Genomic DNA, 230686 nt, shown 5'->3' with positions numbered 1-230686 from the left:
AGGTGCTAAATCATAGGAAACAACATTGCGTCCAAACTCAGCACACTCAATAACCGGCAGGCCGGAAATGGACTTTTTCGGGAAGTTCAGGGAGTATGCCAATTCCTTTCCTGAAAGGTTCGTTGTGGCAGTCACAACAGACGGATATACATTGTAAGCCGGGTTCTCGCTTGTAATTGCAGGATTCAGGCCAAAGATCGGATGCCGCAGCTCCCGTAGGTAATTACAGATTTCCTTTGCATCACCGCTGGATTCGCCCATATCACCACGCCAGAGGTTGATAGCAGCCTGGGACATATAGGATTCTTCGCCCTGTGTCAGCGCCAAATAGGAATGAGCAACATTATTTGCCACATTCTGATCTTCGCTCATCACGTAAGCAGCAAAGTCCCACATACCAAGAGCAGTACTCAGTTCCAGACGCTTCATTTGAGCTTCAAGGATTTCCAATGCGTGCTTGATGTTATAGTTAGTGAAGGTCTGATTGATGCCCTCGCTCTTTCCAATGGTCGCAGTTACATTGGATGCCCTGGCAAAACTTGCTCCGAAGTTTGCTCCAAAGTTCACGCTCTTAAATGCGCCTGCAGTTCTCGAAACGGAATTGGTCACAGCTCGCCCCAGCGTGTTTGCCACTGCTTTGCCCACAGTAGAAGTCACCGCTGTACCGGTAGCTTTGGCTATAGCCTGTCCGGTAGAGGTTGCAATGGCTTTACCTGTTGAGGTTGCTATACTTTCAGAAATACTTTCAGTTTTTCCTGTGGTTGATGCATCGGACAAATTGGTGCCAGTTCCAGATGCGGTGCTTCTGTTCCAGGAATGTTCGTAGTTTGCTGTTGCTTCAACGCCGAAGTTTGCACCTGCTGTTCCGCCAGTTGAATCTGAACTGCCTGTTGTATCAGTCTTAGATGTGCTTGTCCCCTCGGTATGTGTAGCACTTGTTGATTCAGAACTTCCTGTTGTACTTGTGGTAGAACTTCCGGTGGAATCTGTTACAGACTGCCCGGTGGAATCTGTCATGGTTTCTCCCGTAGATTCAGTTGTAGCATCGCTGGTCGAATCTGTCACGGTATTACTATTAGAATCGGTTGTCCCGCTTGTCGTAGTATTCGCTTGATTTTGCCCGTTCTGGATACCCGCACTTGCACCAATATTCACGCCTACCGTAGCAGACGAACCGGTGGAGTTCTGCTCATTATAGGTAAAGGTTGTAGTCCAAGACGCATAGGGAGCAAGTCCGGAATACATTTCTGCCAGACTGAGCTTTCTGTATTCGATGTCACGGATCGGAGTTGCCAGCAAGATAATGATATATTCCTTGCTACGCTTATCCGGAACAATGCCATCCAGCAGTTTTTCGATTGTCTGGCTGATGAACTTCTCAGACTTTTCCGTAGGAATATTGGAAGCAATCGCAACGGAATACGGGATGTCATTTTGCATACAAGGCAGTACGCCAGTGCCTGTTCCTTTTGCCCATTCAGAGCCTGGGAAGTTTCCTTTGATTGCATCGCCCAATCTGATTTTGAAATTCTCGGATGCAACATTATTGTTTGCATTTTTGGTGTTGGTTACAGCGAGATAAACATTGGTCTTTTCACAGGTTCTGTGAAATACCAAGGAGATATTACAGTCCTCATTGGAAAGCACTTCATACACATTAACGAGCTTTTCCAAGCTGTTCTCGCTCTTATCTACAACCCATTTGGTGATATTGAAGAAACGGATATTATGGGCAGTATCAAAATCCGTGCCATATTGGCCTTTTCTTTCAATCGGAACATAGAGTTCCTTTAGCTGGGCGAGATATGCTTTGTAGATCTCAACACTACTGGCAGCAAGCAGTCGCTTAGTCAGTTCTTCCGCTGTGCTGTCATTGGGATTAGGCATCTGAGAAAGATACTCGTCCCGCTGGCTTTGCACTTTTTGAAGCTGTTCGGGGCTAAGAGAAGATAGCTTTGAAACCCCGTCAGTGGCTTTACCTCCGGCTTTTGCAATTAAACCTTTGATACCCATGTTTGACCTCCAATCTAAAAGTATTCTGGAAAGGACTTAGGCTTCTTTCCAATCCATCATTCTTCTAATTTGTTCGGTGTAATCGTTGAGCTTAATCATGCGAGATTCAAGATCGGCGATTCGTGCTGTTTCTTCACGAATAATCTCCGCCTGCTCATGGAGCTGGGGACTAAATTCGACAATGTTTTCAATAACCGTTGCCATCAGACTACGCATCCAAGCATCGAAACTGTTAGCGTGGCTGGTTTCAAAAGATGCGTAGATCTCAAGAACCTGCTGCTCCATCTCGCTGTTATACTTGCGAGTCAGTTTGTCGATATTCAGACGGTTAGCATCGCCAAAGAATCTGTGCAGGAACGCTGTTTTATCAAAGATAGCTTCAGCCCTTGTGTCGAAAGCCAGTTCCTGATATTCCAGAATGATGCCAGATAGTTCAGTACGCTTCTTGTCGGTCAGTGCGCTGGAGTTAGTCACGATCTGAGATAGCAGCAGCTTGAGCTGTTCAGTCTTAGCCGCCCAATATGCTCTGGACTGAACTTCAAGGAGCTGCCGCGCTTCCCCAATTCTGGCTGTGAACATATCACGAACCGTGGAGATAAGCGCATCGGAAGATGCCTGCTCTGCATCCTTCTTGGTTTCGCTCAGCTCCCCGATATTGTCAACAATATCTTTCACACCATCGGAGAAGTCCGCACCGATCTTTCTAAGGGCAGAGAGGTTGTGTTCTCTGAAAGCTGCGCCGAAATTCTTTCCGAGATTATCCATAAAGGACTTCGCAGATTCACGCACATCCTCACGCCGTCCCTCGACATCCTTTTCCTCGGCCTTTGCCTGACGGTAAGCTGATTCCATCTCTGTCAGTTCTGCGGAGGTATATGTTGTAGTCGCCTGCGTGACATACTCACGCATAGCTGCGGCATAATCCTGCTGATACTCAGCTTCGGATTCCTCACTCTGAGCTTCCAAGCGTTCAATAAGTGCTTTCTTTTCCTTTTCCAGATTAGTGTGGATACGATCCTTGTAGGCTTCCTTTTTGCGCTTGGCTTCCGTGATTTCATCAGAAGTAATCTGGATCACTTTGCTCAGGAACAGTCTGGACTGCTGGCACTTATTGTAGTGGGAATAGACACTCGCAAAAGTTTCGATTGCCTGCTCGACACTATACAAACCGCTGTTTGCATACAGCAAATTTTTGTGTCGCTCCGAAAGGGCGTCGTATTTCCGCTTGATCTGTTCGGGCAAAATATTGTAGCGATACAGCTGCTTATAGAATCTGGACTTAGGATCAATGTACTTGTTTCTCTGATCCTCGAAAATCTCCGCATTGTGATCTCCGATGAAGTCCTCATCATTTTTGGAGCCAAGTCCCATAATGGAAGAAACGAAATAGATACCACCGGAGTAGAGCTTTCGAGGAATAGCCAAGCTCAGAATACGATCACGATCATCTTCTGTCAGGCCGGTCTTTTTGAGCGATGCAGCATCTGCCTTGTTCACGATTATCATGGTGAATCTGTTGTCCAGCTCTGCCATATTGTTAATGTCCTGATAGAGCTTATCGTTGTCGGTACTATCCAATGAATCATACTCAGACACAAAGATTGGCAGGCCGTTTGACAAATCCTCCATTGCCTTTTTCAAGACTTCGTAGTGCTTCACATTGGAAGCAGAGTTGGAACCGGGCGTATCAAAGATCACGAAGTTATTCCACATCTTTCCCCAAAGCCCATCGTCATCAAACGGAGCTTCAATCTCGATCAGATCAGAAATAGATTCGTTCTTCTCTCGATTGGCAAAACCATTGATTACATCCAATACCTTATTCAGCTTGGAGGGAATGGATTCACCGGCAATCTCATCCAGCAATTTCTTCAACTTCACAACCAGAGGGTTATCCTCCGGATCAGTTAGAAACTTATAGGAATCGGCGCTGAAGCGGATGCGGACGCTCTTGTATCCATACTCAAACTTAATCGTTGCTCTGTCCGGATGCTTTGACTGTGAAACCTTGTAGATTTTGGCAGTTGTAGGTTCGTCACTGCTCGGCAGCAATTCGTATCCGATAAGAGCATTGATAAATGTGGACTTGCCGGAGCTATAATTACCGATAACGCAGATCGGGATAACATCGTTCGATGCGTCAGAGAACTTCTCCAACTCACGCTTGATCTTTGCCTTGTCCGATACGCTCTCAGCAACCAGAGGACTTAATTCTTTGAACACATCGATTACATCCGGCAGAATATCTCTTGCGTTCTCCAGATACCGTCCGGACTTATATAAGTTAATTCTGTCTGGGTAGTCATCTTGACTGCAAATGGAATCCAGCTCCAAATATTCGTCATCGGTTCCCTCAAAAACAATCTCAATTTTCTCAGAGCCAGCGCTGTACTCATGGACGATTACATCCACAATTTGCTTTGCCTTAAACGGGAAGAAACCAACGCACAATTCCTCACGCAGAAGCTGGCTGTCTGCGTTTTGCTCCCGGTTAATATCAACCCATTGTGCCGTTGCTTCGTCAAAACTTTGAAATACCGTTACCTTTTGGTACGGATTGCTAATTATCTTTATCTTTGCCATGTGATTTGTTTTCTCCTCCGTAATGTTCTGAACGGAACTTCCGTTGTTGTATTGTTTTACGATGAACTGCTATAACACGAGGATATTATTTTATACTATTTACTCTGTTTTCCATTAGTTCACTTACCAGTGTTGTGTATTCATCAATCAAATTTATTGGGGACAATATCCTCATTTGTTTTCCAAATTGGAACAACCAGCCCCAAAATGTTGGGCTAATTTGAACTTTTACGGTTGCAACGCATTTATGCTCGTTGGTACGGATCATTTTAGTTCCTTCACCAAATTTGTCATATACAGCACCTATTAGATTATCATCAAATTCAACAACAAGATCGACAGGCTGTCCACCATACATTTTGAAAACTCGTTCTGTATACCCAGCAACTTCATCTCTCAATGCTAATGCTTTCTGAGACACCGGTTCATCTATGATTTCGACGCTATCCATACGGTCAATTCTGTAATTTGCTGTATTGTCGTGCTTTGCACTATAAACCACGACATAATAGTTATCCTCATGGAAAACCAGGGCTACTGGCTCTACAACATATCGATGTCCATCTCGACGATAGGCTTTTTTCCCATGCTCATCCAAATCAAAATAACGGAACAGCACTTTATTTTTTTGCCGGATCGCATTCTCTAAATAGCCAACACTGTAATAAATGGTTTCGTTGCTATGTTTGCGTGTATTGAAGTGAACAAGGTTGCTTTTGAGAATATCTGCTTGGTGACTTCCACCTAACGCAGATATTTTATCAATCAATTCTGAACTCTTTTTTTCAGTAATGAAATTGGCTGCTTGAACAGCATCAATCAGAATTTTTATTTCTGGCACGGAAAAGCTGCGATCTTCAATATAGTATCCTTTTTCTTTGCCAACCCTGCAACACATAACTTCAAAGCCCTGCTCATTCAGAAGCGAAATATCTTTTGCTAATGTTCGTCTTTCACAGGAAATTCCCATAGCGATCAGACGACTGCATATTTCGTTGGTAGAGAGAGGGTGAAGTTCATCTGTTTCTTGCTGTAATAGTTCCATCAGCTTTAACAGCTTGATTTTTTGGCAATTTTCTTTCATCACGGCACCCCTCCACATAATTATATGTAACTATTATAGTACAATTTTCGACTTTTTCCAATGGGTTACTGTCACTTTTTAGTGACACAAAAGTTAAAGGTGGCACTTTTTGCTCAAAATCTATGCCTAGAGCAAGCGCCACCTTAACTTTTATCGTATGAATTTATAGAAATAGTGATTTTTTGCAGAGACCTCCTTGACAAATTTCGTCTTACAATTGCAATGTTAAGCGATATCCTCGAAGCAATAAGTAGTATGGATTAGAAAGAACAGAAATGATGAATCCCCGGCTGTTGATCCATAAAACAGTGCAACAGCCGGGGAGTTTTTATCAGCAGTAAATCAATTCACTCAACGCAATTTCTTCCGCAGCATTACGGATGTTATTCATAGCGCCGACCCATGCCATCTGGTCACGAGCCTTCAATTCTTCATTTATGCCCTGACGCTCTTGCATTTGCCGCTCCATTCTCCGGTGTGCGGTATCATCAATCTCGTTCAGATGCGCTACCAGCTTTCCCTCCAGCACAAGAGTGTTATACAGCACCTTGCGATTCTCCTTCGGATAATGCAGACACATTCTGCCGTATTTGCCGTAGTGCGGTTCTTCTTCGGGCAGAGAAAGATTGGGATAATACATTCCGTCTGCACCCAATGTGTAGGTTCCGCCCAGTTCCTCGAATAGTGACTTCATATGCTATTCCTCCTTGAAATCAACAATGACTTTTAGATCATTGCAAAATGTTCAAGAGCAGCCCGGATAGCATCTTCCTTTTCTTTCGGACATTGCGGTACTTTCTGGTTTTCTTTTTGAGAGATATTGTAATGCTCCCCGACTTCGATGCCGTACTTCCGTTTGACCTGAGAAATATATAAAGTTGAAACCTTTAAGCCAAATTCTTTCAGCACATAATCCTTGATTTCCTGATAGGTCGCCTTCGACTCGGCAGAGGTAATATCCAGTTCATCCAAGTCCAGGTCGACCTCTATCGTATCATCCGGAGCTTTTCTGGACAAAAGAACCACCGTCTCCACATTGGCGGTGCGGGGGAACAGATCAAAGGCCCGGACCTTTTCCAGGCGGTAGCCTCCCTCTGTCAGCTGGCGGATATCCCGGGCCATGGTGGCCGGATCGCAGGAGACATAGACCACCCGGCGGGGATTCATGCGCAGCAAAATCTCCCGAGCCTTTTCGTCCAGGCCCTTCCGGGGCGGGTCTACCACCATCACCGTGGGGCGGAACCCCTCTTCCAGAAGCTGCTGGGCGGCTTGTCCTGCATCGGCGCACAGGAAGCGGGTGTTGGTAATGCCGTTTTGCCTGGCATTTTCCCGGGCGTCTTCCACGGCCTGGGGCACGATCTCCACCCCCACCGCCTCCCGGCAGTGCCGGGCCATCACCAGGGTGATGGTGCCCGTGCCGCAATATAGGTCCAGCAGCGTGTCCTCGGGGGAAAAGGCGGCATATTCCACCGCCTGCTCATAAAGCCGCTGGGCCTGGGGCTGGTTGACCTGGTAAAAAGACAGAGGGGACAGGGAAAATTCCACGCCGCACAGGCTGTCTTGCAGCCGTCCTTCGCCCCAAAGAGTGCGGCACTCCTCCCCCAGCACCCGGTTGGTCTGCCGGGTGTTTTTGTTCAGCACGATGCCCACCAGAGAGGGGCAGCTTTCCCGGCAAAGGGCGATGAGCTTTTCCGGCTGGGGCACCTTCCAGGAGGTGACCACCAGAGTGAGCAAAGCGCCCTGTTTTCCGGTGCGCACATAGATATGGCGCAGAAGGCCCCGGCCGGTTTCTTCCTCATAGATGGAAACGCCGCAGGTTTCCGCCCACCGGAGAACCCCTTCTTTCAGCTGATCGGCCAGAGGGGACTGGATGGCGCAGTTTTCCTGGGGGATCACCTGATGGCTGCGCCGCCGGTAAAAGCCGGCCACCGGTCTCCCCTCTTCTGTGGCGCAGGGGTACATGGCCTTGTTTCGGTAGTGGAAGTTTTCTCCTCCCACGATCTCCAGCTCCGGGACACTCTGGCCGCCCAGCCGCTCCAGGGCATCCTGCACCCGCTGGCGCTTGGCGAACAGTTCTTCTTCGTATTGCATGTGCCAGAAGTCGCAGCCGCCGCATTTGGGAAAGGCGGGACAGCATGGCTCCTGCCGGTGGGGAGAAGGTTCCAGCAATTCTTCGATGCGGGCATAGGCTTTGTTTTTCAGGGCCTTGACGATGCGCAGACGGCACCGGTCTCCCCGCACGCCTCGCTCCACAAACACCACCTGGCCGTCTAGGCGGCATACTCCCATACCGCCACTTTCATAGCCGGTGATGATTCCTTCGTGTATGCTGTTTTTTTCCAAACTCATGGCCGCAGTTCCTCCGTCAGATTGTCCCCCAGCTCTGTGAAGGGGATCTCAAAAAGCATGGGGCCTGAGGTATAGGGCCCCAGGGCGTATTCCTGAAAGACCACCACCAGGCTTTCTTCGGTCAGGTACCAGTCCTCCTGCCACACATCCCCCATGGTTTCCTGGTAGTTTTCGTAAAACAGGCCCGGCTGGGCTTCTTCCTGCTGCTTGGCCTGCTCCAAAGCCTGTTCCATCACCAAAGCCCGGGGATCCTCCGCACCGGGGAGAATGTCCGTCAGAGAGAGCAGGTAATAGTCCCCCGCTCGGAAAAGCCAGTTGTCCCCCATGATCTGAAGGGAGCCATGGACGCCGCCGGTGTATTGGCTCCGGTCCCGGCGGATGGAGAGATAATTGCCTTTGCTGCGCATAATGGCAAATTCTTCATCCCACTGGAAGTTCCCCAGGAAATCCCCGTCCTGCTGCCGCTGGCGGGCCATGGGCAAAAGCTCCTCTGTGATGGAGAGCAGGGATTTTTCCTTATTATTATCGTAGTAACTGCCAATGTTCATCATGGGCTCCCCCTGATAGAGAACCTGGGGAGAGGAAAGAGAATAGCGCAAGAGCAAAGTGCCGTCCTGGGCCTTTTCTTCCCCGGAGGACACATCCTCTGTGACGGTGATGCCGTTGTCTTCCGGCTGGGGAATATCTTCCGACTGCTGGGTTTCTTTGGGAGAGGGCTCGGTCTGCTTTTGCAGGTCCTCCCGATGGCAGGCGCTGAGCAAAAGAAGAAGCAGAGTCAGGGCCGCCAGGATTTGTTTTTTCATTTTGTTCCGCCTTTCCGGGGTGGGGATATGGGCCGTATTTTCCTCCTCTCCACAGGGGGAGGGGAAAATGGCTGTAAAATATAAAATAGTATACCATAAAAGAGCAGTCCGGCCCATCTCTTTTTCAGGGAGGCATAGAAAACCACAGAAAAGGGAACAATGGTTATGACAAAAGCCCCAGCTTCTCTTTCAGTTCCAGCACCCGCAAAACTGCCTCGTCCAGCCGTGCCATGGAGACCCGACCTTCTTCCACCGCCTGACGCAGGGCGGCATAGTCCGTGGGCAGGTCGGAGACGATGAGCAGGTCGGCTCCGGCCATCAGGGCCTGAGGGGCGGCGCTTTCCCCGCCGCAGTAGTCCCGGATGGCTCCCATCACCAGATCGTCGGTGATGGCCACGCCGGAAAAACCCATTTCCTCCCGGAGATACCGGTAGGCCTGGGGAGAAAGGGAGGCTGGGACACCGCTTTCCAGCCCATTCACCACATTGTGACTGACCAGCACGCAGGCGGCCCCCATCTGGATGCCGGCCTGGAAGGGGATCAAGTCCCGACTTTCCAGCTCTTCCAGGGTGCGGCTGTCCCAGCTGAGGCCGGTGTGGGTGTCCATATTGCTGCCGTAGCCGGGAAAATGCTTCAGAGCCGAGGCCACCCCTTCCTGCCTGGCCCAGCCCACCACCTGCCGGACAAACTGAGCGACCTGCCCTGCATCCCCTCCGAAGCTGCGGGAATAGATGAAGTCCTGGGGATCGTCGGAGAGGTCAGCCACCGGAGCCAGGTTGAGCCGGATGCCCAAAGCGTTGAGAAGGGCGCTTTTCTCCCGGGTGTCCTGCTCTACTGTTTCCCAGCCGCCTTGGTTATAGGCCTGCCGGGGAGAGAGAAATTTCTCCGCCCGAAGCCTTGGGTTTCCACTGACGCGGCACACGGTGCCCCCCTCTTCATCCACGGCGAAAAGGATGGGTATTTTGGCATTTTGTTGCCAGCTTTCGGTGTCTGCCTTGACCTGAGCGGCGTCCTTCCCTTCAAAGTCCCGGCCAAAGAGCAGCACGCCGCCGGGGGCCAGGGCTTCTATTTCCGGCCGCTCTTCGGCCAAAGGGCATCGGACCAAAAAGACCTGCCCCAGCTTTTCTTCCAGGGTCATTTTCGAAAGCCGCTGCCGGGCCAGGGACAAAGGAGGCTCTGGTGAGGATGTGTCCTGCCTTTCGCTTTCATCCTTCTGGGCCTCTTCGTTCTGTTCCTCTTTCTCGATTGCAGGGGGAGCTGGGGGCGGGACACGCTGGGCGTCCAGGAAAAAGCAAAGACCCAATATTCCCAGCACCAGAAAAAGGCCGGGAATGATCCATTTCATGGCTTTCATCAGATGTTCCTCCTTTTTGAGAATCTTATCATAGGAGATTTTACAGTGCAAGAGACCATTTTACTTTCATTTTACTTCCAGCGGCTTACGACTTTACAAACTTGTTTTACTATATGGCCGTAACGAAAAGACGGAATGAATTTTACAGAACGAAAGGTGAAACTGAAATGAACACAAAACAGAAACTTTCTTTGATTCTGGCTGGTCTGATGACCGCTTCCCTGCTGTCTGGCTGCGCTCAGGACGGCAATGTGGCCGGCAATAGCGACGACGGCGGCGATGATGCCATCACCGTAGTCACCCGTGAGGATGGTTCCGGCACCCGCAGCGCCTTTGTGGAGCTGACCGGTGTGGAAGAGGACGGCGAAGACAAGACCACCGAAGAGGCTGTGGTAGCCAACCAGACCGAAGCTGTGATGACTCAGGTCAGCGGCAATCCGGGTGCCATCGGCTATATCTCCCTGGGTTCTCTCAATGACACTGTCAAGGCCCTGAAGGTGGACGGCGCCGAAGCCAGCGCAGAGAATGTGAAGAATGGTTCTTATAAAGTGGCCCGTCCCTTTAACATCGCTACAAAGGGCGATCCCAGCCCGGTGGCCCAGGACTTCATCAACTTCACCATGAGCAAGGAAGGCCAGGAAGTGGTGGCCGACGGTTACATCCCCGTGGATGATGCCGCTCCCGCTTTCGAAGGCACTCAGCCCGAAGGCAAGATCGTGGTAGCCGGTTCCTCCTCCGTCACTCCCATCATGGAGAAGCTCCAGGAGGCCTATGAGAAGGTCAACCCCAATGCCACCATTGAGATCCAGCAGAGCGACTCCAGCGCCGGTATGTCTGGTGCCATTGAAGGAACCTGCGACATCGGCATGGCTTCCCGTGAACTGAAGGACAGCGAGCTGTCTGAACTGACAGCCGCTCAGATCGCCATGGACGGCATCGCCATCGTGGTGAACAAGGACAACAGCCTGGATGACATTTCCACCGATTCCATCAAGGGTATCTACACCGGTGAGATCACTTCCTGGGCCGATGTGAAGTAAGCAAAACCAAAAACCAGAAACCTCCCATAAAAAGGCCGCCGAGAACTTCTCGGCGGCCTTCCTGCTATGTCTCCGCATGGGGAGAAGCAAAGGAGCAAGGCAGACAAACGGCGCATTTGCCACAGGCATCGGCGGGAAGGGCCAGACCTCGTTTTTGCTGTATCGGCTGGTTTTCCATGCACAGGGCATAGCACTTTTCCCGGCAGAAGCCTTCCTTTGTCAAAGCGCCGCCCACGCATTGTTTGATGCATAGGCCACAGTCTTTTCCCTGGTAAAAAAGGCAGGCGGGCTTTGCAGGGATGGGGTCTCCAGCCAGGGGCAGGGTGGTCACTAGCGAGGTATAGTAGCCGCAGCAGCCTTTGGAGGTGATGAGCAGGTTGTGCTTTCCAAAGGTGCCCAGGCCGGCCAGGAAGGCGATATGCCGGTGGGACCAGCGGCTTTTGTAAAGGCCGGGGGCGGCGTAGCCGGTGTCAGTGGGAATGACGGCCCGGAAGCCCTCCTCTTCAGCGATGGCCTGAATCAGTTGGCCCACAGGGGCCAGGGCCTGAGCCGAGCGCTGGTAGGCCATCACCCACAGAGGGGAGGCATAGCGTCCTTCCCGGTTGCTCTTTATTACCTCCAGGGAAAAGGGAAGAAAACACACCACAGCTGTGCGGCAGCCGGGAAGGATCTCCTGGGGCAAAGCATGGTCCGGCAGCACGGCCCGGCGCAGCCGGAGAAAGCCAGGGTGGTCTGTTGAGGCAAAGCCGATGAGGGGCCGCCGCCAAAGGGGCGGCAGCTGATGTTCTTCCCGAAAAGACAAGAGAAAGCGCCAGATGCGCTCCTCCATCTGTTGCCGCAGGATTTCTTTGTTTGGTGCTGTTTGCATCGGTATAACCTCCATGGAATGACAAAAAACGGACGCCGGGAAGGCGTCCGTTTTGATTTTTCAAGAAAGGATGCTAGGAGAGATAGGGCATGGGGTTCACCGGAGAGCCGTTGACCCGCACTTCCCAATGGCAATGGGGGCCTGTGCTGTTGCCGGTAGAGCCCAGCTTGGCGATCTGCTGGCCCTGGGCTACCTTCTCCCCTACCCGCACCAGCAGCGCGCTGTTGTGAGCGTAGAGGGTCTGGAGGCCATTGCCGTGGTCGATGATGACACAATAGCCATAGCCACCGTTCCAGCCGGCCTGGATCACGGTACCGCCGTCAGCGGCCACCACCGGGCTGCCCTTGGTGCCGGCCCAGTCCACACCAGTGTGGAAACCACGGCTGCGGTAGCCATAGGGAGAGGTGAGAATGCCGCGGAAAGGCTGGATGAAGTAACCCTTGGAGGATGTGGTGGGCTTCTCCTTGGTGCCAACCACCTTCACCTCGTTCTGAGGCTGCTGAACGACCTCCCAGTTCTGGATGGTGCGTTCCTGCTCCACGCCGTCGATGCTGACCACATTGGCCATCACCTGAGCGACGCCGTTCTGGCCTTCGGTGACGATCTTGCTTTCGTTTTCATACAGCTCTTCGCTGTACTGGACTTCGCTTTCATAGGCGATTTCCTGGGTGTATTCCACTGTGGTGGTCTTTTTCACCGACAGCAGAGGCTCGCTGTTCTGGAGGGTGATCTCCTCGCCCACATGGATGCGGGCCGGGTCGATGTGGGGGTTGAGCCCTTGCACCTGCTCCAGGGTCATGCCGTAATTTTCGGCGATCTGGCTGAGGGTGTCTCCCTGCTGCACCGCATAAACCTTGGTGCCGCTTTTTTCGCCAGAGAGCGCCAGTTCGATTTCATCGATAGAATCCACCGCGCTGGTGGGAACAGTCATCTGTTCAATGGTCACATCCTGAACGAATTCCGCCTGAGCGTTTTCGTCCTGACCAACCTGGGCCGAGAGCATCCGCTGCTTCAGCAGTTCCAGAGCGGTTTTGCTGGGGTTGACGCCGATGACCTGGCCGTCCACCGACAGCACATACTGGGTGGAGACCTCTTCCACCTGGGCAAACAGAGCTTCTTCGGCCTCTGTTTCGTCCAGCAGCCGGTCAGGCTGCATATAGCCCAGAGAATATGTCAGATCGGCGGAAAGGGTATAAGGGTGGCCCAGATAGCCGCCGGTCCGTTCTTCCACCTTGTCGATGATTTTTTCCATATCCTCTTTGCTGGACACAAAGCCCAGGGACTGACCGTCCAGCCACACTTCCACGCCGATGCCGAAATAGGTGGCGGAGAAGAGCATGATGGTGGCGGTAGCCAGGAAGGCACAGGCCGGCACACGGCTGCGCTTTTCCTTCCGGGCGGAGAGGAGATATTGGGTGCGGGCTTCTTCCAGGCGGCCCAGGACGCTATGGCCCTGCTGCGCCAGGTGAGAGGCGGTGCGGCCGAAGGTCTTCTGCAGCCCTTCCCCCACCATGACGCCGGCCATACCGGCCAGATGGAACAGGCTGTCTGCCGCTTGAACGGTTTTGCCAGCCAGGGTGCGGATCAGTTCCTTGCCGCTTTGGGCGCCGGGGCGATTGGCGCCGATGCGGCACAAACGCTCCAGATGGGTCTTGCATTTGACTTGCTGTCGGCGGACCATGCTTTTGAGAGATCCCATGTTCTTGATCTTCAAGAAGCAGGCCTCCTTTCGTGAGAAATGATAGTAAAAATCCGAAGATTACAAATCAGTGTGTTTTAATTACAAATCGGTAACAGGTCTTATCATAATATAAACCGCCCGGTTTGTCAAGGGGAACCGGCAGATTGTTGCCGTTTTGCGTATTTTTACGACAAGAACTTCCCGCTGCGTTTATCATGGTGAAAACAGCAGGCGGAAAGGAGCAAAAACAGGATGGGGAACATTTATGGATACATCCGGGTCAGCACCAAAGAGCAGAATGAGGAGCGGCAGGTGCTGGCCCTGAAGGGGCTGCAAATCAAAGAGGAAAACCTGTTTGTGGACAAACAGTCGGGCAAGGATTTTCACCGGCCCCAGTATGAAAGGATGGTGCGGCAGCTGAAAAAAGACGATCTGCTCTATGTGAAGAGCATCGATCGTCTGGGGCGGAGCTATGGGGACATTCTGGAGCAGTGGCGCATCCTGACCAAAGAGAAAGGGGTGGACATTGTGGTGCTGGATATGCCCCTTCTGGACACCCGTTGGGGCAAGGACCTGATGGGCACTTTTTTAAGCGATATCGTGCTGCAAATATTGTCTTTTGTGGCGGAAAACGAGCGGGTCAATATCCGCCAGCGACAGGCCGAGGGCATCGCCGCAGCCAAGGCCCGGGGTGTGCATCTGGGCCGACCGGCCACTCCCCTGCCGCCGGGGTTTGAAGAGGTGCTCGGCAAATGGAAAAAGGGCGAGATCACCGGCACTCAGGCCGCCAAAATATGCAAAATGCCCCTCTCCACCTTCCGCTACCGGGCGGAATATTGGGAGAGGGGCAAAAAATGATCAAATAAGAACAAATTTTTTTACAAAAAGGTGTACCTTTTTGCAAAACGGGATTTTCTTCCTGTCGAAAACTATTATATATTGGAAATGCCTAAAAGTCTAGCGATTTTTTTAGCTTGGATAGTTTACCAAAAACTACACCATTCTGCATTTATATTCTCAACGGGAGTATTTTCCAATTTTTAAGATGGGGAGAGGAATCAACCATGGCAGCAAAATGTCCGGTGTGCGGAGCACCAATGGAAAATAGCAGTTGTGGATATTGTGGGTACAAAGAAGAAAGTGTCTCCAATTCTACAACAATAGCACCTCCGTCAGGTCAGCCTGCTGGTCAACCGCAGATTATCATCAATAATCAAACCGTTTCCAATCCAGTTGTAGTGCCGGGAGTCAGTAGCAAAAATAAGATGGTTGCACTGTTGCTTTGTATCTTTTTAGGAGGGGTTGGTGCACACAGGTTTTATGTGGGGAAGATTGGAACCGGAATCCTCTACCTGTTTACAGCCGGCTTGTTTGGGATTGGATGGGTCATTGACATCATTTTGATTGTGGCCGGATCGTTTAAAGATCAGTTTGATTTGCCGCTGCGTCAGTAAGAGGTGGTGAACATATGGGACTGTTGGATGCAGTAAAAGATCAATTCCTTGATGTAATTGAATATGTAGACGAGAGCCATAAGCTGATTGTTTCCAAATATCAGCGTGAAAGCGGAAACAACGAATTGAAACAGGGTTCCAAGGTAATCGTGCGGGAAAGCCAGAGCGTCGTTTTTCTGAAAGGCGGAAAACTTGCCGATATTCTGCCGCCCGGAACCTATTCGCTGACAACAAATAACTTTCCGGTGTTGTCCAGTCTGAAAGCATTCCCCCACTTATTCGTTTCCCCGGTAATTGCCGATGTGTATTTTGTGAGCACCAGACAATTTATTGATAATAAATGGGCAACCAAGAATCCGATTATGAAGCGTGATAAGGACTTTAATATGGTTCGTATCCGTTCCTTTGGAAAGTTTGCTTTTCGAATTACTGATGTTGCGGCGTTTATGCGGGAGATATTTGGGACAAAGGGAATTGTGATGACCTATGATATTGTGGAATATCTTTCATCCATGGTCACAGAGACTTTCTCCGTCGCAGTAGGCGAAAGCGAGATGTCTGTGCTTGATCTGGCCACGGAATACCGAAAGCTGTCCAGTGAGCTTCAGCAGCGACTAAATGCACAAGCTGCTGCAATGGGTGTGCAGTTCAGTGATATTATCATTGAAAATATCTCCCTGCCCGATGAGGTTGAAAAGCTGATCGACGAGCAATCCGGAATTGGTATGGCAAAGCAGGATATGGCATCCTTTATGCAGTATCAGACCGCAAGAGCAATGCGGGATGCGTCCAAACAGGAGGGGGGTCTGGCAGGGCTGGGAGCTGGCGTGGCTTTGGGAAACACAATGGCCCAGGGGATTCAGGAAACTGTAAATCCAGCTGCATCCAAGAGCGTGGTGGAGCTGTTGCGGGAATTGAAGGAATTGTTAGACGAAGGCATATTGACGCAAGATGAGTTTGATGCACAAAAGAAAACAATTTTAGAAAAACGGTCATAACTGTTAAAAAGGAGAGAGTAATGGTGAAAAAGTCCAAAATCAGTGTATGCAAAAATTGCGGCAACCCACTTCCAGAGAAAGCAACGGTATGTCCGTCATGCGGGGCAAAAAATAAAAAGCCGATATACAAAAAATGGTGGTTCTGGGTTGTTGCAGTATTTATAGTAGTTGGTGTGGCTGCAAGCAGTAATCCGAAAACAGAGTTTTCCGACGATAAGAGCAATCCGGTGACTTCTTCTGATTCTGATACTACATCATCCAAAACATCTGAGAAAACGGAAAAAGAGACTTCAAATGATGCACCAAAAGAGAATAGCATACCTACTGAATATAAATCAGCTTTAAAAAAAGCAGAGATGTATAGTGATATGATGCATATGTCAAAGGCTGCAATTTATGATCAACTGGTATCAGAATATGGTGAAAAGTTTTCAGAAGAAGCGGCGCAATATGCAATGGAAAATCTTGTTGCAGACTGGAATGCTAATGCTTTGGCCAAAGCAAAGGACTATCAAGATATGATGAGTATGTCCCCTGATGCGATTTATGATCAGTTGGTTTCGGAATATGGAGAGAAGTTTACCGCAGAAGAGGCACAATATGCTGTAGATAATCTGAATTAGACAGTAGCCATTTTATGGTAATGTTGATAAACCACGCAACAACAAAAGGGCCTGGGACGGATTCCGTCCCAGGCCCTTTGTTTACCCGGTTATTTGAACAGGTCTTTCATTTTTTCGAAGAAGCCTTTTTTCTCCTTGTATTGGGCCTCCTCGGCGCTGTCGTCGAAGCGGCGCAGAATGTCCTTTTGCTCGCTGGTCAGGTTGTGGGGGATCTCGATCTTCACTTTGACAAACTGATCGCCCCGGCCCCGGCCATTCACATTGGGAATGCCCTTCCCCTTCAAGCGGAAAATGGTGTCCGGCTGGGTGCCTTCCGGCATATTGTAAGAGATCTTGCCGTCAATGGTGGGCACGATCAGCTCGGCGCCCAGAGTGGCCTGGACAAAGGTCACCGGCATTTCGATCATCACATCCTGCCCACGGCGCTTGAACAGCGGATGGGGCTTGACGCTGACGGTGATGTATACATCCCCCGCCGGGCCGCCGTTCTGGCCCATATGCCCTTCCCCACGCATGGAGATGGTCTGGCCATGGTCGATGCCCGCCGGGATCTTGACGGTGAGGGTGCGGCTTTTCCGCACAGTACCCGCCCCATGACAGGTGCCGCAGGGCTCCTTGATGATCTTGCCTGTGCCCCGGCAGCGGGGACAGGGGCTGGAGGAAGAAAAGACGCCGAACACCGTGCGCTGGGTGGTCTTGACCTGGCCGGTGCCGTGGCAGTCGGGGCAGGTCTCGGCAGAAGTGCCCGGCTTGGCTCCCGAGCCGTTGCAGTCAGGACACTTTTCCACACGGTTCAAGGTGATCTTCTTTTCGCAGCCGAAGGCCGCTTCCTCAAAGCTCAGATTCAGGCTGACCTGGATGTTTTCCCCACGGCGGGGACCGGTGCGGCGGGCCTGCTGAGAGCCGCCGAAAAAGCTGTCAAAAATGCTTCCCAGGTCAAAATCTTCAAACCCTGTGTACTGGCCGCCATATCCGGCCCCGGCCCCATAGGAGGGGTCTACCCCGGCATGGCCGAACTGGTCGTACCGGGCCTTTTTCTCCGGGTCGGAGAGGATCTCATAGGCGGCGTTGACTTCTTTCATCTTTTCCTCGGCGGTCTTGTCGCCGGGGTTCAAATCCGGGTGATATTTTTTTGCCAGCTTGCGGTATGCTTTTTTGATCTCATCCTCCGAAGCGCCCCGCTGCAGGCCCAGCACTTCGTAGAGATCTCTTCTCTCTTCGGGCATAGAATTTTTTCTCCTTTGGCAAAACCACCGTCAGGCGGCCGCCATTGCGGCCGCCCGACAGGCTATCATCCCTTGCTTATTTGTTGTTTTCGTCCTCGTCAACCACTTTGTAGTCGGCGTCATACACATTGCCGTCGGCATTGTTTGCATCAGACTGTGCCCCGGCCTGCTGGCCCTCCTGGGGAGCGGCGTCCTTATACAGCTTTTCGGCGATGGAATAGAACCGCTTGGTCAGCTCTTCGGTCTCCTGCTTGATGGTTTCCACATTCTCGCCCTTCAGAGCTTCCTTCACCTTTTCCATCTGCTCTTCGATGGGCTTCTTCTCTTCGTCGGTCACCTTGTCGCCCAGGTCCTTCAGACTCTTTTCGGTGGAATAGACCAGGTTCTCCGCGTTGTTGCGGATGTCGATCTCTTCGTGACGCTTCTTGTCCTGCTCGGCAAACTGCTCGGCTTCCTTCACAGCCTTGTCGATGTCTTCCTTGGACAGGTTGGTGGAAGAAGTGATGGTGATCTTCTGCTCCTTGCCGGTGCCCAGATCCTTGGCGGACACATTGACGATGCCGTTGGCGTCGATGTCAAAGGTCACTTCGATCTGAGGCACGCCCCGGGGAGCGGCAGGGATGCCGTCCAGATGGAACCGGCCCAGAGTTTTATTGTCTGCGGCCATCTCCCGTTCGCCCTGGAGCACATGGACCTCAACTGAGGTCTGGCCGTCGGCGGCGGTGGAGAAGACCTGCTTCTTTGTGATAGGAATGGTGGTGTTGCGCTCGATGATCCGGGTGCACACGCCGCCCAGGGTTTCGATGCCCAGGGACAGGGGGGTGACATCCAGCAGCAGCAGGTCCTTGACCTCGCCGCCCAGCACGCCGCCCTGGATGGCAGCGCCCATAGCCACACATTCATCGGGGTTGATGCCCTTGAAGGGGTCCTTGCCGGTGATGCTCTTGACGGCATCCTGCACGGCGGGGATACGGGTGGAGCCGCCCACCAGCAGCACCTTAGCCAGATCATTGGCGCTCAGGCCGGCGTCGGACATGGCCTGCTTCACGGGGCCCGTGGTGGCTTCCACCAGATCGGCGGTCAGCTCATTGAACTTGGCCCGGGACAGGGTCATGTCCAGATGCTTGGAGCCGGTGGCATCGGCGGTGATATAGGGCAGGTTGATGTTGGCATTGAGCATGCCGCTCAGCTCGATCTTGGCCTTTTCGGCAGCTTCCTTCAAGCGCTGCATAGCCATCCGGTCGCCGGACAGGTCCACGCCCTGCTCCTTCTTGAACTCGGAGACGATCCAGTCGATGATCCGCTGGTCGAAGTCGTCGCCGCCCAGACGGTTGTTGCCGGCGGTGGCCAGCACTTCCACGGTGCCGTCGCCGATGTTCAGGATGGACACATCGAAGGTGCCGCCGCCCAGGTCATACACCATGACCTTCTGCTCGGTTTCCTTGTCCACGCCATAGGCCAGGGCCGCAGCGGTGGGCTCGTTGATGATACGCAGCACTTCCAGACCGGCGATCTTGCCGGCGTCCTTTGTAGCCTGGCGCTGGCTGTCGGTGAAGTAGGCCGGTACGGTGATGACCGCCTGGGTCACAGGGGAGCCCAGATAGCTTTCGGCGTCGGCCTTCAGCTTCTGGAGGATCATAGCGGAAATCTCCTGGGGAGAATAATCCTTGCCGTCGATATGGACTTTGTGATCGGAGCCCATCTCACGCTTGATGGAGATGATGGTGCGGTCGGGGTTGGTGACGGCCTGGCGCTTGGCCACCTGGCCTACCATGCGCTCGCCGGTTTTGGAAAATGCAACAACGGACGGAGTGGTCCGGGCGCCTTCGGCGTTGGGGATCACATTGGGTTCGCCGCCTTCGATGACGGACACACAAGAGTTGGTTGTACCAAGGTCGATACCGATGATTTTAGACATAGTGTATTCCTCCAAACTATATGAGTTTATTTTGACTTTGTTATGAAAAAGGCAGTGCCTTTTTGACATATTGAAAAGGGGCTTTTTAATTGGCCACCTGCACCATGGCGTGGCGGATGACCTTTTCTCCCATGATGTAGCCTTTGCGCATCACCAGGGAAACGGTGTTTTCCGGCAGACCCTCCTGCTCGATGTGCATGACGGCGTCGTGGAAGCGGGGATCAAAGGGCTGGTCCTGGGCGGCAATCTCGGTGACACCCATCTTTTCCAAGGCCTCTTTGAACTGTTTGGCGATCAGCTCCACGCCCTTCTGGTATTCTTCGTCGGCGCATTTCTGTTCCAGTGCCCGGTCCAGATTGTCCAGAACCGGCAGAAGTTTTTCCACCGTCATGGCTTGAGCATCGGAAAAGACGCTGTCCCGCTCCTTCTGGGAACGCTTGCGGTAATTATCATATTCCGCCAGCACCCTAATATATTTGTCGTTCAGCTGCTGATACTGCTCCTTCCAGTCCTCTTTGGGTTGGGCACATTCTGCCTCCGGGGCCTGCTGACATTCCGGACAGGAGCACTCTTCCTGTTCAGCTTCTGTCTGCTGTGTTTCCTTTTCTTTTTCCATGTTGTCCATGCTGTTCCGCCTATCTGCCCTTATGGGCTCGTTGTTTGCTGTTTATTGGTCTTTTTTATCCGGCCCGGTCTGTTCCAGAGGGAAACGGATGGGCATCAGTCCTCCCAGCGTCCGGCTGAGAAGCAGCAGCCGGGAGGCGATTTTGCTGTAATCCATGCGGGTGGGGCCGATGACCCCGATGATGCCGCTTACATCCTCCCCCAGATCGTAGGAGGTAAAGACGAAGCTGGCATCCTCCATGGGCCCCTGGCCGTTTTCCGGCCCGATGCGGATGTTGAGCATCTGGGGTTTATAATCCCGGGCCAGGCCGAATACCTTTTCCTTGTCACCCAAAAGCTCCAGCAAGGGCTGAGCCTTCTGGGCATCGTAATATTCCGGATTGCCCAGCAGCCGGGAGACGCCTTTGACCACCATGTCACAGGAATCGGAAGGCTGCTCGATCTGCCATACAAATTCCGCTGCCTGGGCGATGAGCTGATAAAGGGGGGAACCAGACAGCACCGACTGCCCCAGCTCCTCCAGCCGCAAAGAACCGCCCTCTTTTGCTAAAACCAGGTTTGCGGCCCGGCAGAAGGCGTCGATCTCCTCCGGCTCCAACGCCTGGGAAAGATGCACCACCTTATTGTTCACCGCCGGGGGCACTGTCACCGCCACCAAAGCGTAGTCGCTTTCGGCGATGGGGATGAGCTCCAGGCGCTTGACCTGGCGGCGATTGTGGCGGGAAGAAAGGGAAACGGTGGGTTGGCCGGTGAGCTCAGAAAGAATGGCCGAAGCCTCTTCCATGGTGTCGTCCAGCTCCTGGATCTTGCTTTCCAGCGCACTTCGCATTTGCTCGATTTCCCGGGCTGTGGTGCGGCAGCGGTTCATCAGCTCATCCACATACAGCCGGTAGCCCAGAGGAGAGGGCACCCGCCCGGCGGAGGTGTGGGGCTTTTCGATGTAGCCCATTTCCTCCAGCTCGCTCATCTCGTTGCGGATGGTGGCCGACGAAACCGAGCCCTTGGCCTCGGCGGCCAGCAGCTTGCTGCCCACCGGCTCTGCGGTTTCGATATAGTTTTCAATGATCGCTTTGAGGATCTTCCTCTTGCGCTCCGACAGGTCCATCCAAAACACCGCCTTTTCTGATTGCCTTACGGTGTGTTAGCACTCTTCATCCTCGAGTGCTAATTCAATCCTATCACAAACTTTCAAAATGTCAAGGACTGAAAATCAAGTTCACAAATTCGTTTCAAATGAGGGGAGGATTTTAAATTTTTTCACAGAGCATCCGGGACATCTTGTATTTATAACTAGATTCGTGTATACTCAAATAACAAACAAGCGGAATTTTATCAATCCTTTTTTGCAGGAGGCGTTTCCCATGAAATACAAAATCATCTCCGACAGTTCTTCCGATGTGACCCAGGCCTTTTTCGCTGGGGAGACCGCTTTTGAATATGGAGTGGTCCCCATGTCCATCAACGGCCCCGGCGGTTTGTCTTATCTGGATCTGGACCCCACCCCGGCCCGGTATTTCGTGGAAAAACCCCGGGAGATCAAGGGTCAGTGGAGCTCTTCCTGTCCCTCCCCGGCTGCCTATCTCAAGGAGATGCAGGGCGCCGAAGAGATCTTCGTGGTCACCATTTCCTCCCGGCTCAGCGCTTCCTATTCCACCGCCTGCATGGCAGCCGACATGGCCCGGGCGGAAAATCCCGATGTGAAGATCCATGTGGTGGATTCCAAAAGCGCTTCTTCCGGCATGGCCCTGATGGTGTTCAAGCTGGCCGAATTGTGCCGGGAGGGCCTGCCTTTTGAGGAGATCGTGGAAAAGATCGAGGAATTCCGCAAGGGCCACACCCTCTATTTCCTCATCGGTTCGCTGGAGACCCTGGTCAGCGCCGGGCGGATGAACCGGGTGGTGGGGATGATGGCCACCATGCTCAACATCCATCCTCTTTGCGGCGAGGACGGCGACGGCAACATCAAGGTCTATCAGAAGGTGCGGGGCATGACCCAGGCCCTCAACCGGATGGTGGAGATGGTGGGCGAACGGGGCGAGACCATGGGACGGCATCTGGTGATCAGCCAGTGCAACAACCCGGAAGACGCCGAAATGCTGAGCAAGGCCTGCCAGCGCCGGTATCAGTTTGCCAAGATCAGCGTGCTGGAAATGCGGGGCCTGGCCTCCTTCTATGCAGGAGACCGGGGCTTGATTCTGGCCTATTAAAAAGAATATTCCAGCCCGGCAAAATTTTGCCGGGCTTTTCTTTTGCTCACTCATAAAAATTTTGTCCAAATATTTCTGTGAACATTCTTTGAATTCCAGAAAATCCTTCTCGTTCCTGTGCTATAATAAGAAAACCGAGAGGAGCGGCTTTGCCGCCGGGAAAGGAGAAAAAGCCTATGCGCCTGATCTCATGGAATGTCAACGGCCTGCGGGCCTGCTTGGGAAAAGGATTTTTGGACTATTTTAAGGAAAGCAAGGCCGATATCTTCTGCATCCAGGAGACCAAGATGCAGAAAGAACAGGCAGAAGTGGACACCCCCGGCTATTTTCAATATTGGAACAGCGCCGAAAAGAAGGGCTATTCCGGCACGGCGGTCTTTACCAAAGAAGAACCCCTGGATGTAACTTACGGCCTGGGGCTGCCGGAGCATGACACCGAGGGCCGGGTCATCACCTGCCGGTTTCCGGAGTTTTTCCTGGTGAATGTGTATACCCCCAACTCCCAGCGGGGGCTGACGCGCCTTCCCTACCGGATGGAATGGGAAGATGCCTTCCGGGACTATCTGCTCCGTCTCAAAGAGCAGCAGCCGGTGGTGGTATGCGGGGACATGAATGTGGCCCACAAGGAGATCGATTTGAAAAATCCTCGCACCAATGTGAAAAACGCCGGTTTCACCCCGGAGGAGCGGCAGAAGATGACTGAGCTTCTGGAAAGCGGATTTGTGGATTCCTTCCGTTTCCTCCACCCCGATGTCGTGGGCGCCTATTCCTGGTGGAGTTACATGTTCAACGCCCGGCAGAACAACGCCGGATGGCGTATTGACTATTTTCTCACATCGGAAGAGCTGAAAGACCGGATTGAAACAGCGGAGATCCATTCCCAGGTGCTGGGCAGTGACCATTGCCCGGTGCTTTTGGAGCTGGCCTAGGGCTTTTCCCAGCAAAGGAGTGAACGAAATTGAAGGATATTCTTTATTATGGCGGCCCTATCCTTACCATGGCCGAGCCTCTTTACGCCGAAGCTCTCCTGGTGCGCCGCAGCAAGATCGTGTTCTGCGGAGACCTCAAAACGGCGGAGAGCATGGCCGAAGAGGGGGCAGAGCGGGTGGATCTCAAGGGGCGGACGCTGATGCCGGCCTTTATCGATGCCCACAGCCATCTGTCCCATGTGGCCGATGCCATGAACTATGCCAATCTTTCCGGTTGCCAGAGCGTGGAAGAGATTGGAGAGCGGCTGCACCAGTGGGCAGAGGAAAACAATCTGGAAGCGGGAAAGTGGATCATCGGCTCGGGCTATGATCACAACGATCTGCCCGGCGGCTGCCATCCCACCGCAAAGCAGCTGGATGCCCTGGTGGGGGATCACCCGGTGCTCATCACCCATTCTTCGGGGCACATGGGGGTGGCCAACGCCTTAGGCCTGCGGGAGCTGTCCATCAGCTGCAATGCCTCCGATCCTCCGGGAGGGCGCATTGGCCGGGACGAAGAGGGCAACCTCACCGGCTATCTGGAGGAAAACGCCCTGATCCAGCGCACCCGGCAGATCCCCAAGCCCACCCAACAGCAACGGCTGGACAATCTGAAAAAGGCCCAGCAGGTCTATCTTCGCAACGGTATCACCACCTGTCAGGACGGCAAAGTGGGCCAGGCCGATTTTGAGTTTTTGGCCAATGCCGCCAAAAGCGGTCTGCTGGAAATGGATGTGGTGGCCTATGCCGATCTGAAAAACAACGAGGAACTGCTGGATCAATACGCCCAGTACCGCACTTATCAGCGGAATCTGCGGCTGGGAGGCTACAAGATCTTTTTGGACGGATCGCCTCAAGGCCGCACCGCCTGGATGACGAAGCCCTATTTGGGAGGCAAGGAAGGCTATAAGGGCTATTCCATCTATACCGATCAGGCGGTGGAGGAATTCTGTGCCACGGCCCTTCGCCGGGGGGTGCAGCTTCTGGCCCATTGCAATGGCGACGCAGCATCCCAGCAGTTTATCGACGCCTATGAAAAAGCCCTGGGCGCCTGCCGTCAGAAGGAGTCCATCCGCCCGGTGATGGTCCACGCCCAGACCGTCCGGCCCGATCAGCTGGAACGGATGGCCGCTTTGCAGATGATCGCTTCCTTCTTTGTGGCGCATACCTATTATTGGGGCGATGTGCACCGGAAGAACTTCGGGGATGAACGGGCCATGGCCATCAGCCCTACTCACACCGCGTTGGAAAAGGGCGTGCTCTTCACTTTCCATCAGGACGCCCCGGTGGTGCCCCCTGATATGTGGCACACCGTATGGTGCGCCGTGTGCCGTCAGAGCAAGGGCGGCGTCATTATGGGAGAAGGCGAACGCATCCCGGTGCTGGAGGCCCTGAAGGCCGTGACCATCAACGGGGCCTATCAGTATTTCGAAGAAAAGACCAAGGGTTCCCTGGAAGAGGGCAAATGGGCCGATCTGATGATCGTGGGCCAAGATCCGTTGAAGGTGGACCCCATGGAGCTGAAAGACATCAAGGTGCTTTCCACCATCAAAGAGGGCTTCACCCTCTGGCAGGCCGAATGATAAAGCAGCGCCCCGGCGGAAAGGTGGGTGGTCGTAAAACTGCAAAATCAAAAAATGGTGACAACTTTGTGATTTGTGCTGTTTCCTTCAGCAAATTGCGCAAATCACAAAGTGCGCTGGGATAGCTGCGCAAGCAGCGCAAGGGGTGCAGCCCCTTGTTCGGAACGGAGTGACGCAAAACAGCCCGGACATTCAGATGTCCGGGCTGTCAGCCTCGCAGAGCGCACATACAGGCGTCAGCCTGTATAGAAGTGCGCCATAGTAGGATCTCGGAGATTGTTCATCTGCCGTCTTTTATCTTGCGTAATAATCTTTCTATCTGTCACTGGAAAATTCTTGAAGCCTGCGTAGGGCATTGATTACTGAGTTATGAGATACCTTTCCAAGAGCCTCTTTTGGGCCTCCAACATCATATTCCGATACGATGTGATCAATGTTGGACGCAAGAACCTCGTAGGTCATGTGTTCATACTCGCAGACCTTGTCAATCCGTTTCAGATAGTCGCTCACGGTGCTTGGTTTTCCGCTTGGTGTGACCGTTTTGTAGCCTTGTAAGATCAAGTATTCTTTGAACCTATCTCTCATGGTGTACTACTCTCCTATAAAATTGATTATGCTTCGGTAGAGACCCAAATCGCAGGTCGAATGCCGGCTATTGAAATAGCAGGGGCGACCGCATTTATTTTTTCCTCTGCTCCGGTATGGACACCTAAAAGGTCGTATGAATTTTCTCCGATAGTCCACCAATAAAAGTCTCCCCCATTTGGCAGGTCAAGAACAAATTCCGCTAATGTACCGGAAAGCTGACCAACTACATGAAGGTTTTTTAGACAACACAGAAGCATCTCATCGGATAACCCTGTTCCTTTTGCACCGCGATCTTCGATTCTCGGAAAGTAATGCTCAACCTGCTCGGTGGAAAGCAGAAACACCTTGTCGTACGTCACTTCTCCGTTTCCAGCGGGATCAATGACCTCTGTCTCAATGATCTGCACCCACTCTTCATCGGAAAACGGCATCTCGCTGTTTAGCTTATTTCGCAAACTGCAATCTGCCCAATTTACAGACTCGCGCAAGGCAGAAGGTTTCAGCAATTCCGAACCAGAGTTTTCTTTAAGCAGATTACTCCAATTATCATAAAAAGAATCCCCCTCGGGGAAAACTTTGTCATCTGTAAAAACAGTCCAACCTTCATAATCGGATAGTTTATTATACGAATTTGGGTGTTTTGCAGCTACGCTGTCTATGGCTTCTTTGGCTTCTTCCGTAATGTTGATATAGTCCAGCGCAATGATCTCATCGGTCAAGAGCAGGGCTTTGCTGTCCTGGACATCTAATACTCTCCATTTGTAAGCACCAAAATCGACAATATCACCAATCTTGTAGGTCGCCTTTTCTTCCTTCGCAGGTTCGTCTGTCACAGGTTCTTCTGTCACTGGTTCCTCTGCTTCTGACTGTTCAGATTCGGACATCGGCGTTGTCTGATCCCCGCAGCCCACAAGCGATAACAACATCGCCACCGCTAATAAAAATGCACATAATCGCTTCATTTTCTCTTTCCTCCATTTATTACTATTTACCACGATGATTATATTATATTCTAAATTCCGCCGTTTTTCAAGGTCAGAAGGCAAAAGCTCAGTCCTAATTTGTGCCGTTTTGTCGGTTCATAAAAGTAGGCATTTGCAAATTCAGAGCAAGTTTTGTTTAAGCCACATTTTCAAATTTTCTTGCTTTTCTGTAGACTGTGCCAACCGGGGCATATTGCAGGTATTAGCCGCTTCTTTCAGCGTGATTTTCTTGCAGAATTTGAGGGAAGCGATGCGAAGAAACAGGCCAGGATCTACCTCACAACATCCGGTATTGACTACGATGCTATTACCAAGGAGCAGTTTGTAAACCTCGTTGACGTTCTAAAACTATCCAAGCACATGAAAAGTTTAACTAACCAGCGCGGCAGGGCAAGGCCATACCAGCCGCACGGAATAGGATTTCATGTTATTGGGCTAACACCGTCTTACGAACACCCCGCTAAGCCGGGGCGTTTTCTTTTTTGGCATTTTATGATATCATAAGGGAAGTTTTGAAACAGGAGGAATGACCAGATGGGAAGAAATAGAGGGAAAAGACTGCCGGCCTTTTTGCTGGCGGTGTGTCTGCTTCTGCCCTTCTTGCCCCGGGGAAGCCATGGGGCCTTTTCTGATGTGCAGGATCAGTGGTTTGCACCGGCAGTGGAGGAAATGGCCCAGCGGGGGCTGATCGGCGGCTTTCCCGATGGAACCTTCCGGCCGGGAGACTGGGTCAAGCGGGGGGAAGGCGCCAAAATGACCGCCCAGGCCGTGGGCCAGCTGCCCTATACCCTGCCCCAGACGGGAAAAGGTGATTTTGCCGATTTGCAAGGCCATTGGTCGGCCAAATATGTGCGCCAGCTGTTGATCGAAGAGATCATAGAGCCGGAGGATTACGGGACAAACTACGGCCCCAACCAAAACCTCACCCGGCTGGAGATGGTGCGGATGCTTCTGCGGCTGCTGGGCTTTACTCCCTCGAAAAATTGGGCGGACAGCGGTTTTCCCGATTTGGCCTCTTTGGATGCAGAAGACCGGTACTATTGTGAAAAGGCCGTGGAGATCGGCTTGATCCAGGGCTATTCCGACGGGTTGTTCCGGCCGGATTACCCCCTGTCCCGTGCTCAGGCCGCCGTGATGTTCCAGCGGGTCCTGCCTCTTCTCACCGTGTCGGTGGAGGGGCTGTCTGCCTATGGGGAAGCACGCACCATTCCTCAGGCCGCAGAGTTTTTCCCTGTGGTGGAAAACAGCCAGGTCTCGGGCCAGGGAGAATACGAAGGACGGCCTTTGTCCCTGTACCGTCATACTCTGACGAGCTGGGAGGAAGAGAAGTTGGAAAAGGGCCTGAAGGAATATGAGCAGGTGATGACCTACCAGCAATATACCCTGGTGGAGGAAAGTCGGGAAGATGGAGTATGGTCCTTCCTTTTTGCCGATTTGCGGGGAAGCCAGTGCTTGCTGGTGGTGCTTCGTGAAAAGGAAGGGGATACCGGTCTTCCCTCCCTCACCGCAGGGCTGCTGCAGCATACCGGAGGGGCGGAAAACTATGCCTCCTTCTGCCAGGCTTTGGGGTGCCGGATGCTCTTTTCCACAAGAGGGATGGCTCCCTCCCGGTTTTTGCCGCTGACAGGGCCGGAGGGTCAGAGCTGCCCTACCGAGTGGTATGACGCTGGCCTTTTGCCCGCTGGGGCCAGCCAGTGGGTGCAGGATGCCTTGAAAAGCGCCGGTTATGAAGATACCGGTGAAACCATTTTGCTGGATGGCCGGGAAGGGATTTTGTTCCAAAAGGAAGGGGCTCGGGCAGCGGTGTGCCTGGATGAGGATTACCTGACTTTGTCCTATCTCCCTCAAGCAGAAGAGTAAAAAAAGAGCAGAGCCATCAGCGGCTCTGCTCTTTTTTTGTCAGCATACGATGATAGAGGGGGCTCCCCTCTTCCGGCGCGGTCAAAGGCTCCAGGCGGCCCTGGGCGATCCACTCTTCCAGACGCAGGGCCCAAAAGGCATCCCCCATCCCTATGGGGTATTGGCCCAGCAGCCGGCCGATGAGGACGGCCTCTGGGAATTGCTCTGGCAGTTTCAAAAGCTCCTGGCGGAGAAAGCTATCGTAAAAATCTTCCGGCAGGCTGAAAATCTGCCCGGCGATGACACCTCGCAATGAGGCATTTTCTCTTTTCAGCGCTTTCCACTTCCGGGAAAAGGCCGCCACTTGCCAGGGTTCCAGCGCTTCTGTTTTTTGAGAGAGTGCTCCCCAGAGCCAGGGCGGCACTTCGCCCCAGCCGGTGGGGATGAAAGGCTGTTCTTCTCCGGGGAGAAACGGGGGCAGCCATACCACATCCACCTGGGGAGAAAAGGGTTCCAGACGCCCCATCAGCCAGTGGAAAGTGCAAAGCTCCTCTGGATTCTGGCTGACCCATACCCGGATGGGTTGGCCGGATTTGGCGCCTTCTTCCAGGGCGCATAGGCTTTTCTGGTTCTGGAGGGTCAGCTCTTCGGCGGCCTCTTTCCCCTGGGGGAAAATATCCATAAGGCGGGAAAGGACCTTTTGCCGTTTGGGGCCGATCCCCTCTTCGTCAATTTCCCCTAGGGTAAGGAACAGGGAGAGCGGGCAGATGTTCTGCCGGTCTCCTGCCAGCGGAATGGCCTTTTTCCACAAAGCCTGCTGCCTTGCTTTTTCCCTATGGAGCAAAGATTCCTGTTCCACGGGAGAAAGGGGCTCTTCCTCTGGGGAACAGATCACACCGATGGCACTGGCCAGGGTGTGGTCCTTCCCTGAAGCGGCCATGGCATAGGCCAGGGTTCCTGCGGCGCTTTCAGAAAATACCGCTTCCAGGCTGCTCATAGGGACTTTTCCATGGGGATGTGGGGGCAGTGCTCATCATAAAAAATTTCCCCACAGGGATGGTAGCCCAGCTGTTCATAAAAGGTTTGGGCATGGGTCTGGGCGCCCAGATAGATGCCCTTTCCTCCCATCTGCTGGGCCTTTTCCTCCAAGGCCCGTACCACCTTTTGGCCCAGATGGCGGCCGCGGTAGGGCTTGCGCACCGCCACCCGGCCCATTACATAGACTCCATCTTCCCCGTCCTTGGGGAAGAGACGGCCGGTGGCCACCGCCTCACCATCCAAAAACAAAAGCAGGTGCCAGGCCCGCTCCTCTTCTTCGTCAAATTCCGTGCTGAAGCCCTGCTCCTGCAAAAAGATCTCCTCCCGGATGGGCCGAGCCAGAGGGGCATTTTCAAGCCCTTGGACAATGGCGATTTCTTCCATAATTGTTCTCCTTTTTCCTTGGGGGCGTGTTTTTCTTTATTATATCCTGCTCCCCTTTTGCTGACAAGCCGTTTGCCCTGGGGGAGAAAAAAGAGTATAATGGCATCAGACTGGGCCACGGGCCCTTTGCACAAAGGAGTTCTGTCATGTCATACCAAAAAGAAATCATTGCGCAGCAATATGAATGTGATATCCACGATGAATGGCCGGTGGGAGCCATTCTCCGCCATGTGCAGCAGGTTAGCACCGACCACTGTGATGCCGAAGGCCTGACCGCAGACCGATTCCAGGAAACCGGCACGGCTTTCGTCATGGCCAAACTGGCTTTGGAATATGTCCATCCCATCACCGCCGGGAGCCGCCTACGCCTTGTCACCGAGCCTGCCGTTCCCCAGCGGGCGGTGTATCGCCGCTTTACCACCATCACCGATGCCGAAGGCCGGGAGGTCTGCCGGGTGGACGCCCGGTGGGTGCTCATCGATGTGAAGCAGCGGCATATTCTTCGCACCCATCCCGAAGCGCTTTACTTCCCCTTTTCAGAGGAAGTAAATCGCACCCTGGATCTGTCCATCCCCCGGAGCACCGAGCTTGAGCCCGCCGGGGAGTACACTGCCGCCTATTCCCGCACCGACCGGAATGGGCATCTGAACAACGCCTGTTACGCCGATCTGGTTTGCGATGTGCTGCCGCCGGAGGTTTTGTGTCAGCGTCCCATCCGCCGCATGGCCATTTCCTATCATGAGGAGCTGCGGCTGGGAGAAACCATGGAACTTTTCCTGGGAAAAACCGGAGAAGATACCTATTATATTTGCGGTAAGAAAGGAGGGCGGCGCTGTTTTGAAGCCAGCGTCACCCTGGGAGAAAAAGAGAAGGAGGAATCGTGATGGATCATCCCGTGATCGCCCGTATTCTGGAAAAGCTGGAAAGCCGGGGGCTGCTGCCGCTGGAAAAGCAGGCGGCCCTGGAGGAAAAGCTGCTGGGAGAGCGTTTGACCCTGCTGCCCGATCTGATGAAAGAGACCGGGCTGGACTGCTGGCTGGTGCTGGCCCAGGAGAACAACGAGGACCCGGCCATGAAGGCCCTGATGACCTGGGACCGGCGCACCGCCCGCCGCCAGACCGCCCTGCTGTTTTTCCGGCAAGGGGATCAGGTGCGTGCACTCAGCTGGGGGATGCCTTCCCAGGTGATGGCCAAGTTCTACACCCCCTCCAAAGAAGGGGATGAAACCCTGTGCCAGGGCCTTGCCCGGCTGTTCAAACAGTACGATCCTCAGCAGATCGGCGTCAATATGGCGCCCCAGGCCGGCGGTTTCTGCGACGGCCTTTCCGCCGGATTGTATCAGATGCTGGAAGAAGAGCTGCCCGCCCCTTGGAGAAACCGGCTGTGCTCGGCAGGGAGACTGTCTACCCGCTTCCTGGAGACCATGACAGCGGGAGAACACAAAGTGATGGAAACTCTGGTGGAGGTCACCGAGGACATCATCAAGGCCGCCTATTCCCCGGATGTGATCGTCCCAGGCCAGACCACCACTCAGGATGTGGAGTGGTTTATGCGCCATGTGATGGCTGCCTGTCAACTGGACTTCTGGTTTGGCCCCGATGTGGATCTGCAGCGCCAGGGGCTGGAGAGCCTTTCTAATGAAGGAGTCATTCAGCCGGGCGATCTGCTCCATTGTGACATCGGCGTCATGCTGAAATACATTCCGGTGCTCACCGACAAACAGTGGATGGCCTATGTGCGGCGTCCTGGTGAAACTACCCCGCCCCAGGGCCTGGAGCAGCTTTTCTCCCAGTGCGGCCGGTTTCAGGAAATCACCCGCAGCCATTTCCTCTCTGGTACGCCGGGAAATCAGGTGTTCCACAAAGCAGTGGATCAGGGCAAGGCAGAGGGCCTGTGTCCCCAGCTTTATTGTCACGGTCTGGGCGTGTTCGGCCATGGCCCCGGCCCCATCATTGGCCGTTATGACTACCAGGACAGTATCTATCCTCGGGGAGAATATCCGGTGGGCCTCCATTCCAGCCACGCTTTGGAGCTGAATGTGCGGGGAAAGGTGCCTGAGTGGAATGACCAGGTGGTGCGTATCAGTCTGGAGGAGGATGTGCACATCGGAGAAACCTGTGAGTATGTTTATCACCATCAGGAGAAACTTATTATAATATAACAAAAAGGATAAAGAGTTCCCTGCTTTTAGATTATCAAAAAGCGAATCTGAAAAGATATTCCCATTTGCGGCGATAGCAGGCTTTTTTCCAGGATTGGATGGATGATAGGGCATTTCAGAAGCCGGGATTTTTGGACCAGCGGGGAAAATGGGAGCGACCAGTCCCAAAGTAGAATGATGTATCAAAAGGGTACCTCCTTGCAGCGATGACGCGATTTTGTGTTCATGGAGCCAGTTTTCAGACACGGAAAAGGAGTTTTCCTCTTCTTTAAACTGGTTCTATGTCATAGCAAAGCAAGGGAGAGAATACCCTGTTTTCATTTTTACAGTAGATTCGTTTAAGAATTCTTAAGTTTGCTTCGATTTTTCCACAGCAAAGTGACGGAAAAGAGGACCACCAGCCCTTCGGTGACGGGAAAAGTGAGCCAGACTCCGGTGAGGTCCCACAGTTTGGAGAGCAAAAAGGCTATGGGTACGATAAGTACAAGTCCCCGGGACAGGGAGATCATATGGGCCGGCATAGCACGCTGGGTGGCGGCAAAATAGGTGGCGGCCACCGTGTTGATGCCCACAAAAGCCAGGGCGATAAAATAGAGCCGCAGCCCAAAGGAGGCCATTTGCTGCAAAAGAGCATTCCCTTCGCTGTTGAACACCGCGGTAAGAGGCTGGGCGCCCAAGGTGAGCACCGCTTCCATCAGCATGGCAGCTGCAAGGGACCAAACAAGCCCCAGGAAAAGAACATGACGCAGGTTTTCCTTGTCCTGCGCGCCATAGGCCCGGCTGAGGATGGGCTGCATTCCCTGGGAAAGGCCGGTAAGCACAGCCACCGCCACCAGGGACAGATTGGCCACCACTCCGTAGGCCGCCACCGCCACATCCCCCTGGAGAGACAGAAGGATGGTGTTGAACACGGCAATGACTACACCGGAGGAGATTTCAGGAACCAGGGAAGGAATGCCCAGCAAAACCATTTGCAAAAGCGGGGCCCGCTTCCCTTCCTGCCAGCAAAAGCGGAAGCCGCTCTTTTTGCTCAGCCAGTGGGGAGACAGAATGGCGATGCCGATCAAAGGGGCCGCGCCGGTGGCCAAAGCGGCGCCGAACATCCCCAGGCCGCAGGGGAAAATGAAGATGTAATCCAAAACAATGTTGGACAGGCTCCCGCCCAGCATGGCGGCCATAGCCCGGCGGGGATCGCCGTCATTGCGCACAAAACAGGTAAAGACATCGTTGAGCATAAAGGCCGGGGCAAAGACCATGAGCACCCGGAGATAGGAGCTGCTCATTTCCAGCACTTTCCCCTGGGCGCCCAAAGCCTGGGCCAAGGGCCGGGCAAACATGAGGCCGGTGAGGGAAAAAAGCACCCCCAGGAAAAGGGCTAGGCACAATGCCTGGGTAAAAGCGCCGTCGCCGCTTTGCCGGTCTCCCTGTCCACGGCCAATGGAATAACGGATGCCGCCGCCCATGCCCAGCATCAGCCCCAGACCGTGGATCAGGCTGTAAACCGGCAACGCCAGGTTGAGGGCGGCCAGTCCCTGGGCCCCGGTGGCCCGGGAAATGAAGAAGGTGTCCGCCAGGATATAACAGGAGATCCCCAGCATCCCCAGCATATTCAGGCTGGCATACCGGGCAAACTCCTTCCCTGCACTGTGTTTGTCCATAGATTTCCCTCCATCGTTTGCAAAAAAAGGACGCCAGAGCTTTCCATCTTCAACGGCCTACGATGGAAAGCCTGGCGTCCATAGCCCCCATCCGGCGATGGAGGCCTGCCTTTTGTTTCATTGTGTTTGAGTATACAAAAAGGGAGAAATTTTGTCAACACCCGGCTTAATCGTATTCCACCCGCTTGCCCAGCAGAATAAAGTAACCCACCGTGCAGCAGGAAGAAATAAACATCATGGCGGCAAAGGCCGGGCTGTAGGAGCCGAAATAGTCGTAGACCGAACCGATCATCACCGGTGTGAATACGCCGGCCAGATTGTTGCAGGCGGTGACCAGGCCCAGAATGGCGCTGTAATTTTTCCGGCCGTAGATGCTCTGCACGATGATGGGATTGGCCACCGAGCCGAAGGCGTTGCCCAGGGAGAAGCCCACCACAATGGCGGCGATCATCACAGGGAAGCGGCAGAAAAAGGCGCCCGTCACTCCCAGCACAGTGCAGCAGTTGGCCAGGAGGGTGGCCCGGCGGGCTCCCAATTTGTCATAGAGCCAGCCCAGGAACATCTTGCCGCAGGCCAGGCCGCCCAGCATGACGGCGGAGATATTGGCGGCGGTTTGCAGGCTGTATCCTTCGTCCGACAGGTGCGGGGTTACATTCTGGTTGAGAGCGCACAGGCTGATATTGCCCAAAGCGGTGACCAGGCACAATGCCCAGAAGCGGCCGGTGTGCACCACTTCCTGTACCGTCATGCCCCGGTCATCAAAGGAAGCGGCATTGCCGCTCTCCTTCTCCTGGCCATAGGGCAAAAGTCCCAGGTCGGAGGGGCGGGTGCGCACCACCAGCCAGCACACCGGCACCAGGATGCAGAAGGCGATGATGCCCAGCACCCGATAGGTCTGACGCCAGCCCACTGTGGTGATCAGCTGGCCGGCCAGGGCGTTGAAAAGCATTCCGCCGATGCCGCTGCCCATAAAGGCCACCCCGATGGCAAAGCCCCGTCTTTCCCGGAACCAGTTGCCGATGAGGATGGAAAGGGGCATGGCGGCAATGCCGCCCATGGCGAAGCCCAGCACCACCGACAAAGCGTAATACATGGGCAGAGACTGGACAAAGGAATAGGAAAAATAACTCACCGCCAGGGCGATGGAGCTGATGCGCATGATGTTGCGCACATCAAAGCGGACAAAGATCTTTCCGCCAAACAGAGCCACGATCATCTGACAGGCCGACAGAATGGTCATATTGCCCCCCATGGCTCCCCGGGAAAAGCCCATATCGTCGCACACCGGCTTGATGTAAAGCCCCGAGCAGTTGTTGACGATGCCGATGGAACAGAACATCACCAGAAATCCGGCGGCCACGATGTACCAGCCGTAAAAGATACGGCCTTTTTTCATCCCCATTTCCTTCATCCCTTCTCAGAAATCTTTTACATTCATTATATACCTTTCCCACATGGACGCATAGCGGAGAAGGGAAAAATCGTCTTTTTCCACAGTTTCTCCCTTCTTTGGAGTGAAGTGTAAGTGGGCACTTTTACCGGCTTTTCGGGAAATTTACAAAACCTGCCCTTTCTCCAGGGGATTTCTATGATACAATAACCCTGGATGCCCCGATCTTCGGGGCCAAAGGAGGTTTTTACTTGAAACTCACATTTGAAGAGATCCGTGAAAATAAAGAAGTGCAGACCTATCTCCAGATGGGGAATGACGCCTTGGGCGTCATCGGCTTTACCGAACACGGTTTTGCCCATGCCGGCATCTGTGCCGCCACCGCCGCCCAGATCCTGGAGCAGATGGGCTATGATGAGCACACCATCACCCTGGCCCGCATCGCCGGGTATCTCCACGACATCGGCAACTGCGTCAACCGGGCTTCCCATGCCCAGACCGGCGCCATTATGGCCTTTCAGATCCTCAATCGTCTGGAGATGGACCCTGCGGACATCGCCCAGGTGATCTGCGCCATCGGCAATCACGATGAGGGTACCGGCACCGCCGTCACTCCGGTGTCTGCCGCTTTGATCCTGGCGGACAAAAGCGATGTGCGCCGCTCCCGGGTGCGGGCCGTGCGTACCGTGGCCACCGACATTCATGACCGGGTCAACTATGCGGTGTACACATCCGGTCTTTCCATCAGCCCCGACCGAAAGACCATTACCCTGTCTTTGAAAATCGACACCGGTATCAGTGCAGTGATGGATTATTTTGAAATTTTCCTCACCCGGATGCTCATGTGCCGCAAGGCCGCCGAATTTCTGAGGCTTCAGTTCCAGCTGCAAATCAACGATACCCAGCTGCTTTGATAAATACAAATAGAGAAACGGGAGAAAGATATGACAAAGCATATATTTGATGATGCCCCCCTGCAAGGGGGACTTTTAGCCCATGTGCAGGAGTGCCGCCCTCAGGGAAAAGAATTCTGCCTGATTCTGGATCAGACTATCTTCTTCCCCCGGGGAGGCGGACAAAAATGCGATGAAGGCACCATCGGGGGCATTCCGGTGCTGGATGTGTACGAAGAAGAGGGAGAAATCTGCCACATTCTCCCAAAGGCCCCGGAGGGAGATGAGGTGCTTTGCCGCATCGATCTGGGCACCCGTCTGTCCCATATGCAGCACCACACCGCCCAGCATCTGATCTCGGCCGCCGCCTGGCAGCTGTTCCAGAATCTCACCATCATCGCCCGCATGGAGGACCCTTGGGGCCACATCGAGTTTCAGCGGCCTATGGAGGATGAGGAGCTTCTGGCCCTGTTGCGCCGGGTGGAAGAAGTCGTAAAGGCCGATCTGCCCATCTTCTGCCGGTACTATACCCCGGAGCAGGCCGCCCAGATGGATGTGCGGGGCAAGATCACCCCCCATGAGCGCATCCGCTTGGTGGAGGTGGAGGGCTTTGACCGAAATGCCTGTGGCGGCACCCACTGTCCCTCCACCGGCCTTGTGGGGCCGGTGCGGTTTGTGGGCAGCAAAATGGTGCGGGGAGCCTACCGGCTCTATTTTGCCGCAGGACAGCGGGCCCATGATTTTGCCCTAGAGCAGGATCTGCGCACCCTTCGCCTGGGAAAATACACCGAGGAAGAAAGCCCGGAGGATTGCGAAAAGCACATCGCCGACGCTCTGCACCGTCTGCCTGTGCTGGAAGAAAGCGTCCAGAAGCTGCGGCGGCAGCTTCTGGAGCAGACGGCGGAAAATCTGTTCCGCAAGGCATCGGAGCAGGAAGCATTCCCGGCGGTACTCCAGCTGCTGGAGGGCTGGGATAAAAAGGACGGCAAGGCGCTGTGCGACGATCTGATTCACCGGGGTGTCCGTTTTGTGGCTTTGGGCTTTGCAGAGGGTGAGAGCCTGGGGGTTATCGCCGCCCAGAAAAAGAGCAAAAAGATGATGCCGCTGGGCCGGGCCCTGAAGGAATTTTTCCCGGCCCATGAGGGAAAAGGCGGCGGCAGCGATGCTCTGGGCCAGGGCACCGTTCCCCTCTCCGCCTGGGATGATTTTGCCGCGTTGTGCGCCCCCTTCCTCCGGGGAGAAGGGGCAGAATAAGGGCCCTTTCCAGGGAGAAAGCATTGCAGAAACTGCGGCAATGGGGTATGATTGTTTCATCCCCATAGGAAAGGAGGAAAACCCTATGAAGTGTTCCTCCCGAAGAAATGCGGCGCAGTGCCATGGCTGCGGTGCGGGCGGTAAGGTCTGAGCGTGATAAGGAGTTTCAGAGGCGGCAGGAGAACATCACCGGCCCCAAATCCCTGAAACGGGGTATCCATATGCACCAGATCCGCACGAAGCCGGCCTATGCGGAGCAGATGGTCAATCAGTTCATCCGGGAAATGAGCCGGGCCTGGCCCACTTTCCGTATCCTTCAGACCAATACCCAAATGACATTCAGCGCCATGTATGTATACATCACCTACCAGATTTAAAAATACCCACCATGCGAGGACACTATGGACATCATCGGATATGATTTTGACAACACCGTTTACCGGGGCGACAGCAGCACCCACTTTACCTTCTGGTGTCTGGGGCATTTCCCCAAAACCTGGCTGCATCTGCCGGCCATTGTTTTCTGGGGCACTTTGTTCGGTCTGCGGATCTGCACCAAGACCCGGTTCAAATCCCATCTTTTCGGCTATCTCCGCCATGTGAAGGATGTGGACAAGGCGGTGGCCGATTTCTGGAAGGGCCACCGGAAAAACCTGAAAGGCTGGTACCTGAAAAAGGACCACAGCCGGGATGTGATCATCTCGGCCTCGCCGGAGTTCCTCCTGGCGCCGGTCTTTGAGACCCTGCCGGTACAGAAACTGATGGGCACCCCCATGGACAAGCACACCGGCGTCATTCACGGGGAAAACTGCTGGGGGCCGGAGAAAGTGCGGCGTCTGCGGGAATATGCCCCGGATTTTCATATGCTGGAGTTTTACTCCGATTCCCGGTCGGATACGCCTCTGGCCCAGGTGTCGGACAAGGCCTTTTTGGTCAAGGGAGACGAGATCCTCCCCTGGTAAGCATATTACTTTTATTCAGTGAGAAAGAGGTGGCAGAAAACCATGTATGATCGGATTATCCGCGGCGGCCAAGTGATCGACGGCACAGGCAACCCGCCTTTCCGGGCCGATGTGGCGGTGAAGGACGGAAAGATCGCCTTTGTAGGCCTTCTTCCCCCGGAGGGCCAGGCCGAAGAGGTGCTGGACGCCCAGGGCCATTATGTGACCCCCGGCTTTATTGACGCCCATTCCCATGCCGATGTGACGGTGTTCGGCAACCCGGAAAGCCACAACAAGGCGGGCCAGGGCATTACTACCGATATCAGCGGCCATTGCGGCACATCCAATGCCCCCAAGGACCCGGCCAGCCTGCGGCATGAGGAGGAAAAGCTGGGACGGCCCGTTGGTTCCATGAACTATCTTTCCAGCTATGGAAAGACCATTGCCCAGATGGAAAGCATGAAACTGGGAGTGAATATGGCCCAGTATGTGGGCCATGGTTCCATTCGCGCCATCGTCTGCCAGGGGGAAAATCAGAACCGGCCTTTGACAAAGAAAGAGCTGGACCACATGGAGGGCCTGCTGAAAGAGGCCATGGAGGAAGGGGCCATGGGCGTCAGCTTCGGTCTGATCTATCCCCCGGGAAGCTATGCCGATCTGGATGAGCTGGTGGCAGCGGCCAAGGTAGCCGCCCGGTATGACCGGTCCTTCAGCGTTCATATGCGCTCGGAGTCCCTGCGCCTGGTGGAGTCGGTAGAGGATATGATCGAAGTGGCCCGCAGAGCGGACTGCCGGGCTCTTCTTTCCCATCACAAGGCCAAAGGCCGGGTGAACTGGGATAAGACCACCCTCACCCTGCCTCTCATCGAGCGGGCCAACCGGGAAGGGCTGGAAGTGGAGCTGGATCAGTATCCCTATACCGCCAGCGCCACCTACCTGGGGGTCTATATCCCTCAGAAGTTCCAGGCCCAGGGCCGGGCCCACACCCTGGAGCTGCTGCGGGACAAAAAGGCCCGTCAGGAGATCCGGAAGGCCATGGAGCAGGTCAACCCTCTGGAAGAAAGCAATTTCCAGAATGCTGGTTTTGCCGGGACCCTGATCTCCCGCAGCCCCAACCATCCCGAGGTGGAAGGGCTGACAGTGGCGGAACTGGCGGAAAAATGGGGCAAAGATCCCTTCGACGCTGCCTTTGACCTGCTGCTGGAGGACAATTTCGACACCGACGGCATCTATTTCATGATGAGCGAAAAAGATGTGATCCGGGTGCTGCAATACCGCCGCACCATGGTGGGCACCGATGGCGGCGGGGTCATGCCGGGACAGATCACCCATCCCCGTATCGTGGGCAGCTTCCCCCAGATCCTGGGCCGGTATGTGCGGGACCTGGGCGTGCTGGAAGTGGAAGAAGCCATCCGGCGCATGACTTCCCTGCCTGCTCAGTTTTTCCGCCTGAAAAACAAGGGCCTGCTGCGGGAGGGTTTTGACGCCGATCTGGTGGTCTTTGATCCTCTCACCATCGGATGCCCCAGCGATTATCATACCACCGTGCCCAACCAGGGAATAAAAGCGGTGTATCTCGCAGGGAAGAAAGTGGTAGAAGACAATATTTACAATGGAACCTGTGCCGGTCAGGTCATCCGGGCCGGACGGTAACAGATCAGGCAAAGAGGGTGCTTTCTTTGGAAAAGCACCCTCTGAGCGTGTCGAAAAAGTGGCTTAGGCCACTTTTTCGAGTTTTTGCAAGGGGCTGGCGGAGTGTCTCCGCTCCCATACTGCGCTCCCGCGCTGGGCAGGTCCGATGCAGAAAGGCAAAGAAAGTATGGCCGTCCGGCCACCGGACCAGCGGGGCGCCCCGCCCTTGAGAAGTGCAAAAAGCCACGCACAGGTCGCGGCTTTTTGCGGATTTATAGGGGTAGGGCGGACGACCCTTTTCGTTATATAGGTTTTTCGACAGTCTGAGAGGGTGCTTTCTTTGGAAAAGCACCCTCTTTTCAATGCATGGAAAAATTTCTTCTATTGGCGGAAGAACCCGGAGAGAATACCAGCCCCGAGACTCAGCTCTCCAGAGGAGAAAGGAGCACATAGCCTTCCCGCTCGCCCAGGCGGAAGGACAGCCGCTTTTCGCCCCGGGGGCCTCGACCGCCGCAGGGGGCCAGCTGGAATCCCCGCAGCCCCAGCATTCCCTCCAAGCTCTGGCGGCATTGGTCGATAAAGGGCTCCAGACCGAACAGGGCGATCTGCTCCCGGCTTTCCCGGGAAAGCACCAAAGGCACCTCCAACCGTTCCCCTTTGTTCCAGCTCTTCAGGCTGTCTGCAAACTTGACATTGACTGTTTCAGCGTTCATTTTCTTTTCCTCACTTTCCGGTCATGTGCAAAGGGGAAACAAAAAAGCCTTCGGCCCGTATGAAACGGGACGAAGGCTTTGCTTTCGTTCTACCACCCATTACAACATACCAACATATGCGCCCCGGATAACGGCGGGAAACCGGCATCACTTACTAAGGGAACACCCCGTTCAGCCTGCGACTCCAGAGGGATCTTCCGCTATGGATTACTCGCACCGGGCTCCCACTGTCCCCGGTTCGCTGGGCCTTTCCTACCAAAGCGTACTGTCTCTGTCAAAGTCTTTCCTTGTTTGATTGTGGGTTTACTGTACCACGCCATTCTCTCTTTGTCAAGAGAGAAAAAGCGGTATCACCGGTCTTTTTTTCCGAACAACCGGTTCATGGCGCTGTCAATGCGCGCTTTTCGGGCCAGGGTGTCCTGCGTGTCCCGGTGAAAATGGGTTCCATCCCACCGGAGGGTATCTCCTGGCTGGGCATCAGGCGACAGGGCGGAAGCGGGCACATCCCAGGTGCGCCCCTGTCCTTCCAGCACGGCCACATCCCCCTCTAACCGGTCCAGCACATAGCTATCGGGCGGTAGACACATGAAGCTCGCCCTCCTTTACCGTAAAGACGATGGAGCCTTTTTCATCGGTGCGCAGCACCTGGCAGTTTTCGTCCAGCCGCTCCAGCATGGCGGGAGAAGGATGGCCGTAGCTGTTGCCCGCCCCCACGCTGATGACCACATATTCCGGCTGGGCCTTTTGCAAAAAGGCCTCTGTGCTGGAGGTGTCGCTGCCATGGTGTCCGGCTTTGAGCACTGTCACCGGCTGCACCTGGGAAAGGAATCCTTCCTCGGCATCTTTTCCTGCGTCACCGGTGAGCAGGAAGGAATATTCCCCATAGGTCACCTGGAGCACCAGGGAAATTTCGTTGGGATCGGAGGCATCAAAGCCCTCGGTGGGCCACAAAAGTTTCAGCTGGGCATCTCCCAGAGTGAAAGTGTCTCCGGCTACGCCGTAGGCCGTCTGGCACCCGGCCTGTTCCACGCTGGAAAGCATGTTTTCAAAGGTCCGGGTGTAGCTGACCATTTCCGGCATGATAAAATTCTCGCAGCCGAAGGTATCCACTACCGCCGCCATGCTGCCGATGTGGTCGGCATGGGGATGGGTGGCAAAAATGTACTTGGGTTTGCCGATGTTCTGGCTTTGGAGATAGGAAAGAAGATCTTCTTCACATTGGGGCGTACCCGCATCCACAATAGCAGTTTCCCCATCGCAGGAGAGCAAAATGGCGTCTCCCTGGCCTACATCGATGAAATGCACCGCCAGCTCTCCATCGGGGGTCTGGGGTGTGGAGGAAGGCAGAAACTGCATCCCTCCGTAAAAAATCCCGGCGGCCACAAGGCAGGCCAGACTCCACATGGCGCGGCGAAGTTTGTGTTTGACTAGTTTTCTCATAGTTTTTTCAAAAGGTTCTCATAGAAGATCACACCGGCGGTATAGCTGCGGCAGGACAAATGCTCGTCGGGGCCGTGGACGGCGCTCAGCGTGGCATCACTTACCGCCAGAGGGATAAACCGGATGATGTGATCGGAAAATTCCTGATAATGCTTGGTATCGGTGCCGGCAGGCATGATGGTGGGGATGCAGGGCAGGCGGCCAAAGGTCTCCTCCACCGCACCCTTTACCAGCTGATAGCCCGCTCCGGCCGTATCGGTGATGGCGGAGGGGTCCTGACAGGAAACCATTTCGATGGTCACCGGCAGGTCATCCAGCAAAGAACGCAGGTATTCCAGCAGTTTTTCCCCAGTGTCCCCCTGGAGGATGCGTGCATTGAGCAGAGCGGAAGCCGTCTCCGGCAGCACATTGGGTGCGCTGCCACCCTCCAGACAGGTGGCGGCAAAGGTGGAATGGAACAAAGCCGAAAGCTGCAGATTGTGCCGGGTGCCCCGGAAGAGCAGCGGACGGGTAAAGGGGAGATTGGCCACCATGGCCCGCTGCAAACTCCCCATGGCCGGGGCGGAGAACAGCAGGCATTGCTGCATCACCGGCAGCAGCCGCTTGTGGAGGGGGGCTGCTTCGATGCGGCAGATGGCCTCGGACAAATACCCCGCCGCCGTGTGCTGGGGCGGCATGGCAGCGTGACCGGCCTTTTGCCGGGCGGTGAGCCGGAAAGTGGCCTGGCCCTTTTCCGCCACACCCAGAAGAGCGGCAGGGAAATTTTCTTTCCCCAGGTGAGCGGTGCTGATGGGAGTGCCCTCGTCCAGGATCAGATCAAAGTGCAGTCCACGCATCTTCAGCTGCTTGGCGATCTGAGCAGCTCCCTCTTTGCCGCCGGTCTCCTCGTCGCAGCCAAAGGCCAGATACACATCCCGGCCTGGAGCAAACCCATCCTGCAAAAGCTCTTCCACCGCCTGGAGAATGCCGCAAAGGGTGCCTTTGCAGTCCAGAGCGCCCCGGCCGTAGACGGTTTCTTCCTTGATTTCTCCTTCAAAGGGAGGATGGGTCCAGTTCTGGCCCTCTGTGGGCACCACATCCATGTGGGCGCACAGCAGCACCGGCCCCTTTTTTCCTTTTTCCGGGCAGCGCCACTGAAACAGAAGCCCATCCCCCGGGCAGTCCAGCAGCCGCAGCCGGGAAAAAACCAGAGGGAAGCTTTCTTTCAGCCAGCTCCGGAACTGGGATATGGCTTCTTTGTCCCCGGTGACGGTGGGGAAGCTCACCGCCTGGGAGAGCTTGCGGCACCATTCCTCATTTTGTTTTTTGGAAGGTTCCGGAAGATTGAGCTGGGCCTCGGTGTGGCGTACCCGCCGCCCCAGACGGATGCTGCGCCACAGGAACAGCCCCACAGCGGCCAGCACCAGCAGAAGGAGAGCGCCGTTGACCCACAGGCCGTAGCGGTCGGTAAAGTTGCCGGAAAAAATTTGAAAGGAAGCCCACAGGTCATTAAGGAAGGTCATAGATATCACTCCGGTCTAAGGATTGGAGGAGCTGCTGGGTTTTCTTGGTGTCCCTTGCGATCTGCTCCACCAAAAGGGTGGCGTTTTCGAATTTCTGCTCTTCCCGCAGATAGGCCCAGAACCATACCCGCACCCGGCGGCCGTAAAGGTCACCCTGAAAGCCGGTGAGGTGGGTTTCCATGGTGGGAGATCCCTGGGCCCGGAAGGTGGGACGCATCCCCACATTGGTGAGAGAGGGCCAGGTTTCGCCCCCTTCCATTTGGGTCAGGGTGGCATAGACGCCCACCCGGGGCCATAGAGCCCCCTCCGGCGGGGTCAGGTTGATGGTGGGAATCCCCAGACGGTGGCCCCGTCCGTCGCCGTGGACGATCTCCCCGGCCAGGGAAAAGGGCCGACCCAGACAGCGGAATGCTTCCTGAGCATCCCCTTCCCGCAGAAGGGTGCGGATCAAAGTGGAGCTGACCGTTTTGCCCTTTTCTAGCACTGGCGATGCCACCCGGCAAAAAAGCCCCAGTTTCTGGCACAGTTCCAGGAGCAAAGAGGCGTTTCCCGCCGCTTTGGCGCCAAAATGGAAGTTGTCCCCGCAGCACAGGCCGCCGCAGCGGTAATCCTCTGTCAGCATCCGGAGAAATTCCTCCGGGCTTTGGGCAGAAAAATGGGCATCAAAGGGGATCATGACGATCTCCTCCATGCCGTAGTGGGCGAACAGGGCCCTCCGCTCCTCCGGCGTGGTGAGAAGAGGCGGCGCGCTGCCGCCCACCACGCTCTGGGGGTGGTTTTCATAGGTAAAGACCCCCGGGCGCATCCCCGTTTCTCGGGCCAGTTGCCGGGCGGTCTCCAAAATGGCCTGGTGGCCTTTATGCACCCCGTCAAAAAAGCCCAGGGCATAGATCACTTTCTCTTGGCGGGACATACCGTTTCCTCATTCCCCAAAGATTTTATGGCAGAAGATGGCGGGTGGCCCCATGTCCAGCAGACCACCTTTGCCGGTCATCAGAAACTCCCCTTCCGGCGTATACACCCGGCACAGGGAATCCACCGGGGGGATCGCCCCGGAGAGCAGATGCTTCTGAGCGGCGTGGGCGCCGTTGCGGGCTCGCTTGGCCCCTTCTTCGGTAAGGGTAACCGCGGGCAGGGAGGCAAAGAGCCTGTCCACCGGCAGGATGTGCTGCTGCAATGTACCCTCTTTGACCAGCTGCTCCACTTCCCCCAAAGTCAGAGCGTCTTCCAGAGAGAAATCTCCGGCCTGCACCCGGGTCAGGGCGCTCATGGCGCCACCGCAGCCCAGACGCTGGCCCAGGTCGTGGCACAGAGTGCGGATATAGGTGCCCTTGGAGCAGCGCACCCGCAGTTTCCCCCGGGGCGGGTCAAAGGACAAAAGCTCCAGCAGAGGCAGGGCGATGAACCGGCTCTCCCGCTCCACTTCCTTGCCCTTGCGGGCCAGGTCGTAAAGGCGCACCCCGTCCTTTTGAATGGCGGAGTACATGGGAGGCACCTGATCATATCCACCTTCAAAGGAAGAGAGGGCCTGCCGCAGCTGCCTTTCTGTCACATCCACCGGCGCTTCTGCCAAAACATTGCCGGTGGTGTCCTGGGTATCGGTCTCAACTCCTAGTATAAAATCAGCGATATATTCCTTTTCGGCGCCGGAAGCATATTCACTGGCCCGGGTGGCCTTGCCCAGCAGCATCACCAGCAGACCCTGGGCCATAGGGTCCAGGGTGCCGGCGTGACCGATGCGGCGGAAGCGCAGGATGCCCCGCAGCTTGGCCACCGCATCATGGGAAGTGAAACCCGGTTCTTTGTTCAAAAGCAGGATGCCATTATACATAACCCAGTTCCTCCTGGGCGGCTTTCACCAGCCGGGAAAGGCAGTCCTCCCCCTCCCCTTCCAGGGTGCAGCCAGCCGCACGGGCATGACCGCCGCCGCCGAAACGGGCGCACAGACGGGAGGCATCCACCGGCGCATCGGTGCGCACCGAGCCTTTGAAGCGGCCCGGGCCTACCTGACTGAGCAGGATGGAGCAGCACACACCTTCGATCTGCCGGGGCAGGGCCGACAGGTTGTCCAGCTCATCCTTGGTGGCATCCAGCCGGTCCAGAGCTTCCTTGGTCAGGCATACTGCGGCAATCTTCCCTTGGGCCGACAGCTGGATGTTCTGGAACACATGGTTTTCCACCTGGATGCGCTTCCAGCTTTTTGTCTCAAAAAGCTGCCGGTTCAGGCGGGAGAAATCCGCCCCGTTTTCCATGCACAAAGCGGCGATCCGATGGGTCTGGGGTGTAGTGTTGGAATAGCAGAAACAGCCGGTATCGGTGGAGATGGCGGTGTAAACAGCATCGCAGAAAGCGGGCGCAGGAGAATACCCCAGCGTTTCCCCCAGCAGCCAGATCAGCTCTCCGGTGGCCGCACAGCTGGCGTCCAACAGGGTGTTTTTGGCGTAGCCTGTGTTGGAGGGGTGGTGGTCGATGCACAGATCCACCCGATCCCCAAAGGGTGCGGCGTTTTTGCACAAAAGCTCCCGGGTGGCCACATCGGTGGCCACCACGGCCCCGGGCACAAAGCCCTCGGGAGCCAGCAGATCGCCGCACAAAAAGTCCAGCCGGGGCGTCAGGTCCTCATTGGGCAGAAGGAAAGCCTGCTTTCCCAGTCCCCGCAGCAGACGGCACAGGGCACTGCCGGAGCCGATGGCATCCCCATCGGGGCGGCCATGGGTGAGGATGAGGAAGTCATCCCCTTGCCGGAGAAAATCGGCGGCTTCATTCAGCGTCAGCGTCGTCATGGTGTTCCTCCTGAAGCTCGGGCAGCTGATGGAGCAGCTGGTTGATGTGGGCGCCCTCCTGGATGGAGTCGTCCAGAACAAACACCAGCTCCGGGGTATAGCGCAGGCTCAGGCTGTGGGCCAGCTCCCGCCGCAGATAGCCCGAGCAGGATTTCAGGCCCTTTTTCAGTTCTTTCATATCAAACTGGCCTAGGGTGCTGAGATAGACCTTGCACCAGCGCAGGTCATTGGTCACTTCGCACCGGACGATGCTGAGCAGTCCGCCGCCCAGACGGGGATCTTTGACGGTGGGCAGCAGCCGGGCCAGTTCCCGCATCACTTCTTCGTTGATACGGCCGATTCGGTTGGAAGGCATAAAAAAGCCCCCTTTCCTGTAATAATGAAAATTTCCGGGGAAAAGTCCCCTCTTTCCAGTATCCCCGCGGGATAGAATTATCCCGCGGGGATCGGTGAAAAACGGTGTTTTTTTACCGCTTGATCTCTTCCATCACGAAGGCCTCGATCACATCGCCTTCCTTGATGTCGTTGTATTTTTCAAAGCTCATGCCGCATTCATAGCCGGAAGACACTTCCTTGGCGTCGTCCTTAAAGCGGCGGAGGGTGGACAGCACGCCTTCGTGGATGACGATGTTGTCCCGCACGATACGAACCTGGGCGGCCCGCTGCACCTTGCCGTCGGTGACATAGCAGCCGGCGATGGTGCCCACGCCGGAGACCTTGAAGGTCTGGCGCACTTCGGCGTGGCCGATGACCATTTCCTGGAATTTGGGAGCCAGCATGCCCTTCATGGCCGACTCGATCTCCTCCAGGCAGTCATAGATGATCCGGTAGGTGCGGATTTCTACATCCTGCCGGGCGGCGCTGTCGGCGGCGGCCGGCTCAGGACGCACATTGAAGCCCACGATGATGGCGCCGGAGGCGGCGGCCAGCATCACATCGGATTCGTTGATGCCGCCTACGCCGGAATGGATGACCTGCACCCGTACTTCCTCGTTGGACAGCTTGCGCAGGGATGCAGTGACCGCTTCGGCGCTGCCCTGCACATCGGCCTTGACGATGATGTTGAAGTCCTTGACTTCGCCCTCTTTGATGTGGCTGAACAGGTTTTCCAGGGTGATCTTTTCCTGCATCTTGGCCTTTTCGTCTTTTTCCTCGGTTTTCCGCTGTTCGGCCAGCTCACGGGCCATGCGCTCGTCCTCTACGGCGTAGAACAGGTCACCGGCATCCGGCACTTCGGAAAGGCCGATGATCTCCACCGGCATGGAAGGACCGGCACTGTCCAGTTTGCGGCCACGGTCGTCGGTCATGGCGCGCACACGGCCCACGGTCTTGCCGGCGATGACGATATCGCCGGTGTGCAGGGTACCGTTCTGGATGAGGATGGTGGCCACAGGGCCGCGGCCCCGGTCCAGCTTGGCTTCGATGACGGTGCCCTTGGCCCGGCGGTCCGGGTTGGCCTTCAGCTCCAGGATGTCGGCGGTGAGCAGCACCATCTCCAGCAGGTTCTCAATGCCGATATTCTGCTTGGCCGAGATGTTGCACACAATGGTATCGCCGCCCCACTCTTCGGGAACCAGCTCATACTCGGTGAGCTGCTGGAGCACACGGTCGGGGTTGGCGCCTTCTTTATCGATCTTGTTCACCGCCACGATGATGGGCACACCGGCGGCTTTGGCGTGGTTGATGGCTTCCACTGTCTGGGGCATGATGCCGTCGTCAGCGGCCACCACCAGGATGGCCACATCGGTGACCTGAGCGCCACGGGCCCGCATGGAGGTAAAGGCGGCGTGGCCGGGAGTATCCAGGAAGGTGATCAGACGGTCGTCCAGCTGCACCTGATAGGCGCCGATGTGCTGGGTGATGCCGCCGGCTTCCCCTTCGGTGACATGGGCATGACGGATGGCGTCCAGCAGGGAGGTTTTGCCGTGATCAACATGGCCCATCACCACAACCACAGGAGGTCTGGGCTGCAGGTTCTTTTCGTCATCGGTGCTGTCGTCGATGAGTTTTTCCTCGATGGTGACGATGACTTCGTGCTCCACCTTGGCGCCGAATTCCTCGGCCACAAGGCTGGCAGTGTCAAAGTCCACGCTCTGGGACACATTGGCCATGACGCCCAGCTTCATCAGCTGCTTGATCACATCGGCAGCGGTCTTTTTCAGCCGTACAGCCAGCTCACCCACATTGATCTCATCGGGGATGAGCACTTTCAGCTGCACTTTCTTGGCCTTTTCCTGCATCTGCAGGCGGCGCAGGCGCTCCTGCTCCTCCTGGCGCTTCTTGTTGCTCACAAAGCCCCGGCGGTCGGCCTGGCGCTTGATCTTCTGCTTGCCCTGGGGGGTGTTGTTGATCTTCTGGGCCCGCTCGGGAACCAGCTGATCCATCCGCTCATCGTATTTGGAAAGGTCCACCGAGTTGCCACGGGTGTCCACACGGGTGGTGCGGGGGCCTTTGGCGGAGGAAGCGGGCTGCTGCTCGATGACAACTTTTCCCTGCTCCTTGGGAGCCTCGGCGGCCTTCTGGGTCTTGGGCTGCTCCTTCTGCTGCTTTTCCAGGATGCGCTTTTCCGATTCCTGGCGCCGCTTCTGGGCGGCTTCGGCGGCGGGAGCAAAGACCTGATCCAGGCTCTCTACCTGGTTCTTCTGGGTCAGATATTCAAAGATCACATCCAGCTCCGGCTCCTTCAGGGCCTGGGCATTGCTTTTGGGCGCCTGAAGATAATCGCCCAGAATCTCGGCGATCTCCTTGTTGGGGCGGCCAAAATCCTTGGCCACATCACTTACCCGGTATTTTATCATCATAGGTTATATTCCCCCTTTGCGTCTGTGAGAACCGGCGCCTTTGCCCTGGGCCCGGTCGATCTTCTTCTGTTTCCGTTTTTTCTCCCGGGCCAGGCGCTCTGAGAGGGCCTGGGCGGTCTCTTCCATCTGGCATTTGCGGCACAGGGACAGGGCGAAACCGGTGTCGGTGACGGCGAAAGCCGCACATTCCCGCATCCCCAGCGCGCCGCCCAGTTCCTCTTTGGAACAGGGGAGAGTGATGTGGGGCACCTGGTATTGTTTCGCCACGGCCTGGGCCTGGCCCATGGTGTTGTCTCCGGCGTTCTGGGCCAGCACCATCAGCCGTGCCTTATGGGTGCGGGCGGCATCATAGGCGTTTTCGCCGCCGATGGCCAGGCTGCCCGCCTTTTTCATCAGGCCGATAAAGGCCAAAAGATTATTCTCCATCCTGGGCCCCTTCCTCCATCAGCTGCTGCCGCAGAGTGTCATAGACCTCATCGGGGATCTGGCAATCCAGCGCCCGGGCCAGCGCCCGGCTCTTGATGGCCTTTTCCAGACAGGAGACGCTTTTGCACAGATAGGCGCCCCGGCCGGGGGCCTTGCCCTTGGGGTCATAGACGATATCCCCCTGGGGCGTGCGGGTGATCCGGGCCAGTTGGGGTTTTTCCTTTTGCTGACGGCAGGCCACGCATTGGCGCACCGGGATCTTTTTTGGCATGATACCCTCCTCCTGTCTTCTGTCCCGGGATTCTCCCGGGGGCCTTGCTTTTTATTCTTCCGTTTCTTCGGCCACCGCAGCGGCGTCGGCCAGGGCCTTTTCCAGGGCCTGGGACTGGGGTTTGATGTCGATCTTCCAGCCGGTGAGCTTGGCGGCCAGACGGGCGTTCTGTCCTTCCTTGCCGATGGCCAGGGACAGCTGGTCGTCAGGCACCACTACGCTGCAGCTTTTGCCGTCGGCAATGGGGGTGACCAGCAGCACATCCGCCGGAGACAGAGCCTCGGCCACAAACTGCACCGGATCGTCGGAATATTTGATGATGTCGATCTTTTCGCCCTGGAGCTCTTCCACAATGCTGGCCACACGGGAACCCCGGGGGCCGACGCAGGCGCCGATGGGGTCCACATTTTCATCGGTGCTGGATACGGCGATCTTGGTGCGGCTGCCCGCTTCCCGGGCAATGGAGTTGATGAGCACGGTGCCGTCATGGATCTCGGGCACTTCCAGCTCAAACAGCCGCTTGACCAGTCCCGGATGGGTGCGGGAAATGATCATCTGAGGGCCTTTGACGCCCCGGCGCACTTCCACCAGATAGACCTTCAGCCGCTGGCCTTCCCGGATGGTCTCGTTCTTCACCTGCTCGGCCGCAGGGAGGATGGCCTCGGTCTTTTCTCTTCCGGTGCCCAGCTCCAGGATCACCGTGCCGTAGCGGGGATCGATGCGAGTGACGGTGCCGTTGAGGATTTCGTGCTCTTTGGAGGCAAACTCATCGGCCACCATGCCCCGTTCGGCTTCCCGGATGCCCTGGATGATCACCTGCTTTGCCGTCTGGGTGGCGATGCGGCCGAATTTGCTGGCGTCGATGTCGATGCGGATCTCGTCGCCCACAGAGGCCTTGGAGGAATACTGGAGCGCTTCCTCCAGAGAGATCTCGGTGGCCGGGTTGAGCACTTCGTCCACCACGGTTTTGACAGCGTGCATGGCGATGGCGCCGGTTTCCGGGTGGATATCCACAAATACATTATCCAAAGCGGCGCTTTGGGCGTCTTTTTTATAGATGGCCTTGTAGGCGGCGGCCAGAGCCTGGGCGATGCGGTCCAGCATATAATCTTTCTTGATGCCCTTTTCCTTTTCCAGATCGGTCAGGGCCTGCATCAGTTCAGCGTTCATTTCTGCCTTCTCCTTCTTTCCTTCAACCTTTGATGGATGTAAAATCAAAATATTCCCGGCAGCCGGCCACATCCCCCATGGGATAGCAGGCCCCGTCCACTGTCAGGGAATCGCCGTCATAGTTTTCCAGAACGCCCACCTTGGTTTTCTGGCCGTCATGGGGCTTATAAAAAGAAAGCTCCACCCGGCGGCCCAGAGCCCACTGGAAGTGTTCCGGCCGGCGCAGCGCCCGCTCCATGCCGGCGGAGGAGACGCAGAGGGTATAGGGGGGCAGGCTGCTATATTCCGGCGCATCCAGCAGAGGGTCGATGGCCCGGCTGACATATTCGCAGTCCTCGATGTCCACACCGCTTTCCTTATCCACCACCACGGTGAGCAGATACCGGGGCCCTTCCTTTTCGAAAGTCACATCCCATAGAGTCAGGCCACGATGGGCCACAGGCTCACGGCACATGGCATTCACCTTTTCCAGCAGCACCTTTGTCTGCATATCCATCCCTCCTATTTTGGTCTTTTCAATAAGAAAGAGTGGGTCACCCCACTCTCAGCGTTACACTCTACGAATAAAACATACATAGTATACCATTCTCCTTTGTCAAAAGCAAGAGCTGCCGGGGGTATTTCCCAAAAAACCACCCTCGTTCACGGTTTTTTCATAGGGGTTTCACAGCTTATTCTTGATTTGAAGCGCTGGAATTTATTATAATAAGAGCAGCAAGGGTTGCTTCTCTTTTTGGAAAGCACCTGGAAAGGAGCCGTTCCTTATGGAAAAAATCTGTCCTTACTGCGGACGCACTCTGGCGGAAGGGGAAAGCTGCACCTGCCCCCAGAGTGTTCTGCTGGAACATCAGAAAAAACAGGGGGAAACCGAGGGGAATATGCCCCGGCCGGAACCGGAAGAAAGACCCATCGCCCCCCAGATCGCCCCTCAGGCCATGGAGCAGCAGACTAAAGAGGAAGAGCCTTCCCCTTCCCAGCCGGACGAGCCAAGGGAAGAAAATACCACCCAGGCGCCTCCGCCTCCGCCGGGCGTTGATCCTGCCTTTTCCCAGCCAGCGCCTGCACCCCGGTACCCTTCCCGGCTGACGCTGGCTTTTGAAAACTTCATTCCCTTTTTCAAAGCCTATTTCCACGCTCCCGCGCAAACGATAGAAACCGCCTGCCGCCACCACGACCTGCCGCTGGGGGTGCTCTATCTGATCTTGCCTCTGGTTTCCTTTGCCGCCTTTTTTGTGTTAGGGCTGTGCCAGGGATTGCGGGAACTGGCCTATTATCTCAATCAGTTGTCCTCTATGCTGTCCATGGCCAATACTGGCGGCCAGATCACCCTGGATCTGCCCCGGGCCATTCTGGGAGGCGTGCTGCTGCCGCTGGGCGTGATGGTGGTCTTTACTCTGGGGCTGTTTTTGCTGGGTAAGGCCGTCAAAGGCGCCATGGATCTGCAAAGTGCATTCCTCACCGTGGTGTTCAGCTCGATTCTGCCTTCCATTTTGCTGATTATTGCCATTCCCCTGCTCTATGTTTCCCTGTGGGCTTCGGCGGCTCTGGCCATGCTGGCCTTCCTCAGCTGGATTTTTCTGATGTTCCATACGGTGCATCATCTGTGCGCTCCAGCCCAGGGCGGCCGCTTTTGCTGGAGTTCCCTTTTGTTCTTCGCCCTTTCTATGGGGGTGAGCGCCGTTCTTTGCGGCTTCATTCTGGAATTTGCCTTGGAGGCGGTGTCCATCACCAGCCCCTTGTTCAATCAGTTTATGAGCCCCTCCGGCTATCGCACCTACGGTTGGTAAAAATTTTTGTTCCCCTTTTCCTCTTTCTGAAAAAAGAATGGGAAAAGGGGAACTTTTTTCTGTCCCCCTTCGTCCAAAGGCCAGAAAATAATTCCTGGAACGAGGAGGACCACAGATGAAACGATGGACGTGGCTTATGGCGCTGATGCTGGCGCTGATGATTCCTTTGCAGGGATGCACATCCAATCCCCCCAAAGACGAGGGAGAAGAGCAAAACCAGCAGGAGCAGCAGAAAGAGGAGCAGGAGAAGGACGAGGAGACAGATCCGGAGGAAGACAAGGAGCCGGAAGACACCCAGGTCCCCGCAGATGAGCGGGAAAACTCCGACGGCGACACACCGGTGTCCAATCAGAATGCGGACAACACTTCTTCGGAAAAACCCTCCAATTCTACCCAAAAGCCCCAGGGCGGCGGCAGCTCTTCCAGCCAGGGCAGCAGCAACACAAGCCAGGGTGGCGGAAGTAGACCCTCCCAGGGCGGCGGAAACCAGTCCCAGCAGCCTCAGCAGCCCCAAGAGCCGCAGCAGCCGGAGGAGAAGCCCCAGCCTGCTCTGACCGCCAGTCAGGTGGTTTCCAACCTGCTGAGCCAGCATTCCATGGGCGATCTGACCGATTATAACAGCATGGTGAGCACCCTCTACGGCGGCATCGATCTGTCCCAGATGGAGAGCTACTGTGTCAAAGGACCGGCCATGGGAACCACAGCCAGCGAGATCGCCGTGTTTCAGGTGAAGGCTGGCGGCAGCACCGCCAGCGTGGAAAAAGCCCTGCGCCAGCGGGCCGACGATGTAGCCCGCACCTTTGAGCAATACGATCCGGCCCAGTATGAGATCGCGAAAAAAGCCGTGGTGCGCACCAAGGGCAATTATGTGTGCATGGTCATCGGCAGCAATGCCTCGGCCATTGCATCCAGTTTTGAAAAGATGGTATAAGCGCCAGAAGGCGTGTCCCACATGGGGCACGCCTTTTTTCTTGCCCATTTCCTCACGGTAAAAAAAGTGGTATAATATCAACAGTTGCCGCACATGTGCGGCAGGATACTGCGTATTCAGTCGTTTTGTTCACAAAACGACTGCTGTTGATGTTACACCATAGCCAAAATCGGCAAAGCCAATTTTACGCCGCATTGGCGGCGTGCAAGTCTGCCTGGACTTGCAGCTATGGTATAATGGAAACAATCATATCCCCCAGAAGAAACCGGGCCGAAGGCCCGGACAGCAGAAAAGGAGAGATGGTCTATGAAGATGAAAAAACTGGGGCGCACCGGCCTGATGGTCACTGAAAATTCCTTCGGCGCCCTGCCCATTCAGCGCATCGATCAGAAGAGCGCCATGGAGCTTTTGCACATGGCCTATGACGCTGGCATCAATTATTATGATACCGCCCGAGCCTACACCGACAGTGAGGAAAAGCTGGGCGCGGCCTTCCATGATCGCCGCAGCTCCATTGTGATTTCCACCAAGAGCCAGGGCAAGACCAAGCAGCAGGTGCTGGACGATCTGGACACCAGCCTGAAAAACCTGCGCACCGACTATGTGGATATCCTCCAGCTGCACAATATCGCTTCCCTCCCCGATCCCCAGGACCCCGACGGCATCCATGCCGCTTTGGAGGAGGCGCGGAAACAGGGCAAGTGCCGCTTTATCGGCATCACCTCCCACCGCCGTCCGGTGGCCGAAGCGGCGGCCAAGAGCGGCCTGTATGACACCGTTCAGTTCCCCGTGTCCCACATTTCTCCCCAGGAGGACATCGACCTCATCGACCTGTGCGGCAAACTGGATGTGGGCTTCATTGCCATGAAGGCTCTGTCCGGTGGCCTGATCACCTGTGCCCAGGCGGCCTATGCCTTCTTCCAGCAGATTCCCAACGCCGTGCCCATCTGGGGCATTCAGAAAAAAGAGGAATTGCAGCAATTTTTGGACTGCGCCCAGCAGGGGATCACCATGACCCCCGAGCTCCAGGCCGTCATCGAAAAGGACCGGAAGGAGCTGGCCGGGAACTTCTGCCGTGGCTGCGGCTATTGTATGCCCTGCCGGGAAGGCATCCAGATCAACACCATCGCCCGTCTGCCCCAGCTGCTGCGCCGTTCTCCCTGGCAGCAGTACATGACCGAGGAATGGTGCAAGGAGATGGAAAAGGTGGAAAACTGCCGCCGCTGCGGCGCTTGTGAAAGCAAGTGCCCCTATGGCCTCAACTGTACCCAGCTGCTGCGGGAAAGCCTGGAAGATTGGAAGCAGTTCCGCAAGGAAAAGGGCTACACCGATCACATTGATTGATATTTTGCAAATTAAATACAGACAGTCTGCAGCCCCTTGGCATGTGTATGCCAAGGGGCTGTTTTTATCGGCGGATACAATAGGAAAGATCGGGAGAATCCACTCCCTGATCCTGTGCATCTCCCCACAGAGGTAAGGATTGGTCACCCTGCATCAGCAGCAGATCCTTTCCCTGAGCAGCGATGGTGAAAAAGGCAACGGAGCCGTTTTGGGATACGGCCTGCACCGTGGGAGCCTCATGGTTTTCTCCGAAGGAGAAGGCAGCAAAATCACAGGAATAGATGTTGAAATATTCCACCTTGTCTTCTTCCAAGGCGGTCAGAGCGAAGGGGAACACTCCGGAAGTGGGGCCATAGCACAGGCAGCAGGCCTCTTTGGTACCGTCCCCATCCACATCCAGAAGAGCCTGGTCCATATAGGGCGTCCAGGTTTCAGGGACAAACAGACTGCCGTCGGGCACAGCGGAGGAAAGAGCAGCCCCCGGAGAATAGCGGAATTCCGGCATGGGATCGGAGCCCTCCGCCTAGAAAACAAAGCCGCCCACAAAAGGGCGGCTTTGAACTACTCCACATAGTCCCACAGGTTGTCAAAATCCATCTTTTTATAGATGTCGGTGGTGCGCACGCTGGCTTCCTCGGTCCATTCCTCCAGAAGCTCATTGAACTGCACATCCCGGGCCTCCTGCAAAATGGCCTCCTGGTTGTCGTCATAATAGGTCACGGCCAGGGGCAGGCGTTTGACGATGTAATAACCATCGGTGCCCACCAGCACGCCGGTGATTTCCCCTTCTTCCAGATCAAAGACCGTTTCAAACTGGGGCGAGTTTTCACACTGGGAAGCCGTCATGACGATACCCTGGATGTTTTCCGTCATGTAGGGGTCGTCGTTGTAGAGGGCCACCATCTGGGCGAAGTCAGCGCCGGGCACCTGGGCCTGTTCCAGAATGGTCTGGGCCCGGTCCATGCCCCGCTCAGGAGCGGAGGAAAAGCCCAGGCGGATGTATTGAACGGTGGCATAATTTTCTGAGAAAAACTGCCGCAGCCCCACATCGGAGAAGGAGTATTCCCCTCCCTCCCCTACCATGTAATCGTAGAGCTTGTCATAGTAAAGGGTGTTTTCCTGGAATTTGTCATAAACCCGGTCGGCCATGGCCGACTGGCGCAGGGATTTCAGGTATCCCGCCGTGCCTCCCTGGGCTTCGATCAGCTCGTCCTTGTTCTGCTCCAGCTCTTCCTTTTCCTCTTTGGAAAGCTCCAGGCCCAGCTTGCCGCATTGCTGCCGCACGATCTCAGCGGTGACGATCTGTTCCAGAGCGGCTTCCTTGGCTTCCTCCAGGGAGGGATCGGCATCCTTCTCTTCGGTGCTGCCGTCCTGGGATTGCAGGTTGAGGCGGTTGTATTCCAAATAAAAAGCCAGTTCAGCGGCATCCACCTTGTTTTTCCCCACCACAATGGCGGTGGGGCTGGGAGAGCAGCCTCCCAAAAGGCAGAGCGCCACAAGACAGCACAGAATATTCCGGTATTTCTTCATTTTTTATCCTCCGTGGGGCTGTTTTTCTCTATGGTATCACGGTTTTGTTCCTGATATAGCTCGAAAAAGGACGAGACCACCTTTTTGGCCTCTTCCAGGGGATTCTGGGTTTTGCCCATCATCAGGGACAGATAGGGGGCGGCCCCGGCGGAAAGCAGCATCCGTCCCTTGAAGGAAGGATGGGAGCACAGGATGCCGGCGATGGCAATGTCCCGGGGCGAGAAGGAGAACATCAACCGGCCGTCCCGCTGGTTGATCTCACTGATGCCGCACTGACCGGCATGAGCCCGGAGTAAAGCGATCTCCAGCAGGTTCATAGCCTGCTTGGGCACATCCCCGTACCGGTCCAGCATCTCATCCACCATATCGTCGTAATCGTCCCGGCTGCGGATGAGGGCGATGCGCCGGTAAAGGTCCACCCGCTGGCCGGAATCGGGCACATAGTTCTGGGGCAGAGAGGCGCTGATGAGCAGGTCTGCGCTGCATTCGGTGTAAGCCGGACGGGTCTGGCCACCGGCCTCGGCCACTGCCTCTTCCAACAGTTTCAGGTACAGGTCGTAGCCCACCGACAGCATATGGCCGCTTTGTTCGGCCCCCAGCACATTGCCTGCGCCCCGGATCTCCAGATCCCGCATGGCGATCTTGAAGCCGGAGCCGAACTCGGCAAATTCCCGGATGGCCGAAAGCCGCTTCTGGGAGATCTCCGACAGCACCTTTCCCCGCCGGTAAGTGAGGTAGGCATAGGCCCGCCGGTGAGAGCGGCCGATGCGGCCTCGGATCTGATGGAGCTGGGCCAGGCCCATGTAGTCGGCATCCTCGATGACCAGGGTGTTGGCGTTGGCGATGTCGATGCCCGTTTCAATGATGGTGGTGCACACCAGAATCTGCACTTCCCCGTTATAGGTGCGGGTCATCACCGAGGACAGTTCGTGCTCGCTCATTTTGCCGTGGGCAATGCCGATGGTGGCCTCGGGGAACTGCTGCTGAAGGAAAGAGACTGCTTTGTCCATGGAATCGATCCGGTTGTGCAGGTAATACACCTGCCCGCCCCGGGCCAGCTCCTTGCGGATGGCATCGCAGATCACCCCCTGGTCGTATTCCAGCACATAGGTCTGCACCGGCTGCCGGTCGTGGGGGGCCTCCTCCAGCACTGACATATCCCGGATGCCCGACAGGGCCATGTTCAGGGTGCGGGGAATGGGGGTGGCGGTGAGGGTGAGCACATCCACCTGATGGGCCATTTCCTTGATCTGTTCTTTGTGGGACACGCCGAAGCGCTGCTCCTCGTCCACCACCAAAAGGCCCAGGTCCTTGAAGTGCACATCCTTCTGGAGCATCCGGTGGGTGCCGATGACGATGTCGATCTCCCCGGAATGGAGCATCCGCAGAGTCTCTTTCTGCATTTTGGGGGTGCGGAAGCGGCTGAGGGTGTCGATCTTGATGGGATAGCCGGAAAAACGGGATAGGGCGGTGAGGAAATGCTGCCGGGCTAAAACGGTGGTGGGCACCAGCATGGCGGCCTGTTTTCCCGACATGACGCATTTCATAATGGCCCGGAAGGCCACTTCGGTTTTGCCAAAGCCCACATCTCCGCACAGCAGCCGGTCCATGGGATGAGGCTGTTCCATATCTTTCTTGATGTCCCGGGTGCAGGTGAGCTGGTCCTCGGTCTCATCGTAGGGGAAAGCCTCTTCAAAGCTGCGCTGCCAGTCGTCGTCGGGCAGGAAGGCAAAGCCCGGGGTGCTGCGGCGGGCGGCATAGAGCTTGATCAGCTGATCGGCCAGATCCCGGGCGGCCTTCTTGGCCCGCACCTTGGTCTTGGCCCAGGAGGTTCCTCCCAGTTTGCTGAGCCGGATGTTGGCATCTTCCGGGGCGCCGATGTATTTGCTCACCAGGTCCAGGGCGGTGGCGGGCACATAGAGAAAGTCGCTGCCCGCAAAGGCGATCTTCAGATAATCCCGGGTGACTCCATCGCTCTGGATGCGCTCCACGCCCACGAAGCGGCCGATGCCGTGGTGCTCGTGGACCACATAATCCCCCGGGGTCAGATCGCTGAAGGATTTGACCCGGTCCCGGTTGCTGGTCTTTTTCCGGGGGACGCCGTCCCGCCGCCGCTGGAGAATGGCTCCATCGCACAAAATGGCCAGGGAGATGGAGGGATACTCCACCCCGGCAGACAAAGACCCTTCCAGCAGACATACATGATCCCGCTCCGAAAAATCGGTGGTATAGGGAATATGATTTTCCGCCAGAAGCCGGGCCATGTTTTGGAGTCGCTGGGGGCCGCCGGTGAGGGCGCAGACCTGATAGCCCAGAGAAAGGTAGGTGCGGATATCCCCCAGAGCGGTTTCCAGACTGCCGCCGTAGGGGGGCAGCTGTTTGGCCGTCAGGGAAAAGATGGCGTCGGGAGACAGTCCGCCGGAGGAAGTGAGGAAAGAGTCCATCGCCACCAGTCCCAGGCTTTCCAGCCGGGCCAGAGCCTGCTCAAAGCTGAGGGAGAAGGTGCAGTGGGAAGGAATCAGGCATCCCTGTTCCAGAAGGCTTGCCACATCCTCACTCACCCGGAAGGCAAAACCGCTCCCCCCTTCCCGCAAAGCGGGAGTATCGTCCAGAATCACCAGGGTGTTTTCCGGCAGATAGTCCAGGGCAGTGGGCAAGCCGGGATAGATCAGGGGCAGATACCGGTCACAGGCCGGGAACAATCCCTCCTGCTGGAGCCGCTGGGCGTCCTGTTCCAGGTTTTTCCGCAAGGCGGGGGCGGTGTTTTTGTGCCCGGCCAGCTTCAGAAGATGCTGGGCCAGCGCTTCCTTTCCCCCCTCGTACAGCTGGGGCAGAGTTTCCCGGGCGGGAAGGATCAGCGCCTTTTCCACATTTTGCAGCCGCCGCTGGCTCTGGGGATCAAACTCGCCCAGGGAATCCACGGTGTCTCCGAAAAATTCCGCACGCACCGGCAAAGTGGCCCCGGCAGGGAAAATGTCCACAATGCCGCCACGCACCGAAAACTGGCCGCTTCCCTCCACCGAAAGGCAGCGGGTATAGCCTGCGGCCACCAGGGCCTGCTCCAGCTGTTCCAGGGGCACTTCCCTATCCAGCTCCAGGGAGATGGCCGCCTGTTCCAGAGCTTTGGGCGGAATGCAGGCCATCATCAGTCCTTCGATGGATGCCGCCATCACCGGGTGCTTTCCATGGGAAAAGGTATAAAGGGCCCCCAGACGCTGGTGTTCATAGTCCCGGGAGGCGCCTTCCACATTGTGGAACACATATTCCCGTCCGGGCAGCAGGGAGACAGGCAGGCCGGACAGATGGGAAAAATCCCCGGCCAGCCGCCGGGCGCTTTCTTCATCCCGGCTGACCATCACCACCGGCCGGCCGGTGTCTTTTTGCAGGGCGGCGGCAAAATGGGCCTTGTGCACCGGGGAGACACCGTAGAGAGAAACGGCTTTCTTCCCTTCGGCCAGGGCCTGTTTCAGCCCCTGATATTCCGGCAGGGCATTGAGACTTTGCAGCAGTTCTTTCATGTTTTTCTCCATAAGGCTATCCCCCGTTCCCAAAGGAACGGGGGTGTGAAAAATGTCAAATTTTGCGTTCTGCTCATTCTTTGGGGGCGGGAGGCGCACCGTTGAACGCCTGCATGGCGGCGTCCACTCCCTGAAAGATCAGGGTAAGAGCGGCTTCCGGGGCCCGCTTGATCCCTTCGTAGGCATCGGAATCCACTGTGTCCAGCACAAAGTCCTTCAGGTCCTCCTCTCCTTTCTGGGGAGCACCCACGCCGATCTTCACCCGGGGGAACTGATCGGAGGATAGCTGGTAGATGATGTTTTTGATGCCGTTGTGACCGCCGGCGGAGCCGCTGCGGCGCACACGCAGCCGGCCGGAAGGCAGGCTGATGTCATCATAAAGCACCACGATGCGCTCCGGGGGCACCTGGAAGGTCTGGGCCAGATCACGCACCGCCTCCCCCGACAGGTTCATAAAGGTCTGGGGCTTTGCCAGAAGCAGGGTCTTGCCATCCTTCTGACAAAAGGCGTAGAGAGCCCGGTGCTTGGCCTGGTTGATCCGATCCACCCCCAGCTCTTTGGCCAGAAGGTCCAGGGCCATAAAGCCAGCGTTGTGGCGGGTGGTCTCATATTGCCGCCCCGGATTCCCCAGGCCGACGATGAGATAGTCGGCCTTTTGGGGCGGGGTCTCTTTTTTTCGTCTGAAAATGGGGATACACCTCGCAGGGGCTTAGTTGAACAGATCGGACACAGAGGACTCGTCATAGATGCGCTTGATGGCCTCGGTGAAGATCTCGGCCACGGAGAGCACCTTGAATTTGTCGCTCTTCTTGTGCTCGGGCAGGGGGATGGTATCCAGCAGGATGACTTCTTTGATGACGCTGTCATTGAGCCGCTGGATGGCCGGGCCGGAGAGCACGCCGTGGGTGGCGCAGGCATAGACTTCCTTGGCGCCGCCGATTTCCACCAGAGCTCTGGCGGCGTTGCACAGAGTGCCGGCGGTGTCGATCATGTCGTCGGCCAGGATGACGGTCTTGCCTTCCACATTGCCGATGATGTTCATCACTTCAGACACATTGGCCTGAGGACGGCGCTTGTCGATGATGGCCACAGGCAGATCCAGCTTTTCGGTGAACTTCCGGGCGCGGCCCACGCTGCCCAGATCGGGAGCCACCATCACCACATCCGGGTTGCCGATACCGAATTTCTTGGCGAAATAGGGGATCAGCACCGAAGAACCCAGCATGTGATCCACAGGGATGTTGAAGAAGCCCTGGATCTGGGCGGCGTGCAGGTCCATGGTCAGCACCCGGTCGGCGCCGGCGGTGGTGATCAGGTCGGCCACCAGTTTGGCGGAGATGGGATCACGGGCCTTGGCCTTCCGGTCCTGACGGGCATAGCCGAAGTAGGGCATAACGGCGGTGATACGGCCGGCGGAAGCCCGGCGCAGAGCGTCGATCATGATGAGCATTTCCATCAGATGGTCGTTCACCGGCTCGCAGGTGGACTGGATCAGGAACACATCGGTGCCGCGCACCGACTCATTGATGGAGACCGAAATCTCTCCATCGGAGAAGCGTTTCAGGCTGGCGTCGCCCAGAGGCACGCCCACCATGGTGCAGATGTCGGAAGCCAATTTGGGATTGGAGTTTCCGGTGAAGATCTTGATGCTGTTGCCGTGCGGAATCATAGCACATTCCCCTTTTTATAGAATTTCAAAATAATAAATCACACTTTTAAAGCAGGCCCTTTTCCCGGCGGCGGCGGACCCATTCCTCTTTGTTCACCTGGCGGGCCCGGGCGATGGCCAGAGCCTCGGAGGGCACATCGTCGGTGATGGTGGAACCGGCGGAAATATAGGTGTCATCCCCCAGATGCACCGGGGAGATCAGGTTTACATTGCAACCGATGAAGCTGTCGTCGCCCACAATGGTTTTGTATTTCTTCTTGCCGTCGTAGTTGACCACGATGACGCCGCCGCCCACATTGCACCGCTCACCCAGCTCGATGTCACCCAGATAGGACAGGTGAGCGATTTTGGTACCGGTGCCGATCTTGGCCTTTTTCAGCTCCACAAAGTCGCCGATGCGCACTTTTTCTCCCACATCGCAGCCGGGGCGGATGTAGGCATAGGGGCCAACGGTGGTCTGGGCGCCGATGGTGCTCTCGATCACCTGGGAGGAGTTCACCGAAGCGCCGCAGCCGATGACGCTGTCCACGATCATGGCGTTGGGGCCCACTTTGGCGGTGGCCTCGATGTGGCTATGGCCGTAGATGAAGCAACCGGGCATGATGAGACTGCCGCTTTCCAGAAGGGCATCGGGGGAGATATGGGTGGTGGTGGGGTCCACGATGATCACTCCCGCCTCCATATGAGCCCGGTTGATCCGTTGGCGGAGAAGCTCCTGGCAGCGGTACACATCCAGGCCGTTCTGTATGGCGCAGCCGTCCTCCGGAGAGAGGGAGACCTCGGTGAGCATGGGGCCCAGAGCCCGCAGCTCGTCCACCAGGGTGATGCGGCGGCCGGACAGGCGCTGCAGCACATCCCAGGGAGCATACAGAGCCATGGGATGGTGGTTTTCATCGGTGAGAAGGCCGCAGGATTGTTCCATCAGTTTGCCCAGGGTGCCCCGGGTCAAAGCGGGGAGAGATTCGAAAAACACCAGTCCCTGCTCAGCCCCTTCCACTTGGGAAAACAGAGAAGGTTCGCCGGAAAAATCGGTTTCCAGGGCGGGGACATCCAGACTGCTGCAAGCCTGGCCCGCCAGATAGACCTTCTGGCAGCCAAAGGCTTTGGCCAGAGTTACCAGGTAGGAACAGGCCGGCCGGGACAGGATCTCGGCCTGACAGGAAAGGTCGGCGGGATCGTTATAGATCAGGGCGCATACATCCATGGGGATCGCCTCCTGTATGGAATTTTTCACAGGGATAGGGACAAAGTCCCATCGGCCGTGCTTCCCTTCTCCCCCGAAGGGAGGAGGAAAGGGCCGTAAAAAATGGAGGTATCATGGCGCAGGGCCATAACACACTAATTATACCAGAGGAATGTCTAAAAATCACCACCATTTCGGGAAAAATATAAATCTTTACCCGGCGGGAGAGAATTGATATAATATTTTTAGACAAAATACCCCCAAAAAGTGCCGCCTCTTTTCCCAAAAGAGGCGGGGTATTTTTCCGTGGGGAAAGGAGGATGCCATGGAACCGATTTTGCGTATCCGCCAGGATGTGCGCAAGGCCTGCGCCCAGGTGGCGGCGGTGAAGGACCCGGATATGGCGCTGCTGTTTTGCTATATCGCCGCCCGGGGAGAGGGCTGCGCTCTGCCGGAGCCCCAGCAGCTGGGCCTGGACGAAAACCGGCTGCAAAAGGCGCGCAGTCTGTTGGTGCTCTACGGGGTGTGCAGCGACAGCGAGGGCCCTCAGAAACCCCGGAAGGAGATCGAATGGGACCCGGGAGAGATCAAGGAAGCCCGGCAGCACGATGAGGCCTTTTCCGGCCTGTGCCAATATTACGAAGGCGCCCTGGGCCGGATGCTGCGCAAAAGCGAGCTGGAGATCCTCTATTCGGTGTACAGCGGCCTGGGGATGCCCGCCGAAGTACTCATGCTGCTCATCAACTACTGCGCCGGGCGGAACCGGCTTTCCTCCCGGTTTTTCGAGCAGGAAGCCTACCGGTGGCAGAAGGATGGGGTGGAGACCTATGCCCAGGCGGAGGAATACCTGGCCGCCCTGGAGCGCCGCCACAGCCGCCAGGGAGAGATCATGAGCCTGTTCGGCATCCGGGACCGGAAACTGTCGGAAAGCGAACAGAACATGGTGGACAAGTGGATTTCCCACGGCTATGACAACGACCTGATCGCCCTGGCCTATGACCGGACGGTGCTGCGCACCGGGGGGCTGAAATGGGCCTATCTGGACAGCATTCTGGAAAGCTGGAAAACGGCGGGCTACAAGACCCGGAGCGAAGTGGAGCAGGGCGAAGGGAAAAGCGCCCCGGCCCGGCAAAGCACGGCATCGCCTCAGCCCGCCCGCAGCCGGGGCGAGTTCGAAAGCGGCGTGGTGGCCGCCGTCACCAAGGCCTTCGAACGCAAGCGCCTTCAGCGGCAGCAGTTACAGCAAACCCGGCTGGAAGGGCTGCGAAAAGACGGGGAATTTGCCCAGAACGAGCGGGAATTGCGGCTGTGTGCCAGCCGGGCGGCCCGGGCGGCCCTGGGAGAGGACCCGGGAGAAGTGCAGCGGCTGCGGGAGGAAAACAACCGGCTTTTGGCACGGCGCAGGCAGATCCTTCTTCGCCTGGGACATGGGGAGGATTATCTGGAACCGCCTTACGAATGTCCCCACTGCAAGGACCAGGGATATATCGGCACCGAAATGTGCCAGTGTTTCCGGCAGGCCTGCGAGAAAGAGCAAGCCCGCAGGCAGAACGGATAAACAAAAGGACTGGGAATTTTCCCAGTCCTTTTTGCTTGTTTGTTAGTTCTGGTAATCCAGAGTGATGGTGCCGTCTTCGTTCTGCTTGACGGCCTCTTTGTCCAGAAACAGCCCGTCGATGGCCTGGAAGAACTCTTCCATGGAGGAGAAACGCAGTTTGGCGTTCTGGATGATCTTTTTACCCAGCTCGGCGTTGTTGCTCAGCAGAGCCTCGGCCATGAGCACCTGATACTGGGCGGACATGACCAGGGCGGATTCAGGATCGGCAATGCGGTAATCAGAGCCATGGCCCACGCCACAGGCGCCGGAAGCATAGGGCTGAACGGTGGGCATGACGGCGGACACATCGCCCATATCGGTGCAGCCAGTGCTGCGGCCCCGCTTGACCAAAGCGTCCTCGCCAAAGCACTGCTTGACGATCTCACAGGTCAGGTCATAAAGCTGTTCTTCGTTTTCCAGAGGGGTGTAGCCCGGACGGTCTTTCAGCACCACATTGGCGCCCATAGCGGCAGCCGAAGCGGCCAGGGCCCGGTTGATCTTGGTGTTGGCCTCCTTGATGGCTTCCAGAGAAGCGCCACGCACATAGCTTTCCATGCGCACATCGTTGGGAATGGCGTTGACTGCGCCGCCGCCCTTGGTGATGATGGGATGGAAGCGGATGGTGTCTTTCTCCTGGAAGGTTTCACGCAGAGCGTTGGCGGCGTTCATGGCCTGGCTGGCCGCATACAGGGCATTGACGCCCAGATGGGGAGAGCCGCCGGCATGGGCCGAAACGCCCACGAAATTGATGTTCTTGGTGACGCAGCCATTGCTGCCCGGAGTCAGGGCGATGGAGGGATGATCCCCGCCGCCGGTGTGGACCAGAAGGGCGATGTCGCAGCCGTCCATATAGCCACGGTGCATGAACTCCACTTTACCGCCGAAATACTTGATGACGCCCTGCTTGCGCAGCTCTTCCCGGAAGCCGATTTCGATCAGCTCTTCGGCGGGTACGGCCATCAGGCGGATGGAGCCGCTCATGCTGTCCATGGCGCCGGGCTGCTTCAGCGCGGCGGCGATGCCCAGAAGGGCGGAAACCTGGCAGTGGTGGCCGCAGGCGTGGACATAGCCGGTCTCCGGGTCACAGTCGGGGTGAGTGGAGACGATCAGGCTGTCCAGCTCGCCCATGATCAGCAGCTTGGGGCCAGGCTTACCGGTGTCGATGTCGGTATAGAAACCAGGGATGTTCCCCGCTTCCACCAGTTCATAGCCCAGTTTCTTGAATTCTTCGGCCAGGTAGGCATGGGTTTTCCACTCCCGATAGCCGGTCTCCGGATGCTTCCAGATGTAATCGGCGGCAGAAAACATCACTTCCCGCTGGGAAGCTACGATTTCTTTCAGTTGATTTGCCCGTTCGGTGCTTATCATTTTGATCTTCTCCTTTTCCCGGGGTGCGCCCCTTTGTACTTGTTCCGCTTTTTATTATACTGCCCTCCGGAGAAAAATGCAGGGGTGGGGATGGAGAAATTCCCCCGAAAAATCTGGTGAAACCGCCCAAAATCAAAAACGCTCACAGCCGCAATGGGGGCAATGGAAGTCTTTTTGCTTGAAAACGGAAAAGGGAAGCCGCTTTTTGCAGTGGGGGCATTTGAAAAAGAAAAACTCATAGATCAGGCAGGGAAGGAAAAAGAACCAGAGGATCTTTTTGGCATAATAGTGGCCTGTACCATTGTGGAGCCCAAAGGTTATTTGAAAAAGAAAAAGGGCGACATAGGCATCCACAACAAAGCGCTGAAGCCATAGCACGAACTGGGCGAATGCAAATCGAGTGAAATACATGACGCTCCCTCCTTTTTGGAAGAACTTACTTTATTTTACTCTATTAAATGAAGACAAACAAGAGAGCGCTGAAAAATAAGAAGAATAGACAAAAAGCGGGAGCATAACGCTCCCGCTTTGATGATGTAAGATTGTTAGATATTCTGGAAGTCCAGAGTGATGGTGCCGTCCTCGTTCTGGGTGACAGCCTTTTTGTCCAGGAAGATCTTGTCCACGGCGGCGAAGTAATCTTTCTTGTCGGGATAGACCAGGTCAGCTTCCTTGATGACCTTCTGGGCCATCTCGGCATTGTTACTCAGCAGAGCTTCGGCCATCAGCACCTGGTACTGGGCCGAAACCACCAGAGCGGTTTCCGGATCGTTGATGCCGTAGTCGGAGCCGTGGCCCATGCCGCAGGCGCCGGAGCAATAGGGCTGGACAGTGGGCATCACACAGGAAATATCACCCATGTCGGTGCAGCCGGTGCCCCACTTGGTGTCCTCTTGGATCCATTCTTCGCCGAAGCCTTCCTTCACCACATCCACTGTCATCTGATACAGATTCTTGTCGTTGTACAGGGGGCAGTAGCCGGGGAAGTCCTGGAGATGCACATTGGCGCCCATGGCCGCAGCAGAAGAAGCCAGAGCCCGGTTGATCCGGTTGTTGGCCGATACGATGGCCTCGATGCTGGCGCCGCGCACATAGCTTTCCACCCGCACATCGTTGGGAATGGCGTTGACGGCGCCGCCGCCCTTGGTGATCACCGGATGGAAGCGGATGTAATCCTTCTCCTGGAAGGTCTCCCGGAGAGCGTTGACGGCGTTGAGGCCCAGGTTGGCCGCATACAGAGCGTTGACGCCCAGATGAGGTGCGCCGCCTGCATGAGCGGAAACGCCTTCGTAGTTGATGTTCTTGGTCAGGCAGCCGTTGTTGCCCACGCCAACACCGATGCCTTTGTGCTCGCTGTTGGAGGTGTGGACCAGAAGGGCGATGTCGCAGTCGTCCATGAAGCCACGGTACATGAACTCCACTTTGCCGCCGAAATATTTGATGATGCCCTGTTCCCGCAGGCTGGCCCGGTAGCCGATTTCGATCAGTTCTTCGGCGGGGACGGCCATCAGGCGGATGGAGCCGCTCATACCGTCCAGAGCGCCGGGCTGCTTCAGTGCAGCAGCGATGCCCAACAGGGCGGCAGACTGGGCGTGGTGGCCGCAGGCGTGAACATAGCCGGTCTCCGGATCACACTCGGGATGGGTGGAGACGATCAGGCTGTCCAGCTCGCCCATGATCAGCAGTTTGGGGCCGGGCTTGCCGGTGTCGATATCGGTGTAGAAACCGGGGATATTGCCCGCCTCCACCAGTTCATAACCCAGCTTCCGGTATTCAGCAGCCAGATATTCGTGGGTCTTCCACTCACGGTAACCGGTTTCGGGATGCTTCCAAATATGGCGCTCGGCGGCGAACATCAGCTCACGCTGGGAGGCCACCATTTCTTTCAGGGCTTTCACCCGATCGGGATTCATCATAAGGCATCTTCTCCTTTTCTGTTTGTGGGAAGGGGCACGATTACGCCCCCAAAGCTATTATACCATGGGCCGGATGGGAAGAAAGGGGCTGCGGCAGAAAAAATCCCTGGGGAATAGAGAAATTCCCCAGGGAAAACTGTGCATTTTTGCAGAAAATCAGGGAATGTCCAGCCCCTGGCGCTCTGCCTCTTCGTCAAACAAGCGGCCGATTTCCTCATCCAGCTGCTTACAAACTTCCTTGTCGAAACGGGAGAAGCAGGCTTGTAATCGGGAACCGTCGTTCATATGCAAAATTACCCGGCTGGTAGCGATGGTGACCTGGCCTTGGGGGGCGGTATAGTGGAAAGTCCATCCGCCACTAAAAGACTCATTTTCAATGAGAGGCGAGTCAAGGCTTTTGACAAACCGCACCATCAGTTCCCGTGCCTTCGGAGTGAGCTGTTGGGGTTCGAGGGAGACCAGATAGCAGGAAGTGGATCCCATGGCGGATTCGGTGGTAAAGGAGTCCATGGCGGCCCGGAGAGGGCGGAGCTTGACCCATTGCCACAAATGAAAACCGCCCCAGATGAGCAGGAGGAACCCTGCAACGATGACCAATCCCCGGAAAAGGGGAGGCGTGCGGTTGCTGCTATTTTTCATCGTCTGTCACCTCCATGGAAAGATGTCACTTATTATTCTGTTTGGGATGCCGTTACGCTGCTTCCATTTCTGCTGCGGCTTGGTCCATCAGGCGCTCCACTTCATCATATACCTGGGAAAAGGCTTTTTTATCATGGCGAAAATATTCCACCCGCAAAAGGGTACCATCCTCCCCATGAAACACCACTTGGGAGGGGGTAATGGACACATTGCCTTGGGGAGCGGAAAACGACAGGCTCCATCCGCCGGCTGGCTCAGATTTCACGATGAGAGGAAACCGGTAGCTTTTTGCCAGCTTTTCCAGCTGCTGCCGTGCCTGCGGTGAGAAATCCTGAATATCCACTTCAAAAGGTGGATAGGACATACGGAAGGACAGGGGCGTTTCAGCGGTGAAAGAATCCAGAGCGGCCTGGAGGGGGCGGGTACGATACCATTGCCACAGGGAGAAACCGCCCAACGCCAGCAGAATCAAACCCATTAGGGCCAGGGCTCCCCGGAGCAGCGGAGGTGTGCGGTTGCTGTTGTTTTTCATGGTCTGTTACCTCCGGCAAAAGAGATTACTTGCTTTCTAATTCCAGCCCCTGGCGCTCCGCTTCTTCGTCAAACAAGCGGCCGATTTCCTCATCCAGCTGCTTATAGACTTCCTTGTCGGAACGGGAGAAGCGGGCCTGCAATCGGGAACCGTCGTTCATTACGAAAACCACTATGTTGCCATTGACGCTTACCTGACCTTGTGGGGCGGTATAGTGGAAAGTCCATCCGCCACCAAAAGACTGATTTTCAATGAGAGGCGAGTCAAGGCTTTTGACAAACCGCACCATCAGTTCCCGTGCTTTGGGGGTGATTTGCTGGGGCTGGATGGTGACGGGGTATATAGAGATCGGTTCCATGGTGGATTCGGTGGTAAAAGAGTCCAGAGCGTCTCTTAGAGGCCGGAGCTTATGCCACTGCCACAAATGAAAACCGCCCCAGATGAGCAGGAGGAACCCTGCAACGATGACCAATCCCCGGAAAAGGGGAGGCGTGCGGTTGCTGCTGTTTTTCATCGTCTGTCACCTCCAAATGTTACTATAATTTTAATATACTATTTCATTGAAGAAAAGTCAACTGTCTGATTGTTTTTTGAGTATGAAAAAGACCGACTCCCGAAGGAGCCGGTCCAGACTGTCGAAAACTGATCCGGTTGGAGAGAAATATGTGCCCTCCCCCTCATCAATCCGCAAAAACCGGCGACCTGTGCGTTGGTTTTTGCACTTCTCAAGGGGCAAGTGTGCGCCAAAGGCGTGCACGCAGACCCTTGCAAAAACTCGAAAAAGGGATCTGAGTCCCTTTTTCGACATGATAAAACCGGCTCCCGAAGGAGCCGGTCTTGGGGTTGAAAATTTTATTTTGCGTAGTCGATGGCCCGGGTTTCCCGCACCACATGGACTTTGATCTGACCGGGATAGCTCATCTCAGCTTCGATCTTCTTGGAAAGGTCGTGGGCCAGCAGGAGCATATCGTCGTCCTTGACGATCTCCGGCTTGACAATGATGCGGATTTCGCGGCCAGCCTGGATGGCATAGGAGGTCTCTACCCCGTCAAAGCTCTCGGCCAGTTCTTCCAGCTTCTCCAGACGCTTGATGTAGGCCTCCAGATTTTCTCTCCGGGCGCCGGGGCGGGCGGCGGAGATGGCATCGGCTGCCTGCACCAGACAGGCCACCACAGTGCGTGCTTCCACATCCCCATGGTGGGCTTCGATGGCGTGGATGACTTCGGGATTTTCCCGGTATTTCTTGGCCAGGTCCACACCGATGGCCACATGGGAACCTTCCACCTCGTGGTCGATGGCCTTGCCGATATCGTGGAGCAGACCGGCCCGCTTGGCCAGGGTCACATCAGCACCCAGCTCGGCAGCCAGCAGCCCGGCGATATGGGCCACTTCGATGGAGTGGTTCAGCACATTCTGGCCGTAACTGGTGCGGTAGCGCATTCGGCCCAGAATCTTCACCAGCTCCGGGTTCAGGCCGTGGACGCCGGTTTCGAACATGGCCCGCTCGCCTTCCTGCTTGATGGTGGCGGCCACTTCGGCCTTGGCCTTTTCCACCATTTCCTCAATGCGGGTGGGATGGATACGGCCGTCGGCAATGAGTTTTTCCAGAGAAATACGGGCGATCTCCCGGCGCACCGGGTCAAAGGAGGACAAGGTGATGGCCTCCGGGGTGTCGTCGATGATCAGATCCACGCCGGTGAGGTTTTCCAGAGCACGGATATTCCGGCCTTCCCGGCCGATGATCCGGCCCTTCATCTCGTCATTGGGCAGGGGCACCACCGAGACGGTGACTTCGCTGGCATGGTCGGCGGCGCAGCGCTGGATGGCCAGGGCAATGACCTCCCGGGCTCTCCGCTCTCCCTCTTCCTTCAGCTGCTGATCCAGCTCTTTCAGTTTGAGGGCGGTGTCGTGACGGGCTTCTTCTTCCACTTTGGCCAGAAGGAAATTTTTCGCTTCTTCGGCGGTGAAGCCGGAGATCTTTTCCAGTTCGGCCATCTGCGTTTTCTTCAGCTCGTCGATCTCTTCCAGAGATTCGTCGGCTTTTTTCAGTTTTTGAGTGAGCTTTTCTTCTTTTTTCTCGATGCTTTCATATTTGCGGTCCAGCTGTTCTTCCTTCTGCTGAACCCGGCGTTCCTGCTTCTGCACATCGCTGCGGCGCTCTTTCAGTTCCTTGTCGGTCTCGGTGCGGATCTTGAAAGCTTCCTCACGGGCTTCCACCACAGCTTCCCGCTTCTTGGTCTCGGCGGCCTTGATGGCGTCGTTCAAAATGCGGGTGGCTTCCTCTTCGGCGCTGCCGATCTCCTTTTCGGCGATCTTCTTACGGTAAATGGCGCCGACAAAAAAGCCTGCGGCGCAAAGGACAATGGCGATCAGAGCAAAAACGATATAAAAACCTGGGTTGGTAGGCAAAGACGCTCCCTCCTTTTCCTTATATTTCGGCATAACCTCTCCCGAAAACCCAAAGGGGGCAACCACAAAAACAGCGCAAAGAGATTGCGCTGGACAGGGCCATGGTTCCGTTGTTTTATGGGCATCCACCAAAAAGGCGGAAGAAAAGGCAAAATACCATGTATATTTTATATCCTGCCAGGGACGGTGTCAAGAAGGGAAACCGATGCAAAAGCACCCTCCGGAAGATTTTTCGCTCAGGGTGGTGGAAAGAGCAAAAAAAATGCCGTCCGGACGCCGGACGGCAATGGGGATCATTTGGCGAAAACATGGTCGCCGATCTGGGAGATCACCGGGCGGGAATAGATCCACTGATTGGTGGTTTTGGCAGGGTTATAATAATAGATGGCACCGCCGGTGGGGTCCCAGCCGCTCATGGCATCCTGGGCGGCCCGGCGGGCGCTTTCGGCGATGGACTCATCGAACTGGCCGTCGTTCAGTGCGGAAAAGGCCCCCGGCTGATAGATCACGCCGGCGATGGTGTTGGGAAAGGAGGGGTGGCGCACCCGGTTGAGGATGACCGCTCCCACGGCCACCTGGCCGGTGTAGGGTTCTCCACGGGCCTCGGCGGAGATCATGCGGGAGAGGAGATACAGGTCATTGTCCCGGCCCGATTCGCTGCCCGAAGAGGAGCCGGAGGACATTCCCAGGGCCTGGAGGGTGGCCGGGCCCACGATGCCGTCCACGGTCTGGTCATTTTTCCGCTGGAAATATTCCACCGCCTTCCGCGTACCGCTGCCGTAGACGCCGTCCACCGCGCCGTCATAATAGCCCCACCGTTTCAGCTTCTCCTGGATCTGCCGCACCGTCTCCCCCTGGGAGCCCTGTTGGTAGACGGCGGCCTGGGAGGAAATGCCCAGCCACTGAAAACCGGCAATGAGGGCGATGTTCAAAAGAAAAATGACGGCCAAGGCCGCCGCAAGCTTTTTGTTTCGTGGCATCCTGATCCATCCTTTGTGTGTTTTCCCTATTGTGCCCAGGGAGAGAAAGGCTATTCTCCTTTTTCAAAAATCATGGTACAATACTTCAATCAGAATAAAGGGGGAAGGATATGAAGCAGGTGCGGCTGCGGGGTGGATATCGTATTTTTCAGCAAAAAGGTGGACTGGGCCTGACCCAGGACAGCGTGCTGCTGGCCGATTTCTGTTCCCTTCGCCCGGGAGAGCGGGCCATCGAGCTGGGCTGCGGCCAGGGCGGACTCTGGGTGCTGACTTTATTAAAGCATCCGGGAGCCACATTGGACGCTTTGGAGCTGGACCCTGTAAGCTTAAATCAGGCCAGGGAGAACGCCGCCCGCTGCGGCCTTTCGGAAAGAGGGCAGTTTTTCCAAGGGGATGCGGCAGACTTTCGCCCCGCCGGATTCCATTATGATGTGTGCCTTTCCAATCCTCCCTATGCCATTCCCGGACCGCCCTCCCCCGATGAGCGCCGCCGCTTGGCCCGCAGCGGTGCCCCGGAGCCTTTTTTCCAAGGGATCAAAGGGATGCTGGGGCAAAAGGGCCGGTTTTATTTCTGCTGGCCAGCCCGGCATTTTTTCCGGGCGGCGGAGCTTTTGCAGGAAAATGGATTTTCTCCCCGGCAGGTGCGTTTTGTCCACGGAAAACCGGGAGAAGAAGCCCAGTTGGCTCTGGTGATGGCCCGCCGGGGCCTGGGAGAAAGCCAGATTCTCCCGCCCCTTGTTTTGCGGGACGAAATGGGGGAATACACCCAAGAATACCGCCGGATTCACGGCGTCATGGAGGAAGAATAGAGTATGGCAGGAACATTATATGTGGTCTCCACGCCCATCGGCAACCTGGGGGACTTTTCTCCTCGGGCCCAGGAGGTCTTGTCCCAGGTGGATTTTATCGCCGCCGAGGATACCAGGGTGGGGGCCAAGTTGCTCAATAAATTCGGCATCAAAAAGCCCCAGATCAGCTATTTCGAGCACAACCGCAAGGCCAAAGGCCAGCTGATCGCCCAGCGCATCCTGGCGGGGGAGGATTGCGCCCTCATCACCGACGCCGGCACCCCGGCCATCAGCGATCCCGGCTGCGATCTGGTGGACATCTGCTTGGGTGAGGGCATTCAGGTGGTGGCAGTGCCCGGGCCTTGTGCCTTGATTGCTGCGCTGTCCATCGCCGGGATGGATTGCGGCCGCTTTTGCTTTGAGGGCTTTTTGTCGGTGAACAAAAAAAGCCGCCGGGAGCATCTGGAGGACATCCGGGAGGAAAAGCGCACCATGGTCTTTTATGAGGCCCCCCATAAGCTGCTGCGCACCCTGGAGGATTTCTATAAAACCCTGGGAGAGCGGCCCATTGCCCTGGTGCGGGAGATCACCAAGGTCCATGAGCAGGTGTGGCGTACCACCCTTTCGGAAGCCATCGCCCATTATACACAGGAGCCGCCCCGGGGAGAATTCGTCCTCATTCTGGGGGGCAAACAGGAGGAAGAGGAACAAGCGCCTGCCATCGATCCCATGGATCGGGTGGGAGAGCTTTTGGAAGAGGGCCTTTCCATCAGCCTGGCCGTCAAGCAGACGGCCAAGGAGCTGGGAGTGCCCAAAAACAGCATTTACAACGAGGCGCTGGAGCGTTTTTCACAAAAGGAATAACCGAACACTGAGGGCCGAGAGAAAAAAGGCCGCAAGATCACCCGCCAGGGCTGCCGGAAGGGCCCAGCGGGTGTTTTTGATCCCCAGGGCGGCACTGTACAGAGCGATACAGTAAATGCTGGTCTCGCTGGAGCCCAGCATCACCGCCGCCGTCAATCCGGCCAGACTGTCAGGGCCTTGGCTGCGGATGATGTCGCTACCGATGGACAGCGCTCCCGAGCCGGAAAAGGGCCGCAGCAGGGCCAGGGGCAGGCAGGGGGCGGGAATGCCCAGGGCCTCTGTCAGGGGAGCCAGGGCCTGGGACAGCGCTTCCACAGCGCCGCTGGCCCGCAGCATACAAAGGGCAGTGAGCATGGCTAGTAAGGCGGGAAAGATGGAAAGCAGGGTGTCCAGACCCTGCCGCACCCCTTTGAGAAAGGCGGCGTATACATCGCAGCCATGGAAAAGACCGTAGACCATCACACCGGCGGCCAGCAGAGGGATGAGAAGAGCGGTCATGGATGCCACACCCTTTCCAGCAGGGCAGAAACGGCCAGGGCGGCGCACACCGAACCCAGGGAGGCCAGCCACACGGCGGGCAGAATGGCAAAGGGCTGGGCGCTGCCTGCCGCCGCCCGCACCGCCGCCACATTGGCGGGAATCAGCTGAAGGGAAGCGGAATTGAGCACCATCAGCCGCAAAACCGCGGAATGGTCCGGCCTGCCGCCGGTTTGGGCCAAGCGCCGGGCGGCCCGCAATCCTGCCGGGGTGGCGGCGCTGCCCAATCCCAGGAGGTTGGCCGCCATGTTCTGGCTCAGGGCCTGACGGGCCTGTTTATCCTGGGCCGCCTTGCCGAAAATGCCCCGGATTACCGGAGACAAAAGCCGGGAGACCTTTTCGGTCAACCCGCTTTGATCCATCACTTCCAGGATTCCCGACCATACGCACATCGTCCCGCCGATGGAGAGAGCCAGCTCCACCCCTCCCGCCGCCCCTTGGGGCAGCGCCGCCGATACCTGCTCCAACTTGCCTCCGGCCGCGCCAAAGCACAGGGCCAGGACAAAAAGCAGGGAAAATACCTTTGCCATCATGGATTTCACCGCCTTTTTGCTCCATTTCTATGCCCTTTTTCCCAGTTCCATGCAAAAGACCGGGGAAAGCCACCGGGGAAACTCCTTGAATAGTCCAACTATGGGACAAATAAAAACCTTGATATACCAGGCTTCTTTAGGCAATTTTGTCACGGTATTGTCTTGAATAATTAACAATTTTGTCACATGCCGTTTATTGACACTTTTTGTAAAGGTTGTTATGATATTGTAGAAATACCAAAAGAATAGAGGAGGCTTTGTATGAAATCCACCGGAATCGTCAGAAACATCGACAGCCTGGGGCGGATCGTGCTGCCCATTGAGCTGCGCCGCACCCTGAACATTGACGCCAGCAAGGGTGATCCCATTGAGATCTACATGGACGGCACTTCCATTGTGCTGCGCAAGTATGAGCCCAACTGCGTCTTCTGCGGCAGCTCCAAAAAAGTGTCGGAATTCAAGGGTAAGAATGTGTGCGAAAACTGCCGCAAGGAACTGGCTGAGAAGTAAGAAATGGTTTTTGCTGCAACATAAAAGGGCCCGTCACAGAATTTTCATTCTGGGACGGCCCCTTTTTTAATGCTGTTTTGTCCGGATTTCACCGGTCTTTGCCTTTCGGGGGAGCCTGGGTCTCCTGCTGCAAAAGGGAAGTGATCTTCTGGGCCAGGATGCGGTTGGCATTGGCCTGGGCGGAAAACTTCAGCGCCAGCTGAGCCAGCCCCTGGCGCAGATTTTCCTCCTCCAGGGCGGCAATGTCCTCCCGGGCCCCCTGGGCGGTGTGCTCCAGCGCCTGGCTCTGCTCCCGGGTCAGCTGGTCAAAGCTTTCCGGCAGACCGGTTTGCTGGGCGCCCTTTCCTGTGAGATAGGACAGGGTGGGGATGGGCATGATCTGCTTGAGCATGCAGATGGTCATCAGCCGGGCCAGGTGCTCCCGGCTGTATTTTTTCTTCACTGGCGGGGGAATGAGCCCCAGCTTCACATAATTGTTGATCATGGAGGGGGTAATCAGCTTGTCCTTGCCGTCGCTGAACAGGGCCAGATACCGCTCCATCAGCACGATCACCTGATCCATATACAGATCCAGCTGGGGCAGACTCTCCCAGGAAGGGAGCTGGGGCGCCTCAAGCCCGTCCAGTCCTTCCAGGGCTTTTTGGCACAGTGTGCTATTGTCCATTGCCGATTCACCGCCTGATAAAATCATTTTGTTGAGAACAAAACATATTGTACCACCGCCTCCCATCCATCGCAACGGTTTTTGCAATGGGAATATCAAACGAAAGAAACCGGGAAAAGAAGTTTTCAAATAATTTTTTCTGCTTCTGCTAACTTAAAGCAAATGCTGCAAACACGCATTAAATCTGGGGGTTGCAAAGGTAAGGGCAAGCGGATACGAGCAGAAATGGCTAACTTTCAGCAGGAATAAAGACCAAATAATGACCAGAACAAAGGCGTGTTTCCATACATAAACCCGCTCACACTTATAATGTGGAGCGGGTTTTATAGCATATATTACTATAGAAAAAGGGGGTTGTCCACAAGTCGGACACCCCCTTGAATATAATTACTTTATCACTTGGCAAATGCCCGGTACAGGAATGTCACGATCTGGGCGCGGGTGCAAGTGGTATCGGGAGAGAAAGTCGTTTTGCTTGTGCCGCTTGTCACACCTTGTTCAACCGCCCAATCAACAGCAGGCGCATAAATCGTTGTAGCAGCTACATCGGTAAAGCTGCTGGCTTTTGTGGCAGCGGGGAAGCCAGCGGCACGCCAGATATATAGAACCGCCGAACTACGGGTGCAGGGCGTATCTCCACCAAAAACCGTGCTGTCTTTGGAAACGATATTCTTCTCTTTCGCCCACAATGCAGCCTTATAGAAATAGTCGCTTTCTTTTATGTCGGTGAATGTGTTCGTCTTGCTAGTCGGTTCGGGCGAACCCTGTGACCGCCAGAGAAAAGTCAAAATCTGCGCCGTAGTGCAAGTGCTATTCGGGGAAAAGGTCGTTTTAGATGTTCCCGCTGTGATACCCTTATCGACTGCCCACGCCACCGAGTTCGCGTAATAGGCGTTTGCGGCTACATCGGTAAAGGTCTGGCCGGTGGGCGTGCTGGGTTTGCTCGGAGTGCTCGGAGTGGATTTTGAAGTGAATGGACTGCCCGCCGTTTCGTCCCATGGAACAAAGAAAGCAATCATGCCGTTATTGACCGCATCGCTTGTCAAATATCCAGTCGATTCATCGATTGCGCCGCCCGATTTGCAGAAGTGCGCGGCTAAAAGACCTTGTGAACCATCTTCGTACTCAAAAGACTTCCACGGGTAGCCGCCGCCGTCATCTTCATCGACTTTGCAGGCATCGCCTTCCTGAGTGAGCCACACGCCAAGCATAGAGTCGATCCAGCCGCCATTTGGAGCCGTAATAACCGTACCGGTAGAAACCGCATAAACAACGGATGTTTCCTCTTTGATTCGATTCAAAAAGTAGCTGCTGCCCTGTACTGCTTCCAAATCCGAAACAGGAATGGTATACAGGATGGGTTTTGAAAGCGTGTAAATGTTTCCGGATTTGTCAGTGATGGTGGTGTCTCCCGCTTTGTTTGCGGCAAATGCTGGGACAGTCAAACTGAAACAGAGTGCTAATGTGAGTGCGAGGGATAAAAATTTTTTCATTTTCTCGTTCCTCCTAATTTGTGCGAAGTGGGGATACTGCTTGTAGTCTACCATATATTTTTCGTTAGCACAACCATTTTTGTGAGGCTATACCTAACATACATTCCTGATGAATTTGGGTACACTTTCGTTAGGTGGTGGCTCACAAAATGAAACAGCTTGTATTCAATGAGGATATTTATAATACGATACGGCGTAATATTAAGAAATATCGTAAACAGCGCGGCCTAACGGCTGCGGAATTGGCTGAACGAATCGGGCGCTCCCATGACTTTGTGCGACAAATCGAAAGTGAAAAGGTTGCCTACAATTTCAGCGTAGATACATTTTATCGGATTTCTGTGGCACTGGAAGTCAGCTTAGACCAGTTAATAGAAAAGTGAATGAAAAGCAGCCCTTGCGGACGGAAGTACCGCGAGGGCTGTTTTTTTATTCTCCAGCGCTCTCATTATAGGCCTTTTCTAATAAGGTCATGACTTCATCTGACGTTATATCGCGCTCAGACAGCAAAGCATATTTAACAGTATCTAGTGTTGTGTTCTGTAAGGAATTAAGTGTTTTTTTGTTTCCTGTTCGACCCATATGTCAACGATATTTTTCGGTACCTTCTTTTTAAACTGCTCTGCGTCATTTAAACTGTTGAGATAATCAAAAAGACATTTGCTGATCAAGATAACAGGTATTTTATGAGACTGTGTCAAATGCCAGTTTTCTGTCTTAATTGATATATGGCGGCACATGGTTTCAAGAATATTTTGATGTACTGTCATATCATCGCTGTTTCCGCAAAGATAATCAAGAGAGACATTATAGTGCTACCGCAATCTGTCGCAAATCCATGAAAACCCATATATCGCAAGGCTTTTCCCTGCTACATGGCCTTTGTCGCACCTGTCGCAGTTGTAGCAGACCAGAGAAAGGAAACAGCACATGGACAATATACAAGCTAGAAAATGGCAAATCGCAATTAACAATCCGCTTTCACACGGATTTGACCGCCAAACCATCAAGGACAAATTGCAGGGGTTGAAATCCCTCGTTTACGGCTGTATGGCGGACGAGCGTGGCCTTGAAGAAGATACCCCGCACACCCATATTTATATTGCCTGTTCCTCCCCCGTGAGATTCAGCACCCTGCAAAAGCTGTTTGATGGTGTGGCCCATCTTGAAGCCGCAAGAGGCACCAGCCAGCAAAACCGCAGCTATGCAGCCAAGGAAGGCAAATGGCAAGACAGCGACAAAAGCGAAACCAAGATTGAGGGCAGCTTTGAAGAATGGGGCGAGATTCTAGAGGAAACCACTGTTACCTGTATCGAGGGGGCCATCATCACGATGCCAAAGCCGAAGCCGGTGACGACCATGAGCAGGGAACTGCTCATGGAAGCCAGGCCCAGCAAGAGCATTTGCATAAAAAAAGATCCTCCTTGTCTGCCGGAATCCTTTGTCCCGGCCGGCCTCACAAAGGATATTGCAGACCAGATCACGATAAATTGCAAAACAAAATGTTGCTCTTGCAAGATGGAAGGGGGGTGGCTATAATGGTCATAATGAACAAAACAGGAGGGCGATACGGGATGATCACACAGCAGCGTCTGGAGGAACTGGTAAACGAATGTGCCTTTGCTACGAAACAGGGAAGAGTGGCTTCTTATATCCCCAAATTGGCGGAGGCCGATCCCCAGCAGCTGGGAGTTTACTGGATGGATCTGGCGGGCCATGGCATGGGCGCCGGAGAATGGGAAAAACGGGTGACGGTGCAGAGCATCGTGAAAGTGGCCATTTTCCTTCAGGCCCTGGCCGACTGTCCTTTGGATGAGCTGACCCGCAGGATCAGCCTCAACGCCACCGCCGAAACCTTCAATTCCATTGTGGACCTGGAAGTGAAAAATCATCACCGGCCTCTCAACCCTTATATCAACAGCGGTGCCATTGCATCGCTGTATATGGTCTCCGGCGGGCCGGAGGGCCGGTTCCAGCGGGTGATGGAGCTGCTGCGGAAGCTGACGGCCAACAACGCTCTTTCCATTGATGAGCAGGTGTATGTGTCGGAAAAACAGACCGGCCACCGCAACCGGGCCATCGCCTATTTTATGAAGAGCACCCAGATCATCGATGGGGATGTGGAGCAGCTTCTGGATGAATATTTCCGTTTGTGTTCGGTGAAGGTCAACTGCCGGGATCTGGCGGTGATGGCCGCCACGCTGGCAAACGGCGGGAAAAACCCGGTCACCGGTTTGTGCTGTGCCCAGAAGAGCTTTTGCAAAACCGCTATGGCCGTAATGGTGTCCTGCGGGATGTACGGCCAGTCGGGAGAATTCCTGGTGCGTACCGGTATGCCGGCCAAAAGCGGCGTGGGCGGAGGCATCATGTCGGCCATTCCCTCGAAGGGCGGCCTGGGCGTGGTGGGTCCGGCCCTCAATGAAACGGGCAACAGCGCCGGCGGGATCGAGCTTCTCTCCCGCCTGTCCGATGAGATGGATCTGAGCATTTTGTAAAAGCCGGGGCGTCCCGGAGAAAGGATGGATACAATGAAACAATACACCCCGGCCATCGTGAACGAAATCAAGAAAAAGAGCATCTTTTCCTTCAGCCGGAAATATGAGACCCGGTATTATGAAGGGGTACACCGTCAGGATGAGACGGTGCGGGTCCTTTGGATCGAGATGAATGCCCTGGGCAAACCGCTGTGCTACCCCTGCGTTTTGTGGGAAGGGGAAAAACTCATGGCTTTCCGCAGCGGTATGACCCGGGAAAACAAGGTCATGATGCAGCGGTGGACAGCGGTGATCTCCCCGGAGAAAAAAGAGGAGTTTTCCATCGAGGAACTGGAAGAAGGAGACTTTTCCTCCATCTATCAGAAGGCCAAGGACAAGGTGGATCAGCTGGAAGGGCTGATCATGCCCGACGAGGAGGATTGGACTGACGAAGAGCTTCTGGCCGACGAATCTCTGGCCGATGACGACGAGGACGAATCTTCACTAAATTGAATAAATCAGCCAAGCACAGCGGGACGGAAATTCACGATGTTGAATTTTTGTCCCGCTGTTTTTCTCTTTTTCTGAAAAATCTATTTGGGGAAAATGAAAGAAATGTCGGTCAAAATCCATGAAAAACCCGGGAAAAATTCGGGATATTTGTGCTCAGAGCTGAAAAAATCACAAGGGCACAAAAAAATCCAGTCAAGGCTTGACAAATGATAGATTATATACTATTATGAACGCACATTCACGATGTTAAAACCCGGTATACCGGGAAATTCAAACAGAAAGAGGCGAATGTGCGATGCAGAAGAAAACGAGAAAAATGGTGGCGCTGGTTCTGGCGGGAGCGCTGATGAGCGGCATATTTGCCGCCTGTGCCAAGGGCAATGGCGCTACAGAAGGCTCGGCCGTCAGCCGCAGCATGGAAAACGATGGGGATACCGCCTCGGCGGAAAAGCGGAGCACCTTGGTGATTGCCACCGAAAGCGAGCCGCCCACCCTGCACCCTTTTGATCACAAGGCGGTTACCGCCGCATATATGAACCTGCTCACTTTTAATGCCCTGATGTCCATTGACCCTGAGACATTGGAGCCGGTGACCGACCTGGCCGAAAGCTATGAGACCGTGAGCGATACCGAATGGGTCTTTACTTTGAAGCAGGGCGTTACCTTCCATGATGGCAGCACTCTGGACGCCCAGGATGTAAAGGCCTCCATGGAATACGCCAAGACCTACCCCACCACCAAGGATTACACTTCCTTCTGGACCGACATCCAGGTGGTAGACGACACTCATGTGAAGATCACCACCGACGGCCCCTATGCCATGGTGCTCAACGACATGGCCAGCATTGATATTTTGCCCAGCGAACTCATCGACGAGGGCAACGACTTTAACGAAAACCCGGTGGGCACCGGCCCCTATTGCTTTGTGGAGTGGAACCGGGGCGATAATCTGACCTTTGAGAAAAACCCCAATTTCTTTGATACCGAGCATCAGCCCTCCATGGAGACCATCACCTGGCGGATCATTCCCGAAGGCTCTTCCCGCACCATTGCCCTCCAGGCCGGCGAAGTGGACTTCATCATGGAAGTAGAGGCCACCGATATCACCCGCCTGAAGGAAGACGAGGCCATCACTGTACAGGAAAACGAAGGCACCCGTATGAACTTCATGGCCATGAACAGTGAAGCCGGGCCCTTTGAGAATCCCTGGTTCCGCAAGGCGGTCAGCGCCGCAGTGGACCGGGAGGCCGTGGTCACCGTATCCTGTGACGGTCAGGGCATTGTGGCTTTGGGCCAGACTTCCCCTGCCTTCCCCGGATACAGCGAAGAGAACTCCCAGGACTATGATGTGAAAAAGGCCAAGGAGTATTTGAAGAAATCGAGCATTGATCCGGAAGACGCCACCTTCACCTGCCTGGCCTGCACCGATGCCAACCGCCGTGCCGCCGAAGTGATCCAGGCCAACCTGGCAGAGATCGGAATCACCATGGAGATTGAAACTCTGGACTATGCTACCTACCTCAACGCCATCATGAGCGGCGATTATGAAGCGGCCATCGCGGGCTACACCTCCAGCAATATGTATGCCTATAACATCGGCCTCTATCATTCCTCCGCCATCGACGCTGCCAACCTGGCCCGTATCGGCGACCAGAAGGTGGATAGCTTGATCGAGCAGGCCAAAACCCAGTTGGACAGCACCCAGCGGGAAGCCACTTTTACAGAGCTCTCTGAGTATCTCAACGACTGGACTCCCTTTGTTCCCTTGTATCAGACCGTTGTGATCAAGGCCTATGACAAAGACCTGGAAGGGGTCGTTGTGGGCAAAGACGGCAATGTGGCCTTTGAAGATGTGCGTTGGAGCGCTTAACCCCCTCACCTTTACTCATAAAAAGCAAATGGAAAAGGGCCCGTTCTCCACAGCTTGTGGAGAACGGGCCCTTTTCTGCGTATCAGGCTATCAGGGGCCTTCGATGTCCATACGGCACATTTCTTCATAAGACACGCCGTTTTTTTTGCCATAGGTTTTCCAGTACCGGTTGCCCGCCTGGATGAACAGGAAGCGAGGCAGGGGCATGGCCGTGGCGATCTCCTCTTCTTTTCCCTGCTGCACGGCGGAGGCCAGCCGGCCGATGGCCTTTTCGGCCCGGGAGCGGAACGGGGAGCGCAAAATGGCTTCCCCGCTGCCCAGTTTCATGACAGCTCCCATGGGAAAGCCCACCGTTTTGGCAAACAGCCGCAGGATATCCACCGCCACATCGTTTTGTCCCGGCTCCAGAAAGCCGCAGTTGATGAGCACCGACAGGCGGGGCTTGTTTTTTGGCGGGTTGCGCTGCACTTTTTCCAGAAAGGCCAGAAGTTCCACCGGCAGGCTGTCCACATACAGGGGAAAAACCAAAAGCAGATGAGAGAAGTGTTCCATCTCCTGGATAAGATGGGCGGCCGGTTGACCTTTGAGGGCAAAATACTGGCAGGGAAGGGAGCACCGGGCGGAAAACAGGGCGGCATATTCCTTGGAATTGGAACGGGGTGCCCGGGGACTGGCGTTGAGGATCATCACTTGTTCCACGAGAGTACCTCCTTTTCCGCTGCATCCTGCACTTCTTCTTCCCGGCAGAAGATCACTTGGTAAGACTTGAAACTCATATTCCGCCGGTTCCGTTCCACCAGACGGCGAAACAGGTCTTTTTCCTCCTGGCTCTCCGGGCCGTAGGCCAGAATGACGGCGTCTTTTTCCTCTACCAGCCGCTGCACATGATGGGTCTCGCCCATGTAAGGGCGGAGGAAGGCCTGCTGGATGGGAAGGGAGCGTTCCAGCATGGCTTTCATCGGGGGTGCCCAGCTGCCAAACACCACCCGGCTCACATAGAGCACCCGGCGGCTGCGGGCGATGAGGGGATAGATCTGGGGTGCGTCGTCCCGGATGACGCACCGGCCAGGGGTTTTGACCCAGCAGCCAAAGCAGCCCACGCAGGGGGCCACTTTCTTTTGGGACAGGTCGATATATTCCCGTTCCGGAGCTGCGGGCAGGAAAAGGGGTCGATCGCTGAGGATCAGCTCCATAAATAAAGTCCTCCATTTGATTTTGAAATGATCGATGGAATCGCTTTATTATAAGGGATTTGGCAGAAAAAATATAGAGTGAATTTTGTGGGAATGGATAAAAAAAGCCCTCCTGGCAAGCAGGAGGGCTTTGGATATTCCTTTTGATTTACGAGCGGTTGAACTGGGAGCGGATGCGGGGGTCAATGACCACATACAGCAGGTCCACCACCAGATTGATGATGGAGAAGCAGAAGGCAAAGGTGATGACGCATCCCAGAATCATGGGGAAATCCCGTTCATTGATGGAGTCCACCAGCAGCCGGCCGATGCCCGGCCAGGAGAAGATCAGCTCCACCAGAATGGAACCGCTGAACACCTCACACAACCGCAGGCCCATGACGGTGACAATGGGGATCAAAGCATTGCGCAAAGCGTGTTTCCGCACCACCACTTTGAACGCCTGGCCCTTGGCCCGGGCGGTGGTGATGTAGTCCTGGCGGATGGTCTCCAGCATGGAGGAGCGGGTGATGCGGGAGATAAAGGCCATGTTGCCGAAGGCCAGGGTAAAGGCGGGAAGCACCAGACTGCTCAGCGTTTGACTGCCCGATGTGGGGAACCAGCCTAAGTAGAGCGCGAAAAACAACAGCATCAGCATTCCCAGCCAGAAGTTGGGCATGCTCACTCCGAAGAAGGAGATCAGCATGCTGACATTGTCAAAAAGGGTATTTTGCTTGATGGCGGCCCATACGCCGATGGGAAGGGCCAGAACCAGAGTGACCACACCAGCGGCCAGAGTGAGCTTGATGGTTTTGGGCAGACGCACGCCCAACTGGATTCGCACATAGCTGTCTTCCGCGAAGATCTCCTTCATGGTGCGGGCGTATTGAACCAGGATCGGATCGTTGAGCCCTCGCTCTTCCCGGATGATCTCGGCCTCCTCCGGGGTGGCCGCTTTGCGCACCGCCGAACGGTCGGCATTGCCCGGGGCAAAATAAAAGAGCAGATAGACGATGAAGGTGGCGCCGAACAGCACCGGCAGCAAGATGATCAGACGCTTGAGCACATATTTCCACATGGGCGAACCCTCAATCCTTTATTGGAATAGGCCAAAAGAGCAAAGAAAAAAGGCCGCTGATTTGGCGCTATTAAACCATAACACAATCCCCCCTTCTTTTCAAGGCGGCAGAGGGCCGGGAAGAGAGTTTCGGGGCTGAACAGGTGGAGAAAAAAAGCCGCCGGTTTTGTGCAAATTAGTTAATTACTTTGTAACAACTAAAAAAATCCCCAAGGACGCCGGCCCTTGGGGATAAAAAGTGAGAAAAATGAGATCACACCGCCGGAGAAGCCGGCTTGTTTTCCAGGTTGTGGATGTGCAGCTTATAGAAGCGGCTGAAGAGCAGCAGGCTTGCCACCAGGGAGATGATCTCCGCCAGAGGGAAGGCGTACCACACATAGCGCAGGCCGATCTTGGAGAACAGGTAGGCGGTCGGCAGAATGATCACCAGCTGACGCAGCACCGAGATGAACAGGCTGTTTTTGCCCCGTCCCACCGCTTGGAAGATGGTGGAGAAGATGATGCCGAAGGCTGCGGGGATAAAGCACAGGCTGATGGAGCGGAAGGCCGGCACACCGATGGCCAGCATTTCGCCGGAGCCGTCAAAGATGGTCAGCAGCTGGGCGGGGAAGATCCAGAAAAGCAGGGTACCCACCGCCATAATGCCGCAGGCGATGCAAAGGCCGATGCGCAGGCAGCTGAGCAGGCGGGCCTTTTTCCGGGCGCCGTAGTTGTAGCCCATGATGGGCATCAGTCCGTGGGTCAGGCCAAAGACCGGCATGAACACAAAGGACTGGAGCTTATAATAGACGCCCAGCACCGAGATGGCCGTTTCGGAGAAGGCCGAAAGGATCTGGTTGAGGCCCATCACCAGGAAGGAGCTGATGGACTGCATGATCATGGAGGGGATGCCCACGGAGTAGATATCCCGGATGGTGGTGCCGTGGAAACGGAAGCCTTTGAAGGTCATATGGACGGCATGGCTTTTGCGGAACATCACATAGAGGCTGTAGCACATGGCCAGAATCTGACCGGTGACGGTGGCTGCTGCCGCGCCCAGGATGCCCATCTTGGGCAGGCCGAACAGGCCGAAGATCAGAATGGGGTCCAGAATGATGTTGGTGACGCAGCCCACTAGCATAAAGAACATGGGGTAGATCATGTTGCCAGTGGCCTGGAGGGTTTTTTCAAAGGCGATCTCCACAAAGCTGCCGAAGGAGCAGATGCACACCACCGACAGATACTGGGTGCCCAGATCGATCACATTGGCGTTCTGGGTGAAAAGGCTCAAAAACCACCGGGAACCAAACAGGCCGAAGAGGGCAAAGAGCAGAGAGGTAAAGAAAGCCAGGATCGCCCCGTGGCAGGCGGCCAGGTCAGCTTCCCGCTGGCGTTTTTCACCCAGACGCCGGGACACCAGGGAGTTGATGCCCACCCCGGTGCCAACAGCCATGGCAATCATCAGCTGCTGGATGGGGAAGGCCAGGGAAACGGCGGTGAGGGCGTCCATGCTGATTTTGGCCACAAAATAGCTGTCCACAATATTATAAAGGGACTGGACCAGCATGGAGAAAATGGCCGGCAAAGACATGGAGATGATCAGCTGGAGCATGGGCGTGTTGCCCATTTTGTTTTCGCGAATTTCTTCCATCAAATGCACTTCCTTTGCGATAAAATTATAATTCCATCCGGTAAGTCCGGAAAAAGGCGGACACAAAAAAGAGACGGCCCAAGGCCGCCGCAAGAAAAGGGGGATGCGTATGCCGGGCGCCGCTTTGTCACAGGAAAAATAAGCGGCGTACTAGGAATAAGTATAACATAAAACGGAGAAAAGGACAAGGAATGTTAAAAAAAGCAAAAAGCCGCCCAAAACGGGCGGACTTTCCGCAAAGAGGAGACAAGATGCAGCGCCATTTCAAAAATTTATGAGGAAGCAGGAGAGAAACAGGGAGCAAAAAAACAGCGCTGCGGAAATGAAACGGGAGGTTATGGGAACTCCCGGCGCAGAGAAAAAGCATCTGCGCATGAACTGGAAATAGGATGCAGCTGACCGGGAAAACCCGTTCTGCCATTTCAGTGTAGCAAATCGACAGAGCGGAGGCAAGAAAAAATTTGCACCTGGGGAAAAACACACCAGGGGGTGGATATATTTAATACGGTATAAAAGAGAAAAAATAAAAACCGTATTAAATAAAAAATATTTTTGCATTTGGAAAGTATCGTTAAAAAAATATCATTGCAATCTGCCGGAGGGTCGGCTACACTGGGATCAGAACAGAATTTTTTTTGGAGGGGATGCGCCCATGAACAATGGAGTGGATTTTGCCGTGATCGACCGCATACTGGATCATCACGGAGCCCAGGCCAGCAATGTCATTGCCATTTTGCAGGATATCCAGGGGGAATACCGGTATCTGCCCCGGGAAATTTTTCCCTACCTGGCGAGAAAATTACAGATGAGCGCCGCGAAAATTTACAGCGTGGCCACTTTTTATGAGAATTTTTCCCTGGAACCCAAGGGGAAATATGTGATCAAGATCTGCGACGGCACCGCCTGCCATGTGCGTAAAAGCATCCCCATTCTGGAGAAGATGCGGGAAACTTTGGGCCTTTCCTCTCAGAAGATCACCACCGACGATATGCTCTTTACGGTGGAGACCGTCTCCTGCCTGGGAGCCTGCGGTCTGGCACCGGCCTGCACCGTCAACGATAAAGTCTATCCCTCCATGACGCCGGAAAAAGCGGTGGAATTGTTGGATGAACTGAAGAAGGAGGGGACGGCATGCTGAAAACAAGAGAAGAACTTTCCGTCCTGCGCCAGACCCTGGAGGGCCGCTTTGCCTCCCAGGTGAAGAAGATCCTGGTGTGTGCCGGTACCGGCTGCGTGGCCGGCGGCTCTCTGGATATCTATGCCCGTCTGGTGGAGCTGCTTCAGGAAAAAGGCATCCACTGTCAGGTGGACCTGGCCCACGAGCCCCACGGGGACGATGTGGGCGTCAAGCGCAGCGGCTGCCACGGCTTTTGCGAAATGGGCCCTCTGGTGCGCATCGAGCCTCAGGGCTGGCTGTATATTAAGGTAAAGAAGGACGACTGCCAGGAGATCATCGAAAAGACCATTCTGGGCGGCGAGCCCATCGAGCGGCTGTGCTATAAGATGAACGGGGAGATCTACAAGACCCAGGAGGAGATCCCCTTCTATAAAAAGCAGACCCGTACCGTGCTGGAGCACTGCGGCCACATCGACGCCACCTCCATCCAGGAGTACATCGCCATCGGCGGTTATAAGGCCTTTGAAAAGGCGTTGTTCGATATGGATGGCCAGGAGATCGTGGAGGAGATCCAGAAATCCAATCTGCGCGGCCGGGGCGGCGGAGGATTCCCCGCCGGGCGGAAATGGGCCCAGGTGCGTGCCAAGGAAGCCACTCCCAAGTACATCGTCTGCAACGGCGACGAAGGCGACCCGGGTGCCTTTATGGACCGGTCGGTAATGGAGGGTGACCCCCACCGGCTGCTGGAGGGTATGATGATCGCCGGCGTGGCCTGCGGGGCCAGCCAGGGCTATATTTATGTCCGGGCCGAGTATCCCATGGCGGTCAGCCGTCTGGACGGCGCCATCCGTCAGGCCAGAGAGCTGGGACTGCTGGGCGAAAACATCCTGGGAAGCGGTTTTGATTTTGATATCCACATCAGCCGGGGCGCCGGTGCTTTTGTCTGCGGCGAAGGCAGCGCCCTCACCGCCTCCATCGAGGGCCGCCGGGGTATGCCCCGGGTCAAGCCGCCCCGCACCGTGGAGCGGGGCCTGTTTGACAAGCCCACCGTGCTCAACAATGTGGAGACGCTGGCCAATGTGCCTCATATCATCACCAGAGGGGCGGATTGGTACCGCTCCATCGGCCCGGAGAACAGCCCGGGCACCAAGGCTTTTGCCCTGACGGGCAACATCCAGAACACCGGCCTGATCGAAGTGCCCATGGGCACCACCCTGCGGGAGATCATCTTCGACATCGGCGGCGGTATGCGGAATGGCGCCGAGTTCAAAGCGGTGCAGATCGGCGGCCCCTCCGGCGGCTGTCTGACGAAGGAGCATCTGGATCTGCCCCTGGACTTCGATTCCCTGAAAAAGGTGGGAGCCATGATCGGCTCCGGCGGCCTTGTGGTCATGGACGACAAGACCTGTATGGTGGAAGTGGCCCGGTTCTTCATGAACTTCACCCAGAACGAAAGCTGCGGCAAGTGCGTTCCCTGCCGGGAGGGCACCAAGCGGATGCTGGAGATTCTGGAGCGGATCGTGGCAGGACAGGGAAAAGATGGGGACATCGACCTGCTGCTAGAGCTGGCCGAGACCATTTCGGCCACCGCTCTGTGCGGTCTGGGGAAGACAGCGGCCCAGCCGGTGGTGAGCACCATCCGGTATTTCCGGGATGAATACGAAGCCCATGTGAAGGAAAAGCGCTGCCCCACCCACAACTGCCAGAAGCTGAAGCGCTATTACATCGATCCCCAGGAGTGCAAGGGCTGCTCCAAGTGCGCCCGGATGTGCCCTGTGGGGGCCATCTCTGGGGAGATCCGCAGCCCCTTCACCATCGATCCTGACAAATGCATCAAGTGCGGCGCCTGCTTTGACGGGTGCAGTTTCCACGCCGTGAAGGAGGGCTAAACCATGAGCGCATTTATGATGGTAGACAATATCCCTGTGCCCATCGAAGGGGAAGAAAATATTTTGGCGGTCATCCGCAAGGCCGGTATCCAGCTGCCCACTTTTTGCTATTATTCCGAGCTGTCGGTGTATGGCGCCTGCCGGATGTGCATGGTGGAGGACAAGCGGGGCAGCATTCAGGCGGCCTGCTCCACCCCGCCCCGGGAGGGGATGGAGATCTACACCAATACCCCCCGGCTGCGGAAATACCGGAAGAATGTGCTGGAGCTGCTGCTGGCCAGCCACTGCCGGGACTGCACCACCTGCGAAAAAAGCGGCAAATGCAAGCTCCAGGAGCTGGCCCATCAGTTCGGCATCCGGGACATCCGCTTTGGCGACGGCCAGGTGGAGCATGAGCGGGACGAGTCCTCGGTGTGCATCAGCCGGGACAACGCCAAGTGCATCCTCTGCGGCGACTGTGTCCGTATGTGCGAAGAGATCCAGGGCGTGGGCGCCATCGACTTTTCCGACCGGGGCGCTCGCATGAAGGTGATGCCCGCCTTTGATGAGCCCATTGCCAATAGTGCCTGCGTGGGCTGCGGCCAGTGTGCCGCCGTCTGCCCCACCGGGGCTATTGTGGTGAAAAACGACACCCAGAAGATGTGGGAGGAACTGTCCGATCCCCACACCAAGTGCGTGGTGCAGATCGCCCCCGCCGTGCGGGTGGGCATCAGCCACGAAATGGGCCTGGGCGAAGGAGAAAACGCCATGGGCAAGGTCACCGCCGCTCTGCGCCGTCTGGGCTTTGACGAGGTCTATGACACCACCACCGGCGCCGACCTGACGGTGCTGGAAGAGGCCAACGAGCTGTCGGAGCGGCTGGCCAAGGGAGAAAACCTGCCCTTGTTCACCTCCTGCTGCCCGGCCTGGGTGCAGTTTGTGGAAAAGCATTATCCCGAACTGATGCCCCATGTGTCCACCTGCCGCTCCCCCATGGAGATGTTCGGCGCGGTGCTGAAAGAGCAGCTGAAGCCTTCTACCCGCCGGATCGTGTCGGTGGCCATTATGCCCTGCACCGCCAAAAAGTTCGAAGTGCAGCGGGATGAATTCAAGCGGAACAGCGTGCCCGATGTGGACTACGCCATCACCACCCAGGAACTCATCGCCATGATCCGCCAGGCCGGCATCGTCTTTGACGACCTGGAGCCGGAAAGCGTGGATATGCCCTTTGGCGTTTCCACCGGCGCAGGCGTGATCTTCGGCGTCACCGGCGGAGTCACCGAAGCGGTGATCCGCCGTCTCAGCGACGACAAATCCACCACGGCCCTGCGGGCTATTGCCTTCAATGGCGTGCGTGGCATGGAAGGGGTCAAGCATACCGAAGTGGAGATCGGCGGCAAAAAAGTGCGCATTGCCATCGTCAGCGGCCTGAACAACGCCCGGCCTCTGCTGGACCGGATTCTGGAAGGCCACAAGGATTATGACTTTATCGAGGTTATGGCCTGTCCCGGCGGCTGCGTCTCCGGCGCAGGCCAGCCCTTCGGCACCAAGGCCGACAAGGCCCGCCGGGGCGAAGGACTTTACAAGGCCGACCGGATGAGCCCCATCAAGCGTTCCGAGGAAAACTACGCCGTCACCTCCCTGTATGACGGGGTGCTCAAGGGCCGGGTCCACGAGCTGCTCCATGTGGAATACGGCAAATAAGAGAAAGGCGGCAGAAAGATGAAATTCAGCGTGTGCGTGGGAAGCGCCTGCCATGTGAAGGGCTCTTACAATGTGCTCCTCACCCTGCGGCAGCTGGTGGAGGAATATTCCCTCCATGACCAGGTGGAAGTGGCCCAGATGTTCTGCGACGGTGAGTGCGTGGAAGAGGTCAAGGTGCGCATCGACGACCAGGAGACCGTCAGCCTCACCGGCGCCGGCACCCGGGACTTTTTCTTTGAAAAATGCGGCCATCTGATTGAGCAGCAGTAAGTGACAATTAGATAGGTAAATGGCCCTGCTGAAGCGATGATTCAGCAGGGCCATTTTATACAAAATAATGGAAGGTGAAAATGTTGGATTGGAGAATAGTCTTGTGCTATACTGCGCTTAAATGGTATTATATGGGCTGAAAGAATGTTTGTAAAGACTATGAATACGGCTAAAAAGAAAGGATAAAGAGAAATGTTTTTTGTTGTAGCAATTATATTAGCACTTATAGTAGTTAAAATTATCACCGAACAGCAGTACAAAACTTTGGAGTCCAAAGCATTTGAAGAAGTAGGGATTTCCAGTTGGGAGGTGATTCCTTATTTTGATGACCATATCATAGTGAAAAGCCGTCAAGCATTGGAAAAATATGATAAGATAAAGTTCTTTAAAGAAAATAAAGCAAAGCTTGCAGAGGCTGAAACAATACTTGAAAGAAAAAATGCTATGGCAATGAAACTGCGAAAGCTTTTGGGTAGCGATGAGTATAGTTCCCAACCACAGTATAGCAGATTAAAAAAACAAATTGAAATAGCTTTAAAAGGCGCAGGTGCTTATAGAATCAGAGTTTCTTATATTACATCGGCTGGGAATAAATTAGGGGAACGAGAAATCTCTGTGAATCAATATGATATAAACAAATTTAAAAATGATCCGTCGTTGCTGATGGGAAAATCAGAATATAACAAACTGCTGAAAGAGCAGCAAAAAGCAGCTTTGGAGAAAAAACAGCGGGAATATTATAAGACGGTAAATGATGTTATAGAGTATGCCAATAACAACAAAGATTCTTTGGTTATGAAGGGTGCGCAGGGACAACTGGATGATCTGGTTGGAAAGTTGTTTGATCGGACGGTAAACAGTATCAAAAAGATCAAAACGCCTGACAGCGAAGAGTGGGATGTGATCGACAATGCCGTAACACCTCTTCGTAATGAGATAGAGCAGTTGGTCAGCACCAATCAACAGATACTGGCCTATTATGATTCGCCGGATTTTGCTAAAATCAAAGAGACTTGTGAAGTGCTGATGAGTACACAAAGAGAGTTCAATGAATATATCAATGAAAAGGTACAATCCATCTCTCAACTCTTTGGAACTAGAGTAGTCCGCACAGAAACCACACACGAGGATGAATATAACTATATCCGCCCCTATAAAAAAACGATCACACCGTTTACGGCTGAGGTTTCTGCAACAGTATTCGCCAGTGCGGAAAACAACCCTCTGGAGTATATTGTGAAGTATTTTTATCCACATAAAAGCTCTTATCCGGAACAAATCCAAAAGCTGTATCAGCTGGTGGAAGAACTGGAAACTTTGCGGGATGCAAAGCAAATCATTGAAAATTATAAAGCGGAATATCAGCAGTATCTGGGTGATGTCCCCGCTTTTATCATGGAGAACGATGAGGCCGGGTTCTATTCCAGATTGGGTTTTGCAAATATCGATGAAAGCACACTTACCGTGGAATATAAGTTCGCATACACTTCGGGAGGTGGTATGGCACAGAGAGCGTTTACTGTGCCAATGACAGAAGAGATCATTGCGGAACTGATCAAAGTGCTGGAAAGCAAACTCACAGCCGGTGCCTTTGCCAAAGAGCAGCGCACACTGATGACCAAAAAGCTGCGTGAACATATCAAAGAGCGTGACAACTATACTTGCTGTAACTGTGGAAACTCCACCCATGCGGAACCAAACCTTTTGCTGGAAATAGATCACATCATCCCGGTGTCAAAAGGTGGCCGGACAGAAGAAAGCAATCTTCAGACATTGTGCTGGAAATGCAATCGGGCCAAGAGCAATAAAATCGTGAGCTAAGAGAAAAAGTTGATTTCTGAATTTGTTTGGCAGCAGGAACAGGCCGTCGGGGGATGTATCATTCCCCGACGGCTTATTTTTTATGCACCAAGGTTGAAAGACAAAAGATCAGATGATAGAATAATGCAAAACAAGACCAACTGATTTGTTTGCTAAGAAAGGAGCCGATGACGATGAAGAGAAAGTGGATAGCGGCTGTTTCCGTTTGTCTGTGCCTTGTGGCCGTTGGAGTGCTGTACACCAAAGGGCCGGAGGAATCCCCGGCTCCGGCATCGCCGGAAGCAAAACAAACAGAGCAGCCGGAGAAAGAAAAGCCTGTTCTGGAGATCGAGCCCGCCGCCTTTTCCTCAGAAGAGCAGCACTATGCCTGGCAGCAATGGCAGTTTGACTATGCCTGTCCTTCTGGTTGGGAGAGCCGTCCCATGGAGGTATGGGAAGCCAGCGAAAACCAGGAGGCCAGCCCGGAGTGGGGCGTGGAGCTGGTTCCGCCGGGAAAGGAGGAATGGGCCATTCGTCTTCAGGGTTCCCACCGGAATCAGAATTTGGGCGTGCCCTTGCAGGAGAGTGTGGAGATCTACTGCGCAGGTGAAAAAATCGGACGGCTGGACACGGGAGAAAAAGAAGGGGAAGTCTGGAAGCTGGTGACACTGGATCAGCCTGGTACGGCGGGGAGTGCTTTCCAGATCTTTATCCGGGGAGAAGAATACTGGCCGGAAGGGGAAAAACTGTTGGCTGGTTTTGCAGCATGATGGTGTTTTCCCGCAGAAAACCGGGAAAGGAAAGAAAAGGAAGGGGAGCGCCCTTCCTTTTCTTTTGCCGCCCTTTGTCTTTTTTTCTCCTTTTATGGTATAATATCAACAGTTGCCGCACATGTGCGGCAGGATGCTGCGCATTCAGTCGTTTTGCCTGCAAAACGACTGCTGTTGATGTTATACCCTAGCAAAAATCAGCAAAGCTGATTTTACGCCGCATTGGCGGCGTGCAAGTCTGCTTGGACTTGCAGCTATGGTATAATACCGGCAGAAGAAGGGGAAAGGAGAAAGGGATATGGAACCGGTGATCGTCACCCAGAAGGCCAACTGCCGCAACTGTTATAAGTGCATCCGTTCCTGCCCTCAGGGGGCCATTGCCTTTTCCGATGACCAGGCCCGGGTGCTGTCGGAGGAGTGCATCCTCTGTGGCCGGTGTGTGGAGGTTTGTCCCCAGGGAGCCCAGCAGGTGCAAAGCGATCTTGTCAATGTGCGCCGGATGCTGTCCATGGGGCTCAAGGTCTATGCCAGCGTGGCCCCTTCCTGGCTGGCCGCCTTTCCCGACATCACTTTTCCTCAGTTTTCCGCCGCTTTGAAAAAGCTGGGCTTCACCGGGGTGGAGGAAACCGCCGCAGGCGCCGCCCAGGTGAGTCTGGAATATATGCACCTGATGGCCAAAAGGGAGATGGACAACATCATCTCCACCTGCTGCCCCTCTTTGGTGCTGCTGGTGGAGCGGCAGTATCCAGATTTGACGCCTCTGCTGGCCCCGGTGGTTTCCCCGGCGGTGGCCCACAGCAAAATGCTGCGCAGTATGTTCGGCAGCCGGATCAAAACGGTGTTCATCGGCCCCTGTCCCGCCAAACATTGGGAAAAGCAGGAAAATGCCGCCCTCAGTGCCGTGCTGCTGTTTGAAGAGCTGAAAACGCTGCTTTCGGAAAAAGGCGTGGCCTTTGGAGAAGAGGACACCCAGTGCACCGAGACCCACACCCCTCTCAGCAGGTTGTACCCTTCCCCCGGCGGCATCATCGCTACCATCCCGGCCAACAAGCGCCAGGGGTACAAGACCTATGCCGTCAGCGGCGTGGAGGGATGCAAGGAGACTCTGGAAGCGGTGCGGCAAGGGCAGATCCATGGTTACTTTCTGGAGCTGAACACCTGCCTGGGCTCCTGCGCCCACGGCCCGGGAATCTCCCGGGAAAAAGCGCCGGCCATCCTGGTAAAGGAGCGGCTGCTGTCCGCTGCCCGGAAAAAGAGCACCGGCGCGCCTTCGGTGAGCGAAAGTGCCCAGGTGGACCTCACCACCCGGTTCCATCCTCAGAAAAAGAAGGAGCGGCAGCCTCGGGAAGAGGAAATTGCTGCCATTCTGGCCCAAACGGGAAAGGTGACCAAGGAAGATCTGCTCAACTGCGGCGCCTGTGGTTACCCCACTTGCTGGGATAAGGCCGTGGCCGTGTGGCAAGGCAAGGCCGATGTGCGCATGTGCCTGCCCTATATGCGGGAAAAGGCCGAGTCCATGTCCAATCTGATCATCGAATATGCTCCCAGTGCCATTTTGCTCCTGTCTCCGGAGGAGAAGCTGCTAGAATACAACCACAAAGCCATGGAGATGCTGGGCATCCGGGGCAAAGGGGCCCGGGGGCATGAGGTGCAAGACTTTTTGGAAGATGGACTGCCGCCCCGGGAAGAGTGGCCGGTGAGCGATCAGCCGGCCTTTGTCAAAGGGGGCGAGCGTCAGGTGCGCCTATCCGTTGTGGAGATGCCCGGCGGGGATGCCATCGTCCTTCTGCGGGATGTGACCCGGGAGGAAGAGGACCGCACTGCCTTTGAAAAGAAGCGGGAACAGACTTTGCACATAGCCCAGGAAGCGGTGGACAGACAGATGCGCATGGTGCAGCAGGTGGCCAGGCTCCTGGGTGAGACCACCGGCGAGACCAAAGCCGCACTTTTGCGCATGGAACAGGCGGTGAAGGGAGAGAAACGCCGGTGAAGCTCTTTTTGGAATACAGCGGCGGCCAGAAAGGACAGCAGGGCGGTTGTGTTTGCCGGGTGAGCCGTCGGGGAGACCGGGTGCGGGCCGCTCTCATTTCCTGCCCTGGAACGGATATGGCCGCCGCAGCGGTGGCCCAGGCGGCTTGTGCCGCCGCCTGGGCCATGCTTCAGGGGGGCGCACCCTTGCAGCGCACCGCCGTCTCCCTGCTGCTCAGTCAGGCCGGGGAAGAATATGGCTTTACCCTGCTGGAGCTGGACGGGCGAGGACATCTGCGGGGCGTCGAGCGGAAAATGCCGCCCTTGGCCCTGGTGGCCAAGGGAAACAGCCGTATCCCCTGGGGCGGACCGGTTCCCCTGGCCGGAGAGCCGGTACTGCTGCGGGAGGACAAGATCCAGCCCGGGGAGCTGTGCTGTGCCTTTTCCCGGGAGGCCGTGGAAGAAAAAGGCGGACAGGACCTGAGCTGGGGCCGCCAGGGAGCTCTTGCCTTTTTGGGGAGGGCATATACCGGCAAAGAGAGCGCACGCTATATGCAGGAGCTGTTTTTCTCCGCTTGCCGGGGATTGGAAGAAAGCCCCCAGCCCGCCGCTTTCTTCTGCCGGGCCCGGGCCCTCTGTCCCTTGCTTCTGGCCGTAGGGGTTCCCCAGGGCAAGGAGCGGGAGGAGAAATGGCTCCACACCCTGGAGCATTTCAAAGGGCTCAAGGCGGTGGCCGGCCGGAAAGCGGTGGCTTTGGTGGAAAAGAAGGAAAAAGAGGGCCGGAGCCTGGGGGTCAATTACCGGTGGCCGGCTGAGGATCTGCTGGGGCGCACTCTGGCCTTTCTGGGCAGGGAAGAGCCCTGGACGGAAGGAGAGCGGGACGCCCGGCAGCTGGGGGCCCTGCTGGACGGGCAATGCACCAGCGTACGCATTCTGCTGCCCCAGAGCCGGGGAAAGGGCATGGGAATGGAAAGCCTGCTGGCCCAGCAGCTTTTGGCCCGGCTGACCCAATGGGACAAAGGGGCCTATGTGGAATACTGCTGAGGGGAGGAAATCCATTGTCTTACCGCACTGTGACCATCAAACTGCTGACTCCCACGGCGAAAAAGCGTCAGGTGCTGGAAGAAGCCCAGCGCCGCTATTCCATGGCCCTGGAGGCCATTTTGCGGGCTTGCCGCCCTTATAGCCGTCAGGCGGAAGAGGAAGGGAAGCTGTTTTTCTGCCCCAGAGAAGTGCTGAAAAAGGCCGATGCCTTTGAGGCCCAGCCTTTCAAGGACGCTTTGCAGCGGGATGCCCAGGGCCTTGTGCGGGGATACCTGACCCGGAAAAAACGGGAAAAGCGGAGCACCTATCCTGTCTGCCGGACGGAAAAAGAAGATTTAGAGAGAATTTTGTCAGATTGGGACAATTTTTCCCCCTCAGAAATCTATACAAATCTCGATAAATATGATACGCTAAGACCGGTATCTTTTTGCCGTTACGCCGGAGGGAGGGATTATTCTATTCTCCGGGGTGAAAAAGGCAGAAGATATTATGGCAAGGTCTATCTGCTCAACCGGTCCGGGGCTTTGGAATGGGCCCCCTCGGAGGATTACCTCACCGATATCTACACCGGGGAGATCCTGCGGGAAAAACGAGGCAAGCGGCGGTATCTGCTGTTGCCCCTGGATGCGGGTCCATGGCAAAGAGAACACCTGCTCCTGGTGGAAAAAGGATTGGCTGTGCCCAAAAACGCGCTGCTTTTTGAGAAAAACGGCGCATACTATCTGTCTGTCAGGCTCTGGTACCGGGACCCGGTGCCCTGCTCTCCCGCCTGCACTTTGGGGGTGGGACGCACGGAAAAGGGCCTGTGTCTGTGCGCCTGGGATGGAGAAAAAGAGGAATTCTGGCACATGGAACCGGCGGGAGAGGGAAAAGACGCCCTTTGCCGTCTGGCTGGGGATGTGTGCCGCCTGGCCTGCCGTCTCAGCGCCCTTCTGGTGGTGGAAAATACCGCCAGAGGCAGCAAAAATCTGCCGGAAGCTTCCTTTTCCTTGGCAGATTACCGGTTTGTGACAAAACTCCTTTGTCAGCGGGCCCCGATTTTGGGTCTGCCCTCTCCTGTGCCCATCGCGGGCAGCGGCCTTTATCAGAAATGCCCGGTGTGCGCCCAGCGCCGCCAGGGAAATGGCCGACAGGGAGAGCGGTTCTTCTGTGTCAGCTGCGGGCATTCCCAGCCCTGGGAGCAGGCGGCGGCCGCCTTTCTGGCCCGCAGCCCTGGACGGTACCAAAGCTCTCGCCTGCGGGTCAAGGTGACAAGGGTGGGGGGATTTCTCCGGTTCCGATGCCCGGCGCTGGAGGTCTTCTGGCAGGTGCGGGAAAGCCCTCAGGGAAAAGAGTGGTTTTGCCGCAGGGCCATGGAGCTTCTGGAAAAGCCGGATGGGGAGCTGACGCCCCGGCAGCGCAGCGTGAAGAAAAAACTGCAATCGGCCCCTCCGCCGGAGGGCGGATGGTTTTATTTTGTTTGATACAGCCGGCGCGGCTGCCGCGCCGTGGGCTCCCGGCTTGGCGTGACCGGCCACGGGGCCCGCTCCCGCTGTGCGGGGCCGGCTTTTTACAGACGGTGAAGGCAGCTATTAAATAACGGGCGCCGGGGTTTTTCCCCGGCACAGCCCCTTTTCATTTTTGTAAAACCCACAGCCTGGGAAACCGGGCGGGTGTGTTTTAAAGATAAGGCAAATATAATAGATGAGGTGATTGAGAATGTACAAGATTCTGCGTAGGGAAGACCTGAGCAGCAATGTTGTCCTGATGGATGTGGAAGCGCCGATGGTGGCCAAAAAGTGCCTGCCCGGCCAGTTCATCATCCTGAGAGTCAACGAGGAAGGCGAGCGCATCCCCCTGACCATCGCACATTACGATCGGGAAAAGGGCGTTGTCACGATCATCTTCCAGACAGTTGGCGCCACTACCATGGAGCTGGCTGAGCTGAAGGAAGGGGAGTACATCCACGACTTTGTGGGTCCTCTGGGCAACCCCTCCGAGACCGAAGAGTTCAAGGGCAAGAAGGTTGCCGTTATCGGCGGCGGCCTGGGCTGCGCCATTGCCTGGCCTCAGGCCAAGGCCATCCATGAGGCCGGCGGCACTGTCCACATGATCGCCGGTTTCCGCACCAAGGAGATCGTCATGCTGGAAAACGAGATGCGCGCCAGCTGCGATGAGCTGTTCATGATGACCGACGACGGCACCTATGGCGAAAAGGGCTTTGTTACAAACAAGCTGGAGTCCCTGATCGAAGGCGGCGAGAAGTATGACGCCGTCATCGCCATCGGCCCCCTGGTGATGATGAAGTTTGTCTGCGTCCTCACTAAGAAGTACAACATCCCCACCATTGTTTCCATGAACCCCATTATGATCGACGGCACAGGCATGTGCGGCGGCTGCCGCCTGACTGTGGACGGCGAGACCAAGTTTGCTTGCGTGGATGGCCCGGACTTCGACGGCCACAAGGTGGACTTCGACGAGACCATCCGTCGTTCCAGAATGTATTCCCAGCAGGAAGCTGCTGCTCGGGAAAAGCACGCTTGCAGAATGGAGGGTATGAACAATGGCAAATAAGAACATGAGCCTGGAAAAAACAAAGATGCCGGAGCAGGCTCCCGACGTAAGAAACAAGAACTTTGAAGAAGTAGCCCTGGGCTATACCGCCGAGATGGCCGTGGAAGAGGCCAATCGTTGCCTGGGCTGCAAGAATATGCCCTGCGTCAGCGGCTGCCCTGTGAATGTGCAGATTCCTCAGTTCATCGCTCTGGTGGCTGAGGGCAAGTTCGAGGAAGGCTATCAGAAGATCGCCGAGACCTCCACTCTGCCTGCCATCTGCGGTCGTGTCTGCCCCCAGGAGAACCAGTGCGAAGGCAAGTGCATCCGCGGCATCAAGGGCGAAAGCGTTGCCATCGGCCGTCTGGAGCGTTTCTGCGCCGACTGGCACATGGAGCACAGCACCGAAAAGCCCAAGAAGGTTCCTTCCAACGGCCATAAGGTTGCTGTTCTGGGCGCCGGCCCTGCCAGCCTGACCTGCGCTTCCGACCTGGTGCAGATGGGCTATGATGTGACCATGCTGGAGGCTTTCCATGCCGCCGGTGGCGTTCTGATCTATGGTATTCCTGAGTTCCGTCTGCCCAAGGCCATCGTGGCCAAGGAAGTGGAGAACCTGGAGGCCATGGGCGTCAACATCCAGACCAATGTGGTGGTTGGCAAGTCCGTGTCCATCGAGGAGCTGAAGGAAGAAGGCTATGAGGCCATCTTCATCGGCACCGGTGCTGGCCTGCCCTCCTTCATGGGCATCGAGGGCGAGAACCTCAACGGCGTGTTCTCCGCCAACGAGTACCTGACCCGTATCAACCTGATGAAGGCTTATGACGGCAAGCATGACACCCCCATCTTCCACGCCAAGAAAGTGGCCGTGGTTGGCGGCGGCAATGTGGCTATGGACGCCGCTCGCTGCGCCAAGCGTATGGGCGCCGATGTGTCCATCGTTTATCGCCGTGGCCTGGAAGAGCTGCCCGCCCGTAAGGAAGAAGTCCATCACGCCATGGAAGAGGGCATCGACTTCAAGGTGCTGAACAACCCTGTGAAGATCCTGGGCAACGAAGAAGGCTGGGTCACCGGCATGGAAGTTGTCAAGATGGAACTGGGCGAGCCCGATGCTTCCGGCCGTCGCCGTCCCATCCCTGTGGAAGGCTCCGACTATGTGCTGGATGTGGACTGCGTCATCATGGCTCTGGGTACTTCTCCCAACCCCATCCTGAAAAAGAGCACCAACGGCCTGGAGACCAACAAGAAGGGCTGCATCTCTGCCGATGAAAACGGTAAGACTTCTCTGGAAGGCGTCTATGCCGGCGGCGACGCCGTCACTGGCGCTGCTACCGTTATTCTAGCTATGGGCGCTGGCAAGACTGCTGCCAAGTCCATCGACGAGTACATCAAGTCCAAGAACTAAGTGTTCATAGAAAGCGGCGCGGCGGCTTTTCGCCGCGCCCTTTTTCTGTTTTGCGGCAAGAGGAGGAAAAGGGATGCGAGCAGAACATTTGGAGACCCCGGCGATTTTGATCAACCGACCGGTGTTTGACAGCAATATGGAAAAAATGGCCCGGCTTCTGGCCCCGTTGAAAGTGGCCCTGCGCCCCCACTACAAGTCCCACAAAAGCACCGACATCGCCCATCTCCAGGTGCGGGCCGGGGCCAAAGGGATCACCTGTGCCAAGGTGGCTGAGGCGGAGGATCTGGCGCTGGCGGGCATCGAGGATATCCTGATCGCCAATCAGATCACCGAAAAGAGTCGGATCGCCCGAGTGGCCTACCTGGCCAAGGGATGCCGTATCACGGTGTGCGTGGATCAGAGCCAGAATATCCGGGATCTGGAGCAGGCGGCCGCCGTGGAAGGCAGCACCATCCACTGTCTGGTGGAGTATGAAGTGGGCATGGGCCGCTGCGGCGTCACCACCCATGAGGCCTTCCGGGATCTGGCCATGGAGGTGATGGCCTGTCCTCATCTGGTCTTTGATGGCGTGCAGGCTTACGCCGGTCAGCTGTCCCACGAAATGGACGGCACCCGCCGGGCAGAGGAGGCCCAGCGGATTGAAACGGAACTGCAAAGCCTTCTGGCCGATCTGAAAAAATGGCAGATCCCGGTGAAGGAAGTCAGTGGCGCCAGCACCGGTACCGTGGAACTGCGGAAAGAGGACACCGTCTATACCGAAGTGCAGGCGGGAAGTTATCTGTTTATGGACGCCACCTATCGTCAGATGGGCCTGCGCTTTGAAAACTCCCTCACCGTGCTGGCCACCGTAGTGAGTACCCGGCCCGATCTGGTGGTTACCGATGCAGGCGTCAAGGCCCTGGGTGTGGATCAGGGGAATCCCGTATGTCCCGCATTGCCTGGCGCTTCGGTGAATATGAGCGAAGAACACAGTGCCTTCACCTTCCCCGGCCATCCCTTCCATGTGGGGGACAAGATCCGGCTCATCCCCGGCCACTGCTGCACCACCATGAATCTCCATGACTTTTTCTATTTTGAAGAAGAGGGTAAGGTGCTCAACCGTCTTCCCGTCACCAGCCGAGGGAAAAGTAAATAAATACTTGTTGTTATATAAAATAGAAAAACGCCCTTTGGTTTTCACCAAAGGGCGTTTTTTCAATCAAATTGGAAAATTAATAATTTTCGGCCTTGATCTTGAAATAAGCCATGGGATGATCGCACACAGGGCACTTTTCAGGAGCCTTGTTGCCGTAATGGATATGGCCGCAGTTGGCGCAGACCCACATCTGGGGCTCTTCCCGCTCAAAGACCTTGCCCTGAGTCAGGTTGTTCAGCAGCTTCTGATAGCGCTCTTCATGCTCTTTTTCGATCTTGCCCACTTCCTCAAAGAGGAAAGCGATCTTGTCGAAGCCCTCTTCCTTGGCGGTCTTGGCAAAACCGGCATACATATCGGTCCACTCATAGTGTTCACCGGCCGCGGCGTCCTTCAGGTTTTCCTCGGTCTTGGGAACGGAACCGTCATGGAGCAGCTTGAACCAGATTTTAGCATGCTCTTTCTCGTTGCCGGCGGTCTCCTCGAAGATGTCGGCGATCTGGTTGTAGCCTTCCTTCTTGGCGGCGGAAGCATAGTAGGTATACTTGTTGCGGGCCTGGGATTCCCCGGCAAAAGCGGCCATCAGATTGGCTTCGGTCTTGGAACCTTTCAGATTCATAAAAATCTCCTCCTTCGAGAAATTATTTTGGGAAAAGTTGATTAGTCTTCCTTTTCAAACAGCTCTTTGCCAACAGAGCACAGCGGGCAGACGAAGTCTTCGGGCAGATCTTCCCACTTGGTGCCGGGAGCGATGCCGCCGGCCTCGTAGCCTTCAGCCTCGTCGTAAACATAGCCGCAGATGGTGCATTTGTACTTGCTCATGATTGTGTCCTCCTGTTCATTTGGTTGATGATTGGGTGTATGGTGGATGCACTGGGTGCATCGGCCTTGAAAGATGATGTGGTGAAAATCGCATTCCCAACCGGTGGCCTGGGCCACTTGCCGGTCCATTGCGGCCTGATAGGGGACAGGGGCGTCCACAAACCGGCCGCACTCCTGGCAGACCAGGTGATAATGAGGGCCAGTGGCCGAATCGAATCGATCCGGGGCATTGGGCACGGGAATGCGGGAGATGGTCCCCTCTTCCGCCAGCTGGGAAAGGTTGCGGTACACCGTGCCCCGGCTGATGGTGGGGGTTCGTTGTGCGGCGTAGCGGTAGACCTCTTCCGCGGTGGGATGATCGTTTAGCTTCATCACCGCCGAGAGCACCAGCGTACGCTGAATGGTACGGCGTTTCATGGGGATCACTCATTTCATAGGAAAAATTACTAATTAGAAGTTTATATCAAAACAACACTTCTGTCAACCACTTTTTCGGGGAAAAAAAGGAATTTAACACCTTGTTCATTGTTACCTAAAAAACAGAAATTCATACCAAATTCAGGGGATGGGACAAAACAACAGGGAAAGGAAAAAATTTAGTTCAGATATTGGACAAATTACCGTTGACATCTGCGGGCTTTTGCCGCACAATAGCAGGGACAAAGGCGCCGGGGCAAGGGCGTCTCTCAGGAGTGAAAGATATGAGCAAAGCGGGAAAGAAGAACAAGATTTTTTATGGTTGGTTGATTGTGGCCGGCTGCTTCATCCTCATGGGCATGAGCTATGGGGCCATCAACAACTGTATGGGGGTCTTTATCAAGCCGGTGTGTGAAGATATGGGCTTTTCCCGGGCGGGCATGGGGCTGACCCAGACCATTTTGTCGGCATCCCTCATGGTTATGTCCCTGGTCAGCGGACGGGTTTTCTCCCGGCTGGATGTAACGCTGGCTTTGCGTATCAGCAGTATTTTTATGGCAGGGGGCTATTTCTGTTTTTCCTTTGCCCGTTCGCTCCCGATGTTTTATGGAGCGGCGCTGGTCACCGGCGTAGCCGAGGGCATGATCACCACAGTGGCCCTGTCCATGCTCATTAACAACTGGTTTCACACCCGTCGGGGTTTTGCCATAGGTATGGCTTTTATGGGCAGCGGCGTGGGCGGCATGATCTGCAATCCCTTGGCCAGCCAGCTGATCATCCACTATGGATGGCGCACAGCCTATCAGATCCTGGCAGTGATGATCTTTCTGCTGGTGGTGCCGGTGTGCTTTTTCATCATCCGCACCCGGCCTGCGGACAAGGGGCTGCTTCCCTATGGAGAAACCGGCGACGAGAAAGAAGATTTCAGCCAGGTGGAAAAACAGGGCGTTTACTATCGTCAGGCGGTGCGCACGCCCCAATTCTGGGTGATCTGTATCTGTGCGGCTCTCAATACCATCTGCACCAGCGGCCTGATGCAGAATACCGCTCCCCATGTCAGCGATGTGGGATATTCTCCTACCTTTGCTGCCTCGGTGGCCTCCTGCGGCATGGGTGCCTTGGCCATCGGCAAACTGGCATTGGGCTGGCTCTATGATAAGCTGGGGGCAGAAAAGGCCACAGTGGTGGCCCATATTTCCGCCGGTGTGGCTCTGGCTGGGGCGTTGATGGCTCCGGCTATGCCGGGTATTGGACTGATCGTACTGGGCACCGGTCTGGGCGGGGCCTTTGGCAATGTGGCCCATCCCATCATCGCTCAGATTGTCTATGGCAACCGGGATTTTGGCAGCATCCTGGGAATGATCTCCGCCTTTGCCAACATCGGCGGTATGCTCTGTCCTGTGCTGGTGGGTGGTTCTTACGATGTGCTCCACAGCTATAAACCGGCCTTCTCTGCCATGATCGTTCTTTTGTGCCTGATTACACTGGCCTATATGTGGGCCTTCCGTACCCAGGACAAGGCCCTGGAAAAACGGGGATTTGTGGTTGCAAGGGAAGAAAAAAATTGATATACTAATAAAAGCCCTCCGGGGCTATGCCCCCATAGTTAAATGGATAGAACAGCCCCCTCCTAACAAGGGACCCGTTCGAATGGTAGAGCTGCGGAAAAATTGAATAGAAGCCGGATAAGCCTCTGTAGTTAAATGGATATAACAAACCCCTCCTAAGGGTTAGTTGTGAGTTCGATTCTCGCCAGGGGTGCCAAAATTGCCGCTGTAAGCCGTTTTTTTGATGGTTTACAGTGGTTTTTTGTTATCGTTTCCTTTAGGCGATCTTGCCGATCTGTCGGAACGATTATATACAGTTTCCGCTGTATGCCTGCTAATTGGCTTCGAACTATTTTTCCGGCCTTGCTAATAAAAAACGCCGATTTGCTAATACGATTTTTCCGACCTATTTTTCGGATGGAACTGACGCCAATAATGTGGCCAGTGTATTGGCCAGTTCCGGCGAGTTGCGGAGTTGTTCCACTGTTGCATGGTTTGTTGGCTTCCGTGTAGCAGCGGTTTGTGCTAGGATTATTCAGTTGAAATTTGAATATTGCATAATATCCTATTTCTGCAAAATTACTTTTTCTCCTTCGCCGCATGGCTCCTGAAATGCGTGATAATGATGTTCCAATAGTTCATCTGTTATCACAAACGGTGAATTGGCATTTAAGACCTGATTCCTTTTATATAGTCTTTTTTGCAAAAGCTCCTTACTGGCTTTCATATAGATAAGCTCCGTTTCAGCGCCTGCTTTTTGAATCAGTTCTTTATAAACATTCCGATTTTCCTTACTCCAGAAACTAAAATCAATCACAACATCTTTTCCCTGCTGAATCAGGGATAGCAGTTTTTTTTGAAGCGCAGCTTCCACCTGCTCTGACAATTTTTCATATTGTTCTTCCGGATAATCAATTCCCTTTCTTCCATAAAGTTTCCACATTTCTTCGTCAATGGAAAGTCGGATATATCCTTCCTGTTCTTTTTTCTTGGCATAAGTAGTCTTTCCAGAACCACATACACCGCACATCATAATAACCTTGCTCATAAAACCCCTTTTTCTTTTTCCGAAACGGCATCTATCAATTTGCACTACAAAGCAGAAAGTTCTTCAATCGCTTTATCTAAAAAATCATACCGTCCAGATGTTCCAGCTCATGGCAGAAGCATTTTGCCATTTCATCTTCTCCTTCAACTATAATTTCCTCTTCATATTCATTAAGTGCCTGAATCGTGACCTTTTGCGGACGGATTGTTTTTACAAAACGGTTCGGGAAACTAAGGCATCCCTCAACACATTCCTGCACACCGCTTTGGCTTATCAGAGACGAAAAGTCAAGGACTTTTTCATCAAATTCAAAAAGAAGTCACATTCTGCGGACTTCTTTACGGAGCATAATCAAATTTCACCTTCTCTGCCAGTATTCATAGGTCGAACTTTTTTAATTTGCTCATCTTTTTCGTATTTCTCAACACTCATTATCTAAGTTCAAGGGAACTGGAAATATAAAAATGGAAGTCTTGCTCCTTGCAGTATTCTTTTATTTTTTGAATCAGTTTTTGATTAGTTGTATATTCCAACAGATACACTTCCACCCCATCCGCCTTGCACGCTTCCACATATTTGCTGAAATATTCCCTCGCCTCGCTCGTTTGCTCATGGAATGTTCCGCTATCAAAATCAATACTGCTCCATACGGATTCCTGATTTACACCTGTCATAATCTGATCAATCGCCCCATAGCGTTCCCTATATTCCGCCACATAAGTATCTCCACCGTTGATGATGACCGCTTTTCCAAATGTCATCATGTTTTGTAGAATCGCTGTAATGCCTTCAAAAATACTCTCGTGCGGATCGTAATCATATACATCACAATTATCTATAAAGAATCCGTCAACACCCTTTTCATATAGTTCCTGAGAAAGCTGTCCTATAAACTTCTGCCAGTCTGGGTTTGCTACATCTACCCATTCTTCTTCCTCCCAGTGCTCATACTCACCGATTGCCAGTTCCGCATAGGTTGTATAGTACTCCCTGAAGTTTTCAATCGACCCAATATTTAGATATGTATATACGACTGTTCCATTTTGATGGAGCAATTTAATATCCCTTTTTGTAAAATACTGTGCATCAATTACAATCGTTTCATACATTTTAAATCGTTCCAAAGATGAGGCGTCCGCATTTAAAAACACCCCATAATCGTTTTTCTCAAATTCCTTTGCTTGATTGGCTTTCACAAAAAAACATCCACTAATGAACATTAGAACAAATAATACAGCCAAGGCTACTGGTTGTTTGATCCTCTTCCCGCACAATGCCTCCCGCACCCTTTCGGTAATTCTCGTTTTTTCCTCATGACTATCACATTTTACACATTGATGATTATGTTTTCCCAGATTTGCTGCTCAATTTGTATTCAAATCATACCATAAAACTTGTGAACAGTTCTACCGTCATTTTGGAATATATGAGAAAAGTCCGAACAGTTTTCTGCCCGGACTTTCTCGCTCAATCATAAATCAATTCCGCTTTCACAATCTCCTCTGCCTGTGCCTTGCAAGCGTTCATCTGCCGCACCCATTCCATTTGGTTTTCAGCTTTCAGTTGCTCGGTCACGCCGTTTTGCTCTGCCAGTGACCGCACGATCAGCTTCATGCGGTTTCGGCCGCTTCGTCAATCTCGGCGCAATGCTCAAAGAGTTTGTCGGATAGTACCAGCTCATTGAACAGTATTCTGCAATGGCTTTCAGCATTTCAGAGACAAGGGACAGTACCACCTCTTCATTGATACGGTGCTGGGTCTTGCAGAGCGTCCCGCAAGGAGCTTTTGTGTACTGTGAGCAGGTGTATTGAGAAATACGCTTGCCGTTAGGAGAGTGTGTGGCAGATTGTTCCGTACTTCATGTCCAGTTCGCATATGGCCTGCTGGGAGCGCTTGAAAAATAGGTCAATGATTTTTTCGTCATGCATCATATAGCTTCCTCCTTTCCCTTTTCCCTATGTCCCTATTTACATTTGTGTGTCTGATGTATCAACAGTATAATGATACATTTCACGAATTGCGTATGCAATTAGAAAATCAAGTAGTCCAAATTCCATAAAATGAAATTTTAGGGCAAATTACAGACATTGGCTTGGCTGTAGGATTTTTAAACAACGTGTGTTAGACTACTGTTATACAAACCGTTGTTTGTGTTTATCTTAACCGCCGCAATGCAGGTGGTGTTTTTAGAAAGTGAAACAGTAAAGCAGTTGCTTGGCTACGATTTTACGAAAAGCACCGATAGAGCCTCATATCGTTAAATTGGCTTGAAATCAATAAATGCCACGCAAAGTAGCGGAAAAAACCGAAATGTAATCCCGGCTTGCTTGTAATGCAAAATTCACTTTCCTATACTTAAATCTGTTGACGAGCACAGGTCGAATAATGTGTGCTGCTTCATATCAAGTGAAGCAATCAACAAGTTTAATAAACAAGGAGGTCATAGGTATGACACTTGCAGGAAAATTAAAATTTATTCTCAAGCAGGCAGGAATGTCACAGGAGCGGTTGGCAGAGAAGCTGGGTGTTTCAAGGCAAGCGGTTACGAAATGGGAAACAGATGCAGGTATCCCCGATATAGAAAATGTTATGGCAATCTCGGCGTTGTTTAATATTTCTATTGATGATTTGCTTTCTAATGAAAAGGCGGCAAAACAATCGATTGATTACCTGTTTGAAAGCATTACCGAGTATGATATTGATGAGCCCAAACGCTTCGATATGAAGTTTGGGGGAGCAAAGCAGTTTGTGTTATCGGGCAGTAAGAGTGAGAAAATCCGTGTCCGTCTTGCATCGAATACTTTTTCCACACTTCAGAATGATTTTAAGGTCAAAATTGATGATATTAGAAAAAGAATTGATGTGGATGTAAACCGCAGAAACGGTGTATCTGAGGCAATAGCAAAGAAAGAAGTAAGTATATTTGTCCAAATTCCCTCTCTATATATTGGGAAAATCGAATGTGCTGTCAATGCCGAAACCGTTGAAATCCGTTCTCTGGAATGTGACTGTGTAGAGATTGATGCAAAGACCTCACATATTGTTTTGGAGGATGTTTCAGGCACGGTAGAAATAAATTGTAATCTTGATATGGAAGTGGTCTGTCATTCATTAAATGGCGAGCTGGACATTAACCAAGTATCCGCGACTTCAAAAATTTATATCCCAGAGGATACCATATTTACAGCCGTTACAAAGGGGATTGGAACAAGTATATCTTATGAAAAGGACGGACGACAAGCGGAACGGTTTGACACGCCCGATGCGGAAAATATTATTGAGCTGAACGGTATTAAGAGTGAACTTGTTATCTGCGCAGGCAGGGACAGGAGTTGACGAAGTGAAAACAAATTACCTGAAGAAATATATCATCAGTTCCTATATCCTCGTTTGGATACTCATCATTTTTGTGGCGGGCGCAGCCAGCTTGGTCTTTCATGCGCCGCCTATCATTATGTGGATTGTCCGAAACCTTATTGCATGGTCACCGACCTACCTGCTTTTGCTTGGATGGAAACATTTCAGACCTGACGAAACAAGGATAGCTTTTGTGAAGCGATGCTTTTCAGGAAAAGTAAAGCTGCTCCCACTGCTACTCTCCTTTGCCCTTACCTTTGGCATCAGCGTGTTGTCGCTGTTCCTTTATTCTGTTATGACGGGCAAATCAATGCTGTCCTACATCAATCTGGGCACCACAGCATTGCCACTCAGTATTTTCCTTTCCCTAACTTCTGGACCGACAGGGGAAGAATTGGGATGGCGTGGTTTTATGCGGGAGGAATTTAATAAAAAGTACGGTTTCCTTAAATCCTCTGTCTGCCAGGGCTTAGTGTGGTGCTTCTGGCATACCTTGTTGTGGGTAGTGGATTCTGAGTTTACCGACTGGAGGGCAATTCCATATGTCATTTCCAATATTGTTGTGATTACATCCATCACCATGCTGATGAACATTTTTCTGGAACGGTATAATAACCTGCTCTATTCAGTATTGTTGCACTTTGGCTTTAATATTCTTTATGTGTTTTTGGATGTGGATATAGGTTTCTTTGAGATTTTGACCGTTCTGTATCTGATCATCATGCCGATTGCAGTATTTGTAAGGAATAAGACAGCTAAAAGACTTTTGAAAAATAATGATGGCGAGGAAAGGAAAATAGAATAATGAGCAATTTAGAGAAAATCCAAAAAGGAATGAGGGTGTTACAGATACTCTCTAAGATTATTTTGGTATTTGCCTGTGTAGGAGTAGCCTTAACATCAATTGCGGCGGCTCTGGTGGCATCAGATGTGTTAAGCACGGAAAACCAGTTTCTTCATTTCTTGTCTGTTATGGCTGAAATAACCAAGGGACAGCTTGTAGGAACTTTACTTGCTGCGGCTGCTTCTTTGCTGTTCGGCGGCATCTTTACTGCGTTTGTTTATCGCTACTTTACAGCGGAACTAAAAGAAGGAACACCATTTACAAGCGCAGGTGCAGACAGAATAAAGCAGCTTGGAATTATGCAAATCGTATTGGCTGTCGTATCTGTGGCTATTACAGACGGTATCTACGAAAAAATCGGTCTTTCAGAATGGAACAGATTTGACGATGCCGGCGGCATCACGCTTGGAATTTGCTTGATTTTAATTGCTATGGTTGTTCGTTATGGTTCGGAACTGGAGCACAAAAAGCAGAGTTAAGCTACCTATGGACAGAAAATGGACAGTCTTTATTAACTATTGTGATGATGACGGTTAGATAAATCGGAATTTATGGAGGAATACATCTACATCAACTTAAGAGAGCGCCCGGAACTGATGAAAACCGCTGCCGATTGGTTCCATAGCAAATGGGGCGTTCCAACAAAAGCTTATCTGGACTGCATGAACGCCTATCTTCGGAAAGAAACCGAATATGGTTGGTATCTTTGTCTGGGTAGCGACAAAATCATAGGCGGTATGGGTGTAATCGAAAATGACTTTCACAACCGAAAAGATCTTACACCAAATGTCTGTGCGGTCTATACGGAGAAAGACTACCGCTGCAAAGGTATCGCAGGGCATCTGCTCAATATGGTTGTGGAAGATATGAAAGCCAAGGGAATCACTCCGATTTATCTGGTTACCGACCATACTTCTTTTTATGAAAGATACGGTTGGGAGTTCCTGTGCATGGTACAGGGAGACGGCGAAGACCATATGACAAGAATGTATATTCATCGGTAAATTCCTGTTTGTCAATTACAGGTAACATTGAAAGAGTCAGCCCATTCAAGGTGCTGGCTCTTTCAAAAATTCCATTCTAATAAATTGCATGATAACTTAGAGTAAAAATGAATACCCATTAGCCGGAAATGAATAGAAAATGAATAAAAGCGTTGCATTTCGTATAATTATGAGTTAGTATGCATCAGACACACTTTTGTAAAAAGGGAGTTACCTATATACTACTTTTTTCGAAGCAAAGACTAAATGAAAATAGAAAGATTTTTCAGAAATTGTATTCTTCTGTATGTTTTATCGTTTCTCCAGGGGGATGTCAATGGGTTATGGGCTGAGCCTGTTGTGAGAAAGGCTTGTTGGAAACAAGAAAAAAACACCGCAAGATGTTTCTTGCGGTGTTTTTTGTTATGGCGTATCGGTATCGGCATCGGTGTCTGTGCCGCCGGAGGATTGCTCCTGAGCCTTCTGCTCTTCGATGGACAGATCGTCATAGATGAATGCGTGCAGGCGCTTTACCGCCAAGGCATCTTCATAGGCCACCACGGAAAGACCGCTGGAGGTGCGTTTTTCCGACCATTCACCCTCGCAGGGGAAGGTGGCCCGTTCGATGTCCGGTTTGCCGCCGGAGAGCACCTGGGTAGCCAGAGAAAGAATTTCCTTGGAGGAAAGGCTGGTTTCCACCATGGGCAGGAGTTTGGCGGCCAGGGAGGGATATTTCACAATGCTCATATCCATCACCTTTTCCATCATCTTTTCCAGGATCTCCTGCTGACGGCTGGTACGGGCCGCGTCGCCGCCGGTGGCGCCTTTGCGGATGCGCCCGTAAGCCACGGCCTGAGGACCGTTCAGAGTCTGAAGCCCCGGTTCGGTGAATTTGTAATCATCCCAGATCAGGTCGTTGAATACACAGTACTCCCAAAGTGCATCGTTGGCCTCGTCCATTTCGGCCTCTGTGACTTCCAGATCCACGCCGCCGATGGCGTCGATGATATCGGCCATTTGGTTAAAGTTGACGGTGGCATATTCGCTGATGTCCATCTGGAAATTCTGGTTGATGGTTTTGATGGCCAGCTCCGGACCGCCATAGGCGTAGGCATGGCACAGCTTGGTCATGCCGTGATCTTCGATCTCCACATAGGCGTCACGCATGAGGGAGGACATCTTTACCTTCCCCCGTTTGGGATCCACCGATAGGATAATCATGGCATCGGACCGTGAATTTTCTCCGGCCCGGGAGTCCACGCCGAACAGGGCGATGTTTGTGATCTTGTCGCTCACCGGCTGCTGGGTCTGCACAATGCCCAGATCGCTGTCGTCCAGGGGATTGTAATCATAGGAGTTCATCATTCTCCAAAAGTAAAAACCCACGCCTCCCAGGCCCAGCAAGATCAGCAGCCAACAGAAAAGCACTCGGCCCCGATGACGGCGATGGCGTTTTTTTCGTACTACTCGTTTTCCTTGTGCCATTTTCTGAAAAAAGCCTCCTTTGGCAAGCGGCTCATGTGAGCCTGTTTCCGGACTGTCTTTTTTTAGACGGGTTTCTCCGGCAAAAAGTTGCCGGAAAGCCTTTCTTTTTTTTCGTAAGCTCCGCTATTATACCAGAAAACAGGGAAGATGCCAATCCTTTGGCCAAAAGTTCAGACTTTTCTAAGAATTTGCTGCTGTTTCCACATTTTCCAGACAAAAAAATCCCCGAAGCCGCAGCTTCGGGGATGAAAACGATCAGTTGTAGTACCGATAGAGGAAGGTGAACACTTCCGAACGGACACAGGTGCGGTCGGGCGTGAAGGTGGTGGCCGTGGTTCCGGTGGTGATGCTGGTGCCGTTGGTGATGTTTTCCTCCACGGCCCAGCGAATGGCTTTCCGCTCCTGGGTGGATAGGGAAGAAAGGTCCGAAAAGGCGTTGATGGAGGTGATGGGCTCAGGAGAGCCGGCCAGCTGCCACAGATGGTATACCATTTCTGCCCGGGTGATGGCCGATTCCACCAGATTTTCGTCCATCACCAGATCGTGAAGGCCCGCCTCCCGGCGGAGCTGGTTGAGATATTCCACCGCCTCTATGGCGGCGGCGTAATCCACCGTCACAGCCGTTTTGACGGTCTGGGTGCCTGCGGCCAGAGGCCGGCGGGCAGAAGTCCCAGAGAAAGGCACAGGATCAGAAGCAGGGAAAGGCCGCGTTTTTTCATCGGGGACACCTCTCTTTTCTTATAATATCATATAATATCATAAGCATAGCACCGGATAGAAATGGATGTCAATGCAAGGGAAGGAAGGGTTTTCCATCCCTGCTTAGGGGATATTCTGATATTTACAAAACAAAAATAGATAATATCAAGTAATAAAATAAATTGTGTTAATAATGGTATTGACAAGAGAATAAAATTAATATACTATTACAAATAAGCAATGATACAATTTAAAGTAAGAAAAGAGGGTAAGATGAAAATGCGTAAACGGACAAAGAGAGTTTTAGCACTTTTGTTTGGGGTAGTAATGATAATAAATAGTATTACTGCATATGCTACCCCCGTATCGGAAGAGAATCAAGAAACTTCATATCCTATCATCTCGACAAACGATTTGCCGAATGGACAGCTTCCTCCTGTTGAAGAGATGATACAGTTTTATGGCATGGAGGATGGCATATATCCGGGAGTAGTACGCAGCGGAGATAGCGAATATTGTGCTATTTATTTAACAGTAATGACTCCTTCCTTTCAAACAATGGGATTGCGCTATAAACAAGTTAAAATAAAGCCTCTGAGTGTTTTTAAAGACCCATATTTTGTATCTAAATCCAGAATTACTAATCCACATAAATATAGCCCAACCATAGGAATAACAATTTGTATTGGAAATTGTAAAATACCCACAGATGTAACTCGCTATAATGCAGATGCCAGTTCACTGGCTGTTCAAAAAACTGATTTGAGCTGGCTGTCAGCAATAATCGGAGTAGGATTGGGGAAAATCAATTAAAATGAAGGAACAAAGGAATAGGTATTCTTTAGAGGGGATTAGCATCCCTGAAAATTTGGCCCGCTGGTTGGAAGAAACCTGGGGAGCGCAGCCGGTGGATTACGGTAGTCTGGACGGATTTTTCCGCAGCACCCAAGAAGACAACAGCTTTTTCGCCTGTGGGAAGAAAGAGGGCGCCTTTTTGGCCTATCGTCTTCCCCAGGGAGAGCAAAGCGCCCCTTTTTATGAAGAGGAGCGGGATGCAGTGCCGCTGGAGATGAGCCGGCTTCCGGAAGGGGCCTGTCCCTTTGATGAGCAGGTGTACGCCCTGATCGGGCAGGAAACCGGCTATACTTATAGCAACAGTTCCCGGCTTCAGTTGTTGCTGCTTATTTTGCGGGGCGTGCCGGAGGAACAAAAGCAGCCGGGAAATCCCCAGTGGGAGGCCTGGAAACACTTTGCGGAGGAATACCGGCAGCGTTATGGAGAAGACCAACTTCCCTGAAAAGATGAAGCAAAGATCGGAAACAGAGAAAAAGAGGGTTTTCAAATGATCCGCTATATTGGCAAACGGTTTTTTGTGCGTCTTGTACTGCTGACGGCGGTAATTCCGGGAGTGGTAGGCCTGTTTTCCTGGGCAGAAGGCGGCCCTGCGAAAAAGCTGGGGCTTTCCCCTTTCCGGGAAACTCAGTATGTTTATGTGGACAGAGGAATCACCGTGCCGGTTTCGGGGAAAGCGGCCCAGGGCACCATCCGGGCGCTGGCGGAAGATCTTCGGTATGACGATCTGCTGGATCTGTACCCCTCCATGGGCACCTGGCCCCATCGGATGACCGAAGTGGGACAGATGTATTTCCCCACTTGTTTTGTGATGCGTCAGGGAAAGGACGCCTGGGCGCTGTCCTTGATCGGGGCGGAGCGGCCACAGGTGAAGGTGTGGAAGCTGAAAAACACAGAGGGCCAGTGGGAAACGGAATGGGAGGACTTTTATCAGAGCCGTAACCCGGAGCTTCTGGAAAGCCTGTTTGCCTTGGAAAAAGCCATCGGCCAAAAAGGCGTTTCCGCTTTGCAATAGAGCCAGGGATGGTTGCGTCCACCAGGGCAAAGAAAGTATGGCCGCGGGGACACCCCGCTGACATTGCATCCATATTGTCTCACAAGCATTCAGGCGCGGCTTGCCGCGCCTGAATGCTTGTGTTTTTTTATAGGGAATGGTATGATAAAGTGCGCAGGCAAAGGCTGCGTAGGCCTTTGACCCATACTATATCCGGCGCGCCGGCTCATTCGCCGGAAGAAGCAAAGGCGCCATGGAGGAAAGAAAATGAACAGCAAAGGAAAGTACTATTTGACCACGGCCATCGCCTACACCTCGGGCAAACCCCATGTGGGCAACACCTATGAGATCGTGCTGGCCGACGCCATCGCCCGCTATAAGCGGAAGGACGGCTACGATGTGCTCTTTCAGACGGGCACCGATGAGCACGGCCAGAAGATCCAGGAGAAGGCCGAAAAGGCCGGCATGACCCCCCAGGCCTTCGTGGACGAGATGGCTGCCGAAGTGCGCCGCAATTGGGATGTGCTCCACACCTCCTATGACCGGTTCATCCGCACCACCGACCCCATGCACGAAAAGAAGGTCCAGCAGATCTTCAAGCGTCTGTATGACCAGGGCGATATCTATAAAGGAAGCTACGAGGGCTGGTACTGCACCCCCTGCGAGTCCTTCTTCACCGAAAGCCAGCTGAAAGACGGCAAGTGCCCCGATTGCGGTGCCCCGGTGCAGAAGGCCAAGGAGGAAGCCTATTTCTTTCGCATGAGCAAATACGCCGACCGGCTGATGCAATATATCGAAGACCATCCCGACTTTATCCAGCCGGAATCCCGGAAAAATGAGATGGTCAACAATTTCCTCAAGCCCGGCCTTCAGGATCTGTGCGTTTCCCGCACCTCCTTCAGCTGGGGCATCCCGGTGGAATTTGACCCGGGCCATGTGGTCTATGTGTGGCTGGATGCTCTGACCAACTACATCACCTTCCTAGGCTATGAGCCGGAAGGGGAGAGCACAGAGGAATACAAGAAGTTCTGGCCCGCTGATGTGCATCTCATCGGCAAGGACATTCTCCGTTTCCACACCATTTATTGGCCCATCTTCCTCATGGCCCTGGGCGAGGAGCTGCCCCACCAGGTCTTCGGCCATCCCTGGCTGCTGGTGGGCGAGGGCAAAATGAGCAAATCCAAGGGCAATGTGATCTATGCCGACCATCTGGTAGAGCTGTTCGGCGTGGACGCTGTGCGCTATTACCTGCTCCACGAGATGCCCTTTGCCAATGACGGTACCATTACCTATGAGCTGCTCATCGAGCGCACCAACAGCGACCTGGCCAACATCCTGGGCAACCTGGTCAACCGGACGGTGACCATGTGCCATCGGTACCAGAATGGCGTCATGGGCAGCCATGATGTGTGCGAGCCGGTGGATGAGGAACTGAAGCAGGTGTGCCTGGAGGCCCCCGAAAAGGTGCGGCGGGCCATGGACCAGCTGAAGGTGGGCGATGCCATTGACGAAGTCTTTGCCATCTTCCGCCGGGCCAACAAGTATATCGACGAGACCATGCCCTGGGTTCTGGGCAAGGACGAGAGCAAAAAGGGCCGGCTGGATACCGTGCTCTATAACCTGCTGGAGAGCATCCGTTTCGGCGCCGTGCTGCTGGAGGCCTTCCTCCCCGACGCCGCCCAGAAGATCTTTGCTCAGCTGAACACCGATAAAACCTGCTTTGACAGCCTCAGCTCCTTCGGCGCGCTGCCGGAAGGCCATCAGGTGGGCCAGGCCGAGATCCTCTTCGCCCGGATGGACGCCGAAAAAAAGCTGGAGGAAGTGGCTGTCTTCCAGGCCGCCCATGCGCCCCAGGAGGAAAAGAAAGAGCCCCTGCCGCCCCACGAGCCCAAGGATACCATCGTCTATGACGATTTTGCCAAGGTGGAACTGACGGTGGCCAAGGTGCTTCACTGCGAAAAGGTGAAGAAGAGCAAGAAGCTGCTGCGCTTTGAGCTGGATCTGGGCTATGAAAAGCGCCAGGTGCTTTCGGGCATCGCCCAGTGGTATGAGCCGGAAGATCTGATCGGCCACAATGTGGTGGTGGTGAGCAACCTGGCTCCCCGGAAGATGATGGGGCTGGACAGCTGCGGCATGATCCTGTCGGCTACCTGCGGGGAAAACGATGTGCGGGTGGTGCTGGCCGACGGCGCCGTACCCGGGGCCCATCTGTCCTGATGGGGGTCTTTGATACCCACGCCCACTACGACTCCGGAGCCTTCAATCAGGACCGGCTGGAGGTGCTGGCCGGTTTGCCGGAACAGGGCGTGGAGCTGATCGTCAACCCAGGCTGTGACCTGCCTTCTTCCCGCAAGGCCTTGGAGCTGGCCCATACCTTCCCCTTTGTCTATGCCGCCGTGGGCATTCACCCTTCGGACTGCGGGGATTTTGAGGAGAGCCAGATGGGCGAGCTGGAAGAGCTGGCCCGGGACGAAAAGGTCAAGGCCATCGGAGAGATCGGCCTGGACTATCACTGGGAAGACAATCCCCCAAAAGAGCACCAGAAGAAAGTCTTTGCCCTCCAGATGGAGCTGGCGGAAAAACTGGGGCTGCCGGTGGTGGTGCACGACCGGGAAGCCCATGGGGACAGCATGAAGATGGTGCGGGAGCACCCGGGCGTACGGGGCGTGTTCCACTGCTATTCCGGCAGTCTGGAGGATGCCAAAGCTTTGGTGAAGATGGGCTGGATGCTCTCCTTCACCGGAGTCATCACCTATAAAAACGCCCGCCGGGCTTTGGAAGTGCTGGAGTGGCTGCCCCTGGACCGGGTGATGATCGAAACCGACTCCCCCTACCTCACCCCCGAACCTTTCCGCCGGGAGCGGAACGATTCCTCCAAGGTGTGGAAGGTGGCCGAGTGCATCGGTAAGATCAAGGGCATCTCCACAGAGAAAGCGGCCCGGATCACCCTGGAAAACGGCAAGCGATTTTTCAATATCCCATAACATCCATAACATAATAAAAAAGAGCCGAAAGGCTCTTTTTTATTGCTCAGACGATGAAAAAACCATATCGCGTGGGGATTTTTCGCTTTGTCCTTCACCAATCTGCAAAAAGCCGCGACCTGTGCGTGGCTTTTTGCACCGATCAAGAAGCCAGTGTACGCCAAAGGCGTGCATGCAGCTTCTTGCAAAACTCGGAAAAGTGGCCTGAGCCACTTTTTCGACATGCTAAAAAAAGAGCCGAAAGGCTCTTTTTTTATTTCTCCGGAGGAGCAGGATAGGATTTCGATTTTTTGGCTTTTTCTTTATAGAAAGAAGCGGGCAAGGCCGTGGAGAGTTCCAACAGCACATGGTCGAAGCCGCTGGCATAGTCCGGGGGCGGAGCGCCCAGGGACAGATACGGCGTGGAGGGGGGCAGCGGCAGGGACAGCGTGACAGTGGTGCCCTCATCGGGAACGCTGGAGATGACGCAGGTGCCGCCGTGGAGCAGCATCACCGCCCGGGCCAGCATCAGGCTGTAACCGGCGCCGCCCACCATCAATCCCCGGGACAGGGAGGATTCCGGCGGACGACTGAACAGATGGGGCAGCACCGAAGAGGGAATGCCCCGGCCCCGGTCGGCCAGGATGATGACGGCGTTGTCATCCCGCCTGGTGAGCACCAGGCGGATCCGGTTTTTCTGCCGGGTGTATTTCATGGAGTTGGAAATCAGCCCCAGGATCACCCGCTCGATCCGCTCCCGGTCAAAGGGGCAGAACAGGGGTCCCTCAGGACAATCCCAGGAAAAGGGAATGCCCACTTCTTTGGCCATGGGAGCTACCCGCTGGCAAAGCTCCCGGAAGAGCTGGCACAGATCACTCTGGCGCACATTCAGCTCCAGCTGGCCGCTTTCGGCCCGGGCGCAGTCCAACAGATTGCAGCCCATGCGCATCAGCCGGTACATCCCCTGGCGCAGTACGCTTTTGGCATATTGGCTTTTTTTGTCCTGGGCCGGGGGCAAGGCATCCCAGGCGGCGAACATGGTGCCCAGGCTGCTGCTGATCTCCCGGCTGAGCAGTTCGGCGGAGCTGAGGGCCATGGCCGGGGGATGGTTCTCCTGGGCGAAAAAGACGGTGATGAGCATATTCCCCTCTTTGGGGGTCATACTGCACCGGACGGCTTTGCCCTGGAGTTTTGTATGAAAGGAATGGCTCTGGCCCTCATGGGCCAGGGTGACGATCTGAGCGGCCAGGGAATCGGGAAAAATGTCGTTGAGAGAGCGGCCTAGCAAGTCCTCTTCCAGCTGAAAACGCAGGCTGCTTGTGACAAAGAGGATGCGGCCCGACGGGCTGCAGATCATCAGATAGTCATCGGCGGCAGGGAACCAGGTCATGTCCCCCAAAGCGGTGTTTTCCAAGGCAGGTCCTCCTTTCCGGCGGGTATGGGGAGCATCTTTGTCTTTTTTTTAGCAAAGACGGGTACATTTTGCATAACATTCATCCTCATTCTAGTATGGGATTGGCCTGTTTGCAAGAAAAACTTCCTCCAGCGGGAAAGTTCTTCCTTTGTGCTTGAGAAACCATGGGAACATAGTGTATAATCAGGAATAGGAATTATGCGCGGGCACAAAAAGCCCGCCCTATGCAAATGCAGGAAAATGCGGAGGTATCTGGAATGAGCGTAAAAATCGGTATCAACGGGTTCGGCCGTATTGGCAAGCTGGCCTTCAAGGCCGGTATCGACGATCCTGAGGTGGAGTTTGTGGCCATCAACCATCCCAGCCTGACGCCGGAATACGCAGCCTATATGCTGAAGTATGACACGGTGCACGGCAGATGGGATGCGGACATCACCTGGGACGAAAATTCCATCACCGTCAACGGCAAAAAGACCATGGTCTTCAACTGCGAAAAGCCGGGAGATATTCCCTGGGGCAGCGTGGGGGCCGAATATATCCTGGAGTCCACCGGCAAGTTCCTCACCAAGGAAAAGGCCATGGCCCACATCCAGGCCGGGGCCAAAAAGGTGGTCATGTCCGCCCCTTCCAAGGATGACACCCCCATGTTCGTGATGGGCGTCAACCATGACAAGTACCAGGGCGAGGACATCGTTTCCAACGCCTCCTGCACCACCAACTGCCTGGCGCCTCTGGCCAAGGTCATCAACGACACCTTCGGCATCGAAGAAGGCCTGATGACCACCGTCCATTCCATGACCAAGTCCCAGAAGGTGGTGGACGCCCGCTCCGGCAAGGACTGGAGAAGCGGCCGGGCCGCCTCGGGCAACATCATCCCCGCCTCCACTGGCGCGGCCAAGGCGGTGGGCAAGGTCATCCCCGAGCTCAACGGCAAGCTCACTGGCATGGCATTCCGGGTTCCCACTCTGGATGTGTCGGTGGTGGATCTGACCTGCAACCTGAAAAAGCCCGCCACCATGGAGGAGATCTGCCAGGCCATCAAGGAAGCCTCTCAGGGTTCCATGAAGGGTATTCTGGGCTATACCGACGAGCCCCTGGTTTCTTCCGACTTTGCCGGTGTGCTGGTGTCCTCTGTCTTTGACGCCAAGGCCAGCATTGCTTTGACACCCACTTTTGTCAAGCTGGTATCCTGGTATGACAACGAGGCCGGCTACGCCGCCCGCACAGTGGATCTGATGAAGCATATGCACGCAGTTTGCTCCAAATAAGAGCCATTTTCAATCCCCCGGCGCTGTAAATTGCGCCGGGGGATTTTTGCCCTTTCGACGGGATTTTTCAAAAAAAGCGGTTGCAATTTTCCAAAGATACGCTATAATAGAGTTACTCCATGCGGGTATAGTTCATTGGTAGAACGTCAGCTTCCCAAGCTGGATAGGAGGGTTCGATTCCCTTTACCCGCTCCACAAAAAAGACAGCCGCGGGCTGTCTTTTTTTATACTCTTCCGAGAGGTGAGAAAAATGGCAAAGGTGCTGTGCTTTGGCTCGCTGAACATTGATTATATCTACCAGGTACCCCATTTTGTAGGGGCAGGGGATGGCCAACAGCCAGCCCAGCCCCAGATGCCCAGCAAAGTGGAATACATGGGGCTTTTGGTGTCCTTCATGGTCCGCAGTCCGCTGGAGAGGATGAGCTGGAGACAGAGCACCGCCGAGGGCACGGCCACCACCAGGAAATAGGGCAGAGCGCAGGCGATCACATCTCCCTCTGCGCCGGAAAGGCGGAGGATGGGCCGGGCTAGAGCCAGGCATATAAGCCCGCAACCAAGGCCGATGACGCCGCCTAGCACCAGGGCATGGGACAGGGCCTGGCCCACTGCTTCTCGGTCACCCCGGCCAAAAGCCCGGGCGGTCACCACACCGGCTCCCACGCTGAAAGCGGTGTAGAACGAGATGAACAGATTGACCACCAGATTGGTGACGCCGATGCCGGCGATGGCCTGATCCCCCAGTTGTCCGGCAAAATAGGTGTCCACCGTACCCGGAAGGGTTTGCAGGATATTTTCCAGAATAATGGGCAGGGCCAGGAAAAAGACGCTTTTCCCATGTGCTGGCCCCCGGGCTGGAAGGGGAGGACACCCATGACTTTTCCCTGGAGCGGGACCCCTATGCCCTTGTGACCCATTTGCTCTATCATATCCGGGACAAGCGGCGGGATCTGGCGGCCATCATCGCCAGTGGCCAGGGCGAAGGGTTCTGGGGACCTTTTCAGCAGTGGGTGGCAGGGCCTCTTCTGGAGCGGATGCTGGAAGGACGGGACAAGGAAACGCTGGCTATCCCCTATTCCTTTTTGGCGGGCCACATTGCCAACAGCCTGATCTATCTGATCCGCTGGTGGATGGAACAGGGCATGACGGCCGCCCCGGAAGAGATGGCGGCGATCTTCTAGAAAATAACCAATCCTCTTCTTTCGGAACCGGCACAGGATACCCGACCTTAATAGGATAGCGGCACGCCGCTCTAGCGAAGGTAAAACTTTGTGCAGCAAATGCTGCCGCGCAGCGTGATATAGAGAAGTTTTCTCCACAAGACTTGGCGCTGCGCAGTATGGCAGCGGAGACACTCCGCCCGGTTGCAATGTGGGGAGAAACAGGATATAATAAAATATCAAACTGTGCCCAGGGAAAATTTTCCCGGGAAATTTGGAGTGGAAGTGTAATGGATCATAATAAACTGGCGGAACTGCTGTTCCCCCACATCGACAAAACCATGGAGGAATATCTCACAGAGATCTATCCTCCCCGGAACCTGCCCCAAGGGGCCATGGTCACCCGGTTTGCCCCCAGCCCCACCGGCTTTCTCCACATCGGCGGTCTGTTCACCGCCCTGGTCAACGAGCGGCTGGCCCACCAAAGCGGCGGCAGGATCATCCTGCGCATCGAGGACACCGACAAGAAGCGGGAAGTGGAGGACGGCATCACCGGCATCGTCTCGGGCCTGCGTGATTTCGGCGTGGAATTTGACGAGGGCATGATGAGCCAGACCGAGGAAAAGGGCGATTACGGCCCCTACCAGCAAAGCCGTCGAGGCCCGATCTACCAGGCTTTCTGTAAGGAATTGGTGAAGCGCGGCCTGGCCTATCCCTGCTTCTGCACCGAAGAGGACCTGGCCGCCATCCGCAAACAGCAGGAAGCGGAAAAGGCCCTGCCCGGCTATCATACCACCTACGCCCGCTGCCGCGATCTGACCATGGAGCAGGTGGAGGAGAACATCAAGGCAGGCAAGCCCTATGTGATGCGCCTGCGCTCGCCGGGCAAGCCCGGCGGCCGGATCAAATACAAGGATGTAATCCGGGGCGAAATCGAGATGGACGAAAACATCGCCGATATCGTGCTTCTGAAAACAGACGGCGTCCCCACCTATCACTTTGCCCACGCCGTGGACGACACCCTGATGGGCACCACCCATGTGGTGCGCAGCGACGAATGGGTCTCCTCGGTGCCCACTCATCTCCAGCTCTTCTATGTGCTGGGGCTCAAGCCGCCCAAGTATGCCCATGTCTCCCCTGTGATGAAAGAGGACAATGGGGCCAAGCGGAAGCTGAGCAAGCGGAAAGACCCGGAAGCCGCCGTTTCCTACTTTGTGGATGAGGGCTATCCCAAGGAAGCCGTGCTGGAATACCTGCTCAACCTGGCCAACTCCCCCTTTGAGGACTGGAGACGGCAGAACAAGACCGCACCTTATCAGGACTACAAGCTTCAGCTGAACAAGATGAGCCAGTCGGGCGCTTTGTTCGACTTGGTGAAGCTGGCCGATGTGTCCGCCGGCGTCATCGGCGCCTTTGATGCAGAGAAGGTGACAAAGGATGTGCTGGAATGGGCAAAGGGCCACGACGAGGAGCTGTATGCTCTTCTCAATCGGGACACAGACTATGCCCAGGGCATCTTTACCATCGACCGTGGCGGCAAAAAGCCCCGGAAGGACATCCGCAAGTGGAGCGATGTGCGGGATTATGTGAGCTATTTCTATGACGAGCTGTGGCAGGGAGAATACGACCTGCCGGAGAATCTGACAAAAGAAGATATGATCGCCATTCTGGATACCTATGCCAAGGCCTATGAGGAAGCTCCCGACAAGAACGCCTGGTTTGACGGGGTCAAGGCCATCTGCGAAGGCCTGGGCTTCTGCCCGGAGGTCAAGGCGTACAAGCAGGACCCCACCGGCTGGAAAGGCCATGTGGGCGATGTGAGCAATGTAGTGCGGGTAGCCATCACTGGCCGGAAAAACTCCCCCGACCTTTGGTCCATCATGACCCTTCTGGGCAAGGAGCGCAGCCTCTCCCGCCTCCGGAAGATGAAAGAATTTCTGGCAAAATAAAACAAATCAAGTTTGAAACCCCCTGGGGGACGATCAAAAGAAGCTCAGGGGAGTCCATTTCAAAGGAGGGCTTTGGAACCCTCCGGAAAGGAATAAAGTATGGAAAAGGACATCGTCACCAGCAATTTTATTGAGGAGTTCGTCAAGGAGGACCTGGAAGCGGGCAAATGCGACGCCATTCAGACCCGGTTTCCTCCCGAGCCCAACGGCTATCTCCACATCGGCCACTGCAAGGCCCTGTGCATCGACTTCGGCACAGCGGAGAAATTCGGGGGCAAGTGCAACCTGCGCATGGACGACACCAACCCCACCAAAGAGGACACCGAGTATGTGGACGCCATCAAGGAGGACATCCACTGGCTGGGCTTTGATTGGGACAAGTTCTGCTATGGTTCCGATTATTTCGAGCAGACCTATGAATACGCTCTGGAGCTGATCCGCAAGGGCCTGGCCTATGTGTGTGAGCTGTCCCCTGAGGAAGTGAAGAAGAACCGGGGCGATGTGAATACCCCGGCCGTCAGTCCTTATCGGGACCGGCCCATGGAAGAGAGCCTGGACCTGTTCCAGCGGATGCGGAAAGGGGAGTTCCCCGAGGGGAGCATGACCCTGCGGGCCAAGATCGACCTGGCTTCGGGCAACTTCAATATGCGTGACCCGGCGCTCTACCGGATCAAGTTCGCCCATCATCACCGCACCGGGGACGATTGGTGCATCTATCCCATGTACGACTTTGCCCATCCCATCCAGGACGCTTTGGAAGGGGTGACCCACTCTCTGTGCACCCTGGAGTTTGAGGCCCACCGGCCCCTGTACAACTGGGTGATTGAAAATGTGTCGGTGCCCCATAAGCCCCGTCAGATCGAGTTTGCCCGTCTGGGCATCGACCACACCGTCATGAGCAAGCGGAAGCTGCGGGCTTTGGTGGAAGGGGGCAAGGTGTCCGGCTGGGACGATCCCCGGATGCCCACCCTGTGCGGCTTGCGCCGCCGGGGCTATACCCCGGAATCCATCCGGAATTTCTGCGACCGCATCGGCGTGGCCAAGGTGAACAGCACGGTGGAATATGGTTTCCTGGAGCATTGCCTGCGGGAAGATCTGAACGAAAAAGCCCAGCGGGCCATGGCGGTGCTGCGCCCCATGAAGCTGATCATCACCAACTACCCCGAAGGTCAGAGCGAAACCTTCCCGGTGGAAAATAACCCGAACGATCCGGAAGCCGGCACCCGTGAGGTGTCCTTCTCCCGGGAGCTGTATGTGGAGGCTGATGACTTCCTGGAGACCCCGGTGCCCAAGTACAAGCGGCTCTATCCCGGCGGACCGGAGTGCCGTTTGAAGGGGGCCTATCTCATCACCTGCACCGGCTGCGAAAAGGACGAAAACGGCAGCATCACCGCCATCACCGCCACCTATGACCCGGAATCCCGGGGCGGCAACCCTGCCGACGGCCGGAAGGTGAAGGGCGCCACCATCCATTGGGTGGATGCCGCCACCGCCGTGGACGGAGAGGTGCGTCTGTATGACAACCTGTTCTCCGATCCTGCTCCCGATGCCGCCGACAAGGATTATCTGGAGTGCATGAACCCCAATTCCCTGGAAGTGCTGAAGGGCTGCAAGCTGGAAGCCTCCCTGGCCTCGGCCAAACCTTCGGAGCGGTTCCAGTTCCTGCGGCTGGGCTATTTCTGTGCCGACAGCCGGGACAGCGGCGAAGGCCATCTGGTCTTTAACCGGGCCGTGACCCTGAAAGACAGCTTCGGCAAGGGCAATAAATAATGGAAAACATCCATTATCTGGATAACAGTGCCACTACTCAGGTGTTGGAGGAAGCGGCCCAGGCCGCCCTCCGCCTGATGCGGCAGGACTATGGCAACCCCTCCGCTCTCCATGCCATGGGCAAACAGGCCCGGGAAGCCATGGAGCAGGCCCGGGGGCAGGTAGCTGGGGCAATGGGGTGCAAGGCAGAGCAGGTGATCTTCACCTCCTGCGGCACCGAGAGCATCAATACCGCCATCCAGAGCGCCGCCCGGAAGGGAAAAGCCTTCGGCCGGCATATCGTCAGCACCCAGATCGAGCACAAAGCCACCCTGGATACCCTGAAAGCCTTGGAGCAGGAGGGGTTCCAGGTGACCCTGGTGCCCCCGGAAAAGGACGGCACGGTGTCCTGTGACCGGGTGCTGGAAGCGGTGCGGCCTGACACCATCCTGCTCACCATGATGGAGGTCAACAGCGAGACCGGCGCCATTCTGCCCACCGCAGCGGCCATGGAAAAAGCCAAAGAAAAGGCCCCTCATTGCCTGTGCCACATCGACGGGGTGCAGGCCTATTGCAAGCTGCCCATCTCCCTTGGGGGGGTGGACTTTTTGTCGGTGAGCGGCCACAAGATCGGAGCCATGAAAGGGGTGGGCGCCCTTTACTGCAAAGATCTCCGCTCCCTGCGTCCCCTGCTCCATGGCGGCGGACAGGAGGGAAACCGGCGCTCGGGCACCGAGGGCATGCCCCAGATCGTCTCCATGGGGGTGGCCAGTGCCCTGCGGGCGGAAAAGCGGGAGGAAAGCCAGCGGCACATGGCGGCTTTGCGTCAAAGTCTGATAGAAGGGCTTTCGGCCATGCCCTGCCCGGTGCGCATCAATTCCCCTCAGAATGGGGCGGCCCATATTCTGAATATTTCCCCGGAAAAGGGCCGCAGCGAAGTGCTGCTGCGGGTGCTCTCCGACGAGGGGGTCTATGTGTCCGGGGGATCGGCCTGCGCCCGGGGCAGGCGCAGCCATGTGCTGGAAGCCATGAAGCTGCCGGCCGCCGCCATTGATGCGGCGCTGCGGGTGAGCTTCTGCCCGGAAAATACACAGGAGGATGTGAAGGCCTTTTTGGCAGGGCTTCAGAAAGCCCTGGGATTTTTCCTCTAGGCCTTCGGGAGAAATACCATGAATCAAGAAGTTTTGCTGCTCAAATGCGGAGAGCTGGTGCTCAAAGGGCTGAACCGGGCCCGGTTTGAGGACCGGCTCTTGTCCATCGTCCGCCGCCGTCTGGCGCATCTGGGGGAATATGAGGTCTATGCCATCCAGTCCACCCTGTATGTGGAGCCCAAAAACGGCGCGCCGGTGGAAGAGGCTTTGGAAGTGTGCCGGAAGATCTTCGGCGTGGTAGCCATCTGCCGGGCCATCAGCTGTCCCAAGGACATGGACAGCATCTGTCAGGCCGCGGTGGAATACCTGAAAGACACCATGGAACACACCCAGACTTTCCGCTGCCAGGCCAAGCGCTCGGACAAGCGCTTTCCCCTCACCTCTCCGGAGATCGCCCGGCAGGTGGGTGGCGCGCTGCTTTCCGCCTATCCCCGGATGAAGGTAAAGATGGACGGGGCCCAGACCCAGGTGCACATCGAAGTGCGGGACAAGGCGGCCTTCGTCTATGCCGACCGCATCCACGGCGCCGGAGGAATGCCCACCGGCACCAATGGCAAGGCTATGCTGCTGCTTTCCGGCGGCATCGACAGCCCGGTGGCCGGGTATATGATGGCCAAGCGGGGACTTTACCTGGAGGGCGTCCACTTTTTCAGCTACCCCTACACCTCGGAAGAGGCCAAGGAAAAGACCCTCCATCTGGCACGGATTCTGGCGTCCTACTGCGGCCCCATCAAGGTCCATGTGGTGCCCTTTACCGAAATCCAGGATCAGATCCGGAAAAACTGTCAGGAGGATCTGTTCACCGTGCTCATGCGCCGGTTTATGATGCGCATTGCCGAACGGGTGGCCCGGCGTCAGGACTGCGGCGCACTGGTCACCGGCGAGAGCCTGGGCCAGGTAGCCAGCCAGACCATGGAGGCCATCGGCGTCACCAACGCCGTGTGTGAGCTGCCGGTGCTGCGTCCGGCCATCGGTATGGACAAGGAGGAGATCGTCCTCATCGCCCGGCAGATCGGCACCTTTGAGACTTCCATTCTGCCCTATGAGGATTGCTGCACCGTCTTTACGCCCCGCCATCCCCAGACCAAGCCCAAGCTGCCCAAGGTGCTGGAAGAAGAGGCAAAGCTGGATGTGGAGGGCCTGATCCAGAAGGCCCTGGAAGGCGTGGAACAGGTCGTCTGCAAGGCGGAAGATTAAAAGAAAAAGTATACAGATCGGAATAAAAAAGGGAGGCCATTACTGTGAGAACAGAAATTATCGCTGTGGGCACCGAGCTTTTGCTGGGGGAGATCGTCAACACCGATGCCCCCATGATCGCCCAGGGCCTGGCAGAACTGGGCATCGGGGTCTATTTTCAGACGGTGTGCGGAGACAATCCGGACCGTCTGAAAAGCGTGCTGGAAGTGGCCAAACAGAGAGCCGATCTGATTATCACCACCGGCGGCCTGGGGCCCACGGCGGATGATCTCACCAAAGAGACCATCGCCGCCGCCTTCGGCAAGGGCCTTGTGCGGGACGAAGAGTCCATGGCAAGGCTGCGGGAGCACTTCAAAGGCCGCACCATGACCAAAAACAACGAAAAACAGGCCGATGTGCCCGAAGGGTGCACGGTGTTTCAAAACGACTGGGGCACCGCCCCGGCCTGTGCCTTTGAAGGGGAAGGGTACCTGGTTATCATGCTCCCCGGTCCGCCCCGGGAGTGCACGCCCCTCTTCCGGGAAAAGGTGATGCCCTTTTTGGAAAAGCGCCGGGGCGGGGCACTTTGTTCCCGGTATGTGAAGGTGTTCGGCATGGGAGAATCGGAAATGGCCTCCCGTCTGAGCCGCCAGATGGACACCTGGGAAAACCCCACCGCCGCTCCCTATGCCAAGGAGGGAGAGTGCCTGGTGCGCATCACCGCCATGGGAAAAGACAAGGAGGAAGCCTTTGCCATGACCGAACCCGCCGTCCGGGAAGTGCGGCAGGTGCTGGGGGATGTGGTCTATGGAGTGGATGTGGACTCTCTGGAGCAGGTGGTGGTGCAGGAGATGACCGCCCGGGGCCTGACATTGGCCACGGCGGAAAGCTGCACCGGCGGGCTGATGGGCAAACGCATCACCGATGTGCCCGGTGCATCCGCCTGCTATCTGGGGGGCGTTGTGTCCTACCAGAACGAAGTGAAGGAAAATCTGCTGGGGGTGCGCCATGAGACCCTCATTACAAAAGGTGCGGTGAGCGAAGACACCGCCTGCCAGATGGCCGAAGGGGTGCGGAAGGCCCTGGGGGCCGACATCGGCATCTCCACCACCGGCGTGGCCGGCCCTGGAGGGGGCACGCCGGAAAAGCCGGTGGGGCTGATCTATGTGGGCATCAGCACCAAGGACAAGACCTGGGCGGTGCGCATCCTGCGGCCCCGCCAGAGCCGGGAGAGCCTGCGCCGTCTGGCCTCTTCCACTGCCTTTGATCTGGTGCGCCGCCATCTGGAGGGCCTGGACAATGCATGAGGAAAAGTGCTTGGAAAAGCGCACGGTGTATCAAGGCCCCAGCTTTTCCATCCGTCAGGACCGGGTGGAGCTGGAGGACGGAAGGGAGAGCCGCCGGGAGGTGATCTGCCGTCCTGACCGGGTGTTAGCCTTGGTCTATGACGGGGAAAAGCGGGTGCTGGCCGGGGAAAAGGGCCATTTGCCCCGTGCGCCCCTGTCTCCGGGGGAAAGCTCGGAGGATGCCGCCGGGCGGCTGTTTGCTGCCCTGGGCGGAGAGGAGCCCCGGTTTTTGGGGCAGATCATGCCCTCCCCTGCGGTGCTGCAGGAAAAAGTGCTGGTTTTTGCCGGAAAGGGGAGCGGGCAAGCGCCGGAAGGGCTTTCCTGGATGCCCCTGTCCCAGGGACTGGAGGGGGACGATCTGTGCACTGCCGCGGCCCTGGCCCTTTGGGCCCTGGGGGAGGAATGAAGATGGAAAACAAAGAGAAGGAGCCTTTGTTCCGAGGCGTTCTGGTGGATGTATACCCGGCTGGGGAAGGAGAAATCTGCCGCCACCGGGGTGCGGTGGCGGTTTTGTGCCAGTATCAGGGCAAGATTCCCCTGGTGCGTCAGTACCGCTATGCCCAGGGCAAGGAATGTGTGGAGCTTCCGGCAGGAAAGCTGGAAGCGGGGGAAGACCCCAAGGAGTGCGCCCGGCGGGAGCTTTTTGAGGAAACCGGACTTTCCGCCGGTAAGCTGGAAGAGCTGGGGGTCTATTGTTCCTCCCCCGATGTGCTGGAGGAAAAAATGCACCTTTATTGGGCGGAAGACCTGTCTTTGGGCCAGGCCAGACCCGACGAAGGGGAATTTCTGGAGGGGGAGTTCTGGGAGCTTCCCCGGCTGAAAGACGCCCTGAGGCGGGGGGAAATCAGGGATGCCAAGACCCTGTGCGCCCTGTTTCTGGCTCGGGAAAAGGGGCTTTTGAGCCTGTAAAGAGAAGGAGAGAGCCATGGCAAAAGTGCTGATCGTGGAAGATGAAAAGGCCATTGTGGACATCATTGCCTTCAACCTGAAACGGGAAGGCTATGAAGTGGAGGAAGCCTATGAGGGAAAAGGAGGGCTGGAAAAGGCCCTTTCTCCCCAGGTGGATCTGGTGCTTCTGGATGTGATGCTCCCGGGGATGGACGGCTTTGAACTGCTGCGCCGCCTGCGGGAAAAGAGCAATGTGCCCGTCATCATGGTCACCGCCCGGGAAGAAGAGCGGGACAAGGTGCTGGGGCTGGACACCGGCGCCGACGACTATATCACAAAGCCCTTTTCCATCAAGGAGCTGCTGGCCCGGGTGAAGGCCAACATCCGCCGCCGCCTGGCCGATCAACAGGACAGCATGGGAGGCGAAAAGCGGGAAGTCGGCCCCTTCCAGGTGGACACCGAAAAGCGTCTGGCCCGGAAGAACGGGGAGACCCTGGAGCTGTCCCAGCGGGAATTTGATATGCTCTGCTATTTTCTGGAATGTGCCGGGCGGGTGGTCACCCGGGAAGAGCTGATGGAAAAGGTGTGGGGCTTTGAGTATTACGGCGATCTGCGCACGGTGGATGTGGCCATCCGCCGTCTGCGGGAAAAGCTGGAGGACGACCCGGCCGACCCCCGCTATCTCATCACCCGCCGGGGGGCCGGGTATTATTTCAACAAGGAATAGGCGGAAGGAACCATGCTGAAAAGCCTGCAAATGAAGCTGGTGCTCATATTGATGCTGCTGGTGGTGGCGGTGATGGCCGTGGTGGGCGTGTTTCTGGTCAACTCGGTCACCGCCTATAACCGCAGCGATTTTCAGCGCCAGATGGTGGATTTTTTCGCCCTGCGGGGAGAAGAGCTGGACAAAGGGCTCAGCGCCTGCAATGGGGATCTGGACCAGATGGAAAAGGTGCTGGAGGCCTATAACGGCGGCCTGGGGCTGGATGACCACCGGAATTTCTATATTCTGGATGGCAAAACCGGGGAGTTCCTCACTTCGTCGGAAAGCCGGGACGCCACTCCCTTCCGGGAGCTGACACCCAATATGATCACCGCCATGGAGGGGGAAGTGGGGCAGACCATCACCGCCCTGTCCCCCTATTTCGATGTGGCCCTGCCGGTGGATGGGGGCAATTATGTGCTGGCCGTGGTGGACGACAAAGGGGAACTGGATGAGCTGACCTGGACCATGTTCACCATTTTGATCCGTTCTCTGATGTTCGGTCTGGCGGTGACCATTTTGCTCAGCTTCATTCTGGCCCGCACCATCACAAACCCGGTGCAGCGGCTGACCCGCACCGCCCAGCGCATCGCCGCCGGGGACTTTTCCCAGCAGCCCCAGGCGGAATCGGCGGACGAGATCGGCAACCTGACCCGCACCTTCGGGGAGATGGCCAAGGTGCTGGAAAACACCCTGGCCGAAGTCAACGGGGAGCGGAACAAGCTGAGCACCCTGTTTACCTACATGGCCGACGGGGTGGTGGCCTTTGACAAAAGCGGCCATATCCTTCATATGAACCCGGCGGCCCAGCAGATGTTGGGCATGGAGTTCGGGCCGGAGCTGATCTATACCCAGGTGTTCCCCAATCTGAATGTGGAGGAAAGCGATCTGGGAGAAGGCGGCCGGTACATCGAGATCGACTATGCGGCAAACAAGCGCATCCTCAAGATTCTGCTGGCCATGTTCGGCACGGCGGAGGATGAAAACAGCGGCATCATGGCGGTGCTCCACGACATCACCGAGCAGAAGAAGCTGGATTCTTCCCGGCGGGAGTTTGTGGCCAATGTATCCCACGAGCTGCGCACCCCTCTCACCAATGTGAAGGGCTACACTGAAACCCTTCTGGATGCCGGGGACGAGCTGGACGGGGAGACCCGCCGCAATTTCCTCCAGGTGATCTACAACGAGTCTGACCGGATGACCCATATCGTCAAGGATCTGCTCACCCTGTCCCAGCTGGACTATGGGAAGATGGATATGGAGATGAGCCCCATTCCGGTGAAACTCATTGTGCAGAACATTGCCAGCGCCATGCTTATCGAGGCTCGGGGCCAGGGCCTGACCCTGGAGACCAAGCTGGAAGAACCCCTGCCTTTGATCCTGGCTGACCGGAACCGGATGGAGCAGGTCATTGCCAACATCGTTTCCAATGCCATCAAATATAACCGCCCCGGCGGCACGGTCACCCTCAGTGCTTTCTCTCAGGAGGATAAGGTGGTCATCAAGGTGCAGGACACCGGCATCGGCATCCCCCAGGAGGACATCCCCCGGCTCTTCGAACGGTTTTACCGGGTGGACAAGGCCCGCTCCCGGGAACGGGGCGGCACCGGCCTGGGGCTGGCCATTGCAAAGGAGATCGTGGAGCAGCACCAGGGCACCATTGGGGTGGAAAGCCAGCTGGATGCGGGCACCACCGTCACCATCACTTTGCCGGTGTGTCCGCCGGACCATGAGGGGCAGCTATGAAAGAAAAGATCAAAACGGCGGCCCTGATTGCAAACGGCCTTCTGATGGCGGTGCTGTTCACCCTTTCGGTGTCCCTGGGCGTGAGCGTGGACCCCTCCCTGGGGCCCCTTTACACCCTGTCCCGGTGGCTGCGGGGAGAAAACACCGTCAGCCAGGTGCAGGAGGAAGAAAGCGACCCCGCCGCCTATCCCCTGGCGGTGTCGGCCTTTCAGCAGGGGGATCTGTATTACGCCTACACCCAGCAGCCGGTTTCGGCCATCTACACCCTGCTCCGGCCCACATTGGAGGAAGCTTTGGGCTCTATGGGGGAAAAAAAGACGGTACAGCGGGAAGACTATTACCGTGTGCTTTTGGAGGAACAGGGGTTTTTGCTGGAATATGACGGCCAGGTGCCGCTGACGGCTATGCGGGCCTGGAGCGGAGCCTCCCCCGGAGAGGACGAGCTGGCCTTCTCCCGCCTGGTGCTTCTGGCCGAAGAAGACCGGGTAGACCTGCTGCTGGAGACCGAGGAGGGGGAGTGGTTCCGGTTTTCCACAGCCGCCGCCAGCGAAAAGCTCCAGACGGCGTTGGAGGAATGTGACCCCGACGGCTCCTATTTCGCCATGGAAGACCCCAATCTGTCGGTGCTGGTCCCTGATCAGCCGGTGCCCAGCAGCGCCATCAAACTGCCGGTGTATGAATGCAAAGTGGCCGATGTGATTACCGACGCCGTCAGCGGCGGAGAGATGCCCCGCGCTTTGCTGGAGTGCTTCTCCATGAACCCCTACCTGGCCAAGCGCTATGCCGCCGGAGAAGATATGGCGGTATTCGTCCAGGGCAATTACTCCCTGCGTCTCAGCGGGGACGGAACGGTGCAGTTCACCGTGGACGGCGGCGAGGGCCTGGAGGGAGAGAGCGGCGAGAACACCCTGGTGGGGCTGATCGGCCGGGGCTGGCAGGTGGCCCAGGACGCCCTGGACAGTGCAGGCTCGCCCCTGGATCTGTCCCTCAAAAGCATTCAGAAAGGGGCAGAAGAGGAGGAATACACCATCCTCTTTTCCTGCCGGGCTTCGGGAGTGCCCCTTTCCTCCCAGCAGGTGACCATTCATGTGCGGGAAGGGGTCATCATCTCCATGGAGATGAGCCTGTTGTCCCTGACCCAGACAGGGAAAAAAACTTTGCTGCCCTATTCCCTGGCCGCTGCGGCCAGGGAGGGGAGCAGTGCGGTGCGGCTTCAGTGCCGCTATACTCTCCAGGAGGGCAAGCTCACCCCCTATCTCAGCTATGCAACGGTGAAGGAGGGATAAGCCATGGAATGGAGCCGGGCCAAAACCATTTTGCTGGTGGTGCTCATCTGCACCAACCTGTTTTTGGCGGGAAATCTTCTGTGGCAGGTGAGCCACGGCTGGGCCCAGCAGCGCCGGGCTATGGATCAGGCCCTTGCCCTGCTGCAGGAGGATGTGGGAGAGTTTGACGAAGATATTTTCCGGGATCTGGGAACCCAGCGGCCGGTGTACGCCGCAAGCCGGGATACCGCTTTGGAAAAGAAGGCGGCCCAGGCCCTTCTGGGCACCGAAGAAAGCGATACCGACGGCGGCGTTTCCCGGTTTTCTTCGGAAAAGGGCACCCTCACCTTCTACACCGGGGGCGAAGTGCGGCTGGAGCTGTTTACGGAGTCTTCCCTCACCGGGGAGGAGTGGCAGGAGCTTTTGGAAAAGGCCGGCTTCCCCATGGACAACTGCCGCCGGGAGGAAGAGGGGGAGCAGGTGGCCTTTTTCCAGGGGATGCCCTCGGGAGAAGAGCTGATGGAATGCACCCTCACCTGCCGGACAAAGGGGAATGGCCTTGTGGCCGAGGGCCGCTGGCTGATGGATACCCAGCTTCGTCAGGTGGGCGAAGGGGCCAAGAGCTATCAGATGGTAGTCAGCCTGCGCCGTCTGTGGCGGGAGGAAGGCTTTTCCCAGCCGCCGGAAAGCGCCCGGGAAAGCTATCGCCTGCGGGATCAGGGCAACGGAAATTACCTGCTTTTTCCTGTCTGGCAGGTGGAAGCAGACGGAAAAAGTTTCACAGTGGACACAGGGGAGAATCCGGTGGAATGAGCCTTTGGTCATTGTGCACGAGGATACGCCCTGGGGATTGGTGAAAACTTAGGTGAAAATCTGTGGGATTTTGTTTTTCATTCTGGGATGACTGTGGTAAAATATATAAAACAACAGTAAATTTTTGATGAACGAAGCTCTGTCGTTCTTCTTGCCGCCGGGGGGCGGCATCTTGCAAGGGAGCAACTGGAATACACTGCCGGGAGAATGAGGAATTTGGATAAATTTATCATCAATGGAAATAAACCGCTGCGGGGCGAAGTGACCGTCAGCGGCGCAAAGAACGCCGTCGTGGCCATCATTCCGGCCACCATCTTGGTCAACGGCGTCTGCCGCATCGAGAATGTGCCCCAGGTCAGCGATGTGATCATCCAGCTGGAGATCCTCCAGCAGATGGGGGCCCAGGTGCGCAGCATGAACCCCACCACCGTGGAGATCGACTGCCGCCATATGCGCAACATCCGCACCCCTGAGGATCTGATGCGGAAAATGCGGGCTTCCTATTATCTGATCGGTACTCTGCTGGGCCGCTATCACAAGGCCGAAGTGGCTATGCCTGGCGGATGTAATTTCGGCGGGGTGCGCCCCATCGATCAGCATGTGAAGGGCTTTGAAGCTCTGGGCGCCGAAGTCAGCGTGAAGAATGGCTTTGTCTATGCCCAGGCTCCCCAGGGCCTGCGGGGCGCCAATATCTATCTGGATGTGGTGTCTGTGGGCGCCACCATGAATATCATGCTGGCCGCCACTCTGGCCGAAGGCCAGACGGTGATCGAAAACGCCGCCAAAGAGCCCCACATTGTGGACCTGGCCAACTTCCTCAACGCCATGGGCGCTGAGATCATGGGGGCCGGTACCGATGTGATCAAGATCCGGGGCGTGAAAGAGCTTCACGGCGGCACCTATTCGGTGATCCCCGATCAGATCGAAGCGGGCACCTATATGGCCGCTGTCATGGCCACTGGCGGCAGCGTGCTGGTGCGCAATGTGATTCCCAAGCACCTGGAGTGCATCACGGCAAAGCTCATCGAGATGGGCGCCCAGGTGGAAGAGATGGACGACGCCGTGCGGGTCAGCCGTACAGGGCCTCTGCGGCGCATCAATATCAAAACCCTGCCCTATCCGGGCTTCCCCACCGATATGCAGCCTCAGCTGGCCGCCGCTTTGTGTCTGGCGGAAGGCACCAGCATCATCACCGAAGGGGTGTGGGACAACCGCTACCGCTATGTGGAAGAGCTGCGGCGGATGGGGGCCAAGATCCAGGTGGACGGCAAAGTGGCCATCATCGAAGGGGTGAGCGAGCTCACCGGCGCCAAGGTGCGTTCCTGCGATCTGCGGGCCGGGGCCGCTATGGTCATCGCCGGTCTGGCCGCCAAGGGCGTCACCGAGGTGGAGGAGATCGCTTATATCGAGCGGGGCTATGACAACATCGTGGAAAAACTCCAGGGGATGGGAGCCGATATCCGCCGGGTGACTGTGTCCGAGGAGGATGCGGTGCCCATGGCCCGGTAAATGGCAAAGGACAAGCAGAAATGATTTGTTCCGGCGGCGCGGGTTTTCCGTGCCGCCGCTATTTTTGAAGGACAAAGGAAGGAAACTATGACCCGTTTTTACAGCCTGGCCAGTTCCTCTTCGGGGAACTGTTCGGTGTTCCAGGGAGGAGGCCGTACCCTGCTCATCGATGGGGGCACCAATACCAAGTACATCCGCAATGCCCTGTCCCAGCTGGGCATTGCGTTGGGAGACATCACCGATGTGCTCATCACCCACACCCATTCCGACCATGTCAGCGCCCTGCCGGTGCTGACCAAGCACTGCCGGGCCCCCATCCATGCCACCGTCCCCACGGTGGAAGGGCTGAAGGAAAAGTGCGCCCACGACCAGTTGGAGGTCGTGGAGCCCGATGCACCCTTCTGGCTTGGGGAGGTGCGCATCACTCCCTTCCTCACGCCCCATGACTGCCCGGGCAGCTGCGGCTTTTTGCTGGAGACCGAAGAGGGAAAAATGGGCTATTGCACCGATTTGGGGCATCTGCCGGACTCTGTGTTTGAAACCCTGCGGGGAGTGGAGACGGTGTTTCTGGAATCCAACCACGATGTGTATCAGCTGAAAAACGGGGAATATCCCTATTATCTCAAACAGCGGATTTTGTCACCCCAGGGGCATCTGTCCAATGACGACGCCGCCCAGGCCGTGGCGGAATGGGGAAAATATGGGCTGCAAAAGGTGATCCTGGCCCATCTGAGCGAGCACAACAACCGGCCGGAGTGGGCGCTGGAAGAAACGGAGCGGGCGCTGCGGCTGGCCGGGCTCCGGGAGCAGGTGCAGGTGGCGGTGGCGCCTCATAAGGCACCCCTCTCCCTCACCGGGAAAGGCAGGGCTGCCGGATGACAGGAGTCAAGCTGATCTGCGCCGGCAAGCTGAAGGAAGATTTTTATCTGAAAGCCTGCCAGGAATACCAGAAGCGGCTGAGTGCCTTTTGCCGCCTGGAGGTGGTGGAGATCCCCGAGGACACCCGCCCTGGCGGACTGGAGCGGGAAGGGGATAAGATTCTGGCCGCCATTCCGCCCCAGAGCTATGTGGTGGCCATGTGCATCGAAGGGGAGGAGATGAGCAGCCGGGAGCTGAGCCGGAAAATGGAAAAATGGCAAAGCAGCGGCATTTCCCGTCTGTGCTTTATCATCGGCTCTTCCGAGGGCCTTTCGGACAAGGTGAAAGAAAGAGCCGGACTGCGCCTGTCCATGTCCCCTATGACCTTTCCTCACCATCTGGCCCGGGTGATGGTGCTGGAGCAGATCTACCGGGCTTTTTCCATCGCCGCAGGAAGCAAATATCACAAATAATAATCCCCCTTTTCCTTGTATTTTTTAGGGAAAAGGGGGATTTTTTGCATCTTATTCATTTTATTAAAAAAACGATTGGAAAGCATATGCATTATTTGATATAATAAAGAAAAAATGAAAAAAGCAAGCGAAGAGGAGAGGGATATGAGAAAAGAAGAAAAAGAACACTCTGCGGGAGAACAGCTGAAAAAATCAGTCACCTTTTTGGAAGCGCTGGCGCTGGTGGTAGGTATGATCATCGGCAGCGGTATCTTCCTCAAGCCCGGCGTGGTGCTGGAAAGTGCCGGGAGCTTGCCCATGGCCCTGGTGGCCTGGGCGGCTGGCGGTATCATCACTTTGGCCGCTGCTTTGTCGGTGGCAGAGATCGCTTCGGCCATTCCCAAAACCGGTGGCTTGTATGTGTATCTGGAAGAATTGTACGGGAAAAAATGGGGATTCCTCCTGGGATGGGTCCAGTCGGTGATTTCCTATCCCGCCTCCATCGCTGCCCAGGCCATTGCTTTTGCCACCTATGCGGCGGTGTTTTTCCCCATGGGGGCATGGCAGCAAAAGGCTTTGGCTATTTTCGTGATGGCCTTTGTTTTGTGGATGAACATTCTGTCCACCAAATATGGCGGCATCATCCAGATGGTAGCCACCTTCGGCAAGCTGATCCCGGTAGCGGCCATCATCGCCTTCGGCCTGCTTTCCGGCGGTGAGCTGAATTTTGCCGCAGGAAGCGCTACCGGTGCCGCCGGATTGGGAGCGGCCATCCTGGGCACACTGTGGGCCTATGACGGCTGGATCGGCGTGACCAATATGGCTGGGGAACTGAAGAATCCGGGCAAAGATCTGCCCCGGGTCATTTCCTTTGGCGTGCTCTTTGTGGTGGCGGTGTATGTGGTCTTTAACCTGGCGGTATTCATGGTGCTTCCCTACGATCAGGTGGCGGGAGCAGCTACGCCGGGCGCTGCAGCTGCGGTGGCTCTGTTTGGAGAGAAGGGCGCCGCCTTTATCACCGCAGGCGTTATGATATCGGTGTTCGGCGCTATGAACGGCTACACCATGACGGCGGCCCGGGTACCCCTGGCCATGGGTCACCGGGGCCAGCTCCCCTTCAGCCGGGTGCTGGGGGCGCTGCATCCCAAATACGGCACCCCGGCTAACGCTCTGATCTTTCAGTGCGGATTGGCGGCCATTTATATCCTGTCTGGCTCTTTCAACACCCTGACCAATCTTTTGATCTTTGTGCTGTGGATCTTCTTTACCATGGGTGTTCTGGGCGTCTTTATCCTGCGGAAAAAGCACCCGGATAAAAAAGGTCCCTATCGGGTGCCCCTTTATCCGGTGGTGCCCATTGTGGGGGCACTGGGGGCCATGTATATCCTTATCAGCACGGTGATCTCCGACCCCGTTCAGTCTTTGGTGGGCATCGGCCTGACGCTGATCGGTCTGCCGGTCTATGCATTTCTGGAAAAGAAGAAGGGCTAAAGAATGAAAAAACAGCAGGGGCTCTGGCCGCCCTGGGCGTTCTGCTGGCCTTTCACTGGAGCACCTTTTATCAGGCCATCCAGGTTTCCACCGTGGCCATGGGCCTGATCTCCTTTTCGGCCTTTCCCATATTCGTCACTTTTTTGGAGCCGCTCTTTACCGGGAAAAAGCCCCGTGGCTGGGATGTGGCGCTGGCCTTTGCGGCCTTCGGCGGCATCCTGCTGGCCACTCCCCTGGAAGGAGGGGGAACGCTGTGGCTGGGGGCCCTGTGGGGCCTTTTGTCCGGTTTCAGCTATGCTTTGCTGGGACTGTTCAATCAAAAATGGGTGGGCAGCCTTCCAGCGGCCATGGTCTCCTTTTGGGAGCAGCTGTGGGCCGCTGTGATCCTCACTCCCTGTCTGCTTTGGCTGCGTCCTGTTCTGCATTTGTCCGATTGGAGCGGCCTTTTGCTGCTGGGGGTGGTGTTCACCGCCCTGTCCCATACCCTGTTTATCGGCAGCCTGCGTACCATCCGGGCCCAGACGGCCAGCGTGGCCTCCTGCCTGGAGCCGGTGTACGGCATTCTGCTGGCTGCATTGTTCCCGGGGGAGATCCCTTCCCTCCGGGAAGTGCCGGGAGGAGCTGTGGTCTTTGCCTGCGCCATCTGGGGCAGTCTGAAAAAAAGAAGCATAAAAAAAGCGCCCTTTGGGCGCTTTTTTGTTTATCGGTCCAGCAGCAGACACAGGGGAAGGAGCAGCAGAAGCAGCAGTACATTCACCAGGGTGAAATACAGAAGATATCGGCCCTTTTGCTCCGGTTGGGCTTTGCCATAGAGGCGGAAGGAAATCAGGCTGGCCAGGGAGGCCACCAGCGTGCCCAGTCCGCCCAGGTTGGAGCCCAGCAGCAGCGCACCGCCTTTTTCGGTGAAGCCGGAAAGCAGCACGGCGGCGGGCACATTGCTGATCACCTGGCTCATCAGGGTACAGGCGATCATTTCCCGGCCCTGGATGGCCTGGTACAGCGCTTGCTTCACCGGGGGAATGGCCCCCAGATTGCCCACAAAGAGGAAGAAAAACACAAAGGTCAGAAGCAGGCCGTAGTCCACACGGCGGAGGATGGGCCGGTCTTTGACTGCAAGATAAAGCAGAACCAGCACAAAGGTGATGGGATAAGGCACCAGATGCAAAACGGTACACAGACACAAGGCAAAGAGAATGCCATAGGGCAAAATGGCTTTGAGGGAAAGGGGCCGGGGGCTTTGGCCGCTTTGCACCGAAAGACTTCCCCGGGGAATGGGGAGCAGCAGGAGAAGTAGCAGCAAAAGAGAAAGCCCGGCCACCGGCAGCACCCGGATGAAGAAATAGGGGGCGCTCATCTGGTAGCGGGAAAAAAGGAAGAGGTTCTGGGGATTGCCCACCGGGGTGGCCATGCTTCCCAGGTTGGCCGCTGCCGTCTGGAGCACCACCACATATAAAAGGTGCTTTTCAAAGCCCGCTCCCCGCAGCACCAGCACCGCAAAGGGCACAAAGGTCAGAAGGGCTACATCGTTTGTCACCAGCATGGAGGAGAAGAAGCACAGAAGCACCAGAACGGCGCACAGGCCCCGCAGGCTTCCAGCCCGCTGAATGGCGCTTTGGGCCAATTTTTCAAACAGTCCGGCTCCTTCCAGCCCCTGTACCACCGCCATCAGGCAAAAAAGAAGGGCCAGCACCCGCCAGTCGATGGCTTCCCCTATGGCCTTCGGGGAAAAGGGGGCAAAAAAGGCCGTCACAATGGCGGCCAGGGCCGCAATGGACAGCACCGGCTCCCGCCGGAAAAATCTCGTGAGTTTGGACAACATCCCGCCACCTGCTTTTTCAAAAAATCACATACCGCTTTATTTTACCACTTGCGCCTTTTGGGGGCAACATCCCTCTTGCAAGGGCGGGGTGGGTTGTGCTACACTAAAATATAGAAAATGCCCTTGATACGGGGCGGAAAAGAAAGGATGGTTTTGCATATGAACGAAGTGATTCAAAATATCCTGAACCGGCGCAGCTGGCGCAGCTATGAGGAAAAGCAGATCAAGGAAGAAGAACTGGAGCAGATCATCCGCTGCGGCCTGTGGGCTCCCAGCGCCATGAACCAGCAGTCCTGGCATTTCACCGTGGTCCAGGACAAAGAGACCATCCAGCGCATCCGCAAGGGCTGCCAGGAGATGATGGAGACCGACCGGGATATGTTCTACGGCGCTCCCACCCTGGTGATCGTCACCGGCAAACAGGACAACATCGCCCCTGTGGCCGACTGTTCTCTGGCCATCCAGAATATGTTCCTTTCGGCAGCTTCCCTGGGCATTGGCTCCTGCTGGATCAACTGCATCGGCCGCTATCTCACCACCCCCCAGGGCCAGGCCTTTGCCAAAGATGCCGGTATTCCGGAAGGCTACATCGGCGTGGCCGGCGTGATCCTGGGCTATCCCAAGGGAGAAGTACCCCAGGGCAAAGAGCGGGTAGAAGGCGCTGTGGACTACATCCGCTAGAAGCTATGGAAATGAGAAAACTGCCCCGTGAGGGGCACAAGGTCTCCACTTGGTCGGGCGGCTCCACTACCCAGGTGTATATTTTCCCGGAAGAAGCCGATTATGGCAAACGGGATTTCCTGTTTCGGGTGAGCAGCGCCGGGGTGGATTGTGACCGATCGGACTTTACGCCCCTTCCCGGGGTGGAACGGCACATTATGGTGCTCAATGGCGCTTTGCGCCTCCTTTACGAAGGCCATGGAGAAAAAGACCTGGCGGTGCTGGAACAGGACACCTTTTCCGGGGACTGGCACACCGTCAGCCTGGGTCAGGCCCAGGACTTTAACCTGATGCTCCGGGAGGGGACAAAGGGCTGCATCCGGGGCCTACGGCTGAAAGCGGGCGAAAGCCATACCTTCACCTTTTTCCCCGGGGAAAAGGGCGTGCTGCTGTTGTATCAGGGCAGCGGGGAGGCAAACCAGCTGTCTCTCAGTGAATGGGACGGCCTGCTTTGCCAAGGCCCGGGAGAACTCAATGTGAAAGCACAGACAGACTGCATCCTGGCGCTGGCCCGGGTGCAGCAGCAATAAAAAAAGACCGGAAGCCTTCCCCGCCCCCTAATAAGAAAACATGAGATAGTCCAGTAAAATCAATGTTTTCAGAGGCAAGGAACACGATGTGAAGTCAAAAATTTTAATATTGGCAGGATAAAGGGTGCTGATGTGAAATATCAGCACCCTTTTCCTGTCCCAAACGCCAGCAGCGCACGATGGGGCACGGCGGCCGATATTGCCCCCTATGTCGATCCGGTTCCCGACTGGAACATCCCTCTGACCCAGACGGAAAAGCTCACCATGTCCAGCCGCCCGAAAAATCCCAAGTACGCCCGGAACAAGAACATCCTGGCCATCGGCGGCAGCGGCAGCGGCAAGACCCGCTTCTTCGTCAAGCCCTCCCTCATGCAGATGCACAGCAGCTATGTGGTCACCGATCCCAAAGGGCAGCTTTTGTCCGAGGTGGGGACCATGCTGCGGCGAGGCGCTCCCAAGCTGGACGAGAACGGAAAGCCTATGCGGGACGCCCGCGGGAAGGTCATCTATGAGCCGTACCGCATCAAGGTCCTCAACACCATCAACTTCATGCTGCAAAGCCAGTTATTCAATCTCCTTTGCGACAAGGCGGACGATGTGTACGGCGGCAGGCTGCCCGTCCATGTGCGGTGCCTCCTGGACGAGTTCACCAACATCGGGCAGATACCCAACTTCGACAAGCTGATCGCCACCATCCGGAGCCGGGAAATCTCGGCTTCTATTATTTTGCAGTCCCAAAGTCAGTTAAAGACCATCTACAAGGATGCCGCGGATACCATTGTAAGCGGCAGTAAATGTCAGCGAGTTTGATGTGGTCCCACATAATATCCTCCCTTCCGGAACCACTCATTTACATGGACATTATATTGCTTTATTGCCTGAGTGGTCAAAAAAATCAGCTTTTTTAGCGGTGGTAATAATTTCTTCCGCCACGGCCTCCCGCGGTGTCCTGCCGCTGGCAAACACCCGCTCGATCACATAGGTCGCGGCTCCGATCCGCTGCAAGTTTTCCTTTTTTTCCAAGGTCACACCTCCATAGGGAAATTATTTCCGTTTGAACGCAAATTGACCGGGCCTTCATGCAGGCCCGGTCATATTTTGCGGCTTGAAATCAGCAAAAACCGCATCCTTATCCTCCTTGTTGGCGTATCGCACACTATTTGTCCTCGACACCCCGTGTGCAGGCCGGAGCCTGGGAAATCATCAAGCGGCGGTGTGCTGCACCTCCTCACGGGCGTTTCACCCTAACTGCCGTTCTGACAGAGCCGCCCCCATTGCTTGAGACTGTGGCTGGGCGGGAGTACCATTGTCATTCCGACTGTCATCGCCATATCGGGGGCAACCCGATACTCGCAGAGGGGTTTCTCGCTCGGCCCGGTAAACCGAGGTCATGGCGTCCCCTGCTGCTGTGGCTCGCGCTTTCGCGCATCGGAACGGATGTACTTGATGAATGGGTATTTGGTTTTCAAGGTGCATGGAGGGGCGGGTGACCCTCTCACCCCCTTACTACAATATTCAAGGCCCGAAAGCGAACATATTTTTTTGAAAAATCTGAAAAAATTTTTGGAGGCCAAAACAGGGCACAAAAAACAGGGTGTCAAGCTGAGACCCTGTTACAAAAATCACCGCATTCAGTTACCGTGCGGCTCACTGCTCCTTTTCCTGTTTCAGCAGCGACTTTATAAAGTGAAAATTGACCGTATCATTAAAGAAATTCTCGATTCATAGAGCCAATCGAGGTTCTTGTTTTGTGTGACTTTACATTTAACGACAAATTTGGTATAAATTTGATTTACAATCAAAGTATTATGGCTCGAAAGAGATTTAATAAGGGAGTATCCGCATGACAATTCCCCTCTGAAATCCCAAGGGAATGCCTGAGACAGACGGGCAGACAAAAAAGAGCCATTACAAAGAAAGGAATATATTTTATGAGGCTAAAAACGAGGCTGGGGAGTTTGCTGCTCTGCGGTGTTCTGCTGTGCTCCCTCCTGCCGCTGTCAGCCTTTGCGGCGGACAGCAAGCAGTTGACGGAGGTTGCAGCGATCACGAAGGTAGAATTGTACGAGGGAACCACGCCAACTGACGGGACAAAAGTAACAGACGAGTACCTCATTAAAAACGCAAGTCAGATGCTCTTATACTATGAGTTCGACATTGCCGCTGGCAAAACGATATCAGCAGACACACCCTATGCCGTGCCGATCCCAAAAGGCTTGAAGATCACGGGGGAAGGCAGTGAGGAATTAAAGCTGAGTCACGACGATGGAACAACAAGCACATTCGCCACACTGAACTGGGACACATCCGGCGCGTCTCTGACCTTTACCGAAGATTTTGTAAACGGCGACCACGAAGTTACCGGAACGTATTTCTACTTTGGCTGCGAATTTGACAAAGGGACTGCGCCTAAGGTGGAAGGAGTGGAAAACCGCTACAATATCGAATTAACGACCGGTACTACTGTCACGGTAGGGCTTGACGCGGATGAGATCAGGGAACAGGCGGCTAAGCTGACAAAAACAGTGGAAAAGGATTCCGGTGACCCGAACCTCCTGAACTGGACGATTACCTACACGCCTTACAAGAACACGGAAAAGACTGGTTTTCAGATCCATGATACGCTGGGAGAGGGGCTGATCCCCACGTTTTTAGGTACCAGTGGAGTTGTCAATTCCAGCAAAGTGATTGTCAAGCGGGGTAGCGCGGCAATCAGCGGTGCTGCGGTTACTTATGACAGTACGGCCAGAACCCTGACGGTCTCCAATATGGGAGAAGATAAAACCAACTGGGAACAGCCGATCACCATAACCTACCCGACAAAAATCGACACGGCCCTCTCTTTGCCGATGCCCAACAGCAACGCAGCAGCCAGTCAGGGCGGAACACTCACCAATCAAGCTGTCCTGTGGGGGAAGGAATCGGCGGACGGCGAATTGAAGCCATTGGACATCAAGGGAACCGCAAAATATACGCTGGAAAAAACCACCTATCTATCGAAAAAGGTCGAGAAGGTAAGTGCCGATGGCCGTCTGCTCCGTTGGACAGTGACGGTAGACCGCGGGGCCATACTGGCAGGGACAGCAATCACCCTGACCGATACATTGCCGGACAGCCTTGAGTTGGTCACTGCGGATAGTGATCCTGCCAAAGGGCCGACATTGAATGGAACCCCGCATACGCTGACGGTGGATGCGACAACGAAATCCTTCTCTCTGACGCTGGACAGTAGTTCGTTCGTTAGTGGCAAGGCTACTCTGGTGTACGATACCAAGGTAAAGGAAACCTTTTACGAGAAGGGCGACGACTTAGGTGCAAACACCGCCAGGATTGATTTTACAATAGATAGTAAAAACTATCACCCCACTGTGACTGTGGGGGTGGGCAAGGGCGCGGGAGTAAGCACCGCGCCGCTGACTAAGGTGAATCAGGGCTTTGACGGTAAGAAGGAGGGCTATCTCCGCAGCGCAAGAAGCAGCCAATGGACGGTGACCATCAACCCCAACAAAGCCGCATTGTCCAATGCGGAACTGACGGATGACTTCGGCAGCATCGGAAAGGATATTTCCTGCCAGGGAACCGGCCATACGATTGGTTCCTCACTGAACTGGGAGGAAATCACGGGCTATTGGGGCAGCGGCATTCAGGTGAAATTTGATGGTAAATACAGCGGTGAGGTCACTATTCAAGAGGCGAACTGGGCAGGAAATACCTGCTCTATTGTGGCCGACGGAACAAGTAGCGTGCAAATTGGTACAACTACCCCCTTGCTGACCCTGACAGAAAACAATGGTAAGCTGGAATTTAAGGTGGGCGATGTGGGTAATACCTCCATTGCCATTACCTATGTTACCAAACTCAATGACCCCTGCGCCTTTGCGGGGAACATCACAGAGCATAAAACAGCAACAAACACCGTAACAGGAAGCATGACATTAGGCGGTCAGGTATCTAACCAGACATCAAGTGCCATTGCCGATGTCTCCAGCCAAATTCTGAAAAAAGAAACACCGATATATGATTACGCAAGCGGAAAGATCCAGTGGACGGTTACGGTGAACGAAAGCGGGATGCCTCTGGGCAATCTGGTTCTCACGGATACGCTGGCGGATGGTCTGACCTATGCGGAGAACTCCTTGCAGGTAAACGGGGCAGCTCCGGCCGCACCTGTCACGGCAACGCAAAGCGGACAGGTTTTGACCATCGAGCTCGGCGATATTTCCACGAAAACCACGGTCACATTCCGGACAAGCATCGACCCGGATAAACTGGGCTTTGGCACGGGGAGCGATGTTTCGTTGAGCAACCGCATTGAGATGAATGGAAAGGCGTTTGGAGAGGAATTTAAACCGGTATCCGCTGATGTCAATCAGACCATTTCCAACCACGGCCTTCATAAGTCGGGTGCGCTGAATACAACTGACGAACAGATCGCATACACGGTAACCATTAACCCGTTCCATGTACCGTTGAGCAATGCCTCCGTGACGGATACACTGCCGGCAGGTCTGCGGCTGGACCCGGATACCGTCAAGCTGCATCACGCTGCTCTGACCGGCAGCACAGGAAATGACGGCAAGGGCGCACCCACCGCCACCAAAGGTGCGGAGGTGACAGAGGGCTGGAGCTTTACCACCAATGCGGCGGACAATTCCTTCACCGTGAAACTGCCGAACGGAACCGATGCCTATGTGCTGACCTATGCGGCGGATATTCTGGACATGACTAAGAATCAGAGTTATTCCAATAAAATCGCCTTCAGCACGGGAGCCGGTGCATCGATCATGGGCGGCGAAAAGCAAAACCCCGTGGCCGCAGGCGGCGGTGGCGGTGGAGGCGGCGGTGCGGCATCCTCCAAAAAGGGCAGCCTGACGCTGACAAAGCAGGGGGAAAACGGCGCTCCGCTTTCCGGTGTGACCTTCACCCTCTATCTGTGGGACACGGCTGATAGCAAGCGCGGCATGGCGTTCAGTCAGGGTGTGACGGACAGCGCCGGTAAACTCACCTTCAAGGCGTTAAAGCTGGGTAAATCCTACGAGCTGGTGGAGACCACTCCGACGGGCTATCAGTCAGGCTACACATTTGTAGAGCCGTTGCCTTACGGTGTCACGAAAAACGCGGACGGAAATCTGGTGATCGCTCCCACAGCTGCCGCGAAACAGATCGAATTGACGCTGAAAAACAGCCTTGTGCGCGGCAGTGTTCCCTTCAAGGTGGTGAACAAGCATCAGATCCCTCTGCCCGATGCGGAATTTACCCTGTATGAAGATGAGGGCTGTACCAACCCGATCCGTCCACCCGTGACCAGCGATCAAGATGGAAATGTCAAGTTTCCAGAGCTTCCCTACAAGGACGGCAAGCCGTATTACTTTAAGCAGACAAAGGCCCCTGGGAAGTATATTCCGGATACGGTGACCTATAAATTTACCATCGGCCCGGACGGAAAACCTTCCCCCATTCAACCAGTTGATGGGGCAAAAAATGTAGACAAGGTCGAAAATGATCTGCCGAACACCGTGAAAGGTAAGCTGACTGTTATCAAGAGGGACAGCGGTGACGCCCATGTCCTGTCGGACGCGGAGTTTGCGCTGTATGACAACGAGCATTGCATGGGTTCCCCTCTTGCGACCCAAATTACAGATACCTTCGGTCAGGCGGTCTTTGAGGATTTGGAGCCGGATCGTCCCATGTGGCTCAAGGAAACCAAGCCCCCAATGGGCTATCAGGCGGACGGAAGTGTAAAAAAGCTCCAGATCCACGCAAGCGGCCCCTTGGAAATTACGGAAACGGTGGAAAACACCGCTCTGCCCAGTGGAGTGCATAATTTTAAGTGTAAAGGAAGCCTATATGGACGCACAGGAGGTTATGCACATGACTGATTATAGTAAAATTACAGCCCTTTACTCCCGCCTTTCCGTGGGCGACGAGGACAGGGACGGCGGTGAGAGTAACTCGATACAGAACCAAAAAATCTTTTTGGAGAACTACGCCAGAGGGCAGCACTTAACCAATATCCGGCACTACATTGACGATGACGAAAGCGGCAGATTTTTTGACCGTTCTGCCTACTCCCGCATGATGGACGATGTAGAGAACGGGAAAATCGGTGTCTGCATTATGAAAGACCTGACACGCTGGGGGCGTGACTATCTCCAAGTCGGCAATGCGATGGAGATATTCAGACGGAACAATGTGCGCTTTATCGCAGTCAACAACGGGATAGACAGCGAAAAGCCCGATACATTGGAGTTTGCGCCCTTTATCAACATCATGTCGGAGTGGTACGCAAAGGACATCAGCAAGAAAGTAAAGACCGGCATTAAGACGAAGGGCATGAGTGGAAAGCCGATTGCCACCGAAGCCCCCTATGGCTATGTCAAATCCCCGGACAACAAGGATTTTTGGATTATCGACGAGGAAGCCACCGGAGTTGTTCGTTTGATTTTTCGCCTGTTTCTGGACGGAAAAAACCGAAACCAAATTGCCGTATATCTCACGCAGGCGCAAATCCCAACGCCCACATTCTACATGAAAGAGCGCGGGCGGGGAACCTGTAAAAACAGGGCGCTCAATGAGGCCAACCGCTATAAGTGGAACAAAGCCACCCTGACCCATATCCTCACACGGCAGGAGTATTGCGGTGATGTTGTCAACTTCAAGACCACAAAGCACTTCTGCGACAAGCGGAACCACTATGTAGACCGGAGCCAATGGCAGATAACCGAAAATGTGCATGAGCCGATTATTGACCGCACCGACTTTGAAACCGTACAGCGGATTTTGGAAAATGCGCCCGTCAAACGCCCCAACGGGGACGGGGAAATCCACCCTTTGTCGGGCTTGCTTTTCTGTAAGGATTGCGGTGCGAAAATGCACATTCGCATAGATTATCGGAATGGCGGCAAGCGTCATGTTGCCTATTGCAGCGAGTACCACAAGGGAAAAGCCAAAAACCCCAAATGCAATTCCCCGCACATCATTGACGCGGATTTGCTCATGCAGACCATCGCGGAAGTGCTGAAGAAAATCGAGGACTATTCTATCAGCAACTGGGCGGAATTTGAAGCCTTAGTGAAAAAGAACCTTGCCATGCAGCAGACCGACAAGACCAAGAAACAGCAGAAGCGTATCCCGCAAATCACGACGCGCCTTGAACAGATTGACAAGGTGCTGAACAAGCTCTATGAGGACAACGCCCTCGGCACGATCCCGCAAGACCGCTATGAGCAAATGTCGCAGAAGTATTCAGAAGAATACTATGCGCTGAAAGCGGAGCTTGCCGAGCTGCAAGAGCAGCTATCCGCTTTTGAGAACGCGGGCGGACGGGCGCAGAAGTTTTTGAAGCTGACGGAACGCTACGCTGCCTTTACCGACCTGACCCCCGCCATTCTCAACGAGTTTATCAGCCGGATTGAAGTGCATGAGCGCGACAAGAAAAGGGCAAAACAAGCCATTCAGCACATCGGGATATATTTCAACTATATCGGCAAATTTGAGAACGAAGTGACACAGCTTACAGAGCCAACGGAGCAGGAAATCCGGCAAATGCGGGAGGAAATCGAAGAAGCCAAAAAGGAAAAGAGCCGCGCCTATCACCGGCAGTATTCAAGGGAGTACCGGGCGCGAAACCTTGAAAAGCAGCGGGAGTATGACCGTATCAAGGCGCGGGAATACCGGGCAAGGAGAAAGGCGCAGACCGCCGCCGCACAGCCCGCACAGTAAAACAGAATAACCGACAACCAAGAGGGATTTTCCGGCTACGGGAAGTCCCTCTTTTGCGCCCGGAGAAAGGAGCCGCCTATGACAGAACAGAACGGGACGCCCACCGCGCCCCGGAACCCCGACAGTATTATCACGACGCAGAGAAACGGGCAGACTATTGTTGCGGAGTTATTTTTCAATCACAGCAGCACAGAAACATTCCGCGACAAGCTGCTCAAGACGATACTTGCCGACAGTTCGTGTTTATCTGCGTCTGACGGTCAAGAGCCGGAAAAATCGGAAATCTTGCGATAACAGCCGCCCCGACGATACATTCCACGTCCGGGCGGTTTTTATCGTCAAAAACGCCGTTTTCTCCAAGTCAAGAGCCGGAGAAAACACCCGAAAAATGCCCCTATTGCGTAACAGGGGCACAGAAAGGAGTTTGCATGAGAACAGGGCTTACCAAGCAGGAAAAGACCACCGATATTTGGTTTGACGAGAAAGACCCCCTTATCCATATCCGCACCCACAACACCGCCTTGAAAAAGCGTCTGCTTGCATACAGCCGCCGTTATCCGGCGATCTGCCAGCAGACTGACGCAGACCCGGAAACGGGCTGCATGGAGTTTGACATTGAGAAAGGCCGCTTCTCTTTCCGTCTGACCGCCCCATACAGCGAGGAACGGCGGGAAGCGGCGCGGCGGTACGCCAGAGAGAGCAACGCCGCCGACAGGCTGAAATAGAGTGGAAATGTTCATAGTTTTGTGCTATACTTTTTCTAAAAGCAGAGTAATACTGCGGAATTGATTGGAGGACAACACAATGGTTACATTTATGAGATTAAGATAAAACCGCGAGTTATGTTGCGGTTATCCGTACTGCATAACTCGCTTATTGAAGCAGAGATGTAATTACGGAGGAAAAACAAATGAATAATAATTTATCACGCTTTGCAGACAGCAAGGTTTATTTTCAATGCCCAATTTGCACAAAATCAATGGATATACAAGGCAATAGCCTAATTTGTAGACATGGACATTGCTTTGATATTTCAAGATATGGGTATGTAAATTTGTTGTTAAAATCATCGCCCAAAACCAACTACAGCAAGCGGTCTTTTGACAACCGGCACCAAATTTTGGAGTATGGCATGTATGATGTTGTGTTGGAGAAAATCATACAGTTTATTTCTGATACGCCATCTATAAGAAACATTTTAGATGTTGGTTGCGGCGAGGGTTTCTATGCAAGGCAGATACAGCAAAGAACAGAACGAAACATCTTTGCTTTTGACTTGTCAAGGGAGGCAATACAGATTGCATCAAAAAAAGACAAGCGCAAAGCAGTGAAGTGGTTTGTTACTGACTTATCAAAAATCCCTTTGAAAGACGGAAGTATGGATTGTATTTTAGACATATTTTCGCCTGCACACTACAAAGAATTTCAGCGATTGCTATCTCCTAACGGATATGTTGTGAAAGTAATTCCTACGAAAAATCATTTGAGGGAAATTAGGACTAAAGTGCAAGCACACTTGAAAAATCCAGATTATTCAAATGAGTCTGTCGTTGAATATTTTGAGAAATATCTTAAAACCATTTCAAGAGAAACGGTTTCAGCCACCGTACAGTTGTCATCAGAACAAAGAATGTCGTTTATTGAAATGACGCCGCTTCTCTTTTGCGTTGAAAAAGATTGCGTTGATTGGTGTACTCTCACACATTTGACAATCGAAGCTGATGTTTTAATAGGAATGTATTAAAGGGCGTATTGATATTTAATATTCCCATTTATTGAGCAGAACGGAGTAAACCAAACACCCTAATCAAAAGGACAGCCGAGGAAATCGACTGTCCTTTTTCTATGCCGACAGGTAGAAAGGAGTGACCACCCATGACGAAACCGAGAGAAAAAAACCGCGAGGAATTGCAAGCCGAGATTGAGGACGGGAAGAAGAAAATCCGGCAGCTTGAAAACCGGGAAAAGGTGTTGCGGCAAAAGTTATCCCAAGAGGAACGCAGGACGCGCAGCCATCGGCTGATCGTCCGGGGTGCGGTCTTTGAGAGCATTGTGCCGGAAGCCAAGACCATGACCGACGAGGAAGCCGCCGCCTTTCTCCGGCTTGCCTTGACGAGCGAGGAAGCGCGGGCTTATCTGAAAAAACGCACCAAGGGCGGGAAAAGCGAATAATCCCTTTGGCACAAAGGGCGCACTTATACACCCTTACGGGTGCGTGCGCTCTGCCGAGGGCTTGTCGGCACAGAGAGAAAGCCGCTTGCTTCCCTCTCTGACCGACATTGGCGGCTTTGCCGCAACAAGGGGCTGCACCCCTTGCGCCGCTTACGCGGCTATCCCTGCACACCCACAAAAACAGTACACCCGCCGTTGGCGTCTGTACCATTTTTGCGGGTTTTATTATCCTATCCGGGAGGTGATACCCATAGCCATCTACCATTGTAATATCAGCATTGTCAGCCGGGGCAAGGGCAAATCAGCCGTTGCCGCAGCCGCCTACCGAAGCGGCGAAAAGTTGACAAATGAGTGGGACGGAATGACCCACGACTACACCCGCAAAGGCGGTGTTGTCCATACGGAAATCCTACTGCCGCCCAATGCCCCGCCCTCTTTCTCTGACCGTTCAACCTTGTGGAACAGCGTGGAGCTTTACGAGAAAGCCGGGAACGCCCAGCTTGCCAGAGAGATTGACGCGGCGCTTCCCATAGAGTTATCCAGAGAGGAACAGATCCGGCTTGTCCGGGAATACTGTTCCTCTCAATTTGTTTCCAGAGGAATGTGCGTTGATTTTGCCATTCACGACACCGACAGCGGCAACCCCCATTGTCATATCATGCTTACCATGCGCCCCCTTGACGAGCGCGGCGCGTGGGCGGCGAAGTCCAAAAAGGAATATGACCTTGACGAGAACGGCGAGCGCATACGCTTACCAAGCGGCAGATACAAGACACACAAAGTTGACCTCACAGGCTGGAACGACAAGGGCAACGCGCTTTTGTGGCGCAAGGCGTGGGCGGATATTTCAAACGTCTACCTTGAACGCGCCGGAAGCCCGGAGCGTATCGACCACCGCAGCAACGCCGAGCGCGGCATTGACGAGCTGCCCACCGTCCACATGGGCGTAGCAGCTTGTCAAATGGAGAAGAAAGGCGTAGCCACCGAGAAAGGCGAGCTGAACCGGAATATCCAAAAAGCAAACCGCCTTATCCGGGAAATCCGGGCGCAGATTGGAAAGCTCAAAGAATGGATTGGCGAACTGTTCAAGGCGCGGGAAACCGCCCCGGAGCAGCCCCCGCAATCCCCCGGCCTTGCAAATCTGCTGATGAAGTATTTAAGCGTTCAGAGAGAAAAGAGCCGGAAGTATTCGCAGAGTTGGCAAAGGCAGCACACCGCCGACGAACTGAAAACCGTTGCAAAGGCGGTCAACTATCTTTCCGAGCATGGCATTTCCACCCTTGACGAGCTGGACGCTGCCCTTTCCTCTGTCAGCGACCAAGCCGACGCTATCCGGGAGGGCATGAAAACCGCCGAGAAGCGCATGAAAGAATTGCAAAAGCTGATTGAATACGGGAAGAACTACACCGAGTACAAGCCCATTCACGACGAGCTGAAAAAGCTGAAAAATGGCTGGACGAGCAAGCGCGACAAGTACGAGGAAGCCCACCGCGCCGAGCTTACGCTATGGAACGCAGCGAGCCGCTATCTCCATGCAAATCTGCCGAAAGGGACAAAGACCTTGCCTATCTCTGAATGGGAAAAAGAGTACGCCACTCTCAGCGGGCAGAGAACAGCGGAATATACCAAGCTGAAAGAAACCCGCGCCGAGGTTGCCGAGCTGCACAATATCCGCAAGTGTGTTGACATTGCGCTGAAAGCCGACCAGCCGGAGCAGACCCGCGCCAAGCGGCACGACTTAGAACGATGAAAGGAGTTGAGCTTTTTGTATTACACCCAAGAACAGATAGACCGGGCGAACCAAGCCGACCTTGTTTCTTTCCTGCAATCACAGGGCGAGCAGCTTACCCGCGCCGGGAATGAATACCGCTGGAAACGGCACGACAGCTTGACCGTCCGGGGAAACAAGTGGTACAGGCACAGCCAGAGCAAGGGCGGCGGCCCCGTTGATTTTGTTATGGAGTTTTTCGGCAAGAGCTTCACCGAAGCCGTAGAACTTCTCACAGGAGAAAAGGGAGCCGCACCGCCGCCGGACAGACCTTGCCCCGCGTCCCTATCCGACTTCCGGCTACCGCCCCCAAACAGCGACAACCGAACAGCGAGGAACTACCTCACAACAGCCCGCCGCATTGATGAAGATGTGACGGGCTTTTTCTTTGCCCGCGGCGATATTTACGAGGACGCAGCCCACCACAACGCCGTATTTGTGGGGCGGGACGAGGACGGAATACCGCGCTACGCCCACAGCAAAGGAACGGCGGGAAACTTCCGGCTTGATGTGAAAGGCAGCGACAAAGCCTTTAACTTCTGTTACCGGGGCGAGGGCGAAAGATTGTTTGTCTTTGAAGCACCCATTGACCTGATCTCTTTCCTCTGCCTGTTCAAAAAGGAATGGCAGAAGCAAAGCTACCTGTCATTGGGCGGCGTGGGAGAAAAAGCCCTGCTCCGCTTTCTCTCTGACCGTCCGAACATCAAGACCGTTTACCTCTGCCTTGACAGCGATGAAGCCGGAAACGACGCTTGCAGCCGCCTTGTGAAGCTCATGCCGGAGGGCTTGACCGTCCACCGCCTTGTGCCGCTTTACAAGGACTGGAACGAGGTATTGCAGCACCGGGCAGAAATCACAGACGGGAAGTATATCCGGGAAGCGGTTTACGGATTGAAAGAGCCGCCGCAGGAAGAAACCGTCGAGATTATCCGCATGAGCGAGGTTGACACACAGACCGTTGAATGGCTATGGGAGCCGTATATCCCCTTTGGGAAAGTAACCATTGTGCAAGGCAACCCCGGCGAGGGCAAGACCACCTTTGCCCTACGCCTTGCCGCCGCCTGCACCACCGGGGGAACGCTGCCGGGAATGAAGCCCTTGCCGCCATTCCAAGTGATTTACCAGACCGCCGAGGACGGGCTGGGCGATACTGTCAAGCCCCGCTTGATAGAAGCCGAGGCCGACCTTGACCGCGTGCTTGTGATTGATGAAGCCAAGCGGGAGCTTACCCTCTCCGACGAGCGCATAGAAAAGGCAATCACGCAGAACGGGGCGCGGTTGATTATCCTTGACCCCATACAGGCGTACATGGGCGAAAAGACCGATATGAACAGGGCAAACGAAGTGCGCCCCATGTTCCGCCGCCTTGCCGATGTTGCCGAGCGTACCGGGTGCGCCGTTATCCTTATCGGACACTTGAACAAAGCTGCCGGAGGGCAGAGCGCATACCGGGGCTTAGGTTCTATTGACTTCCGCGCCGCAGCAAGGAGCGTCCTGCTGATCGGGCGCGTGAAGCGGGAGCCGAATGTGCGTGTTATCGTCCATGACAAATCTTCCCTTGCGCCGGAGGGCAAGCCCGTTGCCTTTTGCCTTGACCCGGAAACAGGCTTTTCATGGATAGGCGAATACGACATAACCGCCGACGAGCTGCTATCCGGCGCGGGCGGGAACACCGCCACCAAGACCGAGCAAGCCGAGAAGCTGATACTTGACCTGCTTGCAGACGGGAAAGAGCTTGCCAGCGAGGACATTGTAAAGGCCGCAGCCGAAGCCGGAATATCCGAGAGGACGGTACAGAACGCCAAGCGCAACATGGGCGGCATTTTAGGCGCAAGGCGTGTCGGCGGACAATGGTATAACTTCATCAAGAAGAAGCAGCCACCCGAACCCGCAAGCTGAAAGTGCAAAACGCAGACCCTTTGCACTTTGCACTTTCGCACTTTCACAAGAATTTGCGTCAATAACTCAAAAAAGCACTTGACAAAACGCTTCATGGCGGGATCGGCGGTGGTTTTGGCGGGATCGGCGGAATTGGCGGCGGCTCCGGCGGCGGGACGCCGGCTCCCAAGCCAAACAAGCCGAACCCCGATGCCCCGGTTGCTCCTCCCTCGCAGGAGCCGCCCATTCAGCCAGAGGCCCCGGCACAGCCTAATGTCCCGGCACAACAGCCCGGTGTTCCGGCACAGCCCGGCGATCTGAACACCGATACCTCTAACCGGACAGACCACCGGGATCCGCCGGCAGATCTGGAGAACAGCAAAACGGAGGCGGCAAAACTGCCGCAGACGGGGCAGCTCTGGTGGCCCGTCTGGCTGCTGACCGTTGTCGGCGTCCTGATGCTGACCGGTGGGCTCGCCACACGAAAGCGGTACATCGGAAAACATGAAAAGTAAAGCATTGACCATGGGAGGGCTGCTGATGCTGCTGGCAGCGGCCCTCCTGACCCTGTGGAATGTCCGAGAGGGAGACCGGGCCGCACAGGCGGCGGAAACCGCGAGAAACAGCGTGGAACAGGCCGTTGCCGCAGAACCGGCGCAGACCGCGCCGCCAGAAGAAACCGAGGTCTCCCCGCCGGATCCCGCGCGGCCCATGCCCACCGTGGAGGCAGACGGAAACCTCTATATCGGCACACTGGAGATACCCGGCCTTGGGTTGAAACTGCCGGTTTTGAGCGAGTGGAGCGACACGCTGCTGAAAACAGCCCCTTGCCGCTACACAGGCTCCGCCTATCTGGATAGCATGGTGATAGCGGGTCACAACTACCGCAGGCACTTTGGCAGTCTGAGAAGTATGCAAGCTGGGGACAGTGTGATCTTTACGGATACCGAGGGGCTTTGTTTCTCTTATTCGGTGACGCTGGTGGAACAGCTTCCGGGGGACGCGATGGAGGAAATGACCTCCGGCGAGTGGGACTTGACCCTGTTTACCTGCACTGTGGGAGGTCGGGAGCGGGTGGCAGTGCGGTGTGAACGAATCGAACCGAAATAAAATGCGGTTCACACACGAGCTGGATTCCTGTGCTGCAATTACACCCTGCTTCCATAAATGTTTTGGCTCAGAAATGATCGCAAAAGACTTCTTCTATTTTGACAAGGTGATAAGTGGATCATAAAGAAAAATGGCGGCAGGGATTTCCCTGCCGCCGCACAATATTGTAGTGGTTCGTGGCCTCACGATTGCCCTCTGTCATAGTACCACACCGCCACACTTCATTCTTCTTCGGCGTTTCCGGCGGGGCATGTCACCCTTGCGTTTCTCGCGATTGTGATTACAGATCATAGATCAACAATCTGCTCTACTGCGTACAGCGGCAAATTCACAAGCCGGTCTTCCTTTTTGAAATCCGCCATCGAAGCGCGGACAGCTATTTCGGGCGCGAACTTCTCCTGATAGGTTTTCAGGCTCTTTGCCCGGAGGTTGGTTTCCGCCTTCACTTCTACCGGAATAATTTGTTCGCCCGTATCCACGATGAAGTCAATTTCGCAGGAGCCTCTATCGTTGGTATAGTAGTAGACCCCCAAATCCTCAATGGTTTTCAGCTGCTGGCAGACATACTGCTCCGTAAGAGCACCCTTGAATTCAACAAAGAGGTCGTTTCCATCCAGCAGGGTGCGCTGGCGGAGCCCCGCCATGCACCCAAGCAGCCCCACATCAACAAGAAACAACTTGAACGCCTTTAAGTCCTCGTATGCTTTCAGGGGAATTCCGGCGGCATTGACTCGACTGATCTTATGAACGAGTCCGCAATCGGAAAGCCATAGAATAGCCGTTTCATACTCCTTGGCCCGCGCACCTTCCCGAACAAGGCCATAGATGAACTTTTTGTTTTCTCTTGCCAGCTGAGAGGGGATGCTGTTCCAAAGCATGCGGATCTTGGGAACGATCTCATTTGGCGCGTGCTTGGAAAAGTCCTGCTCATAAGCGGCAAGGATCCTCTTTTGTATCTCACGGGCCTCATTAAAATCCTTGTTCTCCGCAAAGCTCTGTACGGTCTCCGGCATACCGCCTACGAAATAGTACTGCTTGAGCGCGTCGATGTAGGTCTGCTTAAAGCTCGCGATCATTTGATGATCCTGCTTGTTGAGCAGCTCCGCGAAACGCTCCTTTCCGGTGGCCATCAAAAATTCCTTGAACGAGAGCGGGTACAGCTTCAGGAAGTCCACTTTGCCCACTGGAAAAGAGGTGCCTTCATGCAGGGCAATACCCAGCAGAGAACCCGCGCATACAATGTGATATTCGGGAGCGTTTTCGTAAAAGTATTTGAGAGAACTGAGCGCTCTCGGCACCTCCTGCACCTCATCAAAAATCAAAAGCGTATGATCGGGATCGATTTTCTGACCGGAATATAATTCCAAGCCCATGATCAAGCGCTCGGTATCCAGATCGGAGGCAAACAGCTCTGCCATTCTGGAATTGGAATCAAAGTTGATATATACGGTGTCGGTATAATAGAGCCTTCCAAATTCCTTCATCAGCCAGGTTTTCCCGACCTGCCGTGCGCCCTCGATGATCAAGGGCTTCCGCCGCTTGCTTTCTTTCCATTTCAATAACTTCTCGATCGCGATTCGGTACATACATGCACCCCCTATCTCATACTACAAGTATAATATACCACCGTATCACAAAATATACAATGAACTTTCGTTGTTGTATTACATTTTTTACAACGAACTTTTGTGATGCCACTACATCTTCGACATGTTTCGCGTATATGGGCCTAATCAGCGGGAGGTGTAGGTGTCCACGATCAGCTTCTCCACCGCCCGACTGCGTTCCAGCGCTTTTTCCAGATCCTTCGCGATCATCCAATTCTTTGCGCGGGCAATCACCAAAAGCTGGTCGATGCTGCAACCCACACGCCGGACCTCGCGGATCAGCGTGGGCACATCGGCAGGCAGGGCCTCCTTGACCTCCGCACCGTTTTCGTTGCGATCCGATTCTGTCTTCAAGTCATTTATTGCAATCAAAGGCGGCTTTGTAACTACGCCGCCCTTATTGTCCACCTCAAACTTGAGTGCTTTTGTCGCTAAATCAAACCCATGTGAGTCTAATCCGGATTTTTTCGGAGTTCAGTTTCCAAAATTACAAATGCTTCGCGTGCAGCAGCTTCGAACTCAGATTTATATACCAAATTTAGTGCACATTTAAGAGATGGGTGAATATTATACACCTCAAAGAAATTTTTGATTTTATTGAGGGAATAAGGCATTAGGCTTCCACATATCGGACAAAATGAAAAATCTTGATGTCTAAATTCATATGCGTGGTTTTCTAATTCTTTTATTCCCTTTTTTCGTGGTGGTAATGAACAACCATTTGGGCAGGAATACATTTTTGTACGCATAATTACATCTCACTTTATCGGTATCGTTTTCAAGTATATCACAAATTCATGTTTTATTTCACACGATTATCCGATATATGCTCCAGGGAATATACCAGGCAGCCACCAGCAGTCGCCAGACCTGGACGAAACCGCCGATCACTCCGCCAATAATAAAGTTCAGCAGAAACAACGGAAGGGCGGTTCCCAAAGAGCCGCCCGGCACGATCCAGGCAAACATCCGTGGGATGCCAAAAGGCGGGCCGCAAAGGATGAACAGCCATACATAGTCGGTGACTCCATCTTTTGTGCAGGCGGATTCGAAAATGCAGTACAGCAAAGCCGCCGCCGCCACGGGCAGCACGCTCTTCTTGAAAAACTCTTTGATTACTTCGGATTTCGTCACAGTCAGCACCTCCATTCCTGGTTCCATTATATCAGCCGGATAACCATGCGCCCAGGGGTTTTGCAAAGACTGTAAAAAGCGCCCAATCCCCGTTACTCCAAGTCGTTGCTCCGCTGCCGCTGCTGTTCCTGTTCCTTCGGCCTTTCCAGCAGGGCGTCCACATTCTGGCGGAGGGTGTCATACTCCTTTTCCTCCCGCCGTATCTTCCGAAGTTCCGTTTGCAGGGCGGTCTTGCGGGCGGCGAGTCCATCTAGCTCTGCTTTCAGTTTCTCGATGGAAGGGAGTTTGGTGAGCCCGGCCTTTTTGATTTCCCTGGCTGCTGCCTCGAATAAGATGATCTCGCTCTCAAAGCCGCGCAGGAATTTTTCCTTGTCCTTTGATGCCTTGTAGCGGTCATAGATGGGTTTCAGCTTGCGGTAGGTGTCGATCTGCTTTCCCAGGAGGGAAAGGTCGGCGATCCGCTGTTCCACATCCCGCAGGCCTTCCCTTGTGCGGATGGAGGCGGCGGTAACGGCGTCGCACCGTTCCACCAATTCCTCATAGCTGCCGATGCCGTGTTCGGTAAGAAAGTTCATGGTGGTGGCCGCATGTTTCAGATTCTCAATAGTTACCCACCGCTGGTATCCGGCGCTCTGCTGGGCCTTGATATTGTTCTGAATGTCAATGAGCAGGCTGACCCCCCCGTTGCGTTGCCGGGGCTGTCTGGAGGGGTGGGGGCCTCCGGCAATGCGGGAGACAACGGCTTCTTCCGTGTAATCGGCACCCAGGGTTTTGAGCCGGGTGAACCTTTCCTGGTCCGGCGCCCTGGCGGAGATATACTTTCCCCGCTTGATTTCGTATCCTTCCCGCTGCAACCGGGCAAGCAAATCTTCCAGGCTGGAGGACACGGGGATCAGCCGGTCGATGGCGGCTTTCAGCTTTGCCTTGCAGCTGGTGCCGTTCTGTGCGGCCTGATGCTCAATGTAGCTCTTGCCCTTATCCCGGCCAGGGACGATGACGGACAAGCCGTGTTCTTTGCACAGCCGGTCGCTGGCCCGGCGTATCTCGTGATAGCTGCGCTTGTTGGAATGGTAATGCTTGTGATTGGTGAAGCTGACCGCATTGTAAACCAGAAAAAATCCTGGGAAAGTATGCCCGTGAGCATGGATATAACAATTTCAAATTCTATGTTGATGACGGCATCTCAGGTACGACCTTCAACCGCCCAGGCTTTCAGCAGATGATAGCAGATATTGAGGCGGGTTTTGTCAAGCGTGTTATCATCAAGGATATGTCGCGTTTTGGACGTGATTATCTGCAAGTCGGTATGTATACAGAGATCATGTTCCCCGAACATGATATTCACTTTATTGCGGTGAATGATGGTGTAGACAGTGCCCAGGGTGACAACGAGTTTACACCCTTCCGCAATATCATCAATGAATGGTACGCCAAAGACACCAGCAAAAAAATCCGTGCCGTTATGAAAGTGAAAGGCAATGCGGGAGAACATTTGACTGTCTTGCCCCCGTATGGATACATAAAATCGCCCGATGATAAAAAGCAATGGGTAAAGGATGAAGAAGCGGCCCAGGTAGTTTATGAAATCGGTCTTTATGTCATGGACGGTTTTGGTCCCTCACAAATCGCAAGAAAGCTGACGGAAAGGAAAATCCTTACTCCGGCTGCTTGCTACGAAAGTAAGGGAAGGACAACCAATGTCTCAAAGAAAGGTTCTCCTCATGCCTGGGATTCCTCTACGATTGCCGATGCAGTAAGGCTCGCAAGGCAGACGCGGCGCCGCCCAACAAAGATGGGAGAAATGGGGATGTTCTCCGGCATGATGTTCTGTGCCGACTGCGGCTCCATCATGTATCAATGCAGGGCAACCAATTTCCGGCGCGATCAGGAATACTACCTGTGTTCTGGCTATCAGAAAAGCCGTGATATATGTGGGCAGACACATTCCATCCGAACTGTTATCCTGGAGGAATTGGTGCTGCAAAATCTGCGTGAGATCGTTTCCTTTGCATCACAGCGCAAAGACGATTTTGTGAAGATGGTCATGGATGCGGATATGCGCCAACATAACCGAGGTTTGGTAAAGCGGAAGAAAACATTGGATGACGCTGAAAAGCGGATCGCAGAACTGGATAACATTTTCAAGCGGCTCTATGAAGATACCATTTTGGGAAAACTTTCTGACGAGCGTTTTCAAAAGCTATCTACCGATTACGAGAAAGAGCAGCATCAGCTTCAAGAGTTAGCAGTTGCCCTCCGTGGTGAAATCGAGGCAGAGGAACGCAAAAGCGCAAATGTGGAGAGGTTTCTCTCCGTTGTAGAACGGTATACGGAAATTCCTGAATTGACTCCATGTATCTTGCATGAGTTCGTCGAGAAGATCGTTGTTCATGCTGCCAGCGATCCGAAGGGCAAGAACCGCACCCAGGAAATTGACATCTACTATAAGGGCATTGGAGCCCTGGAAGTATCCAAAGTCACTTCATCAAGGCAAGAATGAGAAAAACGGCATAGCCGAAGCTATACCGTTTCTCTCTTGCCCCACGATGTTTTCTTATCGGGAGACATCTTTGGCTTCCGGTCTTTTTGGCAACATCAATATGGGAAAATCTTATTTCCAATACATGGCGTGCATATACAGTGTGCCGCCGGGGTACATGATGACGCCGCCCAGATTCTCGTTATAGGCCCGCATGTGCATATCCTGGTACAGCGGGACCTGAGGACACAGATCGTTGATCAGGGCGATGCATTCGGACAGAACTTCCGCACGCTCGTCCGGGTTGATGGTGGCAGCGGCCTTGTCGATCAGAGCATCCACTTCTGGACTGTTCAGTCTGGTTCTGTTGGAAGCGCCGATGGATTTGGTGTGATAAACACCCACCAGATACTGAATCATATCCGTGGAGGAATAGTTGCCGATGGCTGCGGTGTAGTTGCCTTCGGAGGTGATGGACAGGTAGGTGGCCAGGTCCATGCTTTCGATCTCGCACTCGATGCCCAGCACTTCCTTCAGGTTGGCCTGCACCACTTCACCGGCTCTCTTCTTCTGATCGTTGGAGCAGATGATGGAGAATTTCACATCGGCGGGATCTACACCGGAAGCTTCCATATATTCCTTGGCTTTTTCCGGATCGTAGGGCAGGGTGTTTTCATCGGTGGCGCCCGGCATATTGTCCGGTGCCATGGAGTAGGAAGGTGTGCCCAGGTTGTTCAGGGCCACCTGCACCACATCTTCTTTGTTGATGGCGCAGTTCATAGCGCGGCGCACATCCACATTGTCCAGACCGGGAACTTCGTTGTTGACCATCATCCACATATGGTTGGTGGCGGCGATCTTATCCAGCTTGATGCCGTCGGCCGCTTCCAGCCGCTCCACATCCATGGCTTCCACATCCACGATGTAGTCGACCTCACCGGCTTCCAAAGCGATGGTCCGGGAAGAGCCTTCGGGGATGATCTTCCAGATCATGTGCTTGATGGAGGGCATATGCTCTTCATCCCAGTAATCTTCGAATATTTCAAATTCCAGGCTGTCGCCCCGCTTCCATTCCACATGCTTGTAGGGGCCGGTGCCGATGGGATCGGTGGAAAAGTTATGGCCCTCATCCAGCAACTTTTTGGGCATGATCGCATTCCCGTGGTGTGCCAGATCGCTCAGCAATATGGCGGACGGTCCTGGTGTGGTGATTTTAATGGTATAATCATCTACTTTTTCAATTTTTTCAACGGATGCGTTGTATAGATTGATTTCAGGGCAGGTCTTGGCATAGGTGATGGAAGTTACCACATCGTCGGCAGTCATTTCTTCACCGTTGTGGAACTTGACGCCTTTGCGCAGATGGAAGACCCATTCCGTTTCGCTGGTGTTTTCAAAGGATTCAGCTAAAGCTCCCTCCATCTCCATATCTTCATTCATCCGGGTCAACTGACTAAATGTTAAAGCATTCATATAACTGGATGCGATAGCATTTTGTTCTGTGGGCGATAGAGTCGGTGGTTCTGCCATAGTAGCGATGATAATGGTATCTTTTTTACCGCCTTTGCCGCCGGAGCCTTTTTCTCCGCCATCCTTGCTGCATCCAAACAGGATACCCAGGGTCATTACTGCCACAAGCAGCAAACTGAGGACACGCCATTTTCTGTTTCTCATTCCGTACACCTCATTTTCCGGTTCCCGGATCCGGCCCGATCCGGGGAAAGTATTTTCAGGGGCTTTCCCTGAATTGCTTTCAGTATAGCGAAGTTTATTTATTTTGCAATATATTTTTCAAAAATTATCCGCACTATCTATATGATTTGTACAAATTTATCGATTTTAGCACTTTTTATTGTAACAAATAACCAGAAAAATTCAGTGGTGATCCGGGTATTACAGGCAGAAAAAAGCCCCGGCCGGATGGCCGGGGAAGAGCGTGTCGAAAAAGTGGCTTAGGCCACTTTTTCGAGTTTTTGCAAGGGGCTGTATGCACGCCTTTGGCGCACACTTGCCCCTTGAGAAGTGCAAAAAGCCACGCACAGGTCGCGGCTTTTTGCGGATTGATAGGGGTAGGGCGGACGACCCTTTTCGTTATATAGGTTTTTCGACAGTCTGAGCTCCGGCCGGATGGCCGGGGAAGATGGGGTAAAAAGAATAAAAAAACAGCCCGCTCTATTGAGCAGGCTGTTTTTTGGCACGCCCAACAGGATTCGAACCTGTGACCTTCTGATTCGTAGTCAGACACTCTATCCAGCTGAGCTATGGGCGCATGTTCCGCATTTAGAACGCTTAATTATAATACCATGCTCCTTTGAAAAAAGCAAGAGAAATTTTTGTTTTTTCGGAAAAAATTTGCGCCCCGGGTTTCCGGGGCGCAAAGACAGGAGATTCTTATTTTTCTTCGGTCACTTCAGGCTGCTCTTTCTTGGGGGAGGCAGGAAGAACGGCAGATTCTGTTTCTTCCTTTTTGTCGCTGCCCAGGAAAGAGGGCAGGTTCATTCCGGCCATGTCGAACAGCTCGTTCATGGGGGGCAGGGATTTCATCAGCCCGGAGACAAAACCGGCGGTAGCCGTTTTGCCCTGGCCGTTTTCGCCGCTGTCCCAAACGGTGACCTTGTCGATCTTGATGTTCTTCACCGCTTCCACCTGGACACGCAGCAGTTCTTCCATCTTGTCGGCCAGCAGCAGACGCAGAGCAGCATCGGGATCGCCGCCGGCGGCCTGCACGATCTCCCGCAGACCATCGGCCTGCTTGGTGAGCATGGCCTGCATACCGGTGGCTTCGGCCTGCATCTTGGCCAGGATGGCGTCGGCTTCGCCTTTGGCCTTCCGGCGGATCTGCTCAGCCTGGGCCTCGGCTTCCAGCTCCAGCTTCCGCTTTTCGATCTCGGTCTTGACGATGATATCGGCTTCCTGGGTGGCCTTTTCACGGGCAGCACGGGCCACTTCGGCCTGCTGCTCGGCGGCATAGGCCTCTTCCAGAGCACGGGCGGCCTGGATCTTTTCGGCGGAGGTGGCGATCTTCAAAGCTTCCGCTTCCTTTTCACGCCGGGCGGCGTTGGACATGGCCACTTCCATCTTGGCGGCGTTTTCGCCTTTGATGGCCTCGGAATCGGCCTGGGCCACCTGGACACGCTGGTCACGGTGAGCGTTGGCTTCACCGATGGAGCCGTCACGGTCTTTTTCGGCTACGCTCTTCTTGGCGTCGTTGATGGCCTTGGCCGCGGCTTCCTTGCCCAGGGCGGCGATGTAACCGCTTTCGTCGCTGATGTCGGTGACATTCACATTGATCAGCCGCAGGCCGATCTTTTTCAGTTCGCCTTCCACATTCCGGGAGACCGCTTCCAGGAATTTATCCCGGTCGGTGTTGATTTCCTCGATGTCCATGGTGGCGATGACCAGACGCAGCTGACCGAAAATGATGTCCTTGGCCAGCTCCTGGACTTCCTCCAGCTTGAGCCCCAGCAGCCGCTCGGCGGCGTTCTGCATGACGGCGGGCTCGGTGGAGATGCCCACGGTGAACCGGGAGGGCACATTGATGCGGATGTTCTGCCGGGACAGGGCGTTTTCCAGATCCACCGAAATGGACAGGGGGGTCAGGTCCAGAAATTCCCGGGCCTGGATCACCGGCCAGACGAAGGCGGCGCCGCCGTGGATGCACTTGGCGCTGCGGGCGCTGCCATCCTTGTTGCTGCCCACTTTACCGTAAATGACCATCACTTTGTCGGAGGGACATTTTTTGTACCGGGACAAAATCAGCAGGATCATGGAGAAAAGCAGCAGTGCAATGACGCAGACCAGAATCAAAGTTTCCATTCTTCATACCTCTTTTCTTTTTCTCTTTGTGAAAAGCCGCTTTATTTGCGGCAGACTACCATAACAGGACCGGACAGGCCCACGACCTGGACAGACTGGCCGGTTTTCAGTGGCTCCGCCTCGTCGGTGAGGGCCTCAAATTCCCCCAGCTGGCCCTGGAGCACCAATGTGATTTTTCCGGTGCCCTGGCGGCGGGGCGGCACGGTGAGATAAACGGTGCCGCAAAGGCCAAGGGCGTTTTTCAGGTCCATGGTGCCGTCGGATTGCAGATGCAGGGCGCCCCGCAGCATCAGGGCCAGCACTACCATGGCCCCAAGGCCCAGCAAAAAGGCGATGAGGGTGGATAAGCCTCCCGACATACCGCTGCGGCTGAGGGCCAGCCCGGCCCAGCCGAACACCGAGAAGAAGGCCACAAGGCCGCGGATGGTAAAGATGCGCAGCCCTGGGTCGGGTTCCAGAGCATGGCCGCCTTCCCCATCCCTGCTGTCCGGCACATCGGTATCCGGGGTGTCCAGATCAGGGGCATCCAGGTCGGGTGCGGTTCCGTCTCCGGTGTCCAGCCCGGATGTGTCGCTGTCCAGATCCCCGTCCCCTCCGGCGCCCAGGCCGAAGAGCAGCAGGATGGTCTGGATGCACAGAATCAGGGTGGCGGGAATGGCTACATAGGCAAAAAAATGTTGCAAAGCGTCCAGTGAGTTCCACCAGTTCAGCATATCCCTTTTTCCTCCATTTCAAAGGCGGTGGTTTTCGTTCTATCAAAAGCCCCTCAGTCTTCCATACGCCCGATCAGCAAATTGGCCTGCTGGGTCAGTCGGGAGGCCAGGTGGGCGGTGACGATGATGCGCAGCACCAGCAGCACCCGATCGCGGGCACCGGCAAAAGGTTCCCGGTATCCCTCCAGCACCTGGCGGCACCGCTCTTCCAGGTGGGACAGCCCTTCCAGTTTGTCATTTTCCAGGGAAAAGACCACCTGGATGATATAGAGATAGAGCTGGCTGTCGTCGATGCTGTCATCGGAATTTTTATCCAGCTGGCCGTTGATATAGGAAAGCAGACGGCAGATGGTGGGCAGGGCCAGCGTGTCTTTTAGCATATGGATGATGAGAATACGGCATAATTGGCTGCGATCGTAGCGTTTGTTTTGGGGCGGGGGTAAAAAGCCCCGCTTGACCCAATTCTGGATGGTGTGGGGTTCCAGCCCGGTGAATTGGGACACCTGAGAGAGCATCAGCCCCCCGGTGAGGAACAGGGAACTGAGAATGTCATCGACGGCTTGGGGGTTTGAGATGTCCACTTCCACTGTGGCACCGGGCAAGGTTTTCAGCATGGCGATTCTCCTTTCTCCCCCGCCAAAAGAAAGGGTCAGGGGTCTGTGCTATCAGGTTGATGTGATTATACTATATGATCATATGACTGTCAAGAGGGGTCAATAGATTTTCAAAGTGCAAAACAAAGCCCGGCCCCAAAAAGGGCCGGGCGGAAAAAGGGCCGGGCGGAATGAGTTAGAAGGGACTGCGGCTGCGGCGGAGACGGCCGCCGGGGCCCCGGCGCAGAATGAGTTTGCGGACAAAGTCCACCGGGATCACCGAGAAGGCCAGAAGCAGCACCAGCTGGAAAGCCGGAAGGGGCAGAGGGGAGGTGCGGAACAGCGAGCCGCCCCGGTAGATCAGCAGGCACTGAACCAGTCCCACCATCACCATAATGAAAAGGAAGCGGGGGTTTTTTCCCAGATGGGCCAGCAGATTCAGCCGTTCGGTGCGGGCATTGAAGCTGTTGAACACCCCGCAGAAGATGAACAAGGCAAAAAATCCGGTGAGCAGATAGAAGGAGGCCTGCTGGGGAGGAAGGACCTGGGTAAGCAGCGGCAGTTTCAGGAAGGCCAGGCAAAGCAGGATGGTGTAAAGCCCCATGCACAGCACCTGATGGAGCATGGCGGAGGTGAAGATGGGTTCATCCCGCTTTTTGGGCGGCTCTTCCATGTATTCTTCCAGAGGGGCTTCCCCGGCGTAGGCCAGGGCGGCCAGGGTGTCCATGATGATGTTCACCCACAGCATCTGCACCACCGTGATGGGGTTTTCCACTCCCAGGAAGGGCCCCAGTACCGAAACACCCACGGCGCACAGGTTCATGGTCAGCTGAAAGACGATGAACTTCCGGATGCTTTTGAAAATGGTGCGGCCATAGAGGATGGCCTTGCCGATGCTCTGGAAGTTGTCGTCCAGAATGACGATGTCCCCGGCTTCTTTGGCCACCTCGGCGCCGCTGCCCATGGCAAAGCCCACATCGGACAGTTTGAGGGCGGGAGCGTCGTTGATGCCATCGCCGGTCATGCCGGCCACCAGCCCCATCTCCTGGGCCAGGGTGACCAGCCGGCTTTTGTCCTGGGGCATGGCCCGGGCCACCACCCGCAGCCGGGGCAGAAGGGCCTTGACCTCTTCATCGGCCAGGGCGGCCAGTTCGTCATGGGTCAGGGCCAGCCGGTCATTTTCCCGGCACAGCCCGGCCTTTTCTCCCATGGCCAGGGCGGTATCCTTGTTGTCCCCGGTGATCATCACCACCTGTACTCCGGCCCGCCGCACCTGCTCCACCGCCTTTTTCACCTGGGGCCGCAGGGTGTCGCCAATGGCGATAAGCCCCAAAAAGGTAAGTCCGGACAGAGTGCTGCCGCCCGTTTCCCCGGGGGTATAGGCCAGGGCCAGCACCCGGTAGGCCTTCTTTGTCAGCTCCTGCCATGTGCGGCGGACTTTTTCCTGGGAAAAGGGCAGGGCAGAGCCGTCGGCGGAGAGATACTGGGTACAGCCCGGGAGGATCTGCTCCGGCGCCCCTTTCACCAAAGTGAGGGTCTGACCGCTGTCCCGCAGGGTCACCGCCGAAAACTTCCGGCGGCTGTCAAAGGGGGAGCGCCAGGAGGGAGAGGGGGCGGTATACTGCCGGGCCTGGGTGAGGAAAAACTGAAGCAAGGCCCGGTCGGTGGCGTTACCTCCTACTGGCTGGCCCTGACCGGACAGGGTGCTTTCGTTGTTATAGGCCCCGCAGAGAAAGCACAGCCGGTAGAGTGGCAGAGAGTGCTCCCGCAGGGATTGGGGGCTGGCAAAGTGCCCGCCCTCTCCGGTGACCAGTTCCCGCACTTGCAGTCTGCCCCGGGTGAGGGTACCGGTTTTGTCGGTGAACAGGATGTTCAGGCTGCCGGAGGTCTCGATGCCCACCAGCCTGCGCACCAGCACATGGTCTTTCAGCATCCGGCGCATATTGGAGGAAAGCACCACGGTGATCATCATGGGCAAACCCTCGGGCACGGCCACCACCAAAACGGTGACGGCCAAAGTCAGGCTTTCCAGCAAAAGCCCCAGGCACTGGGGCGGCTGGGAAAGCAGGGACAGAAGAGCCGGGGTCTGAAAGCCGGTGAGCTGCCATACCTCCCCCAGCAAGTCGGCCAGGGCCACCAGGATGGCGGCGGCAAAACCCAGGCGGCTGAGGGTGTCGGCCAGCTGCTCCAGACGCAGCTTGAGGGGGCTTTGCCGGGTGTCCTGCTGCATCTGCCGAGCCATGCCGCCGTAGAAGGTGCTGTCGCCCACCCGCTGCACCTGCATCAACCCATTTCCGGCACACACCACCGTGCCTCGGAACAGCTGGTTTTCTCTGGAAATATCCCAGCCTTCCCGGGCGCCTCCGGGGACTTTCTGGGCTTCCCGGCTTTCTCCGTTGAGGGAGGATTGGTCCACCGCCAGCTTGCCTTCCACCAAAAGGCCGTCGGCGGGAATACGCTCGCCGCTTTCCAGCAGCACCAGGTCCCCAACCACCACTTCTTCCAGCGGGATGAGGGCGATTTTTCCCTCCCGCATCACCCGGCACCGCAGGGCCTGGGCTTCCTGCTGCAAACGGAGGAAGGCCGATTCGCTGCCGTATTCCGACAGGGTGGACACGAAGGTGGCCAGGAAAATGGCGATAGCAATGCCCACCGATTCAAACCAGTTTTGTTCTTTGAAGACAAAAAGAAGATTGAGCAAAAGGGCGGCCAGCAAAATTTTAATGATGGGATCGCCAAAATTGCTCAGCAGCTGCTTTCCAAAACCCGACCGCCCCTGTTTGGTCAGAGCGTTGGAGCCGTGCTTTTGCCGGGATCGCTCCACAGCCTGGGGAGAAAGTCCCCGGGCGGCCAGGGAGGGGGATGTTGTCCGTTCCATGTTTTTCACACCTTTCTTTTGGGAGGGCCAGTCCTACACCTCCACTCTATGGCACGGGAAGGAAAAATATGCCCTTGCACCGGGAGAGCAAAGATGATATATTAGTAATTGCTTAATTGCTTAACTATTGGCAGGAGGAAAGGTATGGCAGGAAAAAGATTGGCCCAGGTAGGCAAAAACTGCGTGGCCTGCGGCAGCTGTCTGGAAGTGTGCCCTTTGGGGGCCATTTCCATCTGGAAGGGCGTCATCGCCCAGGTGAACGGAGAAAAGTGCGTAGGCTGCGGAAAATGCGCCAAGGAGTGTCCGGCCTCGGCCATCCTTGTAACAGAACGGGAGGTGTAGCAATGAAGAAAAACGGCAGGAAGCGGCCCTGGTATGAATACCTGTGGATCGTGACCCCCATTTATCTGGGGCTGGGATTTTTCAACATCCTCTTTGCCTGGCTGGGGATGATTTTCTTCTGTCTGCCCTTGATCATCGCCTTGGCTGGTGGAGGGAAACTCTATTGCAACCGCTATTGTGACCGTGGCCGGTTCTTTGCCCTGCTGGGAGGGAAACTGGGGCTGTCCCGCCGCCGTCCCACCCCACGGTGGCTGGGCAGCAAATGGTTCCGCTATGGATTTCTGATCTTCTTTTTCGCCATGTTCTTTCAGATGCTCTTCGTCACCTATCTGGTGGGGGCAGGACAGCAGGAACTGGGCCAGACGGTGAAGCTCTTCTGGACCTTCCGCCTGCCCTGGCACTGGGCCTATCATGGCACTCTGTTCGCCCCCTGGGTGGCCCAGTTTGCCTTTGGTTTCTATTCTTTGATGCTCACTTCCACCCTCATCGGCTTCATTGCCATGGTGCTGTGGATGCCCCGCTCCTGGTGCGTCTTTTGCCCCATGGGCACCATGACCCAGCTGATTTGCCGGGCGAAGGCCGGAAAGGCCCAGCCATGAGCCGGGGGCTGGAGGAACAGGCCCGCCAGGTGGCGGAGCTTCTGGGGCGGCTGGCCAATGAAAACCGGCTTCTCATTCTGTGCGCCTTGGAGGACGGCCCCAAGACGGTGGGGCAGATCGGGGAAAAGGTGCCTTCCTTGACCCGGCCTGCTCTGTCCCAGCATTTGCACCTTCTGCGGGAAGGGGGACTGGTGCATGGGGAAAAGCAGGGACAGTATGTGGTCTATTCCCTATCAGACGAAAGACTCCCCCAGCTGCTGGGCACATTGCGCCGGCTGTACTGTCAGGGAGAATAGGATTCCTCTTGCGGGCAAGAGGAAGATGGGGTATACTGGAAGAAAAAAGGAGGGGATGGGATGGAAGAGCTGCGTCTGCATCCAGTGGGGCATATCCGCCGGGAAGGAGAGCGGGTCTTTGTGGAGATTCTGCCTGCATACCGTCCGGCCCCCAAGGGCATTGAGGAATATGAGTACCTCCATCTTTTGTGGTGGTTTGATCAGAGCCAGGACCCTCACAGCAGAGAAAGGCTGCTGGTGAAAACACCTCATGCCAACGCACCCGAACGGCTGGGGGTCTTTGCCACCCGCACACCCCACCGGCCCAATCCCATCGCTCTGGATGTGGTGAAGGTCTATTGGGTCAATCATGGTCAGGGCCTTTTGCGCATCGATCAAAGCGATGCCTGGGACGGCACGCCAGTGCTGGACATCAAGCCCTATGTTCCCGGTTGTGATCGGGTAGAGGGGGCGGGGACGCCCACCTGGCACCAGGGCTGGGCTCAAAGCCGTGCCGAAAAAACAAAATAGGAAAACAAAAAAGCCGCCCTTTCGGGGCGGCTTTGAGCGTGTCGAAAAAGTGGCTTAGGCCACTTTTTCGAGTTTTTGCAAGGGGCTGTATGCACGCCTTTGGCGCACACTTGCCCCTTGAGAAGTGCAAAAAGCCACGCACAGGTCGCGGCTTTTTGCGGATTGATAGGGGTAGGGCGGACGACCCTTTTCGTTATATAGGTTTTTCAACAGTCTGAAAGCCGCCCTTTCGGGGCGGCTTTTTTCTCTGTTTTGCAAAATATAATAAAAATATAACTTTTAGTATTATAAATGAAATTCCTGGCCTACCAGAGCACACAGGCGCTGTAAAGTGAATTTGGCCATGGTCAGCGCGGCGGACAGGCCGCCGGGAGGCTGGAGCCATTGGCCGGTGAGCAGGCAGTTGTCCACTCCGGGCACCGAGCCGGGGCTGTTTTGCAGCTTGCCGCCGGGGGCCAGGTAGAAGCCCATGGGGGAGCCTTTGTAGGCCCCGGTGACCCGGTGAAAGCTGGCAGGGGTGACGGCACTGAGCAGGCGGGCCTGGCTCAAAGAGGGCAGGGCCTGCTCCAGTTTTTCCTTGATCATCACGGCCACCCGATGCTTTTCCACCCCGTAGGCCTCCTTGTTCTGGGACAGACGGAGCCAGGCGTCGCACTGGTGCTCGCTTTGGTTGATCTGGCAGGAAAGCAGGGTGAAGCCGTTGGGAGCGCCGCCAGGGTGCCGCCGCAGCCACAGGGTATCGTATGTCTCTCCGGCCAGGGAGAAGGGGGGACAGGGCAGCAAAGCCGGGGCCTCCAGGGGCAGAGGGCTTTGGCCGGGGATGGCCAGATAGACGGTGAGAAAGCTGGAGACCGGGTATTTTTCCGGAGCGCTGTACCACCCTCCCAGCAGAGGGTCCAGATAGGAAGGCCCCAGCAGACGGTCGCGCACCAGCCAGGGATCACAGGCGCAGATCACATAATCCCCCAAAGTGGTGCGTCCGCTGCGCAGCAGCAGCCCTCGGGCCCGGTTGCCGGAGAGCAGAATGCGCTCTACTCCCTGGCCGGTGAAGAGCTGGCCCCCATGGGTCTCCAGAGCGGCGGCCATTCGCTGGGCCAGCATGGCTCCCTGGGGCAGGTACAGCCCGTGGGGATGGAGGGCTTGCCCCAGCCACAGAAGGGCAAAGGAAGCCGAAGCCCCCGGCGGGGGCGTTTTTTCCAACAGGGCCTGGAGCAGAGGATGGTGAAAGGAGCGGGCATATTCCCCGGCGCTTTGTCGGGCATAGGGCAAAAGCCGGCCGCGGGCGGTAAGGTGGGCGCCCAGGCGCACCTTTTCCCAGGCCATCATCATATCCAGGGGCTTTTCCTGGGGAAAGGACAGCTGGCGGGTGCGGCGCAGCAGGCGGCACAGCTCGCCGATCTCCGGACCATCCTGGGGAGAAAGGTGAAGCATGGCCTCTTCAAGATCCTCTGGACAGCGAAGCAGGGGCAGTGTGGTCTGGCCCTGCCCCAGGGAAAAGGCCAGAACAGGCTGTGCTTCCCCTGGGCCCATTTCCTCGCCCAAAGCCCCTACGGCCTGCCACAGAGGGCGCATCTCACCGCCGGGAGCGGCGCCGGAAAGCCAGCGGGGCCCGGTGTCCAGGCGGAACCCACGCCGGGTCCATTGGGCGCACAGTCCGCCCGGTTGGGCGTTTTTTTCATAGACTTCCACCTGAAAGCCGTTTTTTGCGGCCAGTACCCCGGCGGCCAGGCCGGAAATGCCGCCGCCTACAATGAGCAGCTTTGCCATATGGATTTCTCCTTTCTTCCAAAAATAGGACGGTCACAGCCCTCGGTGATGCAGAACAAAGAAATAGACCAAAAGGGAAAAGGCCCCGAAAGCCAGAAGCACACAGGGGGCATAGAGAAAAAGGGACAGCGCCCCCACGGCCGGATGGCACAGATAGGCCAAAAGGCAAAAAGCAGCAGAGCCGTCCCGCTGCCAAGAACGCCCCAAAGTCCTTTTTTCTCCCGGGTGTTCTGGCCCCAGGAGGAGCTGGTTTTCCTTTGCAGCAGGCCAACAAGCTCTTCCGCCCCTTCCAGACGGCGGGAGAGCAGATAGACCGGCCCATGGCCCTGCAAGCGCAGGAGAAAATAGGTGTGGTGGGGCACAATGACCTCCACCCGGGTGATCTTCCGGGCCCCCAGGGGGATGGAGGGATTTTCAGCCAGGGAAGAAAGGATGCGCTGGGTCGTTCGTACGCCCTGGAAAAAGTCCAGCACTTTGCCCGAGGCAAACGCCCGGGCGTCAAAGACATACAACTCCCCCTGAAGGTCCTCAAAGAACAGAGTACATTCCATGGCGCTTTTCCGCCCTAGGTTCAGGGTCAGCACACCCATGAGAAGGGCGGTGCCTAGGCAGAGAAAAAAGGAAGGGAGGGCTTTGTTTGTTCCCAGAGGCATCAGCACCATGGCTCCGCCTACCGACAAAAGCAGCACCAGAAGCAGGATTTCGCCTATGCTTCCCAGCAGGAAGCGGATGGAATGTCCCCTTTTCCCCAGATGGGGGCTGGCCCACATCTACCGCTTTTCCATTCCTGTTTCTCCCCTTTGGCCCGGTGTTTTTCTTATCATACCCGAAATGGGGCGCAAAGGCAATGGGATCAGTCTTCCAAAGCCCGGCGCAGCTTGAGCAGAGCCTTTTTTTCCAGGCGGGACACATAGGAGCGGGAAATGCCGCATTTCTGGGCCACCTCCCGCTGGGGTAGGGGCTGGGTGTCATACAGGCCGTAGCGCATGACGATGATCTGCTTTTCCCGGCTTTCCAGCACCTGGTCCACCTTTTCCAGCAGCAGCTGCTGCCGTTCGTCCTGCTCCAGTTTTTCCATCATGTCCTCATCGCAGCGGATCACATCCACCAAAGAGAGCACATTGCCGTCCTTGTCGCTGTCGATGGGCTCGGAGAGGGATACCTCGCAGCTTTGCTTTTTCCGGGAGCGGAAATGCATCAGGATCTCATTTTCAATGCATCTGGAAGCATAGGTGGCCAGGCGTGCTCCTTTGCTGGGGTCAAAGGAGGAGATGGCCTTGATGAGTCCAAAGGTGCCGATGGAGATCAGATCGTCCTGTTCCTCCCGGGCCGCATAGTATTTTTTGATCACATGGGCCACAAGACGCAGATTGTGTTCGATCAGGGTGTTCCGGGCGCTCAGATCCCCCTGGGCCCATTTTTCCAGAGCTTCCCGCTCTTCGGCAGCGGTGAGGGGCCGGGGGAAGGAGCCGGCGGCGGGGGATACCCGCAGCATCAGATAAAGGGAATTGACAAACAAAAAGGCGGCGGCTGGCATGAGCATAGCAAACATTCCTCCCAACAAGTTCCGTAGTAGCAGGATATTCCCCCAGGCCTTGTCTGTTGCAAGTCCGGGGGAAAAACCTTCCATAAAGGAGGAAAGGGCGGCGGTTGACAAAGAAAAATGGCATGCTAACATATATTTATACATCGGAGGGCAATCCCCGAAGCAAAGGGACGGCCGGATAAGATGGCGGGAGATTTCCCGTTTTCTTATCCGGCTTTTTTTGATATGCGGAGCGCTTGCAGGGAAGGAGAACAAAAATGAAAGAACACAGCCTGACCAAAGGGAGCATTTTCCGCTCCCTGCTCACCTTTGCCGTGCCGGTCTTTTTGGCCCTGTTTCTCCAGGCCATGTATGGCGCCGCCGATCTGATAATTGTGGGTCAGTTTGCCGGCACCGGGGATCAGTCCGGCGTGGCCTCAGGGAGTCAGCTGTTCAACACTGCCACCATGTTGGTGGTGGGACTGACCATGGGTGTGACGGTGTTTGTGGCCCGGTGCATGGGGGCCGGGGAAAAGGAGAAGGCCGCCCGGGGTGTGGGCACCAGCATTGTGCTCTTTGCTCTGGTGGCCATTGTGGGCACCGCGATCATGGTGCCCGGCAGCGAAGTGCTCACCCGCCTGGTCCATGCGCCCCAGGAGGCCTTTGGTCCCACCCAGGATTATATCCAGGTGTGCGGCATAGGCATGGTGTTCATCGTTTTCTACAATGTATTGGGAGCTATTTTCCGGGGATTGGGGGATTCCAGAACGCCGCTGTTCACCGTGGCGGTGGCCTGCCTGTTCAACATCGCAGGGGACCTGTTCCTGGTGGCCGGACTGGGGATGGGGGCCAAGGGCGCCGCCATCGCCACCGTATCGGCCCAGGCCCTCAGCGTGCTCATTTCCCTTGTGGTCATCTGGAAGCGGGGTCTGCCCTTTGCATTCTCCCTTTCTCATGTGCGCTTTTTCAAAGACTGCCTTGTGCCCATCCTGAAGGTGGGCGTTCCCATCGCTTTGCAGGATGTGCTGGTGCATTTTTCCTTCCTCTTCATCCAGATCGTGGTCAACGGCATGGGTGTGGTGGAATCGGCGGCGGTGGGCGTGGCCGAAAAGGTCTGCGTCTTTCTCATGCTCACGGCTTCGGCCTTCATGCAGTCCATCTCCGCCTTTGTGGCCCAGAACAACGGGGCAGGATTGCAGGATCGCAGCCGCAAAGCCCTTTCCTACGGCATCCGCATGGCTCTGTTCTCCGGGGCCGTGATGGGGGCCCTGGCCCTGTTCTTCGGCGACGGGCTGGCCACCCTGTTTTCCCGGGAGACAGGGGTCATATTGGCCGCTCACTCCTACCTGAAAGCCTACGCCATCGACTGCCTGCTCACCGCCATTCTCTTCTGCTTTGTGGGCTTTTTCAACGGCTGCGGCAAAACGGTGTTCGTCATGCTCCAGGGGGTCATCGGCGCATTCTGCGTCCGTATTCCGGTGGTCTATCTCATGAGCGCTCTCCCCGGGGCCACTCTGTTCCATGTGGGGCTGGGCACTCCCGCCTCTTCCCTGGTGCAGATCGCTTTGTGCCTGCTCTATTACCGGCATCTGCAGAAAAAGGGCCAGCTGTTCTGAGTTTTTCCGGGCCTTTTCCCAAGGCTCCCGCTGGGAAGGCTCCGGCCCATGCCATCAGTGTACTCCCTCTCAGGCGTGTTTTTCGTCCTGGGAGGGGATTTTTTTGCTTGCTGCAAAAAAACACTCCCCCCAAGGGGGGGAAGAGAGACCTTTTTTCTTTCGCTTTTCCGTAGCCTTATTCTTTTCCTTGGCTGTTTGGGTTTATCCAAAACCCAGCGGTTTTTTCTTTGGGCCAAAAAAGTTTTGAAGAAAAGATCCCACAGAAGGCCTCTTCCGTGATACAATGTGGACAGAAAAGGCCCCGGCCTCGGGAAAGGAGTTTTTCAGTTGAACAAAGGCACCATGGAGGGAATTCGCCCTCTGGAACAGTGGATCGAAAAGATGATGGCCCATTATGAGGCTGCCGGTCTGGCAGTGGCGGTCGTCGACAAAAATGTGACCTTGTATCAGAAATTTTTTGGCTTCCGGGATGCGGAAAATCAGACGCCCATTGACGAAAATACGATTTTTGGCCTGGCGTCGGTTTCCAAGTCCTTTACGGCCCTGAGCATCATGCAGCTGGCAGAGAAGGGGGTCATCGACCTTGGGGGGCCGGTGAGCCGGTATCTGCCGGAGTTCCAGAACGCCCATGCCGCCCAGCCGGTGACGGTGGCCCATCTGCTCAGCCACGCCGGGGGATTCCTTCCCAAGCGGCGGATGCTGGTGGAAGAGGTGGCCCGGGATCTGGGCATCTGGCAGGACGGCAAAGCTGAGATCGGCCCCCATCCGGGCCTGGCCATGGAGGGCTGCCGCCGGGTGTGCAAGGGTTTGGACGAAGAAGAAGCCCGCACCGGTCTGCCCGGGGAATATATGAGCTACAGCAATGACAGCTACGGCCTGCTGTCGGAGATCATCCGCCGCTATGGCGGGGAAAATTCCTTCCAGGACTATCTGGAAAAGAATGTGTTTGCCCCTCTGGGGATGGATCGGGCCACCGGCCTGTTTATCGCCCCGGCCCAGGATCCCAACAGCACCAAGCTCTATTTTCACAAAGACGGCAAGCGTCAGTGGTGCCGGGATTACTATGACAACGCCTTTGTGCTCATGGGCGGCGGCGCCGTCAAGGCCAGCCTGGGCAGCATGAAGAAATATGTGCAGATGTACCTCAACGAGGGCAAAGGCGAGCATGGCCGTCTGCTCAGCCCCTACGGCATCCGGGAGATGATGAAGCCCCGGCAGCATTACCGCTATGGCCAGTGGTATGGCTACGGTGTGGCTATGAGTGAGCTGGAAGGAGTGCGCATGGTGGGCCACGGCGGCGGCATGACCGGTATCTCCAGTCATTTTGCCTGGTCGCCTGAGCTGGAAGCCGGCGTTGTGGTGCTGTGCAACACCAGCGGCGTGCCGGTCAGCCGTGTGGCCGAGGAGGCTCTCCGCTGGGTCACCGGGGCCGCTGTGCCTGCGCCCATGAAAAACTGGCAGGACGCTGGATGGAGCGAAGAGGAAAAGAAGAGCTGCCTGGGCAAGTTCCGGAATGCCGAGGGCAACGAGGCCACCTTCACCTGGGAAAATGGGGATCTCCATCTGACCATGGGCGGCAAGGAACGGGAGTTCATCATGGCCGGGCACGATCTGATCATCCTGCCTGGGGAGTTCTCCCAAAGCGATATCCTGCTTCTCCGGGAAGAGGGCAGAGGAGTCTGGGGTGTGCGCACCGGCGGACGCATCCTGACAAGGCAGTAAAATCCCGCCTTGTCTTTGGCAAAAGAGAAAGGTATAATAGTGTACAGACAACAGCGGTAAAATCACACCGATTTTTGTGAAGGAGGACGATGATCCATGGAACGGATTCAGATCGACGCTTTCAGTCAGGTGAAAATGCTGTCCCAGCTGCAGGCTTCCCCCAGCGGCGAGAAGCTGGCCTTTGTGGTTACGCAGGCCCAGGTGAAGGCCAACAAGTATGTATCCCATATCCACCTGCTGGAAAATGGAAAAGTGCGCAAGCTGACAAGCGGCGGCGCAGAAAAGAGCCTGTACTGGCTGGATGAAGAGCATATCCTCTTCCCTGGCGACCGCACCGGAAAATACAAGGCCATGGCCGACGAAGGCTTCCATTACACTGTGTTCAACAAGATCTCCATCCAGGGCGGCGAGGCCGAGGAATATTTTGCTCTGCCTTTCCCCGCTTCCAATCTGATCGTGCTGGGCGACGGCAAATTCCTGTGCATCGGCCAGTATGACAACTATGCCATGACCACCGAAGGTCTGGAAGGCGCCGGGAAGGAAGAAATGCTCCAGAAGATCCAGGAAGAAAAGGATTACGAGATCTTCGATGAGCTTCCCTTCTGGTTCAACGGCAAGGGCATTGTGAATAAAAAGCGCGGCCGGGTCTATCTCTGCGACATCTGCAAGAATGAGCAGAAGGCCATCACCGGCCCCTATATGCAGGTCACCGGCCTGAAATACAACAAGGAGCTGGGCCTGGCTCTGTACTATGGCAGCGACTATCAGTGGATGGACGATCAGATCAGCCGTATGTTTGTGTATGATCTGAAGACCGGCGAGAGCCGTGAAATGGATCTGGGCGGCAAGTATCGGGTCCAGGCCGCCGATTTCGTAGGCGATCACATCTTGATGGCCGCCACCACCGGCGAGCGCTATGGCTCCAGCGAAAACCCCATCTTCTTCAATGTGGATGTAAACACCGGCAAGATGACACAGCTGGCCGATCTGGACACCAGCCTGGGTTCCAGCGTGGGCAGCGACTGCCGCTATGGCGGCGGCGCCACCAACAAGGGCGAAAAGGACGGCTTCTATTTCCTGGAGACCGTGGGCTTCAACTCCGTCATCCGCAAGCTGGATGAAAAGGGTGAGGTCAAGACCGTTTCTCCCGATGTCCACGGCAGCGTGGATTGCTTCCAGAAGGTGGGAGATACCTTCTACTATGTGGGTATGCGCTGTAACGGCCTGCAGGAGATCTATTGCTGCAAGGAAGGCGGCGAGGAAAACTGCCTGACCAGCTTCAACAAGGAATTCCTCCAGAGCCACAGCGTGGTGGAACCCAAGTATATGCACTTCACCGACAAGGACGGCGTGGACATCGACGGCTGGATTCTGGAGCCGGTGGATTACGATCCTTCCAAGAAGTATCCTGCGATCCTCAATGTGCACGGCGGCCCCAAGGCGGTTTACGGCGAGACCTTCTTCCATGAGATGCAGTTCTGGGCCAACGAAGGCTATTTCGTCTTCTATTGCAACCCCCGCGGCGGCGACGGCAAGGGCAACGACTTTGCCAATATCCGCGGCGAGCACTATGGCGTCTGGGACTATAACGACCTGATGGAGTTCACCGATAAGGTGCTGGAGATGTATCCCCAGATCGACCAGAAGCGTGTGGGCATGGCCGGCGGCTCCTACGGCGGCTTTATGGCCAACTGGATCGTGGGCCACACCGACCGGTTTGCAGCGGTGGCTTCCCAGCGCTCCATCTCCAACTACCTGAGCAAGTGCCTGACCACCGACATCGGCTACTACCACAACCTGTCTGCCATGATGGCCGATCCCTGGACCAACATGGACCGGATGTGGAACAACTCCCCCCTGAAGTATGCCGACAAGGCCAAGACCCCCACCTTGTTTATCCAGTCCGATGAGGACTATCGCTGCTGGATGGCCGATGCCCTCCAGATGATGACCGCTCTGCGGATGCACGGTGTGGAAACCCGTCTGTGCCTGTTCCACGGGGAGAACCATGAGCTGTCCCGTTCCGGCAAGCCCAAGCATCGTATCCGCCGTCTGCGGGAGATCACAAACTGGTTTGACCATTACATGAAGTAAGAAGGAGGGGACACTGTGGAAATTTCCACCAGACCTTTCCGAAAGGACGATTTGTCCCGCTGCCTTCTCATCGAAGAACATACCGCCCCGAAAAACCGGTATTTTGCCGATGTGGCCGATTACTTCACCACCACCCGTGGCGAGCTCACCGTGGCCCTGGCCGACGGTGAGCCCGCCGGGTTCGGCAAACTGACGGTGCTCTTTGACGGCTCGGCCTGGCTGGAACTGCTGCGGGTAGACCCCCAGTTTCAGCGCCGGGGCATGGGTATGGCCATCTACCGCCGGTATCTGGAGCAGATAAAGGACATGGGCTGCCCCCGGGCGGCCATGTACACCGGGGTCAAAAATGTGGCCAGCGCCGCTTTGGCGGAAAAAAACGGCCTGCACCGGGGAAGAGAATTCAAAGGCATGACCCTGGAGGTGGCAAATGCTCCCAAGGGCAAGGCCGATGGCCTCTCTCTGGCGGCAGACAAAGACCGGGCCGGTTTTTTGCTGGAGCCCTGCCGTCAGGCTTTCGGGGATACCATGTGCATCAATCACACCTTTTACCAGATGAATGAGGGCACCTATGGGGGCTTTGTCTCCCAGGGTTGGCTCTACGAAGGGGAAGGCTGTGTTCTGGCCCTGGGCGCCCGGTTCCAGCCCAAACGGGCCCTGTATATCGCAGGGCTGCACGGAGACCTGGAAAAAGGCCTTTCCTATGCCATCGGGCAGGCCGAGAGCCGGGGCGTGCCCCGCATCACCACCCACTTCCCCTGGGAAGACAAGGCCATGGAGGAGTTCTATCTCTCCCAGGGCTTTGTGCAGGACCCTTCTGACGATGTGGTGATGGAAGGGGACTTTTAAAAAACAAAAGAGAGCGCGGCAGCTTGCCCCTTTTGGGGCAAGCTGCCCTGCGATAGGAGGGATTTTCTTGGAACGAATACTGGACACAGACCTGCAGGATTATAAATTTTTGTCCGGGCTCAAGCTGCTGCCCGATGACCGGGCTTTGGTGATCGCCGCCAAGGCCGATCTGGAGGACAACTGCTACCGCTCCGACCTGTATCTGGTGGATTGCAAAACCGGCGCCGCCCGGCCCCTGACCTCCCATGGGGATGTGCGCAGCTTTGCCCTCTTTGGGGACAAGAGTGTCATTTTCCCCGCCATCCGGGAAAAAAAGGATCAGAAGCGGGTGGAAAACGGAGAGCTGCTCACCGTCTTTTACCAGCTGCCCCTGGACGGGGGCGAAAGCCGGGAGTGCTTCCGCTTGCCTTTGCAGGGGGCCAGCGCCCATCTGGTGCGGGAGGGGCTCTATCTCATCACCGCTGTCCACGATAACGCCCGACCGGATTTTGAATCCCTCAAAGGGGAAAAGCGCCGCCGCGCCCTTCTGGACTACCAGGAGGAAAAGGACTACCAGGTGTGTGACGAGGCTCCCTTCTGGTTCAATGGCCGGAGCTTTACCAATAAAAAGCGCAGCCGGCTGTGGCTGTATGATGTGAAGCGGAAGAAGCTGAAGCCTGTGACCGAGCCCATGTTCGACACCCGGGGCTTCACCCTCTCTCCCGACGGCAAGACCCTGGCCTATGCCGGGGCCCTCACCGACAAAAAGCTGAATATGCACTCCGGCCTGTATCTCTATGATCTGGAGACCGGGGAGACGAAAGAGCTGTTCGGGCCCGACCGGTTCAGCGGCTTGGGTTCGCTGGCCTTTGTGGGCGATCAGCTGATCTTCTCCGCCGAGGAGCACGGGGAGGACTGGATGCGCTTTGGGGGCACAAACCTCTATTCCATCCCTCTCGAAGGCGGGGAGCCTGTTATGGCTGTGCCGGTGGCCGAGACCGAGGACTTCGGCGGAAATCCCGGCAGCGACTGCCGCTATGGAAGCGGCATCCACATGAAAGCCTGTGAGGATGCCCTCTATTATGTCTCGGCCCGGGCCCATTACAGCGTGCTCTACCGGTGGCAGCCCGGCAAGGAGCCGGAAGTGCTCACCGGGGAAGATTGCTCGGTGGACTTTTTCGACATCCGGGACGGCAAGATCTTCACCGTGGGCTTTGCCGGAAACGATCTGCAGGAGGTTTACCGCCTGGAAAAGGACGGAAGCCAGAAGAAAGTCACCGGCTTCAATAAAAACGCCCTCAAGGGCAAATATGTGGCAGCACCCCAGCCCCTGACCTTTGTGAACAAAGAGGGGAACACCATCGAAGGCTGGGTGCTTCTGCCTAAAGATTACGACGAAAGCAAGACCTATCCCGCCCTGCTGGATATCCACGGCGGCCCCCGGGCCACCTTCGGCACCTGCTTCTTCCACCAGATGCAGACCATGGCCTCCGACGGCTGCTTCGTCATGTTCTGCAATCCCACCGGTTCCGGCGGACGGGGAGACAAGTTTGCCAACATCGCCGGCCGCTATGGCACCATCGATTATGAGGATCTGATGCAGTTTGTGGATGTGGTGCTGGAAAAGTACCCGGCCATCGACAAAGAGCGTCTGGGCGTGCTGGGCGGCTCCTACGGCGGCTTTATGTGCAACTGGATCATCGGCCACACCCATCGGTTCAAGGCGGCGGCTTCCCAGCGGTCCATCGCCAGCTGGATCACCTTGTTCGGCACCTGCGACATCGGCCTCAGCTTTGACCTGCGGGAGGTCCAGGCCACACCCTTCACCGATATGTACAAGATGTGGGATCAGTCCCCCATGAAGTTTGCCGACAAGGCCCGCACTCCCACTCTGTTTATCAACAGCACAGAGGACTACCGGTGCTGGATGCCCGAAGGCATTTCCATGTACACCGCCTTGCAGCTCAACGGCGTTCCTTCCCGGATGTGCATCTTCAAAGGGGAGAACCACGAGCTGTCCCGTTCGGGCAAGCCCCGTCACCGGATGCGCCGCCTGAAGGAGATCAAGAGCTGGCTCTATCGGTATGTGGGCAACGAATAAGAAGTTTCCCTCTTGACACTTTTTCGGAAATTTGGCATAATGAAACGCGTCAATAAATTTTGGCGTGAGGGAGTAGTTTGCGCGGTTTCCGCGTGTCAAGTCAACACAATGGCCCCACAGGGCCTGGCTTGCCTTAAAGAACAAGACTCATGCCCGGCGGTCCCCGTTTTGGGGGCCTTGCCGGGCGTGGGTCTTTTTTACTGCCCCGCCAAAGAAAGAGAGGAAAAACATGGGAACACTCACCCTTGTCCTGCTGGCTCTGGGGCTGGCCATGGACGCCACAGCCGTGTCGGTCTCCAACGGCATCTGCTACAAAAACGCCAAAGGAAAGGTGGCCGCCCTCTATGCCGGGCTGTTCGGCCTGTTCCAGGCGGGAATGCCTGTCATCGGTTTTGTGGCCGGGCGTAGTTTCAGCGATTTCATCTCCACCCTGGACCACTGGATTGCTCTGATCCTGCTGGGGTTCATTGGGGGCAAAATGGTCATCGAATCCATCCGGGAGATGCGGGAAAAGGAGCAGTGCGATGTGCACCGTACGCTGGATGGGCGCACCATGGTGATGCAGGCGGTGGCCACCAGCATCGACGCTCTGGCCGTGGGCATCAGCTTTGCCGTCATGAAGGTGGATATCGCTATCGCCGCCTTGTCCATCGGCTTCATCACCTTTTTCTGCAGCCTGGCGGGCACCTGGCTGGGGAAAAAGTTCGGCAGCCTCCTGGGCCGCTTTGCCGAGATCTTCGGCGGCTGCATCCTGGTGGGCATCGGCCTGAAGATCTTTATCGAGCATATGTTTTAAAAAAGCAAAAAATCCTCCAACCTGGAGGATTTTTTGCTGTATTTTGTTATGGCACGAAGATCTGCACCCAGTAGTGCTGATAGCCGCCTTCCGCCTGCACATAGCCGATGCCCACGCCGCCGATGCCCTCTTTCAGGATATTGGCCTTGTGGCCGGGGGAGTTCATCCATTGGTTCATGGTAGCCTGTACTGTGCTGTTGCCTGCCGCGATGTTCTCGCCGCCGGGGTAGTAGTCAATGCCCATCCGTCCCAGCTCGGTCCAGTAGTCTTCCCCGTTTAAGCGGGTGTGGGAGAAACTTTCGGTGATCTCCTGGGCACGGACCTGGGCGTAATCACACACTCTTTCGTCCAGGCGCAGGGGCGAAAGACCGGCATTTTGCCGCTGCTGGTTGATCTCTTTCAGCATTTCCTGGCGTTTGTAGTCCAGGGCTGCGGTCTGGATGTAAGGCTCTGCATAGGTTTCCAGCCGGGTGTAGATGGCGGCGGCCTGGGCACGGTTCACAGAGCTTTCTCCCGCGAAGGTTCCATTTTCATCCATGCCGCCGATGATCCCGGAGGCGTAAACCACCGACACGGCCTTCTGGTATTCCGCAGGAATGCTCTTCCAGTCGCCGATCTTGGCCGCGGCGCTTTCCAGCTCTTCCTCGGAAGGCAGGGCAATTCCCAGATCTTCCAGAATATTCTGCAAGATCACCGCCATATGATAGCGGGGAATGGTGGCGGTCAGATCCACTTTCGGGAGGCCTTCATACAGGCCATGGTTCTGGGCCGCCTGATCGTAGGGAGCATACCAGGGGCCATCCCCGGCGCTTCCCGCCTGACCGGCGTAGTAGCCGCGCACCAGAATGGTGATGAACTGGGCGGTGGTCAGGGAGGACTGGGGCTCAAAGAGCCGGTTGCCGTTTTGGTCTGTGCCGGTGCCTTGCAGGATGCCCTTCCCAGCGGCCTGCTGGATGTCCTCATAGGCCCAGTGGCTGGATGGCACATCGTAAAATGTGGCGGAGGCCGCCTTGATGGGGGAGGCCGCGCACAATGCCAGAACCAGCAGGGATGCCAGTTGTCGTTTCATAAAATCCTTCCTTTCTCTGTTTCTATTCCCTTTTTCTTTTCAAGGAAACAAGGGGTCAGGAATAGTGTAATTCATTTCCGCCGGTTTTGGCAAGAGGGGGATGGTGAAAATGGGAAAAAGACGAAAAAACCTTTGATTCTCTGTGGCGGAAGAGGGCAGGTTTATGCTATACTGAAACAAACCGAAACACCCTGAAAAGGAGGAAACAAAATGAAACAGATCGCATGGATCGGCACCGGCGTCATGGGGGGCCAGCAGGCGGGCCACCTGGCCAAAAACGGCTATCCGGTGAAGGCCTATAACCGCTCCCAGGACAAGTTGGAGGCATTGAAGGAGGAGTTCGGCCTCACTCCCTGTGAGACCATCGCCCAGGCGGTGGATGGAGCCGATGTGGTCTTTGTCATGGTGGGTTATCCCAAGGATGTGGAAGAAGTGTTCCTGGGCAAAGGGGGCATCTTTGAAAACGCCAAGGAAGGGGCTCTGCTCATCGATATGACCACTTCCTCTCCCTCTCTGGCCCAGCGCCTTTATGAGGAAGGGAAGAAGAAGGGCCTGCGTGTGATGGATGCCCCGGTGTCCGGCGGCGATTCCGGCGCCCGCAACGGCACTCTGTCCATCATGGTGGGCGGCGATGAAAAGGACTTTGAGGAAGCTCTGCCCCTGTTTGAATGCATGGGCAAGAACATCGTCCACATGGGCCCGGCAGGCTTTGGCCAGCACACCAAGGCGGCCAATCAGATCGCTGTGGCCGGCGCCACCGCGGCTTATACCGAAGCCCTGGTCTATGCCCAGAAGGCCGGTCTGGAGCCGGAGAAGATGCTGACCGCCATCGGCGCCGGTGCGGCCGGCAGCTGGCAGCTGAGCAACATGGCTCCCCGGGTGCTGAAGGGGGATCTGGCCCCCGGCTTTTTCGTCAAGCACTTCATCAAGGATATGAAGATCATCGAGGAAGAAGCCGGCAAATGGGGCGTGGAGCTTTCCATGCTGGATTCTGTTTTGAAGATGTATGAGGAAATGAGCCGGATGGGGCTGGATAACGACGGCACCCAGGCCCTTATCAAATACTATCAGAAATAATCAAAAAGGCCCGGAGCAAGCCGGGCCTTTTTCATCAAGAGCAAGGAGGGAACCACAGTGAAAGAATATCTGGAAAAGATCAGCTCCTTCGGCAGCGGGGAGCGGGCCCATCAACGGGTGCGGGAGATTGCATCCTTCCACCGCATCCAGTGCTCCACCGGCCTGCGTCAGGCGGCCCACCACTGCCAGCAGGTGCTGGAGAGCCAGGGGATATGCGCCCGGGTGATTTCCTATCCCTTTGACGAAAAGCACTGGTATTGGGGCCAGCGCTCCTTCCTGGAGTGGGACTGCAAGGGAGGCTGGCTGGATCTGTTGACGGAAAAGGGCCGGCAGCGTCTGGCAGATTTTGACACCTGCGCCACCTCGGTGATGCAGAAGAGCGGCCCCTGTGATTATTCCAGCCAGCCGCTGGACATCGTCCTTATGGATAAGGGCAGCCGGAAAGAGGATTATGAAGGCGTGGACCTTCAGGGCAAGCTGCTTTTCCTCCGGGAGCCTTTTGCGGCCTATATGGACTGGGCCTTCACCGAAAAAGGGGCGGTGGGCTTTGTCACCGACTATCTGCGGGAAGTGCCGGGGGTGCGTAGTCGGGAGGATCTGTATGACATCCGCAATTATACCTCCTTCTGGTGGAAGGACTGGGAAAAAGAACCTCACATCTTCGGCTTTGTCCTCACGCCCCGCCAGGGAGATGCCCTGGCGGGGCTCTGCCGGGAAATGAGAGAAGAGGGAAAATATCCCCAGGCCCTGTGCAAAATGGATACCAGATTGTATCCCGGTGAGCTGGAAGTGGTGGAGGCATTCCTCCCCGGCGAGACCGAGGAAGAGGTGCTGGTGCTGGCCCATCTGTGCCATCCCCGGCCCTCGGCCAATGACAACGCCAGCGGCTGCGCCGTGGCCATGGAGCTGCTGCGCACCCTCCATGAGCTGCTGGAGCGAGGAGAGCTTCCCCCGCTCCGGCGGGGCATCCGGGTGTGCCTGGTGCCCGAATTCAGCGGCACCTATCCCTATCTCTGCCAGCGGGAAGGGGAGCTTTCCCGTATTGTGGGAGCCATCAATCTGGACATGGTGGGCGGACGGCAGAGCCGGGGCTATGGGCCTCTTACCCTGTCGGATCAGCCCTGGAGTTCTTCCCCTCTGGTCACCGCTCTCAGCGATGTGGTGCTGCGTCAGGTGAAGAGCCAGTGTGAAGTGCTGAAACAAGGGAACATGGCCCCGCTGTTCAACAGCCACATCGGCCCCTTTGTCCCGGGCAGCGACCACATGATCCTTTCCGATCCTTTGGTGGGTATCCCTTGTCCCATGCTGGGCCAGTGGCCGGATCTTTATTATCATACCAGTGGGGACACACCGGAGCAGGTGGATCCCCAGATGCTCCACAACTCCCTGTGCATTGCCGCAGGCTTTGCCTATTCCCTGGCCAATTTCGGGGAAGAAGAGGCGGGGCGTACCTTGTGGCGGCTGAAAGGACGCCATGGGGAAGAGATGGAACGGCTGGGCGATGCCTGCCTGATAGGCGAGGACAAAACCACTCTGGGCGAAAAGGCCAGAGCCATCACCCAGTTCTATGTGCGGGGCTGTGAGGACGCCATCCGGTTGTGCCCGGCGGCCAAAGAAGCGGGCCTGCGGACAGAGGAAAGCCTGCGTCGGGCCATGGAAGAAACTCTGGAAGCACTGGGCAATCCTCCACTCCCGAAGAAAAAGGCGGGAAAAGTGCCCCAGCGCACCTTGAAGGGGCCCATCATTCACCTGGAGGATATGCCCCGGGAGGACGAAGAGAAGAAACAGGCCTACAAAGTCTATGAGGAGCAGTACAGGAAAGGCTGCCCCGATGCCATGCTCTTTGAGACCCTGCTGCTCTTTGCCGTGGATGGGGAGCGTACACTGGAAGAATGTGTCCGCCTGGCCCAGCTGGAAGCGGGAGCAGGCTCACAGGAAATGGCGGAAGCCTTTTTGAAGATCCTGGACATCGATTTGAAATAGAAATAATAGAAAAAGCGGCCAAAAGGCCGCTTTTTCTATTAAACTGTGGCAGGCCCCGGGATAATCACTCAGGCCCTTTCCCACACCCAGCTTCGTAGTATGGCTGTCCGGACACCGGACTATGGCCGTGCGGACACCGGACCTAGGCGATGACGATGGCCAGAAGCTTTGCGTCCTTCTGGGTGTTGTTTCTGGCGCTGTGGGTCTCGCCGCAGGCGGTGAACATGGCATCGCCGGGATGGAAGGTGGTCTTTTCCCCGTTGTCTGTGACCTCCAGCTCCCCTTCCAGCAGATAATAGAACTCGGCGTCCGGGCCGTGAGGATGCTCGCCGATGGAGCAGCCCGGCTCAATGGTCAGAATGGAGCACAGCTTCAGCTTTTCCCGCATCTCCGGGGCCTCAAGCAGGTCATAGGCGTGGATCACGCCCTCCCCACCCCGCAGGTTGGGCTTTTCCGATGTGCGCATCTGTTCTTTCCGGCGGATCATAAAGGCATCTTCCTTTCTCAAGATGGATAACACCAGTATAGCTTCTTCCGGGGAAAAACACAAGAAAAGAGGAGCCACGCCAGGATTTTTTGTGGTATCATAACCACAGAGCGGTTATGATACCGATTTCACGGCCGTTTTCTCGTCCCGAAAACGGGACAACCGAAAACACGGCCAATATACCACTTCGCTTCGCTTTGTGGTATCATAACCACAGAGCGGTTATGATACCGATTTCACGGCCGTTTTCTCGTCCCATAAACGGGACAACCGAAAACACGGCCATTATACCACTTCGCTTCGCTTTGTGGTATAATGAAAAATACCGGGGCAAGCCCCGGCAGAATGAAAAGGAGAGTGACACAAGATGATCGCGATCAAAAACGGCAAAGTACTCCAGCCCGACGGCAGCTTCCTGGACAACGCCACCGTTTTGGTGGAGGGCGGCCAGATCAAGGCGGTGGGCCAGCAGGTAGAGGTTCCCGCCGACGCCGAAATCGTGGACGCCACCGGCAAATGGGTGACTCCTGGCCTGATCGACGCCCATACCCATATTTCCACTTTCAACGAGCCCAACTGGCATCGTACCCGCAACGACGGCAACGAGATGAGCGGCCCCATCCAGTCCCATCTGCGTGGTCTGGACGCCCTCAACCCCTTTGACTATGCCATCGTGCCTGTGCGGGAAGCGGGCTTCACCACCTGCTACACCGGCCCTGGCTCGGGCAACCTGATCGGCGGCACCGGCGTGGCCTTCAAGCTGCGGGGCAAGGTGGCCGATGAGATGATCATCCCCGGCACCGAAGCCATGAAGATGGCTCTGGGCGAAAATGCCAAGACCAACTATGGCCCCCGGGATAAGTCCCCCATGACCCGTATGGGCAATGCCGGCGTGTGGCGGGAAGCTCTGGCCAATGCCAAGAACTATTCCGACCGTCTGCTGGCTGTGGGCGACGACCGCACCAAGATCGGCAAATACGACTTTGAGCTGGAAGCTCTGGTGCCGGTGGTTCGGGGCGAGATGCGCTGCCGCATCCATGCCCATCGGGCCGATGACATCTGCACCGCCATCCGTGTGGCCGAGGAGTTCAACCTGGACTACACCATCGAGCACGCCACCGAAGGCCATCTGATCGCCGATTATCTGGGCAAAAAGCAGGTGCGCTGCGTGGTCGGTCCTCTGCTGCTGCCTCCCGCCAAGATGGAGCTGTGGAATACCAAGCCGGAAAACGCTCAGACTCTGATCGACGCCGGCTGTCTGGTGTGCCTCACCGCCGACACCTCCTCTGAGACCAAGTGGCTGAGAAGAGACATCGGTGTGTGCATCTCCTACGGCTTGGACGAGAAGGAAGCCTTCAAGGGCGTCACCGTCAACCCGGCCAAGCTCCTGGGCATCGAGGACAAAGTGGGTTCTCTGGAAGCCGGCAAGGACGCCGATGTGGTCATCTTCGACGGCCATCCCTTCAGCAACATGACCAAGTGCGTCTTCACCATGATCGACGGCGAAGTTTATCACAACCAGCTGTAAAACTTGGTACATATAGAAAAAATCCCCGGTTTCCCGGGGATTTTTTTATACCGTAAATGCAGTTTAGTGCTTGACCCGCAGGGCTTCTTTCTGTTCGTTGAACACATAATAACCCAGGCCCAATATCATAATGGCCGCACCGATGTACATGGGCAGAGTAGGCACCTCTCCCAGGAGGAAGAAGCCGGTGAATACGGTGAACACCGGCCCCGCCAGGTTGATTACCGACACCGAGGCCGGGCGGGCATAGCGCAGAGCCCAGATGGGGATGGACAGGGCCATCAGGGTGCACACCCAGGCCAGCAGGATCAGATAGAGGATGGCCAGCGGGGGCAGGTGGAAATCAGCACCTTTGGAAGCGGCATAGATACCGGTGCACAAAGCGCCGATGGAATACTCCATGGCCAGCAGGGGCAGGAGATCCAGGGTGCGGCGCACCGCTCTGCCCAGCACGGTGTTGCCTGCATTGAACAGGGAGGACAGCAGGATGAAGAGCACGGCCAGAAAAGCCGAGCTTTCTCCCAGGTTGTCCGAGCCGATGACCATCACGCCGATGAGGCACACGCCGATGCCCGCCAGGGAGCGGAGGGAGGTCTTTTCCTTCAAAAAGAGGAAGGAAAAGAGCACCACGAACACCGCCGAGGAATTGCCCAGGGTGTTGGCCACAAAAGCGCTGGCCCCTTTCGCCATGGCCTCGGCCCAGAACAGAAGACCGGCACAGCGGCACAGGGCATAGGCGATAACCCCCACCAAAACCTTGGGGGAAATGGAGCGCAGGTTTTGCCGGCTCTCCTTCCGGGACAGGAGCAGAGGCACCAGCAGCAGGCCGACAAAGAGCATCCGGTAGAAGGTGATCACCGCCGAATCCACCCCCAGATCCACCAGCAGGCGGAGAATGGGGGAAATGAAGGAGCCGGCAAAGGTGCCCAGCAGGCAGATGGCATAGACCCGCAGCAGCTGGCGGGAGGAATTTTGACTCATGGGAAAGACTTCCTTTCACGCAGGGAATGGGGAAACAGAAAACTCAGCGGCGGGTAGACAGGGGCGAGGGAGCTGTTTTCCGCTGATAGACAAAGGCAAAGCCGGTGGCTAGCAGCAAGACGATGCCGGCAACGACGAAGGACAGGCTGGCGCCCTTGGCATAGAGGAATCCGGCCGCAAGGGAGCCGATGATGCCGCCCAGGGACTTTGTGGCGTTGTAGAAGCCCATCACCAGGTTAGAGTCGCTGCCCTCGGCCTTTTTGGCCACCATGTCCTGCAACAGGGGGATGGACACGGCGTTAAAGGCGTAAAACACCACATTGACGATAAGGAAGGGAATGCGCATTTCATCCAGGAAGAGCACGGCAAAAATGGTCAGGGTGCAGGCCGACAGCACATAGGCCACCGACCGGTTGACCTTGCCCCGGCGGATGATGGACATGCAGATGGTGGCGTTGGCCACCAGGGAGATAAAGCCGATGACACCCTTGATGGCTCCGTTGTAGGCCGAGGTGAAGCCGAACTGGTCTTTGATGAAATAGTTGAAGCACTGGTCATAGGCGGTATAGCCCAGGTTTTGCAGCGCCGTGACGGTGAACAAAATGGCAAAGAGGGCCGTCATAAACTGGCGGCTTTGCATAAAGGCGGCAAAGGGATTGGCATCCCGTACCAGGGTGCTGCGGGTGAGGGGCTGGGAAGCGATCTCCGGCCGCCGGTCGTCCCGGCAGAACAGGAAGAAGAGCAGGCCACTGGAAGCCAGACAAAAGACCTGGGGCAGGAAGGCGGCCCCCAGGGAGAACTCGCCCAGAAATCCACCGATCAGGTAGCCGAAGGCAGAAGCCACGCTCTGGATGGTGGCCAGAATGGTGAGATTGCGGCCCCGCTCCATATCGGAGGAGGTGTTGACCACATAGATCAGGCAGGCCACCGAAGCGCCGCTGATGAAGAAGCCGGAAATGCACCGGGCGGCGATGATCAGCCCTTCGGTGTGGGCCATGAAGAAGAGCAGCTGGCCGCAGGCATAACCGCAGCCGCAGATGAGCAGGGTCATACGGCTGGAGATATAGCCGGACAACTTGCCCCAGAAGGGGGAAAAGAGGAAGTTTGTGGTCTGCATGGCGGCGAAGGCCACGCCGAACATATAATCGCTGAGGTGATAGACCTTGATGAGGGTGGGAGTCACCGGGTGGGCGAAATTGGCCGCCAGGCTATAGAGGATGAGCACCAGGAAGAAAAAGATCATAGGCGGTGGGGATGATTTTTTCATGGCAGGGGAAAACTCCTTTCAGATGGACAAAAAGAGAGGCGGCCGGGACACACCAGGCCGCCCCAGGGAACAAAACTCAGCGGGAGGAAGCCGGAGCCTGCTCCGGGTTTTCTGCGGGTTCTTTCATCTTGGAATAGATGGTGGAGAAGATCACAGCGCCGAAGAACACCACGGCGGTGACCACAAAAGTCAGCTTGGAATTGACGGTGTAGAGGAAACCGGCAGACAGCGAACCGATGATGCCGCCCAAGGATTTGGTGGCGTTGTAAAAGCCCATGATCAGGTTAGAGTCCTTGCCGTTGTGGGCACGCTTTGCCACCATATCCTGCAGCAGGGGAATGGATACGGCATTGAAGGCATAGAACAGAACACTCACCGTCATAAAGGGTACCACGGCGTTGGAGAACACCACGCCCAGGCTGGTGAGGGTGCAGGCCATGAGCACATAGATCACCGAGCGGCGCACATTGGTGCGGCGGATCATCCACATACAGATGGTGGCGTTGGCTGTGAGGGACACAAAGCCGATAACGCCTTTGATCAGGCCGTTGTATTTGGAGGTCAGGCCGAACTCGTCTTTGATAAAGTAGTTGAAGCACTGTTCAAAGGCGTTGTAGCCCACATTCTGCAAAACGGTGACGGTGAAGAGCACGGCAAAGAGGACCGACATGAACTGACGGCTCTGGATAAAGGCGGCGAAGGGGTTGGCGTCGTGGATCAGATCGCCCATCTGCAATTTGCCCATGTCCACCTTCCGGTCGTCCTTGCAGAAAAAGAAGAAGAGCACGCCGCAGGTGGCCAGGCAGATGGATTGGGCGGCAAAGGTGACGCCCAGGCCGATCTCTCCCAGAAATCCGCCCACAAAATAGCCGAAAGCCCCGGCCACGCTTTGGATGGTGGCGGAAATGGTCAGGTTTTTGCCCCGATCATTGTCGGAGGAGGTGTTGACCACATAGGTGAGGAAGCTGACGAAGGCGCCGCCGGTGAAGAAACCGGCGAAGGCCCGGGCGAAGATCACCATGGCCTCGGTGCGGGCCAGGCCGAAGAGAGCCTGTCCCACGGCGTAACCGATGCCACAGACCAGCATGGCCTGGCGGCTGGAGATGTAGTTGTTGAGCTTGCCCCAGAAGGGGGAAAAGAGGAAGTTTGTGGTCTGCATAGCCGCCAGCGCCACACCGAACATATAATCGTTCAGATCATATTCCTTGATGAGGGTGGGGGTCACTGGGTGGGCGAAGCTGGCCGCCACGAAAAAGGCGGAGAGCACCACAAAAAACAGGAACATATGGTTGGATCGGGATTTTTGCTGCATGCCGTTCTTCCTTTCCCGCAATGAACCAGGCGGCCCTGCGCCGCCCGGCTCCATCGCTTTTTGCTTGATCGATCGCAACATTGAATAATGTTACAAAACTATTTATTATTTTACCGCTTGGAGCGGGGTGTAAGTCAATGGTGCAATGAACAAAAATTCTCCCTTTCCATTGGGCACTTTACCAGGCCGGCTCCCTTACCACAGGCCGGGAGGCATCTCCAGAGCGTCCCGGAGGGCGAAAAGCGCCCGGCGGCGTCTGGCCATTTCCTGGTGGGCCGCCTCCACTGTCACAGCGGTAAAGGTGATTTTGTCTCCCGGGCGGCACTGGGCCAGCACCGGCAGATCAAAGGAGGCCACGGTGGCGATCTTTCCATAGCCGCCGGTGGTCTGCCGGTCGGCCATCATGATCAGCGGGGTGCCGTCGGGCACCTGCACCGAGCCCATGGCTACGCCGTCGGAGAGGATGTTGCCGTTAAAGCCTTCACTCCGCTCAATGGCCGGGCCTTCCAGGCGGTAGCCCATCCGGTCACAGCTTTGTCCCAGGGTGTATTCCTTCTGGAGGAAGGTCCGCTTTCCCCGGGGAGAGAAGCAATCATCCTGGGGGCCCATGATCACATGGATCACCGGCACACCCTCCGGCAAAGGATAGGAGGCACTTCTCTTGTCCATGGCATTCAGCCAGAACTGGGGCTCCCGCAAAGGCAGCGTGTCTCCCTTCTGAATGGCCCGCCCCTCAAAGCCGCCGAAAGCGCCTTTCAGATAGGTGGAGCGGCTGTTCATCACAAGGGGCACATCAAAGCCGCCGTTTACCGCAAGATAGCACCGGAATCCCTTTTTGCAGGCGCCCACCTGCAAAACGCTGCCTTTTGGGGCAGAATAGGCCCGGTTCATTTCAAGGGCTTACCGTCCAGGGTGGGAGCAAATTCCCTGCCGGAGAGGGCAAAGGCCACCGGGGTTTCAAAGCGCAGCGTGGGTCCCAGGCCGGTGATCTCCAGGCAGGCCTCTCCCATGTCGTTTCCCGCCAGCAGGTTTGCGGTGTGGAGGGCTAGGCTGTCCATGGCCCCGGCCACGGGTACCCCGTATTTCTGATAGCCCAGGCGTCCTTCATCCTGCAAGGTGGTGAGCAGGCCGGGCTGCAATACAGTAATCATGCTCTTCCCCCCTCCTTCTCTTCCATTTTGCGGAAGGCCTCTTCATCAATGGGCACGAAGCGGATGCCTGCACCGGCGGACAGCAAAATGGGCTGTTCTTTCTGGGGGTCGAACAGGCGCAGGGGAGTGCGGCCGATGAGCTGCCAGCCGCCAGGGGAGACGATGGGATAAACCCCGGTTTGTTCGCCCGCAATGCCCACCGAGCCGGCCGGGATGTGAATACGGGGCTCCTTCCGCCGGGGAGCGGCGATGGAGGGGTCCATGCCTCCCAGATAGGGAAAGCCGGGGGTGAAGCCCAGCATATAGATCCGGTATGTGGGGGCGGTGTGCCGGGCGATGACCTCTTCCGGCGTCAGAGAGCAACGCTGGGCCACTTCCAGGAGATCCGGGCCATATTCCCCGCCGTAGCACACCGGGATTTCCACCACCGGAAGTTCTTCCGCTTCCTCTGCGCTTCCCTGGGCCAGGGGAGCGAGCAGATGTTTCAGCTCTTCATAGGAGAGCACCTCCGGCCGGTAGTGGACGGTGGCCGAGCGGTAAGTGGGTACCACTTCTGTGATGGCCGGGTGGGAAAGCGCCTCCACCTTCCGGGCAAAGGCGTGAACCTGCCGGTTGATATGCTCGTCGATGGTGCTTCCCCATTCCACCGTGACGGCCTGATCGCCGCAGGGGAGAAAACGCACATTTTCCATGGCTTTACCTCACAAAGGAGCCGAAGCTCTGGCAGGTGATGCCCTCTTCCGCAAGGCGGCTGCGGATGGCGGTGACAAAGGCAATGGCGCTTTCGTTGTCTCCATGGACGCAGATGCTGTCGCACTGCACCGGGATATCTTCCCCGTTTGTGGCCTGCACCTTGCCTTCCTTGATCATGCGCACCACCCGATCTAGGGCCACCTGGGTGTCGTGGATCACGGCGCCCGGCTGACTGCGGGGAGCCAGGCTGCCGTCAGGGGCATAGGCCCGGTCGGCGAAAAATTCCCGGGCGCAGGGCACGCCCATTTCTTTTGCGGCCTGCTCCATCTGGCTGCCCGCCAGAGCCAGAATGATCAGCTGGGAATCGAAATCCCGGCAGGCCCGGCACATGGCCTCAGCCAGCCGGATATCCTTGCCCGCCATGTTATAAAGGCTGCCGTGGGCCTTCATGTGCTGCACTTCCAGACCCTGGGAGTGGGCAAAGGCATAGAGCGCTCCCAGCTGGTATTTTACATAGGCATAGACCTCGTCGGGGGAAGCCTTGATCTCCCGGCGGCCGAAGCCCAGCAGATCGGGAAAGCCCGGGTGAGCTCCCACGGCCACATGATGCTGTTTGGCCATGGCCACGGTTTTCTCCATCACCAGGGGATCACCGGCGTGCCAGCCGCAGGCGATGTTCACCGAGGTCACATGGGGAACCACTTCTTCATCCAGTCCAATGCGGTAGGCACCAAAGCTTTCGCCCAGGTCACAGTTCAGATCGATGCGATCCATAAAATATCACCTCTCTGAAAAAATGATAGCACACCCCCTTTCCTTTTTCCACCGGCCGGAAAAATTCCGAAGGAAAAAAAGCGGGGTTTTCAAAAAAGGAAAAGGGTGCTATCATGCAGTCAGAACCAAGGAAAAAGGAGGCAGAAGTCATGTTTGAAAAACTGGTGGCCATCGAGCCCATCGGAGTGGACGAAGAGCATGTGGAAAAGCTGAAAACCCTGTGCCGGGAGTATGTGGCCTATGAGGACATTCCCCAAAGCCCGGAAGAAGTGATCCGCCGCATCGGAGACGCCGACGGGGTTCTGGTATCCTTTACCACCCTCATTCCCCGGGCGGTGATAGAGGCCTGTCCCAATGTGCGGTATATCGGAATGTGCTGTAGCCTGTACGATGAGCAAAGCGCCAATGTGGATATTCCCTGCTGCCGGGAAAAGGGCATCGCCGTCACCGGCATCCGGGATTATGGCGACCCGGGCGTCACCGAGTTTGGCATCAGCCGCTTGGTGGATCTGCTCCATGGTTTCGGGGAGCATCAGTGGAAGGAGCGCTCCACCGAGCTGACCGGCGTGAAATGCGGTATTGTGGGTCTGGGCACCACCGGCATCCTCATGGCCGATGCCCTTCAGTTTTTCGGGGCGGAGGTCTATTATTACAGCCGCACCAGAAAACCGGAACAGGAAGAGAAGGGCTTTGTCTATCTCCCGCTGCCGGAGCTTCTGGAAAAATGCGAGATCATCTCCACCCATCTGAACAAAAACACCATTTTACTCCATGAAAAGGAGTTTGAGCAGATGGGAAATGGAAAGATCCTGCTGAACACCGCCATTGGCCCCTCTTTCGATGTGTCTGCGCTGAAAAAATGGCTGGAGGCAAGCCGGCAGAACTATTATATCTGCGATGAGACCGGCATGACCGGCTGCCATGAGGAGCTGGCAGACCTGCCCCAGGTGCTCTATACGCCCAGGTATTCCGGCTCGGGTATCCAGTGTACCCAGCGCCTGAGCCAGAAAGTGACAGAGAATGTGGAAAAATTTTTGGAAGAGCATAAATAGGTTTTCCTTGCAGATACTCTTTGTGTACCCCGTGGGAAAACAAAAAAACAAGGCCTGGGGACCCCTATGGGCGCAGGCCCTGCGGGAACAGGCCAGAAATGCAAAGAAAAGGCCCGGCGAAAAAAGCCGGGCCTTTTTGCGTGTGTTGGAAAAATCAGACTTTCTGATAGAGACGGTAGAGCAGCAGGATGCTCTGTTCCACTGTGCAGGACTGCTTGGGAGAAGCGGTAGATTGGGAGGTGCCGTTCATGATGGCGTTGGCGGCCAGTTTACCCACCCCTTCTACGGCCCAATCGGAGATCTGGGCTTTGTTCTGGAAGGCCTCCGCCGAGCCGGCCGCGGGAGTCAGCGCCTTGCCGGTCTCTTTTTCCATGTACTGCACCGCCCGGTAGATCATGGTGGCGATCTGTTCCCGGTTGGTGGTGGTCTTGGGCTCGAATGTTCCGTCGCCCATGCCGGTGATGATGCCGGCCTGGTAGGCTTTCAGAATGGCCGGGCTGGAAGTGTCGCTGAATGTGTCCGAGGGGGCCTGTGCAAGTTCCTTGCCCAGGGCCTTTTCAGTGAGGTTGACAATCAGCTGGGCAAACTGCTCCCGGGTGATGGCCTGGGTAAAGGCTAGCTGTTGGTGAGGGCGCCGGTTTTGTCGATGTAGCCCGCCTTGCCGGTGTTCTTGTCGATGACAGCGGCCAGCCCATCAAAAAAGTCGTATACATAGGAGAAGCGGCCCCGGTTCAGGTCCACGATATTGGACTGCTGGTCCATATACATCCACACACCGTCCACCAGCACCGGCTTCAGTCCTTCCCGGAAGGGACGGGAGCCGTATTCCGCCACCTGAGCCCGGGTCTCCGCTGCGGCCTGGGGCTGGGGAAGCGAGGCGGCCGACGCCGGCAAAGCCGGGGAAGCCGTGGTCAGCGCCGCCAGCAATAGGGCGATCCAACTTTTCTTCATCTTGTTCATTCTTTCTGTTTTTCATGTCTTGCGAAATAAAATTTCCAGGCAAAGTATAGCATATGGAACGAAGTTCCACAAGAAAGTTTTCCAGTTCCAGGATGGGAGGGGTGGGAAGCGGGAAGAAAGGGGGACTTTTTTGGCGAAATGGGGCAGGAGGTGAAAACAAGTTGTGAAGAATGGCCCATGGCCGTTGACAGGGCCTTTGCATGGCGGTACACTAAAAACCATGTGCAGATCCATGGGCGGCCTGGCCGCAGAAGGAGGAATGGAATAAATGGTAAGCGTAGGCTCCATCCTGGCGATGATCTTCACCTTGACGGCGGCCTTTTTTCTGCCCATCATCGGAGCGGTGGTTCTGTGTGCTGCCGGGAGGCTCTCCTGGCGCAGTCTGATTACCGGCTTTTTCTTCTATGCGGTGCTCCAGGCGCTGTTCCGTCTGCCGGTGCTGTGGCTGATTTATAAGATCCCGGCGGTACAGTCTTTTGCCTATAGTCTGGTGGGCAATGCACTGCTTATGGCCATCACCACCGCCTTTTTTGAAACGGCCGCCCGGTTTCTGGGGGGACGGCTGGTGCTGGGGCGGAAAGGGCGGAGCATCACCCCCTCCGACAGCATCGGCTATGGTCTGGGCCACAGCATTGCCGAAACCTTTTTCCTCATGGGCCTCAGCTATTTTGGCAATCTGATGCTGGCCTTTGCCCTCAATCAGAATGGCCTGTCCAATTATAGTGAAGTATTCGGCCAGGAAGCGGCGGTGCAGGTCTATCAGGTGCTCACCGGCACCCCGGCCCTGGAGTTTGCCGCCGGAGGCGTGGAGCGGATTTTCTATACTATCATCCAGATCGTCCTCACCGGCCTTGTGTTCCATGGCCTCCGCCGCCGCAGCATGAAGCCGGTGCTGCTGGCTGCGCTGGCTCACTTCCTCACGGTGTTCGGCACCGCCATTCTCCAGCCCCATGGAGTGTGGGTGGGGGAGGTCTACATCTTCCTCATGGCCATGGTGCTCCTTTTGGGTCCGGCTCCCATGCTGTGGCCCCGTCGGAAGGCGCCGGTCATCCCGGAGGGGATGGAAGAGCTTTCGGCGCCGGAGGAGATGGCAGAGACAGAAAAAACGGAAGCAACAGAAACAGAAGAAACCCAGGAAGAGGGAGAGCCTCAGCCTTCTCCGGAGGAAAAATAACAAAACACCGTTCCCAAAATCCTGGGAACGGTCAGACTGTCGAAAAACCTATATAACGAAAAGGGTCGTCCGCCCTACCCCTATAAATCCGCAAAAAGCCGCGACCTGTGCGTGGCTTTTTGCACTTCTCAAGGGGCAAGTGTGCGCCAAAGGCGTGCATACAGCCCCTTGCAAAAACTCGAAAAAGTGGCCTAAGCCACTTTTTCGACACGCTCACCGTTCCCAAGATCCTGGGAACGGTGTTTGCTTTTATTCAATGATAATGTCGTCGGTCTCGGTGACCACCGAGAAAAAGGAGCGCCCCGGGCGCACCTGCAGGGGATTTCCCTTTTCATCGAGCAGCTCCAGGGAAGAGGCGCTTCCGGCCTTTTTCCAGGTGATGGGCACGAACCGGCCCTCGCTGCAATAAAAGCCCTGGCCCTCGCCGGTGGTGTCCACTTCCACCAGGTGCAGCTCGCTCCCCGGCACATCGGTGAGAGGCATCCGCAAAACGAACACATTTTCAAAAGCCAGCTGGGTATCGTACCAGGCGTCCATCTGGGGCTTTCCGTATTGATACCGCAGATAGACACCACGCTCAGGATCGTATTCAAAATAGGGCTTGTGGTTTTTGGAGAAGGTCACCTGCACCCGCTGGGCGCTGGCCCCATTTTTGGCGCTGTGTTCCTGGGAGAAAGAGAAGAAAGAGGCGTCGGTGCCGCGGGACAGATCCTGATCCAAAGTGCTCAGCGCCTGATCGATCCGCTCGCCGCTGGTGATGACGCTGTGCTCCAATCCTAGTTCCTTCCGGCGGCTGGGGTCACGGACGAACAGGCTGCCTTCCCAGCCGTCCCGGATGCCGTCCATGGCGATGAGGCCCTCTTTTCGCTCCCGGGCGATCTTTTCATAGGCGGGCACACTGCCGCCGAAATGGAGGTACAGGGCGTCAAAGCCTCGGGCCATGTCGATGAAATAGGGCCGGGCCGAACGCACCGAGCCCAGGGCCTCCACAGAGGAAGGGTCCTGGAACAGAGCCAGAAACCGGGTAATCCGCCCTTCGGCGATCATTTCAAAGATCACATCGGCCTGGGAGATACCCCACTGAGGCAGGCTATTGGAACTGTTGCTGATCATCACGCCCACCGGCTTTTGGGAAACACTGTTTTCCGTCATGCCGGTTTCCAGTCCGGTGAGGGGATTGAGGGGACCCTGGGGAACTTCCGGCTCCGGCCCTTCGGGTTCTTCTGTGGGGGCCGGAGCGGTTTTCTCCTGGGTCTTTTCCGGCGGGGGATCGCTTTTTTGCAAAAGGGTGCAGCCGGAAAGCAGGGCAAAGAGAAGACAAAGGGACACAAAACGGGAACGCATCAAAAGACCTCCCTTGTATTCTTGTTTATTCCTCAGAGGATTTTTCAGCCAGCAGGATTTTCAGAATGTCGCTGTACACCGATTCGGCATTCTGGCGGAAATTTTCCTCCACCAAGGCGCACTGACGGCTGTTCATCACCAGCACATCCATGGAGAGCACCGTTTCCTGGGGATCGCTGATGGCCAGATGCACCTGGAAAGTGCCGTTTTCCCCAGGGGTGTGGAAGGCGGTGATGGAGGAATCCCGGCGGATCTTGCGCACCACCCGGGCGGCGGCCGTCTGGGCTTTGTCCCGCACGCTGATGGGGAGATCCTCCTGGAAGATCTGGGCGGCCTCCCGGCCCAGGGGAGTGATGGTATAGACGGCCTTGCCCTCTTCATCCTCCAGGCGGCGCACATGGCCGGTACTCTGCAGCTCGGCAAAGGCTTCAGAAAACTCGAAATAGCCGAAGGCGTCGTCGATGAGACAGATGTCCAGCAGATCCGGCTCGCCCACAGGGAAGGGGAGCTGGCTCATGGCAAAGAGGATAAAATATTTGATGTCGTCTTTTTCACGGAGATAACCGGTGGTCATAGGCAGTTCTCCTTTTCGGGTTTGAATGAAAATTCGCTCTATATACAGTATACCATATTGTATTCACAAAAAGGAAGAAAGAAAACTTGCTTTCCCCGCCTGGCCCCTCCATAATAAAGAAAAAGAAAAAGGAGGAAATACCATGGAGGACAGACTGCGGCCCAACTGGTTTGACCGGGAAGCGGGTGCGCTGCGCATTGTAGACCAGACCCTTTTGCCGGGGGAAGTACAATACCGGGAGCTGAAAACGGCGGAGGAGGTGTGGACAGCCATCCGCATTTTGCAGGTGCGGGGGGCTCCGGCCATCGGGGTGGCTGCTGCCTATGGCGCCTGTCTGGGGGCCCGGGAGAAAAATCCCCAAAGCCCTCAGGAACTGGAAAAAGTGTTGGGGGAGACCTGTGCCTATCTGAAAACCTCCCGTCCCACAGCGGTCAATCTTGCCTGGGCCCTCTCCCGAATGGAAAAATGTCTGGCTGCCTGCCCCCATGAGTGGGATGTATCCGCCCGCCTGGATGCTCTATTGCAGGAAGCCGATTCCATTTTGCAGGAGGACGAGGAACAGAACCTTTGCATTGCCCGCCATGGTTTGTCCCTTTTGCAGCCGGGCATGGGACTTCTGACCCATTGCAATGCAGGAGAGCTGGCCACTTCCCGGTGGGGCACGGCCCTGGGGCCCATTTTGCTGGGCCAGCAGGAGGGATACGGCTTCCATGTGTATGCCGATGAGACCCGGCCCCTTCTCCAGGGGGGCCGGCTCACCGCCTTTGAGCTTTGCCGGGCCGGGGTGGATGTGACCCTTCAGTGTGACAACATGGCCGCCAGTCTCATGGCGGCGGGAAAAGTCCAGGCCGTGCTGGTGGGGTGCGACCGGGTGGCCCGCAACGGGGACACTGCAAACAAGATCGGCACATTGTCTTTGGCAATACTGGCCCGGCACTATGGCATCCCCTTTTATGTGCTGGGACCCACCAGTACCGTGGATCTTTCCTGCGAAAGCGGGAAAGATATTCCCATCGAGGAGCGGCCGGGGGAGGAGATCACCTCTCTTTGGTACCGGCAGCCCATGGCGCCCCAGGGGGTCAAGACCTATAACCCCGCCTTTGATGTGACCCCGGCCCCGTTGATTTCCGCCATCATCACCGAAAAAGGAGTGGCCCAGGCCCCCTTTACAGACAGCCTTACAGCGATGGTTCAGGGATGAAAAAGGGAAAAGCAGGCACAAAATCCCCTGATGGTCCATAAAATGGCCATGAGGTGGTGAATAAAGTGAAGGAACAGAGTTTGCAGCGGGAAGGCTTTTTTGGAAAGAGGAAGGTGCTTTGCTGTCAGGTGCGGTATCCTCTGCTGGAAAAGGGGGATGCCCCCGGGGGAGAAGGCTGGATTTCCGCCTTTTATGCCCGAGAGGCCCGGGAGAGCCTGGAAAAACTTTGCAGGAAGTGGTACCCTCTGGCCTGCCGCGCATCCCACCGGCTGGGGGAGGATTTTTCTCCCGTGGAAGTGCGCCGGGAATACACGGTGATTTATCAGGGAGAGGACTTTTTCTCGGCCTTTCTGGATACCTTCGTGTTCCGCGGGGAGCGGGAGCTGGACCGGAGCCGGGTCAGTCACACCTTTTCTCTTTCAGAGGGCTGCTATGTGCCTCTTTCTGCTCTTTTTCGTCCAGGCTTCCCCTACCGCCAGACCATTTTGCATCAGGTGGAGCAAATGGTCTCCCGCCAAAGCCAGCGCCAGCCCGAGGAATACTATGTGGACTGGCCCCGGCTGCTTTCTCCCCGGTTTTCCCCGGAGAATTTTTATCTGGCCTCGGAAGGGCTGGTGGTCTATTATCCCCGCCGGGCCCTGGGGCCTTCCGTGCTGGGTCTGCCCTCTTTCCTTCTTCCCTATCCGCTGTTCGGAAGCGGTCTGATTCCCGAGCTGTAGCGGGAGGAGGCATGGACAAAAAAGGCCGGGCGTGGTACACTGGAAAGGCTGAAAACAAGGAAACGCGCAGACATACAGGATGGGATGGATATGAAAAGGAAAAAAAGAAAGAGCCGCTGGGAAAAGCGGCTGTGCCTCACGGGTGTGGGCGTCAGCGTGGTGCTGCTGGCCCTGGCCCTTTACATGGCTTTCCGGGCCGATTGCTTGCTGCCGGAAGGGATGTACCGGCAGCTGGTCCCGGTGACCCAGGAGGATATGGACCCAGCCTTGCCCAAAGGAAGCCTGGCCGTGGTCAACGAGCTGGAGACGCCTCATGAGCGGGGCGTGGCCGCCTATCAGACCTCGGATGGACAGGTGGCCTTTGGCCGGGTGAAGGAGGAGACTGTGGAAGGGTACACCCTGGGCTTTGACCAGGAGGATGAAACCTTCCAGGTGGAGCGGAAACAGGTGCTGGGGGCCGTGGGAGTGTATGTCTCCGGTCTGGGCGGACTGGTGACGGTGCTTTCCACCTATCGTCTCACCCTGGCCGCAGCTGTGGCCCTGTATCTGCTTTTCCTGGTGGCCATGGTATGCACCAGAGGCCCCCGCCGCAGAGCCAAACGCCGCCGGGAGCTGATGGAGCTCTTCGCCTTTTACGGGGAAAAGTACGATTTGGAAGAGGCCGATATTGAGTATTAAGAAAAAGCCCTGCCGATGGCTGCGGCAGGGCTTCTTTTTGTCTGGAGTTTGCCGGGAAGATGAAGGAAGTATTACACAAAAGTGAAGGCTTGGAGAAAAAAGAGGGCATTGGGCATGAAAAATTCACAAAAAATATTAGAAATAGAGACTTAATAATTAGGAAACAAAGTGCAGAAAAAACGGGGAAAAACACCCCTTCGGGGATGGGAGAGGCCAAAGAGGGAAGAAATTTATGGATAATCTGCAAAACAGGTGAAACTGCATTGTGGAACATGACCAAAAAATGAACAAATTGCAAACAAATCAAAAAAGTAAAATTGTTGAATAACACCACAAAAAGGCGGAAAATGTTGTGCATTACTGGGGAATATGACCAGTAATTATGATGTGGGACCAAAGTTCCGGTTGCAATAAAATATTACAACATATATAATCAAATCACGAACACAGCTTCCGGAATTGTGCACAGTGCTGAGGTTCTATTATGGGTCTATCCGGCGGTCGGGAACGGCCGCCGGTAAAAAAATTTATGAGGTGAGAACATTATGAGTGAGAACATTATGAGAAAGAGGAATTTGCGTGCCATCAGCTTATTGCTGGCCGGCGTCATGTCCCTGGGCCTCTTTGCTGGCTGCTCCAAAGACAGCGGCGACAAGAAAGATCCCGGTAAGGGCGGCGGCGCGAAGGACAGCATCGTCATCGCCACCATGGGCGAGACTCCCTCTCTGTCCCCCACCGAGCACAACGCTGTGGCTGGTTCTTACATGAACATACTGACCTACAATACTCTGTTTAGCTCCGATATGGATATGCAGCCCCAGCCCGATCTGGCTGAGAGCTATGAGAATGTGGACGAAAGCACCTGGCATTTCAAGATCAAGGAAGGCGTCAAGTTCCACAACGGCGACACTATGACAGTGGATGATGTGGTAGCCTCCCTCCAGTGGGCCCAGGGCTTCGCCGAAGTCAACCTCTATAACAAGAACTTCGTCTCCATCTCCAAGGTGGATGACAGCACTGTTGAGATCAAGACCGACGGCCCCGACGCCATGGTTCTGCTGAACCTGTGCCATCACGGCAACGCCATCGTTCCCAAGAAGCTCATCGACGAAGGGCATGACTTCAACACCGATCCCATCGGCACCGGCCCGTACAAGCTGGTTGAGTGGAAGCGCGGCGACAGCCTGACCTTCGAAGCTTTCGAAGACTTTTATAAGGGCGCTCCCAAGATCAAGAACATGACCTGGAAGATCATCCCTGAAGGCTCTTCCCGTACCATCGCTTTGGAAGCCGGCGAGATCGATTTTATCGTGGAAGTGGAAGCCATGGACGCTGATCGTCTGAAGGAAAACAGCGATCTGAAGGTCATCAGCTTTGAGCACACCAGCCACAACTGGCTGATGCTGAACAACGAGAAGCCCGGTCTGGACAACCAGAATGTGCGTCACGCTATCAACAGCGCCATCGACAAGGAAAGCGTTGTCACCGTTGCCTATAACGGCCTGGCTACTCCTTCCTGGACCGCTACTCCCAGCAACTTTGCTGGCACCACCAATGAAAATGCCGACACTTATGATGTGGAAAAGGCAAAGCAGTATCTGGAAGAATCCGGTGTGGATCCCGCTTCCGTCAAGTTCTCCATCATCTGCTCTGACGACACCAAGAAGCGCGCCGGCGAAGTGGTGCAGGCCAACCTGAAGGAAATCGGCATCAACTGCGAAATCGAGAGCATGGACCTGGCTACCTATCTGTCTGCTACAGCTGAAGGCGATTACACTGCAGCTATCGGCGGCTACACCTCCAGCGACCTGCTGAGCTATGTGGTAGGCGTGTATCACAGCTCCTCCATCAACGCTTCCAACAAGACCCGTCTGCGTGACGCCGAAGTGGATGCCCTGATCGATCAGGCTAAGACAACTTTGGATGAAAACGAAAGAGTTGCCATTTTTGAGAAGCTGTCCGCTCGCCTGAATCTGCTGTGCTCCCAGGCTCCTCTGTATCAGCCCCTGACTCTGAGAGCTTACAAGGCTGGTCTGGAAGGCGTGGAAGTCAGCGACAGCGGCACCATCTATTTTGAGAATGTTTACTGGGCTGAATAAGCACAGTTGACAGAGAGAAATAGCTCCGTTACCCCGCGCTGTTCCCGGGCCAGACGGCCCGGGAACAGTGCCGCCCTATTTCCCGCTTTGGGACCGGCAGCCGCGAAAGGCGGCCTCGAAGCGGGGAATGGGGCCCAATTCAGCCGAAGCCGTTTCAGCATCAGGCGGCAGAGGCAAGAAAACAGGAGGATCTTATGTGGAAATTCATTGTTAAGAGACTGATTATGCTGATCCCGGTATTGATCGGCGTAACCCTGCTCGTGTTCCTGATCCTGCAGCTGGCGCCAGGCGATCCGGCGAAGGTTATCTTGGGCGAGCAGGCCACCCCTGAGCAGATTCAAGAGCTGCGGGACTCCTTGGGCCTGAACGATCCAGTGTTGGTGCAGTATGCCAACTACATCATCAAGCTGGTGCAGGGCGACATGGGCGACTCCTACAAGACTCGTGGACCTGTGTCTGAAGAAGTGTTTAACCGTTTCCCCAACACCATCAAGCTGACAGCTTGCGCCATGCTTCTGGCTGTGGTCGTGGCTGTGCCGCTGGGCGTTGTGGCCGCTGTGAAGCAGAACACTCTGTTTGACAGCATCAGCATGGTTATCGCGTTGATCGGTGTTTCGATGCCTATCTTCTGGCTGGGCCTGCTGCTGATTTTGTTGTTCTCCCTGAAGTTGGGATTGTTCCCCTCCTCCGGTAGTGAGGGTATTAAGAGCATCGTGCTGCCCGCCGTGGCTCTGGGCTTCAACCACATGGCATCTATCGCCAGAACAACCCGTTCCTCCATGCTGGAGACCATTCGTCAGGACTACATCCGTACGGTGCGCGCCAAGGGCGTGGCCTATGGCGTTGTTATCCGTAAGCACGCACTGAAGAACGCGCTGATCCCCACCATCACAGTTATCGGTCTGCAGATCGGTTACATGCTGGGCGGCTCGGTGCTGACAGAGACCGTTTTCGCATGGCCTGGTGTTGGCCGACTGATGGTGGACTCCATCAATGGCCGAGACATCCCCATGGTTATGGGATGTATCATCCTGGTGTGCGCCACCTTCTCCGTGGTCAACCTGGTGGTTGATATTCTGTACGGCATGGTGGATCCGCGGATCAAGTCCCAGTACAAGTCGGGGGGTAAGAGCAAATGAGCAAAGAGAAAAAGAACACGGCCGCAGCTGCCGAGGCCGGCAGCGCAAAGAAGCACGGCCAGATGTATGATGTGTGGCGTCACCTGAGACGGAACAAGGGCGCCATGGTAGGTCTGGCGATCGTCATCCTGCTGATCCTGATGGTGATCTTCGCCGGCGTACTGTTCGACTATGACACAGTGGTAATCAAGCAGGATATCAGCCAGAGACTGCAGTCTCCCTCGGCTTCTCATCCCTTCGGTACAGATGAGCTGGGAAGAGATATTCTGTCCAGAATCTTCCACGGCGCTCGTATGAGCCTGGGCATCAGCTTTGTGGCTGTGTGCTTCTCCCTGGTCGTGGGCGGGCTGCTGGGTTCTGTGGCCGGCTTCTTCGGCGGCAAGCTGGACATGGTGATCATGCGCTGCATGGACATCCTGCTGGCTATCCCCAATATCCTGTTGGCCATCACCATCGTTGCGGCCTTGGGCGCCAGCAACCTGAACCTGATCATCGCTCTGACGATCTCCAGTGTGCCTGGTTTCTCCCGTATCGTGCGCGGCGCAGTTCTGACCGTGCGTGACTCCGAGTACATCGAGGCGGCGAGAGCCATCGGAGCGAAGAACGCCAGAATCATCCTGAGCCATGTTCTGCCCAACTGCATGGGCCCGATCCTGGTTCAGACAACTCTGAATGTAGGCTCTGTGATCCTGTCCACAGCGGGCCTGAGCTTCCTGGGCCTGGGCGTGCAGGCACCCCGTCCGGAATGGGGCGCAATGCTGTCCAGCGGCCGAACCTATATCCGCGATTACAGCTACATCACCATGTTCCCCGGGTGCATGATCATGATCACGATCCTGAGCTTGAACCTGCTGGGCGACGGTCTGCGTGACGCGCTGGATCCCAGACTGAAGTAAGACAGGAGGAAAAGAGCGATGAGTGACAAGAAGAACCTTGCTGTTGAGATCAAGGATCTGGTGGTAGAGTTCCGTACGGACGACGCCATCGTCCAGGCCGTAAACGGACTGGATCTGGAGATCGAGAAGGGCAAAACCCTGGGCCTGGTAGGCGAGACCGGTGCAGGCAAGACGACCACAGGTCTGTCGATCCTGCGGCTGATCCCCGATCCTCCTGGAAAGATCGTCAGCGGCACAATCAAGCTGGGCGGAGAAGACATCTTCGCCAAGAGCGAAAAGGAAATGGAAAAGGTGAGAGGCAATCAGGTGTCCATGATCTTCCAGGACCCGATGACCTCGCTGGACCCTGTTATGACCGTAGAAGACCAGATCGCCGAAGTGGTAGAGCTGCATGAAAATGTGAACCATGCCAAAGCGGTAGAGAAGGCGAAGGAGATGCTGGAGCTGGTAGGTATCCCTGGCGAGCGTGGTACGGAGTATCCGCACCAGTTCTCCGGTGGTATGAAGCAGCGTGTGGTTATCGCTATCGCCCTGGCCTGCTCGCCGGCGCTGCTGATCGCCGACGAACCCACCACCGCTCTGGATGTTACTATCCAGGCACAGGTTCTGGAAATGATGAAGAACCTGAAAGAGCAGTACAACACCTCCATGCTGATGATCACCCATGACCTGGGCATCGTGGCGGAAATCTGTGATACAGTTTCCATCATCTATGCCGGTCGGATCGTGGAGCATGGCACTCTGGAGGATGTGTTCGATTACACCCGCCATCCGTATACAGAAGGCTTGTTCAACTCTCTGCCTGACCTGGATCACAGAGAGCAGCGCCTGAAGCCCATCAAGGGCCTGATGCCGGACCCCAGCAACCTGCCTGCCGGGTGCGCATTCTGCCCGCGGTGCGATTACGCTATGGAGATCTGCAAGACACAGAAGCCGAAGCGCGTATACCGCAACGAGGAGCATTATGTGGAATGCCATCTGTATAACGAAGAGAATATCAAGGAAGGGATGTTGAACCGGAAATGAGCGAGCAGAAAGCATTGTTAGAGGTAAAAGGCCTCAAAAAATACTTCAGCACGCCGAGAGGTATGCTGCACGCGGTGGACGACGTCACCTTCACCATCAACAAAGGCCAGACCCTGGGTGTGGTAGGCGAGTCCGGCTGTGGTAAATCCACCACAGGCCGCGCCATCCTGAGATTGCTGGAGCCCACTGGAGGCGAAGTGCTGTTCGAGGGAGAAGACCTGGCAAAGCTGAGCAAGGAAGAGATGCGGAAGAAGAGAAAAGATCTGCAGATCATCTTCCAGGATCCGTTCTCCTCTCTGAACCCCAGAAAGACCATTAGCCAGACCATCGCCGAGCCCCTGCTGCTGAACAAGATGGTGACAGACAAGAAGCAGCTGCAGAAGAAGGTTCTGGAGCTGATGGAGATCGTAGGTCTGGCCGAGCGTCTGTACAACACTTATCCCCACGAGCTGGACGGCGGCCGCCGTCAGAGAATCGGTATCGCCCGCGCTCTGTCCGTGAACCCCAAGTTCATCGTGTGCGACGAACCGGTATCGGCTCTGGATGTGTCCATTCAGGCTCAGATTCTGAACCTGATGGAAGACCTGCAGGAGCAGATGGGACTGACTTATATGTTCATCACCCATGACCTGTCGGTTGTTAACCACTTCTCCGATGATATCGCGGTTATGTACCTGGGCAAGCTGATCGAGAAGGCACCTTCCGATGAGCTGTTCAAGAACCCGACTCATCCGTATACCCAGGCTCTGCTGAGTGCTATTCCGCTGCCCAACATCCACAAGCAGCTGGACCGCATTCTGCTGAAGGGCGAAATTACCAGCCCCATCGAGCCGAAGCCGGTGTGCCGTTTTGCCAACCGTTGCAACTACGCCACCGACCGCTGCCGGAGCGAAGAGCCTCAGCTGAAGGAGATCAGCCCGGGCCATTTCGTGTCCTGCTTCCTGGCCGAATAAGAAGCCTCCTGAAATACCGAAAAGCCGACGCAGTAAATCCTGCGTCGGCTTTTTTATTGTTCCTTTTTGTCAGTTTTTGCAGAAAAAAGAGAGCGTGGAACAAGAAAAAACGCTTCGTCAAGAGGGAAAAGCTTGGAGTGATAATGAAAGAAATTTTGCTGGAAAAAGGCAAAAAGAGAACAAATATGTGCAAATTCATCACTAATGCTGAAAAAGTATGCAGAGCAAATAAACAAAATACACAAAAGAGAAAAGTGAAAAAATGGAAGGAGCCGAATAATTTTATGCAATATGCAAAAAACAACGCCAAAAAATTCTACATTAAAAGAAGAACTGCATAACAATTATTAAATAAATCATAAACTTTTTATTGCAAAAATATTTTCGACAAGATATAATCGTACTACAGTTGCTCCAGATAATCGGGGAGCAGCGGAATTCCTTATACGCATTGCATGTGTCTTGCCACATGTTGCGGATACTTTTTGCCAAATGCGTTTCTAACAGGAAGGGCAGCATTCTGTTGGAGACGCAGGGGTAAAAAAATTACAGGAGGATCTTATGTGGAAATTCATTGTTAAGAGACTGATTATGCTGATCCCGGTATTGATCGGCGTAACCCTGCTCGTGTTCCTGATCCTGCAGCTGGCGCCAGGCGATCCGGCGAAGGTTATCTTGGGCGAGCAGGCCACCCCTGAGCAGATTCAAGAGCTGCGGGACTCCTTGGGCCTGAACGATCCAGTGTTGGTGCAGTATGCCAACTACATCATCAAGCTGGTGCAGGGCGACATGGGCGACTCCTACAAGACTCGTGGACCTGTGTCTGAAGAAGTGTTTAACCGTTTCCCCAACACCATCAAGCTGACAGCTTGCGCCATGCTTCTGGCTGTGGTCGTGGCTGTGCCGCTGGGCGTTGTGGCCGCTGTGAAGCAGAATACTCTGTTTGACAGCATCAGCATGGTTATCGCGTTGATCGGTGTTTCGATGCCTATCTTCTGGCTGGGCCTGCTGCTGATTCTGTTGTTCTCCCTGAAGTTGGGATTGTTCCCCTCCTCCGGTAGTGAGGGTATTAAGAGCATCGTGCTGCCCGCCGTGGCTCTGGGCTTCAACCACATGGCATCTATCGCCAGAACAACCCGTTCCTCCATGCTGGAGACCATTCGTCAGGACTACATCCGTACGGTGCGCGCCAAGGGCGTGGCCTATGGCGTTGTTATCCGTAAGCACGCACTGAAGAACGCGCTGATCCCCACCATCACAGTTATCGGTCTGCAGATCGGTTACATGCTGGGCGGCTCGGTGCTGACAGAGACCGTTTTCGCATGGCCTGGTGTTGGCCGACTGATGGTGGACTCCATCAATGGCCGAGACATCCCCATGGTTATGGGATGTATCATCCTGGTGTGCGCCACCTTCTCCGTGGTCAACCTGGTGGTTGATATTCTGTACGGCATGGTGGATCCGCGGATCAAGTCCCAGTACAAGTCGGGGGGTAAGAGCAAATGAGCAAAGAGAAAAAGAACACGGCCGCAGCTGCCGAGGCCGGCAGCGCAAAGAAGCACGGCCAGATGTATGATGTGTGGCGTCACCTGAGACGGAACAAGGGCGCCATGGTAGGTCTGGCGATCGTCATCCTGCTGATCCTGATGGTGATCTTCGCCGGCGTACTGTTCGACTATGACACAGTGGTAATCAAGCAGGATATCAGCCAGAGACTGCAGTCTCCCTCGGCTTCTCATCCCTTCGGTACAGATGAGCTGGGAAGAGATATTCTGTCCAGAATCTTCCACGGCGCTCGTATGAGCCTGGGCATCAGCTTTGTGGCTGTGTGCTTCTCCCTGGTCGTGGGCGGGCTGCTGGGTTCTGTGGCCGGCTTCTTCGGCGGCAAGCTGGACATGGTGATCATGCGCTGCATGGACATCCTGCTGGCTATCCCCAATATCCTGTTGGCCATCACCATCGTTGCGGCCTTGGGCGCCAGCAACCTGAACCTGATCATCGCTCTGACGATCTCCAGTGTGCCTGGTTTCTCCCGTATCGTGCGCGGCGCAGTTCTGACCGTGCGTGACTCCGAGTACATCGAGGCGGCGAGAGCCATCGGAGCGAAGAACGCCAGAATCATCCTGAGCCATGTTCTGCCCAACTGCATGGGCCCGATCCTGGTTCAGACAACTCTGAATGTAGGCTCTGTGATCCTGTCCACAGCGGGCCTGAGCTTCCTGGGCCTGGGCGTGCAGGCACCCCGTCCGGAATGGGGCGCAATGCTGTCCAGCGGCCGAACCTATATCCGCGATTACAGCTACATCACCATGTTCCCCGGGTGCATGATCATGATCACGATCCTGAGCTTGAACCTGCTGGGCGACGGTCTGCGTGACGCGCTGGATCCCAGACTGAAGTAAGACAGGAGGAAAAGAGCGATGAGTGACAAGAAGAACCTTGCTGTTGAGATCAAGGATCTGGTGGTAGAGTTCCGTACGGACGACGCCATCGTCCAGGCCGTAAACGGACTGGATCTGGAGATCGAGAAGGGCAAAACCCTGGGCCTGGTAGGCGAGACCGGTGCAGGCAAGACGACCACAGGTCTGTCGATCCTGCGGCTGATCCCCGATCCTCCTGGAAAGATCGTCAGCGGCACAATCAAGCTGGGCGGAGAAGACATCTTCGCCAAGAGCGAAAAGGAAATGGAAAAGGTGAGAGGCAATCAGGTGTCCATGATCTTCCAGGACCCGATGACCTCGCTGGACCCTGTTATGACCGTAGAAGACCAGATCGCCGAAGTGGTAGAGCTGCATGAAAATGTGAACCATGCCAAAGCGGTAGAGAAGGCGAAGGAGATGCTGGAGCTGGTAGGTATCCCTGGCGAGCGTGGTACGGAGTATCCGCACCAGTTCTCCGGTGGTATGAAGCAGCGTGTGGTTATCGCTATCGCCCTGGCCTGCTCGCCGGCGCTGCTGATCGCCGACGAACCCACCACCGCTCTGGATGTTACTATCCAGGCACAGGTTCTGGAAATGATGAAGAACCTGAAAGAGCAGTACAACACCTCCATGCTGATGATCACCCATGACCTGGGCATCGTGGCGGAAATCTGTGATACAGTTTCCATCATCTATGCCGGTCGGATCGTGGAGCATGGCACTCTGGAGGATGTGTTCGATTACACCCGCCATCCGTATACAGAAGGCTTGTTCAACTCTCTGCCTGACCTGGATCACAGAGAGCAGCGCCTGAAGCCCATCAAGGGCCTGATGCCGGACCCCAGCAACCTGCCTGCCGGGTGCGCATTCTGCCCGCGGTGCGATTACGCTATGGAGATCTGCAAGACACAGAAGCCGAAGCGCGTATACCGCAACGAGGAGCATTATGTGGAATGCCATCTGTATAACGAAGAGAATATCAAGGAAGGGATGTTGAACCGGAAATGAGCGAGCAGAAAGCATTGTTAGAGGTAAAAGGCCTCAAAAAATACTTCAGCACGCCGAGAGGTATGCTGCACGCGGTGGACGACGTCACCTTCACCATCAACAAAGGCCAGACCCTGGGTGTGGTAGGCGAGTCCGGCTGTGGTAAATCCACCACAGGCCGCGCCATCCTGAGATTGCTGGAGCCCACTGGAGGCGAAGTGCTGTTCGAGGGAGAAGACCTGGCAAAGCTGAGCAAGGAAGAGATGCGGAAGAAGAGAAAAGATCTGCAGATCATCTTCCAGGATCCGTTCTCCTCTCTGAACCCCAGAAAGACCATTAGCCAGACCATCGCCGAGCCCCTGCTGCTGAACAAGATGGTGACAGACAAGAAGCAGCTGCAGAAGAAGGTTCTGGAGCTGATGGAGATCGTAGGTCTGGCCGAGCGTCTGTACAACACTTATCCCCACGAGCTGGACGGCGGCCGCCGTCAGAGAATCGGTATCGCCCGCGCTCTGTCCGTGAACCCCAAGTTCATCGTGTGCGACGAACCGGTATCGGCTCTGGATGTGTCCATTCAGGCTCAGATTCTGAACCTGATGGAAGACCTGCAGGAGCAGATGGGACTGACTTATATGTTCATCACCCATGACCTGTCGGTTGTTAACCACTTCTCCGATGATATCGCGGTTATGTACCTGGGCAAGCTGATCGAGAAGGCACCTTCCGATGAGCTGTTCAAGAACCCGACTCATCCGTATACCCAGGCTCTGCTGAGTGCTATTCCGCTGCCCAACATCCACAAGCAGCTGGACCGCATTCTGCTGAAGGGCGAAATTACCAGCCCCATCGAGCCGAAGCCGGTGTGCCGTTTTGCCAACCGTTGCAACTACGCCACCGACCGCTGCCGGAGCGAAGAGCCTCAGCTGAAGGAGATCAGCCCGGGCCATTTCGTGTCCTGCTTCCTGGCCGAATAAGAAGCCTCCTGAAATACCGAAAAGCCGACGCAGTAAATCCTGCGTCGGCTTTTTTATTCGCAAGAAAATGCAGTAGTTTACTGCACAAAATTGTAATGATAAATTTGGGACACTTGTGAAAGCGCGCAAAAATACCCCAATGATACAGGATAAATTTCACAAAAAATAGGAATGTGTGTAAAAGATACGAAGAAAACTTTATGGAAGCTATACTAATAAAGACTTTTGATTCGAAAATAAAATGGACAAATTGAATAAAAATAGATGCGCGGAAGTTGCGAAGGGGGATTGCGGGAGAAGAGGAGAACAGCATATAATAAGTCATACCACTTGCAGCCAGCCCACTGCGAAAGAACATTCCGGCGCGGAGGGCATCGCGTATATGATGAAAGAGGTGAAAGGCATGAGTAACAGAAGAAAGCGTTTGGTCAGTGTATTGGCCCTTCTTACCATGACGGCAGGATTGTTTGTCGGCGTGGCCGGGTGCAAAAAGGACGAAGGCAAAACCAAAGGCGGTGCCAAGGATACCATTGTCATTGCCACCATGAGCGAGACCCCCTCCTTGACCAACAACGAGCACAATGCTGTGGCCGGTGGCTATATGAATCTTCTGACTTACGAAGGCCTTTTGCGGCGGGGCATGGATATGAAGCCGGAACCCTGCCTGGCAGAGAGCTATAAAGCCATCAGCGATACCGAATGGGAATTCAAAATCCGCAAAGGGGTCAAATTCCATACTGGTGAAGAAATGACAGTGGAAGATGTGAAGGCCTCCTTGGATTGGGCGCAGAATTTCCCGCTGATCAAGACCAGCACAGAGAACATCAAACAAGTGGATATTGTGGACGACGAAACCATTAAGATCACCACTTTTGAACCTTGCGCCATTATACTGGATAACCTTACGGGTACCAGCAATGCCATCGTTCCCAAAAAGCTCATTGACGAAGGCAACAACTTCAATGAGAACCCCATCGGCACCGGCCCCTATGTGTTCAAAGAGTGGAAGATGGGCGACAGCCTCACTTTTGAAGCCTTTAAGGATTATTGGGAGGGAGAGCCCAAAATCAAGAATATGATCTGGAAGATCATCCCTGAAGGTTCTTCCCGTACCATCGCTCTGGAAGCCGGCGAGATCGACTTCATCGTGGAAGTGGAACAGATGGACATCGATCGTCTGGAAGGTAACGATGAGATCGAAGTTTATCAGTATGAAGCTACCGACTATAACTACTTGCAGTTGAATCACGAATATGGCGCTTTGGGCAACCAACTGGTACGCCATGCCATCAATGCGGCCATCAATAAGGAAAATGTCGTTACTGTGGCGGCTAATAATCTGGGCACTCCTGTTAAAGCCCAGACTCCCATGAATTTGGTTGGATGTTCGGAAGAGAACGCCGATGATTATGATGTGGAAAAGGCGCAGCAGTATCTGGCAGAATCGGGAGTGGATCCTTCCACCATCAATTTCTCCATCATTTGCTCCAACGATATGAAAAAGCGGGCTGGTGAAGTGATTCAGGCCGACCTGAAGAAAATCGGCATCGAATGCTCCTTGGAGAGCATGGATCTGGCGACTTATTTGTCGGCCACCACAGAAGGCAATTATAGTGCCTGTATTGGCGGGTACAACACCACCGATCAGCTGATTTATTGTAAAGGCCTGTTCCATAGTGAATCCATTGGTGGCTCCAACCGGGCTCGGTTGTCCGATCCGAAGGTGGATGAATTGATCCAAGAAGCAATGGTAACACTGGATGCAGATGAGCGTCAGAAAATTATGGAAGAATTGAACGCTTACCTGAATGAGCTGTGTGTTCATATTCCGCTGTGGCAGCCCATCGCTCTGCGGGCCTACAATGCCAAGCTGAAGGGCGTAGAAATCAACGCCGTTGGCAATCTGTATTTCAAGAATTGCTATTGGGAAGAATAACTGCTAGCTGAAAAAAAGAGCAAACAGAACAAATGAAAAAATCCCGGGAGATTTTCTCTCCCGGGATTTTTTGTAGTCTTTCCGGAGAAAAAAAGAAAAAATATCGGCGTGACAGAGAAAAAAGAGCGCAATAATTACAAATCTATAAACGAAAATTGAGAATTCAGGAAAAGCAACAAAGTTTGTTAAAAATGCAACGAAAACCAGAAAAATCCTAGGGCAAAGTATACAAAAAATCGAAGGTGCTTAGTGAATCAAAGTAAAGTAAATGAGGCATTCTGCACAAAAGAGAATGGCAAAGATAGGGAAATATCACGAAAAGATGCACAAAAATCGCCTTGCTATTTTAAAATTTTTATTGAATATTTTATGAACATCGCTTATAATGCAATCATCCGGTGAACCTGCCCGCGGAGGAGAGAACCGGGAAGGCGGCAAAGACCGCCAAACAATGTTACATGAGGTGAAACATTATGAGAAACAGAAAACTGCGTCTGCTGAGCCTGTTCTTGGCCACAGTCATGATGCTGGGCCTGCTGGCCGGCTGCAACAGCAGTGGCGGCGACGACAAGAAGAGCAACGGTGGCGGCAACAAGGACAGCATCGTTATCGCTACCATGAGCGAAACTCCTTCCCTTTCTCCCTATGACCACAACGCTACAGCCGGCAGCTACATGAACCTGCTGACTTACAGCACCCTGTTCAACACCGATGTAGAAATGAATCCCCAGCCCAACCTGGTGGAAAGCTACGAAAATACCAGTGAGACCGAATGGGTCTTCAAGCTGAAGCAGGGCGTTAAGTTCCACAACGGCGACGAGATGAAGGCCGAAGATGTGGTTGCTTCCATCGAGTATGGCAAGACCTGCGCCGAAGTTAACCTGTACAACCAGTGCGTTGAGACCATCGAAGCTGTGGATGATTACACCATCAAAATCACCACTCCTGGTCCCTCCGCCATTCTGCTGAACCACCTGTGCCATCACGGCAACGCCATCGTTCCCAAGAAGCTGCTGGACGAAGGCCATGACTTTGCCTCCGATCCCGTTGGCTCCGGCCCGTACAAGCTGGTGGAATGGAAGCGCGGTGACAGCGTGGAATTCGAAGCCTTTGCCGATTATTTTGACGGCGAAGCTCCCATCAAGCACATGACCTGGAAGATCATCCCCGAAGGTTCCTCCCGTACCATCGCTCTGGAAGCCGGCGAGATCGACTTCATCGTGGAAGTGGAAGCCATGGACTATGACCGTCTGGCTGGCAACGACGAAGTGGCTATCTATGAGTACGATGCTACCGAGCACAACTGGATGATGCTGAACAACGAAAAGCCCGGCCTGGACAATGTGAATGTGCGTAAGGCTATGGACTGCGCCATCGACAAGGAAAGCGTTATCGCCGTTGCTCTGAACGGCATGGGCACTGCCATCTATTCTCAGGCTCCCAACAACATGCCTGGCGCCAGCGAAGAGAATGTGAACTCCTTCGACGCTGAGCAGGCTAAGAAGTACATGGATGAATCCGGTGTGGATCCTGCTTCCATCGAAATGAGCATCATCTGCTCCAACGACACCAAGAAGCGTGCCGCCGAAGTGATTCAGGCCAACCTGAAGGACACCCTGGGCATCACAGCCACCATCGAAAGCATGGACCTGGCCACCTATCTGTCCGTCACAGGTGAAGGCAACTACACTGCTTCCATCGGCAACTACACCTCCAGCGACATGGTTTCCTTCCTGGTTGGTGTGTTCCACTCCAAGTCCATCAACGGTTCCAACAAGACCCGTCTGAACAATCCTGAAGTGGATGCTCTGATCGACAAGGCTTCGGCCACCATCGATGCCACCGAGAGAGATAAGGTGCTGCAGGAGTGCGTCTCCCTGATCAACACCCTGACTCCTCAGGTTCCCCTGTATCAGCCCGTCAACTTCCGTGCTTACAACGCCAATCTCCAGGGTGTTGAGGTTTCTCCCAGCGGCACTCTGTACTTCGAAGATGTGAGCTGGAAATAAGTTAAAAAGTACTGCTTTGAAAGAGCTCGTGCATTGCGCGGGCTCTTTTTTTATCACAAATTTTAGCCGGAGTAAGGGACTTTCAACACTTCACTTTGTGAATTGCTCACATCTTAGTAATAAATTCGAGATGATGCGTATAATATGCTGCGTTATACGGGCTTAACAAGGCAATAAATTAAAAAGATACACAAAAAATTAAATGAATTGCAAATTATCGAGAGGCCATTTTGTTTGGTTTGGCCAATGTCAAAAAATAAAAGAGGAAACTGCGTGCCATCAGCTTGTTGCTGGCCGGCATTATGTCGGTTGGCTTGTTTGCCGGTTGTTCCAGTGACAGCGGCGACATTTCCAGCGATAACACCGACAGCGGCGGAACCAAAGACAGTATCGTCATCGCCACCTCTGGTGAGACTCCCTCGAGAGCTTATGACTCCGGCCTCCAGGGCGTGGAAGTCAGCGACAGCGGTATACTCTATTTCGAAGATGTGTACTGGGAGGAATAAGCCCTAGTTACAGCACAATGTAATATAAAAATCAGCTAAATCACCAAAAAAAGACGATGAAAAGGTGAAAAAATGGGCAGAATATCTATGGAAAATTTTCGAAAAAGAAGAAAAAGTGGGAGATGTGGACAAATTGAGTTGGCAAAAGTTGTGTAAAGTGCAAAGAATAGGCCGCCGAGGACTTGAAAAGCCGGGCGTTGCAAAAAGAAAAAAGAAGAGATATAATAGCTTTGCAATAAAAAATAAATAAATAGTGAGCTACTTAACAATAATTTTTTAATTGTTTTGTTAAATTTTCGTTCAATTTCCTGATGGCTTTCAGGGAGTGAAAAGTGATTCGACAGGGAGGCCCCTGTTGAAAATATTTTATGAGGTGAAAACACATGAGAAACAGAAAAGTTCGGCTGCTCAGCCTGCTTCTGGCCACAGTGATGCTGTTGGGCCTGCTGGCTGGCTGCTCCAGCGATGGCGGCGAAAAGAAGAGCGTCACCAAGGGCGGCGACAAGGACAGCATCGTCATCGCCACTTCTGGTGAGACTCCCTCTCTGTCTCCCACCGAGCACAACGCTGTGGCTGGCGACTACATGAACCAGCTGACTTACAGCATGCTCTTCCGCACCGATATGGATCTGAAGCCCCAGCCTAATCTGGTGGAGAGCTATGAGAATGTGGACGAGAGCACCTGGCACTTCAAGATCAAGGAAGGCGTCAAGTTCCACAACGGCGACACCATGACCGCTGACGATGTGGTGGCTTCCCTCCAGTGGGCCCAGGGCTTTGCCGAAGTCAACCTGTACAACAAGAACTTTGTCTCCATCTCCAAGGTGGACGACATGACCGTTGAGATCAAGACCGATGGCCCCGACGCCATGGTTCTGAGCAACCTGTGCCACCACGGCAACGCCATCGTTCCCAAGAAGCTCATCGATGAAGGTCATGACTTCAACGAAGATCCCGTGGGTTCCGGCCCGTACAAGCTGGTTGAGTGGAAGCGCGGCGACAGCCTGACTTTCGAAGCTTTTGACGATTATTTCCTGGGCGCTCCCAAGATCAAGAACATGACCTGGAAGATCATCCCCGAAGGCTCTTCCCGTACCATCGCTCTGGAAGCTGGCGAAGTGGACTTTGTGGTGGAAGTGGAAGCCATGGACGGCGATCGCCTGAAGGAAAACTCTGATCTGACTGTGATCGACTACAACTCCACCAATGTAACTTGGCTGATGCTGAACAACGAGGTGCCCGGCCTTGATAACCAGGATGTGCGTCACGCCATCAACAGCGCCATCGACAAGGAAAGCGTTGTGACTGTGGCCTACAACGGCATGGCTACTCCTGCTGTATCCCAGATGCCCATGAACTTTGAGGGCGCTACCGAAGAGAACGCCGATACCTATGATGTAGAGAAGGCTAAGGAATGGCTGGAGAAGTCCGGTGTGGATCCCGCCTCCATCAAGTTCTCCATCATCTGCTCTGACGACACCAAGAAGCGGGCCGGTGAAGTGATTCAGGCCAACCTGAAGGAAATCGGCATCAACTGCGAAATCGAGAGCATGGACCTGGCTACCTATCTGTCTGCCACAGCCGAAGGTGACTTCACTGCTTCCATCGGCGGTTATTCTTCCAGCGATCTGCTGAGCTATGTGGTGGGCGTGTATCACAGCTCCTCCATCAACGCTTCCAACAAGACCCGTCTGAACGATCCCGAAGTGGATGCTCTGATCGATCAGGCCAAGGTGACCATTGATGAGGCTGAGCGTGTAGCTATTCTGGAGCAGCTGTCTGCTAAGCTCAACGAGATCTGCTCTCAGGCTCCTCTGTGGCAGCCCCTGACCATGCGTGCCTTTAACGCTGGCCTGCAGGGTGTGGAAGTCAACGACGGCGGTTCTCTCTACTTCGAAAATGTGTATTGGGCTGAATAAGCAGCACCTTTTTGAGGAAAATTAGACAAAAACATCAAGAGACTCTCTGGAGAAAAGGTTCTCCAGAGAGTCTTTTTTCTTGCGAATCCAGGAAAATTCCAATATAAACCTGTGCAAAATAGCTGAATTCAAAATGTTATATTTCATTCGATATAGCATATGTTCTGAAAAAACATGGAAAGGCAAAAAGGGTCTTGCAAAGGGGAAAAAGAGGGCCTATAATACGAAACAAGCTCCCCCGAACCCCTTCCAAAGGGCCCTTGGAGGGAGGGGAAAAGCGAAAAAATATTTTGAAATTATGAGGTGATTCCCATGAACAAGACGAAACAGAGGATGCTGAGCCTGGTACTGATTATTGCGGCCCTGATCGGTATTGTAGCAGCCTGTCAGAAACAGTCGGCCCAGACAACCAAGACCGAAGGCGGTCAGGCCGTAACCACAGCGGCTGGAGGCAAAGACAGCATCGTCATCGCCACCATGGGCGAAACACCTACCCTCAGCCCCTATTCCCACAATGCCACAGCTGGTTCCTATATGAACCTTTTGACATACAGCACCTTGTTTGCCACCGATATGGATCTCAACCCCCAGCCGGAGCTGGTGGAAAGCTATGAGAACGAAAGCGAGACCCGGTGGGTGCTTCATCTGAAGCAGGGCGTCAAGTTCCACGACGGCAGCGAGATGACCGCCCAGGATGTAAAGGCCTCTTTGGAATATGCCAAGACCTTTGCTGAAGTCTCTCAGTTCAACAACATGATCGCCAGTGTGGAAGTGGTGGACGATTACACCGTGGCCATCGAGACAAACGGCCCCTCCGCCGTGCTGCTGACAAACCTTTGCTCCCACGGCAACGCCATCGTTCCCAAGAAGCTCATCGATGAAGGCCATGACTTCGGAGAAGATCCTGTTGGCACCGGTCCCTACAAACTGGTGGAATGGAAGCGGGGCGACAGCCTGACCTTCGAAGCCTTTGACGAATATTTCGGCGGTGCACCGGCCATCAAGCACATGACCTGGAAGATCATCCCCGAAGGTTCCTCCCGCACCATCGCTCTGGAAGCCGGCGAAGTGGATTTCATCGTGGAAGTGGAAGCCATGGACGCCGACCGCATCCAGGAAAATGAGAATCTGGAACTTCTGAGTGTGGATTCCACCACCCTCAACTGGATGGTGCTCAACAACGAAAAGCCCGGCCTCAGCAATGAGAATGTGAGAAGAGCCATCAACGCCGCCATCAATAAGGAAAATGTCATCACCGTGGCCATCAACGGCCTGGGTAAGGTGGCCGAAGGCGAAGGCGCCTCCATGCTCACCGGCTACAGCGCAGAGAACACCGATTCCTACGATGTGGAAAAGGCCAAAGAATACATGGAGAAATCCGGCGTGGAACCCTCCTCGGTGGAGATGAGCATCGTTTGCTCCAATGATACCAAGAAGCGGGCCGCCGAAGTGATCCAGGCCGATTTGAAAGAGATCGGCATCGAGGCCGAGATCGAAAGCATGGATCTGGCCACTTACCTCAGCGCCACGGTGGAAGGGGACTTTACCGCAGCCATCGGCGGCTATACCGCAACAGACCTGATGACCCATGTGCAGGGTGTGTTCCACAGCAATTCCATCGGCGGCTCCAATCAGACCCGGTTCAGCGATCCTGAAGTGGACGCTCTCATCGATCAGGCATCCGCCACAGTGGACGAAGATGCCCGGAATGAGCTGCTCCAGCAGATCATGGCCAAAGCCAACCAGGCCTGCCCCAATATCCCCCTCTACACCGCCACAAGCCTGCGGGCCTATGCCAAGGGGCTGGAAGGTGTGGAAGTCAATGCCGGCGGCACCATGCGCTTTGAAAAGTGCAGCTGGGCCGACTAAGCACTGCAAATTCCTTCATACTCATATTGTTTTCACAAACCGAAAACCGCCTGGGAGTCGCTTCCCAGGCGGTTTTCCTTTGGTTTGAGGCCGGACAAAGTATGACAAAAAATCAGCAAAAAAGGACTTTGTGAAAAAAATCGTCAAACATGCCAAAAGATCGAAAAGCAAAATAAACAGTAGGGGAAAAATAGATAAAAGCGATGTTTGATAAATGCTTAACAAAATGAAAAATCGTCGAAATGCTGCAAACAAATTCATGGTTTTTGGTTATATTTTAAAATAGTGTTTTAAAATTATTGCGAAAGTATGAAAAATCTCGTTGCATTTTAGTACACGCCGGACTATAATGCACATAGTCCTTCGGGACGGGGCCCTATGCCGGGGAAAGCGCATCGAGAGCAACAGCGATCTGACTCTGCTCCAGCATGATTCCACCAACCATATGTGGATGATGCTCAACAACGAAAAGCCCGGCCTCAGCAATGTGGATGTGAGAAGAGCCATCAACAGCGTGGTCAACAAAGAGAACATCGTTACAGTGGCCCTTAATGGCATGGGCGTGGCTTCTTACTCCCAGACTCCTTCCAACCTGGAAGGGGCCACCGAGGAAAAGAGCGAAAAGTACGATGTGGAGCAGGCCAAGAAATACATGGAGCAGTCGGGTGTGGATCCTTCCACCATCCAGCTGAGCATCATCTGCTCCAATGACCAGAAGAGCGGGCCGCCGAAGTGATCCAGTCCGATGTGGCAACTTTGGGCATCGATGCCACCATCGAGAGCATGGACCTGGCCGCCTGCCTGAGCACCACGGTCGAAGGCAATTACACAGCCGCCATCGGCAACTATTCGGCCAGCAATATGCTGTCCTATCTCACCGGTGTTTACCATAGCAAGTCCATCGGTGCTTCCAACAAGACCCGTCTGAAGAACCCGGAAGTGGATGCCCTGATCGATCAGGCGTGCGCCACCATCGACGAAGCGGAACGGGAAGAAGTCCTGCGCCAGTGCAGCACGCTCATCAATGAGCTGTGCCCCCAGGTTCCTCTGTTCCAGGATGTGTACCTCCGGGCCTACAACGCCAATCTGGAAGGCGTGGAGATCAATGCAGCCGGTTTCCTCTATTTCAACGATGTGAAGTGGAAGGAATAACAAAACTGCTTACACTTTGCGGCAATCGCCGCTTCTCATAAACCCTCATAAAAGCCAAAGGCCAGGGGCGAAAGTCCCTGGCCTTTGCGCATGTCAAAATGTCCTTCTGAAATATAAAAAGGGAAAAATACGAAAAGTATAAGAAAAAAGTCGTTTTCTTTTTAGGGGCTCCATGGTACAATCAAAACAGAAAAAGGAGGAGAAATGATGAAAAAACATCCGTGGGGTCTGCTGGACAGGCGGGCCATATCCAATTTGCTGGTGGCTGTGCTGGCCATTTCCTTTTATCTGGCCGCCGCCAATCTCACTTCCATCCGGGAGCATTTGCGCAATTTTTTGGACATCCTCTCTCCCTTTCTGGTGGGGTTTGCCATTGCCTTTCTCCTCAATGCCCCCATGGAATTTTTTCGCCAAAAGGTCTATGGCCGCCTGCGGGGCGGGAAGGCCCTGGCCATCCTTACTGTCTATTTGCTGGCGACGGCGGTGGTGGCCGTTCTGGTGCAGCTGGTACTGCCCCAGGTGGTCCGGTCGGTGGAGCTGTTTGTTTATAATGTGCCCTATTATCTCAGCAATCTGAACGATTTGTCCCAGAAGATCGTGTCCCGTCTGCATCTGGACAGCCGGGTGATGGGCAGCCTGATAGACACCTATGACGAACTGGTGCGCCAGGCCGGGGATACCCTGTACCGCCGCCTGCCCGATCTGTTTAACCTGGGCGTCGCCTTGGGCAGCGGCGTGATCTCCGGCTTTACCGCCCTGATCGCTTCGATTTATATGCTGTATAGCAAGGAGAACCTGGTCCGCTTGCTGAAGCGGCTGGTCTATGCCTTTGTGCCCACCGATAAAGCGCGGGTCTTTTTGGGCTATTGCCGCAAGAGCAATCAGATTTTCTCGGCCTTCCTCAATGGAAAGATCATCGATAGCGCCATCATCGGTATGCTGTGCTTCTTTTTGTCCTGCCTGATCAAAATCCCCTTTGCCATTCTGGTCAGCGTCATTGTGGGTGTTACCAATATCATTCCCTTTTTTGGCCCCATTGTGGGAGCGGTACCCTGTCTGATGATTCTGCTCATTGTGGACCCCTTCAGCGCCCTGCGGTTTTTCATCCTCATTGTGGCGCTGCAGCAGTTCGACGGCAATATCCTGGGCCCCAAGATTCTGGGGGACAGCACCGGTCTTTCTCCGCTGCTGGTATTGGCCGCCATCGTGGCCGGCGGAGGGCTCTTTGGCTTTTTGGGTATGGTGCTGGGCGTGCCGGCCTGCGCCGTGCTCTATTCCATACTGCGGGATGTGACGGCCCTCAAGCTGCGCCGGCGGGGAGTGGATGAAAAGGGAAACCCTCTTCTTCCTTCGTCAGAGGAAGGGGAGCAATAAGTCCGAATCTATTCAAAGAGAAACCCACAGGGGAGACGGTCGGAGCGCCGCCTCCCCTGTGGGTTTTTGTGAAAGGAAATCGGTCAATCCAGCTTGCTATCCAGGATTTTGTAGAGGATAAACAGAAGGGCAATGCCTCCTAGAGCCAGCAGCAGATGGATAGAGGCGATAGGGTAGGTGATAAATACATTGTTTTGGATGCAGTTTTCCAATGCATTGTTTTCATTCAGCAGTTGTTTGGTTCGTTTGCTCATTTTCTGTCCCTCCCTGAATGTCGCAGATCAAAGTGTGTATGGCTTTGGAAAGTTCGGCATAGCTGCTGAGGAAATCGGTCAGGGCCTGCTCCCCTTGGGGCGTCAGTGCATAGTATTTTCGCTTGGGACCCAGATCGGAGGCCTGGTATGTGGCATGGACCCATTTGTTTTTCTCCAATCGGAGCAACAGGGGATAGATGGTGCCTTCTGTGATTTTTCCAAAGCCGTAGGCCATAAGCTGCTGGGATATTTCATATCCATAGGTTTTCTTTTTGCTGATGATGGCCAGGACACAGCCCTCCAGCGTACCTTTCAGCATTTGTGATGGGATCAAACGGGCACCTCCTTATCTGTGACTATATTGCAAAACAAAGTACCTGGGTATATTGTTTTGCAATATACCTGTATTGTCAAGAGAAAATCCCCAATGGGAGGGAACGGTGCTGGGGCCTGTGGCTTTTTTCTGCCGTTTTTGGAGGAAAGCGCAGGGAAAAGCAAACATTCACTTGAAGCGGCGGGGGATGTGATGTATAATCGTATCACTATCAGAGGAATGGACGGGGAATAGGAAGAAAAATGGCCCCCGGCAGAGGACCTTTTCAGGAAGGCAGGAGGGGTATCAATGGAACCAATGGGATTGCAGGAAACCATGGAACAAATCCTGCTGGAATTGCGGCAGAACCGGCTGATGCTGGAACAGCTGGAGGAAACCCAGCAGAATCATACCAAAATGCTTCAGGAACATTACCGGCTGCTGAAAGAGCAGGATGAAGATCTGCTCAAGATCAAGGTGCGTTTGGAAAACGATTTGTGCCCTAAGCTGGATATGCTGTTTGAAGGCCAGGTGAATCTGGCCGAGCAGCGGGATCGGGATCAGCGGGAAATCCGCCGCCGTATCCGGGAAGTGGAGGACAAAAACACCATCCTCACCGTGCAGGTGGAGGAACTGTTGAAAGCATGATAAAACCGCCCGGCTATCGGCCGGGCGGTTTTTTTGCTGGAGAAAGTTTGCCGCTTTATATATAATAAGGAGAAAAGCCTATGCAGATCATCATATCCCCGGCGAAAAAGATGCGGGATGAGCTGGACAGCATGGCGCCCCGCTCTCAGCCGGTGTTTGGGCAGGAGGCCAGGCAGCTGGCGGGATGGCTGAAAAGCCTTTCCTATGAGGAGCTGAAAGAGCGCCTTTCCTGTTCGGAAGCCATCGCCCGACAGAACTATGAGCGGTATCAGAAAATGGATCTGACAAAGAATCTCAGCCCAGCCATACTGTCTTATGAGGGAATCCAGTATCAGTACATGGCCCCTGGGGTGTTCACCTATCAGGAATTTGATTATCTCCAGCAGCATCTGGCCATTTTGTCTGGTCTGTATGGTCTGCTGCGGCCTTTTGACGGAGTGCGTCCCTATCGGCTGGAGATGGGGACAAAACTGAAAGCTCCGTTCGGGGAAAATCTCTATGATTTCTGGGGCGACCGCCTGGCGCGGGAGCTGACGAAGGACGATCGGGTGGTGGTGAACCTGGCCTCCTGGGAATATGGCCGGGCGGTGGTGCGCCACCTGGGAGAAGATGCACAGTGCATCACTCCGGTGTTCGGTCAGCTGATCGGGGGCAAAGTGGTGGAAAAAGGGGTCTATGTGAAGATGGCCCGGGGAGAAATGGTTCGCTTTCTGGCTGAGCGCCAGGGGGAGGAGCCCCAGGTGATGCAGAAATTTGATGCTTTGGGCTATCGGTACGATCCGACCCGCTCGGATGAAAAAACCTATGTGTTTTTAAAACCTTGAGAGGTGGAAAGGAGAAGATATCAATGAAAGAAAAACGATATGCTAATCTGGCGATGGTCTATGCTATTTTGGCCATGGCCGGTGGGGTATTTTACCGGGAGTTCACCAAGTTCAATGGCTTTCAAGGTCGCACAGCGTTGGGGACGGCGCACACCCATTATTTCCTTTTGGGAATGGTCTTTTTCCTCCTGCTGCTTTTGCTGGAGAAAAATCTGGCCTTTTTCGGGAGAAATACCGGGAAAGTGCTGATCTTTTATCAGGTGGGATTGAACCTTACCGCCTTGATGCTCTTTTGCCGTGGCATTGTGCAGGTGCGGGGGATTGACCTGTCTGCGGCCCTGGAAGGGGCCCTTTCCGGTATGGCCGGCATAGGACATATCCTTCTGGGGGTCTCTCTAGTGCTTCTGCTGCTCCAGATCAAAAAAAGCTGCACACGATAAAAAAACAAGGCCCGTCCCTTTGAATGAGGGACGGGCCTTGCTGCGTCTATATCAATGGGGCTTTCTATTTGGTTACAGCGGCCTTCAGACGGAGCAGATCGGCATCGTCGGGATGGCTCAAGGCCCGATCGAAGTTTTCCAGCATGGCGGTGCGCCGGGGGCTGTCCTCCATTCCCTGGTAGCGATCCCGCACGCTTTGGGGCATCTTGCCCTGGCACATATAGGAGCCGATGCATTCGGTGCCTTGGGGCAAAAGAGCCTGTACCCGGTCTAGGATCTGGGCGAAGTAGGCATCATTTCCGCCGAAACCGGCGGTGCCGAATAAGAACACCTGGTGATGGGTCAGACTTTGGAGAAACTGGGCGGCAGCGGCATCGCAAGTGCCCTTGTCGGTCCAGAACCCCACATAGATGGTTTGGGCGGTAAGGGCTTTGGCATCGGGCGCGCCGCAATAGAGGCAGTTCCCCTGGGGCAGGGCCTCTTTCAGAGCCTGGGCCAGAAGAGCGGTATTGCCTGTGCGGCTGCTGTAAACAATGGCATAACTCATGATTGTGCTTCCTCCTTTTTATCGTAGATGCAGTGGACGCCCTGGTGGGCCATCATACCACCCAGGCATTTCTGGTTGCAGCGGACACACCGGTGAATCTCTTTGGCCCGGCCGGTAGCCACCTTATTGGGCCACTGGGGATCGGCAGTGAGCTGGCGGCTCATGGCGGCACAGTCGATCCGTCCGTTTTTCAGCTGCCTTTCCACAAAATCCGGATCGGTCAATCCGCCCACGCCGCACACCGGCAGGCGAGTCAGCTTCTTTACCGTATCGCAGAATTTCAAAAAGCAGCCTTCAGACCCGAACACCGGATGACTGGCGGGAGGGATGGTATCGGTCAGCCCGCCGTGGTTGGCCAGAGTCACATGAAAGCTGGTCACACCGGCCTGCTCCAAAATAGGCACGAAAATGGGCAGCTCACTTTCCAGCACGCCGGCATTTCCATAATGAGGGTCCTCCTGGCGCACGGCCAGTTTGAAATCAATGGGGATTTCCGGCAAGCTGCGGCGGATGGCCGATACGGCCTCTGCGGCGAAGCGGGCTCTGTTTTCCGGGCTGCCGCCATAGCGATCGGTGCGCTGGTTAAACAGGGCGGAGCTGAAGCTGCCGCACATCCGGTCTCCGTGGACCTGGACCATATCGAATCCCGCCTGGATGGCCAGCTGTGCGGCCATACCAAAGGCAGAGATGATCTCGTTGATTTTTTCCACCGGCAGATTGGTGATATACGGCCCCACCTGCTGGTTGAGCAGAGGCCGCAGTTCCTCCATGGAGATCCGGTGGGTCAGTACTTTGGGGATGTATTTGATCATGGCTTTCCAGTTGGAGTCCGATTGGTGAAGCTGGGCGCAGATCTTGCACCCTTCCTGGTGGACGGCGTCGGTGAGGGATTTGTAATAGGCCATGCCCTTCTTGGAATAGAGAGAGGGGCCAAAGCCATGGGGAAGCACCGGCACATCTCCCAGGATGATCATGGCGCAGCCGCCGGCGGCGATATTCCGCAGCCGCTCTATTTGCTCCGGTTGGGGAAGCCCCAGGGAAGTCGGAGCGAAAATGATCCGGTTTTTTAAAGGAAGCCCGCCGTAATTTATAGGGCTTTGGATGGTTTCGTACAAGTGGGATCCACTTCCTTCCGGGTAACTTTTGCCAAGAGGTTCAAAAGCTGCTGCTGTTCCGCGGGGGAAAGGGAGGCCAGGGCCTCCGCGTCCCAATCAAAAAACACCTGGTGGCTCACTTCAAATGTTTCCTGCCCCTTGGGGCTCAGATCCAGATGATAGGACCGGCCGGATTTTTCCCGGGTGAGAAACCCCTCTTCCACCAGCTTGGTGATGAGGCGCTGGGAATGTCCCCAGTCCAGATTCAAAGCGGCGGTCAGCTGGGCCTGGGAACATCCGGGGTGTTTTCCCACATAGAGAATGGGGAACAGGGAGCCGAAGCTCAAGCCCACCTGATGCAGCCGGGCCGTGGTATAGGTGACAAAGCTGCGGTGAAACAGGGTGACATAGTACGCCAGGGTTTGAAACATGAATGATTCAGCTCCTTGTAGGTTTGTCAAACATATTGGACAGTGAACTCAGCGGGAGACATCCAGCGGAGGGGTCTCATGGGCAAGTTATTAGAGCGGCGGTTGTGGACAGCAAGCTGCTTTGCAAAGTCATCCAAGGAATAGAACGAGTGGCAAGAGTAGAAGCGTTTCTGATCCTCGCGGTGGCTGCGCTCGACCTTGCCATTATGGCGCGGCGTGTAAGGACGGATCAGTTTATGTCGGATATTCAGTTCGGCGGCTGTTTTTTCAAATAGCGTCGGCAGCTCGCGCTTACTGTTGGAGAAGCGGTTGGTAAACTCAAAGCCGTTATCCGT

At 55.3% G+C, this 230686-nt stretch carries 214 protein-coding genes, 3 tRNA genes and 5 pseudogenes (1 of these 222 cut by a window edge); 125 read left to right on the top strand and 97 right to left on the bottom strand.

Features of this window, described 5'->3' with window-relative positions:
• The 7 genes from KQI26_RS01110 to KQI26_RS01080 all read right to left on the bottom strand — a co-directional run.
• Positions 1-2013, bottom strand: partial view of a helicase HerA domain-containing protein gene (locus KQI26_RS01110; RefSeq protein WP_216502798.1) — the 5' portion only. It extends 1647 nt beyond the left edge of the window; only the first 2013 of its 3660 coding nucleotides appear in the window; it begins with the start codon at positions 2011-2013; the stop codon falls past the left edge of the window.
• 36 nt (positions 2014-2049) lie between these two features.
• The gene (locus KQI26_RS01105) at positions 2050-4596 is read right to left on the bottom strand and encodes a dynamin family protein (protein WP_216502797.1); all 2547 of its coding nucleotides are present in this window, start codon (positions 4594-4596) and stop codon (positions 2050-2052) included.
• A gap of 85 nt (positions 4597-4681) precedes the next feature.
• Positions 4682-5680, bottom strand: coding sequence for a YafY family protein (locus KQI26_RS01100; RefSeq protein WP_253292602.1), 999 nt, complete (start codon positions 5678-5680; stop codon positions 4682-4684).
• A gap of 331 nt (positions 5681-6011) precedes the next feature.
• Positions 6012-6374, bottom strand: coding sequence for a TnpV protein (locus KQI26_RS01095; RefSeq protein ID WP_216502795.1), 363 nt, complete (start codon positions 6372-6374; stop codon positions 6012-6014).
• A gap of 32 nt (positions 6375-6406) precedes the next feature.
• Entirely contained in the window at positions 6407-8029 is a 1623-nt protein-coding gene (gene rlmD / locus KQI26_RS01090; RefSeq protein WP_216502794.1) for a 23S rRNA (uracil(1939)-C(5))-methyltransferase RlmD, read from the bottom strand.
• Positions 8026-8832, bottom strand: a complete 807-nt coding sequence (locus KQI26_RS01085; protein ID WP_216502793.1) for a DUF3298 and DUF4163 domain-containing protein — start codon at positions 8830-8832, stop codon at positions 8026-8028. The genes rlmD and KQI26_RS01085 overlap by 4 nt, the downstream gene beginning before the upstream one ends.
• Before the next feature lie 163 nt (positions 8833-8995).
• Positions 8996-10186 carry a glycoside hydrolase family 3 N-terminal domain-containing protein gene (locus tag KQI26_RS01080; protein WP_216502792.1) on the bottom strand — a complete coding sequence of 397 codons (1191 nt, stop codon included), beginning with the start codon at positions 10184-10186 and terminating at the stop codon, positions 8996-8998.
• A gap of 167 nt (positions 10187-10353) precedes the next feature.
• On the opposite strand from KQI26_RS01080, the gene KQI26_RS01075 reads away from it, so the two are divergent.
• On the top strand, positions 10354-11226 hold the full coding sequence (locus KQI26_RS01075) for a substrate-binding domain-containing protein (protein WP_216502791.1): 873 nt from the start codon (positions 10354-10356) through the stop codon (positions 11224-11226).
• A gap of 64 nt (positions 11227-11290) precedes the next feature.
• Here the strand turns inward: KQI26_RS01075 and KQI26_RS01070 are convergent, their stop codons facing one another.
• Positions 11291-12094 carry a hypothetical protein gene (locus tag KQI26_RS01070; RefSeq protein WP_216502790.1) on the bottom strand — a complete coding sequence of 268 codons (804 nt, stop codon included), beginning with the start codon at positions 12092-12094 and terminating at the stop codon, positions 11291-11293.
• Between the two features lie 73 nt (positions 12095-12167).
• On the bottom strand, positions 12168-13808 hold the full coding sequence (locus KQI26_RS01065) for a peptidoglycan DD-metalloendopeptidase family protein (RefSeq protein WP_216502789.1): 1641 nt from the start codon (positions 13806-13808) through the stop codon (positions 12168-12170).
• A gap of 219 nt (positions 13809-14027) precedes the next feature.
• Between KQI26_RS01065 and KQI26_RS01060 the strand changes: the two genes are divergently transcribed.
• The 4 genes from KQI26_RS01060 to KQI26_RS15480 all read left to right on the top strand — a co-directional run bounded on the left by KQI26_RS01060 (position 14028) and on the right by KQI26_RS15480 (position 16850).
• Positions 14028-14633 carry a recombinase family protein gene (locus tag KQI26_RS01060; protein ID WP_216502788.1) on the top strand — a complete coding sequence of 202 codons (606 nt, stop codon included), beginning with the start codon at positions 14028-14030 and terminating at the stop codon, positions 14631-14633.
• Positions 14634-14839: 206 nt separating this feature from the next.
• Entirely contained in the window at positions 14840-15229 is a 390-nt protein-coding gene (locus KQI26_RS01055) for a TM2 domain-containing protein (RefSeq protein ID WP_216502787.1), read from the top strand.
• Positions 15230-15243: 14 nt separating this feature from the next.
• Entirely contained in the window at positions 15244-16227 is a 984-nt protein-coding gene (locus KQI26_RS01050; protein WP_216502786.1) for an SPFH domain-containing protein, read from the top strand.
• A 23-nt stretch (positions 16228-16250) separates the two neighbouring features.
• Positions 16251-16850, top strand: coding sequence for an Ltp family lipoprotein (locus tag KQI26_RS15480; protein ID WP_371744039.1), 600 nt, complete (start codon positions 16251-16253; stop codon positions 16848-16850).
• An 89-nt stretch (positions 16851-16939) separates the two neighbouring features.
• On the opposite strand, the gene dnaJ is transcribed toward KQI26_RS15480, so the two are convergent.
• From dnaJ to hrcA, 4 genes are all read right to left on the bottom strand, one after another.
• A complete protein-coding gene (gene dnaJ / locus KQI26_RS01040) occupies positions 16940-18076 on the bottom strand; it encodes a molecular chaperone DnaJ (protein ID WP_216502784.1) in 1137 nt (378 codons plus the stop codon).
• A 76-nt stretch (positions 18077-18152) separates the two neighbouring features.
• Positions 18153-19994 carry a molecular chaperone DnaK gene (gene dnaK, locus KQI26_RS01035; RefSeq protein ID WP_216502783.1) on the bottom strand — a complete coding sequence of 614 codons (1842 nt, stop codon included), beginning with the start codon at positions 19992-19994 and terminating at the stop codon, positions 18153-18155.
• Positions 19995-20079: 85 nt separating this feature from the next.
• Positions 20080-20619 carry a nucleotide exchange factor GrpE gene (locus tag KQI26_RS01030; protein ID WP_243423185.1) on the bottom strand — a complete coding sequence of 180 codons (540 nt, stop codon included), beginning with the start codon at positions 20617-20619 and terminating at the stop codon, positions 20080-20082.
• 42 nt (positions 20620-20661) lie between these two features.
• Entirely contained in the window at positions 20662-21723 is a 1062-nt protein-coding gene (gene hrcA / locus KQI26_RS01025) for a heat-inducible transcriptional repressor HrcA (RefSeq protein WP_216502782.1), read from the bottom strand.
• Positions 21724-21979: 256 nt separating this feature from the next.
• Here hrcA and KQI26_RS01020 point away from each other — a divergent pair, with 256 nt between their 5' ends.
• From KQI26_RS01020 to KQI26_RS01010, 3 genes are all read left to right on the top strand, one after another.
• The gene (locus KQI26_RS01020; RefSeq protein WP_216502781.1) at positions 21980-22825 is read left to right on the top strand and encodes a DegV family protein; all 846 of its coding nucleotides are present in this window, start codon (positions 21980-21982) and stop codon (positions 22823-22825) included.
• A gap of 176 nt (positions 22826-23001) precedes the next feature.
• A complete protein-coding gene (locus KQI26_RS01015; RefSeq protein ID WP_118746437.1) occupies positions 23002-23754 on the top strand; it encodes an exodeoxyribonuclease III in 753 nt (250 codons plus the stop codon).
• A gap of 29 nt (positions 23755-23783) precedes the next feature.
• A complete protein-coding gene (locus KQI26_RS01010) occupies positions 23784-25376 on the top strand; it encodes an amidohydrolase (RefSeq protein ID WP_216502780.1) in 1593 nt (530 codons plus the stop codon).
• Between the two features lie 315 nt (positions 25377-25691).
• Here KQI26_RS01010 and KQI26_RS01005 read toward each other — a convergent pair whose 3' ends face one another.
• The gene (locus KQI26_RS01005) at positions 25692-25961 is read right to left on the bottom strand and encodes a hypothetical protein (RefSeq protein WP_216502779.1); all 270 of its coding nucleotides are present in this window, start codon (positions 25959-25961) and stop codon (positions 25692-25694) included.
• 26 nt (positions 25962-25987) lie between these two features.
• Positions 25988-26926, bottom strand: a complete 939-nt coding sequence (locus KQI26_RS01000) for a DUF6273 domain-containing protein (protein WP_216502778.1) — start codon at positions 26924-26926, stop codon at positions 25988-25990.
• A 555-nt stretch (positions 26927-27481) separates the two neighbouring features.
• On the opposite strand from KQI26_RS01000, the gene KQI26_RS00995 reads away from it, so the two are divergent.
• Positions 27482-28807 carry an S-layer homology domain-containing protein gene (locus tag KQI26_RS00995; protein WP_216502777.1) on the top strand — a complete coding sequence of 442 codons (1326 nt, stop codon included), beginning with the start codon at positions 27482-27484 and terminating at the stop codon, positions 28805-28807.
• A 16-nt stretch (positions 28808-28823) separates the two neighbouring features.
• Here the strand turns inward: KQI26_RS00995 and KQI26_RS00990 are convergent, their stop codons facing one another.
• Together KQI26_RS00990 and KQI26_RS00985 are read right to left on the bottom strand one after the other, a co-directional pair.
• Positions 28824-29783 (bottom strand): DUF3658 domain-containing protein, encoded by a 960-nt coding sequence (locus tag KQI26_RS00990; protein WP_216502776.1) that lies wholly within the window; start codon positions 29781-29783, stop codon positions 28824-28826.
• Positions 29780-30208: a GNAT family N-acetyltransferase gene (locus KQI26_RS00985; protein ID WP_216502775.1), complete on the bottom strand. Its 429-nt coding sequence runs from the start codon at positions 30206-30208 to the stop codon at positions 29780-29782. The genes KQI26_RS00990 and KQI26_RS00985 overlap by 4 nt, the downstream gene beginning before the upstream one ends.
• A gap of 146 nt (positions 30209-30354) precedes the next feature.
• On the opposite strand from KQI26_RS00985, the gene KQI26_RS00980 reads away from it, so the two are divergent.
• Entirely contained in the window at positions 30355-31092 is a 738-nt protein-coding gene (locus KQI26_RS00980) for an acyl-[acyl-carrier-protein] thioesterase (RefSeq protein ID WP_216502774.1), read from the top strand.
• Complete coding sequence (locus KQI26_RS00975; protein ID WP_118746442.1) at positions 31092-32369, top strand: M24 family metallopeptidase; 1278 nt, start codon at positions 31092-31094, stop codon at positions 32367-32369. Before KQI26_RS00980 ends, KQI26_RS00975 begins: the two co-directional genes overlap by 1 nt.
• 338 nt (positions 32370-32707) lie before the next feature.
• Here the strand turns inward: KQI26_RS00975 and KQI26_RS00970 are convergent, their stop codons facing one another.
• Positions 32708-34027, bottom strand: a complete 1320-nt coding sequence (locus KQI26_RS00970) for an MATE family efflux transporter (RefSeq protein WP_216502773.1) — start codon at positions 34025-34027, stop codon at positions 32708-32710.
• Positions 34028-34193: 166 nt separating this feature from the next.
• On the bottom strand, positions 34194-35423 hold the full coding sequence (locus KQI26_RS00965; RefSeq protein WP_216502772.1) for an MFS transporter: 1230 nt from the start codon (positions 35421-35423) through the stop codon (positions 34194-34196).
• 245 nt (positions 35424-35668) lie between these two features.
• Between KQI26_RS00965 and KQI26_RS00960 the strand changes: the two genes are divergently transcribed.
• The 5 genes from KQI26_RS00960 to KQI26_RS00940 all read left to right on the top strand — a co-directional run bounded on the left by KQI26_RS00960 (position 35669) and on the right by KQI26_RS00940 (position 40158).
• Complete coding sequence (locus tag KQI26_RS00960; protein ID WP_216502771.1) at positions 35669-36331, top strand: HD domain-containing protein; 663 nt, start codon at positions 35669-35671, stop codon at positions 36329-36331.
• 30 nt (positions 36332-36361) lie between these two features.
• Positions 36362-37564, top strand: coding sequence for a hypothetical protein (locus KQI26_RS00955; protein ID WP_216502770.1), 1203 nt, complete (start codon positions 36362-36364; stop codon positions 37562-37564).
• Positions 37565-37686: 122 nt separating this feature from the next.
• A complete protein-coding gene (locus KQI26_RS00950; RefSeq protein ID WP_216502769.1) occupies positions 37687-37941 on the top strand; it encodes a hypothetical protein in 255 nt (84 codons plus the stop codon).
• Positions 37942-37965: 24 nt separating this feature from the next.
• Positions 37966-38526, top strand: a complete 561-nt coding sequence (locus KQI26_RS00945) for a haloacid dehalogenase-like hydrolase (protein ID WP_118746461.1) — start codon at positions 37966-37968, stop codon at positions 38524-38526.
• 42 nt (positions 38527-38568) lie between these two features.
• Positions 38569-40158, top strand: a complete 1590-nt coding sequence (locus KQI26_RS00940) for an amidohydrolase family protein (RefSeq protein WP_216502768.1) — start codon at positions 38569-38571, stop codon at positions 40156-40158.
• Positions 40159-40559: 401 nt separating this feature from the next.
• Here the strand turns inward: KQI26_RS00940 and KQI26_RS00935 are convergent, their stop codons facing one another.
• The 13 genes from KQI26_RS00935 to rimP all read right to left on the bottom strand — a co-directional run bounded on the left by KQI26_RS00935 (position 40560) and on the right by rimP (position 51733).
• The gene (locus KQI26_RS00935; RefSeq protein WP_216502767.1) at positions 40560-40850 is read right to left on the bottom strand and encodes a hypothetical protein; all 291 of its coding nucleotides are present in this window, start codon (positions 40848-40850) and stop codon (positions 40560-40562) included.
• Positions 40851-41200: 350 nt separating this feature from the next.
• Positions 41201-41437, bottom strand: coding sequence for a DUF3006 domain-containing protein (locus tag KQI26_RS00930; protein ID WP_216502766.1), 237 nt, complete (start codon positions 41435-41437; stop codon positions 41201-41203).
• On the bottom strand, positions 41418-42290 hold the full coding sequence (locus KQI26_RS00925; RefSeq protein ID WP_216502765.1) for a ComEC/Rec2 family competence protein: 873 nt from the start codon (positions 42288-42290) through the stop codon (positions 41418-41420). Before KQI26_RS00925 ends, KQI26_RS00930 begins: the two co-directional genes overlap by 20 nt.
• Entirely contained in the window at positions 42287-43792 is a 1506-nt protein-coding gene (locus tag KQI26_RS00920) for a M20/M25/M40 family metallo-hydrolase (protein WP_216502764.1), read from the bottom strand. Before KQI26_RS00920 ends, KQI26_RS00925 begins: the two co-directional genes overlap by 4 nt.
• A complete protein-coding gene (ribF, locus tag KQI26_RS00915; RefSeq protein ID WP_216502763.1) occupies positions 43779-44705 on the bottom strand; it encodes a riboflavin biosynthesis protein RibF in 927 nt (308 codons plus the stop codon). Before ribF ends, KQI26_RS00920 begins: the two co-directional genes overlap by 14 nt.
• Before the next feature lie 9 nt (positions 44706-44714).
• Complete coding sequence (truB, locus tag KQI26_RS00910; RefSeq protein WP_216502762.1) at positions 44715-45623, bottom strand: tRNA pseudouridine(55) synthase TruB; 909 nt, start codon at positions 45621-45623, stop codon at positions 44715-44717.
• A complete protein-coding gene (locus KQI26_RS00905) occupies positions 45616-46575 on the bottom strand; it encodes a bifunctional oligoribonuclease/PAP phosphatase NrnA (RefSeq protein ID WP_216502761.1) in 960 nt (319 codons plus the stop codon). Before KQI26_RS00905 ends, truB begins: the two co-directional genes overlap by 8 nt.
• Entirely contained in the window at positions 46553-46930 is a 378-nt protein-coding gene (rbfA, locus tag KQI26_RS00900; RefSeq protein ID WP_118425429.1) for a 30S ribosome-binding factor RbfA, read from the bottom strand. Before rbfA ends, KQI26_RS00905 begins: the two co-directional genes overlap by 23 nt.
• A 112-nt stretch (positions 46931-47042) precedes the next feature.
• Entirely contained in the window at positions 47043-49376 is a 2334-nt protein-coding gene (gene infB, locus KQI26_RS00895; protein WP_216502760.1) for a translation initiation factor IF-2, read from the bottom strand.
• Positions 49377-49379: 3 nt separating this feature from the next.
• Positions 49380-49802 (bottom strand): ribosomal L7Ae/L30e/S12e/Gadd45 family protein, encoded by a 423-nt coding sequence (locus tag KQI26_RS00890; RefSeq protein WP_118746471.1) that lies wholly within the window; start codon positions 49800-49802, stop codon positions 49380-49382.
• Positions 49792-50073 carry an RNase P modulator RnpM gene (gene rnpM / locus KQI26_RS00885; RefSeq protein ID WP_118746472.1) on the bottom strand — a complete coding sequence of 94 codons (282 nt, stop codon included), beginning with the start codon at positions 50071-50073 and terminating at the stop codon, positions 49792-49794. Before rnpM ends, KQI26_RS00890 begins: the two co-directional genes overlap by 11 nt.
• 51 nt (positions 50074-50124) lie before the next feature.
• Positions 50125-51243: a transcription termination factor NusA gene (gene nusA, locus KQI26_RS00880; protein ID WP_216502759.1), complete on the bottom strand. Its 1119-nt coding sequence runs from the start codon at positions 51241-51243 to the stop codon at positions 50125-50127.
• Between the two features lie 22 nt (positions 51244-51265).
• Positions 51266-51733 carry a ribosome maturation factor RimP gene (rimP, locus tag KQI26_RS00875; RefSeq protein WP_216502758.1) on the bottom strand — a complete coding sequence of 156 codons (468 nt, stop codon included), beginning with the start codon at positions 51731-51733 and terminating at the stop codon, positions 51266-51268.
• Positions 51734-52007: 274 nt separating this feature from the next.
• Here rimP and KQI26_RS00870 point away from each other — a divergent pair, with 274 nt between their 5' ends.
• The 3 genes from KQI26_RS00870 to KQI26_RS00860 all read left to right on the top strand — a co-directional run bounded on the left by KQI26_RS00870 (position 52008) and on the right by KQI26_RS00860 (position 55305).
• Entirely contained in the window at positions 52008-53030 is a 1023-nt protein-coding gene (locus KQI26_RS00870; protein WP_216502757.1) for a hypothetical protein, read from the top strand.
• 115 nt (positions 53031-53145) lie between these two features.
• Positions 53146-53961 carry a DUF4358 domain-containing protein gene (locus KQI26_RS00865; RefSeq protein WP_216502756.1) on the top strand — a complete coding sequence of 272 codons (816 nt, stop codon included), beginning with the start codon at positions 53146-53148 and terminating at the stop codon, positions 53959-53961.
• Positions 53962-54267: 306 nt separating this feature from the next.
• Entirely contained in the window at positions 54268-55305 is a 1038-nt protein-coding gene (locus tag KQI26_RS00860; protein WP_216502755.1) for an aldo/keto reductase, read from the top strand.
• 64 nt (positions 55306-55369) lie between these two features.
• Here the strand turns inward: KQI26_RS00860 and KQI26_RS00855 are convergent, their stop codons facing one another.
• The 6 genes from KQI26_RS00855 to KQI26_RS00830 form a co-directional block, all read right to left on the bottom strand.
• Entirely contained in the window at positions 55370-55810 is a 441-nt protein-coding gene (locus tag KQI26_RS00855) for a hypothetical protein (protein ID WP_216502754.1), read from the bottom strand.
• A gap of 56 nt (positions 55811-55866) precedes the next feature.
• Positions 55867-56835: a SurA N-terminal domain-containing protein gene (locus tag KQI26_RS00850; RefSeq protein WP_216502753.1), complete on the bottom strand. Its 969-nt coding sequence runs from the start codon at positions 56833-56835 to the stop codon at positions 55867-55869.
• On the bottom strand, positions 56832-60365 hold the full coding sequence (gene mfd, locus KQI26_RS00845; RefSeq protein WP_253292572.1) for a transcription-repair coupling factor: 3534 nt from the start codon (positions 60363-60365) through the stop codon (positions 56832-56834). Before mfd ends, KQI26_RS00850 begins: the two co-directional genes overlap by 4 nt.
• A gap of 61 nt (positions 60366-60426) precedes the next feature.
• Complete coding sequence (pth, locus tag KQI26_RS00840; RefSeq protein WP_253292600.1) at positions 60427-60984, bottom strand: aminoacyl-tRNA hydrolase; 558 nt, start codon at positions 60982-60984, stop codon at positions 60427-60429.
• A 78-nt stretch (positions 60985-61062) separates the two neighbouring features.
• The gene (locus KQI26_RS00835; RefSeq protein WP_118746481.1) at positions 61063-62022 is read right to left on the bottom strand and encodes a ribose-phosphate pyrophosphokinase; all 960 of its coding nucleotides are present in this window, start codon (positions 62020-62022) and stop codon (positions 61063-61065) included.
• Between the two features lie 46 nt (positions 62023-62068).
• The gene (locus KQI26_RS00830) at positions 62069-63226 is read right to left on the bottom strand and encodes a DapH/DapD/GlmU-related protein (RefSeq protein WP_216502752.1); all 1158 of its coding nucleotides are present in this window, start codon (positions 63224-63226) and stop codon (positions 62069-62071) included.
• 304 nt (positions 63227-63530) lie between these two features.
• Here KQI26_RS00830 and KQI26_RS00825 point away from each other — a divergent pair, with 304 nt between their 5' ends.
• Entirely contained in the window at positions 63531-64763 is a 1233-nt protein-coding gene (locus KQI26_RS00825) for a DnaD domain protein (RefSeq protein ID WP_118746483.1), read from the top strand.
• 42 nt (positions 64764-64805) lie between these two features.
• Here KQI26_RS00825 and KQI26_RS00820 read toward each other — a convergent pair whose 3' ends face one another.
• Positions 64806-66170 (bottom strand): amidohydrolase, encoded by a 1365-nt coding sequence (locus KQI26_RS00820; RefSeq protein WP_216502751.1) that lies wholly within the window; start codon positions 66168-66170, stop codon positions 64806-64808.
• Between the two features lie 162 nt (positions 66171-66332).
• Between KQI26_RS00820 and KQI26_RS00815 the strand changes: the two genes are divergently transcribed.
• Positions 66333-66545, top strand: a complete 213-nt coding sequence (locus KQI26_RS00815; protein ID WP_216502750.1) for a hypothetical protein — start codon at positions 66333-66335, stop codon at positions 66543-66545.
• A 170-nt stretch (positions 66546-66715) separates the two neighbouring features.
• Here the strand turns inward: KQI26_RS00815 and KQI26_RS00810 are convergent, their stop codons facing one another.
• From KQI26_RS00810 to sleB, 6 genes are all read right to left on the bottom strand, one after another.
• Entirely contained in the window at positions 66716-68086 is a 1371-nt protein-coding gene (locus tag KQI26_RS00810; RefSeq protein WP_216502749.1) for an amidohydrolase, read from the bottom strand.
• Positions 68087-68242: 156 nt separating this feature from the next.
• Positions 68243-68725, bottom strand: coding sequence for a hypothetical protein (locus KQI26_RS00805; RefSeq protein WP_216502748.1), 483 nt, complete (start codon positions 68723-68725; stop codon positions 68243-68245).
• 52 nt (positions 68726-68777) lie between these two features.
• Positions 68778-69257, bottom strand: coding sequence for a hypothetical protein (locus tag KQI26_RS00800; RefSeq protein ID WP_216502747.1), 480 nt, complete (start codon positions 69255-69257; stop codon positions 68778-68780).
• Between the two features lie 25 nt (positions 69258-69282).
• On the bottom strand, positions 69283-69771 hold the full coding sequence (locus KQI26_RS00795; protein ID WP_216502746.1) for a hypothetical protein: 489 nt from the start codon (positions 69769-69771) through the stop codon (positions 69283-69285).
• Positions 69772-70109: 338 nt separating this feature from the next.
• Entirely contained in the window at positions 70110-71699 is a 1590-nt protein-coding gene (gene rny / locus KQI26_RS00790) for a ribonuclease Y (protein WP_118425461.1), read from the bottom strand.
• 260 nt (positions 71700-71959) lie between these two features.
• On the bottom strand, positions 71960-72646 hold the full coding sequence (sleB, locus tag KQI26_RS00785; protein ID WP_216502745.1) for a spore cortex-lytic enzyme: 687 nt from the start codon (positions 72644-72646) through the stop codon (positions 71960-71962).
• A gap of 110 nt (positions 72647-72756) precedes the next feature.
• On the opposite strand from sleB, the gene KQI26_RS00780 reads away from it, so the two are divergent.
• Both KQI26_RS00780 and rsmI read left to right on the top strand, forming a co-directional pair.
• On the top strand, positions 72757-73455 hold the full coding sequence (locus KQI26_RS00780; RefSeq protein ID WP_216502744.1) for a tRNA1(Val) (adenine(37)-N6)-methyltransferase: 699 nt from the start codon (positions 72757-72759) through the stop codon (positions 73453-73455).
• Between the two features lie 3 nt (positions 73456-73458).
• Positions 73459-74298 carry a 16S rRNA (cytidine(1402)-2'-O)-methyltransferase gene (rsmI, locus tag KQI26_RS00775; protein WP_216502743.1) on the top strand — a complete coding sequence of 280 codons (840 nt, stop codon included), beginning with the start codon at positions 73459-73461 and terminating at the stop codon, positions 74296-74298.
• On the opposite strand, the gene KQI26_RS00770 is transcribed toward rsmI, so the two are convergent.
• Entirely contained in the window at positions 74284-74796 is a 513-nt protein-coding gene (locus KQI26_RS00770; protein ID WP_118425471.1) for a spore maturation protein, read from the bottom strand. The genes rsmI and KQI26_RS00770 overlap by 15 nt on opposite strands.
• Positions 74793-75368 carry a nucleoside recognition domain-containing protein gene (locus KQI26_RS00765; RefSeq protein WP_216502742.1) on the bottom strand — a complete coding sequence of 192 codons (576 nt, stop codon included), beginning with the start codon at positions 75366-75368 and terminating at the stop codon, positions 74793-74795. The genes KQI26_RS00770 and KQI26_RS00765 overlap by 4 nt, the downstream gene beginning before the upstream one ends.
• A gap of 261 nt (positions 75369-75629) precedes the next feature.
• Here KQI26_RS00765 and KQI26_RS00760 point away from each other — a divergent pair, with 261 nt between their 5' ends.
• On the top strand, positions 75630-75878 hold the full coding sequence (locus tag KQI26_RS00760; protein WP_118425475.1) for an AbrB/MazE/SpoVT family DNA-binding domain-containing protein: 249 nt from the start codon (positions 75630-75632) through the stop codon (positions 75876-75878).
• Positions 75879-75966: 88 nt separating this feature from the next.
• Here KQI26_RS00760 and KQI26_RS00755 read toward each other — a convergent pair whose 3' ends face one another.
• Both KQI26_RS00755 and KQI26_RS00750 read right to left on the bottom strand, forming a co-directional pair.
• Positions 75967-76542, bottom strand: a complete 576-nt coding sequence (locus tag KQI26_RS00755) for a DUF1836 domain-containing protein (RefSeq protein WP_216502741.1) — start codon at positions 76540-76542, stop codon at positions 75967-75969.
• 395 nt (positions 76543-76937) lie between these two features.
• Complete coding sequence (locus tag KQI26_RS00750) at positions 76938-78035, bottom strand: S-layer homology domain-containing protein (protein WP_216502740.1); 1098 nt, start codon at positions 78033-78035, stop codon at positions 76938-76940.
• Between the two features lie 149 nt (positions 78036-78184).
• Between KQI26_RS00750 and KQI26_RS00745 the strand changes: the two genes are divergently transcribed.
• The 5 genes from KQI26_RS00745 to KQI26_RS00725 all read left to right on the top strand — a co-directional run bounded on the left by KQI26_RS00745 (position 78185) and on the right by KQI26_RS00725 (position 82892).
• Positions 78185-78418 (top strand): helix-turn-helix domain-containing protein, encoded by a 234-nt coding sequence (locus tag KQI26_RS00745; RefSeq protein WP_216502739.1) that lies wholly within the window; start codon positions 78185-78187, stop codon positions 78416-78418.
• Between the two features lie 547 nt (positions 78419-78965).
• Entirely contained in the window at positions 78966-79574 is a 609-nt protein-coding gene (locus KQI26_RS00740; RefSeq protein WP_216502738.1) for a hypothetical protein, read from the top strand.
• Positions 79575-79609: 35 nt separating this feature from the next.
• A complete protein-coding gene (gene glsA, locus KQI26_RS00735) occupies positions 79610-80530 on the top strand; it encodes a glutaminase A (protein WP_177614519.1) in 921 nt (306 codons plus the stop codon).
• 33 nt (positions 80531-80563) lie between these two features.
• Entirely contained in the window at positions 80564-81022 is a 459-nt protein-coding gene (locus KQI26_RS00730) for a hypothetical protein (RefSeq protein ID WP_216502737.1), read from the top strand.
• A gap of 295 nt (positions 81023-81317) precedes the next feature.
• Positions 81318-82892: an ABC transporter substrate-binding protein gene (locus KQI26_RS00725; RefSeq protein ID WP_216502736.1), complete on the top strand. Its 1575-nt coding sequence runs from the start codon at positions 81318-81320 to the stop codon at positions 82890-82892.
• 90 nt (positions 82893-82982) lie between these two features.
• Here the strand turns inward: KQI26_RS00725 and KQI26_RS00720 are convergent, their stop codons facing one another.
• The 4 genes from KQI26_RS00720 to KQI26_RS00705 form a co-directional block, all read right to left on the bottom strand.
• Positions 82983-83591 carry a hypothetical protein gene (locus tag KQI26_RS00720; RefSeq protein ID WP_216502735.1) on the bottom strand — a complete coding sequence of 203 codons (609 nt, stop codon included), beginning with the start codon at positions 83589-83591 and terminating at the stop codon, positions 82983-82985.
• Positions 83579-84085, bottom strand: a complete 507-nt coding sequence (locus KQI26_RS00715) for an NAD(P)H-dependent oxidoreductase (protein ID WP_216502734.1) — start codon at positions 84083-84085, stop codon at positions 83579-83581. The genes KQI26_RS00720 and KQI26_RS00715 overlap by 13 nt, the downstream gene beginning before the upstream one ends.
• Before the next feature lie 148 nt (positions 84086-84233).
• The gene (locus KQI26_RS00710) at positions 84234-85142 is read right to left on the bottom strand and encodes an ABC transporter permease (protein WP_216502733.1); all 909 of its coding nucleotides are present in this window, start codon (positions 85140-85142) and stop codon (positions 84234-84236) included.
• A 253-nt stretch (positions 85143-85395) separates the two neighbouring features.
• On the bottom strand, positions 85396-86772 hold the full coding sequence (locus KQI26_RS00705; protein ID WP_216502732.1) for an MATE family efflux transporter: 1377 nt from the start codon (positions 86770-86772) through the stop codon (positions 85396-85398).
• A gap of 652 nt (positions 86773-87424) precedes the next feature.
• On the opposite strand from KQI26_RS00705, the gene KQI26_RS00700 reads away from it, so the two are divergent.
• From KQI26_RS00700 to KQI26_RS00645, 12 genes are all read left to right on the top strand, one after another.
• Positions 87425-87910 (top strand): NAD(P)H-dependent oxidoreductase subunit E, encoded by a 486-nt coding sequence (locus tag KQI26_RS00700; protein WP_118425495.1) that lies wholly within the window; start codon positions 87425-87427, stop codon positions 87908-87910.
• Positions 87904-89778 (top strand): NADH-quinone oxidoreductase subunit NuoF, encoded by a 1875-nt coding sequence (gene nuoF / locus KQI26_RS00695; RefSeq protein WP_216502731.1) that lies wholly within the window; start codon positions 87904-87906, stop codon positions 89776-89778. Before KQI26_RS00700 ends, nuoF begins: the two co-directional genes overlap by 7 nt.
• 3 nt (positions 89779-89781) lie before the next feature.
• The gene (locus tag KQI26_RS00690) at positions 89782-91461 is read left to right on the top strand and encodes a [FeFe] hydrogenase, group A (protein WP_216502730.1); all 1680 of its coding nucleotides are present in this window, start codon (positions 89782-89784) and stop codon (positions 91459-91461) included.
• Between the two features lie 18 nt (positions 91462-91479).
• Positions 91480-91731: a (2Fe-2S) ferredoxin domain-containing protein gene (locus KQI26_RS00685; RefSeq protein ID WP_216502729.1), complete on the top strand. Its 252-nt coding sequence runs from the start codon at positions 91480-91482 to the stop codon at positions 91729-91731.
• Between the two features lie 192 nt (positions 91732-91923).
• The gene (locus KQI26_RS00680) at positions 91924-93552 is read left to right on the top strand and encodes an HNH endonuclease (RefSeq protein WP_216502728.1); all 1629 of its coding nucleotides are present in this window, start codon (positions 91924-91926) and stop codon (positions 93550-93552) included.
• A gap of 173 nt (positions 93553-93725) precedes the next feature.
• The gene (locus tag KQI26_RS00675; protein WP_216502727.1) at positions 93726-94301 is read left to right on the top strand and encodes a hypothetical protein; all 576 of its coding nucleotides are present in this window, start codon (positions 93726-93728) and stop codon (positions 94299-94301) included.
• A 298-nt stretch (positions 94302-94599) separates the two neighbouring features.
• On the top strand, positions 94600-96291 hold the full coding sequence (locus KQI26_RS00670) for a [Fe-Fe] hydrogenase large subunit C-terminal domain-containing protein (RefSeq protein WP_216502726.1): 1692 nt from the start codon (positions 94600-94602) through the stop codon (positions 96289-96291).
• Positions 96288-97313, top strand: a complete 1026-nt coding sequence (locus KQI26_RS00665; RefSeq protein ID WP_216502725.1) for a hypothetical protein — start codon at positions 96288-96290, stop codon at positions 97311-97313. Before KQI26_RS00670 ends, KQI26_RS00665 begins: the two co-directional genes overlap by 4 nt.
• A 14-nt stretch (positions 97314-97327) precedes the next feature.
• Entirely contained in the window at positions 97328-98776 is a 1449-nt protein-coding gene (locus tag KQI26_RS00660; protein ID WP_216502724.1) for a hypothetical protein, read from the top strand.
• 235 nt (positions 98777-99011) lie between these two features.
• Positions 99012-99866, top strand: a complete 855-nt coding sequence (locus tag KQI26_RS00655; protein ID WP_118748305.1) for a sulfide/dihydroorotate dehydrogenase-like FAD/NAD-binding protein — start codon at positions 99012-99014, stop codon at positions 99864-99866.
• Positions 99856-101247 carry an NADPH-dependent glutamate synthase gene (gene gltA, locus KQI26_RS00650; RefSeq protein WP_253292570.1) on the top strand — a complete coding sequence of 464 codons (1392 nt, stop codon included), beginning with the start codon at positions 99856-99858 and terminating at the stop codon, positions 101245-101247. Before KQI26_RS00655 ends, gltA begins: the two co-directional genes overlap by 11 nt.
• A gap of 73 nt (positions 101248-101320) precedes the next feature.
• Positions 101321-102382 carry an alanine racemase gene (locus KQI26_RS00645; RefSeq protein ID WP_118425512.1) on the top strand — a complete coding sequence of 354 codons (1062 nt, stop codon included), beginning with the start codon at positions 101321-101323 and terminating at the stop codon, positions 102380-102382.
• Between the two features lie 76 nt (positions 102383-102458).
• Here KQI26_RS00645 and rbr read toward each other — a convergent pair whose 3' ends face one another.
• From rbr to KQI26_RS15625, 3 genes and pseudogenes are all read right to left on the bottom strand, one after another.
• Positions 102459-102998, bottom strand: coding sequence for a rubrerythrin (rbr, locus tag KQI26_RS00640; RefSeq protein WP_118425514.1), 540 nt, complete (start codon positions 102996-102998; stop codon positions 102459-102461).
• A gap of 41 nt (positions 102999-103039) precedes the next feature.
• Entirely contained in the window at positions 103040-103201 is a 162-nt protein-coding gene (locus tag KQI26_RS15630) for a rubredoxin (protein WP_118748315.1), read from the bottom strand.
• Positions 103202-103285: 84 nt separating this feature from the next.
• Positions 103286-103618 (bottom strand): annotated as a pseudogene (locus KQI26_RS15625) (transcriptional repressor); the annotation flags it as partial.
• 284 nt (positions 103619-103902) lie between these two features.
• Between KQI26_RS15625 and KQI26_RS00630 the strand changes: the two are divergent.
• Together KQI26_RS00630 and KQI26_RS00625 are read left to right on the top strand one after the other, a co-directional pair.
• Complete coding sequence (locus KQI26_RS00630) at positions 103903-105186, top strand: MFS transporter (protein WP_216502722.1); 1284 nt, start codon at positions 103903-103905, stop codon at positions 105184-105186.
• 121 nt (positions 105187-105307) lie between these two features.
• A tRNA-Arg gene (locus KQI26_RS00625) sits at positions 105308-105382 on the top strand.
• A gap of 348 nt (positions 105383-105730) precedes the next feature.
• Here the strand turns inward: KQI26_RS00625 and KQI26_RS00620 are convergent.
• The 4 genes and pseudogenes from KQI26_RS00620 to KQI26_RS00605 all read right to left on the bottom strand — a co-directional run.
• A complete protein-coding gene (locus KQI26_RS00620; RefSeq protein ID WP_216502721.1) occupies positions 105731-106213 on the bottom strand; it encodes an ATP-binding protein in 483 nt (160 codons plus the stop codon).
• A 76-nt stretch (positions 106214-106289) separates the two neighbouring features.
• Positions 106290-106472, bottom strand: coding sequence for a peptide deformylase (locus KQI26_RS00615; protein WP_371744036.1), 183 nt, complete (start codon positions 106470-106472; stop codon positions 106290-106292).
• A 172-nt stretch (positions 106473-106644) separates the two neighbouring features.
• Positions 106645-107409 carry an endo alpha-1,4 polygalactosaminidase gene (locus tag KQI26_RS00610; RefSeq protein WP_371744035.1) on the bottom strand — a complete coding sequence of 255 codons (765 nt, stop codon included), beginning with the start codon at positions 107407-107409 and terminating at the stop codon, positions 106645-106647.
• A 271-nt stretch (positions 107410-107680) separates the two neighbouring features.
• Positions 107681-107919 (bottom strand): annotated as a pseudogene (locus tag KQI26_RS00605) (TnpV protein); the annotation flags it as partial.
• Positions 107920-108661: 742 nt separating this feature from the next.
• Here KQI26_RS00605 and KQI26_RS00595 point away from each other — a divergent pair.
• The 4 genes from KQI26_RS00595 to KQI26_RS00580 all read left to right on the top strand — a co-directional run bounded on the left by KQI26_RS00595 (position 108662) and on the right by KQI26_RS00580 (position 111418).
• Positions 108662-109549: a helix-turn-helix transcriptional regulator gene (locus KQI26_RS00595; RefSeq protein ID WP_216502719.1), complete on the top strand. Its 888-nt coding sequence runs from the start codon at positions 108662-108664 to the stop codon at positions 109547-109549.
• A gap of 4 nt (positions 109550-109553) precedes the next feature.
• Entirely contained in the window at positions 109554-110375 is an 822-nt protein-coding gene (locus KQI26_RS00590) for a CPBP family intramembrane glutamic endopeptidase (RefSeq protein WP_371744034.1), read from the top strand.
• Complete coding sequence (locus tag KQI26_RS00585; RefSeq protein WP_216502717.1) at positions 110375-110893, top strand: hypothetical protein; 519 nt, start codon at positions 110375-110377, stop codon at positions 110891-110893. The genes KQI26_RS00590 and KQI26_RS00585 overlap by 1 nt, the downstream gene beginning before the upstream one ends.
• A 72-nt stretch (positions 110894-110965) precedes the next feature.
• Positions 110966-111418 (top strand): GNAT family N-acetyltransferase, encoded by a 453-nt coding sequence (locus tag KQI26_RS00580; protein WP_216502716.1) that lies wholly within the window; start codon positions 110966-110968, stop codon positions 111416-111418.
• 402 nt (positions 111419-111820) lie between these two features.
• On the opposite strand, the gene KQI26_RS00575 is transcribed toward KQI26_RS00580, so the two are convergent.
• The gene (locus KQI26_RS00575; protein WP_216502715.1) at positions 111821-112882 is read right to left on the bottom strand and encodes an LCP family protein; all 1062 of its coding nucleotides are present in this window, start codon (positions 112880-112882) and stop codon (positions 111821-111823) included.
• 255 nt (positions 112883-113137) lie between these two features.
• Positions 113138-113566, bottom strand: a complete 429-nt coding sequence (locus tag KQI26_RS00570) for an S-layer homology domain-containing protein (protein ID WP_216502714.1) — start codon at positions 113564-113566, stop codon at positions 113138-113140.
• Between the two features lie 288 nt (positions 113567-113854).
• Between KQI26_RS00570 and KQI26_RS00565 the strand changes: the two genes are divergently transcribed.
• The 5 genes from KQI26_RS00565 (at position 113855) to KQI26_RS00545 (ending at position 118411) form a co-directional block, all read left to right on the top strand.
• Complete coding sequence (locus KQI26_RS00565; RefSeq protein WP_147418030.1) at positions 113855-114394, top strand: hypothetical protein; 540 nt, start codon at positions 113855-113857, stop codon at positions 114392-114394.
• A gap of 94 nt (positions 114395-114488) precedes the next feature.
• Positions 114489-114878: a hypothetical protein gene (locus KQI26_RS00560; RefSeq protein WP_147418031.1), complete on the top strand. Its 390-nt coding sequence runs from the start codon at positions 114489-114491 to the stop codon at positions 114876-114878.
• Positions 114879-114923: 45 nt separating this feature from the next.
• A complete protein-coding gene (locus KQI26_RS00555; RefSeq protein ID WP_118428021.1) occupies positions 114924-115448 on the top strand; it encodes a hypothetical protein in 525 nt (174 codons plus the stop codon).
• 246 nt (positions 115449-115694) lie between these two features.
• The gene (gene metG / locus KQI26_RS00550) at positions 115695-117644 is read left to right on the top strand and encodes a methionine--tRNA ligase (RefSeq protein WP_216502713.1); all 1950 of its coding nucleotides are present in this window, start codon (positions 115695-115697) and stop codon (positions 117642-117644) included.
• Complete coding sequence (locus KQI26_RS00545; protein WP_216502712.1) at positions 117644-118411, top strand: TatD family hydrolase; 768 nt, start codon at positions 117644-117646, stop codon at positions 118409-118411. The genes metG and KQI26_RS00545 overlap by 1 nt, the downstream gene beginning before the upstream one ends.
• Before the next feature lie 253 nt (positions 118412-118664).
• Here the strand turns inward: KQI26_RS00545 and KQI26_RS00540 are convergent, their stop codons facing one another.
• Entirely contained in the window at positions 118665-119804 is a 1140-nt protein-coding gene (locus tag KQI26_RS00540; RefSeq protein WP_216502711.1) for a sensor histidine kinase KdpD, read from the bottom strand.
• Positions 119805-120061: 257 nt separating this feature from the next.
• Between KQI26_RS00540 and gap the strand changes: the two genes are divergently transcribed.
• Together gap and KQI26_RS00530 are read left to right on the top strand one after the other, a co-directional pair.
• Complete coding sequence (gene gap, locus KQI26_RS00535) at positions 120062-121072, top strand: type I glyceraldehyde-3-phosphate dehydrogenase (RefSeq protein WP_118747965.1); 1011 nt, start codon at positions 120062-120064, stop codon at positions 121070-121072.
• 121 nt (positions 121073-121193) lie between these two features.
• Positions 121194-121267 (top strand) — tRNA-Gly (locus KQI26_RS00530).
• A gap of 99 nt (positions 121268-121366) precedes the next feature.
• On the opposite strand, the gene KQI26_RS00525 is transcribed toward KQI26_RS00530, so the two are convergent.
• The gene (locus KQI26_RS00525; RefSeq protein ID WP_256447844.1) at positions 121367-121870 is read right to left on the bottom strand and encodes an MATE family efflux transporter; all 504 of its coding nucleotides are present in this window, start codon (positions 121868-121870) and stop codon (positions 121367-121369) included.
• Positions 121871-121908: 38 nt separating this feature from the next.
• Between KQI26_RS00525 and KQI26_RS00520 the strand changes: the two genes are divergently transcribed.
• The 17 genes from KQI26_RS00520 (at position 121909) to KQI26_RS00440 (ending at position 140197) form a co-directional block, all read left to right on the top strand.
• A complete protein-coding gene (locus tag KQI26_RS00520; protein WP_216502710.1) occupies positions 121909-122250 on the top strand; it encodes a TetR-like C-terminal domain-containing protein in 342 nt (113 codons plus the stop codon).
• A 269-nt stretch (positions 122251-122519) separates the two neighbouring features.
• Positions 122520-124178 carry a glutamate--tRNA ligase gene (gene gltX, locus KQI26_RS00515; RefSeq protein WP_216502709.1) on the top strand — a complete coding sequence of 553 codons (1659 nt, stop codon included), beginning with the start codon at positions 122520-122522 and terminating at the stop codon, positions 124176-124178.
• Between the two features lie 99 nt (positions 124179-124277).
• Positions 124278-125948 carry a glutamine--tRNA ligase/YqeY domain fusion protein gene (locus KQI26_RS00510; protein ID WP_216502708.1) on the top strand — a complete coding sequence of 557 codons (1671 nt, stop codon included), beginning with the start codon at positions 124278-124280 and terminating at the stop codon, positions 125946-125948.
• Entirely contained in the window at positions 125948-127078 is a 1131-nt protein-coding gene (locus KQI26_RS00505) for a cysteine desulfurase family protein (RefSeq protein ID WP_118747961.1), read from the top strand. The genes KQI26_RS00510 and KQI26_RS00505 overlap by 1 nt, the downstream gene beginning before the upstream one ends.
• A gap of 18 nt (positions 127079-127096) precedes the next feature.
• Positions 127097-128275: a tRNA uracil 4-sulfurtransferase ThiI gene (gene thiI, locus KQI26_RS00500; RefSeq protein WP_216502707.1), complete on the top strand. Its 1179-nt coding sequence runs from the start codon at positions 127097-127099 to the stop codon at positions 128273-128275.
• A gap of 44 nt (positions 128276-128319) precedes the next feature.
• Positions 128320-129561 carry a competence/damage-inducible protein A gene (locus KQI26_RS00495; protein ID WP_216502706.1) on the top strand — a complete coding sequence of 414 codons (1242 nt, stop codon included), beginning with the start codon at positions 128320-128322 and terminating at the stop codon, positions 129559-129561.
• Positions 129554-130006: a hypothetical protein gene (locus KQI26_RS00490; protein ID WP_216502705.1), complete on the top strand. Its 453-nt coding sequence runs from the start codon at positions 129554-129556 to the stop codon at positions 130004-130006. The genes KQI26_RS00495 and KQI26_RS00490 overlap by 8 nt, the downstream gene beginning before the upstream one ends.
• Positions 130007-130008: 2 nt before the next feature.
• Positions 130009-130509, top strand: a complete 501-nt coding sequence (locus tag KQI26_RS00485; protein ID WP_216502704.1) for an NUDIX hydrolase — start codon at positions 130009-130011, stop codon at positions 130507-130509.
• 16 nt (positions 130510-130525) lie between these two features.
• Entirely contained in the window at positions 130526-131215 is a 690-nt protein-coding gene (locus KQI26_RS00480; RefSeq protein ID WP_216502703.1) for a response regulator, read from the top strand.
• Positions 131216-131227: 12 nt separating this feature from the next.
• The gene (locus KQI26_RS00475; protein WP_216502702.1) at positions 131228-132997 is read left to right on the top strand and encodes an ATP-binding protein; all 1770 of its coding nucleotides are present in this window, start codon (positions 131228-131230) and stop codon (positions 132995-132997) included.
• On the top strand, positions 132994-134283 hold the full coding sequence (locus KQI26_RS00470; protein ID WP_216502701.1) for a hypothetical protein: 1290 nt from the start codon (positions 132994-132996) through the stop codon (positions 134281-134283). The genes KQI26_RS00475 and KQI26_RS00470 overlap by 4 nt, the downstream gene beginning before the upstream one ends.
• A gap of 3 nt (positions 134284-134286) precedes the next feature.
• Positions 134287-135075, top strand: coding sequence for a hypothetical protein (locus KQI26_RS00465; protein WP_216502700.1), 789 nt, complete (start codon positions 134287-134289; stop codon positions 135073-135075).
• Positions 135076-135282: 207 nt separating this feature from the next.
• Positions 135283-136584, top strand: coding sequence for a UDP-N-acetylglucosamine 1-carboxyvinyltransferase (locus KQI26_RS00460; RefSeq protein WP_371744032.1), 1302 nt, complete (start codon positions 135283-135285; stop codon positions 136582-136584).
• An 87-nt stretch (positions 136585-136671) separates the two neighbouring features.
• Positions 136672-137463 carry an MBL fold metallo-hydrolase gene (locus KQI26_RS00455; protein ID WP_216502698.1) on the top strand — a complete coding sequence of 264 codons (792 nt, stop codon included), beginning with the start codon at positions 136672-136674 and terminating at the stop codon, positions 137461-137463.
• Positions 137460-137915: a 23S rRNA (pseudouridine(1915)-N(3))-methyltransferase RlmH gene (locus tag KQI26_RS00450; protein WP_216502697.1), complete on the top strand. Its 456-nt coding sequence runs from the start codon at positions 137460-137462 to the stop codon at positions 137913-137915. The genes KQI26_RS00455 and KQI26_RS00450 overlap by 4 nt, the downstream gene beginning before the upstream one ends.
• 144 nt (positions 137916-138059) lie before the next feature.
• Positions 138060-139385 carry an APC family permease gene (locus KQI26_RS00445; RefSeq protein ID WP_216502696.1) on the top strand — a complete coding sequence of 442 codons (1326 nt, stop codon included), beginning with the start codon at positions 138060-138062 and terminating at the stop codon, positions 139383-139385.
• Complete coding sequence (locus tag KQI26_RS00440) at positions 139361-140197, top strand: DMT family transporter (protein WP_371744049.1); 837 nt, start codon at positions 139361-139363, stop codon at positions 140195-140197. Before KQI26_RS00445 ends, KQI26_RS00440 begins: the two co-directional genes overlap by 25 nt.
• Here KQI26_RS00440 and KQI26_RS00435 read toward each other — a convergent pair.
• Complete coding sequence (locus KQI26_RS00435; RefSeq protein WP_216502694.1) at positions 140086-141204, bottom strand: SLC13 family permease; 1119 nt, start codon at positions 141202-141204, stop codon at positions 140086-140088. The two genes, KQI26_RS00440 and KQI26_RS00435, sit on opposite strands and share 112 nt — an antisense overlap.
• 159 nt (positions 141205-141363) lie before the next feature.
• Between KQI26_RS00435 and KQI26_RS00430 the strand changes: the two genes are divergently transcribed.
• The 3 genes and pseudogenes from KQI26_RS00430 to KQI26_RS00420 form a co-directional block, all read left to right on the top strand.
• Positions 141364-141885, top strand: coding sequence for a nitroreductase (locus tag KQI26_RS00430; protein ID WP_216502693.1), 522 nt, complete (start codon positions 141364-141366; stop codon positions 141883-141885).
• A gap of 11 nt (positions 141886-141896) precedes the next feature.
• Positions 141897-142454 carry a HutD family protein gene (locus KQI26_RS00425; protein ID WP_216502692.1) on the top strand — a complete coding sequence of 186 codons (558 nt, stop codon included), beginning with the start codon at positions 141897-141899 and terminating at the stop codon, positions 142452-142454.
• A 171-nt stretch (positions 142455-142625) separates the two neighbouring features.
• Positions 142626-143246 (top strand): annotated as a pseudogene (locus tag KQI26_RS00420) (type IV secretory system conjugative DNA transfer family protein); the annotation flags it as partial.
• Between the two features lie 69 nt (positions 143247-143315).
• Here KQI26_RS00420 and KQI26_RS00415 read toward each other — a convergent pair.
• Positions 143316-143477 carry a hypothetical protein gene (locus KQI26_RS00415; RefSeq protein WP_216502691.1) on the bottom strand — a complete coding sequence of 54 codons (162 nt, stop codon included), beginning with the start codon at positions 143475-143477 and terminating at the stop codon, positions 143316-143318.
• 908 nt (positions 143478-144385) lie between these two features.
• Here KQI26_RS00415 and KQI26_RS00410 point away from each other — a divergent pair.
• The 9 genes from KQI26_RS00410 (at position 144386) to KQI26_RS00370 (ending at position 157104) form a co-directional block, all read left to right on the top strand.
• Positions 144386-148333: a SpaA isopeptide-forming pilin-related protein gene (locus tag KQI26_RS00410; RefSeq protein WP_216502690.1), complete on the top strand. Its 3948-nt coding sequence runs from the start codon at positions 144386-144388 to the stop codon at positions 148331-148333.
• Positions 148302-150176, top strand: a complete 1875-nt coding sequence (locus KQI26_RS00405) for a recombinase family protein (RefSeq protein WP_216502689.1) — start codon at positions 148302-148304, stop codon at positions 150174-150176. Before KQI26_RS00410 ends, KQI26_RS00405 begins: the two co-directional genes overlap by 32 nt.
• Before the next feature lie 78 nt (positions 150177-150254).
• Complete coding sequence (locus tag KQI26_RS00400) at positions 150255-150470, top strand: transposon-encoded TnpW family protein (RefSeq protein WP_002584971.1); 216 nt, start codon at positions 150255-150257, stop codon at positions 150468-150470.
• A gap of 134 nt (positions 150471-150604) precedes the next feature.
• A complete protein-coding gene (locus KQI26_RS00395) occupies positions 150605-150901 on the top strand; it encodes a hypothetical protein (protein WP_087348555.1) in 297 nt (98 codons plus the stop codon).
• A 185-nt stretch (positions 150902-151086) separates the two neighbouring features.
• Positions 151087-151920: a methyltransferase domain-containing protein gene (locus tag KQI26_RS00390; protein ID WP_016147289.1), complete on the top strand. Its 834-nt coding sequence runs from the start codon at positions 151087-151089 to the stop codon at positions 151918-151920.
• A 131-nt stretch (positions 151921-152051) separates the two neighbouring features.
• Entirely contained in the window at positions 152052-152348 is a 297-nt protein-coding gene (locus KQI26_RS00385) for a DUF3847 domain-containing protein (RefSeq protein WP_016147288.1), read from the top strand.
• Between the two features lie 250 nt (positions 152349-152598).
• Positions 152599-154098, top strand: coding sequence for a MobQ family relaxase (gene mobQ / locus KQI26_RS00380; RefSeq protein ID WP_371744048.1), 1500 nt, complete (start codon positions 152599-152601; stop codon positions 154096-154098).
• Positions 154099-154113: 15 nt separating this feature from the next.
• The gene (locus KQI26_RS00375) at positions 154114-156015 is read left to right on the top strand and encodes an AAA family ATPase (protein WP_118638165.1); all 1902 of its coding nucleotides are present in this window, start codon (positions 154114-154116) and stop codon (positions 156013-156015) included.
• A gap of 483 nt (positions 156016-156498) precedes the next feature.
• A complete protein-coding gene (locus KQI26_RS00370) occupies positions 156499-157104 on the top strand; it encodes a sortase (RefSeq protein WP_216502688.1) in 606 nt (201 codons plus the stop codon).
• 287 nt (positions 157105-157391) lie between these two features.
• Here KQI26_RS00370 and KQI26_RS00365 read toward each other — a convergent pair whose 3' ends face one another.
• The 4 genes and pseudogenes from KQI26_RS00365 to KQI26_RS00350 all read right to left on the bottom strand — a co-directional run.
• Positions 157392-158690, bottom strand: coding sequence for an ATP-binding protein (locus KQI26_RS00365; protein WP_216502687.1), 1299 nt, complete (start codon positions 158688-158690; stop codon positions 157392-157394).
• Positions 158691-158837: 147 nt separating this feature from the next.
• Positions 158838-159065: a hypothetical protein gene (locus KQI26_RS00360; protein WP_216502686.1), complete on the bottom strand. Its 228-nt coding sequence runs from the start codon at positions 159063-159065 to the stop codon at positions 158838-158840.
• Positions 159066-159518: 453 nt separating this feature from the next.
• Complete coding sequence (locus KQI26_RS00355; RefSeq protein WP_371744031.1) at positions 159519-159845, bottom strand: DUF6050 family protein; 327 nt, start codon at positions 159843-159845, stop codon at positions 159519-159521.
• Positions 159846-159937: 92 nt separating this feature from the next.
• Positions 159938-160990: pseudogene (locus KQI26_RS00350) on the bottom strand (relaxase/mobilization nuclease domain-containing protein); the annotation flags it as partial.
• On the opposite strand from KQI26_RS00350, the gene KQI26_RS00345 reads away from it, so the two are divergent.
• Entirely contained in the window at positions 160963-162345 is a 1383-nt protein-coding gene (locus KQI26_RS00345) for a DUF4368 domain-containing protein (protein ID WP_371744047.1), read from the top strand. The pseudogene KQI26_RS00350 and the gene KQI26_RS00345 sit on opposite strands and share 28 nt — an antisense overlap.
• Before the next feature lie 111 nt (positions 162346-162456).
• Here the strand turns inward: KQI26_RS00345 and KQI26_RS00340 are convergent, their stop codons facing one another.
• From KQI26_RS00340 to KQI26_RS00315, 6 genes are all read right to left on the bottom strand, one after another.
• Positions 162457-163998, bottom strand: coding sequence for an ABC transporter substrate-binding protein (locus KQI26_RS00340; protein ID WP_216502684.1), 1542 nt, complete (start codon positions 163996-163998; stop codon positions 162457-162459).
• 518 nt (positions 163999-164516) lie between these two features.
• A tRNA-Arg gene (locus KQI26_RS00335) sits at positions 164517-164593 on the bottom strand.
• Positions 164594-164715: 122 nt separating this feature from the next.
• Positions 164716-166140, bottom strand: a complete 1425-nt coding sequence (locus KQI26_RS00330; protein ID WP_216502683.1) for a flotillin family protein — start codon at positions 166138-166140, stop codon at positions 164716-164718.
• A gap of 41 nt (positions 166141-166181) precedes the next feature.
• Entirely contained in the window at positions 166182-166853 is a 672-nt protein-coding gene (locus KQI26_RS00325; RefSeq protein ID WP_216502682.1) for a hypothetical protein, read from the bottom strand.
• A 53-nt stretch (positions 166854-166906) separates the two neighbouring features.
• A complete protein-coding gene (locus KQI26_RS00320; RefSeq protein ID WP_216502681.1) occupies positions 166907-167467 on the bottom strand; it encodes a DUF1836 domain-containing protein in 561 nt (186 codons plus the stop codon).
• Between the two features lie 175 nt (positions 167468-167642).
• Positions 167643-170324, bottom strand: coding sequence for a calcium-translocating P-type ATPase, PMCA-type (locus tag KQI26_RS00315; protein WP_216502680.1), 2682 nt, complete (start codon positions 170322-170324; stop codon positions 167643-167645).
• A 144-nt stretch (positions 170325-170468) separates the two neighbouring features.
• Between KQI26_RS00315 and KQI26_RS00310 the strand changes: the two genes are divergently transcribed.
• The 4 genes from KQI26_RS00310 to tsaA are packed head-to-tail and all read left to right on the top strand — an operon-like array spanning position 170469 to position 172071.
• Positions 170469-170666 carry a 4Fe-4S binding protein gene (locus KQI26_RS00310; RefSeq protein WP_216502679.1) on the top strand — a complete coding sequence of 66 codons (198 nt, stop codon included), beginning with the start codon at positions 170469-170471 and terminating at the stop codon, positions 170664-170666.
• Between the two features lie 2 nt (positions 170667-170668).
• Complete coding sequence (locus tag KQI26_RS00305; protein ID WP_216502678.1) at positions 170669-171265, top strand: 4Fe-4S binding protein; 597 nt, start codon at positions 170669-170671, stop codon at positions 171263-171265.
• On the top strand, positions 171262-171561 hold the full coding sequence (locus KQI26_RS00300; RefSeq protein WP_253292568.1) for a helix-turn-helix transcriptional regulator: 300 nt from the start codon (positions 171262-171264) through the stop codon (positions 171559-171561). Before KQI26_RS00305 ends, KQI26_RS00300 begins: the two co-directional genes overlap by 4 nt.
• 60 nt (positions 171562-171621) lie before the next feature.
• Entirely contained in the window at positions 171622-172071 is a 450-nt protein-coding gene (gene tsaA / locus KQI26_RS00295; RefSeq protein ID WP_216502677.1) for a tRNA (N6-threonylcarbamoyladenosine(37)-N6)-methyltransferase TrmO, read from the top strand.
• A 285-nt stretch (positions 172072-172356) separates the two neighbouring features.
• Here the strand turns inward: tsaA and KQI26_RS00290 are convergent, their stop codons facing one another.
• The 3 genes from KQI26_RS00290 to sigK form a co-directional block, all read right to left on the bottom strand.
• On the bottom strand, positions 172357-173838 hold the full coding sequence (locus KQI26_RS00290) for an NAD(P)/FAD-dependent oxidoreductase (protein ID WP_216502676.1): 1482 nt from the start codon (positions 173836-173838) through the stop codon (positions 172357-172359).
• The gene (locus KQI26_RS00285) at positions 173817-174608 is read right to left on the bottom strand and encodes a hypothetical protein (RefSeq protein ID WP_216502675.1); all 792 of its coding nucleotides are present in this window, start codon (positions 174606-174608) and stop codon (positions 173817-173819) included. Before KQI26_RS00285 ends, KQI26_RS00290 begins: the two co-directional genes overlap by 22 nt.
• Before the next feature lie 83 nt (positions 174609-174691).
• Positions 174692-175381, bottom strand: coding sequence for an RNA polymerase sporulation sigma factor SigK (sigK, locus tag KQI26_RS00280; protein WP_216502674.1), 690 nt, complete (start codon positions 175379-175381; stop codon positions 174692-174694).
• A gap of 260 nt (positions 175382-175641) precedes the next feature.
• Between sigK and KQI26_RS00275 the strand changes: the two genes are divergently transcribed.
• From KQI26_RS00275 to KQI26_RS00250, 6 genes are all read left to right on the top strand, one after another.
• Positions 175642-176979, top strand: coding sequence for an MATE family efflux transporter (locus tag KQI26_RS00275; protein ID WP_118747891.1), 1338 nt, complete (start codon positions 175642-175644; stop codon positions 176977-176979).
• 327 nt (positions 176980-177306) lie between these two features.
• Positions 177307-178701 carry a serine hydrolase gene (locus KQI26_RS00270; protein WP_216502673.1) on the top strand — a complete coding sequence of 465 codons (1395 nt, stop codon included), beginning with the start codon at positions 177307-177309 and terminating at the stop codon, positions 178699-178701.
• Between the two features lie 96 nt (positions 178702-178797).
• Positions 178798-180795, top strand: coding sequence for a S9 family peptidase (locus tag KQI26_RS15200; RefSeq protein WP_253292566.1), 1998 nt, complete (start codon positions 178798-178800; stop codon positions 180793-180795).
• 15 nt (positions 180796-180810) lie between these two features.
• The gene (locus KQI26_RS00260) at positions 180811-181641 is read left to right on the top strand and encodes a GNAT family N-acetyltransferase (protein WP_216502672.1); all 831 of its coding nucleotides are present in this window, start codon (positions 180811-180813) and stop codon (positions 181639-181641) included.
• A gap of 67 nt (positions 181642-181708) precedes the next feature.
• On the top strand, positions 181709-183721 hold the full coding sequence (locus KQI26_RS00255; RefSeq protein WP_216502671.1) for a S9 family peptidase: 2013 nt from the start codon (positions 181709-181711) through the stop codon (positions 183719-183721).
• Between the two features lie 229 nt (positions 183722-183950).
• The gene (locus KQI26_RS00250) at positions 183951-184517 is read left to right on the top strand and encodes a manganese efflux pump MntP family protein (protein ID WP_216502670.1); all 567 of its coding nucleotides are present in this window, start codon (positions 183951-183953) and stop codon (positions 184515-184517) included.
• Positions 184518-184563: 46 nt separating this feature from the next.
• Here KQI26_RS00250 and KQI26_RS00245 read toward each other — a convergent pair whose 3' ends face one another.
• A complete protein-coding gene (locus KQI26_RS00245) occupies positions 184564-185586 on the bottom strand; it encodes a CAP domain-containing protein (RefSeq protein WP_216502669.1) in 1023 nt (340 codons plus the stop codon).
• Positions 185587-185796: 210 nt separating this feature from the next.
• On the opposite strand from KQI26_RS00245, the gene KQI26_RS00240 reads away from it, so the two are divergent.
• Together KQI26_RS00240 and KQI26_RS00235 are read left to right on the top strand one after the other, a co-directional pair.
• On the top strand, positions 185797-186663 hold the full coding sequence (locus tag KQI26_RS00240; RefSeq protein WP_118747898.1) for an NAD(P)-dependent oxidoreductase: 867 nt from the start codon (positions 185797-185799) through the stop codon (positions 186661-186663).
• A gap of 57 nt (positions 186664-186720) precedes the next feature.
• Positions 186721-188646 carry a DUF4910 domain-containing protein gene (locus KQI26_RS00235; RefSeq protein ID WP_216502668.1) on the top strand — a complete coding sequence of 642 codons (1926 nt, stop codon included), beginning with the start codon at positions 186721-186723 and terminating at the stop codon, positions 188644-188646.
• Positions 188647-188788: 142 nt separating this feature from the next.
• On the opposite strand, the gene KQI26_RS00230 is transcribed toward KQI26_RS00235, so the two are convergent.
• Positions 188789-189133, bottom strand: a complete 345-nt coding sequence (locus KQI26_RS00230; RefSeq protein WP_216502667.1) for a cupin domain-containing protein — start codon at positions 189131-189133, stop codon at positions 188789-188791.
• Positions 189134-189500: 367 nt separating this feature from the next.
• Here KQI26_RS00230 and KQI26_RS00225 point away from each other — a divergent pair, with 367 nt between their 5' ends.
• Positions 189501-190661 carry an amidohydrolase gene (locus KQI26_RS00225; RefSeq protein ID WP_118428066.1) on the top strand — a complete coding sequence of 387 codons (1161 nt, stop codon included), beginning with the start codon at positions 189501-189503 and terminating at the stop codon, positions 190659-190661.
• Between the two features lie 63 nt (positions 190662-190724).
• Here KQI26_RS00225 and KQI26_RS00220 read toward each other — a convergent pair whose 3' ends face one another.
• The 6 genes and pseudogenes from KQI26_RS00220 to KQI26_RS00195 all read right to left on the bottom strand — a co-directional run bounded on the left by KQI26_RS00220 (position 190725) and on the right by KQI26_RS00195 (position 196839).
• Complete coding sequence (locus KQI26_RS00220) at positions 190725-191642, bottom strand: DMT family transporter (RefSeq protein WP_216502666.1); 918 nt, start codon at positions 191640-191642, stop codon at positions 190725-190727.
• 43 nt (positions 191643-191685) lie between these two features.
• Positions 191686-192909 carry an MFS transporter gene (locus KQI26_RS00215; RefSeq protein ID WP_216502665.1) on the bottom strand — a complete coding sequence of 408 codons (1224 nt, stop codon included), beginning with the start codon at positions 192907-192909 and terminating at the stop codon, positions 191686-191688.
• Between the two features lie 76 nt (positions 192910-192985).
• Positions 192986-194221 carry an MFS transporter gene (locus tag KQI26_RS00210; RefSeq protein WP_216502664.1) on the bottom strand — a complete coding sequence of 412 codons (1236 nt, stop codon included), beginning with the start codon at positions 194219-194221 and terminating at the stop codon, positions 192986-192988.
• 195 nt (positions 194222-194416) lie between these two features.
• Positions 194417-195279, bottom strand: a pseudogene (locus KQI26_RS00205) (biotin-dependent carboxyltransferase family protein).
• Between the two features lie 89 nt (positions 195280-195368).
• The gene (gene pxpB, locus KQI26_RS00200; RefSeq protein WP_216502663.1) at positions 195369-196064 is read right to left on the bottom strand and encodes a 5-oxoprolinase subunit PxpB; all 696 of its coding nucleotides are present in this window, start codon (positions 196062-196064) and stop codon (positions 195369-195371) included.
• A 4-nt stretch (positions 196065-196068) separates the two neighbouring features.
• Entirely contained in the window at positions 196069-196839 is a 771-nt protein-coding gene (locus KQI26_RS00195) for a LamB/YcsF family protein (protein WP_216502662.1), read from the bottom strand.
• Positions 196840-196988: 149 nt separating this feature from the next.
• On the opposite strand from KQI26_RS00195, the gene KQI26_RS00190 reads away from it, so the two are divergent.
• The gene (locus tag KQI26_RS00190) at positions 196989-197891 is read left to right on the top strand and encodes an NAD(P)-dependent oxidoreductase (RefSeq protein WP_216502661.1); all 903 of its coding nucleotides are present in this window, start codon (positions 196989-196991) and stop codon (positions 197889-197891) included.
• 154 nt (positions 197892-198045) lie between these two features.
• Here KQI26_RS00190 and KQI26_RS00185 read toward each other — a convergent pair whose 3' ends face one another.
• Positions 198046-198381 carry an S-layer homology domain-containing protein gene (locus KQI26_RS00185; protein ID WP_371744046.1) on the bottom strand — a complete coding sequence of 112 codons (336 nt, stop codon included), beginning with the start codon at positions 198379-198381 and terminating at the stop codon, positions 198046-198048.
• A 125-nt stretch (positions 198382-198506) separates the two neighbouring features.
• The gene (locus tag KQI26_RS00180) at positions 198507-198842 is read right to left on the bottom strand and encodes a hypothetical protein (RefSeq protein WP_216502660.1); all 336 of its coding nucleotides are present in this window, start codon (positions 198840-198842) and stop codon (positions 198507-198509) included.
• 277 nt (positions 198843-199119) lie between these two features.
• Here KQI26_RS00180 and KQI26_RS00175 point away from each other — a divergent pair, with 277 nt between their 5' ends.
• Entirely contained in the window at positions 199120-200025 is a 906-nt protein-coding gene (locus KQI26_RS00175; protein WP_216502659.1) for a YhfC family glutamic-type intramembrane protease, read from the top strand.
• A gap of 249 nt (positions 200026-200274) precedes the next feature.
• On the opposite strand, the gene KQI26_RS00170 is transcribed toward KQI26_RS00175, so the two are convergent.
• Positions 200275-201369, bottom strand: coding sequence for a DUF3048 domain-containing protein (locus KQI26_RS00170; RefSeq protein ID WP_216502658.1), 1095 nt, complete (start codon positions 201367-201369; stop codon positions 200275-200277).
• A 25-nt stretch (positions 201370-201394) separates the two neighbouring features.
• Positions 201395-201943: a DUF4364 family protein gene (locus KQI26_RS00165; protein WP_118747913.1), complete on the bottom strand. Its 549-nt coding sequence runs from the start codon at positions 201941-201943 to the stop codon at positions 201395-201397.
• A gap of 142 nt (positions 201944-202085) precedes the next feature.
• Here KQI26_RS00165 and mtnA point away from each other — a divergent pair, with 142 nt between their 5' ends.
• The 23 genes from mtnA (at position 202086) to KQI26_RS00050 (ending at position 225800) form a co-directional block, all read left to right on the top strand.
• On the top strand, positions 202086-203144 hold the full coding sequence (gene mtnA, locus KQI26_RS00160) for an S-methyl-5-thioribose-1-phosphate isomerase (protein ID WP_216502657.1): 1059 nt from the start codon (positions 202086-202088) through the stop codon (positions 203142-203144).
• A gap of 65 nt (positions 203145-203209) precedes the next feature.
• Positions 203210-203863 (top strand): RsiV family protein, encoded by a 654-nt coding sequence (locus tag KQI26_RS15475; protein ID WP_216502656.1) that lies wholly within the window; start codon positions 203210-203212, stop codon positions 203861-203863.
• Between the two features lie 90 nt (positions 203864-203953).
• The gene (locus KQI26_RS00150; RefSeq protein WP_216502654.1) at positions 203954-204541 is read left to right on the top strand and encodes a hypothetical protein; all 588 of its coding nucleotides are present in this window, start codon (positions 203954-203956) and stop codon (positions 204539-204541) included.
• 59 nt (positions 204542-204600) lie between these two features.
• Complete coding sequence (locus tag KQI26_RS00145) at positions 204601-204828, top strand: hypothetical protein (protein WP_216502652.1); 228 nt, start codon at positions 204601-204603, stop codon at positions 204826-204828.
• 258 nt (positions 204829-205086) lie between these two features.
• A complete protein-coding gene (locus tag KQI26_RS00140; protein WP_216502651.1) occupies positions 205087-206640 on the top strand; it encodes an ABC transporter substrate-binding protein in 1554 nt (517 codons plus the stop codon).
• Positions 206641-206834: 194 nt separating this feature from the next.
• Complete coding sequence (nikB, locus tag KQI26_RS00135) at positions 206835-207779, top strand: nickel ABC transporter permease (RefSeq protein WP_118748558.1); 945 nt, start codon at positions 206835-206837, stop codon at positions 207777-207779.
• Positions 207776-208675 carry an ABC transporter permease gene (locus KQI26_RS00130; RefSeq protein WP_216502648.1) on the top strand — a complete coding sequence of 300 codons (900 nt, stop codon included), beginning with the start codon at positions 207776-207778 and terminating at the stop codon, positions 208673-208675. Before nikB (KQI26_RS00135) ends, KQI26_RS00130 begins: the two co-directional genes overlap by 4 nt.
• A gap of 18 nt (positions 208676-208693) precedes the next feature.
• Positions 208694-209701, top strand: coding sequence for an ABC transporter ATP-binding protein (locus KQI26_RS00125; protein ID WP_118748556.1), 1008 nt, complete (start codon positions 208694-208696; stop codon positions 209699-209701).
• A complete protein-coding gene (locus KQI26_RS00120) occupies positions 209698-210654 on the top strand; it encodes an ABC transporter ATP-binding protein (protein WP_216502646.1) in 957 nt (318 codons plus the stop codon). The genes KQI26_RS00125 and KQI26_RS00120 overlap by 4 nt, the downstream gene beginning before the upstream one ends.
• Before the next feature lie 143 nt (positions 210655-210797).
• The gene (locus KQI26_RS00115) at positions 210798-210995 is read left to right on the top strand and encodes a hypothetical protein (protein ID WP_216502650.1); all 198 of its coding nucleotides are present in this window, start codon (positions 210798-210800) and stop codon (positions 210993-210995) included.
• Positions 210996-211215: 220 nt separating this feature from the next.
• Complete coding sequence (gene nikB / locus KQI26_RS00110) at positions 211216-212160, top strand: nickel ABC transporter permease (RefSeq protein WP_118748558.1); 945 nt, start codon at positions 211216-211218, stop codon at positions 212158-212160.
• Positions 212157-213056, top strand: a complete 900-nt coding sequence (locus tag KQI26_RS00105) for an ABC transporter permease (RefSeq protein WP_216502648.1) — start codon at positions 212157-212159, stop codon at positions 213054-213056. Before nikB (KQI26_RS00110) ends, KQI26_RS00105 begins: the two co-directional genes overlap by 4 nt.
• A gap of 18 nt (positions 213057-213074) precedes the next feature.
• Positions 213075-214082 carry an ABC transporter ATP-binding protein gene (locus KQI26_RS00100; RefSeq protein ID WP_118748556.1) on the top strand — a complete coding sequence of 336 codons (1008 nt, stop codon included), beginning with the start codon at positions 213075-213077 and terminating at the stop codon, positions 214080-214082.
• The gene (locus KQI26_RS00095; protein WP_216502646.1) at positions 214079-215035 is read left to right on the top strand and encodes an ABC transporter ATP-binding protein; all 957 of its coding nucleotides are present in this window, start codon (positions 214079-214081) and stop codon (positions 215033-215035) included. Before KQI26_RS00100 ends, KQI26_RS00095 begins: the two co-directional genes overlap by 4 nt.
• 403 nt (positions 215036-215438) lie before the next feature.
• A complete protein-coding gene (locus KQI26_RS00090) occupies positions 215439-216971 on the top strand; it encodes an ABC transporter substrate-binding protein (RefSeq protein ID WP_216502644.1) in 1533 nt (510 codons plus the stop codon).
• 473 nt (positions 216972-217444) lie between these two features.
• Positions 217445-218980: an ABC transporter substrate-binding protein gene (locus tag KQI26_RS00085; protein WP_216502642.1), complete on the top strand. Its 1536-nt coding sequence runs from the start codon at positions 217445-217447 to the stop codon at positions 218978-218980.
• A gap of 302 nt (positions 218981-219282) precedes the next feature.
• On the top strand, positions 219283-219486 hold the full coding sequence (locus KQI26_RS00080) for a hypothetical protein (RefSeq protein ID WP_216502640.1): 204 nt from the start codon (positions 219283-219285) through the stop codon (positions 219484-219486).
• Between the two features lie 64 nt (positions 219487-219550).
• Complete coding sequence (locus KQI26_RS00075; RefSeq protein WP_216502638.1) at positions 219551-219736, top strand: hypothetical protein; 186 nt, start codon at positions 219551-219553, stop codon at positions 219734-219736.
• A 133-nt stretch (positions 219737-219869) separates the two neighbouring features.
• The gene (locus tag KQI26_RS00070) at positions 219870-221405 is read left to right on the top strand and encodes an ABC transporter substrate-binding protein (RefSeq protein WP_216502635.1); all 1536 of its coding nucleotides are present in this window, start codon (positions 219870-219872) and stop codon (positions 221403-221405) included.
• 312 nt (positions 221406-221717) lie between these two features.
• Entirely contained in the window at positions 221718-223274 is a 1557-nt protein-coding gene (locus KQI26_RS00065; protein ID WP_216502634.1) for an ABC transporter substrate-binding protein, read from the top strand.
• A 349-nt stretch (positions 223275-223623) separates the two neighbouring features.
• Entirely contained in the window at positions 223624-224010 is a 387-nt protein-coding gene (locus tag KQI26_RS00060; RefSeq protein WP_216502633.1) for an ABC transporter substrate-binding protein, read from the top strand.
• Positions 224007-224426, top strand: a complete 420-nt coding sequence (locus tag KQI26_RS00055) for a hypothetical protein (protein WP_216502631.1) — start codon at positions 224007-224009, stop codon at positions 224424-224426. Before KQI26_RS00060 ends, KQI26_RS00055 begins: the two co-directional genes overlap by 4 nt.
• Before the next feature lie 207 nt (positions 224427-224633).
• Positions 224634-225800, top strand: a complete 1167-nt coding sequence (locus KQI26_RS00050) for an AI-2E family transporter (RefSeq protein WP_253292564.1) — start codon at positions 224634-224636, stop codon at positions 225798-225800.
• Positions 225801-225883: 83 nt separating this feature from the next.
• On the opposite strand, the gene KQI26_RS00045 is transcribed toward KQI26_RS00050, so the two are convergent.
• A complete protein-coding gene (locus KQI26_RS00045; RefSeq protein WP_216502627.1) occupies positions 225884-226054 on the bottom strand; it encodes a hypothetical protein in 171 nt (56 codons plus the stop codon).
• Entirely contained in the window at positions 226023-226388 is a 366-nt protein-coding gene (locus tag KQI26_RS00040; RefSeq protein WP_118428844.1) for a PadR family transcriptional regulator, read from the bottom strand. Before KQI26_RS00040 ends, KQI26_RS00045 begins: the two co-directional genes overlap by 32 nt.
• Before the next feature lie 288 nt (positions 226389-226676).
• On the opposite strand from KQI26_RS00040, the gene KQI26_RS00035 reads away from it, so the two are divergent.
• The 3 genes from KQI26_RS00035 (at position 226677) to KQI26_RS00025 (ending at position 228279) form a co-directional block, all read left to right on the top strand.
• Positions 226677-227015, top strand: coding sequence for a hypothetical protein (locus KQI26_RS00035; protein WP_118428845.1), 339 nt, complete (start codon positions 226677-226679; stop codon positions 227013-227015).
• A gap of 80 nt (positions 227016-227095) precedes the next feature.
• Entirely contained in the window at positions 227096-227839 is a 744-nt protein-coding gene (gene yaaA / locus KQI26_RS00030; RefSeq protein WP_216502626.1) for a peroxide stress protein YaaA, read from the top strand.
• Positions 227840-227862: 23 nt separating this feature from the next.
• Positions 227863-228279 carry a DUF2871 family protein gene (locus tag KQI26_RS00025; protein WP_216502625.1) on the top strand — a complete coding sequence of 139 codons (417 nt, stop codon included), beginning with the start codon at positions 227863-227865 and terminating at the stop codon, positions 228277-228279.
• A gap of 64 nt (positions 228280-228343) precedes the next feature.
• On the opposite strand, the gene bilS is transcribed toward KQI26_RS00025, so the two are convergent.
• The 4 genes from bilS to KQI26_RS00005 form a co-directional block, all read right to left on the bottom strand.
• Positions 228344-228826, bottom strand: coding sequence for a flavodoxin family protein BilS (bilS, locus tag KQI26_RS00020; protein WP_216502623.1), 483 nt, complete (start codon positions 228824-228826; stop codon positions 228344-228346).
• A complete protein-coding gene (gene bilR / locus KQI26_RS00015; protein ID WP_216502621.1) occupies positions 228823-229941 on the bottom strand; it encodes a bilirubin reductase in 1119 nt (372 codons plus the stop codon). The genes bilS and bilR overlap by 4 nt, the downstream gene beginning before the upstream one ends.
• On the bottom strand, positions 229914-230351 hold the full coding sequence (bilQ, locus tag KQI26_RS00010; RefSeq protein WP_216502619.1) for a bilirubin utilization transcriptional regulator BilQ: 438 nt from the start codon (positions 230349-230351) through the stop codon (positions 229914-229916). The genes bilR and bilQ overlap by 28 nt, the downstream gene beginning before the upstream one ends.
• A 26-nt stretch (positions 230352-230377) precedes the next feature.
• On the bottom strand, positions 230378-230686 hold a 309-nt coding region (locus tag KQI26_RS00005), incomplete at its 5' end, for an integrase core domain-containing protein (protein WP_216502616.1).

The organism is Intestinimonas sp. MSJ-38, from assembly GCF_018917925.1.
Classification (GTDB): Bacteria; Bacillota; Clostridia; order Oscillospirales; family Butyricicoccaceae; genus Pseudobutyricicoccus.
The sequence above is the reverse complement of the archived record's forward strand: the minus strand, read 5'-3'. Positions and strand labels throughout refer to the sequence as shown.

Coding starts and splice junctions, on each gene's coding strand:
- KQI26_RS01105 (WP_216502797.1), bottom strand. CDS start 4,596: ATGGCAAAGATAAAGATAATTAGCAATCCGTACCAAAAGGTAACGGTA.
- KQI26_RS01100 (WP_253292602.1), bottom strand. CDS start 5,680: ATGAAAGAAAATTGCCAAAAAATCAAGCTGTTAAAGCTGATGGAACTA.
- KQI26_RS01095 (WP_216502795.1), bottom strand. CDS start 6,374: ATGAAGTCACTATTCGAGGAACTGGGCGGAACCTACACATTGGGTGCA.
- rlmD (WP_216502794.1), bottom strand. CDS start 8,029: ATGAGTTTGGAAAAAAACAGCATACACGAAGGAATCATCACCGGCTAT.
- KQI26_RS01085 (WP_216502793.1), bottom strand. CDS start 8,832: ATGAAAAAACAAATCCTGGCGGCCCTGACTCTGCTTCTTCTTTTGCTC.
- KQI26_RS01080 (WP_216502792.1), bottom strand. CDS start 10,186: ATGAAAGCCATGAAATGGATCATTCCCGGCCTTTTTCTGGTGCTGGGA.
- KQI26_RS01075 (WP_216502791.1), top strand. CDS start 10,354: ATGAACACAAAACAGAAACTTTCTTTGATTCTGGCTGGTCTGATGACC.
- KQI26_RS01070 (WP_216502790.1), bottom strand. CDS start 12,094: ATGCAAACAGCACCAAACAAAGAAATCCTGCGGCAACAGATGGAGGAG.
- KQI26_RS01060 (WP_216502788.1), top strand. CDS start 14,028: ATGGGGAACATTTATGGATACATCCGGGTCAGCACCAAAGAGCAGAAT.
- KQI26_RS01055 (WP_216502787.1), top strand. CDS start 14,840: ATGGCAGCAAAATGTCCGGTGTGCGGAGCACCAATGGAAAATAGCAGT.
- KQI26_RS01050 (WP_216502786.1), top strand. CDS start 15,244: ATGGGACTGTTGGATGCAGTAAAAGATCAATTCCTTGATGTAATTGAA.
- dnaJ (WP_216502784.1), bottom strand. CDS start 18,076: ATGCCCGAAGAGAGAAGAGATCTCTACGAAGTGCTGGGCCTGCAGCGG.
- dnaK (WP_216502783.1), bottom strand. CDS start 19,994: ATGTCTAAAATCATCGGTATCGACCTTGGTACAACCAACTCTTGTGTG.
- KQI26_RS01030 (WP_243423185.1), bottom strand. CDS start 20,619: ATGGACAACATGGAAAAAGAAAAGGAAACACAGCAGACAGAAGCTGAA.
- hrcA (WP_216502782.1), bottom strand. CDS start 21,723: ATGGACCTGTCGGAGCGCAAGAGGAAGATCCTCAAAGCGATCATTGAA.
- KQI26_RS01020 (WP_216502781.1), top strand. CDS start 21,980: ATGAAATACAAAATCATCTCCGACAGTTCTTCCGATGTGACCCAGGCC.
- KQI26_RS01015 (WP_118746437.1), top strand. CDS start 23,002: ATGCGCCTGATCTCATGGAATGTCAACGGCCTGCGGGCCTGCTTGGGA.
- KQI26_RS01005 (WP_216502779.1), bottom strand. CDS start 25,961: ATGAGAGATAGGTTCAAAGAATACTTGATCTTACAAGGCTACAAAACG.
- KQI26_RS01000 (WP_216502778.1), bottom strand. CDS start 26,926: ATGAAGCGATTATGTGCATTTTTATTAGCGGTGGCGATGTTGTTATCG.
- KQI26_RS00995 (WP_216502777.1), top strand. CDS start 27,482: ATGGGAAGAAATAGAGGGAAAAGACTGCCGGCCTTTTTGCTGGCGGTG.
- KQI26_RS00990 (WP_216502776.1), bottom strand. CDS start 29,783: ATGAGCAGCCTGGAAGCGGTATTTTCTGAAAGCGCCGCAGGAACCCTG.
- KQI26_RS00985 (WP_216502775.1), bottom strand. CDS start 30,208: ATGGAAGAAATCGCCATTGTCCAAGGGCTTGAAAATGCCCCTCTGGCT.
- KQI26_RS00980 (WP_216502774.1), top strand. CDS start 30,355: ATGTCATACCAAAAAGAAATCATTGCGCAGCAATATGAATGTGATATC.
- KQI26_RS00975 (WP_118746442.1), top strand. CDS start 31,092: ATGGATCATCCCGTGATCGCCCGTATTCTGGAAAAGCTGGAAAGCCGG.
- KQI26_RS00970 (WP_216502773.1), bottom strand. CDS start 34,027: ATGGACAAACACAGTGCAGGGAAGGAGTTTGCCCGGTATGCCAGCCTG.
- KQI26_RS00965 (WP_216502772.1), bottom strand. CDS start 35,423: ATGAAAAAAGGCCGTATCTTTTACGGCTGGTACATCGTGGCCGCCGGA.
- KQI26_RS00955 (WP_216502770.1), top strand. CDS start 36,362: ATGACAAAGCATATATTTGATGATGCCCCCCTGCAAGGGGGACTTTTA.
- KQI26_RS00950 (WP_216502769.1), top strand. CDS start 37,687: ATGGCTGCGGTGCGGGCGGTAAGGTCTGAGCGTGATAAGGAGTTTCAG.
- KQI26_RS00945 (WP_118746461.1), top strand. CDS start 37,966: ATGGACATCATCGGATATGATTTTGACAACACCGTTTACCGGGGCGAC.
- KQI26_RS00940 (WP_216502768.1), top strand. CDS start 38,569: ATGTATGATCGGATTATCCGCGGCGGCCAAGTGATCGACGGCACAGGC.
- KQI26_RS00935 (WP_216502767.1), bottom strand. CDS start 40,850: ATGAACGCTGAAACAGTCAATGTCAAGTTTGCAGACAGCCTGAAGAGC.
- KQI26_RS00930 (WP_216502766.1), bottom strand. CDS start 41,437: ATGTGTCTACCGCCCGATAGCTATGTGCTGGACCGGTTAGAGGGGGAT.
- KQI26_RS00925 (WP_216502765.1), bottom strand. CDS start 42,290: ATGAGAAAACTAGTCAAACACAAACTTCGCCGCGCCATGTGGAGTCTG.
- KQI26_RS00920 (WP_216502764.1), bottom strand. CDS start 43,792: ATGACCTTCCTTAATGACCTGTGGGCTTCCTTTCAAATTTTTTCCGGC.
- ribF (WP_216502763.1), bottom strand. CDS start 44,705: ATGTCCCGCCAAGAGAAAGTGATCTATGCCCTGGGCTTTTTTGACGGG.
- truB (WP_216502762.1), bottom strand. CDS start 45,623: ATGTATAATGGCATCCTGCTTTTGAACAAAGAACCGGGTTTCACTTCC.
- KQI26_RS00905 (WP_216502761.1), bottom strand. CDS start 46,575: ATGACGACGCTGACGCTGAATGAAGCCGCCGATTTTCTCCGGCAAGGG.
- rbfA (WP_118425429.1), bottom strand. CDS start 46,930: ATGCCTTCCAACCGAATCGGCCGTATCAACGAAGAAGTGATGCGGGAA.
- infB (WP_216502760.1), bottom strand. CDS start 49,376: ATGATGATAAAATACCGGGTAAGTGATGTGGCCAAGGATTTTGGCCGC.
- KQI26_RS00890 (WP_118746471.1), bottom strand. CDS start 49,802: ATGGAGAATAATCTTTTGGCCTTTATCGGCCTGATGAAAAAGGCGGGC.
- rnpM (WP_118746472.1), bottom strand. CDS start 50,073: ATGCCAAAAAAGATCCCGGTGCGCCAATGCGTGGCCTGCCGTCAGCAA.
- nusA (WP_216502759.1), bottom strand. CDS start 51,243: ATGAACGCTGAACTGATGCAGGCCCTGACCGATCTGGAAAAGGAAAAG.
- rimP (WP_216502758.1), bottom strand. CDS start 51,733: ATGCAGACAAAGGTGCTGCTGGAAAAGGTGAATGCCATGTGCCGTGAG.
- KQI26_RS00870 (WP_216502757.1), top strand. CDS start 52,008: ATGGAAAAAATCTGTCCTTACTGCGGACGCACTCTGGCGGAAGGGGAA.
- KQI26_RS00865 (WP_216502756.1), top strand. CDS start 53,146: ATGAAACGATGGACGTGGCTTATGGCGCTGATGCTGGCGCTGATGATT.
- KQI26_RS00860 (WP_216502755.1), top strand. CDS start 54,268: ATGAAGATGAAAAAACTGGGGCGCACCGGCCTGATGGTCACTGAAAAT.
- KQI26_RS00855 (WP_216502754.1), bottom strand. CDS start 55,810: ATGCCGGAATTCCGCTATTCTCCGGGGGCTGCTCTTTCCTCCGCTGTG.
- KQI26_RS00850 (WP_216502753.1), bottom strand. CDS start 56,835: ATGAAGAAATACCGGAATATTCTGTGCTGTCTTGTGGCGCTCTGCCTT.
- mfd (WP_253292572.1), bottom strand. CDS start 60,365: ATGGAGAAAAACATGAAAGAACTGCTGCAAAGTCTCAATGCCCTGCCG.
- KQI26_RS00835 (WP_118746481.1), bottom strand. CDS start 62,022: ATGATTCCGCACGGCAACAGCATCAAGATCTTCACCGGAAACTCCAAT.
- KQI26_RS00830 (WP_216502752.1), bottom strand. CDS start 63,226: ATGGATGTATGCGCCCTGATCTATAACGATCCCGCCGACCTTTCCTGT.
- KQI26_RS00825 (WP_118746483.1), top strand. CDS start 63,531: ATGGAACCGATTTTGCGTATCCGCCAGGATGTGCGCAAGGCCTGCGCC.
- KQI26_RS00820 (WP_216502751.1), bottom strand. CDS start 66,170: ATGATAAGCACCGAACGGGCAAATCAACTGAAAGAAATCGTAGCTTCC.
- KQI26_RS00815 (WP_216502750.1), top strand. CDS start 66,333: ATGGAAGTCTTTTTGCTTGAAAACGGAAAAGGGAAGCCGCTTTTTGCA.
- KQI26_RS00810 (WP_216502749.1), bottom strand. CDS start 68,086: ATGATGAATCCCGATCGGGTGAAAGCCCTGAAAGAAATGGTGGCCTCC.
- KQI26_RS00805 (WP_216502748.1), bottom strand. CDS start 68,725: ATGAAAAATAGCAGCAACCGCACGCCTCCCCTTTTCCGGGGATTGGTC.
- KQI26_RS00800 (WP_216502747.1), bottom strand. CDS start 69,257: ATGAAAAACAACAGCAACCGCACACCTCCGCTGCTCCGGGGAGCCCTG.
- KQI26_RS00795 (WP_216502746.1), bottom strand. CDS start 69,771: ATGAAAAACAGCAGCAACCGCACGCCTCCCCTTTTCCGGGGATTGGTC.
- rny (WP_118425461.1), bottom strand. CDS start 71,699: ATGCCGAAATATAAGGAAAAGGAGGGAGCGTCTTTGCCTACCAACCCA.
- sleB (WP_216502745.1), bottom strand. CDS start 72,646: ATGCCACGAAACAAAAAGCTTGCGGCGGCCTTGGCCGTCATTTTTCTT.
- KQI26_RS00780 (WP_216502744.1), top strand. CDS start 72,757: ATGAAGCAGGTGCGGCTGCGGGGTGGATATCGTATTTTTCAGCAAAAA.
- rsmI (WP_216502743.1), top strand. CDS start 73,459: ATGGCAGGAACATTATATGTGGTCTCCACGCCCATCGGCAACCTGGGG.
- KQI26_RS00770 (WP_118425471.1), bottom strand. CDS start 74,796: ATGACCGCTCTTCTCATCCCTCTGCTGGCCGCCGGTGTGATGGTCTAC.
- KQI26_RS00765 (WP_216502742.1), bottom strand. CDS start 75,368: ATGATGGCAAAGGTATTTTCCCTGCTTTTTGTCCTGGCCCTGTGCTTT.
- KQI26_RS00760 (WP_118425475.1), top strand. CDS start 75,630: ATGAAATCCACCGGAATCGTCAGAAACATCGACAGCCTGGGGCGGATC.
- KQI26_RS00755 (WP_216502741.1), bottom strand. CDS start 76,542: ATGGACAATAGCACACTGTGCCAAAAAGCCCTGGAAGGACTGGACGGG.
- KQI26_RS00750 (WP_216502740.1), bottom strand. CDS start 78,035: ATGAAAAAATTTTTATCCCTCGCACTCACATTAGCACTCTGTTTCAGT.
- KQI26_RS00745 (WP_216502739.1), top strand. CDS start 78,185: ATGAAACAGCTTGTATTCAATGAGGATATTTATAATACGATACGGCGT.
- KQI26_RS00740 (WP_216502738.1), top strand. CDS start 78,966: ATGGACAATATACAAGCTAGAAAATGGCAAATCGCAATTAACAATCCG.
- glsA (WP_177614519.1), top strand. CDS start 79,610: ATGATCACACAGCAGCGTCTGGAGGAACTGGTAAACGAATGTGCCTTT.
- KQI26_RS00730 (WP_216502737.1), top strand. CDS start 80,564: ATGAAACAATACACCCCGGCCATCGTGAACGAAATCAAGAAAAAGAGC.
- KQI26_RS00725 (WP_216502736.1), top strand. CDS start 81,318: ATGCAGAAGAAAACGAGAAAAATGGTGGCGCTGGTTCTGGCGGGAGCG.
- KQI26_RS00715 (WP_216502734.1), bottom strand. CDS start 84,085: ATGGAGCTGATCCTCAGCGATCGACCCCTTTTCCTGCCCGCAGCTCCG.
- KQI26_RS00710 (WP_216502733.1), bottom strand. CDS start 85,142: ATGTGGAAATATGTGCTCAAGCGTCTGATCATCTTGCTGCCGGTGCTG.
- KQI26_RS00705 (WP_216502732.1), bottom strand. CDS start 86,772: ATGGAAGAAATTCGCGAAAACAAAATGGGCAACACGCCCATGCTCCAG.
- KQI26_RS00700 (WP_118425495.1), top strand. CDS start 87,425: ATGAACAATGGAGTGGATTTTGCCGTGATCGACCGCATACTGGATCAT.
- nuoF (WP_216502731.1), top strand. CDS start 87,904: ATGCTGAAAACAAGAGAAGAACTTTCCGTCCTGCGCCAGACCCTGGAG.
- KQI26_RS00690 (WP_216502730.1), top strand. CDS start 89,782: ATGAGCGCATTTATGATGGTAGACAATATCCCTGTGCCCATCGAAGGG.
- KQI26_RS00685 (WP_216502729.1), top strand. CDS start 91,480: ATGAAATTCAGCGTGTGCGTGGGAAGCGCCTGCCATGTGAAGGGCTCT.
- KQI26_RS00680 (WP_216502728.1), top strand. CDS start 91,924: ATGTTTTTTGTTGTAGCAATTATATTAGCACTTATAGTAGTTAAAATT.
- KQI26_RS00675 (WP_216502727.1), top strand. CDS start 93,726: ATGAAGAGAAAGTGGATAGCGGCTGTTTCCGTTTGTCTGTGCCTTGTG.
- KQI26_RS00670 (WP_216502726.1), top strand. CDS start 94,600: ATGGAACCGGTGATCGTCACCCAGAAGGCCAACTGCCGCAACTGTTAT.
- KQI26_RS00655 (WP_118748305.1), top strand. CDS start 99,012: ATGTACAAGATTCTGCGTAGGGAAGACCTGAGCAGCAATGTTGTCCTG.
- gltA (WP_253292570.1), top strand. CDS start 99,856: ATGGCAAATAAGAACATGAGCCTGGAAAAAACAAAGATGCCGGAGCAG.
- KQI26_RS00645 (WP_118425512.1), top strand. CDS start 101,321: ATGCGAGCAGAACATTTGGAGACCCCGGCGATTTTGATCAACCGACCG.
- rbr (WP_118425514.1), bottom strand. CDS start 102,998: ATGAATCTGAAAGGTTCCAAGACCGAAGCCAATCTGATGGCCGCTTTT.
- KQI26_RS15630 (WP_118748315.1), bottom strand. CDS start 103,201: ATGAGCAAGTACAAATGCACCATCTGCGGCTATGTTTACGACGAGGCT.
- KQI26_RS00630 (WP_216502722.1), top strand. CDS start 103,903: ATGAGCAAAGCGGGAAAGAAGAACAAGATTTTTTATGGTTGGTTGATT.
- KQI26_RS00620 (WP_216502721.1), bottom strand. CDS start 106,213: ATGAGCAAGGTTATTATGATGTGCGGTGTATGTGGTTCTGGAAAGACT.
- KQI26_RS00595 (WP_216502719.1), top strand. CDS start 108,662: ATGACACTTGCAGGAAAATTAAAATTTATTCTCAAGCAGGCAGGAATG.
- KQI26_RS00585 (WP_216502717.1), top strand. CDS start 110,375: ATGAGCAATTTAGAGAAAATCCAAAAAGGAATGAGGGTGTTACAGATA.
- KQI26_RS00580 (WP_216502716.1), top strand. CDS start 110,966: ATGGAGGAATACATCTACATCAACTTAAGAGAGCGCCCGGAACTGATG.
- KQI26_RS00575 (WP_216502715.1), bottom strand. CDS start 112,882: ATGGCACAAGGAAAACGAGTAGTACGAAAAAAACGCCATCGCCGTCAT.
- KQI26_RS00565 (WP_147418030.1), top strand. CDS start 113,855: ATGAAAATGCGTAAACGGACAAAGAGAGTTTTAGCACTTTTGTTTGGG.
- KQI26_RS00555 (WP_118428021.1), top strand. CDS start 114,924: ATGATCCGCTATATTGGCAAACGGTTTTTTGTGCGTCTTGTACTGCTG.
- metG (WP_216502713.1), top strand. CDS start 115,695: ATGAACAGCAAAGGAAAGTACTATTTGACCACGGCCATCGCCTACACC.
- KQI26_RS00545 (WP_216502712.1), top strand. CDS start 117,644: ATGGGGGTCTTTGATACCCACGCCCACTACGACTCCGGAGCCTTCAAT.
- gap (WP_118747965.1), top strand. CDS start 120,062: ATGAGCGTAAAAATCGGTATCAACGGGTTCGGCCGTATTGGCAAGCTG.
- gltX (WP_216502709.1), top strand. CDS start 122,520: ATGGATCATAATAAACTGGCGGAACTGCTGTTCCCCCACATCGACAAA.
- KQI26_RS00510 (WP_216502708.1), top strand. CDS start 124,278: ATGGAAAAGGACATCGTCACCAGCAATTTTATTGAGGAGTTCGTCAAG.
- KQI26_RS00505 (WP_118747961.1), top strand. CDS start 125,948: ATGGAAAACATCCATTATCTGGATAACAGTGCCACTACTCAGGTGTTG.
- thiI (WP_216502707.1), top strand. CDS start 127,097: ATGAATCAAGAAGTTTTGCTGCTCAAATGCGGAGAGCTGGTGCTCAAA.
- KQI26_RS00490 (WP_216502705.1), top strand. CDS start 129,554: ATGCATGAGGAAAAGTGCTTGGAAAAGCGCACGGTGTATCAAGGCCCC.
- KQI26_RS00485 (WP_216502704.1), top strand. CDS start 130,009: ATGGAAAACAAAGAGAAGGAGCCTTTGTTCCGAGGCGTTCTGGTGGAT.
- KQI26_RS00480 (WP_216502703.1), top strand. CDS start 130,526: ATGGCAAAAGTGCTGATCGTGGAAGATGAAAAGGCCATTGTGGACATC.
- KQI26_RS00475 (WP_216502702.1), top strand. CDS start 131,228: ATGCTGAAAAGCCTGCAAATGAAGCTGGTGCTCATATTGATGCTGCTG.
- KQI26_RS00470 (WP_216502701.1), top strand. CDS start 132,994: ATGAAAGAAAAGATCAAAACGGCGGCCCTGATTGCAAACGGCCTTCTG.
- KQI26_RS00465 (WP_216502700.1), top strand. CDS start 134,287: ATGGAATGGAGCCGGGCCAAAACCATTTTGCTGGTGGTGCTCATCTGC.
- KQI26_RS00460 (WP_371744032.1), top strand. CDS start 135,283: ATGAGGAATTTGGATAAATTTATCATCAATGGAAATAAACCGCTGCGG.
- KQI26_RS00455 (WP_216502698.1), top strand. CDS start 136,672: ATGACCCGTTTTTACAGCCTGGCCAGTTCCTCTTCGGGGAACTGTTCG.
- KQI26_RS00450 (WP_216502697.1), top strand. CDS start 137,460: ATGACAGGAGTCAAGCTGATCTGCGCCGGCAAGCTGAAGGAAGATTTT.
- KQI26_RS00445 (WP_216502696.1), top strand. CDS start 138,060: ATGAGAAAAGAAGAAAAAGAACACTCTGCGGGAGAACAGCTGAAAAAA.
- KQI26_RS00435 (WP_216502694.1), bottom strand. CDS start 141,204: ATGTTGTCCAAACTCACGAGATTTTTCCGGCGGGAGCCGGTGCTGTCC.
- KQI26_RS00430 (WP_216502693.1), top strand. CDS start 141,364: ATGAACGAAGTGATTCAAAATATCCTGAACCGGCGCAGCTGGCGCAGC.
- KQI26_RS00425 (WP_216502692.1), top strand. CDS start 141,897: ATGAGAAAACTGCCCCGTGAGGGGCACAAGGTCTCCACTTGGTCGGGC.
- KQI26_RS00410 (WP_216502690.1), top strand. CDS start 144,386: ATGAGGCTAAAAACGAGGCTGGGGAGTTTGCTGCTCTGCGGTGTTCTG.
- KQI26_RS00405 (WP_216502689.1), top strand. CDS start 148,302: ATGGACGCACAGGAGGTTATGCACATGACTGATTATAGTAAAATTACA.
- KQI26_RS00400 (WP_002584971.1), top strand. CDS start 150,255: ATGACAGAACAGAACGGGACGCCCACCGCGCCCCGGAACCCCGACAGT.
- KQI26_RS00395 (WP_087348555.1), top strand. CDS start 150,605: ATGAGAACAGGGCTTACCAAGCAGGAAAAGACCACCGATATTTGGTTT.
- KQI26_RS00390 (WP_016147289.1), top strand. CDS start 151,087: ATGAATAATAATTTATCACGCTTTGCAGACAGCAAGGTTTATTTTCAA.
- KQI26_RS00385 (WP_016147288.1), top strand. CDS start 152,052: ATGACGAAACCGAGAGAAAAAAACCGCGAGGAATTGCAAGCCGAGATT.
- KQI26_RS00370 (WP_216502688.1), top strand. CDS start 156,499: ATGAAAAGTAAAGCATTGACCATGGGAGGGCTGCTGATGCTGCTGGCA.
- KQI26_RS00365 (WP_216502687.1), bottom strand. CDS start 158,690: ATGTACCGAATCGCGATCGAGAAGTTATTGAAATGGAAAGAAAGCAAG.
- KQI26_RS00340 (WP_216502684.1), bottom strand. CDS start 163,998: ATGAGAAACAGAAAATGGCGTGTCCTCAGTTTGCTGCTTGTGGCAGTA.
- KQI26_RS00330 (WP_216502683.1), bottom strand. CDS start 166,140: ATGGAAACTTTGATTCTGGTCTGCGTCATTGCACTGCTGCTTTTCTCC.
- KQI26_RS00325 (WP_216502682.1), bottom strand. CDS start 166,853: ATGCTGAACTGGTGGAACTCACTGGACGCTTTGCAACATTTTTTTGCC.
- KQI26_RS00320 (WP_216502681.1), bottom strand. CDS start 167,467: ATGCTGAAAACCTTGCCCGGTGCCACAGTGGAAGTGGACATCTCAAAC.
- KQI26_RS00315 (WP_216502680.1), bottom strand. CDS start 170,324: ATGGAACGGACAACATCCCCCTCCCTGGCCGCCCGGGGACTTTCTCCC.
- KQI26_RS00310 (WP_216502679.1), top strand. CDS start 170,469: ATGGCAGGAAAAAGATTGGCCCAGGTAGGCAAAAACTGCGTGGCCTGC.
- KQI26_RS00305 (WP_216502678.1), top strand. CDS start 170,669: ATGAAGAAAAACGGCAGGAAGCGGCCCTGGTATGAATACCTGTGGATC.
- KQI26_RS00300 (WP_253292568.1), top strand. CDS start 171,262: ATGAGCCGGGGGCTGGAGGAACAGGCCCGCCAGGTGGCGGAGCTTCTG.
- tsaA (WP_216502677.1), top strand. CDS start 171,622: ATGGAAGAGCTGCGTCTGCATCCAGTGGGGCATATCCGCCGGGAAGGA.
- KQI26_RS00290 (WP_216502676.1), bottom strand. CDS start 173,838: ATGGCAAAGCTGCTCATTGTAGGCGGCGGCATTTCCGGCCTGGCCGCC.
- KQI26_RS00285 (WP_216502675.1), bottom strand. CDS start 174,608: ATGTGGGCCAGCCCCCATCTGGGGAAAAGGGGACATTCCATCCGCTTC.
- sigK (WP_216502674.1), bottom strand. CDS start 175,381: ATGCTCATGCCAGCCGCCGCCTTTTTGTTTGTCAATTCCCTTTATCTG.
- KQI26_RS00275 (WP_118747891.1), top strand. CDS start 175,642: ATGAAAGAACACAGCCTGACCAAAGGGAGCATTTTCCGCTCCCTGCTC.
- KQI26_RS15200 (WP_253292566.1), top strand. CDS start 178,798: ATGGAACGGATTCAGATCGACGCTTTCAGTCAGGTGAAAATGCTGTCC.
- KQI26_RS00250 (WP_216502670.1), top strand. CDS start 183,951: ATGGGAACACTCACCCTTGTCCTGCTGGCTCTGGGGCTGGCCATGGAC.
- KQI26_RS00245 (WP_216502669.1), bottom strand. CDS start 185,586: ATGAAACGACAACTGGCATCCCTGCTGGTTCTGGCATTGTGCGCGGCC.
- KQI26_RS00240 (WP_118747898.1), top strand. CDS start 185,797: ATGAAACAGATCGCATGGATCGGCACCGGCGTCATGGGGGGCCAGCAG.
- KQI26_RS00230 (WP_216502667.1), bottom strand. CDS start 189,133: ATGATCCGCCGGAAAGAACAGATGCGCACATCGGAAAAGCCCAACCTG.
- KQI26_RS00225 (WP_118428066.1), top strand. CDS start 189,501: ATGATCGCGATCAAAAACGGCAAAGTACTCCAGCCCGACGGCAGCTTC.
- KQI26_RS00220 (WP_216502666.1), bottom strand. CDS start 191,642: ATGAGTCAAAATTCCTCCCGCCAGCTGCTGCGGGTCTATGCCATCTGC.
- KQI26_RS00215 (WP_216502665.1), bottom strand. CDS start 192,909: ATGAAAAAATCATCCCCACCGCCTATGATCTTTTTCTTCCTGGTGCTC.
- KQI26_RS00210 (WP_216502664.1), bottom strand. CDS start 194,221: ATGCAGCAAAAATCCCGATCCAACCATATGTTCCTGTTTTTTGTGGTG.
- pxpB (WP_216502663.1), bottom strand. CDS start 196,064: ATGGAAAATGTGCGTTTTCTCCCCTGCGGCGATCAGGCCGTCACGGTG.
- KQI26_RS00195 (WP_216502662.1), bottom strand. CDS start 196,839: ATGGATCGCATCGATCTGAACTGTGACCTGGGCGAAAGCTTTGGTGCC.
- KQI26_RS00190 (WP_216502661.1), top strand. CDS start 196,989: ATGTTTGAAAAACTGGTGGCCATCGAGCCCATCGGAGTGGACGAAGAG.
- KQI26_RS00180 (WP_216502660.1), bottom strand. CDS start 198,842: ATGAAGAAAAGTTGGATCGCCCTATTGCTGGCGGCGCTGACCACGGCT.
- KQI26_RS00175 (WP_216502659.1), top strand. CDS start 199,120: ATGGTAAGCGTAGGCTCCATCCTGGCGATGATCTTCACCTTGACGGCG.
- KQI26_RS00170 (WP_216502658.1), bottom strand. CDS start 201,369: ATGCGTTCCCGTTTTGTGTCCCTTTGTCTTCTCTTTGCCCTGCTTTCC.
- KQI26_RS00165 (WP_118747913.1), bottom strand. CDS start 201,943: ATGACCACCGGTTATCTCCGTGAAAAAGACGACATCAAATATTTTATC.
- mtnA (WP_216502657.1), top strand. CDS start 202,086: ATGGAGGACAGACTGCGGCCCAACTGGTTTGACCGGGAAGCGGGTGCG.
- KQI26_RS00150 (WP_216502654.1), top strand. CDS start 203,954: ATGAAAAGGAAAAAAAGAAAGAGCCGCTGGGAAAAGCGGCTGTGCCTC.
- KQI26_RS00145 (WP_216502652.1), top strand. CDS start 204,601: ATGAAGGAAGTATTACACAAAAGTGAAGGCTTGGAGAAAAAAGAGGGC.
- KQI26_RS00140 (WP_216502651.1), top strand. CDS start 205,087: ATGAGTGAGAACATTATGAGAAAGAGGAATTTGCGTGCCATCAGCTTA.
- nikB (WP_118748558.1), top strand. CDS start 206,835: ATGTGGAAATTCATTGTTAAGAGACTGATTATGCTGATCCCGGTATTG.
- KQI26_RS00130 (WP_216502648.1), top strand. CDS start 207,776: ATGAGCAAAGAGAAAAAGAACACGGCCGCAGCTGCCGAGGCCGGCAGC.
- KQI26_RS00125 (WP_118748556.1), top strand. CDS start 208,694: ATGAGTGACAAGAAGAACCTTGCTGTTGAGATCAAGGATCTGGTGGTA.
- KQI26_RS00120 (WP_216502646.1), top strand. CDS start 209,698: ATGAGCGAGCAGAAAGCATTGTTAGAGGTAAAAGGCCTCAAAAAATAC.
- KQI26_RS00115 (WP_216502650.1), top strand. CDS start 210,798: ATGAAAGAAATTTTGCTGGAAAAAGGCAAAAAGAGAACAAATATGTGC.
- nikB (WP_118748558.1), top strand. CDS start 211,216: ATGTGGAAATTCATTGTTAAGAGACTGATTATGCTGATCCCGGTATTG.
- KQI26_RS00105 (WP_216502648.1), top strand. CDS start 212,157: ATGAGCAAAGAGAAAAAGAACACGGCCGCAGCTGCCGAGGCCGGCAGC.
- KQI26_RS00100 (WP_118748556.1), top strand. CDS start 213,075: ATGAGTGACAAGAAGAACCTTGCTGTTGAGATCAAGGATCTGGTGGTA.
- KQI26_RS00095 (WP_216502646.1), top strand. CDS start 214,079: ATGAGCGAGCAGAAAGCATTGTTAGAGGTAAAAGGCCTCAAAAAATAC.
- KQI26_RS00090 (WP_216502644.1), top strand. CDS start 215,439: ATGAGTAACAGAAGAAAGCGTTTGGTCAGTGTATTGGCCCTTCTTACC.
- KQI26_RS00085 (WP_216502642.1), top strand. CDS start 217,445: ATGAGAAACAGAAAACTGCGTCTGCTGAGCCTGTTCTTGGCCACAGTC.
- KQI26_RS00080 (WP_216502640.1), top strand. CDS start 219,283: ATGTCGGTTGGCTTGTTTGCCGGTTGTTCCAGTGACAGCGGCGACATT.
- KQI26_RS00070 (WP_216502635.1), top strand. CDS start 219,870: ATGAGAAACAGAAAAGTTCGGCTGCTCAGCCTGCTTCTGGCCACAGTG.
- KQI26_RS00065 (WP_216502634.1), top strand. CDS start 221,718: ATGAACAAGACGAAACAGAGGATGCTGAGCCTGGTACTGATTATTGCG.
- KQI26_RS00060 (WP_216502633.1), top strand. CDS start 223,624: ATGCACATAGTCCTTCGGGACGGGGCCCTATGCCGGGGAAAGCGCATC.
- KQI26_RS00050 (WP_253292564.1), top strand. CDS start 224,634: ATGAAAAAACATCCGTGGGGTCTGCTGGACAGGCGGGCCATATCCAAT.
- KQI26_RS00045 (WP_216502627.1), bottom strand. CDS start 226,054: ATGAGCAAACGAACCAAACAACTGCTGAATGAAAACAATGCATTGGAA.
- KQI26_RS00035 (WP_118428845.1), top strand. CDS start 226,677: ATGGAACCAATGGGATTGCAGGAAACCATGGAACAAATCCTGCTGGAA.
- yaaA (WP_216502626.1), top strand. CDS start 227,096: ATGCAGATCATCATATCCCCGGCGAAAAAGATGCGGGATGAGCTGGAC.
- KQI26_RS00025 (WP_216502625.1), top strand. CDS start 227,863: ATGAAAGAAAAACGATATGCTAATCTGGCGATGGTCTATGCTATTTTG.
- bilS (WP_216502623.1), bottom strand. CDS start 228,826: ATGAGTTATGCCATTGTTTACAGCAGCCGCACAGGCAATACCGCTCTT.
- bilQ (WP_216502619.1), bottom strand. CDS start 230,351: ATGTTTCAAACCCTGGCGTACTATGTCACCCTGTTTCACCGCAGCTTT.